Source organism: Cellulomonas sp. S1-8, from assembly GCF_026184235.1.
Classification (GTDB): domain Bacteria; phylum Actinomycetota; class Actinomycetes; order Actinomycetales; family Cellulomonadaceae; genus Cellulomonas.
Genome location: NZ_CP110806.1, coordinates 4,242,429 through 4,466,266 on the forward strand (window position 1 = coordinate 4,242,429; position 223,838 = coordinate 4,466,266).

The 223,838-nt window shown below is 73.8% G+C and carries 226 protein-coding genes, 1 pseudogene and 1 riboswitch (2 of these 228 cut by a window edge); of the genes and pseudogenes, 104 read left to right on the forward strand and 123 right to left on the reverse strand.

Annotated elements, in window-relative coordinates; translation table 11 throughout:
* Together OKX07_RS19080 and OKX07_RS19085 are read left to right on the forward strand one after the other, a co-directional pair.
* Nucleotides 1-1,399: the 3' portion of a hypothetical protein gene (locus OKX07_RS19080; protein ID WP_265629580.1), read on the forward strand. 20 nt of this gene lie to the left of the window's left edge; only the last 1,399 of its 1,419 coding nucleotides appear in the window; its start codon lies off the left edge, out of view; it ends in the stop codon at nt 1,397-1,399.
* A 201-nt stretch (nt 1,400-1,600) separates the two neighbouring features.
* On the forward strand, nt 1,601-2,248 hold the full coding sequence (locus tag OKX07_RS19085; RefSeq protein WP_265629581.1) for a helix-turn-helix transcriptional regulator: 648 nt from the start codon (nt 1,601-1,603) through the stop codon (nt 2,246-2,248).
* Between the two features lie 2 nt (nt 2,249-2,250).
* Here OKX07_RS19085 and OKX07_RS19090 read toward each other — a convergent pair whose 3' ends face one another.
* From OKX07_RS19090 to OKX07_RS19100, 3 genes are all read right to left on the reverse strand, one after another.
* Entirely contained in the window at nt 2,251-5,214 is a 2,964-nt protein-coding gene (locus tag OKX07_RS19090; RefSeq protein WP_265629582.1) for an AfsR/SARP family transcriptional regulator, read from the reverse strand.
* A 158-nt stretch (nt 5,215-5,372) separates the two neighbouring features.
* Nucleotides 5,373-6,452, reverse strand: coding sequence for a histidinol-phosphate transaminase (gene hisC / locus OKX07_RS19095; RefSeq protein WP_265629583.1), 1,080 nt, complete (start codon nt 6,450-6,452; stop codon nt 5,373-5,375).
* A gap of 117 nt (nt 6,453-6,569) precedes the next feature.
* Nucleotides 6,570-7,076, reverse strand: coding sequence for a MarR family winged helix-turn-helix transcriptional regulator (locus OKX07_RS19100; protein ID WP_265629584.1), 507 nt, complete (start codon nt 7,074-7,076; stop codon nt 6,570-6,572).
* Nucleotides 7,077-7,162: 86 nt separating this feature from the next.
* Here OKX07_RS19100 and OKX07_RS19105 point away from each other — a divergent pair, with 86 nt between their 5' ends.
* Entirely contained in the window at nt 7,163-8,419 is a 1,257-nt protein-coding gene (locus OKX07_RS19105) for a multidrug effflux MFS transporter (protein ID WP_265629585.1), read from the forward strand.
* 59 nt (nt 8,420-8,478) lie between these two features.
* On the opposite strand, the gene OKX07_RS19110 is transcribed toward OKX07_RS19105, so the two are convergent.
* Both OKX07_RS19110 and OKX07_RS19115 read right to left on the reverse strand, forming a co-directional pair.
* Nucleotides 8,479-9,543, reverse strand: a complete 1,065-nt coding sequence (locus tag OKX07_RS19110) for a LacI family DNA-binding transcriptional regulator (protein ID WP_322746801.1) — start codon at nt 9,541-9,543, stop codon at nt 8,479-8,481.
* Between the two features lie 84 nt (nt 9,544-9,627).
* Nucleotides 9,628-12,165: a GH32 C-terminal domain-containing protein gene (locus OKX07_RS19115; protein ID WP_265629586.1), complete on the reverse strand. Its 2,538-nt coding sequence runs from the start codon at nt 12,163-12,165 to the stop codon at nt 9,628-9,630.
* Between the two features lie 256 nt (nt 12,166-12,421).
* Here OKX07_RS19115 and mmsA point away from each other — a divergent pair, with 256 nt between their 5' ends.
* From mmsA to OKX07_RS19145, 6 genes are all read left to right on the forward strand, one after another.
* Nucleotides 12,422-13,984: a multiple monosaccharide ABC transporter ATP-binding protein gene (mmsA, locus tag OKX07_RS19120; protein ID WP_322746802.1), complete on the forward strand. Its 1,563-nt coding sequence runs from the start codon at nt 12,422-12,424 to the stop codon at nt 13,982-13,984.
* A 43-nt stretch (nt 13,985-14,027) separates the two neighbouring features.
* Nucleotides 14,028-15,386, forward strand: a complete 1,359-nt coding sequence (locus tag OKX07_RS19125; protein WP_265629587.1) for a sugar ABC transporter permease — start codon at nt 14,028-14,030, stop codon at nt 15,384-15,386.
* A gap of 109 nt (nt 15,387-15,495) precedes the next feature.
* Nucleotides 15,496-16,590, forward strand: coding sequence for a sugar-binding protein (locus OKX07_RS19130; RefSeq protein WP_265629588.1), 1,095 nt, complete (start codon nt 15,496-15,498; stop codon nt 16,588-16,590).
* A gap of 342 nt (nt 16,591-16,932) precedes the next feature.
* Nucleotides 16,933-18,327, forward strand: a complete 1,395-nt coding sequence (locus OKX07_RS19135; RefSeq protein ID WP_265629589.1) for a glycoside hydrolase family 68 protein — start codon at nt 16,933-16,935, stop codon at nt 18,325-18,327.
* A 156-nt stretch (nt 18,328-18,483) separates the two neighbouring features.
* Nucleotides 18,484-18,858, forward strand: a complete 375-nt coding sequence (locus OKX07_RS19140) for a phage holin family protein (protein ID WP_265629590.1) — start codon at nt 18,484-18,486, stop codon at nt 18,856-18,858.
* 64 nt (nt 18,859-18,922) lie between these two features.
* On the forward strand, nt 18,923-20,416 hold the full coding sequence (locus OKX07_RS19145; RefSeq protein WP_265629591.1) for an AAA family ATPase: 1,494 nt from the start codon (nt 18,923-18,925) through the stop codon (nt 20,414-20,416).
* Here OKX07_RS19145 and OKX07_RS19150 read toward each other — a convergent pair.
* The 9 genes from OKX07_RS19150 to OKX07_RS19190 form a co-directional block, all read right to left on the reverse strand.
* The gene (locus OKX07_RS19150; RefSeq protein WP_265629592.1) at nt 20,395-21,954 is read right to left on the reverse strand and encodes a hypothetical protein; all 1,560 of its coding nucleotides are present in this window, start codon (nt 21,952-21,954) and stop codon (nt 20,395-20,397) included. The two genes, OKX07_RS19145 and OKX07_RS19150, sit on opposite strands and share 22 nt — an antisense overlap.
* The gene (locus OKX07_RS19155) at nt 21,945-22,217 is read right to left on the reverse strand and encodes a hypothetical protein (protein ID WP_265629593.1); all 273 of its coding nucleotides are present in this window, start codon (nt 22,215-22,217) and stop codon (nt 21,945-21,947) included. The genes OKX07_RS19150 and OKX07_RS19155 overlap by 10 nt, the downstream gene beginning before the upstream one ends.
* Before the next feature lie 140 nt (nt 22,218-22,357).
* Nucleotides 22,358-22,993, reverse strand: coding sequence for a hypothetical protein (locus OKX07_RS19160; RefSeq protein ID WP_265629594.1), 636 nt, complete (start codon nt 22,991-22,993; stop codon nt 22,358-22,360).
* Nucleotides 22,990-24,369: a DUF58 domain-containing protein gene (locus OKX07_RS19165; RefSeq protein WP_265629595.1), complete on the reverse strand. Its 1,380-nt coding sequence runs from the start codon at nt 24,367-24,369 to the stop codon at nt 22,990-22,992. Before OKX07_RS19165 ends, OKX07_RS19160 begins: the two co-directional genes overlap by 4 nt.
* Complete coding sequence (locus OKX07_RS19170; RefSeq protein WP_265629596.1) at nt 24,366-25,346, reverse strand: AAA family ATPase; 981 nt, start codon at nt 25,344-25,346, stop codon at nt 24,366-24,368. Before OKX07_RS19170 ends, OKX07_RS19165 begins: the two co-directional genes overlap by 4 nt.
* A complete protein-coding gene (locus OKX07_RS19175; RefSeq protein ID WP_265629597.1) occupies nt 25,343-25,885 on the reverse strand; it encodes a hypothetical protein in 543 nt (180 codons plus the stop codon). Before OKX07_RS19175 ends, OKX07_RS19170 begins: the two co-directional genes overlap by 4 nt.
* Complete coding sequence (locus OKX07_RS19180) at nt 25,882-26,664, reverse strand: DUF4129 domain-containing protein (protein ID WP_265629598.1); 783 nt, start codon at nt 26,662-26,664, stop codon at nt 25,882-25,884. Before OKX07_RS19180 ends, OKX07_RS19175 begins: the two co-directional genes overlap by 4 nt.
* Before the next feature lie 117 nt (nt 26,665-26,781).
* The gene (locus tag OKX07_RS19185; RefSeq protein WP_265629599.1) at nt 26,782-28,029 is read right to left on the reverse strand and encodes a type II toxin-antitoxin system HipA family toxin; all 1,248 of its coding nucleotides are present in this window, start codon (nt 28,027-28,029) and stop codon (nt 26,782-26,784) included.
* Complete coding sequence (locus tag OKX07_RS19190) at nt 28,026-28,334, reverse strand: helix-turn-helix domain-containing protein (RefSeq protein ID WP_265629600.1); 309 nt, start codon at nt 28,332-28,334, stop codon at nt 28,026-28,028. The genes OKX07_RS19185 and OKX07_RS19190 overlap by 4 nt, the downstream gene beginning before the upstream one ends.
* Nucleotides 28,335-28,513: 179 nt before the next feature.
* Between OKX07_RS19190 and OKX07_RS19195 the strand changes: the two genes are divergently transcribed.
* Nucleotides 28,514-29,263 (forward strand): M15 family metallopeptidase, encoded by a 750-nt coding sequence (locus OKX07_RS19195; RefSeq protein ID WP_265629601.1) that lies wholly within the window; start codon nt 28,514-28,516, stop codon nt 29,261-29,263.
* 124 nt (nt 29,264-29,387) lie between these two features.
* The gene (locus OKX07_RS19200; RefSeq protein ID WP_265629602.1) at nt 29,388-31,361 is read left to right on the forward strand and encodes a hypothetical protein; all 1,974 of its coding nucleotides are present in this window, start codon (nt 29,388-29,390) and stop codon (nt 31,359-31,361) included.
* A 21-nt stretch (nt 31,362-31,382) separates the two neighbouring features.
* Here the strand turns inward: OKX07_RS19200 and OKX07_RS19205 are convergent, their stop codons facing one another.
* A complete protein-coding gene (locus OKX07_RS19205) occupies nt 31,383-31,940 on the reverse strand; it encodes a hypothetical protein (RefSeq protein ID WP_265629603.1) in 558 nt (185 codons plus the stop codon).
* Between the two features lie 196 nt (nt 31,941-32,136).
* On the opposite strand from OKX07_RS19205, the gene OKX07_RS19210 reads away from it, so the two are divergent.
* From OKX07_RS19210 to OKX07_RS19220, 3 genes are all read left to right on the forward strand, one after another.
* Nucleotides 32,137-32,358: an AbrB/MazE/SpoVT family DNA-binding domain-containing protein gene (locus OKX07_RS19210; protein WP_265629604.1), complete on the forward strand. Its 222-nt coding sequence runs from the start codon at nt 32,137-32,139 to the stop codon at nt 32,356-32,358.
* Entirely contained in the window at nt 32,355-32,723 is a 369-nt protein-coding gene (locus tag OKX07_RS19215; RefSeq protein ID WP_265629605.1) for a PIN domain-containing protein, read from the forward strand. The genes OKX07_RS19210 and OKX07_RS19215 overlap by 4 nt, the downstream gene beginning before the upstream one ends.
* 561 nt (nt 32,724-33,284) lie before the next feature.
* Complete coding sequence (locus tag OKX07_RS19220; RefSeq protein WP_265629606.1) at nt 33,285-33,668, forward strand: cupin domain-containing protein; 384 nt, start codon at nt 33,285-33,287, stop codon at nt 33,666-33,668.
* Nucleotides 33,669-33,702: 34 nt separating this feature from the next.
* Here the strand turns inward: OKX07_RS19220 and OKX07_RS20490 are convergent.
* The 4 genes and pseudogenes from OKX07_RS20490 to OKX07_RS19235 all read right to left on the reverse strand — a co-directional run.
* A pseudogene (locus tag OKX07_RS20490) lies at nt 33,703-33,903 on the reverse strand (hypothetical protein); the annotation flags it as partial.
* Nucleotides 33,904-33,999: 96 nt separating this feature from the next.
* Nucleotides 34,000-34,620 (reverse strand): DUF998 domain-containing protein, encoded by a 621-nt coding sequence (locus OKX07_RS19225; RefSeq protein WP_265629607.1) that lies wholly within the window; start codon nt 34,618-34,620, stop codon nt 34,000-34,002.
* 65 nt (nt 34,621-34,685) lie between these two features.
* Nucleotides 34,686-34,826 carry a hypothetical protein gene (locus OKX07_RS19230; protein ID WP_265629608.1) on the reverse strand — a complete coding sequence of 47 codons (141 nt, stop codon included), beginning with the start codon at nt 34,824-34,826 and terminating at the stop codon, nt 34,686-34,688.
* Nucleotides 34,823-35,872 carry a hypothetical protein gene (locus OKX07_RS19235; protein WP_265629609.1) on the reverse strand — a complete coding sequence of 350 codons (1,050 nt, stop codon included), beginning with the start codon at nt 35,870-35,872 and terminating at the stop codon, nt 34,823-34,825. Before OKX07_RS19235 ends, OKX07_RS19230 begins: the two co-directional genes overlap by 4 nt.
* Before the next feature lie 110 nt (nt 35,873-35,982).
* Between OKX07_RS19235 and OKX07_RS19240 the strand changes: the two genes are divergently transcribed.
* From OKX07_RS19240 to OKX07_RS19270, 7 genes are all read left to right on the forward strand, one after another.
* Nucleotides 35,983-36,174, forward strand: a complete 192-nt coding sequence (locus OKX07_RS19240; RefSeq protein ID WP_265629610.1) for a helix-turn-helix transcriptional regulator — start codon at nt 35,983-35,985, stop codon at nt 36,172-36,174.
* Nucleotides 36,164-36,592: a hypothetical protein gene (locus OKX07_RS19245; protein ID WP_265629611.1), complete on the forward strand. Its 429-nt coding sequence runs from the start codon at nt 36,164-36,166 to the stop codon at nt 36,590-36,592. The genes OKX07_RS19240 and OKX07_RS19245 overlap by 11 nt, the downstream gene beginning before the upstream one ends.
* Nucleotides 36,593-36,667: 75 nt before the next feature.
* A complete protein-coding gene (purB, locus tag OKX07_RS19250; protein ID WP_265629612.1) occupies nt 36,668-38,113 on the forward strand; it encodes an adenylosuccinate lyase in 1,446 nt (481 codons plus the stop codon).
* Nucleotides 38,114-38,320: 207 nt separating this feature from the next.
* The gene (locus OKX07_RS19255) at nt 38,321-39,175 is read left to right on the forward strand and encodes a hypothetical protein (protein ID WP_265631965.1); all 855 of its coding nucleotides are present in this window, start codon (nt 38,321-38,323) and stop codon (nt 39,173-39,175) included.
* A gap of 252 nt (nt 39,176-39,427) precedes the next feature.
* Nucleotides 39,428-40,033 (forward strand): cysteine hydrolase family protein, encoded by a 606-nt coding sequence (locus OKX07_RS19260; protein WP_265629613.1) that lies wholly within the window; start codon nt 39,428-39,430, stop codon nt 40,031-40,033.
* A 19-nt stretch (nt 40,034-40,052) separates the two neighbouring features.
* On the forward strand, nt 40,053-41,180 hold the full coding sequence (locus tag OKX07_RS19265; protein ID WP_265629614.1) for a class I SAM-dependent methyltransferase: 1,128 nt from the start codon (nt 40,053-40,055) through the stop codon (nt 41,178-41,180).
* Nucleotides 41,181-41,239: 59 nt separating this feature from the next.
* A complete protein-coding gene (locus OKX07_RS19270) occupies nt 41,240-43,297 on the forward strand; it encodes a thioredoxin domain-containing protein (protein ID WP_265629615.1) in 2,058 nt (685 codons plus the stop codon).
* 211 nt (nt 43,298-43,508) lie between these two features.
* On the opposite strand, the gene OKX07_RS19275 is transcribed toward OKX07_RS19270, so the two are convergent.
* A complete protein-coding gene (locus OKX07_RS19275) occupies nt 43,509-43,976 on the reverse strand; it encodes an SRPBCC family protein (RefSeq protein ID WP_265629616.1) in 468 nt (155 codons plus the stop codon).
* Nucleotides 43,977-44,072: 96 nt separating this feature from the next.
* A complete protein-coding gene (locus tag OKX07_RS19280) occupies nt 44,073-45,350 on the reverse strand; it encodes a glutamyl-tRNA reductase (RefSeq protein ID WP_265629617.1) in 1,278 nt (425 codons plus the stop codon).
* Between the two features lie 46 nt (nt 45,351-45,396).
* Here OKX07_RS19280 and hemE point away from each other — a divergent pair, with 46 nt between their 5' ends.
* From hemE to hemL, 6 genes are all read left to right on the forward strand, one after another.
* Nucleotides 45,397-46,461 carry a uroporphyrinogen decarboxylase gene (hemE, locus tag OKX07_RS19285; protein WP_265629618.1) on the forward strand — a complete coding sequence of 355 codons (1,065 nt, stop codon included), beginning with the start codon at nt 45,397-45,399 and terminating at the stop codon, nt 46,459-46,461.
* The gene (locus tag OKX07_RS19290) at nt 46,458-47,951 is read left to right on the forward strand and encodes a protoporphyrinogen/coproporphyrinogen oxidase (protein WP_265629619.1); all 1,494 of its coding nucleotides are present in this window, start codon (nt 46,458-46,460) and stop codon (nt 47,949-47,951) included. The genes hemE and OKX07_RS19290 overlap by 4 nt, the downstream gene beginning before the upstream one ends.
* A gap of 238 nt (nt 47,952-48,189) precedes the next feature.
* A complete protein-coding gene (gene hemC, locus OKX07_RS19295) occupies nt 48,190-49,218 on the forward strand; it encodes a hydroxymethylbilane synthase (RefSeq protein WP_265629620.1) in 1,029 nt (342 codons plus the stop codon).
* 176 nt (nt 49,219-49,394) lie between these two features.
* Nucleotides 49,395-50,351 carry a uroporphyrinogen-III synthase gene (locus OKX07_RS19300; protein ID WP_265629621.1) on the forward strand — a complete coding sequence of 319 codons (957 nt, stop codon included), beginning with the start codon at nt 49,395-49,397 and terminating at the stop codon, nt 50,349-50,351.
* Complete coding sequence (hemB, locus tag OKX07_RS19305) at nt 50,348-51,340, forward strand: porphobilinogen synthase (protein ID WP_265629622.1); 993 nt, start codon at nt 50,348-50,350, stop codon at nt 51,338-51,340. The genes OKX07_RS19300 and hemB overlap by 4 nt, the downstream gene beginning before the upstream one ends.
* Entirely contained in the window at nt 51,340-52,713 is a 1,374-nt protein-coding gene (hemL, locus tag OKX07_RS19310) for a glutamate-1-semialdehyde 2,1-aminomutase (RefSeq protein ID WP_265629623.1), read from the forward strand. Before hemB ends, hemL begins: the two co-directional genes overlap by 1 nt.
* Before the next feature lie 211 nt (nt 52,714-52,924).
* Here hemL and OKX07_RS19315 read toward each other — a convergent pair whose 3' ends face one another.
* Nucleotides 52,925-53,905 carry a sulfite exporter TauE/SafE family protein gene (locus OKX07_RS19315; protein WP_265629624.1) on the reverse strand — a complete coding sequence of 327 codons (981 nt, stop codon included), beginning with the start codon at nt 53,903-53,905 and terminating at the stop codon, nt 52,925-52,927.
* Nucleotides 53,906-54,081: 176 nt separating this feature from the next.
* Nucleotides 54,082-54,540: an RrF2 family transcriptional regulator gene (locus OKX07_RS19320; protein ID WP_265629625.1), complete on the reverse strand. Its 459-nt coding sequence runs from the start codon at nt 54,538-54,540 to the stop codon at nt 54,082-54,084.
* 87 nt (nt 54,541-54,627) lie between these two features.
* On the opposite strand from OKX07_RS19320, the gene OKX07_RS19325 reads away from it, so the two are divergent.
* The 3 genes from OKX07_RS19325 (at nt 54,628) to OKX07_RS19335 (ending at nt 58,114) form a co-directional block, all read left to right on the forward strand.
* Nucleotides 54,628-54,987 carry a metal-sensitive transcriptional regulator gene (locus OKX07_RS19325; protein WP_322746803.1) on the forward strand — a complete coding sequence of 120 codons (360 nt, stop codon included), beginning with the start codon at nt 54,628-54,630 and terminating at the stop codon, nt 54,985-54,987.
* A 122-nt stretch (nt 54,988-55,109) separates the two neighbouring features.
* Nucleotides 55,110-55,340, forward strand: a complete 231-nt coding sequence (locus OKX07_RS19330) for a heavy-metal-associated domain-containing protein (RefSeq protein ID WP_265629626.1) — start codon at nt 55,110-55,112, stop codon at nt 55,338-55,340.
* Nucleotides 55,337-58,114 (forward strand): heavy metal translocating P-type ATPase, encoded by a 2,778-nt coding sequence (locus tag OKX07_RS19335; protein WP_416220802.1) that lies wholly within the window; start codon nt 55,337-55,339, stop codon nt 58,112-58,114. Before OKX07_RS19330 ends, OKX07_RS19335 begins: the two co-directional genes overlap by 4 nt.
* A gap of 137 nt (nt 58,115-58,251) precedes the next feature.
* On the opposite strand, the gene OKX07_RS19340 is transcribed toward OKX07_RS19335, so the two are convergent.
* The 4 genes from OKX07_RS19340 to OKX07_RS19355 are packed head-to-tail and all read right to left on the reverse strand — an operon-like array spanning nt 58,252 to nt 60,930.
* Entirely contained in the window at nt 58,252-59,070 is an 819-nt protein-coding gene (locus tag OKX07_RS19340; RefSeq protein ID WP_265629627.1) for an ABC transporter permease, read from the reverse strand.
* Nucleotides 59,067-60,014 carry an ABC transporter ATP-binding protein gene (locus OKX07_RS19345; protein WP_265629628.1) on the reverse strand — a complete coding sequence of 316 codons (948 nt, stop codon included), beginning with the start codon at nt 60,012-60,014 and terminating at the stop codon, nt 59,067-59,069. Before OKX07_RS19345 ends, OKX07_RS19340 begins: the two co-directional genes overlap by 4 nt.
* Complete coding sequence (locus OKX07_RS19350; protein WP_265629629.1) at nt 60,011-60,316, reverse strand: transcriptional regulator; 306 nt, start codon at nt 60,314-60,316, stop codon at nt 60,011-60,013. Before OKX07_RS19350 ends, OKX07_RS19345 begins: the two co-directional genes overlap by 4 nt.
* Entirely contained in the window at nt 60,313-60,930 is a 618-nt protein-coding gene (locus OKX07_RS19355; protein ID WP_265629630.1) for a hypothetical protein, read from the reverse strand. Before OKX07_RS19355 ends, OKX07_RS19350 begins: the two co-directional genes overlap by 4 nt.
* A gap of 229 nt (nt 60,931-61,159) precedes the next feature.
* On the opposite strand from OKX07_RS19355, the gene OKX07_RS19360 reads away from it, so the two are divergent.
* Nucleotides 61,160-61,888 (forward strand): CPBP family intramembrane glutamic endopeptidase, encoded by a 729-nt coding sequence (locus tag OKX07_RS19360; protein WP_265631968.1) that lies wholly within the window; start codon nt 61,160-61,162, stop codon nt 61,886-61,888.
* A gap of 9 nt (nt 61,889-61,897) precedes the next feature.
* Here OKX07_RS19360 and OKX07_RS19365 read toward each other — a convergent pair whose 3' ends face one another.
* On the reverse strand, nt 61,898-62,485 hold the full coding sequence (locus OKX07_RS19365) for an HdeD family acid-resistance protein (RefSeq protein WP_265629631.1): 588 nt from the start codon (nt 62,483-62,485) through the stop codon (nt 61,898-61,900).
* Nucleotides 62,486-62,622: 137 nt separating this feature from the next.
* Nucleotides 62,623-62,856 carry a hypothetical protein gene (locus OKX07_RS19370; RefSeq protein ID WP_265629632.1) on the reverse strand — a complete coding sequence of 78 codons (234 nt, stop codon included), beginning with the start codon at nt 62,854-62,856 and terminating at the stop codon, nt 62,623-62,625.
* 156 nt (nt 62,857-63,012) lie between these two features.
* Between OKX07_RS19370 and OKX07_RS19375 the strand changes: the two genes are divergently transcribed.
* On the forward strand, nt 63,013-65,586 hold the full coding sequence (locus tag OKX07_RS19375; protein WP_265629633.1) for a lysylphosphatidylglycerol synthase transmembrane domain-containing protein: 2,574 nt from the start codon (nt 63,013-63,015) through the stop codon (nt 65,584-65,586).
* Between the two features lie 97 nt (nt 65,587-65,683).
* Here the strand turns inward: OKX07_RS19375 and OKX07_RS19380 are convergent, their stop codons facing one another.
* The 7 genes from OKX07_RS19380 to OKX07_RS19410 form a co-directional block, all read right to left on the reverse strand.
* Nucleotides 65,684-66,070, reverse strand: a complete 387-nt coding sequence (locus tag OKX07_RS19380; protein ID WP_265629634.1) for a PLDc N-terminal domain-containing protein — start codon at nt 66,068-66,070, stop codon at nt 65,684-65,686.
* A gap of 151 nt (nt 66,071-66,221) precedes the next feature.
* Nucleotides 66,222-66,359, reverse strand: coding sequence for a hypothetical protein (locus OKX07_RS19385; RefSeq protein WP_265629635.1), 138 nt, complete (start codon nt 66,357-66,359; stop codon nt 66,222-66,224).
* A gap of 15 nt (nt 66,360-66,374) precedes the next feature.
* Nucleotides 66,375-66,449, reverse strand: a riboswitch (cyclic di-GMP riboswitch).
* 249 nt (nt 66,450-66,698) lie between these two features.
* On the reverse strand, nt 66,699-66,869 hold the full coding sequence (locus OKX07_RS19390; RefSeq protein ID WP_265629636.1) for a CsbD family protein: 171 nt from the start codon (nt 66,867-66,869) through the stop codon (nt 66,699-66,701).
* A gap of 32 nt (nt 66,870-66,901) precedes the next feature.
* Complete coding sequence (locus OKX07_RS19395; protein WP_265629637.1) at nt 66,902-67,528, reverse strand: 1-acyl-sn-glycerol-3-phosphate acyltransferase; 627 nt, start codon at nt 67,526-67,528, stop codon at nt 66,902-66,904.
* Nucleotides 67,525-69,825 carry a SpoIIE family protein phosphatase gene (locus tag OKX07_RS19400; RefSeq protein WP_265629638.1) on the reverse strand — a complete coding sequence of 767 codons (2,301 nt, stop codon included), beginning with the start codon at nt 69,823-69,825 and terminating at the stop codon, nt 67,525-67,527. Before OKX07_RS19400 ends, OKX07_RS19395 begins: the two co-directional genes overlap by 4 nt.
* Nucleotides 69,826-69,917: 92 nt before the next feature.
* Nucleotides 69,918-70,895, reverse strand: a complete 978-nt coding sequence (locus tag OKX07_RS19405) for an aldo/keto reductase (protein WP_265629639.1) — start codon at nt 70,893-70,895, stop codon at nt 69,918-69,920.
* A gap of 46 nt (nt 70,896-70,941) precedes the next feature.
* Nucleotides 70,942-72,948, reverse strand: a complete 2,007-nt coding sequence (locus OKX07_RS19410; protein ID WP_265629640.1) for a penicillin-binding transpeptidase domain-containing protein — start codon at nt 72,946-72,948, stop codon at nt 70,942-70,944.
* Nucleotides 72,949-73,226: 278 nt separating this feature from the next.
* Between OKX07_RS19410 and OKX07_RS19415 the strand changes: the two genes are divergently transcribed.
* Both OKX07_RS19415 and OKX07_RS19420 read left to right on the forward strand, forming a co-directional pair.
* Nucleotides 73,227-73,892: a GNAT family N-acetyltransferase gene (locus tag OKX07_RS19415; protein WP_265629641.1), complete on the forward strand. Its 666-nt coding sequence runs from the start codon at nt 73,227-73,229 to the stop codon at nt 73,890-73,892.
* A gap of 65 nt (nt 73,893-73,957) precedes the next feature.
* Nucleotides 73,958-75,109, forward strand: a complete 1,152-nt coding sequence (locus OKX07_RS19420) for an AI-2E family transporter (RefSeq protein WP_265629642.1) — start codon at nt 73,958-73,960, stop codon at nt 75,107-75,109.
* A 17-nt stretch (nt 75,110-75,126) separates the two neighbouring features.
* Here the strand turns inward: OKX07_RS19420 and OKX07_RS19425 are convergent, their stop codons facing one another.
* A complete protein-coding gene (locus OKX07_RS19425) occupies nt 75,127-75,975 on the reverse strand; it encodes an LLM class flavin-dependent oxidoreductase (RefSeq protein WP_265629643.1) in 849 nt (282 codons plus the stop codon).
* Nucleotides 75,976-76,274: 299 nt separating this feature from the next.
* On the opposite strand from OKX07_RS19425, the gene OKX07_RS19430 reads away from it, so the two are divergent.
* Nucleotides 76,275-76,838 carry an ATP-binding protein gene (locus tag OKX07_RS19430; protein WP_265629644.1) on the forward strand — a complete coding sequence of 188 codons (564 nt, stop codon included), beginning with the start codon at nt 76,275-76,277 and terminating at the stop codon, nt 76,836-76,838.
* 90 nt (nt 76,839-76,928) lie between these two features.
* Entirely contained in the window at nt 76,929-77,714 is a 786-nt protein-coding gene (gene aroD / locus OKX07_RS19435; protein WP_265629645.1) for a type I 3-dehydroquinate dehydratase, read from the forward strand.
* A gap of 33 nt (nt 77,715-77,747) precedes the next feature.
* On the opposite strand, the gene OKX07_RS19440 is transcribed toward aroD, so the two are convergent.
* The 6 genes from OKX07_RS19440 to OKX07_RS19465 all read right to left on the reverse strand — a co-directional run bounded on the left by OKX07_RS19440 (nt 77,748) and on the right by OKX07_RS19465 (nt 87,382).
* Nucleotides 77,748-79,091 (reverse strand): AI-2E family transporter, encoded by a 1,344-nt coding sequence (locus tag OKX07_RS19440; RefSeq protein ID WP_265629646.1) that lies wholly within the window; start codon nt 79,089-79,091, stop codon nt 77,748-77,750.
* Between the two features lie 64 nt (nt 79,092-79,155).
* The gene (gene narI, locus OKX07_RS19445) at nt 79,156-79,914 is read right to left on the reverse strand and encodes a respiratory nitrate reductase subunit gamma (RefSeq protein WP_265629647.1); all 759 of its coding nucleotides are present in this window, start codon (nt 79,912-79,914) and stop codon (nt 79,156-79,158) included.
* Entirely contained in the window at nt 79,911-80,588 is a 678-nt protein-coding gene (gene narJ, locus OKX07_RS19450) for a nitrate reductase molybdenum cofactor assembly chaperone (RefSeq protein ID WP_265629648.1), read from the reverse strand. The genes narI and narJ overlap by 4 nt, the downstream gene beginning before the upstream one ends.
* Nucleotides 80,585-82,306, reverse strand: a complete 1,722-nt coding sequence (gene narH / locus OKX07_RS19455) for a nitrate reductase subunit beta (RefSeq protein WP_265629649.1) — start codon at nt 82,304-82,306, stop codon at nt 80,585-80,587. Before narH ends, narJ begins: the two co-directional genes overlap by 4 nt.
* Before the next feature lies 1 nt (nt 82,307).
* Nucleotides 82,308-86,066, reverse strand: a complete 3,759-nt coding sequence (locus OKX07_RS19460; RefSeq protein WP_265629650.1) for a nitrate reductase subunit alpha — start codon at nt 86,064-86,066, stop codon at nt 82,308-82,310.
* 53 nt (nt 86,067-86,119) lie between these two features.
* Entirely contained in the window at nt 86,120-87,382 is a 1,263-nt protein-coding gene (locus OKX07_RS19465) for an MFS transporter (protein ID WP_265629651.1), read from the reverse strand.
* Nucleotides 87,383-87,684: 302 nt separating this feature from the next.
* Between OKX07_RS19465 and OKX07_RS19470 the strand changes: the two genes are divergently transcribed.
* Nucleotides 87,685-88,374, forward strand: coding sequence for a LysE family transporter (locus OKX07_RS19470; RefSeq protein ID WP_265629652.1), 690 nt, complete (start codon nt 87,685-87,687; stop codon nt 88,372-88,374).
* 97 nt (nt 88,375-88,471) lie between these two features.
* Here OKX07_RS19470 and OKX07_RS19475 read toward each other — a convergent pair whose 3' ends face one another.
* The gene (locus tag OKX07_RS19475; protein WP_265629653.1) at nt 88,472-89,419 is read right to left on the reverse strand and encodes a DMT family transporter; all 948 of its coding nucleotides are present in this window, start codon (nt 89,417-89,419) and stop codon (nt 88,472-88,474) included.
* A gap of 113 nt (nt 89,420-89,532) precedes the next feature.
* Here OKX07_RS19475 and OKX07_RS19480 point away from each other — a divergent pair, with 113 nt between their 5' ends.
* A complete protein-coding gene (locus OKX07_RS19480; protein WP_265629654.1) occupies nt 89,533-89,823 on the forward strand; it encodes a hypothetical protein in 291 nt (96 codons plus the stop codon).
* A 71-nt stretch (nt 89,824-89,894) separates the two neighbouring features.
* On the opposite strand, the gene OKX07_RS19485 is transcribed toward OKX07_RS19480, so the two are convergent.
* Nucleotides 89,895-90,323 (reverse strand): ArsR/SmtB family transcription factor, encoded by a 429-nt coding sequence (locus OKX07_RS19485; RefSeq protein WP_265629655.1) that lies wholly within the window; start codon nt 90,321-90,323, stop codon nt 89,895-89,897.
* The gene (locus OKX07_RS19490) at nt 90,320-90,967 is read right to left on the reverse strand and encodes an SRPBCC family protein (protein WP_265629656.1); all 648 of its coding nucleotides are present in this window, start codon (nt 90,965-90,967) and stop codon (nt 90,320-90,322) included. The genes OKX07_RS19485 and OKX07_RS19490 overlap by 4 nt, the downstream gene beginning before the upstream one ends.
* Nucleotides 90,968-91,076: 109 nt before the next feature.
* Here OKX07_RS19490 and OKX07_RS19495 point away from each other — a divergent pair, with 109 nt between their 5' ends.
* The 3 genes from OKX07_RS19495 to OKX07_RS19505 all read left to right on the forward strand — a co-directional run bounded on the left by OKX07_RS19495 (nt 91,077) and on the right by OKX07_RS19505 (nt 94,514).
* Nucleotides 91,077-91,739 (forward strand): hypothetical protein, encoded by a 663-nt coding sequence (locus OKX07_RS19495; protein ID WP_265629657.1) that lies wholly within the window; start codon nt 91,077-91,079, stop codon nt 91,737-91,739.
* 222 nt (nt 91,740-91,961) lie between these two features.
* The gene (locus OKX07_RS19500) at nt 91,962-93,098 is read left to right on the forward strand and encodes a 6-phosphofructokinase (RefSeq protein WP_265629658.1); all 1,137 of its coding nucleotides are present in this window, start codon (nt 91,962-91,964) and stop codon (nt 93,096-93,098) included.
* A 168-nt stretch (nt 93,099-93,266) separates the two neighbouring features.
* Complete coding sequence (locus OKX07_RS19505; protein ID WP_265629659.1) at nt 93,267-94,514, forward strand: alpha-amylase family protein; 1,248 nt, start codon at nt 93,267-93,269, stop codon at nt 94,512-94,514.
* Here OKX07_RS19505 and OKX07_RS19510 read toward each other — a convergent pair.
* From OKX07_RS19510 to OKX07_RS19545, 8 genes are all read right to left on the reverse strand, one after another.
* Nucleotides 94,504-95,067 carry a class I SAM-dependent methyltransferase gene (locus OKX07_RS19510; protein ID WP_265629660.1) on the reverse strand — a complete coding sequence of 188 codons (564 nt, stop codon included), beginning with the start codon at nt 95,065-95,067 and terminating at the stop codon, nt 94,504-94,506. The genes OKX07_RS19505 and OKX07_RS19510 overlap by 11 nt on opposite strands.
* 41 nt (nt 95,068-95,108) lie before the next feature.
* On the reverse strand, nt 95,109-95,342 hold the full coding sequence (locus tag OKX07_RS19515; RefSeq protein ID WP_265629661.1) for a helix-turn-helix domain-containing protein: 234 nt from the start codon (nt 95,340-95,342) through the stop codon (nt 95,109-95,111).
* On the reverse strand, nt 95,342-95,830 hold the full coding sequence (locus OKX07_RS19520; protein WP_265629662.1) for a DUF2975 domain-containing protein: 489 nt from the start codon (nt 95,828-95,830) through the stop codon (nt 95,342-95,344). The genes OKX07_RS19515 and OKX07_RS19520 overlap by 1 nt, the downstream gene beginning before the upstream one ends.
* A gap of 107 nt (nt 95,831-95,937) precedes the next feature.
* The gene (locus OKX07_RS19525; RefSeq protein ID WP_265629663.1) at nt 95,938-96,861 is read right to left on the reverse strand and encodes an NADP-dependent oxidoreductase; all 924 of its coding nucleotides are present in this window, start codon (nt 96,859-96,861) and stop codon (nt 95,938-95,940) included.
* 125 nt (nt 96,862-96,986) lie between these two features.
* Complete coding sequence (locus OKX07_RS19530) at nt 96,987-97,580, reverse strand: TetR/AcrR family transcriptional regulator (RefSeq protein ID WP_265629664.1); 594 nt, start codon at nt 97,578-97,580, stop codon at nt 96,987-96,989.
* Between the two features lie 13 nt (nt 97,581-97,593).
* Entirely contained in the window at nt 97,594-98,280 is a 687-nt protein-coding gene (locus OKX07_RS19535; protein WP_265629665.1) for an ABC transporter ATP-binding protein, read from the reverse strand.
* Nucleotides 98,277-99,404 (reverse strand): FtsX-like permease family protein, encoded by a 1,128-nt coding sequence (locus OKX07_RS19540; RefSeq protein ID WP_265629666.1) that lies wholly within the window; start codon nt 99,402-99,404, stop codon nt 98,277-98,279. The genes OKX07_RS19535 and OKX07_RS19540 overlap by 4 nt, the downstream gene beginning before the upstream one ends.
* 88 nt (nt 99,405-99,492) lie before the next feature.
* Nucleotides 99,493-100,269, reverse strand: a complete 777-nt coding sequence (locus OKX07_RS19545) for a LysE/ArgO family amino acid transporter (RefSeq protein WP_265629667.1) — start codon at nt 100,267-100,269, stop codon at nt 99,493-99,495.
* A 70-nt stretch (nt 100,270-100,339) separates the two neighbouring features.
* Between OKX07_RS19545 and OKX07_RS19550 the strand changes: the two genes are divergently transcribed.
* A complete protein-coding gene (locus OKX07_RS19550) occupies nt 100,340-101,239 on the forward strand; it encodes an ArgP/LysG family DNA-binding transcriptional regulator (protein WP_265629668.1) in 900 nt (299 codons plus the stop codon).
* A gap of 120 nt (nt 101,240-101,359) precedes the next feature.
* Here the strand turns inward: OKX07_RS19550 and OKX07_RS19555 are convergent, their stop codons facing one another.
* Together OKX07_RS19555 and OKX07_RS19560 are read right to left on the reverse strand one after the other, a co-directional pair.
* Complete coding sequence (locus tag OKX07_RS19555; protein WP_265629669.1) at nt 101,360-102,760, reverse strand: FAD-binding oxidoreductase; 1,401 nt, start codon at nt 102,758-102,760, stop codon at nt 101,360-101,362.
* A 107-nt stretch (nt 102,761-102,867) separates the two neighbouring features.
* Entirely contained in the window at nt 102,868-103,833 is a 966-nt protein-coding gene (locus OKX07_RS19560) for a helix-turn-helix transcriptional regulator (protein ID WP_265629670.1), read from the reverse strand.
* 87 nt (nt 103,834-103,920) lie between these two features.
* Here OKX07_RS19560 and OKX07_RS19565 point away from each other — a divergent pair, with 87 nt between their 5' ends.
* Complete coding sequence (locus OKX07_RS19565) at nt 103,921-104,493, forward strand: DinB family protein (RefSeq protein ID WP_265629671.1); 573 nt, start codon at nt 103,921-103,923, stop codon at nt 104,491-104,493.
* A 75-nt stretch (nt 104,494-104,568) separates the two neighbouring features.
* Here OKX07_RS19565 and OKX07_RS19570 read toward each other — a convergent pair whose 3' ends face one another.
* Nucleotides 104,569-104,757 (reverse strand): hypothetical protein, encoded by a 189-nt coding sequence (locus OKX07_RS19570; protein WP_265629672.1) that lies wholly within the window; start codon nt 104,755-104,757, stop codon nt 104,569-104,571.
* Nucleotides 104,758-104,990: 233 nt separating this feature from the next.
* Here OKX07_RS19570 and OKX07_RS19575 point away from each other — a divergent pair, with 233 nt between their 5' ends.
* Complete coding sequence (locus OKX07_RS19575) at nt 104,991-105,359, forward strand: VOC family protein (RefSeq protein ID WP_265629673.1); 369 nt, start codon at nt 104,991-104,993, stop codon at nt 105,357-105,359.
* Nucleotides 105,360-105,417: 58 nt separating this feature from the next.
* Here the strand turns inward: OKX07_RS19575 and OKX07_RS19580 are convergent, their stop codons facing one another.
* Nucleotides 105,418-105,888, reverse strand: coding sequence for a GyrI-like domain-containing protein (locus OKX07_RS19580; RefSeq protein WP_265629674.1), 471 nt, complete (start codon nt 105,886-105,888; stop codon nt 105,418-105,420).
* Between the two features lie 221 nt (nt 105,889-106,109).
* On the opposite strand from OKX07_RS19580, the gene OKX07_RS19585 reads away from it, so the two are divergent.
* Complete coding sequence (locus OKX07_RS19585; RefSeq protein ID WP_265629675.1) at nt 106,110-106,973, forward strand: oxygenase MpaB family protein; 864 nt, start codon at nt 106,110-106,112, stop codon at nt 106,971-106,973.
* A gap of 182 nt (nt 106,974-107,155) precedes the next feature.
* Nucleotides 107,156-108,856, forward strand: a complete 1,701-nt coding sequence (locus OKX07_RS19590) for a cellulose binding domain-containing protein (RefSeq protein WP_265629676.1) — start codon at nt 107,156-107,158, stop codon at nt 108,854-108,856.
* 222 nt (nt 108,857-109,078) lie between these two features.
* On the opposite strand, the gene OKX07_RS19595 is transcribed toward OKX07_RS19590, so the two are convergent.
* The 4 genes from OKX07_RS19595 to OKX07_RS19610 form a co-directional block, all read right to left on the reverse strand.
* On the reverse strand, nt 109,079-109,813 hold the full coding sequence (locus OKX07_RS19595) for a glycerophosphodiester phosphodiesterase (RefSeq protein WP_265629677.1): 735 nt from the start codon (nt 109,811-109,813) through the stop codon (nt 109,079-109,081).
* Nucleotides 109,810-111,168, reverse strand: coding sequence for an ABC transporter substrate-binding protein (locus tag OKX07_RS19600; RefSeq protein ID WP_265629678.1), 1,359 nt, complete (start codon nt 111,166-111,168; stop codon nt 109,810-109,812). The genes OKX07_RS19595 and OKX07_RS19600 overlap by 4 nt, the downstream gene beginning before the upstream one ends.
* Nucleotides 111,169-111,287: 119 nt before the next feature.
* Nucleotides 111,288-112,178 carry a carbohydrate ABC transporter permease gene (locus OKX07_RS19605; RefSeq protein ID WP_416220803.1) on the reverse strand — a complete coding sequence of 297 codons (891 nt, stop codon included), beginning with the start codon at nt 112,176-112,178 and terminating at the stop codon, nt 111,288-111,290.
* Nucleotides 112,175-113,134: a carbohydrate ABC transporter permease gene (locus tag OKX07_RS19610; RefSeq protein WP_265629679.1), complete on the reverse strand. Its 960-nt coding sequence runs from the start codon at nt 113,132-113,134 to the stop codon at nt 112,175-112,177. Before OKX07_RS19610 ends, OKX07_RS19605 begins: the two co-directional genes overlap by 4 nt.
* A gap of 334 nt (nt 113,135-113,468) precedes the next feature.
* Between OKX07_RS19610 and OKX07_RS19615 the strand changes: the two genes are divergently transcribed.
* The 5 genes from OKX07_RS19615 to OKX07_RS19635 all read left to right on the forward strand — a co-directional run bounded on the left by OKX07_RS19615 (nt 113,469) and on the right by OKX07_RS19635 (nt 117,444).
* Nucleotides 113,469-114,659, forward strand: a complete 1,191-nt coding sequence (locus tag OKX07_RS19615) for an NAD(P)/FAD-dependent oxidoreductase (protein WP_265629680.1) — start codon at nt 113,469-113,471, stop codon at nt 114,657-114,659.
* Nucleotides 114,660-114,779: 120 nt separating this feature from the next.
* A complete protein-coding gene (locus OKX07_RS19620; protein WP_265629681.1) occupies nt 114,780-115,070 on the forward strand; it encodes a hypothetical protein in 291 nt (96 codons plus the stop codon).
* A 113-nt stretch (nt 115,071-115,183) separates the two neighbouring features.
* Nucleotides 115,184-116,563: a cytochrome P450 gene (locus OKX07_RS19625; protein ID WP_265629682.1), complete on the forward strand. Its 1,380-nt coding sequence runs from the start codon at nt 115,184-115,186 to the stop codon at nt 116,561-116,563.
* Between the two features lie 15 nt (nt 116,564-116,578).
* The gene (locus OKX07_RS19630) at nt 116,579-117,157 is read left to right on the forward strand and encodes a hypothetical protein (RefSeq protein ID WP_265629683.1); all 579 of its coding nucleotides are present in this window, start codon (nt 116,579-116,581) and stop codon (nt 117,155-117,157) included.
* Entirely contained in the window at nt 117,157-117,444 is a 288-nt protein-coding gene (locus OKX07_RS19635; protein ID WP_265629684.1) for a transcriptional regulator, read from the forward strand. The genes OKX07_RS19630 and OKX07_RS19635 overlap by 1 nt, the downstream gene beginning before the upstream one ends.
* A 48-nt stretch (nt 117,445-117,492) precedes the next feature.
* On the opposite strand, the gene OKX07_RS19640 is transcribed toward OKX07_RS19635, so the two are convergent.
* Nucleotides 117,493-118,656 (reverse strand): IS30 family transposase, encoded by a 1,164-nt coding sequence (locus OKX07_RS19640; RefSeq protein WP_416220804.1) that lies wholly within the window; start codon nt 118,654-118,656, stop codon nt 117,493-117,495.
* Nucleotides 118,657-118,767: 111 nt separating this feature from the next.
* Nucleotides 118,768-119,520, reverse strand: coding sequence for an HAD-IIB family hydrolase (locus OKX07_RS19645; protein WP_265629685.1), 753 nt, complete (start codon nt 119,518-119,520; stop codon nt 118,768-118,770).
* Between the two features lie 265 nt (nt 119,521-119,785).
* Between OKX07_RS19645 and speD the strand changes: the two genes are divergently transcribed.
* From speD to OKX07_RS19665, 4 genes are read left to right on the forward strand one after another with little or no spacing between them, the layout of a single operon-like run.
* Entirely contained in the window at nt 119,786-120,130 is a 345-nt protein-coding gene (speD, locus tag OKX07_RS19650; protein ID WP_265629686.1) for an S-adenosylmethionine decarboxylase, read from the forward strand.
* Nucleotides 120,127-120,837, forward strand: a complete 711-nt coding sequence (locus OKX07_RS19655; RefSeq protein ID WP_265629687.1) for a hypothetical protein — start codon at nt 120,127-120,129, stop codon at nt 120,835-120,837. The genes speD and OKX07_RS19655 overlap by 4 nt, the downstream gene beginning before the upstream one ends.
* 46 nt (nt 120,838-120,883) lie before the next feature.
* A complete protein-coding gene (locus OKX07_RS19660; protein WP_265629688.1) occupies nt 120,884-121,090 on the forward strand; it encodes a DUF350 domain-containing protein in 207 nt (68 codons plus the stop codon).
* Nucleotides 121,091-121,101: 11 nt separating this feature from the next.
* A complete protein-coding gene (locus OKX07_RS19665; RefSeq protein WP_265629689.1) occupies nt 121,102-122,688 on the forward strand; it encodes a polyamine aminopropyltransferase in 1,587 nt (528 codons plus the stop codon).
* A 91-nt stretch (nt 122,689-122,779) separates the two neighbouring features.
* Here the strand turns inward: OKX07_RS19665 and OKX07_RS19670 are convergent, their stop codons facing one another.
* The 5 genes from OKX07_RS19670 to OKX07_RS19690 all read right to left on the reverse strand — a co-directional run bounded on the left by OKX07_RS19670 (nt 122,780) and on the right by OKX07_RS19690 (nt 126,918).
* A complete protein-coding gene (locus OKX07_RS19670; RefSeq protein WP_265629690.1) occupies nt 122,780-124,291 on the reverse strand; it encodes a hypothetical protein in 1,512 nt (503 codons plus the stop codon).
* 111 nt (nt 124,292-124,402) lie between these two features.
* Complete coding sequence (locus OKX07_RS19675) at nt 124,403-124,852, reverse strand: hypothetical protein (protein WP_265629691.1); 450 nt, start codon at nt 124,850-124,852, stop codon at nt 124,403-124,405.
* A 153-nt stretch (nt 124,853-125,005) separates the two neighbouring features.
* On the reverse strand, nt 125,006-125,722 hold the full coding sequence (locus tag OKX07_RS19680) for an anti-sigma factor family protein (RefSeq protein ID WP_265629692.1): 717 nt from the start codon (nt 125,720-125,722) through the stop codon (nt 125,006-125,008).
* Complete coding sequence (locus tag OKX07_RS19685) at nt 125,719-126,222, reverse strand: sigma-70 family RNA polymerase sigma factor (protein ID WP_265629693.1); 504 nt, start codon at nt 126,220-126,222, stop codon at nt 125,719-125,721. Before OKX07_RS19685 ends, OKX07_RS19680 begins: the two co-directional genes overlap by 4 nt.
* Before the next feature lie 27 nt (nt 126,223-126,249).
* Nucleotides 126,250-126,918 carry a YceI family protein gene (locus OKX07_RS19690; protein WP_265629694.1) on the reverse strand — a complete coding sequence of 223 codons (669 nt, stop codon included), beginning with the start codon at nt 126,916-126,918 and terminating at the stop codon, nt 126,250-126,252.
* 217 nt (nt 126,919-127,135) lie between these two features.
* On the opposite strand from OKX07_RS19690, the gene OKX07_RS19695 reads away from it, so the two are divergent.
* Nucleotides 127,136-128,407: an ATP-binding protein gene (locus OKX07_RS19695; protein WP_265629695.1), complete on the forward strand. Its 1,272-nt coding sequence runs from the start codon at nt 127,136-127,138 to the stop codon at nt 128,405-128,407.
* A gap of 326 nt (nt 128,408-128,733) precedes the next feature.
* Nucleotides 128,734-128,958 (forward strand): hypothetical protein, encoded by a 225-nt coding sequence (locus OKX07_RS19700; protein WP_265629696.1) that lies wholly within the window; start codon nt 128,734-128,736, stop codon nt 128,956-128,958.
* Here the strand turns inward: OKX07_RS19700 and OKX07_RS19705 are convergent.
* Nucleotides 128,952-129,467: a GNAT family N-acetyltransferase gene (locus tag OKX07_RS19705; RefSeq protein ID WP_265629697.1), complete on the reverse strand. Its 516-nt coding sequence runs from the start codon at nt 129,465-129,467 to the stop codon at nt 128,952-128,954. The two genes, OKX07_RS19700 and OKX07_RS19705, sit on opposite strands and share 7 nt — an antisense overlap.
* A gap of 147 nt (nt 129,468-129,614) precedes the next feature.
* Here OKX07_RS19705 and OKX07_RS19710 point away from each other — a divergent pair, with 147 nt between their 5' ends.
* The gene (locus OKX07_RS19710; RefSeq protein ID WP_265629698.1) at nt 129,615-130,895 is read left to right on the forward strand and encodes an FAD-binding oxidoreductase; all 1,281 of its coding nucleotides are present in this window, start codon (nt 129,615-129,617) and stop codon (nt 130,893-130,895) included.
* 87 nt (nt 130,896-130,982) lie between these two features.
* Here the strand turns inward: OKX07_RS19710 and OKX07_RS19715 are convergent, their stop codons facing one another.
* Nucleotides 130,983-131,393: an SRPBCC family protein gene (locus OKX07_RS19715; RefSeq protein WP_265629699.1), complete on the reverse strand. Its 411-nt coding sequence runs from the start codon at nt 131,391-131,393 to the stop codon at nt 130,983-130,985.
* A 166-nt stretch (nt 131,394-131,559) separates the two neighbouring features.
* Here OKX07_RS19715 and OKX07_RS19720 point away from each other — a divergent pair, with 166 nt between their 5' ends.
* Nucleotides 131,560-132,195, forward strand: a complete 636-nt coding sequence (locus tag OKX07_RS19720; RefSeq protein WP_265629700.1) for a VanZ family protein — start codon at nt 131,560-131,562, stop codon at nt 132,193-132,195.
* A 12-nt stretch (nt 132,196-132,207) separates the two neighbouring features.
* On the opposite strand, the gene OKX07_RS19725 is transcribed toward OKX07_RS19720, so the two are convergent.
* Nucleotides 132,208-132,993 (reverse strand): alpha/beta fold hydrolase, encoded by a 786-nt coding sequence (locus OKX07_RS19725; protein ID WP_265629701.1) that lies wholly within the window; start codon nt 132,991-132,993, stop codon nt 132,208-132,210.
* Nucleotides 132,993-134,516 (reverse strand): alpha-N-arabinofuranosidase, encoded by a 1,524-nt coding sequence (locus tag OKX07_RS19730; protein WP_265629702.1) that lies wholly within the window; start codon nt 134,514-134,516, stop codon nt 132,993-132,995. Before OKX07_RS19730 ends, OKX07_RS19725 begins: the two co-directional genes overlap by 1 nt.
* Nucleotides 134,517-134,791: 275 nt before the next feature.
* On the opposite strand from OKX07_RS19730, the gene OKX07_RS19735 reads away from it, so the two are divergent.
* Complete coding sequence (locus OKX07_RS19735; protein ID WP_265629703.1) at nt 134,792-135,793, forward strand: LacI family DNA-binding transcriptional regulator; 1,002 nt, start codon at nt 134,792-134,794, stop codon at nt 135,791-135,793.
* A gap of 91 nt (nt 135,794-135,884) precedes the next feature.
* On the opposite strand, the gene OKX07_RS19740 is transcribed toward OKX07_RS19735, so the two are convergent.
* Nucleotides 135,885-136,313 carry a hypothetical protein gene (locus OKX07_RS19740; protein ID WP_265629704.1) on the reverse strand — a complete coding sequence of 143 codons (429 nt, stop codon included), beginning with the start codon at nt 136,311-136,313 and terminating at the stop codon, nt 135,885-135,887.
* A 145-nt stretch (nt 136,314-136,458) separates the two neighbouring features.
* Here OKX07_RS19740 and OKX07_RS19745 point away from each other — a divergent pair, with 145 nt between their 5' ends.
* The gene (locus tag OKX07_RS19745; RefSeq protein WP_265629705.1) at nt 136,459-137,586 is read left to right on the forward strand and encodes an endo-1,4-beta-xylanase; all 1,128 of its coding nucleotides are present in this window, start codon (nt 136,459-136,461) and stop codon (nt 137,584-137,586) included.
* Nucleotides 137,587-137,854: 268 nt separating this feature from the next.
* On the opposite strand, the gene OKX07_RS19750 is transcribed toward OKX07_RS19745, so the two are convergent.
* Nucleotides 137,855-138,838, reverse strand: a complete 984-nt coding sequence (locus tag OKX07_RS19750; RefSeq protein WP_265629706.1) for a hypothetical protein — start codon at nt 138,836-138,838, stop codon at nt 137,855-137,857.
* A 133-nt stretch (nt 138,839-138,971) separates the two neighbouring features.
* On the opposite strand from OKX07_RS19750, the gene OKX07_RS19755 reads away from it, so the two are divergent.
* Complete coding sequence (locus tag OKX07_RS19755) at nt 138,972-139,643, forward strand: TetR/AcrR family transcriptional regulator (RefSeq protein ID WP_265629707.1); 672 nt, start codon at nt 138,972-138,974, stop codon at nt 139,641-139,643.
* A gap of 112 nt (nt 139,644-139,755) precedes the next feature.
* On the opposite strand, the gene OKX07_RS19760 is transcribed toward OKX07_RS19755, so the two are convergent.
* Together OKX07_RS19760 and OKX07_RS19765 are read right to left on the reverse strand one after the other, a co-directional pair.
* Nucleotides 139,756-140,340, reverse strand: coding sequence for a DinB family protein (locus OKX07_RS19760; RefSeq protein WP_265629708.1), 585 nt, complete (start codon nt 140,338-140,340; stop codon nt 139,756-139,758).
* Between the two features lie 39 nt (nt 140,341-140,379).
* Nucleotides 140,380-140,937 carry an RBBP9/YdeN family alpha/beta hydrolase gene (locus tag OKX07_RS19765; protein WP_265629709.1) on the reverse strand — a complete coding sequence of 186 codons (558 nt, stop codon included), beginning with the start codon at nt 140,935-140,937 and terminating at the stop codon, nt 140,380-140,382.
* A 285-nt stretch (nt 140,938-141,222) separates the two neighbouring features.
* Between OKX07_RS19765 and OKX07_RS19770 the strand changes: the two genes are divergently transcribed.
* On the forward strand, nt 141,223-141,645 hold the full coding sequence (locus OKX07_RS19770) for a DUF6653 family protein (protein ID WP_265629710.1): 423 nt from the start codon (nt 141,223-141,225) through the stop codon (nt 141,643-141,645).
* A gap of 22 nt (nt 141,646-141,667) precedes the next feature.
* Here OKX07_RS19770 and OKX07_RS19775 read toward each other — a convergent pair whose 3' ends face one another.
* Both OKX07_RS19775 and OKX07_RS19780 read right to left on the reverse strand, forming a co-directional pair.
* Nucleotides 141,668-142,921, reverse strand: a complete 1,254-nt coding sequence (locus tag OKX07_RS19775; protein ID WP_265629711.1) for a PP2C family protein-serine/threonine phosphatase — start codon at nt 142,919-142,921, stop codon at nt 141,668-141,670.
* Nucleotides 142,922-142,980: 59 nt separating this feature from the next.
* Nucleotides 142,981-144,138: a GH12 family glycosyl hydrolase domain-containing protein gene (locus tag OKX07_RS19780; protein ID WP_265629712.1), complete on the reverse strand. Its 1,158-nt coding sequence runs from the start codon at nt 144,136-144,138 to the stop codon at nt 142,981-142,983.
* A gap of 192 nt (nt 144,139-144,330) precedes the next feature.
* Between OKX07_RS19780 and OKX07_RS19785 the strand changes: the two genes are divergently transcribed.
* Both OKX07_RS19785 and OKX07_RS19790 read left to right on the forward strand, forming a co-directional pair.
* A complete protein-coding gene (locus OKX07_RS19785; RefSeq protein WP_265629713.1) occupies nt 144,331-144,942 on the forward strand; it encodes a class I SAM-dependent methyltransferase in 612 nt (203 codons plus the stop codon).
* Between the two features lie 49 nt (nt 144,943-144,991).
* Nucleotides 144,992-145,465: an ATP-binding protein gene (locus OKX07_RS19790; RefSeq protein ID WP_265629714.1), complete on the forward strand. Its 474-nt coding sequence runs from the start codon at nt 144,992-144,994 to the stop codon at nt 145,463-145,465.
* 10 nt (nt 145,466-145,475) lie between these two features.
* On the opposite strand, the gene OKX07_RS19795 is transcribed toward OKX07_RS19790, so the two are convergent.
* Nucleotides 145,476-146,534: a magnesium and cobalt transport protein CorA gene (locus OKX07_RS19795; protein ID WP_265629715.1), complete on the reverse strand. Its 1,059-nt coding sequence runs from the start codon at nt 146,532-146,534 to the stop codon at nt 145,476-145,478.
* A 423-nt stretch (nt 146,535-146,957) separates the two neighbouring features.
* On the opposite strand from OKX07_RS19795, the gene OKX07_RS19800 reads away from it, so the two are divergent.
* On the forward strand, nt 146,958-147,101 hold the full coding sequence (locus OKX07_RS19800; protein WP_265629716.1) for a hypothetical protein: 144 nt from the start codon (nt 146,958-146,960) through the stop codon (nt 147,099-147,101).
* 11 nt (nt 147,102-147,112) lie between these two features.
* Nucleotides 147,113-147,961, forward strand: a complete 849-nt coding sequence (locus OKX07_RS19805) for an alpha/beta hydrolase (protein ID WP_265629717.1) — start codon at nt 147,113-147,115, stop codon at nt 147,959-147,961.
* 72 nt (nt 147,962-148,033) lie between these two features.
* On the opposite strand, the gene OKX07_RS19810 is transcribed toward OKX07_RS19805, so the two are convergent.
* Genes OKX07_RS19810 through OKX07_RS19820 form a run of 3 tightly spaced genes read right to left on the reverse strand, consistent with a single transcriptional unit; the run spans nt 148,034 to nt 150,745 of the window.
* Nucleotides 148,034-148,852 (reverse strand): ABC transporter permease, encoded by an 819-nt coding sequence (locus tag OKX07_RS19810; RefSeq protein WP_265629718.1) that lies wholly within the window; start codon nt 148,850-148,852, stop codon nt 148,034-148,036.
* A gap of 7 nt (nt 148,853-148,859) precedes the next feature.
* Nucleotides 148,860-149,678 carry an ABC transporter permease gene (locus tag OKX07_RS19815; RefSeq protein ID WP_265629719.1) on the reverse strand — a complete coding sequence of 273 codons (819 nt, stop codon included), beginning with the start codon at nt 149,676-149,678 and terminating at the stop codon, nt 148,860-148,862.
* Nucleotides 149,675-150,745, reverse strand: a complete 1,071-nt coding sequence (locus OKX07_RS19820) for an ABC transporter ATP-binding protein (protein ID WP_265629720.1) — start codon at nt 150,743-150,745, stop codon at nt 149,675-149,677. Before OKX07_RS19820 ends, OKX07_RS19815 begins: the two co-directional genes overlap by 4 nt.
* 181 nt (nt 150,746-150,926) lie before the next feature.
* Here OKX07_RS19820 and OKX07_RS19825 point away from each other — a divergent pair, with 181 nt between their 5' ends.
* Nucleotides 150,927-152,198 (forward strand): FAD-dependent oxidoreductase, encoded by a 1,272-nt coding sequence (locus OKX07_RS19825; protein ID WP_265629721.1) that lies wholly within the window; start codon nt 150,927-150,929, stop codon nt 152,196-152,198.
* A gap of 170 nt (nt 152,199-152,368) precedes the next feature.
* Here OKX07_RS19825 and OKX07_RS19830 read toward each other — a convergent pair whose 3' ends face one another.
* From OKX07_RS19830 to OKX07_RS19840, 3 genes are all read right to left on the reverse strand, one after another.
* A complete protein-coding gene (locus OKX07_RS19830; protein ID WP_265629722.1) occupies nt 152,369-152,911 on the reverse strand; it encodes a DUF1990 family protein in 543 nt (180 codons plus the stop codon).
* Nucleotides 152,893-153,906 carry a YndJ family protein gene (locus tag OKX07_RS19835; RefSeq protein ID WP_265629723.1) on the reverse strand — a complete coding sequence of 338 codons (1,014 nt, stop codon included), beginning with the start codon at nt 153,904-153,906 and terminating at the stop codon, nt 152,893-152,895. The genes OKX07_RS19830 and OKX07_RS19835 overlap by 19 nt, the downstream gene beginning before the upstream one ends.
* 176 nt (nt 153,907-154,082) lie before the next feature.
* On the reverse strand, nt 154,083-155,375 hold the full coding sequence (locus tag OKX07_RS19840) for a cation:proton antiporter (RefSeq protein WP_265629724.1): 1,293 nt from the start codon (nt 155,373-155,375) through the stop codon (nt 154,083-154,085).
* A gap of 205 nt (nt 155,376-155,580) precedes the next feature.
* On the opposite strand from OKX07_RS19840, the gene OKX07_RS19845 reads away from it, so the two are divergent.
* On the forward strand, nt 155,581-157,029 hold the full coding sequence (locus tag OKX07_RS19845) for an endo-1,4-beta-xylanase (protein ID WP_265629725.1): 1,449 nt from the start codon (nt 155,581-155,583) through the stop codon (nt 157,027-157,029).
* An 81-nt stretch (nt 157,030-157,110) separates the two neighbouring features.
* On the opposite strand, the gene OKX07_RS19850 is transcribed toward OKX07_RS19845, so the two are convergent.
* Nucleotides 157,111-157,569 (reverse strand): GNAT family N-acetyltransferase, encoded by a 459-nt coding sequence (locus OKX07_RS19850; RefSeq protein ID WP_265629726.1) that lies wholly within the window; start codon nt 157,567-157,569, stop codon nt 157,111-157,113.
* 47 nt (nt 157,570-157,616) lie between these two features.
* On the opposite strand from OKX07_RS19850, the gene OKX07_RS19855 reads away from it, so the two are divergent.
* A complete protein-coding gene (locus OKX07_RS19855; RefSeq protein ID WP_265629727.1) occupies nt 157,617-158,570 on the forward strand; it encodes a pseudouridine synthase in 954 nt (317 codons plus the stop codon).
* Nucleotides 158,571-158,775: 205 nt separating this feature from the next.
* Nucleotides 158,776-160,098: an FAD-binding oxidoreductase gene (locus tag OKX07_RS19860; RefSeq protein WP_265629728.1), complete on the forward strand. Its 1,323-nt coding sequence runs from the start codon at nt 158,776-158,778 to the stop codon at nt 160,096-160,098.
* A gap of 48 nt (nt 160,099-160,146) precedes the next feature.
* Here the strand turns inward: OKX07_RS19860 and OKX07_RS19865 are convergent, their stop codons facing one another.
* Nucleotides 160,147-161,169 (reverse strand): ALF repeat-containing protein, encoded by a 1,023-nt coding sequence (locus OKX07_RS19865; protein WP_265629729.1) that lies wholly within the window; start codon nt 161,167-161,169, stop codon nt 160,147-160,149.
* 151 nt (nt 161,170-161,320) lie between these two features.
* Here OKX07_RS19865 and OKX07_RS19870 point away from each other — a divergent pair, with 151 nt between their 5' ends.
* From OKX07_RS19870 to OKX07_RS19880, 3 genes are read left to right on the forward strand one after another with little or no spacing between them, the layout of a single operon-like run.
* A complete protein-coding gene (locus tag OKX07_RS19870) occupies nt 161,321-161,662 on the forward strand; it encodes an ArsR/SmtB family transcription factor (protein WP_265629730.1) in 342 nt (113 codons plus the stop codon).
* 5 nt (nt 161,663-161,667) lie between these two features.
* Entirely contained in the window at nt 161,668-162,177 is a 510-nt protein-coding gene (locus OKX07_RS19875) for an SRPBCC family protein (protein ID WP_265629731.1), read from the forward strand.
* Nucleotides 162,177-162,797, forward strand: coding sequence for a dihydrofolate reductase family protein (locus tag OKX07_RS19880; protein WP_265629732.1), 621 nt, complete (start codon nt 162,177-162,179; stop codon nt 162,795-162,797). Before OKX07_RS19875 ends, OKX07_RS19880 begins: the two co-directional genes overlap by 1 nt.
* Before the next feature lie 21 nt (nt 162,798-162,818).
* Here the strand turns inward: OKX07_RS19880 and OKX07_RS19885 are convergent, their stop codons facing one another.
* Nucleotides 162,819-163,691 carry an oxidoreductase gene (locus tag OKX07_RS19885; protein ID WP_265629733.1) on the reverse strand — a complete coding sequence of 291 codons (873 nt, stop codon included), beginning with the start codon at nt 163,689-163,691 and terminating at the stop codon, nt 162,819-162,821.
* Nucleotides 163,692-163,816: 125 nt separating this feature from the next.
* On the opposite strand from OKX07_RS19885, the gene OKX07_RS19890 reads away from it, so the two are divergent.
* From OKX07_RS19890 to OKX07_RS19900, 3 genes are all read left to right on the forward strand, one after another.
* A complete protein-coding gene (locus OKX07_RS19890) occupies nt 163,817-164,236 on the forward strand; it encodes a winged helix-turn-helix transcriptional regulator (protein WP_265629734.1) in 420 nt (139 codons plus the stop codon).
* A gap of 258 nt (nt 164,237-164,494) precedes the next feature.
* Entirely contained in the window at nt 164,495-166,663 is a 2,169-nt protein-coding gene (locus OKX07_RS19895) for a cellulase family glycosylhydrolase (RefSeq protein ID WP_265629735.1), read from the forward strand.
* A 90-nt stretch (nt 166,664-166,753) separates the two neighbouring features.
* Nucleotides 166,754-167,329 (forward strand): TetR/AcrR family transcriptional regulator, encoded by a 576-nt coding sequence (locus OKX07_RS19900; protein ID WP_265629736.1) that lies wholly within the window; start codon nt 166,754-166,756, stop codon nt 167,327-167,329.
* A gap of 48 nt (nt 167,330-167,377) precedes the next feature.
* Here the strand turns inward: OKX07_RS19900 and OKX07_RS19905 are convergent, their stop codons facing one another.
* From OKX07_RS19905 to OKX07_RS19940, 8 genes are all read right to left on the reverse strand, one after another.
* Nucleotides 167,378-169,948 carry a S8 family serine peptidase gene (locus OKX07_RS19905; RefSeq protein ID WP_265629737.1) on the reverse strand — a complete coding sequence of 857 codons (2,571 nt, stop codon included), beginning with the start codon at nt 169,946-169,948 and terminating at the stop codon, nt 167,378-167,380.
* A 319-nt stretch (nt 169,949-170,267) separates the two neighbouring features.
* Nucleotides 170,268-170,807, reverse strand: coding sequence for a TetR-like C-terminal domain-containing protein (locus OKX07_RS19910; RefSeq protein ID WP_265629738.1), 540 nt, complete (start codon nt 170,805-170,807; stop codon nt 170,268-170,270).
* A 305-nt stretch (nt 170,808-171,112) separates the two neighbouring features.
* Nucleotides 171,113-173,434: an endo-1,4-beta-xylanase gene (locus OKX07_RS19915; RefSeq protein WP_265629739.1), complete on the reverse strand. Its 2,322-nt coding sequence runs from the start codon at nt 173,432-173,434 to the stop codon at nt 171,113-171,115.
* Between the two features lie 187 nt (nt 173,435-173,621).
* Nucleotides 173,622-174,797, reverse strand: coding sequence for a VOC family protein (locus OKX07_RS19920; protein WP_265629740.1), 1,176 nt, complete (start codon nt 174,795-174,797; stop codon nt 173,622-173,624).
* Between the two features lie 87 nt (nt 174,798-174,884).
* Nucleotides 174,885-175,835 carry a carbohydrate ABC transporter permease gene (locus OKX07_RS19925; RefSeq protein ID WP_265629741.1) on the reverse strand — a complete coding sequence of 317 codons (951 nt, stop codon included), beginning with the start codon at nt 175,833-175,835 and terminating at the stop codon, nt 174,885-174,887.
* Nucleotides 175,835-176,770 carry a sugar ABC transporter permease gene (locus OKX07_RS19930; RefSeq protein WP_322746804.1) on the reverse strand — a complete coding sequence of 312 codons (936 nt, stop codon included), beginning with the start codon at nt 176,768-176,770 and terminating at the stop codon, nt 175,835-175,837. Before OKX07_RS19930 ends, OKX07_RS19925 begins: the two co-directional genes overlap by 1 nt.
* Entirely contained in the window at nt 176,770-178,026 is a 1,257-nt protein-coding gene (locus OKX07_RS19935; RefSeq protein WP_265629742.1) for an ABC transporter substrate-binding protein, read from the reverse strand. The genes OKX07_RS19930 and OKX07_RS19935 overlap by 1 nt, the downstream gene beginning before the upstream one ends.
* 32 nt (nt 178,027-178,058) lie before the next feature.
* Complete coding sequence (locus OKX07_RS19940) at nt 178,059-180,233, reverse strand: alpha-galactosidase (protein WP_265629743.1); 2,175 nt, start codon at nt 180,231-180,233, stop codon at nt 178,059-178,061.
* A gap of 182 nt (nt 180,234-180,415) precedes the next feature.
* On the opposite strand from OKX07_RS19940, the gene OKX07_RS19945 reads away from it, so the two are divergent.
* The 3 genes from OKX07_RS19945 to OKX07_RS19955 are packed head-to-tail and all read left to right on the forward strand — an operon-like array spanning nt 180,416 to nt 184,231.
* On the forward strand, nt 180,416-181,555 hold the full coding sequence (locus OKX07_RS19945; RefSeq protein WP_265629744.1) for an ROK family transcriptional regulator: 1,140 nt from the start codon (nt 180,416-180,418) through the stop codon (nt 181,553-181,555).
* Nucleotides 181,556-181,604: 49 nt separating this feature from the next.
* Nucleotides 181,605-182,819, forward strand: coding sequence for a galactokinase (galK, locus tag OKX07_RS19950; RefSeq protein WP_265629745.1), 1,215 nt, complete (start codon nt 181,605-181,607; stop codon nt 182,817-182,819).
* Nucleotides 182,816-184,231, forward strand: a complete 1,416-nt coding sequence (locus OKX07_RS19955) for a UTP--glucose-1-phosphate uridylyltransferase (protein ID WP_265629746.1) — start codon at nt 182,816-182,818, stop codon at nt 184,229-184,231. Before galK ends, OKX07_RS19955 begins: the two co-directional genes overlap by 4 nt.
* Nucleotides 184,232-184,246: 15 nt before the next feature.
* Here the strand turns inward: OKX07_RS19955 and OKX07_RS19960 are convergent, their stop codons facing one another.
* Nucleotides 184,247-184,720 (reverse strand): MarR family winged helix-turn-helix transcriptional regulator, encoded by a 474-nt coding sequence (locus tag OKX07_RS19960; protein WP_265629747.1) that lies wholly within the window; start codon nt 184,718-184,720, stop codon nt 184,247-184,249.
* Nucleotides 184,721-184,805: 85 nt separating this feature from the next.
* Between OKX07_RS19960 and OKX07_RS19965 the strand changes: the two genes are divergently transcribed.
* Nucleotides 184,806-185,690, forward strand: coding sequence for an alpha/beta fold hydrolase (locus OKX07_RS19965; protein ID WP_265629748.1), 885 nt, complete (start codon nt 184,806-184,808; stop codon nt 185,688-185,690).
* 25 nt (nt 185,691-185,715) lie between these two features.
* Here OKX07_RS19965 and OKX07_RS19970 read toward each other — a convergent pair whose 3' ends face one another.
* Entirely contained in the window at nt 185,716-186,048 is a 333-nt protein-coding gene (locus OKX07_RS19970) for a YnfA family protein (protein ID WP_265629749.1), read from the reverse strand.
* Nucleotides 186,049-186,224: 176 nt separating this feature from the next.
* Between OKX07_RS19970 and OKX07_RS19975 the strand changes: the two genes are divergently transcribed.
* Nucleotides 186,225-188,552, forward strand: a complete 2,328-nt coding sequence (locus tag OKX07_RS19975; RefSeq protein WP_265629750.1) for a glycoside hydrolase family 9 protein — start codon at nt 186,225-186,227, stop codon at nt 188,550-188,552.
* Between the two features lie 98 nt (nt 188,553-188,650).
* Here OKX07_RS19975 and OKX07_RS19980 read toward each other — a convergent pair whose 3' ends face one another.
* Together OKX07_RS19980 and OKX07_RS19985 are read right to left on the reverse strand one after the other, a co-directional pair.
* Nucleotides 188,651-188,980 carry a type II toxin-antitoxin system PemK/MazF family toxin gene (locus OKX07_RS19980; protein WP_322746805.1) on the reverse strand — a complete coding sequence of 110 codons (330 nt, stop codon included), beginning with the start codon at nt 188,978-188,980 and terminating at the stop codon, nt 188,651-188,653.
* A 183-nt stretch (nt 188,981-189,163) separates the two neighbouring features.
* Nucleotides 189,164-189,823, reverse strand: coding sequence for a PP2C family protein-serine/threonine phosphatase (locus OKX07_RS19985; RefSeq protein WP_265629751.1), 660 nt, complete (start codon nt 189,821-189,823; stop codon nt 189,164-189,166).
* A gap of 170 nt (nt 189,824-189,993) precedes the next feature.
* Here OKX07_RS19985 and OKX07_RS19990 point away from each other — a divergent pair, with 170 nt between their 5' ends.
* The 3 genes from OKX07_RS19990 (at nt 189,994) to OKX07_RS20000 (ending at nt 191,927) form a co-directional block, all read left to right on the forward strand.
* Nucleotides 189,994-190,506 carry a hypothetical protein gene (locus tag OKX07_RS19990; protein ID WP_265629752.1) on the forward strand — a complete coding sequence of 171 codons (513 nt, stop codon included), beginning with the start codon at nt 189,994-189,996 and terminating at the stop codon, nt 190,504-190,506.
* A gap of 195 nt (nt 190,507-190,701) precedes the next feature.
* On the forward strand, nt 190,702-191,355 hold the full coding sequence (locus OKX07_RS19995; protein WP_265629753.1) for a DUF4145 domain-containing protein: 654 nt from the start codon (nt 190,702-190,704) through the stop codon (nt 191,353-191,355).
* A complete protein-coding gene (locus tag OKX07_RS20000) occupies nt 191,352-191,927 on the forward strand; it encodes a hypothetical protein (protein ID WP_265629754.1) in 576 nt (191 codons plus the stop codon). The genes OKX07_RS19995 and OKX07_RS20000 overlap by 4 nt, the downstream gene beginning before the upstream one ends.
* Nucleotides 191,928-192,454: 527 nt before the next feature.
* On the opposite strand, the gene OKX07_RS20005 is transcribed toward OKX07_RS20000, so the two are convergent.
* The 3 genes from OKX07_RS20005 to OKX07_RS20015 all read right to left on the reverse strand — a co-directional run bounded on the left by OKX07_RS20005 (nt 192,455) and on the right by OKX07_RS20015 (nt 194,875).
* A complete protein-coding gene (locus tag OKX07_RS20005) occupies nt 192,455-192,925 on the reverse strand; it encodes a hypothetical protein (protein WP_265629755.1) in 471 nt (156 codons plus the stop codon).
* A gap of 293 nt (nt 192,926-193,218) precedes the next feature.
* On the reverse strand, nt 193,219-194,118 hold the full coding sequence (locus OKX07_RS20445) for a putative immunity protein (RefSeq protein WP_322746806.1): 900 nt from the start codon (nt 194,116-194,118) through the stop codon (nt 193,219-193,221).
* Between the two features lie 94 nt (nt 194,119-194,212).
* On the reverse strand, nt 194,213-194,875 hold the full coding sequence (locus OKX07_RS20015; RefSeq protein WP_265629756.1) for a Type 1 glutamine amidotransferase-like domain-containing protein: 663 nt from the start codon (nt 194,873-194,875) through the stop codon (nt 194,213-194,215).
* A gap of 214 nt (nt 194,876-195,089) precedes the next feature.
* Here OKX07_RS20015 and OKX07_RS20020 point away from each other — a divergent pair, with 214 nt between their 5' ends.
* The 3 genes from OKX07_RS20020 to OKX07_RS20030 all read left to right on the forward strand — a co-directional run bounded on the left by OKX07_RS20020 (nt 195,090) and on the right by OKX07_RS20030 (nt 196,308).
* Nucleotides 195,090-195,215, forward strand: a complete 126-nt coding sequence (locus tag OKX07_RS20020; RefSeq protein WP_265631981.1) for a hypothetical protein — start codon at nt 195,090-195,092, stop codon at nt 195,213-195,215.
* A gap of 15 nt (nt 195,216-195,230) precedes the next feature.
* Entirely contained in the window at nt 195,231-195,803 is a 573-nt protein-coding gene (locus OKX07_RS20025; protein WP_265629757.1) for a sugar O-acetyltransferase, read from the forward strand.
* A gap of 88 nt (nt 195,804-195,891) precedes the next feature.
* Nucleotides 195,892-196,308, forward strand: a complete 417-nt coding sequence (locus OKX07_RS20030; RefSeq protein WP_265629758.1) for a cupin domain-containing protein — start codon at nt 195,892-195,894, stop codon at nt 196,306-196,308.
* Nucleotides 196,309-196,365: 57 nt separating this feature from the next.
* Here OKX07_RS20030 and OKX07_RS20035 read toward each other — a convergent pair whose 3' ends face one another.
* Nucleotides 196,366-197,223: a Gmad2 immunoglobulin-like domain-containing protein gene (locus OKX07_RS20035; RefSeq protein WP_265629759.1), complete on the reverse strand. Its 858-nt coding sequence runs from the start codon at nt 197,221-197,223 to the stop codon at nt 196,366-196,368.
* Nucleotides 197,224-197,330: 107 nt separating this feature from the next.
* On the opposite strand from OKX07_RS20035, the gene OKX07_RS20040 reads away from it, so the two are divergent.
* The gene (locus OKX07_RS20040) at nt 197,331-197,759 is read left to right on the forward strand and encodes a hypothetical protein (protein WP_265629760.1); all 429 of its coding nucleotides are present in this window, start codon (nt 197,331-197,333) and stop codon (nt 197,757-197,759) included.
* 85 nt (nt 197,760-197,844) lie between these two features.
* Nucleotides 197,845-198,435: a hypothetical protein gene (locus tag OKX07_RS20045; RefSeq protein WP_265629761.1), complete on the forward strand. Its 591-nt coding sequence runs from the start codon at nt 197,845-197,847 to the stop codon at nt 198,433-198,435.
* A 47-nt stretch (nt 198,436-198,482) separates the two neighbouring features.
* Here the strand turns inward: OKX07_RS20045 and OKX07_RS20050 are convergent, their stop codons facing one another.
* Complete coding sequence (locus OKX07_RS20050) at nt 198,483-198,770, reverse strand: hypothetical protein (RefSeq protein ID WP_265629762.1); 288 nt, start codon at nt 198,768-198,770, stop codon at nt 198,483-198,485.
* On the opposite strand from OKX07_RS20050, the gene OKX07_RS20055 reads away from it, so the two are divergent.
* On the forward strand, nt 198,757-198,891 hold the full coding sequence (locus tag OKX07_RS20055) for a hypothetical protein (protein WP_265629763.1): 135 nt from the start codon (nt 198,757-198,759) through the stop codon (nt 198,889-198,891). The two genes, OKX07_RS20050 and OKX07_RS20055, sit on opposite strands and share 14 nt — an antisense overlap.
* A 233-nt stretch (nt 198,892-199,124) precedes the next feature.
* Here OKX07_RS20055 and OKX07_RS20060 read toward each other — a convergent pair whose 3' ends face one another.
* The gene (locus OKX07_RS20060) at nt 199,125-199,778 is read right to left on the reverse strand and encodes a hypothetical protein (protein WP_265629764.1); all 654 of its coding nucleotides are present in this window, start codon (nt 199,776-199,778) and stop codon (nt 199,125-199,127) included.
* A gap of 162 nt (nt 199,779-199,940) precedes the next feature.
* Between OKX07_RS20060 and OKX07_RS20065 the strand changes: the two genes are divergently transcribed.
* The 4 genes from OKX07_RS20065 (at nt 199,941) to OKX07_RS20080 (ending at nt 202,407) form a co-directional block, all read left to right on the forward strand.
* Nucleotides 199,941-200,471: a sigma factor gene (locus OKX07_RS20065; protein WP_322746807.1), complete on the forward strand. Its 531-nt coding sequence runs from the start codon at nt 199,941-199,943 to the stop codon at nt 200,469-200,471.
* On the forward strand, nt 200,447-200,590 hold the full coding sequence (locus tag OKX07_RS20070; protein ID WP_265629765.1) for a hypothetical protein: 144 nt from the start codon (nt 200,447-200,449) through the stop codon (nt 200,588-200,590). Before OKX07_RS20065 ends, OKX07_RS20070 begins: the two co-directional genes overlap by 25 nt.
* 1 nt (nt 200,591) lies before the next feature.
* Nucleotides 200,592-201,410, forward strand: a complete 819-nt coding sequence (locus OKX07_RS20075) for a hypothetical protein (RefSeq protein WP_265629766.1) — start codon at nt 200,592-200,594, stop codon at nt 201,408-201,410.
* 139 nt (nt 201,411-201,549) lie between these two features.
* Nucleotides 201,550-202,407: an NAD-dependent epimerase/dehydratase family protein gene (locus tag OKX07_RS20080; RefSeq protein WP_265629767.1), complete on the forward strand. Its 858-nt coding sequence runs from the start codon at nt 201,550-201,552 to the stop codon at nt 202,405-202,407.
* Nucleotides 202,408-202,424: 17 nt separating this feature from the next.
* Here OKX07_RS20080 and OKX07_RS20085 read toward each other — a convergent pair whose 3' ends face one another.
* Nucleotides 202,425-202,973 carry a TetR/AcrR family transcriptional regulator gene (locus tag OKX07_RS20085; RefSeq protein WP_265629768.1) on the reverse strand — a complete coding sequence of 183 codons (549 nt, stop codon included), beginning with the start codon at nt 202,971-202,973 and terminating at the stop codon, nt 202,425-202,427.
* An 84-nt stretch (nt 202,974-203,057) separates the two neighbouring features.
* Here OKX07_RS20085 and OKX07_RS20090 point away from each other — a divergent pair, with 84 nt between their 5' ends.
* Nucleotides 203,058-203,981 (forward strand): ketopantoate reductase family protein, encoded by a 924-nt coding sequence (locus OKX07_RS20090; RefSeq protein ID WP_265629769.1) that lies wholly within the window; start codon nt 203,058-203,060, stop codon nt 203,979-203,981.
* Nucleotides 203,982-204,075: 94 nt separating this feature from the next.
* Here the strand turns inward: OKX07_RS20090 and OKX07_RS20095 are convergent, their stop codons facing one another.
* The gene (locus OKX07_RS20095) at nt 204,076-205,005 is read right to left on the reverse strand and encodes an SDR family NAD(P)-dependent oxidoreductase (protein ID WP_265629770.1); all 930 of its coding nucleotides are present in this window, start codon (nt 205,003-205,005) and stop codon (nt 204,076-204,078) included.
* On the reverse strand, nt 205,002-205,640 hold the full coding sequence (locus tag OKX07_RS20100; RefSeq protein ID WP_265629771.1) for an NAD(P)-dependent oxidoreductase: 639 nt from the start codon (nt 205,638-205,640) through the stop codon (nt 205,002-205,004). Before OKX07_RS20100 ends, OKX07_RS20095 begins: the two co-directional genes overlap by 4 nt.
* Nucleotides 205,641-205,701: 61 nt before the next feature.
* Between OKX07_RS20100 and OKX07_RS20105 the strand changes: the two genes are divergently transcribed.
* Nucleotides 205,702-206,280 (forward strand): TetR/AcrR family transcriptional regulator, encoded by a 579-nt coding sequence (locus OKX07_RS20105; RefSeq protein WP_265629772.1) that lies wholly within the window; start codon nt 205,702-205,704, stop codon nt 206,278-206,280.
* A gap of 80 nt (nt 206,281-206,360) precedes the next feature.
* Here OKX07_RS20105 and OKX07_RS20110 read toward each other — a convergent pair whose 3' ends face one another.
* Nucleotides 206,361-206,738 carry a hypothetical protein gene (locus tag OKX07_RS20110; protein ID WP_265629773.1) on the reverse strand — a complete coding sequence of 126 codons (378 nt, stop codon included), beginning with the start codon at nt 206,736-206,738 and terminating at the stop codon, nt 206,361-206,363.
* Nucleotides 206,739-206,806: 68 nt separating this feature from the next.
* Entirely contained in the window at nt 206,807-207,502 is a 696-nt protein-coding gene (locus OKX07_RS20115; protein WP_265629774.1) for a hypothetical protein, read from the reverse strand.
* A 286-nt stretch (nt 207,503-207,788) separates the two neighbouring features.
* Here OKX07_RS20115 and OKX07_RS20120 point away from each other — a divergent pair, with 286 nt between their 5' ends.
* A complete protein-coding gene (locus OKX07_RS20120; protein ID WP_265629775.1) occupies nt 207,789-208,247 on the forward strand; it encodes a ricin-type beta-trefoil lectin domain protein in 459 nt (152 codons plus the stop codon).
* A 106-nt stretch (nt 208,248-208,353) separates the two neighbouring features.
* Here OKX07_RS20120 and OKX07_RS20125 read toward each other — a convergent pair whose 3' ends face one another.
* Nucleotides 208,354-208,590, reverse strand: coding sequence for a PIN domain-containing protein (locus OKX07_RS20125; protein ID WP_265629776.1), 237 nt, complete (start codon nt 208,588-208,590; stop codon nt 208,354-208,356).
* Nucleotides 208,591-208,859: 269 nt separating this feature from the next.
* On the opposite strand from OKX07_RS20125, the gene OKX07_RS20130 reads away from it, so the two are divergent.
* On the forward strand, nt 208,860-209,459 hold the full coding sequence (locus tag OKX07_RS20130) for a GrpB family protein (protein WP_265629777.1): 600 nt from the start codon (nt 208,860-208,862) through the stop codon (nt 209,457-209,459).
* Nucleotides 209,460-209,484: 25 nt separating this feature from the next.
* Here OKX07_RS20130 and OKX07_RS20135 read toward each other — a convergent pair whose 3' ends face one another.
* Both OKX07_RS20135 and OKX07_RS20140 read right to left on the reverse strand, forming a co-directional pair.
* Nucleotides 209,485-209,949: a universal stress protein gene (locus OKX07_RS20135; RefSeq protein WP_265629778.1), complete on the reverse strand. Its 465-nt coding sequence runs from the start codon at nt 209,947-209,949 to the stop codon at nt 209,485-209,487.
* A 2-nt stretch (nt 209,950-209,951) separates the two neighbouring features.
* Nucleotides 209,952-211,421 carry an APC family permease gene (locus OKX07_RS20140; protein ID WP_265629779.1) on the reverse strand — a complete coding sequence of 490 codons (1,470 nt, stop codon included), beginning with the start codon at nt 211,419-211,421 and terminating at the stop codon, nt 209,952-209,954.
* A gap of 252 nt (nt 211,422-211,673) precedes the next feature.
* On the opposite strand from OKX07_RS20140, the gene OKX07_RS20145 reads away from it, so the two are divergent.
* The 3 genes from OKX07_RS20145 (at nt 211,674) to OKX07_RS20155 (ending at nt 213,273) form a co-directional block, all read left to right on the forward strand.
* Nucleotides 211,674-211,877, forward strand: a complete 204-nt coding sequence (locus OKX07_RS20145; RefSeq protein WP_265629780.1) for a hypothetical protein — start codon at nt 211,674-211,676, stop codon at nt 211,875-211,877.
* A 212-nt stretch (nt 211,878-212,089) separates the two neighbouring features.
* Entirely contained in the window at nt 212,090-212,632 is a 543-nt protein-coding gene (locus OKX07_RS20150) for an NUDIX domain-containing protein (RefSeq protein WP_265629781.1), read from the forward strand.
* Nucleotides 212,629-213,273 carry an HAD family hydrolase gene (locus tag OKX07_RS20155; protein ID WP_265629782.1) on the forward strand — a complete coding sequence of 215 codons (645 nt, stop codon included), beginning with the start codon at nt 212,629-212,631 and terminating at the stop codon, nt 213,271-213,273. Before OKX07_RS20150 ends, OKX07_RS20155 begins: the two co-directional genes overlap by 4 nt.
* Before the next feature lie 393 nt (nt 213,274-213,666).
* On the opposite strand, the gene OKX07_RS20160 is transcribed toward OKX07_RS20155, so the two are convergent.
* Entirely contained in the window at nt 213,667-213,813 is a 147-nt protein-coding gene (locus OKX07_RS20160) for a hypothetical protein (protein WP_265629783.1), read from the reverse strand.
* Nucleotides 213,814-214,000: 187 nt separating this feature from the next.
* Nucleotides 214,001-215,599, reverse strand: a complete 1,599-nt coding sequence (locus OKX07_RS20165; RefSeq protein ID WP_265629784.1) for a TROVE domain-containing protein — start codon at nt 215,597-215,599, stop codon at nt 214,001-214,003.
* 810 nt (nt 215,600-216,409) lie between these two features.
* On the opposite strand from OKX07_RS20165, the gene OKX07_RS20170 reads away from it, so the two are divergent.
* Nucleotides 216,410-216,862 (forward strand): hypothetical protein, encoded by a 453-nt coding sequence (locus tag OKX07_RS20170; RefSeq protein WP_265629785.1) that lies wholly within the window; start codon nt 216,410-216,412, stop codon nt 216,860-216,862.
* A gap of 81 nt (nt 216,863-216,943) precedes the next feature.
* Here the strand turns inward: OKX07_RS20170 and OKX07_RS20175 are convergent, their stop codons facing one another.
* Together OKX07_RS20175 and dnaB are read right to left on the reverse strand one after the other, a co-directional pair.
* Nucleotides 216,944-217,663: a DinB family protein gene (locus OKX07_RS20175; RefSeq protein ID WP_265629786.1), complete on the reverse strand. Its 720-nt coding sequence runs from the start codon at nt 217,661-217,663 to the stop codon at nt 216,944-216,946.
* Nucleotides 217,664-217,932: 269 nt separating this feature from the next.
* Complete coding sequence (gene dnaB, locus OKX07_RS20180) at nt 217,933-220,272, reverse strand: replicative DNA helicase (RefSeq protein WP_265629787.1); 2,340 nt, start codon at nt 220,270-220,272, stop codon at nt 217,933-217,935.
* 478 nt (nt 220,273-220,750) lie between these two features.
* Here dnaB and OKX07_RS20185 point away from each other — a divergent pair, with 478 nt between their 5' ends.
* Nucleotides 220,751-222,055: an MATE family efflux transporter gene (locus tag OKX07_RS20185; protein ID WP_265629788.1), complete on the forward strand. Its 1,305-nt coding sequence runs from the start codon at nt 220,751-220,753 to the stop codon at nt 222,053-222,055.
* A gap of 120 nt (nt 222,056-222,175) precedes the next feature.
* On the opposite strand, the gene OKX07_RS20190 is transcribed toward OKX07_RS20185, so the two are convergent.
* The 4 genes from OKX07_RS20190 to OKX07_RS20205 form a co-directional block, all read right to left on the reverse strand.
* On the reverse strand, nt 222,176-222,544 hold the full coding sequence (locus OKX07_RS20190; RefSeq protein WP_265629789.1) for a hypothetical protein: 369 nt from the start codon (nt 222,542-222,544) through the stop codon (nt 222,176-222,178).
* A gap of 190 nt (nt 222,545-222,734) precedes the next feature.
* Nucleotides 222,735-223,184: a 50S ribosomal protein L9 gene (gene rplI / locus OKX07_RS20195; RefSeq protein ID WP_265629790.1), complete on the reverse strand. Its 450-nt coding sequence runs from the start codon at nt 223,182-223,184 to the stop codon at nt 222,735-222,737.
* Between the two features lie 14 nt (nt 223,185-223,198).
* Entirely contained in the window at nt 223,199-223,435 is a 237-nt protein-coding gene (gene rpsR / locus OKX07_RS20200) for a 30S ribosomal protein S18 (protein ID WP_062101988.1), read from the reverse strand.
* 77 nt (nt 223,436-223,512) lie between these two features.
* Nucleotides 223,513-223,838, reverse strand: the 3' portion of a protein-coding gene (locus tag OKX07_RS20205; protein ID WP_265629791.1) for a single-stranded DNA-binding protein. 217 nt of this gene lie beyond the right edge of the window; only the last 326 of its 543 coding nucleotides appear in the window; the start codon falls outside the window, past its right edge; the stop codon is at nt 223,513-223,515.

Here is a 223,838-nt window from a genome sequence, read left to right on the forward strand (position 1 = left end):
CGGGCGGGACCGAGGTGCACGCACGGCACGGGCCGCGGCGGTCGTCGCGCTGCTCGTCCTGCCCCTGCTCGGGCCCGGGGTCTCGACCGCTGCGGCCACGGACGTCACCACGGTCGACGAGACGCGCGACGACGTCACGTACTACGTCGTGCAGGAGTCGTGGGAGGGCCAGCCCGAGTTCCTGTTCTCGATCGCGGAGCGGCTGCTCGGCACGGGCGACCGCGCCCTGGAGATCTTCGAGCTCAACGAGGGACGCGCGCAGCCTGGCGGCATGACCGTCAGCGACCCGAACGTCATCCGCCCCGGCTGGGTGCTCCTGCTGCCGCCCGACGCGACCGGGGACGGCGTCGTCGTCGGCCCGCTGCCGACGCCCGCCCCCCGCGCCGTGCGGGCGACGCCCAGCGCCTCGCCCACCTCCCGCGCGGACGAGCGTGCGGACGCGCCCTCGAAGGACGAGGAGGCCGACGAGCAGGCCGACGAGCAGGCGACGGGCTCAGCGCCGCAGGAGGACCCCGTCGCGGGCGGTGACGCCGACGACCCGGCCACCTCGTACGTGGCGACCGGGCTGACCGCCCTCGTCGCGGTCACCGCGGGCATCGCGGCGCTCGTCCTGGTCGGCGGCAGCGTCGTCGCGGTCACCCGCCGCCGGCGCGCCCGCCGCAACGCGCCCCCGGTCGTCGCGGTCCGGCGCGAGAACCCCGGCGCGTGGACCATCGACCGTACGACCCGGGCGCTCGCCCGCGCGTGCGCCGACGCGGGCCGCCCCGCCCCCGCCGTGTACGCGATGGTCGTCTCGCACGACGAGGTGCTGCTGCGCCTGAGCACCCCCGACGCCCGCCCGCCGGCCGGGTGGACCGCCGGCGAGGACGGCCTGTCGTGGACGTCCCCCATGCGCCCGCTGCAGGACGTCGCGCTCGACGACCGGGTCGTCGCCCCGTACCCGCGCCTCGTCACGCTCGGCGACGACGCCCACGGGCGGGTCCTGCTCGACCTGGCGCACGGCGGCCCCGGGACCTGCCTCGACGGGGACCTGGCGCAGGCGCTGCGGCTCGCCGAGCAGTGGGTGCACGAGCTGGCCACCAGCCCGTGGTCCCGCCACGTGCCCGTCGTGACCGTCGGCGTCGGCCCGTCGGCGCACGCCCGCATCGACGACGCGGGTCCGGCCGTCGACGCGGCCGGCGGTGGCGTGCTCGTCGTGGCCGGGGCGCGCGGCCGCGACGCGGACCTGCTGGCCGCGCTCGCCGAGGACCCGGCCTGGTCCGTGGTCGTCGTCGGTGCCGCGGGGCGCGACTGGGCGCGGTGGCGCCTCACGCTCGACGCCGACGGTGTCGTGACGGGCGGCCCGCTCGACACGGCCGTCCACCTCCAGGGCGGCGACCGCCGCCTCGAGCTCGTGTAGCACCGAATACCCCGGTCTCACGAGACCGAGGAGACCGGGACCTGTACGACCGGAACTCTCGGTCTCACGAGACCGAGGAGGAGGTGGGAGACGCGGTGAGGAGGCGTCGGGGCGGGAGCGGGTCGCGGTTCCGGCTGCGGCTGGAGGTGCTCTGGAGCCGCGCTGGAGCGGGCGTGGAGCGCGCCCGGCCACGCTCGACTCATGACGACGACCCCGACGGGTGGCTACCGGGTACGGATCGCGATCTCCAGCCCCGAGATCGAGGCGCGGATCCGCGGCGTGTTCGCGAGCCGCGGGCTGGACGTGGTCCTCGAGGACTCCCTGCCGACGTTCGAGGTGACCGTGCTGCCGGGGGCGGGTGCGCCGCCCGGGCCGTCGGCGCTGGGCGACGCGCTGCACCACCTCGTCGGGACCGTCCGGCCACGCCGGACCACGCCGCCGAGCGCCCGGTACCGGTTGACGCTCGCGACCGCAGCCGCTGCCCCGACCGCAGCGGACGCGACGCGACGCCACGGGAACGGGGAGCCGCGCCGCACGGGCGACGGGGTCGCGGACCTCTCGCCGCGCGAGTCGCAGGTGATGGCGTGCATCGCCCGGGGGCTGCGCAACACCGAGGTCGCTGCGGAGCTGGGCGTGACCGAGAAGACCGTGAAGAACCACGTCAACCGGATCTTCTCGAAGCTGGGGGCCGACGGCCGCGTCGAGGCCGTGCTCATCTGGCAGTCCGCGCGGACGCGGACCGCACCGGGGGCGCAGGTCGCACCGCGCACGCGGGTATCACCGGGGACGCGGGTAGCACCGGGGGCGCGGGTCGTCCGGGCCGCGCGGGACGTCGCGCTCGCCGGGTAGCCCTACCGCCGCTCGGCGTCCGCGCCGACCTGGCCGACGGGCTCCGCGCCGACCGACAGCCGCGCCAGGAAGTCCTGCACGGCGCCCGCCTCCTCCGCGCCCAGCTGCCGGAACCGTCGCAGCGCGCGCTCGGCGTCCCGACGCGCCTGCTCCTCGCCGGCCCGCCCGTCGCGGGCAGTGCGCACGCGCGCCAACCCGAACAGCGCGAGCGCCTCGTGGTACCGGTCCCCGATGGCGGCGCAGAGGTCCAGCGCCTGGGCGAACCGCTGCTGCGCCGCGTCGTGGTCCCGCAGCCCGTCCGCCGCGAGGCCGAGGTTGACCAGCAGGTTCGCCTCGAGCACCCGGTGGCCCTCGGCCCGCGCCAGCGCGAGGGCCGGTTCGCCGTACCGCTCGGCCTGCCGCCACTCGCCCAGCTCGGCGGACAGCTCGCACAGCACGTCCGCGGACGCCACCTCGTAGTACCCGTCACCGAGCTCGACGGACAGGGCGTACGCGTCGTGCGCCGCCGCGAGCGCACCGGCGTACTCGCCGGCCTCCCGCAGCGTGGAGGCCAGGTTGCCGACGATGCTCACGCGGTACCACCACCGGTCGCCCTCGAGGAGGCGCAGCGCCTCCCGCAGCCGACGCACCGCGGCGTCGTTGCGCCCCAGCCGGGAGCACGCGACGCTCTCGTGGTTCAGCAGCACGGCCTGCGCGCGGCTGTCGCCGAGCGCCTGCGCCGATCGGGACCCGACGCGCAGCACGTCCAGCCAGTCGCTCGCGCCGCCGGACGCGTAGTACGTCTCGAACAGCAGCACCGCGAGCTGCCACACCAGGGTGTGGTGGCCGTGCGCGTGGCCCTCGCGCAGCAGCGACGCCATGTTCGCGAGCTCGGCGAGCGCCCAGCGCAGGCGTGCGGCGTTGTCGGGCAGCACGGGCAGCGCGTGCGGCGCGACGGGTGGCTCGAACGGCAGGAGCCGCTGCCGGGAGCTCGCCACGAGCGCGCGGACGTACCAGGTGAGCAGGCGTTCGCGGGCGGCGGCCCGCTCGTCGTCGGACAGGTGCTCCGCGAGCTCCGCCGCGTGGGCACGCGTGAGGTCGTGCATCAGGTGGCGTCCGTCGACGGGCTCCAGCAGGTGGTGCTCGCGCAGCTCGTCCAGGAGCTGCGCCGCGCGGTCGGGTGCGACGTCCATCAGCGCCGCCGTCGCGAGCACCGACGTGCTCGCGCACGGCAGGGCCGCCAGCAGGCACAGGGTGCGCGACTGCGGGTCGTCGAGCGCCGCGGTCGAGGTGGCGAGGACGCCGCGCACGGACGCCGACGGGCCGTCGTCGAGGTCGAGCGCGTCGAGCCGGTGCTGCGAGTCCTCGAGCCGCGCGACCATCGCCTCGATCGACGCGCCCGCCCCCGCGAGGACCTGCTCCGCCGCGATCCGCAGCGCGAACGGCAGCGCGTCGCAGAGCTGGACGAGGCGCTGCGCGGCGTCCGGCTCGCGCGCGACCGCGGCGGTCCCGAGCGCGCCCTCGAGCAGCTCCCGCGCCTCCGCCGGCTCGAACCGCGCGAGCGGCAGGGCGCGGGCACCGTGCCGGACGGCCAGCCCGCCCAGGCGGTCGCGGCTCGTGACGAGGACGAAGCTGGACGCCGTCCCGGGCAGCAGGTCCTCGACCTGCTCCGTCGACGCCGCGTTGTCCAGCACGACCAGCAGGCGACGGTCGGCGACGAGGCTGCGCCACAGCGCGACGAGCTGCTCGTGCTGCTGCGGCGCGGACAGCACGCCGAGCGCCGCGAGGAGCTGCCGCAGCGCCGCGGACGGCGCGACCGGCGGGTGCCGCGGGTCGAAGCCGCGCAGGTTGACGTACACCTGGCCGTCGGGGAAGCGGTCGCGCAGCATGTGACCGGCCCGCACGGCCAGGGACGTCTTGCCGACCCCGCCGACGCCGACCACGGTCACGATGCGCGGCCCCTCGGGGGCGCCCGCGAGGCGCAGCACCTCGAGCAGCTCACGGGAGCGGCCGACGAACGTCGCCAGGTCCGGCGGCAGCTGGGCCGCCGGGACGCGCGGCTGGGCGGCGGGTCGCGGCGCGGGCGACGGGGCACCCGGTCCGGGCGCCGACGGTGCACCGGGTCCGTGCGACGACGGTGCACCGGGCGCGGGCACCGCGACCGTCGACGTCGGGGTGCGGGCGGCGACGACCGGCGTCGCGCCGAGGACGGGCACCGCCCCGACGTCCCCGTCGGCGAGGATCGTCGCGTGCAGCGCCCGCGCCGCGGCACCCGGGTCGATGCCGAGGTCGTCGCTCAGCGAGCGCCGCAGGTCCTCGTACTGCTCGAGCGCCGCGGCCGTGCGACCGCTGTGGTGCAGCGCCACCATGAGGGCGCCTCGCAGGCGTTCGTCGTAGGGGTGCCGAGGGACCTCCGCGGCCAGCCGGTCGGCCGCGTGGGCGAGCGTCGTGGCGTCCGCGCCGGCGGCGGCGAGGATCTCGGTCCTGTCCACGAGCAGCCGCACGCGCAGCTGGGCGAGGCGGGCGCGGTGCTCGGCCGCGAACGGTCCGGGCACCCCCGCGAGCGCGTCGCCCTCGTGCCACAGCGCCAGCGCGGCGTCGAGCGCGGCCTGCGCCGTCGCCAGGTCGGCTGCGTCGTGCGCGTCCCGGGCCCGGCGGGCCTGCCGCTCGGCGTGCAGCACGTCGACGGCGTCGGGGGGGACCGCCAGCATGTAACCGGTCGGGGTGCGGCGCACCGTCTCCTTGCCGAGCGCGTGGCGCAGCCCTGAGACGTAGGTGTGGACGCTCCCCCGTGCGCTCGCGGGGGCGCCGGCGCCCCAGGTGCCGTCGATCAGGGCGTCGTGCCCGACGGCCTGGCCGGCGCGCAGCGCGAGCGCGGCGAGGACCGCGCGCTGCTTGGGCGCGCCGAGGTCGACCTCGAGGTCGTCGACCAGCGCGCACGGCGTGCCCAGGAGGCGGATGTGCGGCGGCTCTGGCAGACGTGGCACGGCGCTCCTCCGCGTCCGCCGCGGAGGATCCGCGGGGACGGGTGAGTTCTACTCGCGCCGCCGCACGCCTGTCAATGCGCCTGCTGACTGGCATCACTCGCTGGAGTGTCACGGTGTGACGCAGACCACCAGGTCACACCGCGCGGCGCGGCGCGTGGTCAGCGCGGCGCGTGGTCCGCGGCGACCTCGAGGACGATGTCGGTCGCCTCCGGCTCCCCGACGCTGACGCGCACCCCGTCGCCGGCGAACGGCCGAACGAACGCGCCGGCCCGCGCGCAACCCTCGGCGAAGTGCGTCGCACGGTCCCCGAGGGGGAGCCACACGAAGTTCGCCTGACTGTCCGGCACGTCCCAGCCCTGCGCCCGCAGGGCAGCGAGCACCCGCGTCCGCTCGGCGACGATCGCGTCGACCCGGACGAGCAGCTCGCGCTCGGCGCGCAGCGACGCGACCGCGGCGAGCTGGGCGACGTGCGAGACGCCGAACGGCGTCGAGGCCGTGCGGATCCCCGCGGCCAGCCGCGGCCGGGCGACCGCGTACCCGACCCGCAGGCCGGCCAGCCCGTACGCCTTGGAGAAGGTGCGCAGCAGCACGACGTTGGGGTGCTCGGCGAACAGCGCGAGCGCGTCGGGCGCGTGCGCGTCGCGGACGAACTCCACGTACGCCTCGTCGAGCACCACGACGACGTCGCGGGGCACGGCGGCGAGGAACGTCCGCAGCTCCTCGTCGCGCACGGCGGGGCCCGTGGGGTTGTTGGGCGTGCAGACCAGCACGACGCGGGTGCGCGGGGTGATCGCGGCGGCCATCGCGGGCAGGTCGAGGCGACCGTCGGCGCCCACGGGGACCCGGACCTGCTGCGCGTGCGCGAGCGTCACGGCGATCGGGTACGCCTCGAACGACCGCCAGGGCATGACCACCTCGTCGCCCGCCTCGCACACCGCGGTCAGCACGTGGCCCAGCACCGCGACCGACCCGGTGCCCGCGACCACGGACTCGGCGGCCACGCCGAGCCGCCGCGCGACGGCCTCGGTGAGCTCGGTCGCGTACATGTCCGGGTACCGGTTGACGTCGACGGCCGCGTCGGCGATCGCCGCGACGACCGACGGCAGCGGCGGGTACGGGTTCTCGTTGGAGGACAGCTTGTACGCGGCGGCCCCCACGGCGGCGCGCGCCCCGGGCACGTACGCGGGCAGGTCGGCAAGGGCACGACGAAGCGGGACGCGGCTCACACCGGTCAGCATGCCACCGCCCACCCGCGACAGGTCGATCCGACCCCCGCGAACTCGCACTTCGGCGGCGCATCGGGCTCCGGAGGCCGCCGAACGACGAGGTCGGCGGCGGGGTGGCCGTCCGGGCGGTCAGCGGGGCGGGGTGCCGGCCGGTGGGGTCGGCTGCTGGGCGCGGAGCAACCGGTCGAGGGCCTGGAGCGCCTCGGTCGCGGCCGTGAGCGCGGCGGCGTGCTCGGGGGGGAGCGCGGCCAGGGCGTCGACGAGGGGGCCGGCCCAGCCCTCGGCGATGGCCTCGTGCGCGACGTGGGCGCGCTCGGTGGGGACGAGCCGGGTGACCCGACGGTCGTCGGGGTCCGGCTCCCGGGCGACCAGACCGCGGTCGCCCAGGGTGCGCAGCGTGGCGCTGGTGTTGCTCTGCCGCAGGCCCAGGTGACGGGACACCTCGCCGACCGACAGGCCCGGGGACTCCAGCACGTGCATGAGCACGGCGAGCTCGGTGGTGGGCAGCGGCTCGATCCCGGCGACCTGAGGGGTGCGGCGGTGGATTGTCCAGGCGAGATCGCGGAGCACCGCGGGCACGTCGGGCCGCGTCGGGTCGACCCCGGGGTCGACCCCGGGTGCCTGGGCTGTCGCCATGCGCCCATCGTAACGCATATCTTGCCATACGTATGTTCGCGTATGTATCGTCGCCCGCCTCCCCCCGCACGTCCGGAAGGCCCACCATGCCCGCGTCCGCCGACGCCCCCGCCCGCCCCGCAACGCCCCCGGCCGCCCCGCTCCCCCTGGCCCCCGCACTGGTCGCCGTCCTCGCCCTGCTCACGGCCGTCGCGCCGCTGTCGATCGACATGTACCTGCCGGGCTTCCCGGCGATGGCAGACGAGCTCGGCACGACCGCGAGCGGCATCCAGCTGACGATGACCGCGTTCCTCGTCGGCCTCGGGCTCGGCCAGCTGTTCATCGGGCCGCTCTCCGACGGCATCGGCCGTCGTCGACCGCTGCTGGTCGGCACCACCCTGTGCCTCGTCGCCTCCGTGGCGTGCGCGCTCGCCCCCACCGTCGAGGTCCTCGCCGGCGCACGGTTCCTCCAGGGCCTGGGCGGCGCGGCGGGCGTCGTCCTGGCGCGCGCCGTCATCTCCGACACCTCGCGCGGCCCCGCCGCCGCGAAGCTGCTGGGCGTCCTGATGATCGTCAGCGTCATCGCACCCGTGGTCGCCCCGCTGGCCGGCGGCCTCATCGTCGCCCGCTCCGGCTGGCGCCTGGTCTTCTGGGTGATCGCCGCGCTTGTGGCGGTCATGCTCGTCGGCGCGGCCGTGCGGGCGCGCGAGACGCTGCCCGTCGCCGAGCGCACCCGCGGCGGCATCGGCACCACCCTCGCGACGGCCCGCGACGTGCTCGCCAACCGGCAGTACACCGGGTACGTCCTGACGTTCGGCTTCGCGTTCGCCGGCCTGTTCGCGTACATCTCCGCGTCGCCGTTCGTCGTGCAGAACATCATCGGCCTGTCCGAGGGGCAGTTCTCGCTGGTGTTCGCGCTCAACGCGCTGGCCATCACCGTGACCAGCGCCGTGTCGGCGGCGCTCGCCGGCCGCGTGCCCTACCGCTCGATGATCGGCGCGGGCCTGGCGGCCGCGACGCTCGCCGGGGCCGGCCTGCTCGCCGCCGCGCTCCACGGCGTCCCGACCGTCCCGACGCTCGTGCTGCTCGCTGTCTTCCAGGGCTCGTTCGGCCTGGTCTTCGGCAACGCCACCGCCCTCGCGCTCGGCGAGGCCGGCCGCCACGCCGGGACCGGGTCCGCGTTCCTCGGGTTCCTGCAGTTCGCCCTCGCCGCCGTCGTCGCCCCGCTCGTCGGGATCGCCGGCGAGGACACCGCCGTGCCCATGGGCATCGCGATGGTCGTGTCCGCCGTGCTCGCAGGCCTGTCCTTCGTCGTCCTGACACGCGGTGCGACCCGCAGTCTTCCCGCCCAGATCGCCGGATGACTGCGCGATGGCCCCTCGACAGGCAGCGCCCCTCCCGGGCGCGACAGGGGGACGGCCGGTCAGGCCGGCCGGATCTCGCCCGACCCCCGCGCGACGAGCCGGGTGGGGACGGTGATCGTCTCGGTCGGCAGGTCCCGCGACGCCAGACGGTCGAAGACGCGCTGCGCCGCGATCGCGCCGATGCGCGCCGGGTCCTGCGCGATCACGGTGACGCGCGGCTCGAGCAGGTCGGCGAGCTGGAAGTCGTCGAAGCCCACGAGGGCGACCCGGTGCTGCAGCCCGAGGGTGCGCAGCGCGCGGATCGCACCGATCGTGATGAGGTTCTGGCTCGTGAAGAGCGCGGTCGGCGCCTCGGGGCCGGTCAGCAGGGCGTGCACCGCGGCCTCGGCCTCCACCTCGCTGTGGATGTCGTTCGCTGCGGGCGCCGACGACGCCGGGATGCCGGCGTCCGCGAGCGCCCGCACGAACCCGCGGTGCCGCTCGCGCGCGGTGTCGATGCTGCCGAGGTCGCCCAGGTAGGCGATCCGGCGGTGGCCGTGCTCGAGCAGGTGCCGGGTGGCGCGGCCGGCGCCGGCGGCGTTGTCGACGACGACCGAGTCGACGTCGATGCCCACCGCGCGCCGGTCGACCATGACGATCGGGGTGCCCGACTCCTGCTCCCAGCGCAGGTAGCCCTGGTCGGGTGTGATGGCCGAGACGATGAGCCCGTCGACGCGACGAGCGGTCAGTGCCGCAACGAGGGCGCGCTCCCGGTCCGGCTCCTCGTCCGTGCTGCCGGCCAGGACAGCCACGCCCTGCGCCCCGGCGACGTCCTCGATGGCACGGTGGATGGCCGCCGAGAAGGGGTTGTCCACACTGGCCAGCACGAGGCCGAGGCTCAGGGACCGCCGCTCGCTGCGACGCAGGTTCCCGGCGTGCAGGTCCGGGCGGTAGTTGAGCGCACGGGCGGCCTCGTTCACGCGCTGCGCCATGGCGCCGGACACGCCGGGCTCGCCGTTCACCACGCGTGAGACGGTCTTGATCCCGACGCCCGCCAGCGCCGCGACGTCGCGCATCGTCGCCCGCCGGCGGGGCGTGGCGCCCCGGCCCGCGGTCGCGGCGTCCGTGCTGGACAACGTCGTCATGGGATGAGGGTAGGGGCCCACCCCGGCCCGCGTGCGGACGTCACACGGACGGGTGCCGCGCCCGGGGTGAGGCCCCTGCGCACGTCAGGACGCCCCGGGCGCGAGCCGCCGGACCTCGAACGACGTCACGGTGACGCGGCCTCCGTCAGCGAAGAGGGCCACGCGGTCGCTGCCGCGGCTCGGGTAGACGAGGTCGGTGATCGTCGCCTCCCCGTCGTTGCCGAAGACCTCGACGGACGACCGGTCGACGACCACCTGGAGTCGCACCCGGCCCTCGCGTGCGGGCAGGCGTGCGGTGTGCACACCGCCGAACGCGGGATGGAAGTCGACCGCTCCGGACCTCGTCCGGTCGACGTACATCCGGCCCGCCGCGACGTCGTACCCGACGACCGTGCGCTCGTCGCCCCCGGCACGCACGTGCAGACCGAAGGACGTCGCGTCGCCGAGCTCGAACTCGACGGTCAGCAGGACGGCACCGTCGTCCGCGGCCCTCGGGACGGGCACGGTGCGGTCGTCGAGGACGCCCTCCTGGCCCCGGAGCCGACGCGGAGCCGGCGCACCCGGCACGTCGACCGGCCGGGAGGTCAGCACCAGCCGTCCGTCGAGCGTGCGCAGCGCGAGGGTGCGCGGCAGGGTCATCGAACCCCGCCACCCGGCGGTCGGCGTCGACGTGGCGTACTCCCAGTTGTTCATCCAGGCGATCGCGATGCGCTCGCCCCCCGGGGCGTTCTCGATCGTCAGCGGCGCGTAGAAGTCCGTGCCGTGGTCGAGCCAGGCATGGCGCTCGAGGTCGGAGGGGGCAGGCGCGTCGCCCGCGACGACGTGGTCCAGCAGGACGTGTCCCCAGCCGCCCGTGCTCGTGTCGACGACCGAGAGCTGCGCGGTGCGCCCGCGCAGATCACCGACGTCCCAGGAGACCGGGGCGAGCCCCTCGCTGTCCTGCCCGGTGGCGGTGCGCACGACCTGACCGTCCACGACGAGGTTCACCGTGGACTCGTCGGACCGCGGACGTGCCGGCTGGTCCGAGAGCACGACGTGGTCGACCAGGACGTGGCCCCAGCCCCCGGTGTCCTCGTCGAGGACCTCCACGTGGGCGCGAGCGCCGGCGAGGACCGCGACGTCCCAGGCCACCCAGTCGAGCGTGCCGCTCTCGCGTCCGGACGCGGTGCGGACGACCTCGCCGTCCACCACGAGCCGCACGGCGGTGTCGGTGCCCGCGCCGCCCCCGACCAGGACGTTGACCCACCGGTCGCGCACGGTGAACGCCGGTGAGACCAGCCGGCCGGTCGCGGAGTCGGGCGGCGGGTCGCACGGGTCGCCGTGGCCGTTCTGGTAGGAGTTCGCCAGGCCGGCGCCGAGGTACCCGCGCACGCCGGTCTGGCAGGCGGCGTCGCCGGGCGTCGGGCCGGGACCGAACGCCGTCCCCTCGACGGTCCAGCCGTCGAAGTCGCCGCCCTCGAAGTCCGCGAGCACCGTGCCCGTCGGCGCCGAGCCGTCACCCGTGCCCGGACGGTGCGGGTGCCGGCCACCGCCCACGAGCATCGTGAGCCAGCGGCGGTCGAGGGTGAACGGGGGCGAAGTCAACGTGCCGGTCGCGGCGTCCCCGCCCCGGAAGGTGTTGACGAGCGCGTCGCCCCGGAAGCCCGTGACGGGGTGCTGACCCGGCAGCGTGCCCGGCACGGGACCCGAGCCGAAGGCGTCGCCGGTGGCGGTCCAGCCCTCGCCGTACGCGGGGCCCTCGAAGTCGGCCAGGAGGTCGCCGGTGGCGTCCGGGTAGTCCGCGGGGCGAGGATCCGCGACGAAGCGCGTGCCGTCGAAGTCACCGACGAAGTACTGGGCTCCCGACCCGCCGGCCACGGCTCCCGGGTTGAGGCTCACCACGAGCACCCACCGGGTGCGCGTCGGGTCGCCGTCGACCGGCAGCTCGAACAGGTCGGGCATCTCCCACACGCCGCCGACGGCGCCGGCGGGCCCGAAGTCGCTCAGGTGCGTCCAGCCGGTCAGGTCGTCGGAGCGGTAGAAGCGGATGACCCGCTCCGTCGCGAGCGCGACCGCCATGACCCAGTAGCCGCCGGCGTCGTAGCGGAACACCTTCGGGTCGCGGAACTCGCGCGAGCCGAGGTCGAGCACCGGGTTGCCCGCGTACCTCGTCCACGTCTCGCCGGCGTCGAGGCTGTAGGCGATCGACTGCGCCTGGATCCCGGTGACCGGGTCCCAGGAGGTGTAGGCGGCGACGAGCGGGGTCCGGCCGTGGTCGCCGAAGCCGCTCGTGTTGTCCTCGTCGACGACGACCGTGCCCGAGAAGATGTGCTCGCGCTCGGACCAGGGGATCGCGAGGGGACGTTCCTCCCACGTGACGAGGTCCGTGCTGACGGCGTGGCCCCAGGACATGTGCCCCCAGTCGTTCCCCAACGGGTTGTGCTGGAAGAACAGGTGGTAGCGGCCCTCGAACCACACCGGCCCGTTCGGGTCGTTGACCCAGTTCTGCTCGGGGGCGAAGTGCGCCACCGGACGGTGCGGGTCCACCTCGGCACGCTCCCGGCCCTGCACGGGTGCCGCCAGCGTGGTCGTCAGGGCCGCCACCGCGGCGGTCGCCCACAGGGCGCGCATGCGTCGTCGCACGTCGTCTCCTCGTTGAGATCGTGTGGCAGCGGACGCCTGTCCGCGTGCGTCCGGCCCGCCGATCGTCGTCATGAATGACAACGATGTCAACCACTGCTTCCAGGACACTCGTCCAACTAGACAACGTTGTCAGATCGTTATTCGTGCACGACCAATCTCGAGTTGACCGATTCGTCCTTGCGCGGGTAGACACCTCGCAGACAACGTTGTCTGGGATCCTGTGCAGGGGTTGCGGGCGGCGCGATGGGAGGCACGCATGAACCACGTGGACCCGGTCATCCTCGAGATGCGGGGCATCACCAAGGAGTTCCCCGGCGTGCGCGCGCTCGACGGCGTGACGATCACGGTCCGGGTCGGAGAGATCCACGCGGTCTGCGGGGAGAACGGTGCCGGCAAGTCGACCCTGATGAAGATCCTGTCCGGCGTCTACCCGCACGGCTCGTACGACGGCGCAGTGGTCTTCCAGGGGGACGAGGTCCGCTTCAAGGACATCAAGGCGTCCGAGCGGGCGGGCATCGTGATCATCCACCAGGAGCTGGCGCTCATCCCGGAGCTGTCGATCGCCGAGAACATCTACCTCGGCAACGAGGTCATGAGCCGGGGGCTGATCGACTGGGACGCCGCCCGGCGCCGGACGGTCGAGCTCCTCGCCCGGGTCGGCTTCGACGTCGACCCCGCCACGCCCGTCAAGAGCCTCGGCGTCGGCCAGCAGCAGCTCGTCGAGATCGCGAAGGCCCTGTCGAAGGACGTGCGCCTGCTCATCCTCGACGAGCCGACGTCCGCACTCAACGAGGCCGACTCCGAGAACCTGCTGGACCTGCTGCGCGGCCTGCAGGCGCGCGGGATCACCTCGATCATGATCTCCCACAAGCTCAACGAGATCGCGGCCGTCGCCGACGCGGTCACCGTGATCCGCGACGGTCGCACGGTGGAGACGTACGCCGTCGAGTCCGGCCGCGTCGACGAGGACCGCATCATCCGCGCCATGGTCGGCCGGTCCCTCGAGAACCGCTACCCGCACCACACGCCGACGATCGGCGAGACGGTCCTCGAGGTGCGCGGGTGGCGGGTCGAGCACCCCACGGTGCCCGGGCGGCTCGTCTGCAAGGACTCCGCCTTCCACGTCCGCAGCGGCGAGATCATCGGCTTCGCCGGTCTCATGGGCGCCGGGCGCACGGAGCTCGCGCGGTCGGTCTTCGGCCGCAGCTACGGGACGTACCTGGCGGGCGAGGTGCTGCTGCGCGGCCGGCCGGTCCAGGTCCCGACCGTCGAGGCGGCCATCCGCCACGGCATCGCGTACGTGCCCGAGGACCGCAAGAACCTCGGGCTCAACCTCCTCGACACGATCCAGCGGACCATCACGTCGGCCAACCTGCGGGAGATCGTGCGCCGCTGGCTGCTCGACGTCGATCGCGAGGGAGCGGTCGCGGAGGGCTACCGACGGTCCCTGCGGATCAAGAGCCCGACCGTCGGCGCCGGCGTCACGACGCTGTCGGGCGGCAACCAGCAGAAGGTCGTCCTCGCCAAGTGGATGTTCCCGAACCCGGACGTGCTGATCCTCGACGAGCCCACGCGGGGCATCGACGTGGGCGCGAAGTACGAGATCTACAAGCTCGTGCACGACCTCGCGGACCAGGGCAAGGCGGTCGTCGTCATCTCCTCGGAGCTGCCCGAGCTGCTCGGGATGTGCGACCGCATCTACACGATCTGCGAGGGCCGGATCACCGGCGTCCTCGACGTCCAGGACGCCGACCAGGAGAGCCTCATGCGGCTGATGACCACCCCCACGACCACCACCGCCGCGGGGACCCCGCGTTGACGCGGTCGACCCGGACCCACCGGCCCAGAACAGGGAGCGGACGATGACGTCCTTCAAGCAGGTCCTCGGCGGGGACATCCGCCAGTTCACGATGGTCTTCGCGCTCATCGCGCTGCTCGTGGGGTTCGACGTGGCATCGGGCGGCCGCATGCTCACGTCGTCGAACTTCCAGAACCTCCTGTCCGGCAACGCCTACGTCCTGATCCTGGCGATCGGCATGGTCATGGTCATCGTGATCGGCCAGATCGACCTGTCCGTCGGGTCCGTCGCGGGGTTCGTCGGCATGGTCGTCGCCCTCAGTGCGCGCGACCTCAGCCTGCCGTGGTGGCTCGCCGTGCTGGTGGGGCTCGCGGTGGGGGTGGCGATCGGCTGCTGGCAGGGCTTCTGGCTCGCGCGCCTCGGGATCCCCGGCTTCATCACGACGCTCGCGGGCATGATGATCTTCCGCGGCGGCGTCATCTGGATGAGCGGCTCCATCAGCGTCCCGGTGCCGCAGGAGCTGCGGTTCCTCGGGTCGGGCTACCTGCCCGAGTGGGGCCCGGCGTTCACGCAGATGAACAACTCGACGGTCGTGCTGGGACTCGTCGCGATCGCCGTGTACGCCTACTCGCAGCTCAACCAGCACCGTCGGCTCGCCGGCTCGGGTGACCACGCACAGCCCCTGTGGCCGGTCGTCGTGCGCATCGTCCTCGTGGGTGCGGTCATCGCCTACGTCACCTGGCTGTTCGCCAGCGGCCGCCCCGGCACGTCGTTCCCGGTGCCCGGGCTCATCCTCGTGGGGCTCGTGATCATCTACCACGTCGTCACCCAGCGCACCCGGTTCGGTCGCCACATCTACGCGGTCGGCGGCAACCGCGCCGCCGCTGCGCTCTCGGGCGTCAACACCCGCCGGACCTACTTCCTCGTGATGGCGAACATGTCGTTCCTCGCTGCGCTGGCCGGGATCATGTTCGTCGGGCGGGCGACCTCCGCAGGTCCGTCCGACGGCACGATGTGGGAGCTCGACGCCATCGCCGCCGTGTTCATCGGAGGCGCGGCGGTGTCCGGTGGCATCGGCACCGTCGCCGCGTCGATGGTCGGCGGGCTCGTGATGGCCGTCCTCAACAGCGGCCTCATGCTCATGGGCGTCGGGGCCGACCGGACGCAGGTCATCAAGGGCATCGTGCTCCTGGCCGCGGTCGCGTTCGACGTCTACAACAAGCAGCAGGGCAGGCCCTCGATCACGGGCCTGATCTCGGCGCGCTTCTCCCGCGGGGGCACGACGCAGGGTGGCCCCGACGCCGCCGCGGCCGCGGGGGCCGCAGCGGCGGCCGCCCTACCCGCGCTCGGACCCGTCCAGCCGGAGCGCGACGACCCGGCCGTGCCCGCCGACGGCCGCACCCCGACGGGCAGCGCCGGGTAGCCGTCCGCGCCCGCCGTACTCACCACCGACGTAGGACCCCGTGGGCACCACAGCCCGCGGGCGGCCAGGTGCACCCCGCAGCGGGTGCGCCCGTGGAGAAGGAGCAGTCATGCGCACCAGGTCCCTCGCCCTCGTGGCACTCACGACCGCCGGAGCCCTCGCCCTCAGCGCGTGCGGCGGTGGTCGCGAAGGAACCGCGGACGACGCCGCGGCCGGCGCGGCCGACGGCTTCGCCGAGGACGCCGTCATCGGCGTCTCGCTGCCGTGGCTCGGCACGCAGAACTGGGCAGAGGCGGAGTCGATGTTCACCGCCGAGCTGACGGACGCCGGCTTCGACCCGCTGGTCCAGGCAGCGGACAACAAGGTCACCCAGCAGCAGCAGCAGATCGAGGCGATGATCGAGCGCGGGGCCGAGGTCATCGTCGTCGGCCCGATCGACGGCACCCAGCTCGGCAGCGTCCTCGAGCGCGCCGCCGCCGAGGGCATCGCCGTGATCGGGTACGACCGGCTCATCGAGAACACGACGGGCGTCGACGGGGTCGTGCAGTTCGGCAGCATCCGCACCGGAGAGCTCCAGGGGCAGTCGCTGCTCGACGGGCTCGCCGCGCGCAAGGGCGAGCCCCCCTACTACGTCGAGCTGTTCGGTGGGGGCCCGGCCGACCCGAACGCCCCGTCGTTCTTCGAGGGCGCCATGTCGGTCCTGCAGCCGAAGATCGACGACGGCACGCTGGTCGTCGCCTCGGGGCAGACCGACTTCACGCAGGCGGCGACGCCCGACTGGGACAACGCCAAGGCGCAGGCGCGCATGGACTCCCTGCTGTCGGGCTTCTACAGCAGCGACGAGATCGACGGTGTGCTGTCGCCGAACGACGGCATCGCGCGGGCCATCATGACGTCGACGGAGCAGGCCGGTCAGGCGATCCCGGTCGTGACCGGCCTCGACGCCGAGAACGAGTCCGTCGTGTCGGTGTGGGAGGGCGAGCAGTGGTCCACGGTCGCCAAGCCGACGCAGGACCTCGTCGCGCGGACGGTCGAGCTGATCCAGGCACTCCAGCAGGGCGAGGAGCTGCCGGAGCCCGACGAGTCCGTCGACAACGGCCAGAAGGACGTCGCGGTGTACCTGCTCGACCCCGTCGTGGTGACGCAGGAGAACGCCGAGGAGGTCTTCGCCGAGGACGCGGACCGGCTCGCGCTGCTGCAGTAGCACGTGCCGATCGGGGGGCCCGGCGAGGCCGGGCCCCCCTGCGGCGTGTCCTCCAGCGGCGCCTGCCGATGCCGATCTGCGCGGTGAAACCTTCAGGCGCCAAACGTCAAGGGTGAAATCTTGCGTCCGTCTGCTTCATCGTGATATGCCTGAAACACGCCGGTAACACCGGCCTCAGGGGGAGTGCACGACGGTGTGACTATCCCCCCACGTCGATGACGATCGACCTGCACACAAGGACGTGTGCTGTCCGCACACGCCGATCCGCCGCGCCTCGGCGACCATGCCGGGCTCCGCGGCCGTGCGACAGGGGACATCGTGATGAAACGCACCATGCGCACCATGCTCGTCGCCACCTTCTCGTTGGCGATGGTCGCCGCACTGCAGATCCCGTCCGGAGCCGCCACTCAACCTGATCGAGCGGTCGAGCTACCCCGCTCGGTCGACCTGCCGGGAGGGGGCACCGCGCTCCAGCCCCGCGACGGCGCCACCACCGACGCCGTCTTCTCTCCCCGCTCGAACTACACGGCGAACTGGACCCGTGCGTCCGCCCTGCAGATCCAGCAGGACGCCACGAACACCAAGCCGCGCATCCCCGAGCAGTTCCCGATCATGACCGAGGAGGTCTGGATCTGGGACACGTGGCCGCTGACGAGCCTCGACATGGAGCCGATCGCCTACGAGGGCTGGAACATCATCTTCGCCCTCACGGCGCCGCGGGACATCTTCTTCGGCGACCGTCACTGGCAGGCCAAGATCGGTTACTTCTACTCGCAGGACGCCGAGAACTGGACCTACGGCGGGGACCTGTTCCCGGCCGGCTCCTCGTTCGGCTCGCGCGAGTGGGCGGGGTCGACCGTGCTCACCGACACCGGTGAGGTCCAGGCGTTCTACACCGCCTCGGGTCGCGACGACGGCGGGATCGACCCGTCCGACGCACTCCAGCGGCTCGCCCAGGCGGAGGGCCGTGTGCATGCGGACGAGGACGGCGTGTACTTCACGGGCTTCGAGAACCACACCATCATCGCGGAGGCCGACGGGCGGATCTACCAGACGCTCGAGCAGTCGCAGGCCGGGCCGATCATCTACGCGTTCCGCGACCCGTTCATCTTCCGCGACCCGACCGACCACAAGATCTACGCGCTCTTCGAGGGCAACAACGGCGGGGTCGCGGGCTCCCACACGTGCGACCGCAAGGAGATCGGCCGCGTGCCGGGCGGGCACGTGGTCCCGGCGGACGCCCGGTACTACACGGGCAACATCGGCATCATGGAGCTGCGCAACGCCGACTTCACGTCGTGGCGCCTGCTGCCGCCGCTGCTGTCGGCCGAGTGCGTGAACCAGCAGACCGAACGGCCGCACCTGATCGTCCACGAGGGGAAGTACTACCTGTGGACCATCAGCCACATGTTCACGTTCGCCCCGGGACTCACGGGTCCGGACGGCCTGTACGGCTTCGTCGGTCACGGGCTGCGCAGCGACTACAAGCCGCTCAACAGGAGCGCCCTGGTGCTGGGCAACCCGCCCGACGCGCCGCTGCAGAACTACTCGGACTACGTGATGCCGAACCTGCTCGTCGAGAGCTTCATCGACACCGTGCCCACGGCTGACGGCGGCGTCGTCTACGGCGGCACGCTGGCTCCGACGCTCGAGATCGAGCTCGAGGGCGACCGGTCCTGGCTCGTCGACGAGCTGCCGTACGCCTACATCCCCGCCATGACGATGTACCCGTGGTGATGCGCCGTACGCGGTGACTCCGGCGGCTCGAGCCGCTGACCGCAGCAGGAGCCCGACTCTCCCATGAGGGTCGGGCTCCTGCCGTGCGGGCACCCGCCACGAGGTCGGGAACGACGGGGACTGCGCAACGGGCCCCGGACACGGCAGGATCGGGGCATGGGATTCGTCGTGCGCGTGCTCATCAACGGGATCGCCATCTGGCTGGCGACCGTCGTCCTTCCCGGCCTGACGGTCGTCGGTGCGCAGGGCACCTGGCAGTCGGTGGGGATCATCCTGCTCATCGCGCTGGTGTTCGGCCTCGTCAACGCGATCGTCAAGCCGATCGTCGCGATCCTGTCGATCCCGCTGTACATCCTCACGCTCGGCCTGTTCACGCTGGTCGTGAACGCGCTGATGCTCATGCTCACCGCGTGGATCACCGAGCAGACGTCGTGGGGCCTGCGGATCGACAACTTCGGCACCGCGGTGCTGGGTGCGCTCATCGTGTCGGTCGTCAGCTTCGTGCTGTCGGCGGTGACGGCGGACGAGTGAGCACTCCGCTCCTGCAAACGTAGGTCGAGTTACGATAACTCCACTTACGTTGGCAGGAGACGCTGTGATCGCCCGTCCCACCGATCTCTTCGACCGCGAGCACGAGTGGTCCGAGCTCGCCGCGTTCGCCACCGCGGACGCGCCGGGGATACGGATCGCCCTGCTGTCCGGCCGTCGCCGGTACGGCAAGTCGTACCTGCTCCGGCGGCTCGCCGACGCCGTCCCCGGTCCGACCCTGGTCCACCAGGCCCGCGAGCTCACGAGCGCGCGGTCCCTCGACGAGTTCACGACCGACGTCGTCGCCGCCCTCGGCCTGCCGGACGGCGCGCGGTTCGGGACGTGGGAGGAGGCGTTGCGCGCCGCACTCGGCGTGCCCCGGCGCGGATCGGCGTCCGTCGGGCTGCGCCTCCTGGTCCTCGACGAGCTGCCGTACCTGGTCGCCGCCGCGCCGGAGATCCCGAGCATCCTGCAGCTCCTGCACGACGAGGCCCGGACGCGCACGGCGGTGCCGCCGGTCGCGGTGATCCTCTCGGGATCGTCGCTGTCCGTCATGTCGCAGCTCCACACCGGGTCGGCGCCGCTGCGGGGCCGCGCGCTGCTCGACATGTCGCTCCCGGCGTTCGACTACCGCACCGCAGCCGACTACTGGGGGGTCGCCGATCGTGACCTCGCGTTCCAGCTCGACGCGATCCTCGGCGGCACGCCCGGGTACCGGACGCTCGTGCCCGGCCCTCCGACGACGCGCGACCTCGCGCCCTGGCTCGCCAGGACGGTCCTCAACCCCGCGTCGGTCCTCTACGGCGAGAAGTCCGTGCTGCTGCGCGAGGACCCCCGGATGGTCGACACGGCGCTGTACAACTCGATCCTCGCGGCAGTGGCCGACGGCCGTCGGACGCCGCGGGAGATCGGCTCGGTCCTGGGTCGGGACTTCAACGGCCTGCGGCACCCGCTGGGCGTCCTGGAGGCCGCCGGGTTCTTGCTGCGGTCGGACGACGTGCTGACCCGGAAGCGCCCGGTGTACGCACTGGCCGACCCGATCGTCGCGTTCACCGAGGCCGTGATCGAGCCGTACCGGGCCCTTCTCGAGGAGCGCGACGTCGCCTCGGCGTGGGCGCTGGCCCAGCCGTCGTACCTCTCGCGCGTCGTCGGCCCCCGGTTCGAGCACATCGCGCGGACCTGGACCGCGCGGTACGCGGGCGACACGTTCGGCGCACCCGTCGGGCACGTCGGCTCCGCGGTCGTCAACGACCCCGCCCACCGCACGCAGCACGAGGTCGACGTCGTCGCCCTGCCCCGAGGCGTGCCGCTGCACACGTCCGGTGCGCCCGTCCTGGTGCTCGGCGAGGCGAAGGCGACCACCCGACCCCGCGGTCTCGCCGACCTGCGCCGGCTCGAGACCCTGCGGGACCTGGTGGCCTCCCGCGGCCACGACGTCTCCGCGACGTCGCTCCTGCTGGTGAGCCGCAACGGCTTCGACGACGACCTGCGGGCCGCCGCGCACGGCGGCCGCGTCCACCTGGTCGACCTGCCCGTGCTCTACGGGGACCACGGGACCTGAGGCGCCGGTGGCCACGCGGGCTGCGCACCGACCGACCGCGCGGCAGGGAACGCCGGCCCCACCTCCGCACGGTCCGGTGCCGCCGTCACGGTGACCTGCGTCGTCGTGACCGTGGCGGGCGCCTCGCCCAGGACGTCGGTCAGCGCCCGACGCACCGCGTCGTCCGCCGGCAGGTCCGCGAGCGCGTCGTCGACCATCGCACCCGTGCGGACGTAGCCGCCCACCGCGTGCGCCTCGCTGAACGAGGGCCGCGCGGGCCCACCCGTCGCCGCGAGGTCCCGCACCACCGACAGCGCGCGCGGGCCGCCGCGCTCGCCGACGCGCCCGTCGAGGATCGACACGGCGTCCTCGCGGTGGCGGATCGTCACGGTCGCGACCCCGGGCGGGGGCGTCGCCGGGACGTCGGGCGCCCCGGCGGTGACGACGAGCCGCACCGCGTACGCCCCCGCGGTGGCTGCCGCGACGTTGGTCGCGACCATGCCCCCCTGGCTGTGCCCGACCAGCGCGACGGGCTCGTCGGACCCGATGCCCGCCTCGGCCATGGCCTCGAGAACGGCCTGCGTCATGACGTCGGGGACGCCGCCCTCGAGCGCGAGGTTGGTGCCGTTGTCGGTCGGCACGTCGCCCGTCAGGCCCGCCGCCCGGGTGCCGGGCACGGCGACGACCCACGTGCGCGTGCCGTCGGCGTGGTCGAGTCGCTGCACGGTGACCGTGGCGAGCGGCGTACCGGGCTCCCCGGTGGCGGTGTCCTCGTCGTACGTGCGGGCCACGAGGTCGACCAGCCCCTCGACACCCCGCGGCGGCGGCAGGTCCGGGGGGTCCGTGCGCGGGACCAGCCGCACGTCGCGCGCCGGGAGCAGCCCGGCGACGTGCGCGGAGAACCGCCGCACCGGGTCGAGCTGCGGTGCGTACGCGCCGGTGACCGAGCCCAGCGCCGCGGCCAGCAGCTGCAGCGCGAGCGCCCCGCGCCCGTCGGTGACCATCCGCTGCGGCGCCTGCGCCCACCGGGCGACGTCGTCCGGCAGCCCCGCCGGCGACAACGCCCCCCACGGGTCGACGACGAGCAGGCGCGCCTCGTCGAGCAGCAGGTCGGCCACCGCGACCCCGAGCGCCGCGCCCGACAGGACGGCCGGCCCGACCGGTCCGGCACCCATCACGAGCCCCAGCACGCCGACGACCGTCGCCAGGCGGGCCTGCGCGTCCGTCTCGGCGAGGTCGTAGGCGGCAGCGGCGTCCTGCGTCCGCGCCGCCAGGTCCCGCACGTCGCGCGCGAGGCCGGCCGGTCCGTGCAGCGCGACCCGCAGCGCGGCCAGCGCCTCGTGCAGCGCGGCGAGCGCATCGTGCAGCGCGGCTGCCTGCGGGGCGTCGGCCGCGAGCGTCGCGGCGCGCCACGTCGCGGCACCCAGGCGACCGTCGCCGACGTCGAGGTCGTCCGCCGCCCCGCGCAGCCGACGCGCCGACTCGACCAGCTCGCCCGCGTCGACGAGCACCCGCCCGCCGCCGCCCAGCGTGAGCGAGCGCCCGTCCTTCACGCCCACGACGGCACCGCCGCCGCCAGGGGTGGGCGACCGGCGACGCACTGCTGCTCGGCCCGCCGCGCCGCCACGGCGAGCCGGTCCACGGCGTCCAGCGCGTCGAGGCAGCGCCGGAGCGCCGTCAGCAGGTCCGCGCGCCGGTCGTGCGCCGCGTCGGCCGCGACGCCGGTCCACGTCACGGCGCCGGCGCGCGCGACCGCGACCTGCGCGGACCACACCGTCGCACGGACGTCCGCGAGCGCGGCATCGATGACCTGGGTCGACATGACGCAGGACGCTAGGCGCCGGCCGCACCCCGCAGGACGCGTCCGGGCCGATCTGTGGACGCGCCCTCGCGCGGTCGGCGCTGTGGTCGGCTCGGCATCGGGGACGACGACCCGGTGACGCAGCAGTCGCGCAGCTCGCCTCACCTCTCGGCGTCTGACCGCCCCCGCCACCACGGCCGCACCGGCCGCGCGAGCACCAACCCCGTCAGCGCGACCACCGCGACCAGTCCCACACCCCGCCACCCGGCAGCACCCGCGGTCCCCGCCACCACCCCGGCGACCACTGCGAGCACCTGCGCACCCGCCTGCACGACGAGCGCGGCCGGCAGGTCGTCGCCCAGCACGGCGAGCTCGACGCGCGTGCGCCAGGTCGTGCGTGCGGCGACCGCCGCGAGCCGCAGCAGCACGTGCAGCAGCAGCACCAGCGCCGCGAGCACCAGCGGCGACGCGGGCTCGGCGAGCAGCACCCGCAGTCCGACGACCAGCACGACCAGCGCCGTCACCGGCCAGCGCGGCAGCGCCGCGGGCACCAGCGCGAGCGCGAGCATGAGACCCGCCGGCTCGACGGGCACGACCCGCCCCGGCATCGTGATCGCGACGACCATCGCCACCACGGACACCAGCGCGAGCCCCGCCCGCAGGGTCACCGCGGACACCGTCGGCCCGGTCCGCACGTCGACCTCGGCCGGCTCCCCGCGCCGGCGCGACGCACGGAGCGCCGGAACCCGGTCCAGCACCCACGCCCCCAGCCCCTCGGAGCCGTAGCGGGCGCTCATCGCGGCACCCCCGCGCCGGCGCGCCGCTGCGTGCGTCGTGCCAGCACGCGCAGGGTGATCGCCGGCTGGTCGCGCCACGTCACCAGCTCGACGTCCTGGTCGACGAGCTCGGCCATGCGGTCCTCGCGGGTCAGCGTCATCAGCCGCAGGGCGAGCCGCTCGCGGTCGTACAGGCCGGACGTGCGCGGCCGCGGCAGCACGTCGACGGCCACGACGCGGTGCCCCGCGGTCCGCCAGCGCGCGGCGACGGCCGCGGACTCGTCGTCGAGGAAGGTCGAGAACACGACGACCAGCGCACCGGACGGCAGCCGCGGGGGCCGCAGCCGCGCCGCGGGCTCACCCTCCGGGGCCGTGAGCGCGAGGGCGTGCCGGATGCGGTCGAGCTGCCGCCGTCCGCCGCCGGGCGGCACGGCGCGGCGCCGCACGCCGAGATCGTCGAGGCCGACGCGGTCCCCGCGGTCGAGGTAGGCGCGCGCCAGCGACGCCGCAGCCTGCCGTGACCGGTCCAGCGACGTGGCGTCCTGCGGGCGCGGCGCGATCGATCCGCGCCACGTGCGGGGGTCGGGTCCCAGGTCGTCGCGGGAGTCGACGACGAGCACGACGACCGCCTCGGCCTGCGCGTGCTCGCGCCGCACGTACAGCTCGCGCAGGTCCGGCGACCGACGGGCCGTGACGCGCCAGTCGATGCGCCGCAGCCGGTCGCCCGGGACCCACGGGTGCACGTCGCGCAGCCCGCCGCCCTCGCCGGGCCGACGGGACTCGTGCGGTCCGGTCAGGCCGCGCAGCCGCGTCGGCAGCGGCAGGTCGAGCAGCGGGGTCGTCGCGGGCAGCACGACGGTCGAGCGGGTCACGGCGGGGGTCGGCTCGGCGACGCTCGCGCCGTCGGGTCCGACGCCCTGCACGTCGGCCGCGGCGACCTCCTGCGGGCCCGTCCGCACGGTGCGGGCCACGACGGGCAACCGCCGCGCACCCGCGACACGCACCAGGACGTCGGCACCCGGACGCCCCTGCCGCGTCAGGGTGACCGACGCCCACCGCGCCGGACCCTCGACGTGCAGGACCGCGTGCAGGTGACCCGCGCGGCCGCGCGCATCGGGGTCGTCGTCGCCGTCGGCCGCCTCGAGCCGCGCCCGGACGTCGCCCGTCGGCCGCCCGCGCAGCGCCCGCACCGCCAGGACCAGCGGGGCGGCACCCAGGACGGCGACGTCCGGACGGCCCGTCACGACGCCCAGCACGGCCAGCACGAGGCACGCGGCCGACGCGCACGTCACCGCGAGCGCGGGCGTCCACGGCCCGCCGGACGCGCCCGGCGCCTCGCTCCGCGCGTCCGCCCCCCACGTCGGCGGACGCACCGGGGGCGGCTCGGGCACGCTCACGCGCGGCGGGCCGTCGTCGGCCCGGCCACCTGCGCGAGCACCTCGGTCACGACCGCCTCGGGTGCCAGGCCCGCCGCCCACGCCTGCGGCGTGAGGGACAGCCGGTGCGCGAGCGCGGGCGCGGCGACGGCCTTCACGTCCTCCGGCGTCACGTAGTCGCGCCCGTCGAGGACGGCGAGGGCCCGCGCGACGAGGACCAGGGCCTGCGACCCGCGCGGCGACGCCCCGACCTCGACGGCCCGGTGCGCGCGCGTCGCGGCGGCGAGGTCCACGCAGTACGCGAGGACGTCCCCGTCGACCGCCACGTCCTCGACGCCCGCCTGCATCGCCAGCAGCGTCGGCACGTCGACGACCTGCCGCACCGACGCCCCCTCCTGCCGCCGCGCGAGCCGCCGGGCCAGCACGTCGACCTCGGCCGACCGCTCGGGGTATCCGACGGCCAGGCGCACCATGAACCGGTCGAGCTGCGCCTCCGGCAGCGGGTACGTGCCCTCGTACTCCACAGGGTTGGACGTGGCGACGACGTGGAACGGCGCGGGCAGCAGGTGCGTCGTCCCGTCGACGCTGACCTGCCGCTCGGCCATCGCCTCGAGCAGCGCGGACTGCGTCTTGGGGGCGGTGCGGTTGATCTCGTCGGCCAGCAGCAGGCCCGTGAAGATCGGCCCGGGGCGGAACTCGAACTCGGACGTCGCCGGGTCGAAGACGCTGGAGCCCGTGACGTCCGACGGCAGCAGGTCCGGCGTGCACTGGATGCGCCGGAAGTCCAGGCCCAGCGCGGTGGCCAGGCTGCGCGCGGCGAGCGTCTTGCCGAGCCCGGGGACGTCCTCGAAGAGCACGTGCCCGCCCGCGAGCAGCGCCGCGAGCGCCACGCGCAGCGGCTGCGCCATGCCGACGACGGCCGTCGCGACCTCGTCGAGCACGGCACGGCCGCTGCGCGCGACCTCGGCGACGGGCAGTGGCGCGGGGGTCAGCGTCATCGGGGGCTCCTCGTGTGGGGGTCGGTGGGGGGCGTCGCGGGGCGTGAGCGCGTCGCGCCCAGGCGTTCCAGGACGTCCAGGGTGTGCGTGAGGTCGCCGACGGTCGGCAGCGGGTGCGTGCGGCGCGTCAGCGTGGTGAGGGCGCGGGCGCCCAGCAGGTCGGTCAGGGCGGGGCCGTGCTCGGGGTCGGTCAGGTCCAGGCCGTGGCGCGCGACGCGACGGGCGCCGGCCTCGCGCAGCCGGCGCAGCGCGCGCTCGCCGGCGCGCCCGTCGCGGCCCACCATCGTCCAGGCCAGGTCCAGCACCTCGCCGCGCGCACCGTCCCGCGCCTCGTGCACGCGGCGGGCCGGGCGGGGCTCGACCGTGGCGTCGACGCGCTGGAGCACCGCGATCAGCGCACCGGCGGCCAGCGCGACGACGACGGCCGACGAGACCGCCATGCCGACGGCCCACAGCACGACGCCGACGGCCGCCGCACCCGCGAGCGGGGGCCACACGACCGACCGGACGGCCCGGGCCGTGGTGCGCGCGGGGGTCACGACGTCGGCCCGTCGGGGGCGTCGTCGGGGGCGTCGTCGGGTGCGCCGGGTGCGGCGTCGGCGTCGAGGGTGGCGTCGGCGTCCGGGGCGTCGGCCCGCGGCACCAGCCCCTGCCCGACGACCCTCAGCAGGTCACGCGCCCGTCGGACGTCGTCGACGTCGACACCCTGCGCGCCGAACCGTGCCGCCAGGTACAGCGCCAGCAGCTCGCGCGTCGCCGCGGGGTCCGCGCGGGTGGCGTCGAGCACCCGCACCGCGAACTCGCTGGCCGTCTGCGCGCGGTCCCGGACGACGCCCGTGCGCGCCGCGGCGGTCTCCACCGCGACCCACGCGCCGATCACGGCGTCACCGGGCGGGACGTCGTCCTCGAGCGCGCGCGTCGCCTCCCGGACGCCGTCGCGCAGCGCGGCGACGGCCGTGTCGCTCAGCTCGTCGCCGGCGTCGTCACCGGGTGCGATGTCGTCCTCGTCGTCCTCCCGGCGGTCCAGGCGCCACCCGCGGGTCGCGTGCCGCAGCAGCAGGGCGAGGGCCGTCAGGACGGCGAGCACGACGAGGAATTGCACCACCCGGACCAGCCACGCGACCGAGAACGGCAGCGACGGGGGCTCGCCGTCCGACCGCGGGGTCGGCGTGACCGTGTCCGCCATGGTCGGCACGGGCGGCGTCGTCACCGTCCACGTCGGCTCGTCACGGTCGCGCGCCTCGAGGGACAGCGGCCCGCCCAGCGCCGCGGCGAGGACCCCCACGACCACCAGCAGGGCGGCCAGGACGGTGGCCACGCTGGTACGACGTGCCGGCACAGGACTCCTCGGGGCGATCGGCGGTGATCGGGCGAGGCGTCAGGCTATCGGCCGTGGGCGGGAGGGCCCCCGCGGCGGCGCCGGTGAGGACCCCGTTCAGAGCAGGGCGTCGACCGTGTCGAGCGCGGTGAACGCCGGCGCCATCCGCTCGACCTTCCCCGGCGGGAGCCATCGTGCGGCGACGTCGCGCCAGGTGCCGACCGCTGCGTGGACCTGGCTCAGGATCTGCCGCGCCTGCGCGTCGGAGAGCCGGAACATCGGTGCCACGGACATGGCGAGGGCGACGGAGGCCACGTCGTCGCCGCTGTCGATCGTGGTCGACAGGTGCTTCGGTCCGGGCTCGGGGTCGGGGTTGAGGTCGAACGCGGGCGCGAGGGACCACGACGTGCCCCCGCTGTGGAGGAACCCGTGGTTGCGCAGGTGGTCGTCGGTGTTGGAGATCAGCACGGTGAACACCACGCGCCGCCACAGCTCGGCGAGGTCCCGGCCGGCGCGCGACGATGTCTCCTCGATCACCTCGGCGATGTCGAGGTAGCTGCGCCGGTCACCGTCCACGGCCTCCAGCATCGTCATCGCGCTGACGTAGCCCACGCGGGCGCCGGCGGGCGTGCGGTCGAACCGGTCGACCACGAGGACGTGGCGGCCGGCGAGGTCGAGGAGCTGGGACGCAGGCACGTCGATGCCGGCCCTGCGAGCCAGGTCCAGCGCCACCTTCTCCCACGCCATGACGTCCCAGGTGTCGTGCGCGGCCGACGGGAACTTGGCGATCGCGACGCGCCCGTCGGCGTCGCGCACGTGCGCCTTGGGCCGCGCGCCGCCCAGGGAGCTGCCGACCCGGACCAGTCGCTGCAGGTCGGGCAGGGACACGTCGTCGCGCTCCGCGGCGTCGGCCAGGGCGACCAGCTCGGGCAGGTCGGTCAGCGACGGCACGCCGACGTCGTCGGTGGCCAGGAACGGCCCGTCGCCGACGCGGAAGCGCAGCGCACCCTGGCGCAGGTCGTCACGGACGCCGAGGAGGTGGTCGACCTCCCCGAGCGAGCGGGCGGGGCGTCCCTCCTCGCGTGCGGTCAGCGCCTCCGCCCGTGCGATCAGGGTGCGTCCCCAGCGGTCCGGTGCACAGTCGCTCAGGGCACCGAAGACGGCGCGTCCGACGGGCGTCTGCGAGGGGGCCGTGCTCAGGGGCAGCGACGGGTCCAGCTGGTAGGCCCCGCGCCGGGCCAGGTACTCGTGGGCGTACACGAAGGTCGCCGACTCGGCCCGCCCACGCCGGTGGCTGTACAGGGTCCCGGCTGCGACGTCGACGCCGTCGATCACGACGTGGACGTCGACGGTGCGCTCGCTCACGCCGGCGCCCTGCGCCGCACGCGGGTCGGGAGGGCCTCGACGGCGCGCAGCCGGCCGACGTCGGTGGACATCGGGTCCAGGGCACCGGTCAGCTGGTCCAGCGCACCGAGGGCCCGGGTCACGCGGAGCAACGACTCGACCGTGCCACCGCGTCCGTGCTCCAGTCGCTGCAGGGTGCTGACGCTGACGCCGGCCCGGTCGGCGGCCTCGGCCATCGTGAGCTCACGCAAGCGTCGCCACGTCGCCAAGGACTCGCCCACCTCGGTCATCGCGCGGGTCACGGCAGACGGGGTCCGGGTTGCCATGGCGGCCTCCTCAGGACGCGATAGTGCGTGCTTGTGAGACTTTACCAGTTGATATCGACTGGTGAGGGATTGCGCTCTCACCATTACACCGGTCGGCCCCGCACGCCCGGCACGTGGCGCGACGGGCGTCCGGCGGCTGGCGCTCGCACACTGGGACGGTGCGACGTGGGGGACGTCTGGTGACCGCGACGGGCCTGGTGCTCGCTGCGACGTCCGCGTGCTCCACGCCGGGGGCCGTCGGGGGCGCGACGCCGGCCCCGACGTCGGCGTCCACGTCCACGACGCCCCAGGTGACGCGCACCCCCGACGGCGCCACGGCCGACCCGTCGCCCGGCACGCCGCCCGCACCCGAGCCCGTGCCCACGTACCAGGCGACCGTCTCGGCCCTCACCCCCGAGCTCGCCGCGCGCATGCACGCGTCCTGGCGCCCCGGCTGCCCGGTGCCCCTGGAGGACCTGCGCCACGTCGCGCTCCCCCACCGCGACATGACGGGTGGCGTCGTCCAGGGAGAGCTCGTCGTGCACGTCGACGTCGCCGACGGTGTCGTCGAGGTGTTCCGCACCCTGTTCGACGCGGGCTACCCGATCGCGTCCATGCGCCTCGTCGACGACTTCGGGGCCGACGACGACGCCTCCATGGCCGCCGACAACACCTCGGCCTTCAACTGCCGCGCGGTGACGGGTGGCACGGGCTGGTCGGAGCACTCCTTCGGCCGCGCCATCGACGTCAACCCCGTCGAGAACCCGTACGTCCACGGCTCGACGGTCCTGCCGTCGGCCGGGGCGGCGTTCGTCGACCGGCCCGACGCGCCGGGCGTCATCCACGACGGGGACGTCGTCGTCGCGGCCTTCGCCGCGCACGGCTGGCAGTGGGGCGGGCACTGGACGCGGCCGATCGACTACCAGCACTTCTCGACGACGGGGCGGTGAGCGCGTCGGGGAGGCCCACCGATTCCCTCCCCGGGGTGACGGCCACCAGGGTGACGACACCCCGGGCGTTTGCCACTAGGGTTTCGCCGCCGGATCTGCCCTCCCCCGAGCCGCTGGAGCCCCGATGTCCTCGTCGCACCGCGACGCCCGCGCGGGCGGCCCGTCCCGCAGGTCCCGCCGCGTCCTGGCACCGTTCGCCGTGCTGGGCCTGGTGGCGACGCTCGTCGCCGGGCCCGCGGCCGCCGCCCAGGAGCAGGCGCCCGACGTGGCGACCGAGCGGTCCGGCGCGGTCCCGCCCACGGCCGACGTGGCCGCGGCAGATGCGACGGTCGGCACGATCTCCGGGCTCGCGACCGCTCCGACGGGCTACACGCCGTCGTCCTGGGACGTCATGGCGATCGACGTCGCCAAGGGGCCCAACATCGTCGCCGCGGCACCGGTCGGCGCCGACGGCAGCTACACGCTGACGGTGCCTGCCGGGAGCTACGTCCTGCTGTTCATGGGAGTCAGCTACCGACCCGTGCTCGAGACGAACGGGACCGGCTACCGCGTCTGGCCCGACGTGTACGAGGACGCGGACGGGACGCGCGTGACCGTCGGGCCCGGGCAGGCCGTGACGGGCGTCGACATGGCGCTCACCCTGAGCACGACCCTGTCCGCCCCGGGGAGCCTCGCGGTCCCGTCGGGCAACACGCAGGACCCGACCAGCGTCGCGTTCTCCGTGACGACCCCGGTCAAGGGCCGCCACGCCACGGGCGAGGTGGTCGCTCGCCTCGAGGGAGGCCAGGTCGTCGCGCGCACGGCCCTGCGCGCAGCGGACGGTGGACGCGGCACCCTCGTCCTGCCCCCCGTCCTGCCGGCCGGCACCCAGAACCTCGTCGTCGAGTACTCCGGGGACGCGCTCTTCGACCACAGCCACCAGGACGTCACCCTGTACGTCACGGCCGTCCCCGACCTCGCCCAGCCGGTCCCCGTCCCCGACCTGGCCGAGCCGGTCCGCGTCCTCGACTCCTCGGCGCCCGGCACGGCGTGCGTGGACCTCGACGACGTGCTGCGCGTCCCGGCGGACGTCACCGGGGTCATGCTCAACGTCACGGCCGCCGGCCCCTCCGCTCTCGGCCACGGCGTGGTGTACGCCGACACCGCGGGGGGTGGCACGACGCCCCGCCCCGCAGGCTCGACCGTGAACTTCGAGGTGGGCGCCGACGTCGCCAACTGGGCACTCGTCGACCTCCCTGCCAACCGGCGGCTCTGCTACGCGACGGCCGGTGCCGACCGGGTGCGCAAGATCATCGACCTGACCGGGTTCGTCTACGCGGACATGGGCCTGGTCTCGCGGCCCTCGACCCGCCTGCTCGACACCCGCCGCCCGGGCGGCGTCGGCAACCTCGCCGGGCCGACCGAGCCGCGGACCACCCGGCTCGTGCAGGTCTCCGGGCAGGCCGGCGTCCCGGCGACCGCGACCTCCGTCCTGCTGAACGTCACGGTCACGGGGGCGACCGCGCCGGGCAACCTGCGGGTCTTCCCGGGCTTCACGCCGGTGCCGGACACGTCCGTCGTCAACTACGCACCCGGCGTCGACAAGGCCAACTCGACACTCGTCCCCCTGGGCGACGGCGGCACGATCTCCTTCTGGTCGGACACGCCGGTGGGCACCGCCACCAGCCCCGTCCAGGTCATCCTCGACGTGGTCGGCTACACGACGCGGGGCAGCGACGTCGTCCCGCTCTCCCCGGCGCGCCTGCTGGACACTCGGCCGGAGTCGGCGACCGGTCCGCTGCAGGGCCGCCTGGACTGGCGCACGACGCACGTGTTCGCCGCCGCCGGGAAGCACGGCGTCCCCGCGGACGCCGCTGCCGTCATCATGAACGTCACCGCCGTGTCCTCCCCCGCGGTCGGCAACCTGCGCGTGTTCCCGGGCGCGATGCGGTACCAGCTCCCCGACACCTCGACGCTGAACTACCTCGCCGGTCGCGACGTCCCGAACCTCGTCGTCGTGCCGCTCGACTCCTCCGGGGAGGTCGCGATGTACTCCGACAGCGACCTGGGGACACCGTTCGTCACGGCCGACGTCGTGGGCTACGTGAAGCGCTCGTAGCCCACGACGGGCCGTCGGGCGTCAGCAGGTGTGCCCCGGCTCGCACCAGCGGTGCGCGACGTCGACGACGAGCCGCGAGCCGCCGCCCGGGCCGGCCAGCACGAACGCCCGGAACGGCAGCCGCGCCCGCACCCCGAGGCCGACGGCCGAGACGCCCTCGAAGCTGCCCGCCCACTGGACGTCGCGGAACGTCGTGTAGGCGGAGGTGTTGACGAGCGAGCCGTCGGGCAGGAACCAGGAGTCCGTCGGCAGGACACCGACGCGCGCGACGACGTGCAGGCGCGCGCCACCGCGCACGGGGACGACGAACCCGGAGCCGTCCTGCAGGACCTGGTCGACGTACCGCACGGACCAGCCCGTCAGCGGGGCGTCGACGTCGAGGACGAGACGGTCGTAGCAGGCGTGCCGGCCTGCGCGGACGTTGGTCAGGGTGCCGTCGGACATGTCACCGGCGGCCTTGTCGAGCGACCCCCACGTGAGGCCGCAGTACGGGTGCGCGGCGGCGGCGGGCGCGAACGCGAGCCCCGTCACCGCCACCAGGAGCAGCGCGAGCACGACGCGCAGCGAACGGTTGCGCATGATGACCCTCCCTCGAACGACGTCGGTCGAGCGGGGACCGGGCGACGCCCCGGCCCTCACCGGGAGGAGGCTCAGGTCAGGCGTCTGATACATCGGTCCGGCTGCCCGTCGGAGGCGCGGCCCCGCAGGGTCGGGAATCCCACTGGACCACACCCGGTGGTACGTTTGTCTCATGAGTGGGACATACACCGTGACGATGGGAGACCGAGGCCGCCTGGTCGTCCCGGCAGAGGTCCGCGCCCGCGCCGGGCTCGACGAGGGCACGCCCCTGCTGCTGGTCGAGACGCCGGGAGGGCTGATCCTCATGACGCGCGCCCAGGCCCGCGATCTGCTGAGCCGACAGCTCGCGGGCTCCGACGTCGTCGGGTCGCTGCTGGAGGACCGACGCCGCGCCGCCGCCGTCGAGGACGCCGCGTGACGGTCGTCCTCGACGCCTCCGCGATCCTGGCGTTCCTCGCCGCTGAGCCGGGGGCGGACGTGGTCGAGGCGGCGCTCGAGGACGCAGCGTTCTGCTCGACCGTGAACTGGTCGGAGGTCGCCCAGAAGGTGCGCGCCGGGGGTGGCGACTGGTCGGTGGCCGCCGCCCTGCTGGCCAGCTACGGCCTCACCACGGCCGACGCGACCGTGCAGGACGCCGATGCCGCCGCCGCGCTGTGGCGCCGCGGGTCGGGGATGTCGCTCGCCGACCGGTTCTGCCTGGCGCTCGCCACGCGTCTCGACGCGGCCGCCCTCACCGCGGACACCGCGTGGGGCAGCTCGGGGAGTGTCCGCCAGATCCGCTGAGCCGACCCGCGACGAATCTGGGCTCGGGAGGTGCCGGCAGACTTGCTGTCGGTCTGAACCTCGTGCTCGACACCCCAGGACGCCACCAGGAAGTCCCACACGTGATCCGACGCGAGCTCGCGCCCAGCCCCCGGCGACCAGCCCGGCACGCGGTGCGAACCGATCGTCCCGGCGAGCAGGATGTGGAGAACCCTCACCTCTGCCCGCAGCTCACCCACGAACACCACCACCCGGGACTCCTCCGCTTGCTGCCCTCACCAGCGTCATCGCCGTCGCTCCCACACCGGCTCGACCGCCGTTGCCCACGCTCACCATGGCGAGATCATCCCGGGCCCTCCACGCTCGGGTCGCGTTGATTCACGGTCCTCCCGAGACGTGCGAGGGACGGGTCGACGACCTGGTCGAGGTGGAGCTCGCGCAGGCGAGCGAGGCGCGACAGCGGATTGCGGGACAGACCGTCCACCCCGCGACCGGCTGCTGTCCGGACCCTCCAAAGCCGAGCCGGCATCGCTGGGGACGTCGCCCTGCCGCAGCGCGCGTCCACCGGTCGACGATGGTGCGATGACCGTTCTCCACGGGATCGACATCGCCGCCGAGCTCCGCCAGGTCCGGACGCACTGGAGTCCGCGGGTCGTCGGGCAGGTGAACGACCAGTACGTGAAGGTCGCCCGGCTGCTCGGCGAGTTCGTCTGGCACACCCACGACGACGAGGACGAGATGTTCCTCGTCGTCTCGGGCACGCTGCGCATCCAGCTCCCCGACGACCAGGAGGTCGTGCTCACGCCGGGACAGCTCTACGTCGTGCCCCGCGGCGTGCAGCACAACCCGATCGCGGAGGAGGAGGTGGAGATCGTGCTCATCGAGACCGTCACCACCACCCATACCGGCGACGTCGTCACCGACCGCACCGTGCCGATCGAGCGTCAGGTCGGCGACTTCCGCTGACCTCTGCCGGCCGAGCACCGCATCCTCTCGGCGATCACCGAGCCGTGGAACCCGACGGATGGGCAACGTACCGGGGTGGGGCGGACCTCCTCGACAAGAGGGCGTCTAAGCCGCCGCCACCGCACCCAGCACCTTGCACCTTGCCGCGCAGGTCCGTGCAGTTCACCGGATCGGCGTTGCAGTAGTCGTAGGCGTTCGCACTACTACCGGCCACCGGGTCGACCTGCAAGAACCGCCCGACCCCCGGGTGGCATCAGCTCGACGGCACGCGCACGCCTCGTCGTGCTCGACGCCTGACCCACGCGACCCGCCCGGACCCGCGGAGCGAGGGTCAGGGCCGGCGCGTGCGGCCCTGCTCGCGGCGCAGCGCGACCACGACGACGAGCGGCCACAGCGCCTGCGCCCCGGCCACGAGCCGCTCGGTCAGGCCGGTCCCCGCTCCACCATCGGGTGTCACGCCCTGGAGCTCCGCGGCGAACAGCACGAGCAGCCCGGAGAGCACGGCGGCCGCGGTGAGTGCGACCCGCCGGCTCCGGACGCCGCGGCCGGCCGGCCGCCACGCCGCGGCCGGCCACAGCGCGAGCGCGACGAACCCGATCCCGGCGGCGACCCCGTGCGGGTGGGGGGACACGTCGACCGGCAGCGCCGCGACGGCGAGCGTCGCGACCCCGCCGAGCGCGTGGACCGCCCGGGCGACCCGCGGCAGCGGCCGGAGCCCGGCGGCCGTGACGAGGTGCGCGACTCCCGTGAGCGCGAGTCCCGCGGTCATGACCCACGGCGCGGTCGCGTCGGACGCCGCGAGCGCGCTGATCGTCTCGCGCACCGGGTCGAACGCGTCCTGGAGCGCGGCGGCGACGGTCCAGCCGCCGATCATGCCGATGGGTGCGGCCACCGCGGACGCGAGCGCCCAGCCGGGGACGTTCGGACGGTCGGCGGCTCGGTCGCGGGGCATGGTCCGGACGGTACGCAGGGCCGTCGGGCGCCGCCGCCCCGCGGCCGGGTGAACCGACGCGCGGATCAGCCGCCGGCGGGGCGAGGACCGGACCGGTGGCCCGCCTGCCACGCGGCCGAGGCCGCACGCACGGTCGCCTCGAACATCTGCGAGGAGGTCGCTCGCAGGCCCCGCGCGAAGATGGCGAGCCCGTCGACGCGTCTCATGAGGTTGGTGACGCTCTCGCCGAACCACCAGCGACCGGGTCGACCTGCAAGAACCGCCCGACCCCCGGGTGGTACAGCCGCACCCCCATCAACACCACACCGGTCGGGGTGTCCGCCGAGCGCTGCGCAGCCCCCAACCACCCGTACCGCGCCGGCGGAGCGTTCGCCGACGCCCCACCACTCAACGGCCGCGGACTACCGAACTCGTCGTACGACGCATACGACAGCTCCTGCCACGACGGCTTCTCCGCACCGTCGTGGATCGGGACGGTCCCCACCACGTCCCCGTGCAGATCCACCAGCTGCAGCACCTGATCCCCGGTCGCGCTGGTCTGCACCGCAACCTGACCATCAGCACCCTCCACCCACCGGGTCACCTCACCTGGCAGGGTCGCGTCCTCCACGATCCAGCCAGGCTCGTCGCCATCACCGTCGTAGTGGATGACCTGCTCCGTCGAACCCGCCCACGCCCCGTCCACCCATGCGAACGACTCCTGCGTCGAGAAGCGCTGCAACGGGTCCAACGACCACGTCGCCTTCTCCACCCCCGGAACCTCCTGGGAGGCCACCAGATCGTTCACGAAGTACCCCGTGGTCGCCACCCCCGACCCGTCAGTCGTCGGCATCGCGGTTGTCCGACCGAACGCGTCGTACGCCCACGCATCCCCGTGGCCACCCGACGTCGAGACCAACCGGTTTGCGGAGTCGTACGTCGACGTGGTCACCGCCGCTCCGGTCGCCCCGGGGCACGCCTCACCCCATTCCCCGGCCGCCGTCGAGAACGACGTGCGGTTGGAGTTCACGTCGTACCCGTACCGCCGCGACGTGCACCCCGCCCCCGCGAACGCCGCCTCGTCCACCGACACCAGCCGCGCGTACCGGTCGTAGCCGTAGGTCCGCTGCCCGGTCCACGACGTGTGCTTGACCCACTGCCCTCGGTGGTTCTCGACCACCGAGTCCTGCCAGACCACCTCACCGGTCGACTGATCGGTGTATGTCCTCGCCACGGGCACCCGCGCCGCGTCGTATCTCACCGACGTCGCCACACCGTCCACGGTGGGCGGAGCGCCCTCTGTGGACAAGGTCACTTGACACCCGCCCGCATGTCAAGCACCCTTGTCACGACAAGGTCGCTTGACACCCCGAGAGGCTGTCCATGAGGAACGACGTGCGCGATCTCCGGCTCGCCGCCGGGTTCTCCCAGCGCGAGCTGGCCGAGGCGCTCGAGGTCTCCCGCCAGACCGTCAACTCGATCGAGACAGGCCGCTACGACCCGTCGCTGCCGCTCGCCATCGCCATCGCCCGCCACTTCCAGCGCTCCGTGGAGGAGATCTTCCATGTCGACTGACCGCTCCCTCACCTCCCGCCGCACGGTCGCCGTCGTCGTCGTCATGGCGGGCCTGGCCCTGGTCGTCGCCGTCGGGCTCCTGCTCCAGGAGCACGGCCCCGGGAACATGGGCCGCGGGTTCCTCCAGGGCGCCGCCGTCGGGTTCGTCGGCGTGCTGGTCATGGCCTGGCGCACGACCCGGCGGCCCGCGAGCGCCACGACCTTCGAGCGCGCCTGGACCCAGAGCGGCGACGAGCGCGACGACTCCGTCCTCACGCGGGCCCTGGCCGTGCTCGGCCTCCTCGCGCTCCCGCTCACCGGGGCGGCAGCGATCGCCATCGCCCTCGGATCAGCCGTCGAGATGGTGCTCGCACTCCTGCTGGTGGCCCAGGTCGTCGTCGGCGCCGCGGCGTTCGTCACCATCAACCGTCGCAGCTGATCCCGGTCTCGCGCGCCGTTCCGCTGCGGCGGACGCTCGACGCGGCGCCCGACGACCCTCTGGGAGACTGACCCCATGCCGCTCGACGCCTCCTCGCCCCGCGTCCGCCTCGCCGACGTCTCCCCGACGATCGCGCTCGGACCGCTCGACGGCCGCTACCGCCCGACGGTCGCGCCGCTGGTCGACCACCTGTCGGAGGCGGCGCTCAACCGGGCGCGCGTCGAGGTCGAGGTCGAGTGGGTCATCCACCTGACGTCGCACGGGGTGGTGCCCGGCGCACCCGCGCTCGCGCCCGACGAGCAGCAGTACCTGCGGGACGTCGTCGCGACGTTCGGTGCGGACGAGGTCGCGGAGCTCGCGGAGATCGAGCGGACGACGGTGCACGACGTGAAGGCCGTCGAGTACTTCCTCAAGCGCCGCATCGCCGCCTCCCCCGACGCGCTGCGCGCCGACACAGTCCTTCCCCGGGTCAACGAGCTCGTGCACTTCGCGCTCACGAGCGAGGACGTCAACAACCTCTCCTACGCCCTGATGGTGCGCGGGGCCGTGCATGACGTGTGGACGCCGGCGGCGGTCGCGCTGACCGACGAGGTCGCCGCGCTGGCCGCCGAGCACGCGGCCGTCCCCATGCTCGCGCTCACGCACGGCCAGCCGGCGACGCCGACGACGCTCGGCAAGGAGCTCGCCGTGCTCGCGCACCGCCTGCGCCGCCAGCTGCGCCGCATCGCCTCCGACGAGTACCTGGGCAAGCTCAACGGCGCGACGGGCACGTACGGCGCGCACCTGGCGGCGGTCCCGGACGCCGACTGGCAGGCGGTGTCGCGGACGTTCGTCGAGCACCTGGGCCTGACGTGGAACCCGCTGACCACGCAGATCGAGTCCCACGACTGGCAGGCGGAGCTCTACGCGGACGTCGCGCGCTTCAACCGGGTGCTGCACAACCTGGCCACCGACGTGTGGACGTACATCAGCCGGGGCGTGTTCACGCAGATCCCCGTCGCGGGTGCGACGGGCTCGTCGACGATGCCGCACAAGGTCAACCCGATCCGCTTCGAGAACGCCGAGGCGAACCTCGAGATCTCGTCCGCGCTGCTCGACGCGCTCGCCTCGACGCTCGTCACCAGCCGCCTGCAGCGCGACCTGACGGACTCCACGACGCAGCGCAACATCGGCCCCGCGTTCGGGCACTCGCTGCTCGCGATCGACAACGTGCGCCGCGGCCTGCGGGCGCTGTCGGTGGACACGGCGATGCTTGCGCGCGAGCTCGACGGCAACTGGGAGGTGCTGGGCGAGGCGGTGCAGTCGGCGATGCGCGCGGCGTCCGTCGCGGGTGTGGCCGGCATGGACAACCCGTACGAGCGCCTGAAGGAGCTGACGCGCGGCCACCGGCTCACCGCGCAGGACATGCGGGAGTTCGTCGACGGGCTGGGGCTGCCCCAGGACGTCACGGAGCGACTCCGAAACATGTCGCCCGCCTCGTACACCGGTCTCGCCGCTGCGCTTGTCGCCCACTTGGCGTAGTATTTGACCGGTTTCGTCCGGTTCCGCGGCGAAACGTCCCCCGGATGCGTCACCCGAACGGCCTAATCTCGGCCTCGTGAGTGGGAGCGGTCCCCGTCGAGACGTTTCGATACCTGGACATGTGCCCTGGATCACGCCAGAATCGACGCTGTCGTCGGAATTCTCCCCTTCGGTCCGATCCGGCAAGGAAGCCACAACGTGACTCTGATGCAGAAGGCGATCACCCCGTCGCAGGCGCACGCGCACCTCACGCAGGGTCACGACCGCATCGCCGGTTACGTGGTCCGCGCGGAGGACGTCGCGTTCGCCACCACCCCCGCGCAGCTCTTCGAGGTGCACGGACTCGGCTACCCGGGCTCGCCGTTCAGCCCGTACGACCGGTCCATCGACATCCTGCGCTTCGAGTCGTCGCCCCAGCTGCAGTACCGCGACGTGCCCGGGTACATCGTCCCGCTGTGGTGGCTGCGGCACTCCCGCATCCCCCCGGGCGCCGAGCTCATCCGCGTGCACGACGACGGCACCTCGACGCTCCTCGCCCGCTACGGCGACGTGGGCACCGGGTGGACCGTCACGCAGCTCGGAGCCCCGCGCCCCGCGCTCGCGTCGCTGTCGCGCTGCGTCGGCCCCGTGGCGAAGTGGCACGGCGCCTACCTGGAGGCGGACGTCGTCGACGGTGGTCACACGGTCGTGCTGGCGCTGGCGAACCCGCCCCTGGCGGAGACCGGTTTCCACCAGTCGCCGTCGGGTCGCTGGTACCGCCGGGTCGCCCGTGAGGACGTCAGCGAGCTGTTCGAGCTGGACCTGACGGCCCGCTGGAACGGCCTGTCGGTGCGGGTCGTCGACCAGTGGCAGGACGCCCAGCGGTACGTCGTCGCGCGCATCTCCCACCTCGGTGACGACATCGAGCGGGCGGAGCGGCTGCACCTCGAGCGCGTCGAGGCCGGCGTCTACGAGGCCATCGTATACGCGGCCGAGCTGACCGACATCGAGACCAACCAGGTGGTCCCCCACACCTGGGCCCCGGGTCCTGCGGCGCAGCAGCGCCACTGGGCACACTCGTAAATCTGATCCGTGAATTTTCACCCACGGGACGCCGCGTTCGCGTAGCATCCCTAGACATACCGGCACGAACCCGAGCGGCACTCCACGGAGAGCCCCGGTCCCGGTCGGCCCCCCGAGGGCCGGCCCACAGACCGCACCGGGCCTGGTCCTCCCCCCCGACCAGGCCCGGTGCGCTTTTTCTTTCGAGGCGCGGGTCGCAAGGCGTCGGGCGGCCGGGGTGCGTGCGCGGCCGGGTGCCGGACACTGTCTGCCATGCAGATTCCCGCACCGGAGCTGCCGGACCTGGACCGGCTCGCACTGATCGTGGTGGACGTGCAGCGCGGGTTCGACGACGCCGACCACTGGGGCCCCCGCAACAACCCCGGGTGCGAGCAGAACATCGCCGCACTCCTGCAGGAGTGGCGCGCGCGCGGGCGGCCCGTCGTGCTCGTCCGTCACGACTCGACCCAGCCCGCCTCGCCGCTGCGGCCGGGGCAACCGGGCAACGCGTTCAAGGACCTCGTCGCCGGCAAGGCCGACCTGCTGGTCACCAAGCACGTCAACTCCTGCTTCCACGGGCAGCCGGACCTGGACCGGTGGCTGCGCGACCGGGACCTGGCCGGCATCGTGGTGGTCGGCATCACCACGAACCACTGCTGCGAGACCACCGCACGGGTCGGCGCGAACCTGGGCCACCAGGTCGTGCTCGTGCTGGACGCCACCCACACCTTCGACCGGCGTGCCCCGGACGGGAGCGTCGTCACCGCCGACGAGCTGACCCGGGTGACCGCCACCAACCTGCACGCGGAGTTCGCGACCGTGGCGAACACCGAGCACCTCCTGCTCGCAGGGGACGCGTTGCTAGCCTCGGACCGGTGACCCGACCCCGGAGCGTGCGATGAGCGACGTCCTCGACGATCTGCGTCGCCACCCCGACCTCGAGGCGCCCAACCTCTACGCCGTCGACGCGACCGACCGGCTCGTCCTCGACGAGGCCGCCCCGGCGCTGGCCGACGCCACGGACGGGACCGTCGTCGTGGTCGGGGACCGGTACGGCGCCCTGACGCTCGGCGCGGTGGCCCGGCACGGGGTGACCGGGATCCGCACGCACCAGGACCGGCTCACGGGCGAGCGGGCGCTGCACGCGAACGCCGAGCGGCTCGGGCTCGGGGGGTTCACCTCGCACGCGCTGACCCCCGAGCTCGTCGCGGGCGCGCGGCTCGTGCTGCTGCAGCTGCCGCGCGCGCTCGACGAGCTCGACGAGGTCGCCGGGTTGATCGCGGAGCACGCCGACCCGGCGGTCGTCGTCGTGGCCGGGGGCCGGGTCAAGCACATGACCACCGCGATGAACGACGTGCTCGGACGGCACCTCGCGGTGGTCGAGGCGCGGCTCGCGCGGCAGAAGTCGCGGGTGCTCGTCGCCCGCACCCCGCGCCCCGCGACCGAACGGCCCGCACGCCGGTGGCCCGAGCGCGCGGAGCACCCGGACCTCGGGCTCGTGGTGTGCGCGCACGGCGGGGCGTTCGCCGGCACGGGCGTCGACATCGGCACCCGCGCCCTGCTCGCGCACCTCGACGACGCCCCGCACCGCACCGGCACGGCCCTGGACCTCGGGTGCGGCACGGGCGTCCTGGCCGTCGCGCTCGCACGCCTGCGGCCCGGCCTGGCCGTCACGGCGACCGACGAGTCCGCGGCGGCGGTCGCGTCCGCGGCGGCCACGGTCGAGGCGAACGACGTCGGCGACCGCGTGCGCGTGACGCGCGCGGACGGCGCCGGCGACCTTCCCGACGCGAGCGTCGACCTCGTCCTGCTCAACCCGCCGTTCCACGTCGGCGCCGCGGTGGCGCCCGCTGCGGCGCGCGCCCTCTTCGCGGACGCCGCGCGCGTGCTGCGCCCGGGCGGGGAGCTGTGGGCGGTGTGGAACTCGCACCTGCACTACCGGCCGACGCTCGAGCAGGTCGTCGGGCCGACGCGTCAGGCCGGGCGGGACCCGAAGTTCACGGTGACGGTCTCCACGCGCCGCTGAGATCCACGCAGGGCGCGCGCCCGCTCGCCGTCGCCCGGCTCCTGATCCAGGCTGGACGCGTGCCGAACCGCCTCGCGAGCGCGACCAGCCCCTACCTGCTGCAGCACGCCGACAACCCCGTCGACTGGTGGGAGTGGGGCGACGAGGCCTTCGCCGAGGCCCGCCGCCGCGACGTACCCGTCCTGATCTCCGTCGGGTACGCCGCGTGCCACTGGTGCCACGTCATGGCGCACGAGTCGTTCGAGGACCCGGCCACGGCCGCGTTCATGAACGAGCACTTCGTGTGCGTGAAGGTCGACCGCGAGGAGCGGCCCGACGTCGACGCCGTGTACATGGCGGCCACGCAGGCGATGACCGGCAGCGGCGGCTGGCCGATGACCGTGTTCGCGACGCCCGACGGCCGCCCGTTCTTCTGCGGCACCTACTTCCCGCCGCGGCGCGTCCACCAGATGCCGTCGTTCCCCGAGGTGCTCGCCGCGCTCGCCGCGGCGTGGACGGGCAGCCGCGACGAGGTGCTCACCAGCGCGGACACGATCGCCGACGCGCTGGGGCAGCGTCCCGCGGCGGGCGCCGACGGGCCGTCGGGGGGCGACCTCGTCGACGAGCGCGTCGTCGCGCGCGCCCTGGGAGGGATCGCCGCGACGTTCGACGAGCGGGACGGCGGGTTCGGGGGTGCACCCAAGTTCCCGCCGTCGATGGTGCTGGAGTGGCTGCTGCGCCACCACGCACGCACGGGGGACGCCGACGCGCTGGCGATGGTGCGCCGCACGCTCGACGCCATGGCCCGCGGCGGCATGTACGACCAGCTCGCCGGGGGCTTCGCGCGGTACTCCGTCGACGCGACGTGGACCGTCCCGCACTTCGAGAAGATGCTCTACGACAACGCGCTGCTGCTGCGGGTGTACCTGCACGCGTGGCGGCTGACCGGCGACCCGCTGGACCGCCGCGTCGTCGAGGAGACCGCCGCCTGGCTGCTCGCGGACCTGCGCACCGGCGAGGGCGGGTTCGCCTCGGCGCTGGACGCCGACAGCGAGGGCCGCGAGGGCGCGTTCTACGCGTGGACGCCCGCGCAGCTGCGCGACGTCCTGGGCGACGACGACGGCGCGTGGGCCGCGCACGCGTTCGGCGTCACCGCCGAGGGCACGTTCGAGCACGGTGCGTCCGTGCTGCAGCTGCAGGACGACCCAGCCGCCGCACGGCGCGCGACCGTCCGGGACCGGCTGCGCGACGCCCGCGAGACCCGCCCCCGCCCGGCCCGGGACGACAAGGTCGTCTCGGCGTGGAACGGGCTGGCCGTCGCCGCCCTGGCCGAGGCGGGCGCCCTGCTCGACCGCCCGGAGTGGGTCGACGCTGCCCGCCGGTGCGCCCGCCTGCTCGCCGACCTGCACACACGCACCGACGCCGACGGGGGCGACCGCCTGGTGCGGACGTCGCGCGACGGGGTCGTCGGGACCGCCGCGGGCGTGCTCGAGGACTACGCCGACGTCGCCGAGGGGTACCTCGCGCTCGCCGCGGTCACGGGTGAGCACGAGTGGTCCGCGCGGGCGCAGCGGCTGCTGACGACCGTGCTCGCGCACTTCGGCGACGGCGACGGCGGCCTGTTCGACACCGCCGACGACGAGACCGACCCGGTGCTGGGTGCCCTGCGCCGCCCGCAGGACCCGGCCGACGGGCCCACGCCCGCCGGGCCGCCCGCCGCCGCGGCGGTGCTGGTCTCCCTCGGTGCGGCGACGGGGTCGCTCGCGCTGCGGGAGGCGGCGGTCGCGGCGCTGCGGGACCCGTTGCGCCTCGCGGCGCGCTACCCCCGGGCGGCGGGCACGGCGCTGGCCACGGCCGAGGCCCTGCTCGACGGGCCGCGTGAGGTCGCCGTCGTCGGGCGGCCCGACGACCCGGCCACGCAGGCGCTGCACCGGTCCGCGCTCGCGTCGGCGGCACCGGGTCTGGTCGTCGCGGTCGGTGACCCCGACCACCTGGGGCCCGACGCACCGGCCCTGCTCCACGACCGGCCGCTCGTCGACGGGCGCCCTGCCGCGTACGTCTGCCGGGGGTTCGTCTGCGACCGCCCCACCACCGACCCCACGGCCCTCACCCACAACCTCCACCACGACCAGCGCTGACCCCCCGCCACCCCCACCCCCAAGGGCGCGAGAGAGCAATCCAGCACGCGGGCCAGAACTGGATTGCTCTCTCGCGGCAGGGGGATGGGCGCGAGAGAGCAATCCAGCACGCGGGCAGCGCGACGGCCCGGTCCCGCGTGGGACCGGGCCGTCGGTGCGTCAGACCGTCACGTCCGTCCCGCCGTCATGACGTCGGGACGACGCAGGGACGTCAGTCCGTGGGGTGGCCGCCGTGGACGCTGCCGCGCCACGCGCCGGTCTCGGTGCGGCGCTCCTCGATGAACTCCTTGAACCGGTGCAGGTCCTTCTTGACCTGCCGGTCGTCGGCACCGACGGCGGCGCCGACCTTCTCGATGATCGACTCGGGGGTCCACTCGATGTGCGTCGTGACGCGGGTCGACCCGGGGCCGAGCGGTTCGAACGTGACACGACCGGAGTGGGTCGTGCCGTCGACGCTGGCCCACGCGACGACGACGTCGGGCTGCTGCTCGAGGATCGTGGCGTCGAACTCGCGCTCGACCCCCGCGATCTCGGTGGTCCAGCGGGTCAGCGTGTCGTTGATCTGCTTGACCGCCGAGACCCCGTCCATGAAGTGCGGGAACTCCTCGAACTGCGTCCACTGGTCGTACGCGGTGCGGACGGGGACGTCGACGTCGATGGTCTGCTCGATCGTGGGCATGGCGCTCCTCCTGCTGCGTGCGGGGCTGGTGCCCGGTCGACGCTACGTCGCGCCCGCGCCGCCCGCCCGTCGAGCCGGTTGCCGAGCCGGACGTCGTCAGGCTGCGCTCGGCCCGACCGCCGGCACCTCGATGGCGGCCAGGTCGCCGAGGGCACGGGCGTAGCCCGCGGCGTCCCCGACACGGGCCGCGGCCCGGGCCGCGACCGTGGGCCCGTGCAGCTGCGCGCGCGTGCGACGGCGCAGCGACCGGGCGCGGGTCTCGTCGCGATCGACGACGGGCAGCGCGTCGAGGGCGGTCTCGAGACCCCCCAGGACGCGGGTCCGCTCGGCGACGACGGCCGGGTCCCACTCCCGCACCCGGCGGTCCGCCTCGAACTCCTCGGCGGCGAGCAGCACGACCTGGCGCGCGTGGCACAGGGCGGCGTGCTCGGCGGGCGCGTGCTCGGCGACCGACTGCAGGGAGACCAGCGCCACGCCGGGCAGCGTGCGCACGTCGGGGTCGACGTCGTGCCGCAGCGCGAGGTCGACGACCGTCAGCGGCCGGTCGCTGCCCCGGCGCACGGCCGCGAGCGCCTCGGCGCCCAGCACCGCACCCGCCGCACCGGAGCACGCGACGACGAGGTCCGTGCGCGCGACCTCGGCGAGCAGGTCCGCCCCTGCGGGAAGCGACGTGACGCCGCGCGCTGCGGCGAACGCGCGGGCGCGTCCGCTGGGCGAGTACACCCGGACGTCGTGCACGCCGCGCGCCTTGAGCGCCGCGAGGCTCGCCCCCGCGTACGAGCCGGTGCCGACGAGCACGCACCGCACGGCCGCCCAGTCGACGTCGCCGTCGGCCTGCGGCAGCGTCCGCGCGGCGAGGTCGAGCGCGACGCCGACGACCGAGCGGCCCGTCGAGCCGAGCCCCGTCGACGACTCGACGGCGCGCGACGCCCGCGACGCCGCCTGGAACAGCGCCTCGAGCGTGGACGTCGTGGTGCCGTCGCGACGGGCCGTCGACAGGGCGCGGCGCACCTGGCCCGCGATCTCACGCTCCCCCACGACCATCGACTCGAGCCCGGACGCGACGGCGAACAGGTGCTCGCTGGCATCGGAGCCGACCAGCGGGCGCAGGTGCGTCGCGACGTCCTCGGGGCTGTACCCGGACCGCGACGCGACCGTCTGCGCGACGGCACGACGGGCGCGCGGGGTGTGGGCGGTGTCGTCGACGTCCAGGTACAGCTCGAACCGGTTGCACGTCGCGAGGACGACGGCACCGGTCACGGCGTTGGTCGCGGCGACGAGCTCACGACCGACGGCGTGCACGTCCGCCTGCAGACGTTCCAGCACCGTGAGGTCGAGGTCGTGGTGGCTCGCGACGAGAGACAGGAGCACCACGGTGCCGATTGAATCATCCCGGGAATTGTCCGGCACAATCCATCGTGTGAGTCTTCCCCCACACCATCCGCTCATCGACGGCCGCACCACCGATTCCGCGCTGGTCGCGGCGTATTCCGGGACGCGTCCGGACCGCCTGCCCGTGTGGTTCATGCGCCAGGCCGGGCGGTCGCTGCCGGAGTACCGTGCGCTGCGCGCGGGCACCGCGATGCTCGACTCGTGCCTGGACCCGGACCTGGCGTCCGAGATCACGCTGCAGCCCGTGCGCCGCCACGACGTCGACGCCGCGGTCTTCTTCTCGGACATCGTGGTGCCGCTCAAGCTCGTCGGTGTCGACGTCGAGATCGTGCCCGGCACGGGTCCCGTCATCGCCTCCCCGGTGCGGACGCTCGACGACGTCAACCGCCTGCGGGACCTGGGTCCGCTGGACGCCGCGCGTCTCGCGCCGGTCGCCGCGGGCGTCGAGCGGACGGTCGCGCAGCTCGGGGGCACGCCGCTCGTCGGGTTCGCCGGGGCGCCGTTCACGCTCGCCGCGTACCTCGTCGAGGGCGGGCCGTCGCGCGACCACCTGGCCGCGCGTCGCCTCATGCACGCCGACCCCGAGGCGTGGGCCGCGCTCATGGACTGGACCGCCGACATCACGGGCGCGTTCCTCGCCGCGCAGGTCACGGCCGGTGCGAGCGCCGGGCAGCTGTTCGACTCGTGGGCGGGCGCGCTGTCGCTGGCCGACTACGCGGCGCACTGCGCGCCCGCGTCGGCGCGGGTCCTGGCCCACGTGCGCGCCATGGGGGTGCGGACCGTGCACTTCGGTGTCGCGACGGGCGAGCTGCTGGTCGCGATGCGCGACGCGGGCGCCGACGTGATGGGAGTCGACTACCGGCTGCCGCTGGACGTCGCGTCGGCGCGGCTCGGCGGGGCGACGCCCCTGCAGGGCAACGTCGACCCGGCGCTGCTGGCCGCCCCGTGGGACGTGCTCGAGGCGCACGTGCGCGACGTCGTGCGACGCGGCGAGGCGGCACCCGGGCACGTCGTGAACCTCGGCCACGGCGTGCCGCCGGAGACGGACCCGGCCGTCCTGACACGGCTCGTGCAGCTCGTCCACACGTTGTGAGCGAGCCCGCGACGGCCGTCGGCCCCGGCAGCCCCGGCGGCCCCGGCGGCTGGGAGGCCGTCGTCGTCGGCGCGGGCGTCGCGGGGCTCGTCGCGGCGCGCGAGCTGGTCCGGGCCGGGCTGCGGACGGTCGTCCTCGAGGAGCGCGAGGCCCCCGGCGGGGCGGTGCGCGGGCACGACGTGAGCGGTCTGCGGCTCGACGCGGGCGCCGAGTCCTACGCCACGCGGACCGGCTCGGTGGCGGCGCTGCTGACCGAGCTGGGCCTGGGCGACGACGTCGTCGCACCCGAGCCGCGAGGCGCGTGGGTGCACCTGACCAGCGGAGACGGTCCGCTGCCCCGCACCGGGCTGCTGGGTGTGCCGGCGTACCCGCTGGCCCCGGACGTGCGGCGCACGCTCGGCACGCGCGCCGCGGCGCGGGCCGCGCTCGACCTCGTCCTGCCGGCGCGCGTCGGCGCGGGGGCGACGACCCTGGGCGCGCTGGTCCGCGCGCGCATGGGTGACGCGGTCGTCGCGCGGCTCGTCGGCCCGGTCGTCGGGGGCGTGCACGCGGCCGACCCGGACGACCTCGCGATCGACGCCGCCGCACCCGGGTTGCGCGACGCGCGGGCCGCGGCGCGCGGGTCGCTCGCCCGCGCCGTGCGGGGGCTGCGGGCTTCGGCGCCGGCCGGCACCGCCGTCGAGGGGGTCGCGGGGGGCGTGCACCGGCTCGTCGACGCGCTCGTCGCCGACGTCACCGCCCACGGCGGCGTCGTGCTGACGGGGACGCGCGCCGAGTCGGTGACGCGGGCCGCCGACGGCCGGTTCGTCGTCGGCACGCGGGACCTGCACAGCCCGCCGCGTCCGTCGCGGGACCTGCGCGCGCAGCGGCTGGTCGTCGCGACACCGGGTGCGCCCGCGCTGCTCGACGGGCTCGACGGGGCGGTGCTCCGGGACGTCCGGCTGGACGCCGGGGCGCCCGTCACGCTCGTCACCCTGGTGCTGGAGGCGCCCGCGCTCGACGTCGCACCGCGCGGCACGGGCGTGCTCGTCGGTACCGGCGCCGACGACGTCCGCGCCAAGGCCCTCACGCACGCGACCGCGAAGTGGGGCTGGCTGGCGCAGGCGGCGGGACCGGGTCGGCACGTCGTGCGGCTGTCGTACGGGCGGGCGGGCGGTGCGGGCGACGCGGGGGACGGAGGGCGGGACGTCCTGCCGACCGGGGACGCGCTGGTGGACCTGGCGCTGCGGGACGCCGCGACGCTGCTGGGCGTGCCGCTGGCCCGCACCGCGCTGCGGGGGTCCGCGGTGGTGGTGTGGACGCAGTCCCTGCCGCGTCCGAGCACGGCGCACCGGGCGGCGGTGGCGACCGTCCGCACCGCGGTCGACGCGATGCCCGGCGTCGCGGTGTGCGGGGCGTGGGCGGCCGGCAACGGCCTGGCGTCCGTCGTCCCGGACGCCCGGGCCGCAGCCCGCACCCTGATCCCGGACGTCTCCCCGGGCGACCGGTAGCCGGGCCGCGAGACCGGGCGGGGGTGGCGCGCGGGCGCTCGTGAACGGTCCGAGGCCCGTGTCGCGGAAGGTCTCGACGCGGAGATGACGAGGTGTCAGAATTCGTCGGGGCGAATGGTGTGCCTCACATTTCCCACCTCCCTCCGCGCACATTCTGACGAATTGTCAGATCGACGCGGGCGACGGGTTTCCCGGTCCCTGTTTCGACATCCGCGCGCCCGACGACGACACTGGACGCATGCCTCAACAGGTGCGCATCGGCACGCGCGCGAGCGCCCTGGCCCTCACCCAGACCGGCCACGTCGCCGACGCGCTCGCGTCCCTCGGTGACCTCACCGTCGAGACCGTGCGCGTCCGCACCCAGGGGGACCTCGTCCGCGCGTCCCTCACGACGCTCGGCGGCACCGGCGTGTTCGTCACCGCGCTGCGCGACGCCCTGCTGACCGGCCGCTGCGACGTCGCCGTCCACTCGCTGAAGGACCTGCCCACCGGCCCCGCCGCCGGGCTCGTCGTCGCCGCCGTGCCGGCCCGCGCCGATGCGCGCGACGCCCTGTGCGCCCGCGACGGGCTCACGCTCGCGCTCCTGCCCGCCGGCGCCCGCATCGGCACCGGCTCGCCGCGCCGTGCCGCACAGCTGCGCGCGCTGCGTCCCGACGTCGAGGTCGTCGACATCCGCGGCAACGTCGGTACCCGCCTGGGCCGCGTCCGCGGGCTCGACCCGACGACCGTCGCCGACGGCCCGCACGTCGGGACCGCCGCCCCGCACCCCGGCGCCGCCGCCGACGCGCCCCGGGGCGATCTCGACGCGGTCGTGCTCGCCGCGGCCGGCCTCGCGCGGCTCGGGCGGCTCGACGCGGTCACCGAGCTCTTCGCACCCGACGTCCTCGCCCCGGCCCCCGGGCAGGGCGCGCTGGCCGTCGAGGTCCGCACCGCCGACGCCCACGCCGACACGCCCCTCGCGGCGGCCCTGCGCGCGCTCGACGACCCGCCCACGCGGCGCGCCGTCGTCGCCGAGCGCGCCGTCCTCGCACGCCTCGAGGCCGGCTGCGCAGCCCCCATCGGCGCCTGGGGTCGCCTGGTGGGGGCCGACGGCGCGCTCGAGCTCGACGCCGTCGTCGCGGCCGTCGACGGGTCGCGCGTCCTGCGCCGCGGGATCCGCGGCCCTGCCGCCGACGACGCCGCGGCGGACGCCCTCGGCCGCCATCTCGCCGAGGACCTCCTCGACGCGGGCGCCGCCGACCTCGCCCCCCTGGGGACGACCCGGTGACCGACCACGCTCCCGCGACGGGCCCGCTGACCGGCTGGCGCGTCCTCGTCCCCCGCCCCCCGCTCGACCCCACCCCCACCGAGGCGGGATCGCCCCCCCACCAGGTGGTGACAGAGCAATCCAGGACCACCACCCCACCCACCGAGGCGGGATCGCCCCCTCGCGGGGGGTGGGGGGTGAGTCCGGCGGCGGTCGCGGTGGCAGCGGCGGGAGGTGAGCCGCTCGTCGTGCCGCTGGTGCGCACGGTGCCGGTCGACGACCTGCGCCCCCTCGACGACGCCCTGCTCGCGCTCGGCGCCGGCTGGTACCCGTGGCTCGCGGTGACCAGCCAGGCCGCCGTCGCCGTCCTGGCGGAGCGAGCGGGGGCGTACGACGACGGGCTCGCGGCTCTGGTCGGACGCAGCGGCGCGCTCGTCGGGGCGGTCGGCCCCGGGACGGCGCGCGCGCTGGAGGCGCTGGGCGTCCGCGTCGACGTCGTGCCGCCGGTCCGGTCGACGGCGGCGGACCTCGTCGTCGCGCTGGTCGCCGCCGCACGACGCAGCCGCCCGCCCGCGACCACGTCGGACGACGCCGCGCGGGACACCCCGGACGCCACCGCGCTCGCCGGTCCCGGACCAGCAGGCACCGCCCCCCGCGTGCTGTTCCCCCGCGGCGACCTGGCCGCGGCGACGCTCGCCGACGGGCTCACGGCCGCGGGCTGGACCGTCGACGACCTCGTCGTCTACCGCACGGTCCCGGCGGGCCCGCCGGAGCCCCACGTCGCGCGCGCATGGGCTGCGGGCGACGTGCACGCGGCGCTGCTGACGTCGGCGAGCAGCGTGCGCGCCCTGCTCGACCACCTCGGCCCGCCGCCGCCGGCCACCCGCGTCGTCGTCATCGGCCCGAGCACCGCGGCGGAGGCTCTCCGGCTGGGCGTCCGCGTCGACGCGGTCGCGTCCCGGCAGACCCTCGCGGGGCTCGTCGACGCGCTCACGGACCTCGTCGCCCGCACGGACGCCGTACCCGGCACGCCGCCCGGCACCCCACCCGCCACGGCACGCGACACGCCACCCGCCACCCCGCCCGGCACGCCGCCCCCGACCGGGCCGCCGCTCACCGGCCTGCCCCCCACCCCCACGGAGGACGCCCCGTGACCACGCCCGACCCCGGCCGCGTGCGGCCCCGCCGCCTGCGCCGCACCCCCGCCCTGCGTCGCCTTGTCGCCCAGACGCGCCTGCACCCTGCCGACCTCGTGCTGCCGGTGTTCGTCCGCGAGGGCCTGGACGCCCCGCGCGCGCTGCGGTCCATGCCCGGCGTCCTGCAGCACACGCGCGACTCGCTGCGGCAGGAGGCTGCCCGCGCGGTCGAGGCGGGCGTCGGCGGGATCATGCTGTTCGGCGTGCCGGAGCACCGCGACGCCACCGGGTCGGGGGCGACGGACCCGGACGGCATCCTCAACGTCGCGGTCGCGGACGTGGTCGCGGAGGTCGGCGACGCGCTCGTCGTCCAGGCCGACCTGTGCCTCGACGAGTTCACGGACCACGGGCACTGCGGCGTCCTGACCGCCCGCGGCGTCGTCGACAACGACGCGACCCTCGAGCGGTACGCGGCGATGGCCCTCGCGCAGGCGACGGCGGGCGCCCACCTGGTGGGGCTCAGCGGCATGATGGACGGCCAGACGGGCGTCGTGCGGGACGCGCTGGACGCCGCGGGCCACCAGGACGTCGCCGTGCTGGCGTACGCCGCGAAGTACGCGTCGGCGTTCTACGGGCCGTTCCGTGAGGCGGTGGAGTCGCAGCTCGACGGGGACCGTCGCACGTACCAGATGGACCCCGCCAACCGTCGGGAGGCGGCGCGGGAGGTCGCGATCGACATCGCGGAGGGCGCCGACGTCGTCATGGTGAAGCCGGCGATGTCCTACCTGGACGTGCTCGCCGACGTCGCCGCGTCGTCTACCGTGCCCGTCTGGGCATACCAGGTGTCCGGGGAGTACGCCATGATCGAGGCGGCGTCCGCGCAGGGGTGGATCGCCCGTCGGAGTGCAGTGACCGAGTCCGTCCTCAGCATTCGGCGGGCGGGTGCCGATGCCATCCTGACGTACTGGGCGACGGAGCTGGCCGGGTGGCTGGCAGAGGAGCGGTGATGACGCAGGTCGAGGACGACACGGTCGTGCTGGGATACGCCCCGGCCTGGACGGCCACCAGCGCGGAGGCCTTCGCGCACGCCACGTCCGTGATCCCCGGCGGCGTCAACTCACCGGTGCGCGCGTTCGGGGCCGTCGGCGGCACGCCGCTGTTCCTGGCGTCGGCCGTCGGTGCGTACGTGCGCGACGTCGAGGGCCGCGACTACGTGGACCTGGTCGGGTCGTGGGGGCCGGCGCTCGTCGGGCACGCGCACCCGCAGGTCGTCGAGGCGGTGCAGCAGGCCGCCGCGCGCGGGCTGGGCTTCGGTGCGCCGACGACGACCGAGGTCGAGCTCGTCGACGAGATCCGCGAGCGCGTCCCGGTGGCGGAGCGCGTGCGTCTGGTGTCGACCGGCACCGAGGCCGTGATGACGGCGCTGCGGCTGGCCCGCGCGTGGACCGGCCGCGACAAGATCGTGAAGTTCGCCGGCTGCTACCACGGGCACGTCGACTCGCTGCTCGCCCAGGCCGGGTCGGGCGTCGCGACGCTCGGGCTGCCCGGGTCGGCGGGCGTCACCGCGGCCGTCGCCGCCGAGACGATCGTCGTCCCCTACAACGACATCGAGGCGCTGCAGGCCGTGTTCGACGAGCACGGGTCCTCCATCGCCGCGGTCATCACCGAGGCCGCACCCGCGAACATGGGCGTCGTGCCGCCGCTGCCGGGCTTCAACCGGGAGCTGCGCCGGATCACGCAGCACCACGACGCCGTCCTCATCCAGGACGAGGTGATGACGGGCTTCCGCGTCAGCCGCGCCGGCTGGTGGGGCCTGGAGGGTGCCTCCGAGCAGTGGGCGCCGGACCTGCTGACGTTCGGCAAGGTCATCGGCGGCGGGCTGCCCGTCGCCGCGGTGGCGGGGCGCGCCGACATCATGGAGCAGCTCGCGCCCCTCGGGCCCGTCTACCAGGCGGGCACGCTGTCGGGGAACCCCGTCGCGACGGCCGCCGGGCTGGCGACGCTGCGGCTCGCCGACGCGGAGGTGTACGCGCGGGTGGACGCCGCTGCGGCACACCTGCGGCGCGCGGTCACCGGTGCGCTCGCGGCGGCGGACGTGCCGCACGCCGTGCAGTGGGCCGGCAGCCTGTTCAGCGTGATGTTCGGCGAGCAGGCCGCGTCGGAGGGGTCGCGCGACTACGCGTCCGTGCAGGCCTCGGAGCACTGGCGGTACGGACCGTTCTTCCACGCGCTGCTCGACGCGGGCGTCCTGGCGCCGCCGTCGCCGTTCGAGGCGTGGTTCGTCTCGGCCGCGCACGACGAGGCTGTGCTGGACCGCGTCATCGAGGCCCTGCCAGCTGCGGCCCGTGCGGCCGCGGAGGCCGAGCGCCCCGAGGGGTGAGCCGGTCCGGCGTGACCGGGACCTGACGACACGACGGCGGGCCACCCCTGGGGGGTGGCCCGCCGTTCGTCGTCCTGTCCCGCAGGGCGGGTGCCCGGCATGCGGGACGGGTGATCGGCGAGACCGGGCTGGGTCGTCGTCCGGGCTTCGAAGGACGACCCAGCCCGGTCTCGTCGGGCGTCGGTCTCAGGGGTCGGACGGGTGGCGACCGCTACCGGCTCGGGCTGGCCGGGTCGGTGTCGGCGACGACGAGCTCGGGGGCGTCGTCGGGTGCGGGCTCCGCCGGACCGTGGCCCACGGCCACGACGTCCCCGCGGCCGGCGGCGAGGTCGAGGCGGTAGGCGCGGACCGACCACGTGACCGCGGCGATCCAGATGACCGCGATGATCCCGAGGACGATGCCCTCGGTGGGCGTGTCACCCACGCCGACCCAGTCGGAGCGCAGCAGGGTGCGCGTGTTGGTCAGGACGATCACGCCGCCGACCGCGGACCCCAGCACGCGGCCGGGGACCTTGCGGACGAGCCACGCGGCGATCGGGGCGGCGATGAGCCCGCCGATGAGCAGCGCCAGGACCCACGTGAAGTCGATGCCCTGCGAGCCGAGCGCGAGCAGGAAGCCCAGGCTCGCGGCGATCGCGACGAGGAACTCCGAGGTGTCGATCGAGCCGATCACCTTGCGGGGCTCCATGCGGCCGCTGGCCAGCAGCGCGGGCGTGCCGACGGGGCCCCAGCCACCGCCGCCGGTCGCGTCGACGAACCCGGCGACCAGGCCCAGGGGCGCCAGGAACCGCTTGCGCAGCGGCAGGTGCTGCCGGTCGGTGCGCAGGCCCTTGAGCGTGAACCGCACCAGCAGGTACACGCCGAGCGCGAGCAGGAGCAGCGACATGACGGGCTTGGCCGCGTCGGTCGACAGGTTCGACAGGAACGTCGCGCCGGCGAACGCGCCGATCGCACCGGGGACGCCGATGCGCAGGACGACCTTCCAGTCGACGTTGCCGAACTTCCAGTGGGCGGCCCCGGACGCGAGCGTCGTGCCGATCTCGGCGAGGTGGACGGTCGCGGACGCGGCGGCGGGGTTGGTGCCGATCGCGAGGAGCAGCGTCGTGGAGGTCACGCCGTAGGCCATGCCGAGGCTGCCGTCGACGAGCTGGGCGGCGAGCCCGACGAGGGCGAGCAGGACGATCGTGGGCACGGGGACCACCTCGGGACGAGCCGGCGCGGGCGCCGGGGACGGGTCGGACGACGCGCGGTGCGGACGTGCGACCGCGCTGCACAGATAATTCCGACCTGACTGCTCGGGTTACAAGCCCTTCCCGCATCGTGAGACAGAGTCTTGTCCTCCGGATGCCTGTCGTGCGGCCGCCCCGGTCAGGGGTTCTGCCACGCGTCCTCGCGTGCCGCGAGGTCGTGGACCGCCGCCGGCAGGTCCCGCCCGACGATGTCGGCCAGCGTCACCACGTCGAGGACGTCGCGCACCGACGCCCGCAGCGCGACCCACACCTCCAGCAGCGCCGTCGCCGACCCCTCGTACGCCAGGGCGGGGGGCCGCACGTCGCGCACGGTCACCAGCGGGCCGTCGACCGCACGGATGACGTCGGCGACCGTGATCGCGTCCGCGGGGCGCGCCAGCAGGTACCCGCCGGAGCGCCCGCGCACGCTCGTCACGACGCCGCCGCGACGCAGGTCGCCCATGATCCGCTCGAGGAAGCTGGTCGGGATGCCCTGGCCCTCGGCGAGCACGTCGCTCGGGACCGACTCACCCCCGGGCCTGCTCGCCAGCTCGGCGCACGCCCGCACCGCATAGTCCGCCTTCGCCGAGACCCGCATGCTGCGATTCTCCCCTGCCGCGCACGGCGGGACGTGCAGGGCACGCGGTCGGGTCGTCGGAATACCCCAGGGGGGTACCCTGTTCTCATGAGTGTGACCCCCGCACCCACGCACCCCGCCGCCGACCTCCACGAGCACACGGACGTCGGCGAGACCGGCGCCCCCGTGCACGGGTACACCCCGGCCAAGGCCGAGTACCTGCGCCGCCTGCGCCGCGTCGAGGGGCAGGTCCGCGGCATCGCGCGCATGGTCGACGAGGACGCCTACTGCATCGACGTCCTCACCCAGATCGCCGCCGTCACCAAGGCCCTGCAGGCCGTCGGCATCGGGCTCGTCGAGGACCACCTCGGCCACTGCGTCGTCGACGCGGCCCGCGAGTCCCCTGAGGCCGGCGCGGCGAAGGTCCGCGAGGCGTCCGCCGCCATCGCACGACTCGTCCGCAGCTGAACCCGGGCCGCCCTCCACCCCATCAGGAGGCGGCCCCACCGTCACCGGCCGCCCGGCCGCCCGCCGCCCACCCGCGCGGGCCCCCGCCGCACCGGACCCCCGTCACACACCGAGGAGCACCCATGAGCACCACCACCTTCCGCGTCGACGGCATGACCTGCGGCCACTGCGTGCGCTCCGTCACCGAGGAGCTCACCGCCCTGCCCGGCGTCACCGGCGTCGACGTCGACCTGGTCACCGGTGGCGCATCGCCCGTCACCGTGACGTCCGACGCGCCGCTCGACGCGACCCTCGTCGAGGCTGCCGTCGTCGAGGCGGGGTACGCCGTGACCCCGACACGGTCGCTGCTGTGAACGCCGACGCCCGCGACCGGGCTCCCGCACCCGGTGGCGCTCCCGGACCCGACGGCGTCACGGCCGCCGGCATCGACCTCGCGATCGAGGGCATGACGTGCGCGTCGTGCGTCGCGCGCGTCGAGAAGCGCCTCAACCGCGTCCCCGGCGCGAGCGCCACGGTCAACCTCGCGCTCGAGACCGCCCACGTCGACGTCGTCGCGACCGACGACGCACCCGCCCCGACGCTCGACGCGCTGGTCGCCGCGGTGCAGGCCGCGGGGTACGACGCCCGGCCCGTCCCGCGTCCCGGCGCGGCGCGCGGCGCCGGCGCGGCACACGGCACGTCGGACGCGCACGCGGCCGGCGCCACGTCCGAGCTCACCGGCCACGACGACCTCGAGCACGCCCTGTCCGGCATGCAGCACGCCGGCATGGAGCACGACGCTGCCGAGGACACGTCGGCACCCACCGACACCCGCGGTGCCGACCTGCGCCGGCGCCTGCGGGTCGCGGCGGTGCTGACCGTGCCGGTGCTCGTCCTGAGCATGGTCCCCGCGACGCAGTTCCGCGGGTGGCAGTGGGTCGTCGCGGCGCTGGCCCTGCCGGTCGCGACGTGGGCGGCGTGGCCGTTCCACCGTGCCGCCTACCGGGCGGCACGGCACGGCGCGTCGACGATGGACACGCTGGTCTCCATCGGCGTCGTCGCCGCGACCGCCTGGTCGCTGTGGGCGCTGCTGCTGGGCGGCGCCGGCACGCTGGGCATGCGCATGACGCCGACCCTGTTCCCCGCCGCGGGCGCCGGCCACGGCGACGCGATGCCCGAGCTGTACTTCGAGGTCGCCGCCGTCGTCACGACGTTCCTGCTGGCCGGCCGGTACGCCGAGCACCGCTCCCGCCGCCGCGCGGGCGACGCGCTGCGCGCCCTGCTCGACCTGGGCGCGAAGGACGTCGCGCTGCTGGTCACCGGCCCCGACGGCCGTCGCGTCGAGCAGCGCGTGCCGGTCGAACGCCTCACGGTGGGCGACGAGTTCGCGGTCCGCCCCGGCGAGAAGGTCGCGACGGACGGCGTCGTGGTGTCCGGGACGAGCGCCGTCGACACGTCGCTGCTGACGGGCGAGCCCGTGCCCGTGGACGTCGGACCGGGCGACGAGCTCACCGGCGCGACGATCAACACGTCGGGCCACCTCGTGGTCCGGGCGACGCACGTGGGCGAGGAGACACGGCTCGCGCAGATCGGCCGGCTGGTCGCGCGCGCGCAGACCGGCAAGGCACCCGTGCAGCGGCTCGCCGACCGCATCTCGGCGGTGTTCGTGCCCGTCGTGCTGGTGATCGCGGTCGGGACGCTCGTCGTCTGGCTCGCCACCGGCGGCGGCGTGCAGGCGGCGTTCACGGCGGCCGTCGCGGTCCTGATCATCGCGTGCCCGTGCGCGCTGGGCCTGGCGACGCCGACCGCACTGCTCGTCGGTACGGGCCGCGGCGCGCAGCTCGGCATCCTCATCAAGGGCCCCGAGATCCTCGAGGAGACGCGCCGCGTCGACACCGTGGTGCTCGACAAGACCGGCACGGTCACCGCCGGACGCATGGCCCTGGTCGACGTCGTGGCGGCGCCGGGTGAGGACGCCGACGAGGTCCGCCGCCTCGCCGCCGCGGTCGAGCAGCTCTCGGAGCACCCCATCGCCCGCGCCATCACGGAGCTGGATCGCCCTCTCACGCCCACCACCCCCACCTCCGCGAGAGAGCAATCCAGTCGCACCTCAGACGACCATGCCGAACTGGATCGCTCTCTCACCACCAGCGGGGTGGACACCCCCACCCCCACCCACGAACTGGATCGCTCTCTCACCACCAGCGGGGTGGACACCACCACCCCCACCCACGAACTGGATCGCTCTCTCACCACCAGGGGGGTGGACACCACCACCCCCACCTCCGCGAGAGAGCAATCCAGTCCGGCGGTCGTGGCGCCGTCGGCGCGGGTCGACGTGCCCGTCGGGGCGGACGGGGTCGCGATCGGGGCCGACGAGGTGCGGGAGTTCCGCGCCGACGCCGGGCGCGGGGTCAGCGGCGTGGTCCGCACCGCGCACAGCGGGCTCGGGCTGGCCCGGCGGGTCCTGGTGGGCCGGGTCGGCTGGCTCGAGGAGCAGGGCGTGCGGACCGACGACGTCACCGACGCGGTCGCCGCGGCGGAGGACGACGGTGCGACGGCCGTCGTCGCGGCGTGGGACGGCCGGGCGCGGGGCGTCCTCGTGCTGCGCGACCCCGTGAAGCCCACGTCGGCCGCCGCGGTGCGCGAGCTGCGCGCCCTGGGGCTGCGGCCCGTGCTGCTCACGGGCGACAACCGGGGTGCGGCGCTCGCCACCGCCCGGGCTGTCGGCATCGCGGACGCCGACGTCGTCGCGCAGGTGATGCCGGACGAGAAGGTCGCCGAGGTCGAGCGGCTGCAGGCCGGCGGCGCGCGCGTCGCGATGGTCGGCGACGGCGTCAACGACGCGGCGGCGCTCGCCACCGCGGACCTGGGGCTGGCCATGGGCACGGGGACGGACGTCGCGATCGAGGCGGCGGACCTCACCCTCGTCCGCGGGGACCTCGCGTCGGCGCCGCAGGCGATCCGGCTGTCGCGGCGCACGCTGCGGATCATCCGGCAGAACCTGTTCTGGGCGTTCGCGTACAACGTCGCGGCGATCCCGCTGGCGGCCCTGGGGCTCCTGAACCCGATGATCGCCGGCGCAGCCATGGCGTTCTCGTCGGTCCTGGTGGTGACGAACTCCCTCCGCCTCCGCCGCTTCACCTGACCCACCGCCTACCCCCACCCGTCGAGCGCGGTACTCGACCGCCGAGCGCGGCACCAACGAGTACCGCGCTCGACGGTTGTGTACCGCGCTCGGCGGGTGGGGGTGGGGGTGGGGGTGCGGGTGCGGGTGAAGAAGGGTCAGCGGAAGCGGCGGCCCTCGTCGCGGCGGACGGCCGCGACCGCGAGCGCGGCGAAGACCGCCGTCCACGCCAGCAGGACCGGCAGGGCGAGCGCGCTGCCCTCGACGCCCGTGGTGACCTGCACGACGAGGTCACGTGCGGCACGCGACGGCAGGGCCTGCGAGATCGCGTCGAGCCAGCCGGGGAACACCTCGGGCGGCATGAACAGGCCGCCGGCGAACGCGAGCGGGAACAGCACGCACTGCACGACCGCGAGCGCGGCCTTGGTCGACATCGAGTAGCCGATCGCCATGCCGAGCAGCGTGAACGGCACGGCGATGAGCGCGACCATCACGACGGCGCCGAGCGCCTGCGTGACGGTCAGCGACGCCGACGTCAGGAAGACGCCGATGAGGACGGGCGGGACGAGCGCCAGGTACGCCCAGAGCAGCCCGTTGAGGACGCGCCCGGCGAGCCGCGGGCCGGGACGCGCGGGCAGCGTGCGGACGAACGTGTCGAACGGCAGCGCGCGGTCCTCGGCGACGCCGACGCCGTGCGTGAACATGCACGCGGACATGACGGCGAAGGTGCCGAGCTGGGCGATGGCCGCGGTCGACGCGAGCGGATTCGACGTGATCGCGTCCTGCGGGACGACGAAGAACAGCAGCGCGAGCCCGGGGAACAGCATGTTGCCGATGACGGCGATCGGGACACGGACGGTCTCGAGGAACTGGTAGCGGGTGTGCAGCCAGGCCAGCGAGGCCCAGGGGCGCAGGGCGGGTCGCGCGCCCGGCACGGCCGGGGCGGTCGGGCTGCTGGTGCCGGTCGTCGTGGTCATCGGGCCGCCTCCGTCGCGGTGCGCACGGCGGTCGCGTCGTGCGAGGTGAGGGACAGGAACGCCTCCTCGAGGGACGCGCCGCGCACCTCGAGGTCGACGAAGGGCACGTCGCGGCCGACGAGCGCGCGCACGACGGCGTCGGCGTCGGACGCGAGGAGCGTGACGCGGGTGCCGCGCGGCACGGTCAGCGGTGCGCCGACGTCCTGCACGCCGGGCAGGCCGGCCAGGTCGTCGGGCCGGCCGGTGGTGAGGGTGAGCGTCACGCGGCGCACGGCGACGAGGTCGAGGACGCGGGCGAGACGGTCGTCGGCGAGGACGCGGCCGTCACCGACGACGACGACGCGCTGGGCGAGCGCCTCGATCTCCTCGAGGTAGTGGCTGGTGACGATGACCGTCGCGCCGTCGGCGTGGTAGTCGCGCAGCGCCTGCCACAGCACGTGCCGCGCCTCGACGTCCAGGCCGGTGGTCGGCTCGTCGAGCAGGACGAGCCGCGGGCGTCCGACGAGCGACAGGCCGACCGCGAGGCGCCGCTTCTGCCCGCCGGACAGCGCGCCCGTCTGCCGGTCGGCGAGGTCGGTGAGCCCGAACCGGGTCATGACCTCGGCCGCGGGCATCGGGGTGGCGAAGTGCCCGGCGACGAAGTCGATGACCTCGCGGACCTTGAGCGTCTCGGGCAGGCCCGTCTCCTGCGGGGTGGTGCCCAGCGAGGTGCGGGACGCGGGGTCGCGGGGGTCACCGCCGAAGAGGCGGACCGTGCCCTCGTCGGGTGTGCGCAGGCCGGCGACGAGCGACAGGAGCGTCGTCTTGCCGGCGCCGTTGGGCCCGAGGAGCCCGACGATCTCGCCCGCGTCGACGCGCAGGCTGACGTCGTCGAGCGCTGTGACGGCGCCGAAGCGTCGCGTGACGTGCTCGACGAGCACGGGGGGTGCGGTGGCGGTGGTCATTCCTGTGCTCCCTTGAGCAGCTCGGTCAGGGTGTGGGTGTAGCGCTCGAACGCGAGCCGTCCGGTGGCGCTGAGCGCGACGTACGTGGCCGGGGTGCGGCCGACGTGCGTCTTGGTCTGGGTGACGTAGCCAGCGTCCTCGAGCCGGCGAAGGTGCGTGGAGAGGTTGCCGGCGGTCATGTCGAGCAGGTCGCGCAGCCGCGGGAAGGAGACGCGGTCACCCCGCTCGAGCGCGGCGAGCGTCGCGACGACCCGCAGGCGGGACGCCGAGTGGATGACCGGGTCGAGGTCGACCTCGCTCATGCGCGCCGCCGACGCAGCGCGGCCAGGCCGGCCGCGACGAGCATGCCGCCGCCACCGGCGAGGGACATCACGAGGTACCCGCCCGGCATGTCGACGAGGCTCGCGGCGGCGGCGGTGACGATCATCCAGGCGCCGATGAGGTACATCGAGAGCTCCTGCCAGAGCGCACCTCCGGCCATGTACAGCAGGCCGACGACGAGGCACGCGACGCCGTTGGCGACGATCGCGATGACGACCGCGTCGGCCCCGGCGCGGACGACGCCCGCGACGATGAGCCCCTGCCCGACGAACCCGACGCTCCACGCCCAGCCGTACATCATCCCGACCTGGCGGCTGGTGCCGGCGACGCCGTGGGTCGCGCGTGCGACGTGCAGGAGCGTGACGACGAGCGCGGCGACCGCGACGGCGGCGAAGACGAGGCCGCCCCGGCCGGTGGCCGTGCGGGTGGGCGACGTGGTCGCCGTCCACCACTGCACCCCGTACCCGACGAGCCACGCGAGCCCCCAGACGCCGAACAGGATCCGGTCGTCCACCGAGGACTCGCGGACGCGCCGCTGCTGGGCCGCGACGATGGCGAGCCCTGCGCGCGGGTCGAGGGGTGCGTCGTCGTCCATGGGTCCTCCGTCGGTGTGTTTGTAACGCAAACTACTTTGCACCGCTCGGAGCCGCGCGTCAACCCCCAGGACCGCGACGTAACCTGCGGGGGTGGGACGCGAGGTCGACGTGCGCGCAGGTGCCGACGGGGACGACGGGGACACCGGTGACGCCGGCACCGGCAGCACGCCCACGGTCGGTGCGCCACCCCCCGGGGACCGCGCCGTCGCACGCCGGCTCACCACCGAGATCTGGATCGTCCTGGGCCTGTCGCTCGGACGGTCCGCCGTCTACGCGGTGGTCTCGCTGGTCGCGGCGCTCACCGCGGGCCCGCCGCTGGCCGACCAGACGACGACCCTCAACCCGAGCCGCTCACCGCGGCCCTACCTCGACCTGACCTACCAGCTGCTGTCGATCGGGTTCGCCCTGCTGCCCGTGGCGCTCGCGCTGTACCTGCTGTCGTCGCACGGGCGCTCGGCCGTGCGACGCATCGGACTGGACGGCACGCGCCCTTGGCGGGACCTCGGGATCGGGATGGGGCTGGCCGCGGCCATCGGCGTCCCCGGGCTCGGCCTGTACGTGGTGGGCCGCGCGGTCGGCATCACGGTCGAGGTGCAGGCGTCCGCGCTGAACGCCGCGTGGTGGACGGTGCCGGTGCTGATCCTCGCGGCGCTGCAGAACGCGCTGCTGGAGGAGGTCGTGGCCGTCGGCTACCTCATGGAACGGCTGCGCGAGCTGCGCTGGGGCACCCCGGCGATCATCGCGGCGAGCGCGCTGCTGCGCGGGTCGTACCACCTCTACCAGGGGTGGGGGCCCTTCGTCGGCAACGTGGTCATGGGCGTCGTGTTCGCGGAGTACTACCGGCGACGACGGCGCGTCATGCCGCTCGTCGTCGCGCACACGGCGCTCGACGTCGTCGCTTTCGTGGGCTACGCGGCGCTGCCGGACGCGTGGCTGGAGTCCCTCGGCGTCACGTGACGGCGGGCGTCAGGCCGCCGCACTCCCCCGGTGCAGGTCGCGGGCGATCTGCCGGACCGCGAACCCGCTGACGACGTTGAGGGCGCCGCCGACGAACGCGAACAGCCCCAGCAGCACCCCGAAGAACGCCAGCGACTGCTGCGGCCGCGCGATGAGCAGCAGCGCGAACAGGGTGCACACCAGGCCGAACGCGAGCGCCCAGTGCCAGCCGGGGTCGCGGGTGCGCGACAGCGCGACGGACCCGAGGATCGACACGATCCCGAGCACGAGCAGCCACGCGGCGAGCAGGAAGAACAGCACGCGGACGGTCGGTCCGGGCCACAGGACCACGGCACCACCGACGGCGATCCCGGCGAGGCCCTCGACGACCCACCAGGTCCAGCCCGGGATGCCGCGGTTGGACAGCCCCTGCACGACCGCGACGATGCCGTCGACGATCGCGAAGATGCCGAACAACCAGACGATCACCTGCACCGACGCCGCGGGCTGGGCCATCAGCAGCAGGCCCAGGACCAGCAGCAGCACGCCGCGCAGGACGGGCAGCCACCACACCGTCCGCAGCGTCCGAGCGATCTGTGCGGTGCCCTCGTCGACCATCGTGACCTCCTCGCGGAGCCTGCCGGCCCGCTGCGGGTGGCGCGGTGCAGACCGCGCGACGACACCTCTGTGCCGAACGTAGCGCGCAGCGTGGCCGACGGCACGGGCAACGCGCGGGTCCGCCGGAACGCTGCCCGTCAGGCCTCGCGGCGTCGTCCGCCGTAGCGTCGGTGGACGGCCTGCTTGCTGACGCCGAGCATCGTCGCGATCGCCGCCCACGGCACGCCGCGGGCCCGGGCGGCGCGCACGGCGACGGCCTCGCGCCGCTCGACCTCGCGGCGCAGGCGGGCCAGGGCGAGCAGCGCGCCGAGCGGGTCGTCGTCCTGCGCGTGGGCGACAAGTGCGGCCATGTCGGTCTCCTCCTGCGTCATCGGCGCTCCTCGGTCGTCGTGCCGTCGTCAACACATGTTGACGGCACCCGCGACCGCTTGTCAACACATGTTGACTCGCAGGGTGGAGACGGCAGGCCGAAATACCCGCCGTCAGGAGGACGAGCGCCGGCAGGCACGCTGCCTACACTCGCCACTATGTCCTTGGCGTCGACACCCGCACCGCAGGGCGCCTCAGCCGACCCCGCCGATGTCGCCCCCGCCCCGACCGCCGCCGCACTGACCCCCACCGGTTCCGTGCGCGCCGTGCGGTCCCGGGTCGACGTCCGCGACGTCCGCCCGCCGCGCGTGCACCGCCCCAGCGACCTGCTCACCGCGACCCTCACGACGCTCCTGGCCGCGCTCGTCGTCGTCCTGGCGACCTACGCGCAGAACACGACGACGGGCGTCGCGGAGGACGTGCAGGGGTTCGCCACGCTCCTGCGACGCATCCTGTTCGTGCCCGTCAACGTGCTCGTCGGGGTCACCACGGTCGTCGTGCCCATCGCCGTGCTCACCGAGCTCGCGCTGCGCAGGCTCGGGCGCCAGCTGCTGCAGGCCGTGGTCGCCGCCGTCGTCGCGATGCTCCTCGTCGCGGCCCTGTACTGGACGTTCGGCACGTTCGGCTCCGACGAGCTCGTGCAGGGCCTGTCGGTGCGGCTCGGCGGCGAGTGGACCCTGACGATCCCCGAGTACACCGCCATGCTCGCGGCGCTGCTCACGGTCGCCGGCCCCCGAGGGCGGCGGCGCACCGTCGCGCTGTCCTGGAACCTGCTGTGGGTGACCACGGGCGTCGTCCTCATCACGGCCGCCGTGTCCCTGCCGGGCCTGGGCCTCGCGCTGCTCGTGGGTCGCGTCGCCGGCCTCGCGGTCCGGTACGTCGGCGGCGTCGACCCCGAGCGTGCTTACGGCGCCGGGCTGCTCGCCGGGATCCGACGCGCGGGCGTCGAGCCCGCGACGGTCGTGCGCGTCCCCGACCCGGGGCTCGAGGCCGACCGCACCCCCGCGACGGTCGCCGCCGTAGCCGAGCTGCCCGACGGCACCCCCGCGCAGCGGGCGCTCGTGCGCGCGTCGGGCGACCGGGTCTACGACGTCGCCACCGACGACGGGCGCCACCTCGACCTCATCGTCTTCGACGGCGACCGCCAGGTGGTCGGCATGATCACCCGGCTGTGGCGCAGCCTGCGCCTGCGTGGCCTCGAGGGCAGGTCCGCGCTGTCGCTGCGCCGGGCCACCGAGCGCGCCGCGCTGCTGTCCTACGCCGCGAGCGCCGCAGGCGTGCGCACCCCGCAGCTCCTGAGCATCGCCGAGGCCGACGACTCGATGCTCCTCCTGCAGCAGACCACCGGCGACGCCGTCCCGCTGTCGGACCTCGGCACCGACGACGTCGCCGACGAGGTGCTGCACGCGATCTGGGCGCAGCTGCGGCTCGCGCACACCGCCGGGATCGCGCACCGCGCGCTGACGTCCGACGTCATCCTCGTCGAGCGCGGCCCGGACGGCCCCCGGGTGTGGCTCACCGCCTGGGAGCTCGGCGACGTCGCGTCCTCGGAGCTGGCGCGCCGCATGGACACCACACAGCTCGTCGCGCTGCTCGCGCTGCGCGTGGGGGCCGCGCGCGCCGTCGGCTCGGCGGCCGAGGTGCTGCCCGCCGCGGACATCCAGGCCATCGGCCCGCTGCTGCAGACCGTGGCGCTGCCCCGGCGCACGCGCGACGAGATGCGCGCCCACAAGGAGGTGCTGGCCGAGCTGCGGTCCGCGCTCGTCGCGCGCCTGCCCGAGGCCGACGTGCAGCCGCAGCAGCTCGTGCGGTTCGGTGCCCGCACGCTGATGACGATCGTGCTGACGATCGTCGCGGTCTTCGTCGTCCTCGCGAGCGTCAACGTGCAGCAGATCGGGCCGGTCCTCGCCGCGAGCGACTGGCGCTACTCGGCGCTCGCGTTCGCGTTCGGCCTGGTCACCCTGCTGGGTGCGGCACTCGCCTTCGTCGCGTTCTCCCCGGTCCGGCTGTCGGTGTGGCGCGCGACACTCGTCCAGACGGCCGCGACGTTCGTCGCGCTGGCGGCCCCCGCCGGGATCGGCCCGGCCGCGCTCAACCTGCGGATGCTCACGCGACGCGGTGTCAGCGGGTCGCTCGCGGGCGCGACCGTCGCGCTGGTGCAGGTCAGCCAGTTCATCACCACCGTGCTCCTGCTCCTGGTGCTGACCGTGACGTCCGGCGTGCGCTCCCCGTCGCCGTTCTCGGTCTCGCCGTCCATGCTCATCGCGCTCGCCGTCGTCGCCGGGCTCGTCGGTGCCGCGCTGCTGGTCCCCGGCGTGCGGACGTGGGTGCAGCGCACGTTCGCGCCCACGATGCGCCAGACGCTGCCGCGGCTCATCGAGGTGCTCGGGCAGCCGTGGCGGCTCGCGCTCGCGGTCGGCGGCAACGTGCTCATGACGATGGGCTACGTGCTGGCGTTCGACGCGGCGCTGCAGGCGCTCGGCCAGGAGGCGTCGCTCGCGCAGGTGGCCCTGGTGTACCTCACGGGCAACACGGCGGGGTCGATCGTCCCGACCCCGGGCGGCCTCGGGACCGTCGAGATCGCCCTCGCGGTCGGCCTGTCGACCGTCGCGGGCATCAACCCCGGTGTCGCCACCACGGTGGCGCTCCTGTTCCGCATCGCCACGTACTGGGCGCGCATCCCGCTGGGCTGGCTCGCCATGCGGTACCTGACGCGCGTCGGCGAGCTCTGAGCGCACGAGGGCTGCGCGCAGGCACGTGCGCACGCCGCGGCCCCCGGACCGGGGAGACCCGGCACCGGGGGCCGCGCGTGTGGCGGGCAGCCCGAGGTCAGGCGAGCGCCTTGGCCTTGAGGACCGCGTACTCGTCGGCGGTGATCGTGCCGGCGTCGAGCAGGGCACGCGCCCCGGAGATCTGTTCCGCAGGTGACGCGGCCGCCACGTGGCGGATGTACGCGTCCGTGTCCGCCTTGGCCTGGTGCACGGCCGAGATCTGCCGCTCGCTCATGCCCCTGCCCCGCGCGACGGTGTAGACGAGCGCCGTCAGGAACGGGAAGAGGATGAGGAACACGAGCCAGACCGCCTTGCCCCAGCCGCTGAGCTCACGGTCGCGGAAGAGGTCCGTGACGATCTGCCACAGGATCAGCAGGTAGGCGAAGAACAGGAACCAGAACACCATCACGAGGAACCAGTCCCAGAGCGAGTCGACGACGTCCATCCGAGCCTCCCGGTCGCGCCCGCACCGGACGCGGGCTGCTCTCGGAACCTAGGACGGGCAGAAGGTCGCCGTCACCCCTCGGCCGACGCGTCGTCGCAGATCGGCCCCATGGTGCACCGAACGGTGCGGGTGGTGCGGGTGGTGGAGGTGCTCAGGCGGCGAGTGCGTCGCGCTGCGCGGGGACGCTGACCGAGGCCTCGAGGCGGGCCGCGATCGTGGCCCAGCGGGCGATCGGGAAGACCTGGGGGCGGGCCTCGTGGGGCTCGGCGGCCGAGTTGCGCTGGTCCATGATGGGAACCCTTCGTTCGGTAGCCCGGCTGACCGCGTGGGTCCCGTGGCTTTGCGTCCCCTCCTTGCGGAGGGTTTGCCGTTTCGCTGACAACCCCGACATTAGACGGCTCTCACGCAGAACGGAAGTGATCTGGATCACCTGTCTTGGACAAGAGCCCAATTCACCCGGACGGCGGGTATCTGCAACCCCTGGACGAGTGTGTCGCGTCCTGCACGACGACCCCGTGCGGCCGTCCGGGTGATCACCCGCTGCCCGCGGACGGCAGAACGCCCCCGCGTCGGCGTCGACGCGGGGGCGTTCAGGCGCGGGGGACACCCGCACACGGTCCGGATCAGCTCAGCGGAAGGCGTCCTTGACGTCGTCGCCGGCCTGCTTGAGGTTCGCGGAGGACTGCTGGGCCTTGCCCTCGGCCTCGCGCTCCTCGTCGTTCGTCGCCTTGCCGTAGGCCTCCTTGGCCTTGCCGGAGGCCTCCTCGGCGCCGTGCTTGATCTTGTCGTCGAGTCCCATGGGATCTTCCCTTCGTCGGTGACCCCACGACGTTAGGTCGGGTCGGCCGAGCCCGCATCCGCTGGGCCATCCGCAGAACCGTCGCCCGCCGGCCCCTCGTCCCGCAGCCGGGGCTCCGTGCGGCGTGCAGGGACGAAGCCCGACTTGTCGGCGTAGAACGCCCGCACCACGTCCATGTCGGCGCGCACGTCGCCCGTGAGCGTCACCGTCGGTCCCAGCCCCGCCGTCATCGTCGTGCGGTCCACGTAGCCCAGCGTCACGGCCAGGTCGGTGGCGCGCGCGATGCGGTAGAACCCCGACTTCCACCCCGAGCCCGAGCGCGTCCCCTCGGGCGTCACCACGAGATAGAAGCGCTCGCCCGCGCGCATGCGGCCGACCACCTCGTCCACCAGCCCGGCGGGGTCGCGCCGGTCCACCGGGATACCGCCCAGGCCGCGCATCAGCACCCCCGCGGGACCCCGGAACAGCGTGTGCTTGCCGAGCCACCGGAACGGCAGCTCCGCCTCCCACGCGATCGCGAGCATCAGCACGAAGTCCCAGTTGGACGTGTGCGGGGCCCCGATGAGGATCCCGGCGCCGTCCCGCGGCACGCGCTCGGTCCGCAGCGTCCAGCGGCTCACGCGCCAGAACGCGCCAGCGGCCGCGCGTCGGACGCTCACGGCCGCGCCCCCACCGGCAGGTCGACGTCCCGGCACAGCAGCAGCAGCGTCATGTCGTCCTTCGAGTCCGGGTCGTGGCAGTCCGCGACGACCTCGTCGACGTCCACGGGAACGGTCGGGTCCGGGCGGTCGAAGTGGGCGATGAGCCGCTCCATGCCGTCCGCGAGCGCGGTGGACCGCGAGTCCACCATGCCGTCGCTGTACAGCACGAGTCCCCCGCCGGGCTCGACGTGCAGGCTACGCACCTGCGGGTCGCCCGACCCGACCCCGACGGGACGGTCCACCGTCAGCGGCAGCAGGACCGCGCGCCCGTCGGCCGAGAGCAGGAAGGGCCGCGGGTGCCCCGCCGCGGCCACCGTCGCCTCCCCGGTCAGAGGGTCGACGACGGCGACGACGACCGTCGCCATGTCGTCCGGCATGGTCCGGCGCGCGAGCAGGTCGAGGTCGACGAGCGCCTCGCGCAGGTCGCCGCTGCGCATCAGGTACGCGCGCAGCGCGTTGCGCAGCTGGCCCATCGCGGCGGCCGCGCCGATGCCGTGCCCGACGACGTCGCCGACCACGACCGCCACCCGACCGTCGGGGAGCTCCAGCGCGTCGTACCAGTCGCCGCCGACACGTCCGCCCGCGGCGGGCACGTAGCGCGCCTGCAACGACCAGCCGGGCACGTCCGGCAGCCGGTCAGGCAGCAGCGAGAGCTGCACGGCCTGCGCGGCAGCCAGCTGCCAGCGGTTGCGCACGAGCATGACCTCGAGCAGCCGGCTGCGCAGGTCCACCACCGCGCGCACGTGCTCCGGCGCCCACGGCTCGCACCGGCCACGGACGACCTCGCGCCAGCGCTCGAACGACCTGCGCGGGCTCAGCCGCACGTCGTCGCCCTCGCGGCGCGCGATGGCCTTGTTGCGCGGGTCCCCGCCCCAGTCGATGTCCCGCACCTGCTCGTGCCGCAGCCAGACGATCACCTGGTCGTCGGGGAGCCGCACCGCGAGCAGGCCCGCGACGTCGGGCAGCGCGGCCGCGAGCGCCGGGTCGCTCCTCCCCAGCTCGGTCCGCACCGTCACGGCGTCCGGCTGCTCCAGCACCCAGGCCCGCAGCGCCTCGACGTCGTCGGGCGCGTCGCCCGCGGTGGCCGTCCGTCCGTCCGCGACCACGACCAGGCCGTGCCCGGGGACGACCGCCAGCAGCCCCGGGTCGTCGCCCGCGAGCGCCTCGGCCAGGCCCCGGTCGGGGTCGCGGGCGACCTGCAGGACGCGCTCGATCTCGGCCTGCGCGGCGAGCTCGCGCTCCAGCTCACGGTCCTGCGCCCGCGCGACGAGCCGCAGCGACAGCGCCGAGCCGAGGAACTCCGCGGCGGCCCGCACCCCGAAGGGCACCACGTGGGGGCCGGTGTAGTGGTGGCACGCGACCAGGCCCCAGAGCCGACCGTCGCGCAGCAGCGAGATCGACATCGAGGCGCGCACACCCATGGTGGTCAGGTACTCGACGTGCGCGGGCGAGACGCTGCGCAGCACCGCGTGCGTGAGGTCCAGCGGCTCGCCGGACGCCGGGTCGGCCGGCGGGACGATGGGCGCCGGGGTGTACCCGACGTCCGCGATGAGGCGGACCCAGCTGGCCTCGTACAGCGCGCGCGCCTGCGCCGGGATGTCCGAGGCGGGGTAGTGCAGGCCGAGGAACGAGTTGAGGTCCGCGCGGCGGTCCTCCGCGACGACCTCGCCGTTGTGCTCCGGGTCGAACCGGTAGACCATCACGCGGTCGAAGCCCGTCAGCGCACGGACCTCCTGCGCGGCCGCGTCGTAGACCTCCTCGAGCGTGCCCGCGCGGTTGAGCCGCTCGAGCGCCCCGCGGACCGCCTGGTAGGTGTTCTGGAACGAGAACGGCCGCGGGCCGCTCGCCGGCTCGAGCTCGACGACCAGCAGCGACCGGCCACCGACGGTCACGCGGTGCAGGACGGCGTCGACGGTGACCGGCCCGTGCGGCCCGTCGACGTCCACGACCACGGGGTTGCGGTCGCGCAGCTCCCCGAACGTCCGCATGTGCGCGCGCAGCGTCTGCACGGCGTCCGCCCCGATGACGTCCGCGATCGGCGCGCCCACGACGTCCCCGAGCGCGCGTCCCGTGAGGTCCGCGACGTTGCTCGACGCGTGCCGCACCACGAGGTCGGGCTCCGACAGCGCGAGCAGCACGCCGTGCGGCTGCACGGACCCGGGGACGTGGATCGGCTCGTCGGCGCAGGTGTCGAGATCCGCCGGAGGTCCAGCGGTACCGGGTGCAGCGGTCGCGGGGCCCGTCCGGTCGGTCATCCTCGCTCCGTCCCGACGCGCGGCGCGCGCCCCCTCGTCGCCAGAACGGTAATCCATGCCCCCGACGACCGGTCGGCCGCGCCGCCGCAGGGTCAGCCGTCGAAGGGGTGGTCCAGCCACGACGAGGACGGCGGCACGAGCGTCTCGAGCTCGTCGAACAGGTCGTCGGTCAGCGGGACGGCGGCCGCGGCCAGCGTCTGCGCGACGCGCTCGGGCCGGGACATGCCGACGACGGTGGCGGCGAACCGCTCGTCGCGCAGCGAGTACTGGAGCGCGGCGGTGCCCAGCTCCGTGCCGTGCTCGGCGCACACGCGGCGCATCGCGTCGACCGCGGCGAGCACCTCCGGCGGCGCCGGCCGGTAGCCGTACGTCGTCGGGCCGCCGTGCTGGTGCGCGAGGATCCCGCCGCCGTACACGGCGGCGTTGAGCACGCCCATGCCCTGCGCGAGCGCCTCGGCGACCAGGTCGCCCGCCGACCGGTCCACGAGCGTCCAGCGGTTGTGCACGAGCAGCACGTCGAACACCCCGAGCGCGAGGTAGCGCGCCATCTCCTGCACGCGGCCGCCCGCGAGGCCGATCGCGCCGACGACGCCGGACTCACGCAGCTCGACGAGCGCCTCGACGGCGCCGTCCGGGCCGGTCAGGTCGTCGAACTCGTGGAACTCCGGGTCGTGCAGGTGGACCAGCGGCAGGTGGTCCATGCCGAGGCGGCGGCGCGACTCGTCGACGGACCGGCGGACGCGCTCACCGGAGTAGTCCGCGCCGTCCGGGTCGACCTTGGTCGCGACGACGTACCCCGGGGGCACGCCGCCCGCGGCCGTCAGCGCCGCGCCGATGCGCCGCTCGCTCTCCCCGCCGGAGTAGCCGTTGGAGGTGTCGACGAACCGGATGTCGCTGTGCAGCGCGGCCCGCACGGTGTCGATGCCGCGCTCGGGCGACACGTCCTTCCCGTACAGCTGGGGCATGCCCCCCAGCGGGCTCCCGCCGAGCGCGAGCGCGCTCACGGTCAGACCCGTCCCGGGCAGCGGTCGCAGCCACCCCGGCTCCCCCGGCACGTGGCGTGCAGTCATCGCCCCTCCTGACGTCGGCGGGGGCCGGACGCAGCCCGCCCGACCCTCAGCCGGCCAGCAGCGCGCGCATCAGCGGACCGGCCGTCGTCGAACCGTAGTCCCCCTCGCCCACGAACACCGCGACCGCCAGGTCGCCCTGGACCGCGATCATCCAGGCGTGGTTCCGCAGGTCGGCGTCCTGCCCGAACTGCGCGGTGCCCGACTTGGCGAGCACGGGCTCGCCCGGCAGGTCGGCCAGCACGCTCGCGCCGCCCTCGGTGACGACCGCCCGCATCATGGCCTGCAGCGCGGCGGCCTCCCCGGCGGTCAGGGGGGTCGCGGCCGGCAGGTCGGGCGTCTCGGGGTCGGCGGAACCGGCGTCCTCGCTCCCGGCGTCGTCGGTCTCGCCGTCGGACCCGGCACCGTCGGTCGCGTCGTCGGCCGTCTCGCCGTCGTCCGTCTGGCCGTCGACCGTCCCGCCACCGGCGGCGTCCGCCACCAGGTACGGGACCACGGTGCGTCCTGCGCCGACCGACGCCGCGACCGTCGCCATGCCCAGCGGTGAGGCGAGCACCTGCCCCTGGCCGATCACCGACGCCGCGAGCGCCGTCGGCGACGCCTCGTCCGGGACGGTCCCGAGGAACGCCGGGAAGCCGAGGTCGGCCGCCGGCTCGAGACCCAGGGAGCGTGCCGCGGCGAGCAGCCCGCCCTCGTCGGCCATCTCGCGCGAGCCGATGAACGCCGTGTTGCAGGAGTGCGCGAACGCGGTGCGCAGCGGCACGTCGCCCAGCGCGGACGCCGGGTAGCCGGGGAAGTTCTGGAACGTGCGGCCGTCCACCGTGATGGTCGGCAGGCAGCTCACGGTCGACTCGGGGGTCAGGCCGCCCCGCAGGTACGCCAGCGCGCTGACCACCTTGAACGTGGAGCCGGGCGCGTACTGCCCGACGGTCGCCGTCGACAGGCCCTCGCTGCCGGGGCCGTTGGCGGCGGCCAGCACCTCGCCCGTCGACGGGCGCACCGCGACGATCGCGGAGGCCGGCAGCAGGGCGCCGATGACGTCCTCGGCGCGCTGCTGCAGCGCCGGGTCGAGCGTCGTGCGCAGGGCCTCGCCCGCGACGGGGTCGACGGCGAGCAGGACGCGCTGCGCCCCGGACCCGTCCGCGACGGCGTGCACGGTGACACCCGGCGTGCCGCGCAGGAGCGCGTCGTGCTGACGCTGCAGCCCGGACATCCCCGCCAGGTCCCCGGCGGCGACGGCACCCTGCGACGCCTCGATGATCTCGGCCGTCGCGTCGCCGACCGTGCCGAGGATCGCGCGGGCGAACGTCCGGGTCGGCGCCAGCGGCAGGTCGTCCGGGACCACGCCGACACCCGGCAGGGCGCCCAGCGCGACCACGTCGTACGCGGGGTCGCCGGAGCGCACCGTGATCGCCTCGACGAAGGCCTTGGGCCCTGCCGCGGCGACCCGGGCCGCGTACGCGTCGCCGTCCATGGCGAGCGCCGCGGCCAGGCCCCGCGCGGCGCCGTCGAGCTCGGCCTCCGGCAGGCGCGTCTTGTCGACGCCGACGCGCGAGACCGGCCGGGCCTCGACGAGGACCGCGCCGCCCTGCCCGAGCACGTCGCCGCGCTCCGCCGCCTGCCGGCTCACCGTGAGCCGCTCCCCGGCGGTCAGGTCGGGGGCGAGCAGCGGCAGCGCCCAGCGCGCGCGCCACGGCTGCTCGTCGTCCTCGTCGTCGCGCACGAGCTGCGCGGTCGCCGGGTACGTCCAGTCCTCGTCGGTCCACGGGACGTCCCACGTGACCTCGAGGGCCGCGGTCGCGGTCGCCTCGTCGTCCGCGACCGTGACGTCGCCGACCTCGACGGTCGCCGTGGACTCGCCCAGGCCCTCGACGACGGCGGCGCGCGTCGCAGCGAGGTCGTCGGGCGTCGGGGCGTCGGGGGCGAGGGGCACGCCCGTGAAGTCACCGGACCCGAGGGCCGCCGCGAGGGCCTCGGCGGCGGGGCGCGGGTCCGGGGTGCCCGGTGCGCACGCCGTCGCCGTCGTCGTCAGGGCGACGAGCAGGGCTGCGCCCACCCACCGCCGGGCGTGCCCGTGTCCTGTGGTCCGTACCGCTCGCAACGTCGCCGTCCTCCTCGTCGGGTCCTGCGTGGCGACCGCCGGGGGCGGTGCGGCGCGCACGACGTCGTGGCGCGGACGCAGGAGACGCCCCGAGCCTGGCACCTCGGAGCGGACCCGCGTGCGGGTTCCGGTGCGATCTTCACCCGTCCTCCCCAACGGGGGATCGGGTGGAACCTGCGCGATCCCGTATGTCACGGTTGCACCTGGACGCACGTCCGGGTGACGATGCCCTCATGGACGCAGGGGGACGCCCGACCGGGAAGCAGCGCGCTGACCCGCCCGACACGGTGGGACCGCTCGATCCACGCGACCGGACGCAGGCCGCGGCCGTCCTCGCGGCCGCCCTCGCCGACGACCCGGGGTACCGCCACCTGTTCCCCGTGCGCGCGCGCCGGGAGCTCGAGCTGCGCGCCGTCTACCGCCTCACGCTCGCCGACGGCCTGCGGTACGGGCGCGTCATGGCCACCAAGCTCGGCGACGAGGTCACCGGCGTCCTCGCGCTCTACGGGCCCGGCGCCTACCCGATGCCGCTCGCGCGCTGGCTGCGGCAGACCGGGCGGATCGCCCGCATCGCCGTCCGCACCCGCGAGCACAGCCTCGGGATCATCCGGTTCGGTGAGCTCACGGCGCGCGGCGTGCCGGCCGACTGCTGGTACGTCGAGGCCTTCGGCGTGCGCCCGGACCTGCAGCGCGCCGGGCGTGGCAGCGTTCTCATGCGCACGCTCCTCGCCGACCTCGACACCGCGGGGGTGCCGTCGTACCTCGAGACGACCAACGAGGCCAACGTCGGCTACTACACGGCCCGCGGGTACACCGACGCGCACCCACCCGTCCCGCTGGCGCCCAGCGGGCCGCTCATCTTCCCGATGACGCGCCCGGCGACCCGCCCGGCCCCCTGACCTCGGCGGACACCCGAGCGCCCGGGGGGGTGGGACGCGGGGCGGCGGACCGCTAGCGTGCTCGTGTGACGTCACCCCGCGGTGCGGACGACGGCGGGTCCGCGGGCCACGGTCCGCGCACCGCCGAGCCTGACCCCTCGCCGCTCGTGCCCCGCTGGTTGGCGGTCACGGGCGCCTGGTCGTGGCGGGTCGTGGCGGCGTGCGCGGTGATCGCGATCGTCGTGTGGGCCGGCGTGCAGATCCAGCTCGTGCTCATCGCCCTGTTCCTCGGGCTCGTCGTCACCGCCGTGCTCGGGCCCGTCGCGGCCTACCTGCGCCGCTGGCTGCCCGCCGGCCCGGCGACAGCGCTCGCGCTGCTCGTCGGCGCGCTGGGCGTCGCGGGGCTGCTGACGTTCGTCGTCGTGGCCGTCGCCGGGCAGTGGCAGCACATGGGCACGGCCATCGAGGCCGGCGTCGAGGATCTGCTGGACCTGCTGCGCAGCGGGCGGCTGCCCGTGACGGTCAGCGACGAGGAGATCGACCACTGGTTCGCCGTGCTCGCCGACTGGTGGGCCGCGCACCGGTGGTCGCTCGCGGGCAGCGCCGCCGCGCAGGTCGGGTCGGTGCTGGTGTGGTTCATGGTGATCGCGCTCGGCGTGTTCTGCGCCGCGTGCTTCCTTGCCGGCGGGCCGAAGATGTGGACGTGGACCGTGCGGCAGCTGCCCGCGGCGGCCCGGCCGCGGCTGCGGACCGCGGGGACCGCCGCGTGGCGGGCGTTCGGCGGGTACACGCGGGGCGCGTTCTACACCGCCCTGTGCATCGGGGCGCTCGCGTTCGCGCTGCTGCTCGTCCTGCGCGTGCCGCTCGCGGGGCCGCTCGCCGTGCTCGTGTTCATCGGCGGGTTCATCCCGCTGATCGGGGCGCCGGCCGCGATGGTCGTCGCGATGCTCGTGGCACTGGCGGCGAACGGGCTGTGGTCGATGGTCGCGGTCGGGATCGGGATCGCGCTCATCGGCCAGCTCGAGGGGCACGTGCTGCAGCCGCTGATCATGGGGCGGCACATCCGGCTGCACGGGATGGTCGTGGGCGTCGTCGTGTCGGCGGGGACGCTCGTCGGCGGCCTGGTCGGGGCGGTCGTCGCCGTGCCCGTCGTCGGGGTCGCGTGGGCCGTGTTCCGCGCCCTGCGCCCGGAGCCCGAGGACGACCCCGACGAACCCCTGCCCCTGCTCACCGCCTGACGGGCTCGCGGGGAGCCTCACAGCACCGGCGGCCCCTGACGGACCCGCGCGAGCAGCGCCTCGGGCGTCGCCGTGGCCGGGTCCCACAGCGCGTCGACGAACCAGGTCGCCCCCGCCTCCGCGAGCGCGGCGACGTGCTCCCGCGCCGCGCCGCGATCGGCCGGCAGCGCCCCGTGCAGCACGACGTCGGCCGGTCCGGCGTCGGCCGGGCGGTGCTCCCGCACCCACGCGACGACCTCCGCGACGTCCTGCGGCGTGAGCGGGTCCATCGCGCGCGCACCGCGGTGCTGCGGCACGACGCCGTCGAACCGCGCCGCGCGCCCCATCGACCGCTCGGAGGGGAACGAGCCGACGACCCACAGCGGGATGCGCGCGGACCCGTCGGGGCGCGGCACGGGTGTCGGTCGCAGCTGCAGGCCCTCGACCGTGAGGTGGTGGCCCTGGACGTCGAAGCGCTCACCCGAGAAGGACCGGTCGAGGACCGTCAGGGCGTCGTCGAACCGCTCCGCGCGCTCGCGCAGCGTCGCCGCCTCGCCGCTGACGCTCGCGACGGCCCGGTCCGTCGGCACGCCGAGCCCGACCGGCAGCACCAGCCGACCGCCCGACAGGTGGTCGACCGTCACGGCCTGCTTGGCGAACACCCAGGGCCGGCGCCTCGGCAGCGCGAACACCAACGCCCCCAGCGTGACGCGCTCGGTGCGGACCGCGGCAGCCGCGAGCACCGCCCACGGGTCCCACGCGTCCATCCCCCCGAGGTCCACGCCGTCCCACGTGAAGAACCCGTCCCAGCCGTGCTCCTCGGTCGCGACGGCCATCTCGACGACCTCGTGCACCGACCCGAAGCTGCCCACGAACCCGAACCGCATCGTCCACCCCTGCCACCGTCACGGGCCCGGTCGAGGCCCTGCCGCACCGGCGCATCGAGCCGCCGGAGCCCGTCGGCCGCACCGCCGCCGGACCCTCCCGACGCTACCCACGACCACCGACACCCGGGCGTCGCGCCGGTACGCTCGCGCGTGCCCCCCTACCGCGCGGCGGGCACCCGCAGGCTGGACGGCGGTCCATCTTCCCTCGGGGCCCGGCGCGCCCACGGTGGTGGGATCGGTCCAGGACGCCTACCGTGGCCGGGACGCCGGGCCACGAAGCACGGGAGAAGGGGTGGGACATGAGCGACGAGGAGCAGCTCACCGCCCCCTGCGCCGCGCCCTCCGACGCCCCCGCCGGCACCGGCCACGCGCCCACCCCACCGCCCACGCTGCCGCCCGACGACGCGCTGTCGCCGCACCGCGGCGGTCACCCGCTGCCGTCGTCCCACCCGCCGGAGGTCTTCGTCCCGCTGCGGCGCTGGGTGCTCGACAGCGCGACGGAGCTGCACGCCATGCGCTCCGACCTGCGCGAGCAGCTCGCCGCGTCCGCGCCGGCACCCGGCAGCGGCGGGGGCGGCCTGCCCGACAGCGTCGTGCTCGTCACCTCCGAGCTCGCGACCAACGCCCTCGCGCACGGCAACCCCCCGGCGCAGGTCCACCTGCTGGTCGACGGGCACGCCGTGCTCGTCGTGGTGTCCGACAACGACACGACGCACGCCCCGTTCCTCGCGCAGGACCGGGAGCCCGGCGCGGGTGGGTTCGGGCTGAAGATCGCGCGGCAGCTCTCGGCCGACGTGGGCTGGTGGACGGACGCGTCGGGCAAGCACGTGTGGGCGACGTTCGAGGACGAGTCCTACGCCTGAGCCCTCCCGCGAGGTCGCGGACGCCCCGCGCGCACGCGGCACCGTGCGGCGTGTGCGGCGAGGAGCCGGTGTGCGGCGAGAATCAGGGTCATGACGACGAGCGACGGTGTCCTGCGCCTGCGCGGTGCGACCCTGGGCGGCGGCTCCCCGCAGGTGTGCGTCCCGCTGGTGGCGGACTCCCCCGACGCCGCAGCGGCGGCCGCCGCGGCGCTGCCGGCCGGGGTCGCGGACGTCGTGGAGCTGCGCCTCGACCACCTGACGGGCTCGGCGGACGACACAGGACTCGTTCGGGCGGCGGTAGTGGCCGTCCGGGACGCGCTCCCGGCGGACGTGCCCCTGCTCGCGACGTTCCGCTCGGCGCGCGAGGGCGGTGCGCAACCGGCCGGCGACGAGGCGTACGTGCGCACCGTGCGCGCGGTGATCGACGGGGCCGCCGGGTCGGCTGGGGTGGGTGCCGACGCCGTCGACGTCGAGCTCGCCACGCCGGGCGTCGAGCGGCTCGTCGCCGACGCGCAGGCGGCGGGGCTCGTCGTCGTCGTGTCGCACCACGACTTCGCCGCGACGCCGCCCGCCGACGACCTCGTCGCGGTGCTGCGTCGCCAGCGGGCCGTCGGCGCCGACGTGTGCAAGGTCGCGGTCATGCCGCACGACGTGGACGACGTCCTCGCGCTGCTCACCGCGACCCGCACGTTCGCGCGCGACGCCGACCGGCCCGTCGTCACCGTCGCCATGGGGCGCCTCGGGCTGGTCACGCGGCTCGCGGGCGGGGTGTTCGGGTCGGCGCTGACGTTCGGCAGCGTCGGTGCCGCGAGCGCCCCCGGTCAGGTGGACGCCGCGCGGCTGCGCGACGTGCTGGGGCTGCTGCACGCACCCTGACGCGCACCCTGACGCGCGCAGCAGCCCGCGGCGTCAGGACTCGTCGGCCCGACCTTCGTCGGCCTGACCCTCGTCGGCCTGACCCTTGTCGACGCGACCCTCGTCGCCGCGACGCCTGTCGGCCGTCCGCGCGGCCGCCCGGGTCTTCTCCAGGTCCCCGCGTCCCGCAGGGTCCCCGCCCGACTCGTCCTCCCCGGGGTCGTGCAGCATGTGCGACTGCACCAGCTCGTGGCGCTGCACGTACGTGTTCGCGACCGCCTGGATCGTCGCCGCGATCGGCAGGGCGAGGAACGCGCCCAGCGCGCCGAACACCGCACCGAACCCCAGCACGACGACGAACGACACCGCCGCGTTCATCTCCAGCGCCCGCGCCGAGACCTTCGGGGCCAGCCACAGGTTCTCGACCTGCTGGTAGCCGAGGATGAACGCCAGCACCCCCAGGCCCTGGGGGACGCCCTGGGACGTCAGCGCCACCGCGATGGGCAGCGCCCCGCCGAGGTAGGTGCCGATCGTCGGGACGAACTGCGAGACGACGCCCGTGAACAGCGCGAGCGGCAGCGAGTACGGGGTCCCGAGGATCGCGAGGAACGCGAACGTCGTCGCCGTCGCGATCGCCGCCAGGACGATGCGCGTGTTGATGAAGTCCGACACCTTGACCTGCGTGACCTCCCACAGCCGCAGCACCTCCTGCTGGCGGTTCGGGGTCAGCCAGCGGCAGAGCGACGCACGGAACCGGGGCCCGGCGGCGAGCAGGTAGTACGCCACCAGCAGGATGGTCAGGGACGCGAAGATGCCGCCCAGGATCGTCGTGCCGACGAGCAGCGCACCGGACGCGACCTCCGACCCCCACTGCTCGGCCGCCTGCTGCAGCAGGTCCTCGACGTCCGGGATCTCGGCGTTGAACCGGTCCTGGATCATCGTCTGCGCGGAGGCGTACAGGTCCGGCAGGCTGCTGACGAGCTGCACGAGCTGCTGCACGAACAGGTTGCCGAACAGCGCGAACACCACGAGCGTCACGACCAGGCCGCCCAGCAGCGCGAACGCGGCCGCACCACCGCGCTTCCACCCGTGCCGCACCAGCCACACGACGATCGGCTCGAGGGCGAGCGCGATGAAGAACGCGATCAGCAGGTTCACCAGCAGGCTCTGCAGGGCGCCGAGGGCCCCCCACAGGAAGATCCCGACGAACACGGCGAGCACCGCCATCGCCAGGGCCTTGCCCCACCAGCGCGGGGGGCGGCGGGCGTCGTGCTGCAGCGGCTGGGTGCCCTCGTCGCCGGGCGCCGCAGGGGCCCCGAACACCGGTGCGGCCCCGTACGGCGAGGGGGCCGACACCGACGCGTCGGGGCGTGAGGCGGGAGTGCTGTCGGTCGTCACGGGCGTGTCCTTCACGGGTCTGGCGTGCGTGGCGCGGGCGTGCGCGGTCACACACTAGGGCCCGTCAGCGGCGCGACGACTCCTTGCGCTGGACGCGGTCCCACCCCGGGCGCGTCTGCCGTGCCCCGAGGCGATCGGTACGCGAGCGGTAGACGACGTACGGCCGCCACAGGTAGCCGATCGGCGCGCTGAACACGTGCACCAGGCGGGTGAACGGCCACAGCGCGAACAGCAGCATCGCGGCCATGCCGTGCAGCTGGAACCCGAGCGGTGCGTCGGCCATGAGCTCGGGGTGCAGGTCGAACCGGAAGATGCCGCGGAACCACACCGAGACGCCGTCGCGGTAGTCGTAGTGGCCCCCGAGGTTGAGCACCGACCCGGCCACCGTGTTCCACATGCCGAGGAAGATCACGACCGCGAGCATGAGGTACATGACCTTGTCCATGCGCGTCGTGGCCCGGAACACGGGCCCGACCGTGCGGCGGCGGTAGATCAGCAGCACGAGCCCGACGACGGTGCTGAACCCCGCGACGGCACCGATGCTCACGGCGAGGAAGTGGTAGATCTCCTCGCTCATGCCGACCGCCTCGGTCCACGCCTTCGGGATCCCCAGGCCCATGACGTGGCCCAGGAACACCGCGAGGATCCCGAAGTGGAACAGCGGGCTCGCCCAGCGCAGCAGCCGGCGCTCGTAGAGCTGGGACGAGCGGGTCGTCCACCCGAACTGGTCGTACCGGTAGCGCCAGATGTGTCCCAGCACGAAGAAAGCGAGGCACACGTACGGGACGACGACCCACAGCAGGGTGTCGAAGGTCGTGGTCATCGGCGGGCTCCTGAGTCGGGGACGGACGCCGGCGGCGCGAACGGTTCGAGACCGACGTCCTCCCCGGGCGGACCCTCGGCGGCGAGCCGGGCGACGGCCTCCCGGTCGTCGCCGTCCAGCGGCGGGAGCGTCGCGCACACGGCGACGAGCGCACCGGCCCACGGCGAGCCCGCGTCGAGCAGCGCCAGCCGCAGCAGCTCGAGGCTCGCGCGATGCGCGAGGAGCAGGCGCAGCCCGGACTCCTGCGCGGCCTCGTCGCCGGTCGACGCGAACTCCAGGACCACGGCGACGTGGTCGGGCAGCTCGTCGGCCTCGAGCTCGAAGCCCGCGGCACGGTAGGCCTGCTTGTACTCGACGAGCGCGACACCCCGCCGGCGGGTGTCGCCGTGGGAGTAGTAGCTCAGGTACGGCGCCCGACGTCGCGCGAGGTCGAACGTCTCGACGTACTGCGCCGCGAGCACGGTCGGCGGCTGCGCGCCGAGGTGGTCGAGGACCTGCTCGAGCGGGACGCGCAGCCGGGGCGGCAGCGTCGCGACCGCGGTGCGCAGGTCCGGCAGCATCGCGAGCAGCTCGTCGTCCGGGTAGTCGAGCACCAGGGCGGCGACGCGGTGCGCGAGCGCCGTCTCGCGCGTCGCGGCGTGGCGCGCGGCGGTCCGCCGCGCGAGCCGCCTCACGAGCGACCCCCGTCGAGACGTGCGGCGTCGTCGTCGCCGTCCGGCTCGCGCAGGTTCGCGCCGTCCGGGCCGTCCTTGGGCGGGAACATCCCCGCGGGCGAGCCCTTGCCGTCCCAGTTGAGCAGGTTCACGCGTGCCTTCCTGGTGTCGGGGTCGGCGACGGTGTCCGTCGTCTGGCGCTGCTGGAGCATGTGGAAGTTCTCGACGGCGAGGGGGTCCTGCCCGCCCGAACCCTCCCCGAACGGCCCGGATCCGCCCATGCCCGGCCCGCCGTCGTAGTCGAGGCTGCACTCGGTGGCCAGCTCCTCGAGCCCGTGCGCCTGCTCGGCGTGCGCCGCGGGGATGACGTACCGCTCGTCGTACTTGGCGAGCGCGAGCAGGCGGTACATCTCGTACATCGTCGCCTCGTCCATGCCGACGGACGCCGGGATCCGCGGGTTGCCCGGGCGGCCCATGTTGAGGTCGCGCATGTACGAGCGCATCGCCGCGAGCCGCTTGAGCACCGCCGTGACCGGTGCGGGGTCCCCGGCGGTGAACAGCTCGGCCAGGTACTCCACCGGGATGCGCAGCGTGTCGATCGCCGCGAAGAGGTTCGACGTGTCCTCGCTGTCGACGCCGGTCTCCTGGACGACGTCGACGACGGGCGACAGCGGCGGGATGTACCAGACCATCGGCAGCGTCCGGTACTCGGGGTGCAGCGGCAGCGCGACCTCGTACGTGTTGATGAGCGCCCAGATCGGCGAGCGCTGCGCGGCCTCCACCCAGTCGTGCGCGATACCCGCGCGCTCGGCCTCGCGCTGGACCTCCGGGTCGTTCGGGTCGAGGAACACCGCCCGCTGCGACGCGAGCAGCTCCTGCTCGTCGGTCACGGACGCGGCGGCCAGCACCTTGTCCGCGTCGTACAGGACGAGGCCGATGTACCGCAGCCGCCCGACGCACGTCTCCGAGCAGACCGTCGGCAGGCCGACCTCGATGCGCGGGTAGCAGAACGTGCACTTCTCGGCCTTGCCGGTCTTGTGGTTGAAGTAGATCTTCTTGTACGGGCAGCCCGTGACGCACTTGCGCCAGCCGCGGCACGCGTCCTGGTCGACCAGCACGATGCCGTCCTCGGCCCGCTTGTAGATCGCGCCCGACGGGCACGACGCGGCGCACGACGGGTTGAGGCAGTGCTCACAGATGCGCGGCAGGTAGAACATGAAGGTCTGCTCGAACTCGAGCTTCACCTTGTCGGACACGCGTCGCAGGATCGGGTCCGCGGTCGTCAGCTCCGGGGAGCCGCCCAGGTCGTCGTCCCAGTTGGCGCTCCACCCGACCTGCATGTCCTTGCCGCTGAGAAGCGACTTCGGGCGTGCGACGGGCACGTGGTCCTGCAGCGGCGCGTTCGTCAGGCTCTCGTAGTCGTACGTCCACGGCTCGTAGTACTCGTCGATCGACGGCTGCTTGGGGCTCGCGAAGATCGTGAGCAGGTTCTTCAGGCGGCCACCGGCCTTGAGCTGGAGCCGGCCCTTCTTGTTCAGCGTCCAGCCGCCCTCCCACTTCTCCTGGTCCTCGTAGGTGCGGGGGTAGCCCTGCCCCGGGCGTGTCTCGACGTTGTTGAACCAGACGTACTCGGTGCCGGTGCGGTTGGTCCACGCCTGCTTGCACGTCACCGAGCAGGTGTGGCACCCGATGCACTTGTCGAGGTTCATGACCATCGCCATCTGAGCCATCACGCGCATGTCAGTACTCCACGTCCTGCGACCGGCGACGGACGACCGTCACCTCGTCGCGCTGGTTGCCCGTCGGGCCCAGGTAGTTGAACGCGTACGCGAGCTGCGCGTACCCGCCGATGAGGTGGCTGGGCTTGATGAGCAGCCGGGTCAGCGAGTTGTGGATGCCCCCGCGCTTGCCCGTCTTCTCCGTCCGCGGCACGTCGATGAGCCGGTCCTGCGCGTGGTACATGTACACGGTCCCCTCGGGCATGCGGTGCGAGACGATCGCCCGCGCGACCACCACGCCGTTGCGGTTGACGGCCTCGACCCAGTCGTTGTCGCGGATGCCGACCTTGGCCGCGTCGAGGTCGCTCATCCAGATGCCGGGGCCGCCGCGCGAGAGCGACAGCATGAACAGGTTGTCCTGGTACTCGGAGTGGATGGACCACTTGCTGTGCGGGGTCAGGTAGCGGACCGTCACGCCGAGGGTCGCGGTGCCGTCCACCTCCCCGACGTCGCCCAGCGCGTTCTCGTCGAACAGCGCCTGCATGTTCAGCGGCGGCCGGAACACCGGCAGCCCCTCCCCCAGCTCCGTCATCCAGTCGTGGTCGAGGTAGAAGTGCTGCCGCCCCGTGAGGGTGTGCCACGGCTTGAGGCGCTCGACGTTGATCGTGAACGGGGAGTACCGCCGGCCGCCGTGCTCGGTGCCGGACCACTCGGGTGACGTGATGACGGTCGTCGGGGCGGCCTGGGTGTCGGCGAACGTGACCTGCTTGCCCTCGTGCTCGGCAGCGAGGTCGGCCATCTTCGTGCCCGTGCGCTTCTCGAGCGTGTGGAACCCCTGCACCGCGAGCCGCCCGTTGGTCGTGCCGGACAGCGCGAGGATCGCCTCGCACGCGTGCACGTCGCGCGAGAGCAGCGGGCGACCGTCCGCGACCGCGCCCGGCGCCCCCGCCGGGATGCGCGCAACCCCGTTCTTGCGCCGCAGGTACTCGATCTCCTCCGTGACGTCGAAGGTGACGCCCTTGGTCGTCAGGCCCGCGGTGTCCGGGATCGGGCCGAGGGTCGCGAGCTTCGCGGCGACGGCCGGGTAGTCGCGCTCGATCACGACGAGCTTCGGCATCGTCTTGCCCGGGACGGCCTCGCACTCCCCGGCCTTCCAGTCCCGCACGCGCCCGTGCGGGTTGGCCATCGCGTCCGGGGTGTCGTGCGTCAGCGGGACCGCGACGACGTCCTGCCGGACCCCGAGGTGCTTCACGGACTGCCGCGAGAACTCCTTGGCGAGGGTGTGGAAGATCTCGAAGTCCGTGCGGGTCTGCCACGGCGGTGCGATGGCAGGGCTGAACGAGTTCACGAACGGGTGCATGTCCGTGGTGTTGAGGTCGTGCTTCTCATACCAGGTGGCCGCGGGCAGGACGACGTCGGAGTAGATCGTCGTGCTCGTCATGCGGAAGTCGAGCGAGAGCAGCATGTCGAGCTTGCCCGTGGGGGCCTCGCCGTGCCAGACGACGTCCCGGGGACGGGCGTCCGGTGGCGCCTCCGTGCCGAGGAGGTTCGAGTCCGCACCGAGCAGGTGGTGCAGGAAGTACTCGTTGCCCTTGCCCGACGAGCCGAGCAGGTTGGCGCGCCACACCGTCAGCACGCGCGGCCAGTTCTCGGGGGCGTCGGGGTCCTCGGCGGAGAACCGCAGACGGCCCTCGGTGAGCTCGCGCGGTACGTACTCGCCCACCGGCAGGCCCGCAGCCTCGGCGTCGGCCGCGATGTCCAGCGGGTTGCGGTCGAACGTCGGGTAGGACGGCATCCAGCCCATGCGCGCGGACTTCGCGATGACGTCGGCCGTCGTCATCCCCGCGAACGCGCCGCCCGTGCCCGGCGTCGCCGCCGTGAGGGTGTCGGCGCTGAACGGGTCGTAGCGGTACTGGTCGGTGTGCAGGTACCAGTACGCCGTCTGGATCATCGTGCGCGGCGGACGCGCCCAGTCGTTGGCGGTCGCGTACATCTGCTGACCCGTCACCGGGCGGACCTTCTCCTGGCCGACGTAGTGCGCCCAGCCGCCGCCGTTGACGCCCTGGCACCCCGTCAGGGTCGTGAGCGTGAGGAAGGCGCGGTAGATCGTGTCCGAGTGGAACCAGTGGTTGGTCCCGGCGCCCATGAGGATCATCGACCGGCCGCGCGACTCCTCCGCGTTGGCGGCGAACTCCCGCCCGATCCGCTCGGCCTTCGCCGCGGGGACGCCCGTGAACTGCTCCTGCCAGGCGGGCGTGCAGCCCTGCGACGCGTCGTCGTAACCCGTCGGCCACTCCCCCGGCAGACCGTCGCGTCCCACGCCGTACTGCGCGAGCAGCAGGTCGAGCACGGTCGTCACGAGGTGCTCGCCGACGCGCCGGACCGGGACCCCGCGCCGCGCCACCGCCGCCGCACCGTCCAGCGCGTCGAACCGCGGCAGCTCGACCAGCACCGCCTCGGAGCGCCCGGCCTCACCGACCACGGGCCCGCCGGCGCTCAGCAGCGGCTCGATGTCCCCGAGCTCGAGGTTCCAGTGCCCGACGCCCTCCTCGCCGTAGCGGTGGCCCAGGGAGCCGCCGGGGACCACCGGCATGTCGGTCCGCGCGTCGAGCAGGACCGTCTTGAACGCCGCGTTCTCACTCGTCGCCTCTGCACCCGGCAGGTCCTCGGCGGTGAGGAACTTGCCCGGGACGAACCGCCCGTCGCGCTCGTCGATCCGGACGAGGAAGGGCAGGTCCGTGAACCGTCGGACGTAGTCCGCGAAGTACGGCACCTCCCGGTCGACGAAGAACTCCTTGAGCGTGACGTGACCCATCGCCATCGCGAGCGCGCCGTCCGTGCCGGGCGCGACCGCGAGCCACTCGTCGGCGAACTTCGTGTTGTCCGCGTAGTCGGGGCTCACCGCGACGACCTTCTGCCCGCGGTAGCGCGCCTCGATCATCCAGTGGGCGTCCGGCGTGCGCGTGACCGGCACGTTCGAGCCCCACATGATCAGGTAGCCCGCGTCCCACCAGTCGCCCGACTCCGGGACGTCCGTCTGGTCGCCGAACACCTGCGGGGACGCCACCGGCAGGTCGGCGTACCAGTCGTAGAACGACAGCATCGGGGCGCCGATCAGGGAGTGGTACCGCGCGCCGGCGCCGTGCGACACCATCGACATCGCGGGGATCGGCGAGAAGCCCGCAACCCGGTCCGGCCCGTACCGCTTGATGGTGTGGACCTGCGCGGCGGCGACCATCTCGGTCGCCTCGTCCCACGTCGCGCGTACCAGGCCGCCCTTGCCGCGGGCCCGCTTGTAGCGCTTGGCCCTGGCCGGGTCGTCGACGACGTCCGCCCACGCGAGCACCGGGTCCCCCAGACGCGCCTTCGCCTCGCGGTACATCTCCAGCAGCACGCCGCGCACGTACGGGTAGCGGACGCGCGTCGGGGAGTACGTGTACCAGCTGAACGCGGCGCCGCGCGGACAGCCCCGCGGCTCGTACTCCGGGGAGTCCGGGCCGACCGACGGGTAGTCCGTCTGCTGCGACTCCCACGTGATGATGCCGTCCTTGACGTACACCTTCCACGAGCACGAGCCCGTGCAGTTGACGCCGTGCGTCGAGCGGACGACCTTGTCGTGGCTCCACCGGTCCCGGTAGAACGTGTCGGCGTCGCGCCCGCCGATCTGGTGCAGCGTCCGCAGGTCCTGCGAGACCTCGCTCTTGCGGAAGAACCGCCGCGTCCGCAGCAGGGCCTCTGTCACGTCGCCGTCGAGTCGGGGCGGGTCGTTCTGGAGGGTCACGGTCGAGGTCCTTCCGGGTGGTCGGGTCCTGCGGGACGAGCGGCGTGCGGTGGCTACACGGGGGCGGCGCGCTTCGCGTGCGCCGAGCGGCGGACGGGGCCGCGCGTGAACAGCACGGTGAGCAGGCAGACGACTGCCAGCAGCGCGAGGCCCAGGCTGTAGTCGCCGACGACGTCGAACACCGCTCCCATGACGAGCGGCGGCACGAACCCGCCGAGGCCGCCCGCCGCACCGACGAGCCCGGTGACCGCACCGACCTTCTCCGGCGGCGCCAAGCTTGCCACCAGCCCGAACGTCGCTCCCGACGACGCGCCGAGCAGCGCCGCGAGCCCGAGGAACGCGATCGTCCCGACCGGGACGAGCGGCAGCTCGAGCGCCGCGACGGCCGCGAGCACGGCGGCACCGAGGAAGCACACGACGAGCACCGCCGTCGCGTCGTACTTGTCCGTCAGTGCGCCGCCGACGGGCCGCATGAGCACCGCGAGGACCACGAACCCGGCCGTCCGCAGCGCGGCGTCCTCCTGCGTCAGGCCGAACGCGTTGATGAGGTACGTGGGCAGGTAGACGCTGAACGCGACGAACCCGCCGAAGCCCACGGCGTACAGCACGGACAGCTGGCCCGTCGCGGGCAGCTTCGCGGTCGCCCACGTCCGCGCGAGGAACGACCCCTGCGGCATCGCGCGCCCCGGGGCGTCGCGCACGAGCATGCCTGACGCGATCGCGTACACGGTCAGGACGCCCGCGACGATGAGGAACGGCGCCTCGGGACCCACCGTGGTCGACAGGCGCACGGTCGTGAACGACGAGACAGCCGTGCCGCCCATGCCGAGACCGAAGATCCCGAGCGCCGTGCCGCGACGCGCAGGCGGGTACCAGGCGTTGACCAGCGGGACACCGATCGCGAACGCCGTGCCGCCCAGACCGAGGAAGAACCCGCCGACGAGCATCGCCGCGAAGCTCTCCGCTACCAGGCCGACGTACAGCACGGGCAGCACGGTCAGGATGCTGACGGCCGGGAACATGACCCGTGCACCGACGCGGTCGGTCAGCGCTCCCACCGGGATCCGCCCCAGCGACCCGACGATCACCGGCACGGCCACCAGCACCGCCTGCTGGAACCCCGTCAGGTCGAGCCGCTCCCGGTACGCCGCGCCGAGCGGGCTGATGAGCGCCCACGCCCAGAAGTTGACGAAGAAGCCGAGCGCCGCGAGGACGAGGTTGCGGGTCGAACCGGTCGGCTGGGGTGCGCCGGTCGCGCGGGGCGGGGGCGCGGCCGGTCGTCGCGCGCCGTCGCGCGCCTCGTCGGGTCGGCCCACCGGTACCCCCTGCTCAGGATGCTTCGTCTGGTCCTGCCGATTCGATCGAACGTAGCAGCGCGGCAACGCCACGACACCCGCTAGTCGCCGGGCAATCGGGCCTCCTGGGCACGTGGACCGCGCGGTTCAGGACCAACGTCCCATATCGAGCGTCGCTTCCGACCGGCGCGTCGGGCCGTGGAGGGGCCGACGCCCCGCGAACGGACGCGCCTCGAAAGCCCTGGCCGACGCACGCGGCAGCGGCCATGATCGGCGCATGCCCGCCACGCCCGACCCGCGGGGCTCCGACGCCGGCGGACGCCGTGGCCGCTGACCTCACGACCGCGGCCGTCGGTGGTCTGCTGGCGGGCTGGGGCATCGCGCTGCCGGTCGGCGCGGTCGGGGTCCTGCTCGTGCTGCTCGGTGCGCGGCACGGGCGGCGCGTCGGCTGTGCGGGTGGGCTGGGCGCGGCGGTCGTCGACGGCGCGTACGCGATGGTCGCCGTGGTGCTGGGCTCCGCGCTGGCGCCGGTCCTCGTGCGCGCGGCCGGGCCCGTGCGCTGGACGTCGGCGGCGGTGCTCGTCGTCGTCGCCCTGCTGCTGCTGCGCCCGGCCCTCGGTCGGGGACCCGGCGACGGTCGGGGACCCGGCGACGGTCGGGGACCCGGCGACGCGACGGCGGACGTGGTGCCCGAGCCCCGGACGACCGGTGTCATGACGCCACGCCGGGCGTTCCTGCTCGTGCTCGCCGCGACGGCGGTCAACCCTGCGACGGTCGTCTACTTCGTCGCCCTGACGTCCGGCGCGTCCGCGACGACCCTCACCGGCCCCGGACCGCGCGTCATGTTCGTGGTCGCGGCCTTCCTCGCGTCCGCGTCGTGGCAGCTGCTGCTGGGCAGCGCGGGCGCGTGGGCCGGTGCGCGGCTGACCGGGCCGCGCGGGCGGCGCTGGACGGCCGTCGTGGGGGCCGCCGTCGTGCTGGCGCTCGCCGTGCGGACCGCGCTCGGGCCCTGAGCCGTCGGCCGGACGGACGTGAGGAGTGTGAAGCGTTGCTGCCGGATTCCGGCAACAACGCTTCACACTCCTTCGTGCGCGTGGTCGGCGTGAGCCTTCAGGCGGCCGCGCGGCGGGTCCGGACGTCCACGGCCAGCACCACCAGCCCGCACGCCAGGACCACCAGGCCCAGCACGGCACGGCCTGGCAGCCGCTCGCCCAGGACGAGCAGACCCAGGAGGGTCGCCGTCAGCGGCTCGGCGAGAGTGAGCGTCGCGACGGTCGCCGAGCCGAGCCGTGCGAGCCCGTACCCGAACAGCACGTACGCGGCCGTCGTCGTGACCAGCCCCAGCCACAGCACCGTCGCCAGCCCTGCGGGCGACGTCAGACCCCCGGTGCCGACGACGGCCAGCACGCCCACGCTGAGGACGCCGGCGACGCCGAACATCGCGCCCATGCTCGTGGTCGACGTCCAGCCCCCGCCGATGAGCGCCGCCCCCGCGAGCGTATAGAGCGCGTACGCGGCACCGGCGCCGAGGGACGCGAGCACCCCGACGACGTCGAGCCCTCCGGCCGTGGCGGCGCCGGGGTCGCCGGGCGCCAGCCCCAGGACGGTGACGCCCGTGGTCGCGAGCGCGGTGGCGACGAACCACGACCGTCCGGGCCGCCCGCGGCCCAGCGCCCACGTCGCGAGGCCCGTCAGAACGGGTGCCGACCCCAGTGCGATCACGGTCCCGACGGCGACACCGTTGCGCGCGGTCCCCAGGAAGAACGCGGGCTGGTAGGCGAGCACGCCGAACGCCCCCACCGCCACCCACCCGCGCCCCCACGCAGCGCGAGAGCGCAATCCAGTCACCCCCCACCCCCCGCGAGAGCGCAATCCGTTCGACAGTGCGCGGGGTCCCGCGTGCGAGACGACGGTCGCGACGAGCGCGAGCGCGATCCCGCCGACGGCGATCCGCGCCGCACCGAGCGCGACGGGGTCGGCCGACGGCCCGAGCGCCTGGGCGGTCCCGGTCGTGCCGAAGCACATGGCCGCGAGCAGGACGGCGAGGATCGCGGGCACGCCCGATGGTGGCACGCACGACGTTTGACCAGTGGTCACGTGGGGACGCTTCCGGCGGCCCGACGCGCTGCCGGGCGACGCCGCGGTGGGGTACGTGCACGTCGACACTCGACATGGAGCGGTTCTGGGGTGCGTTGCTGGGCGGGCGGATCGTGCCGAACACGCTGGTCAGGCGCATGCGTCGGGCGCCGGAGGGTCCGGGTGGGCCGGGCGAGGGGTACGCGTACGGCCTGGGCCTCTGGCTGCGCAACGGCGGTGCGCTGGTGCTGCAGGGCGAGGACTCGGGGGTGTGGTTCTTCGCGACGCACGACCCGGCGACGGGGTTGACGTGGACGGTCGCCGGGACGACGTCGGAGGCGGCGTGGCCGGTGCTCCACGGGCTGCGCGAGGCCCTCACGCCCTGACGGCCGCGGGACCGCACCGGCTCGCCCGGCCCCCGCGGCATGATCGCGCCGCGGCCCGGCGGCCACCTCGGTCAGGTCCCTGTCGCCTCCGTGCCGCCCGTCGAGCGCTGCGCACCCCGTCGACGGTCCCGTCGGCCGCGCACCAGCTCGGTCTCCAGCGCGTCGAGCGGCTGGGCGAACGGGTCGAGGAACCTGGCGAGCCAGCCCTCGACGACGCTCAGCCCCTGCGGCTCGACCCGGTAGAGCCGACGCGGCCCGTCGGTGCGCACGACGACCACGCCTGCCTCGCGCAGCACGCGCAGGTGCTGCGACGTCGCGGGCTGGGAGATGCCGAACTCGTCCGCCGCGGCTGCGACCAGCTCGCCGGCGGCGCGCTCCGCCCCCCCGAGGTGCTCGAGGAGCCTCCGGCGCACGGGCTCAGCGAGCGCCGCGAGGACGACGTCGACGCGGGCGGCGGCGGCAGCGGGTGCGAGCTCGGCGCGGTCAGCGGCGGTGCTCATGCCTCGGGCGCCGCCGTGCCGGTGTAGAAGGCAAACGTCCGCTGGCCCGCGGCCTCGGCGGAGACCGTCTCGCGTCCGTCGGCGGCGTCGGCCTGCGCCCACCCGCCGACCGCGCGCCGGACGAACTCCTGGCCCTCGGGCGTCGTCGGCCACTCCTCGCCCACGTCCTTCGCGATCGCCTCGCCCGTCGCGAGGTGGGCCGCCAGCCCCCACAGCGCGAGGTCCCACCCGACGCCCACCGCCCCGGGGCCGAACTGCTCCCAGAACTCCGGGTCGACGTGCGCCTCGTGCAGCAGCGTCAGCTCGGTGCCGCCGTCGGCGGGCGCCAGCAGGAGCTGGAGCCAGCTCACCTGGCCCCCGAACTCCCAGGTCAGCGCGATGCGCGCGGGCTGCTCGCACGCCTCGACGACGCCGCCGGCGTTGCCCTCGACCTGGTAGCGACCGCCCGGGCGCAGGTCCCCGGTCACGGGTGCGAACCAGCGCGGCAGCCGCTCGGCGTCGGTGAGCGCGTCCCACACGTCGGCCGGGTCGGCCCGGTAGGCACGGTGGGCCACGACGATCTTGGTCGGCGTCCCGTCCCGCTCGCCGCGGCGCAGCTCCCGCGCCACGAGTCCGACCTGCTCCAGTGCGTCGATGCCGGCCATCACGTCTCCGTCCGTCGTCAGCGTATAAGCCCTTGCTTATACGTTACCTCGGAGACGTGCAGCGGTCCACCCCTCGACGCCACCCGGCCCCGCCCGGCACGCTGGGCGGGTGCTCCTGCCGCCCAAGGTCGCCACCGGCATCGCCGACGGCACCGTGACCCTCGCGTTCCGCCGCTGGCAGCGCGTCGACGTGCGACCCGGCGCACGCTTCCGCACGTCTGCGGGCGTCGTCGAGGTCACGTCCGTCGACGTCGTCGACCCCGCGACGCTCACCGACGCCGACGCCCACGCCGCCGGCCTGCCGGACGTCGCCGCGCTGCTGGGCCTGCTCGATCCGGCCGCGGTCGCGAAGCGGCGGCGCACCGCGCGGTACGGCCGCGCGCCCGTCGTCGACGAGAGTCCCGCACCGGACGCGACCGGCTGGCCGGTCTACCGCGTCGCCCTCGTGTGGGCCGGGCCGGACCCCCGCGAGGCCCTGCGCGAGGACGCCGACCTGACCGACGCCGACGTCGCCGCGATCGACCTGCGCCTCGACCGGCTCGACCGCGCCAGCACGCACGGCCCGTGGACGACCGCGACGCTCGACGTGATCCGCCGCCGCCCCCACGTCCGCGCACCCGACCTGGCAGCCGAGCTGGGCCGCGAGCGCGACCCGTTCAAGCTCGACGTCCGCAAGCTCAAGGGCCTGGGCCTGACCCAGAGCTTCGAGGTCGGCTACGCCCTGAGCCCCCGCGGAGAGGCCTACGTAGCCCGCACCCCCCGGGGCCTCTGACCCGCTCGCCCCACCTAGCACGGACCCTCGCAGAGTGGTCACCTCCGAGTCCGTGACCACCCCATAGTGGGCGGAGAACTGACCACATCCCGGCGGGGGCGCGGTCGGCGCCGTCCGCGCGCCGCACCACAGTCGTCCTACGACATTGTGCGGGGGTGCGCTTGCCCACGACACTGTGCGCACACGGCCGGCCCCCGCCGGTCACGGCGGGTGGAGGCGGGCATGACGCGGACCAGGGCGAAGCGGGTCGGGATCCTCACGGCGGGCGGCGACAGCCCCGGCCTGAACGCGGCGATCCGCGGGTTCGGCAAGACCGCGATCGGGCACTACGGCATGGAGCTGTTCGGGTTCCGCGACGGGGTGACGGGCCTGGTCGAGAACCGGTACGTCGAGCTGGACGGCAAGGCCCTGTCCGGGATCCTTACCGTCGGCGGGACCATCCTGGGGACGAGCCGCGACAAGGTCCACCGGTACTCCGTGGACGGTGGCGAGCCGCAGGACATGGTGCCGACGGTCGCGGAGAACTACCGCGCGCTGGGCCTGGACGCCCTCATCATGCTGGGCGGCGGGGGGACGGCGAAGAACGCGATGCGCCTGGTCGAGGCAGGCCTCAACGTCATCCACCTGCCCAAGACGATCGACAACGACATCGCCGAGACGGACACGTCGTTCGGCTTCGCGACGGCCACGGAGATCGCCACCGAGGCCGTGGACCGCGTGCACTCGACCGCGCACAGCCACCACCGGATCATCCTCACCGAGATCATGGGCCACAACGCCGGGTGGCTGACGCTCGCGGCGGGCATCGCGGGCGGCGCCGACATCATCCTCATCCCCGAGATCCCGTACACGATCGACGCGGTCGCGGAGACGATCCGGCGGCGGATGTCCCGCGGCTCGTCGTTCTCGGTCGTCGCCGTCGCGGAGGGCGCCCGGGACGTCGAGGACACAGCCGACTACGAGGCCGCACAGCTCCTCGTGAAGTCCGCCAAGACCCCCGAGTCGCGCCGCGCCGCCAAGAAGCACCTGGCCAACGTCGAGGACGCGCAGCGCGAGCACACGTTCAAGCTGGCGCGCGAGCTCGAGGCCGCCACCCGGCTGGAGACGCGCGTGACGATCCTCGGGTACGTGCAGCGCGGCGGGACGCCGTGCGCGGCGGACCGGCTGCTCGCGACGCGCCTGGGTGCGGCCGCCGCGAACCTCGTCGAGCGCGGCGAGTTCGGCGTCATGGTCGCGGCCCGCGGCGACGACGCGGTCCCCGTGCCGCTCGCCGACGTGGCGGGCAAGGTCAAGCTGGTCCCCTTGGACCATGCCTGGGTCCAGGCGGCCCGCCAGGTCGGCACGGGCCTGGGCGACTGACGGGGCTGGATCGCCCCCTCACCGCGAGAGAGCGATCCAGCACGCACCCGCCCCACCCCCCGGGGCGAGAGAGCAATCCAGCACCTCGCCCCCACCCCCCCCCGCGCGAGAGAGCAATCCAGCACCCGGACTAGGGTCATGGCGTCGGGGTCGAGGGGTGGAGGCGGCATGGGCACGGGCTGGACCGAGCACGCGATCTGGTGGCACGTGTACCCGTTGGGGGCGGTCGGTGCACCCGTCCGCACCCCCGACGACGCCCCCGGCACCCCCCGCCTGCAGCGCCTGCTCCCCTGGCTCGACCACGTCGTGCGCCTGGGCACCAACGGCGTGCTGCTGGGCCCGGTGTTCGCGTCGTCCACGCACGGATACGACACGACCGACCACTACCGCGTCGACCCGCGCCTGGGCTCCGAGGACGACCTGGACGCGCTGATCGCCGCGGCCCACGAGCGCGGGCTGCGGGTGCTGCTCGACGGGGTGTTCAACCACGTCGGCGCGGAGCACCCGCTGGTCACGCAGGTGCTGGCGGAGGGTCCCGACGGGCCCCGGGCGGGCTTCCTGCGCGTCGACTGGGACCATCCCGACGGCCCGCGGACGGCGGACTTCGAGGGTCACCGCGCGCTCGTCGCGCTGAACCACGACGACCCCGCGGTGGCCGCGTTCGTCGTCGACGTCATGACGCACTGGCTGGACCGCGGCGTCGACGGCTGGCGGCTGGACGCCGCGTACGCGGTGCCGCCGGCCTTCTGGGCGCACGTGCTGCCGGCGGTGCGTGAGCGGCACCCGGACGCGTGGGTCGTGGGCGAGGTCATCCACGGGGACTACGCGGGGATCGTCGCGGCGTCGGGCATGGACGCGGTCACGCAGTACGAGCTGTGGAAGGCGGTGTGGAGCAGCCTGCGGGACCGCAACTTCTGGGAGCTCGACCACGCGCTGCGTCGCCACGACGAGTTCCTCGAGACGTTCGTGCCGCAGACGTTCGTCGGCAACCACGACGTCACGCGCATCGCGACGCAGGTGGGCCCGCAGGCGGCGGTGCTCGCGCTCGTCGTGCTCATGACCGTCGGCGGCGTGCCCACGCTGTACTACGGCGACGAGCTGGGCTGGGAGGCGCTCAAGGAGGAGCGCGAGGGCGGCGACGACGCGGTGCGGCCGGTGCTGCCCGCGTCGCCGGACGACCTCGGCGACGACGAGCTGGGCGCGTTGCACGTGCACCAGGCGCTCGTCGCGCTGCGCCGTCGGCACCCCTGGCTGCACACGGCCCGTACCACCGCCGACGAGCTGACGAACACCCGCTACCGGTACACCGCGACGTCCGCGGACGGCGCCCACCGGCTGCACGTCGAGCTCGACACCACGCAGGCACCGCGGGCCGTCGTGCGCGACGACGACGGGCAGGTGCTGTTCACGACGTGACGCGCCGCAGCCGCACCCCGCGGTACAGCACGGACGGCAGCACGACCCCCCGCACGAGCACCCGCTCGGACGTCCACCCGGGCACGCCCGCGACGGCCGCGCGGACACCGTCGAACGGCGCGACGCCCACGTCGTACAGGTAGGCCGTGCCCGTCGGCCGCAGCACGCGCAGCACCTCGCGGACCGCGTCGCCCAGCGGGGACCAGTGGTGGAAGCTCATGGTCGACGTCACGACGTCGAACGAGGCGTCCGGGTAGGGCAGCGCGGCCGCGTCGCCCACGACGACGGCCGTGCGGTCCGCCAGGCCGGCGCGCGCGAGGACGACGCGCGCGTGCTCGACCATCTGCGGTGTGACGTCGAGACCGTCGACGTGCAGGTCCGGGCGTCGACGCGCGAGCGTCCGGACGAGCATGCCCGGCCCGCAGCCGACGTCCAGCACGCGACCGCCCTGCGGTGCGTCCGCCGACGCGTGCGCAGCCGCCCGCCGCTGCAGGACGGCGAAGAACCTGCCCGTGCTGCGCTGGTACGCGAGCGGAGTCGTGTAGTCGGCCATCGGTACCCCGTCCTGTCGTGGGCGAGGGTACCGACGTGGGCCTACGCCGGGTCGGTCGAGTCCGCTTCCCCGTCCGGCTCCCACCGCAGCAGGTCCCCCGGCTGGCACTCGAGCACCTCGCACAGTGCCGCGAGCGTCGCGAACCGCACGGCCTTGGCGCGGCCGTTCTTGAGGACGGCGAGGTTGGCCGGCGTGATGCCGACGCGCTCGGCGAGCGTGCCGACGGACATCTTGCGACGCGCGAGCATGACGTCGACGTCGACGACGATGGGCATCAGATCACCTCGTCGAGCTCGTCGCGCAGGCGCCGGGCCTCGGTGTCGCGCTCGACGGCCTGCGCGAGCAGCAGGCGCAGGAGCAGGACGACGAGCGCGATGCCGCCGAGCACGAGGGCGGCCCCGCAGATCATCAGCACGATCCCGGGCGCGACGGCCTCCCCCGGCGCCAGCACGACGGCCAGCGCGAACACGAGGACCGCCGCGGCGGCGATCGCGCCGATGATCACGTCGACCCACCGGAACGCGGCGGGCGTGAAGACCTCTTCGCGCCGGACCATCGTCAGCAGACGCCACACGCACACGGCGCACACCTGGAGGGTCACGAGTCCCAGCACGAAGATGAGGACGAACGGCAGCTGCACGCCGGGCGGGGCCTCCTCGAGGTCGACCCACAGCGCCGGGCCGATGAAGACCTGGACGAACAGGGACCCCGCGAGCGCGAGCACGATGACGACGCGCAAGGCGAGGACGGTGAGATGGCGCATGGTGACTCCTCGATCGGACGACGAGAGGAATCTATCGACTATCAATAGATTCCTCAAGTCGCTCGATCGATGCGAGCACACTGCACGGGCCCACGGGCCCGTCAGCCTCAGACGCGCACGACGACCTTGCCCCGCACGTGCCCACCCGCGACCAGGTCGTGCGCGGCCGCCGCGTCGGCGAGGTCGAACACCTGCGCGACGTCGACCTCGACCGCGCCGGAGTCGATCAGGCCGGTGAGCGCGTCGAGGTCCGCGGTGCTGGGACGCACCCAGACGTGGTGCCCCCCGAGCTCGTCGCGTGCGGCGACGTCGACGATCGACGCGACCGTGCCACCGTCGGCCAGCACGGCACGGGTCGTCGCGACGAAGTCGTCGCTGCCGTAGTCGAGGACGACGTCGACGCCCTGGGGTGCCAGCGCGCGCACGCGGTCGACCAGCCCGTCGCCGTACTCGACGGGCTCGGCGCCCAGGCCGCGCAGGTGGTCGTGGTTGCGGGCCGACGCGGTCCCGATGACGCGTGCTCCACGGGCCCGCAGGATCTGCACCGCGAACTGCCCGACGCCACCCGCGGCGGCGTGCACGAGCACGGTCTGGCCGGCGCTCACGCCCACGCGCTCGATCGACTGGTACGCCGTCAGCCCTGCCAGCGGTACGGCCGCGGCCTCCTCGAAGGTCAGCGACGCGGGCTTGCGGGCGAGGGTGCGGACGGGCGCCGCGACGAGCTCGGCGAACGTGCCGCCGTGCACCCAGTCACGTCGCGCGTACCCGTAGACCTCGTCCCCCACGGCGTACTCCGTGGCGTCCAGACCGGTGCGCTCGACGACGCCCGCGACGTCCCAGCCGGGAACGGCCGGGAACTCGATGTCGAGGAGCTGGTCGAGGTACCCCTGGCGGAGCTTGTAGTCCACGGGGTTGACCGACGCGGCGCGCACCCGCACGAGCACGCTGTCGGGCCCGAGCTTCGGCTCCGGTGCGTCGGTGAGCTGCAGGACGTCGCTGCCGCCGTAGCGGTCGTAGGTGATGGCACGCATGCCAGGCGCAACGGTCAGGGCGTGCGCGTATGTTCCCCGACCCCCCGCCGACCGGAACACCGTTCACCGCATGGGCGTCCATCCCGGGAGCCGCGTTCCGGTCGGCGGGGGCTGGGGGTGGGCCGTCAGAGGGTCGGCGGGCGGGTACCCGTCGTGACCGGCACCAGCAGCCCGCGCACCGCGCTGCGGACCGTCGCCACGTCCGACCCCGCCTCGATCATCGCGCCCGCCTTGTGCACGACGGCGTTCACGAGCTCCGCGACGACCTCCGGGTCCTCGACCTGCGCGTCGCGCAGGGCGGTGACCAGGGGCTCGACCAGCTCGCCGTGCATCTGTGCGACCCACGGGTCGGCGAACGCGCGCGGGCTGAACGTCGCGAGCGCGCTGATGACGGCGTGCTCGCCCTCGGCGACGAGCGTCAGGTTCGCGTCGGCGTACGCGGCGACGCGGGCCATCGGGTCGTCCTGCGCGTCGGTCGCCGTCGTGATCGCCTCCCGCCAGCGCGGCAGCGCCTCCACCACGACGGCCCGGAACAGGTCGTCCCGCGTCGGGAAGTAGTGGTAGATGCTGGGCCGCGACAGGCCCGCCCGGGCCGCGACGTCCGCGAACGTCGGCTCGACGTCCGGGCGAGCCGTCAGCAGCTCGCGTGTGGCGTCGAGGATCGCGCGCCGCTGCGCCTCGCGGTGCTCGGGTACCGAGCCGGCCGTGATCCGTGGCACGCGTCCTCCTTGCTCAGACGGTGCCGAGGCGCCCGTCCACCATCTCGAGCACGCGGTCGCAGTGCTCCAGCACGTCATGGTCGTGGGTGACCATCACCGTAGCGACCCCGAACTCGTGGGTCTGCCGCGCGAGCAGCTCGACGATCTCGTGGCTGCGCCGTCGGTCGAGCGCCGCGGTCGGCTCGTCGACGAGCAGCACGGACGGTGACGCGACGAGCGCCCGCGCGATGCCGACGCGCTGCCGCTCGCCGCCCGACAGCTTCCCGGGACGTCGGTCCGCGCGATCGGCCATGCCGACCGCGGCGAGGAGCTGCTCGGGCGGGGTCGCGGCGCGGCGGCCGGTGATCTTCTCGACCAGCCGCAGCTGGTCGATCGCCGTGAGCGCGGGCACGAGGTTGCCGGACTGGAAGACGAATCCGAGGTTCTCGCGCCGGAAGCGCGCGAGCGCGCCGCCGGACAGCACGGCGAGGTCGGTCCCGCCGACGACGACGGACCCCGAGGTGGGTCGGGTCAGGCCGCCGGTGACGGCCAGCAGGCTCGACTTGCCCGCGCCGGACGGTCCGACGACGGCGACGATCTCGCCCGGTGCGACCGTGAGGTCGACGTGATCCAGGGCGGTGACCTGCGTGTCGCCGTCGCCGAACGTCAGGGTGACGTTCGACAGCGCGAGACCGGTACGGGTCGTGGTGGTGGTGGTCATCGGTTCTCTCCCAGCGCGGTGAGGGGGTCGACACGGGCGATGCGCGCGGTGGCGACGGCTGCGCCGACCAGGCCGAGGCCGAGCAGGAGCGCGGCGCCGAGCGCGATGGGTCCGGCCTCGAGCTCGAACGGCATGCCGGTCCCGACGAGCAGCGAGCCCAGCCCCAGGCCGAGGCCCAGACCGAGGCCGACGGACGCGACGAGCATGATCGCGGCCTGCGCGAGCCCGTCGACCAGCAGGAACCGGGTCGATGCGCCGATGGCCCGCATGACCGCGAGCTCGCGCGTGCGCTGCACGGTCCACAGCGTGAAGAACGCGCCGACGACGAGCGCCGAGATGGCGTAGAGGAACCCCTGGATGAGCTGCATCGTCGTGATCTCGGCGGTGTAGCCGGGCGAGGAGCCGAACGCCTCGGCGATGGTGCGGCCGTCGGTGCCGGCCGTCGCGTCGCCGGCGGCGAGGTCGGGGGTGCCGTCGACGCCCCGCAGCGCGACGACGCTCGCGGCGTCGTACGCCTCGGGGGGTGCGGCCTGCCCGGGCGGGGTGGCGGAGTGGATCTCCTGCCAGGTCCGCAGGTGCAGGAAGCCGATGTCGACGTGCCCGAACGTGCGCTGGTCCTGCGTGAACCCCACGACCTCGAGCTCCGTGCCGACACGGTCGATCGTCAGGACGTCGCCGATCTCGACGCCCTCGTCGCGGGCGGAGACCGACAGGACGACCTCGCCCTCGTCGGCGAGCGCGCGACCCTCACCGGTGGCGGGCTCGACGAACCCGCCGGGCTCGATGCCGAGCAGGGTCAGGTCGACCGGCGTGCCGTCCTCGTTCTTCGCGTTGACGATGGCCGTGCCGAGCAGCTCGGCGTCCGCGACGTCGTCGCGAGCGGCCCAGGCGTCGCGCGCGTCCGACGTGACGACGCTGCGGGTGAACGCGGAGTCCGTCTTGGTGCCGCCCTCGAAGGCGACGGCGTCCAGGGGGCTGCGCAGCAGACCGGAGACCCCGTCGACGACGAGGCCGGACGACAGGCCGGACAGCAGGACCATGAGGACCGCGATGAGCGCGACGACCGCGCCCATGAGTCCGAACCGGGTACGCGCGAAGGTGAGCTCGCGCAGGGCGAGGAACACAGGTGGAGGCCTCTCGACGGACGGCCCGCATCTTGTTGACGCGGTGTCGACATCTTATCGACGTCGCGTCGACAAGACGCCGTCCGCGTCACGATGTGAGGAGATCCACAACGAGCCCGGTCGCGATCGTCACCATGACCGCCGCGATCACGGCGTCGAGGACGCGCCAGGCCGTCGGCCGCGCGAACACCGGCCGCAGCAGCGCGGCACCGAAGCCCAGACCCGTGAACCACAGCACGCTGCCGAGCGCGGCACCCGCCGCGAACCACCACCGCGCGTCCCCGTGCCCCGTCGCGACGGATCCCAGCAGCACGACGGTGTCGAGGTACACGTGCGGGTTGAGCCACGTCAGCGCGAGCGCCGTCGCGGCCACCGCACCGAGTGACACCGGATGCCCGGACGACGCCCCGGCGCCCCCACCCCCCGCGACCGGAACACCGGTCACGGTCCCGACCCTCGAACCGGGAGCCAGGTTCCGGTCGGCATGGGCTGCGGCCGCGACCGGTACACCGGTCACGTTCTCGAGGGCCGGACGGGGAGGCATGGTCCGGTCGGCGGGCGTCTCGACGACGAGGGTGGCGTCACCCCGGATCGCGCGACGGGCCGCGAGCGCGCCGTACGTGAGCAGCACGACCGCACCGAGGACGGTCATGGCGACGGTGAGCGGGCGGCTCGACGCGATCACCGTCCCCACGCCGGCGACGCCGACCGCGATGAGCACCGCGTCGGACACCGCGCAGATCGCGACGACGAGGCCGACGTGCTCGCGTCGCAGCCCCTGGCGCAGGACGTACGCGTTCTGCGCGCCGATCGCGACGATGAGGGCGAGCCCGAACCCCAGGCCGGCGACCGCTGATGACCACATGCCGCCGACGCTAGGCGGCGGCGGCTCATCAGACCAGCGAAGGTTCTGCACGGACCATTAGCGTTGCTGCATGAGTGACTGGGACCTCGGGCAGCTGCGCGCGCTCGCCGCCGTCGCCGACCTCGGCACGTTCGACGCCGCCGCGCGCGCCCTGCACGTGACGCCGTCGGCCGTCAGCCAGCGCATCAAGGCCCTCGAGCAGACCGCCGGCGCCGTGCTGCTGCGCCGCGACCGGCCCGTCCGCCCCACCGCCGCGGGCGAACCGCTGGTCCGCCTCGCCCGCCAGCTCGACGCCCTCACCACCGACGCCACCCGCCACCTCACGGGTGACGCCGCCGTCCCGCAGGTCACGCTCGCCGTCAACGGCGACTCCCTGACCACGTGGGTGCTGCCCGCGCTCGCGCCGCTCGCCGGGCGCGTCGCGCTGCACCTGGTGCGCGAGGACCAGGACCGCTCGGCCGACCTGCTGCGCGACGGTTCCGTCATGGGCGCGGTCACGTCGCAGGCCGTCGCGGTGCAGGGCTGCACGGTCGAGCCGCTGGGCGTCATGCGGTACCGGCCCATGGCCACGCCCGCGTTCGCGGCCCGGTGGTTCGGGGACGCGTGGCGCGACGACGGCGTGCGTCCCGCGGCGCTCGCCGTCGCGCCCGTCGTCGTGTTCGACGCCGCCGACCGCCTGCAGGACCGCTGGCTGCGACGACGGCGCGTCGACCCGGCACGTCCACCGCGGCACCTGGTGCCCGCGTCCGCGGACTTCGCGGCGGCGGTGCGCCTCGGGTTCGGCTGGGGCATGCTCCCGGGCCAGCAGGCCGACGACGACGAGCGCGCCGGACGGCTGGTGCGTCTGACCGCCGACGTCGTCGACGTGCCGCTGCTCTGGCAGCAGTGGGCGCTGCGCACGGCCGCGCTGGACGCCGTCGCGGCGGCCCTCCGCACGGCGGCCACCTCGGCCCTCCTCCCGCCACCCTGACCCCACCCTCACCCGCACCCGGTCCGGCGAGCTCGACCTTCGGCGGCTACCCGGGGGGCGGAGAGCCGCCGAAGGACGAGGTCGTCGGTGAGAGAGGCAGACCCGCGCGGGGCCCGCCCGTCAGGGGGTGCGGAACGCGTGGCCCGCCAGCAGGACGCCGTCCGGGTCGTACCGACGCGACAGCTCGGCCAGGCGTGACCGCGTCGGCGCCGGGTACACGCGCTCGGCCCAGACCCGCCCGTGGCCGGCCGCGAAGTTGGGGAACCCGCCGGGCCGCGTCCACGGCGCCAGGCCGCGGGCGATCCGGGCGGTGTCGGCGGCGACCGCGACCGCGTCGGCCGTCCCCGGCTCCGCGAGGCCGACGGTGAACAGCGACCACGTCGCCGCACGCGACGGCACCGCGTCCGGGACGGCCGGCTGCCGCGACGCCGCACCGCCCAGGTGCCGGACCTCGACCACCACCTGCGCGCACGACGACCCGGCGCCGACGAGCTCGACGAGGCGCTCGACCGGCTCCGGGCCCAGGTCCTCGAGCAGCAGGTGCGACTCGTGCGTCGGCATCGGCTCGTCGGGGTCGCCGTGCACCGTGCCGATCGCCGCGTACGGCATCACGTCGACGGTGTCGACGAGCACCGGTGCCGCCGCCCGCAGCGGGGCGAGCACTCGCGCCCCCGACGCCGCGTCCCCCGTCCAGGCGAACCGCACGGCGACGGTCGGCCGGCCCGCGAGCGCCTCGGGGACCCCGGGCAGCGCGGGCAGGCGCATGACCGCGAGCGACGTCGTGGCCTGCGCCGGCAGCCGGGTCGCCCACCGCGCCCACACCTGCACGACGCGGTCGACGTCGGCGAACCACACGGCGCCCGCGTACAGCTCGGGCTGGTCGACGAGGTCGATCTCGGCGGCGACGACGACGCCCAGCGCGCCGCGCCCGCCACGCAGCCCCCAGAACAGGTCGGGCTCGTCGGTCGGTGTCGCGCGCCGCAGCACCCCGTCGCCGGTGACCACGTCGAAGGCCGTCACCCGGTCCGAGGACACGCCGAGCGTGCGCGCGAGGGGCCCGTGACCGCCGCCCGTCAGGTAGCCGACGACGCCGACGCCCGGCGCCGACCCGCACACCGGGGCGAGCCCGTACGGCGCGGCCGCCGCCACGACCTGCGCCCACCGCACGCCCGCACCGAGGTGCGCGCTGCCCAGCGCCGGCAGCAGGGTGAGGTGGTCGAGCGCGGCCGTCGAGACCAGGACGGCGCCGTCGAGGCCCGCCGACGCGCCGTGCCCCGTGCCCTGCACGGCGACGGGCACCCCGTGCTCCCCCGCGGCGCGGACGACGTGCGCGACCTCGCGCGGCGTGCGCGGTGCGGCGACGAGCGCGGGCCGACGGGCGAGCGCGAGGTTGACCGTCGCGGCCAGGGCCGCGTGCTCGGCCGTGCCCGGCAGGTGCACCGGCACCAGCCCGTCGAGCGCGTCGGCGAGCGCCCGGGCTCGCGTCGGCAGGGGCGTCACGGTGTCGGTCTGCTGCGGCACGTCCACACACGCTCCCTGTCGTCGTCACGTCAATCGCGTCGGTCGGACAGGAGTGCGCCCGCCCGCCGCTGATACGCCACGATCGGGTGGTGCCGCATCGGTGCAGGTCAGGCGTCCGGATCCGTCGCCGCCGTGAGCCGGGCACCCACGTCGCGGACGCACGCCCGCAGCTCCGGGCCGCCGACGACCCGGAACGGCACGGGCACGGCGGCGAGCTGCTGCGCGTACCAGACGGGGTCGCTCGTGGAGCCGACCAGGCGCGTCGTCGTCGCGTCGAGGGCGTCGAGGCGCCCCAGCGCACCCGGCAGCTCGCGCGCGACGTCCGCGAGCGGGGCCTGCACCAGCACCTCGACGTCGTACTCCCAGCCCTGCGCCAGGTGCTCCTCGAGCAGGGCGACGGGGTCGACGTCCGGGGCGGGCGCGGCCGTGCCCGCCAGGGTGCGGGCCGTGAGCACACGGTCGACCCGGTAGGTCCGCACCGCGTCGCCGTCGTGCCGCCGGCACACGAGGTACCAGCGGCCGTGCCGGACGACGACGGCCCACGCGTCCACGTCCGCGTCCCACTCGCGGCCGGACTCCGAGCGGTACCGGACGCGGACGGGACGGTGGTCCGCGCACGCCTGCACGAGGGTCGCGGTCACGACGGGGTCGGGGCGGGCAGCGGCGCGGTCCGGGGCTGCGGCGGTGGCGCGGCGCACGGCCGTGGCCTGCGCGGCGACCGGCTCCGGCAGCGCGCGCAGCAGCGTGTCGAGCGCGGACGCGACGGGGTCGGTGCGGTCGCGCACGTCGTGGTGGCCGTCGAGCACCGCCATGACCAGGCCCAGCGCCTCGTCGGCACCGAACACCAGGGGCGGCAGCCGCACGCCGCGTCCCACCCGGTACCCGCCGTACGGGCCGCGCACCGACGTCACCGGGATCCCGGCCTCCCGCAGGACCGCCACGTAGCGACGCGCCGCGCGCTCGGACACCCCGAGGGCGTCGGCCAGGCCCGCGGCGGTGATCCCCGGGGTGGCCTGCAGCTCGGCGAGCGCGAGCAGCGCGCGGGACGTGGGGCTGGTGTCGTGCGTCGTCATGGCGCGCTCCCCGCGGACGGCCGGCCCGCGGGGCTCGCGGGTGGAACCGGCAGCGGATCGTCCGGAACCGACCCTACGGTCGCTCGCATGACCGAGACCACCCCACCGGGGCCGCCCGCACTGGACACCTCCATCCACGAGCCCGCGCTGGACGCCGGCGAGGTCGACCTGCTGCTCTTCATGCTCGAGCGGACGCGCGCGACGTTCGCGTGGAAGGTCGGCGGCCTCGACGCCGAGGCGCTGCGCCGCCCGTTCCCGCCGTCGCAGATGACGCTCGGCGGCCTGGTCAAGCACCTGGCCTTCGTCGAGGAGGACATGGTGGTGCGCTGGCTCGGCGTCGGCGGGTACGGCGCACCGTGGAACGCCACGACGCCGGACGACTGGCCCGGCTGGGACTGGCGGTCGGCCACCGACGACTCCCCGGCCGACCTGTACGGGTGGTGGCAGGCGGCCGTCGAGCGGTCCCGCGCCGTGTGGGCGAGCCTGACGGCCGACGGCGGGCTCGACGAGCCGGCGGGCATCGAGTGGCCCGACGGGCAGCCCAACCGGCGCCGCGTCCTCGTCGACCTCAACGCCGAGTACGCCCGCCACCTCGGCCACGCGGACCTGTTCCGCGAGGCGATCGACGGGCTCGTCGGGGAGGACCCGCCGCAGCCGTGAGCGGCGGGGCGACGGGGGCGTGCGGTTCGCGGGGTCGCTGCCGTCCGGAGGACGCCAGGGCCGGCCGCGCGCCCGTCAGGCGGGCGAGCCGGCCGTCGGAGGGAACTCGGGCGCCGGCCCACCGAAGAAGCACTGGCACGGGCCGTCGAGGTGGCGGAACGGTGTGCCGGGCCGAGCCGCGCACGGCACGGGGGCCGCGGGAGCGGACCGCTTCTCGCGCACGACGCGGGGGTCCGGCAGCAGCAGCCGTAGCAGCGTGGTCATCGCGTCCTCCATCCCCCCGGGTCGTCGTGGTGCCGACACAGGCGAGGAGTGCCGGGCGGGTGCGAACGTACACCGTCGTCGGTCTCTCACCCTTGTATCGGCACGCAGAGCACCCCACCTGACCCTCGCACCGGATGGCACCGACCCTGCGCGTTGTCGGTGGTCGCCCCTAGCCTGGGTGCGTCGGATCGGACGACATCGCACCGCCCTCACTCGACCCGAGAGGCACGGCCATGGCCCACGGCGACATCACGCACATCGACATCCCCGTCGCGGACGTCCACGCGGCGTCACGGTTCTACGGCACGCTCTTCGGCTGGGACATCCAGGAGGTGCCCGGCTTCGAGGGCTACCCGATGTGGTCGGCCCCGAACAAGATCAGCGGCGGCGGCCTCGCCCCCCGCAGCGACGGCTTCACCGCCCCGCGGAGCTACGTCGAGGTCGACTCGATCGACGACGTCCTGGCGCAGGCGACGCAGCTCGGCGGTGAGGTCCGCCTGCCGAAGAGCCCGATCGACGAGACGAGCTGGTGGGCGTCCTTCGTCGACCCCGACGGCAACGAGATCGGCCTGTTCGAGGGCCGGGTCAGCGGCGAGGGATGACGGCCGGTCGACGCCGGTCGACGCCGACCGACGGCGACCGACGTCACGAGGGCGCGCCTCAGGCGTCGGGGCGCAGGGGCAGGACGAGCCGCGTGATGTTGGCGTCCGGGTCGCCGCCGGGCGCCGGGTCGGTCACGTACTCCTCCCAGAAGTCGCCCCGGCCGTCGACGCCGAGCACGGCACGGTCCTCCTCGACGCGAGCCCACGCGTCGTGCAGGCCCTCGTACGGGCCGGTGTGGATGAGCACGAGGGCCGCCCCTCCCGGCATCTCGACGACGTCGACGCCCTGCGACGACGTCCCCGGCGCGACACCCTCGACCGCGAACCCCGCCGCGAGCTCGACGGACTCGTCGGCCGTGCCGTGGTACCAGCCGAGGGCGGGACCGGTGATCGTCCACCCCTCGCGCTCCACGGCCCGGACCACCTGCGTGTATGCCGTGTCGTAGAACCCGCCGAGCTTCTTGATCGGCACCGTTGCCCGCACCGCAGCGATGGTGGCGGTGGGCAGTTCTGTCCGGATGGTCTCCATGGCGTCCCCCTCGTCGTTGAGCGCGTCCGCACCTATCCTGGCCGACCGCGCGCCCCCGCGGAACTCATCTGCGACCATTCCTCGGCGCGTGTGCGACCGAGACCGGTCCGGGTAGCGCTTCGACGACCGGACGAGGACCCGAGGACGTCCGGGCCGGGCCCGATCGGGTGGCCTCCGCCACTCGGGACGACGCCCGGGCGTCACGTCCGTACCGTGGGTGCGTGACCCTCGCCGAACCCGTCCGACGCTGGCGCGCCCGCTCCGGCGAGGCGCTGTTCCTGCGCGTCGCGGGCCCGCACGGCAACCGCAGCCGCGAGCGCATCCACCACCGGCCGGGCCCGCGGTGGTTCGAGCCGGGTGCCGCGGTGCGCGTGGTGCACGCGGACGCGTCGATGTTCCTCGGCGGGCTGCGGTCCCTGCTGCTGCAGTCGTTGCACCCGGCGGCGATGGCGGGCGTCGCGAGCCACTCCGACTTCCGCGACGACCCGTGGGGGCGGCTCGCGGGCACGAGCACGTTCCTCGCGACGACCGTGTTCGGCACGGCCGACGACGCGCAGGCCGCCATCGACGCGGTCCGCACGATCCACGGCCGCGTGCGCGGCATCAGCCCCGAGGGCATCGCGTACTCCGCCGACGACCCGGACCTGCTGCGCTGGGTGCACGTCGCCGAGATCGAGAGCTTCCTCGTCGCGCACACCCGGTACGGCGCGCACCCGCTCACCCCGGCGCGGGCTGACGAGTACGTCGCGCAGACGGCCCGCATCGGCCGCGCCCTCGGCGCGGTCGACGTACCCGAGACGGTCGCCGAGCTCGAGGACGCGATCGAGGGGTACCGCCCGGTGCTGCGCGCGACACCCGCCGCGCTCGACGCCGCCCAGTTCCTGCTGCGCGAGCCCCCCGTGCCGTGGACGCTCCGGGCCGGGTACTCCGCGCTCGCCGCGGGAGCCGTCGAGTCCCTGCCGCCGTGGGCCGCCGACGCGCTGGAGCTGCGTCGCTCGCGCGCCGGGGCTGCCGTCGGACGTGCCGCCGGGCACGGCGCCACGCGGGCCGTCCGGTGGCTGCTCGCGGGCCAGCCCGAGGGCTGACCGGCCCCGCACGAGGCGAAGCGGTTGCGTCGGCTGCGAAGGGTTTCGGGTCGTTGACGACCCATGGAAAACGTTTGCACAGTGGCGCCGACCCGGGAGCGGGCCCTACTCGACCCGTCATCGTCGACGGCGAGGACCCCCGGCTCCCCCCATCACCCGGAGGGAGCGCCCCGGTGAGAACCATGGGCCGTCCGCAGTCCCACCCCGCCGTCGCCGTCCTGGCGACGCTCGCCCTCGCCGTCGCGGCCGTCGTCGTCCCCCACGCCGCACCCGCCCAGGCCGCCCCGTTCGTCGAGGCGGTCGAGAACGCCGGCGCCGACTGCGCCGTCCCGACGCTCCCGTCGTCGGGACAGTCGAACTCCCGGCTGCCGGACCCGTTCAAGCGGCTCGACGGCAGCCGCATCGCCACCAAGGCCGACTGGCGCTGCCAGCGTCAGCTCACCCTGCGGCTCGCGGAGAAGTTCGTCTACGGCGAGAAGCCCGGCAAGCCCGCGAGCGTCACGGGCACCGTCACCAGCTCCCGGATCACCGTGAACGTGTCGCACAACGGCCGCTCGACCAGCTTCTCGGCGAACGTGTCGCTGCCCAGCGGCAACGGCCCGCACCCCGCGGTCGTCGTCTACGGCGGGTTCGGCGCCGACACCGCCACCATCCGCAGCGCCGGCGCCGCCGTCATCAGCTTCGACCCGTACGTCGTCGGCAAGGAGGGCACCGGCCGCGCCAACAAGCAGGGCGCGTTCTACGACATCTACGGCTCGAACAGCCAGACGGGCCTGCTCATGGCGTGGGCGTGGGGCGTCAGCCGCATCATCGACGTCCTCCAGGCGTCCGGCGGGTCGATCCTCAAGGGCGACGCGACGGGCGTCACGGGCTGCTCGCGCTTCGGCAAGGGCGCATTCGTGGCCGGCGTCTTCGACCAGCGCATCGCCCTGACGATGCCCATCGAGTCCGGCACCGCGGGCGTGCCGATCTTCCGCGGCGTCCCCGGCGAGGGCGCGCAGTCGCTGAGCAGCGCGTACGGCGAGCAGCCGTGGTTCGGCGACGCGTTCGGCTCGTACACCGGCAACCCGAACAACCTGCCGGTCGACACCCACCAGATGGTCGGGCTCGTCGCACCGCGCGGGCTGTTCATCATGGACAACCCGCACATCGCGAACCTCGGCCCACGGTCCGCGAGCGTCGCCGCGCTCGGCGGTGCGGAGGTCTACAAGGCGCTCGGCGCAGGCAGCAACATCACGTACTGGTCCGACGTCGCCGACGGCTCGCACTGCGCGAACCGCCCCGAGTGGCGCACACCGCTGACGCAGAACATCCAGGCGTTCCTGGTCGGCACGGGCAACCCGTCCGGGCAGATGCGCATCTCGAGCCGCGCCGCCGGCAGCCTCTCGCAGTGGATCGACTGGACGACGCCGACGCTGACGAGCGGCCCGACGCCGACGCCGACGCCGACCCCGACGCCGACTCCCACCCCGACGCCCACTCCCACTCCGACACCCACGCCCACTCCCACCCCGACGCCGACCCCGACGCCCACTCCGACACCCACGCCCACCCCCACTCCGACACCGACACCGACACCGACGCCCACCGCGGGTCCCGGCGGCTGCACCGCGACGGTGTCGCTCAACCAGTGGAACGGCGGCTTCGTCGCGACGGTGAGGATCTCCGCGGGCACGTCGTCCCTCAACGGCTGGACGACCACGGTCGTCCTGCCCGCCGGTGCGGGGGTCAGCAACGCGTGGAGCTCCGTCAACGCCGGCACGAGCGGCAGCGTCCGGTTCACCAACGCACCGTGGAACGGCTCGGTGGGGGCGGGACAGTCCACCGAGTTCGGCTTCCAGGGCACGGGCAACGGCCAGGGCATGACGGCCACCTGCGCCTGACCCCCTGACGAGCGTCCGACAGGGCTGGATTGCTCTCTCGCCGCGAGAGAGCAATCCAGCCCTCCACCCGCACCCCCGAACCCCCGCGAGCGAGCGATCCAGCACTCCACAAACCCGCGAGAGAGCAATCCAGTCATCACGCGTGCCGACTGGATTGCTCTCTCGCGCCCTTTGGGTGGGTGGGCTGGATGGTGTGGCGAGGGACGGGTCAGGCCGGACCCGTCAGACCGCGCCGCCGGCCAACCAGCCGGCGAGGTGGTCCGGGCGGTCGGTGATGATCTCGTCGACACCCAGCGCGACGGCCGCCGCCCAGTCCGTCGGCTCGTCGAGCGTCCACACCGCGACCCGCAGCCCGGCGTCGTGCAGCCGGGCGACCAGGCTCGGGTCCTGCTGCAGCAGCAGGCCGTGCGGGTTGGCCATGACGACGTCGAGCGCCGCGCACAGGCCCAGCACGTCCGGGCCGACGTCGCCGAGCAGCAGCCCGCGCCGCAGGTCCGGGTCGGCGGTGCGCAGCGCACCGACCGTCCCGGGCCAGAAGCTCTGCACGACGACCCGGTCCGCCAGCCCGGCCGCACGCAGCGGCCGGGTCACGCGGACCGCCTCGTCCGGCGTCCACTCGCCCTTGACCTCGCACAGCAGGTCGAGCGACGGGTGCCGCAGCAGCAGCTCGATCACCTCGTCGAGCAGCGGCACGCGCTGCCCGGCGTACGCGGGCGAGAACCACGACCCCGCGTCGAGGTCACGCACCTCGGCCAGCGTCGTGTCCTTGAGCCACCCCGACCCGGTCGTCGTCGCGTCGAGGGTGTCGTCGTGGATCACCACGACGTGCCCGTCGGACGTGAGCTGCACGTCGAGCTCGATGCAGTGCGCGCCGCCACGCGCCGCGGCCTCGAAGGCCGCGAGCGTGTTCTGCGGCGCGACCCACGAGTTCCCCCGGTGCGCGACGACCCTGGTCACAGGTACGGCTCCACGTTCTCACGGTAGGCGGTCTCGATCTTCGGCGTGATGGAGCTCCACGCGGTGGCCGGGTCCTCGCCACGCAGGACGATCTGCTCGATGCCCTCGGTGAGGACCTGGTCGGCGCTGGGGACGAACACGCGGATCCAGTCCTGCGAGCGCGCCTTGGCGGCCAGCTGGTCGACGGCGGTGCGGAACTGGGGCGTCGCCTCGTACACGGCCGTCATCTCCGGGGACTCGATCGCGGACGTCCGGACCGGCATGTAGCCGGTGTTCTGCGAGAAGTACGCGGTCTGCTCGGTGTCCGTGAGGAACTGCAGGAACATCGCCGCGGCGAGCTGCTCCTCGGGCGTCTTCGACGCCGGGATCGCCAGGCCGGTGCCGCCGGTGGGGACGCCGCCGCCCTCGGGGCCGTCGGGCAGGAACGCCGTCCCGACCTCGAACGACGACGCCTCGAGGATGCCCGTGAGCGAGCCGGTCGAGCCGATGGTCGCGGCGACGACACCGGACGCGAAGTCCGCGGCCGAGTCCTCGGAGACCGTCGCGTACGCGGCGTCACCGTAGAACAGGTCGTGCAGGAACTGCCCGCCGGCGATCGCCTCGGGGGTGTCGAGCGTCGTCGTCCACTCGTCGGAGTACTGGCCGCCGTGGCCCCAGATCATGTTCTCGAACCACCAGGCCGCCCACGACGGCCCGGTCTCCAGGCCGAACGGCTTCGAGTCCGCGGGCACCTGCGCGGTGAGCGCGGTCGACCACTCCTGCAGCTCGGCCCACGTCTCGGGGCCGCGGTCCGGCAGGCCGGCAGCCGCCCACTTGTCCCTGTTGTAGTAGAACAGGGGTGTCGAGCGGGCGTACGGCGCCGCCCAGTGCCGGCCCTCGTACTCGTAGTCGGCGTAGAACGCCTCGACGAAGTCGCCGGTGTCGGCGTCGAGGTGCTCGAAGACGTCGTCGAGCGCCAGGATCTGGTCGTTCAGGTGGTACCGGAACCACCAGACGTCGGAGGCGATGACGACGTCCGGCAGCTCGTCCGTCTGGGACGCGGCCTGGAAGCGCTGCGCGACCTCGTCGTAGTTGGCGCCCGCGGTGACGAGCTCGACGTCGATCTCGGGGTTGGCCTCCTCGAAGCGCGCGATGAGCTCCTCCTCGACCTCCTTCGATGCGCCGGGGTGGTTGCTCCACCAGGTGATCTGCGACGCGGGCTCGACGGTCGACCAGTCGATCGCGTCGGCGGCGGTGGTCTCGGCGGCTTCACCGCTCGCGATGGTGGGCGTCGAGCAGGCGGCCAGGCCGAGCGCGCCGACGGCGACGAGCGCGAGCGCCGCCAGGGGGCGGCGGTGCGGGGCACGGTGGGACACGGGGGTCTCCTCGGGTTCGGTGCGGGGGACGCACGCCACCGGTCGGTGGGCGTGCCGGGGGCCGGTGCCGCGGGTGGCGGTCCGGTGGTCGGTGGGGCGGGGGGTCGCGTGGTGGCGCGTCACCCCGTGACGGCGCCCGCGGTGAGGCCGGCGACGAGCCGGCGCTGCAGGACGAGGAACACGACGAGGACGGGCAGCGTGACGACGGTCGTCGCCGCGAGCAGCACGCCCCAGCTCGTCATGCCCTCGACGTTCTGCAGGAGCGTCAGCCCGACGGGCAGCGTCATCTTGCGGGGGTCGTCGACGACGAGGAACGGCCACAGGTAGTCGTTCCACTCGGTCACGACGGACACGAGCGTGACCGCCGCGATCGTCGGCAACGACATGGGCACGACGAACCGCCACAGCCGCGACCAGTGCCCGGCGCCGTCGAGGTCGGCCGCCTCGAGCACCGAGCGCGGCAGCGTGAGGAAGTGCTGGCGGAACAGGAACGTCCCGAACGCGCTGGCCAGGCCCGGCACGAGGATCCCCTGGTAGGTGTTGAGCCAGCCCAGGCTCGCGACGAACGTGTAGTTGGGGATGATCGTGATCTGCGGCGGGATCATCAGGGCCGCGATGACGACGACGAACACGGTCCGCCGGAACGGCACGTCGAGGAACACCAGGGCGTACGCGCAGCACAGGCCGAGCGCGACCTTCAGGCCCGACCCGACGACGGTCAGGCCGACGCTGTTGGCGAAGAGCGTGCCCAGCGGGATGGTCTGCGCGGCCTGCGCGTAGTTGCCCAGGTCCAGGCTCGCGGGCAACCACTGCAGGGGCAGCGCGTAGAGCTCGGCGGGGGTCTTGAGGCTGGCGAGGACCATCCACAGCAGGGGGGCGCCGAGGACGAGGGTCGCGGCGGCCAGCGCCGCCAGGCCGGCCGCGTCGAGCGCGAGGGCACGTCGGGGGCGACGACGGGACGAGGGCGGGGGCGCCGGGACGACGGGCGTCGGGCGCGTCGCGGCGCTCACGCGTAGTGCACCTTGCGCTCGAGGAACCGCAGCTGGACCGCGGTCACCGCCAGCAGGATGAGGAACAGGATCGTCGCGCCCGCCGACGCGTACCCGGCGCGCCCGTTGACGAACCCCTCCTGGTAGATCTGGTACATCAGGGTCGTGGTCGAGCCCAGCGGCCCGCCCTGCGTCATCGACCGGATCACGTCGAACGACTGCAGCGACGCGAGCATCATCGTCACCAGCAGGAAGAACGTGGTCGGCGCGAGCAGCGGCAGCACGATCGACCGCAGCGTCCGCGCGGGCGTCGCCCCGTCGATGGCGGCCGCGTCGCGCAGGTCCTGCGGGACGCCCTGGAGCCCGGCCAGGTAGATGAGCGCGACGTACCCCAGGTGCTTCCACAGGTACACCACGATGATCATCACCAGCGGCCACGGCTCGGCCGTGTACCACTGCGGCGACGCGACCCCGAACCAGCCGAGGACCGCCGACAGCAGCCCGTACCGCGGGTCGAAGATGAACAGCCACAGGATGCCGACGGCGTACCCGGACAGCACGTACGGCGCGAACGCGACCGTCCGCGCGAGCCCGCGGCCCGGCAGCCGGCGGTCCAGCAGCAGCGCCAGGCCCAGCCCGAGGACGAGCGCCCCGCCGACCGTCGTGAGCGTGAACACCGCGGTCGTCGTCAGCACCTGCGCCGTCGAGTCGGCCGTGAACCACTCGACGTAGTTGCCCAGCCCCACGAACCGCGCGACCGGCGAGCCGAGGTTCCACTGCATGGTCGACAGGTAGAAGCTCTCGACGAGCGGCTTGTAGACGAACAGGACCAGCAGCAGGACGTTCGGGCCGGCGAGCAGCGCGAACCAGCCCAGCGCACGGCGGCGGCGGGTGCGTGCCGCGCTGCCGGGGCGCGACGGCGGTCCGGGCGGGCTGGTCGGGCCCGCGCCGGCCGGGGGGGCGAGGACGGCGGTCAAGGGGTCTCCGGGCGGTCGGGCGCATCGGGGGAACGCGCCGCGTCGGACGACGGGCCGGGTCACGGCCGTCGTCGTCGGCCCCGGGGGTGGGGCCGGACCGGACACGAAACTAGGCGCACCGAACCGGACGAATCACCCAGCGGCATCGCCGTTGCCGGACCGTTCCGCGAGTGTTCACGCAGGTCACCGGGCTGTCACCGGGCGTCCGTCGGGCACTGGTCGGCCATTCACGCTCCGTCGGCACGGGCGCTCGCGCTCCTCGACGCGCGCGGCGACGACGGGGCACCTAGCGTGGCCGGATCCCGTCGTCCAGGTCCCAGGGAAGCGTGCTCCCATGAATGCTCCGCGCCATCGCGTCGTCGTCGTCGGCGGCGGCAACGCCGGCATCTCGCTCGCGGCCAAGCTGCTGCGGGGTGGGTGTCCCGACGTGGCCCTCGTCGAGCCGAGCCACGTCCACCACTACCGGCCGATGCTGTCGTACGTCGCCGGCGGCGCCGCGACCCTCGACGACCTGCGCCGCCCGCAGGTCGAGGTCGTGCCCGACGGCGTGCACTGGTACCCCGACCGCGTCACGGCCGTCGACCCGCAGGCGTCGGTCGTGCACCTCGCGGGTGGGGAGCAGATCGCGTACGGGGACCTGGTCCTGTGCCCGGGCTCGCAGGTCGACTGGGACGCCGTGCCGGGCATGCGGGAGGCGTTCGCGACGCCGCACGCCTCGACCAGCTACCTGCCGGAGCACGCACCCGCGACGTGGCAGATGCTCTCGACGCTGACGTCGGGGCGCGCCGTGTTCGCGATCTCCGACCGGCACGTGCCGTGCTCGCCCGTCGGGCTCAAGCCCCTGTTCATGGCCGCGGACCACTGGCGCCAGGCCGGTCTGCTGGACGCGATCACGATCGACCTGCTGGTCGAGGGCTCGCGGCTCGTCGGCACGGCCCGCGCCGACCGGGAGCTGCGCGCGGTCGCGGACGACTACGGCGTGCGGGTGCGCACGGGCACCGCCGTCGAGCGGATCGACGCCGACGCCCGCACGCTGCACCTGCGCACGTCTGACGGCGCCGACACCCTCCCGTACGACGCCCTGTACGTCGCGCCGCCGCACCGCGCCCCGGAGTGGGTGGCCGCGAGCGGGCTCGCCACCGACGACTCGGACGGCTTCGTCGCGGTGGACCCGCAGACGCTGCAGCACCGGACGTACCCGCGCGTGTGGGCGCTCGGCGACGTCGCCACGGTCGACACGTCGCCGTCCGGCGGGGCGCTGCGCAAGCAGGTCCCGGTCGTCGCGCACAACATCCCCGCCGCCCTGCTGGGCATGACGTTGCGGGAGTACGACGGCTACACGATCGCGCCCGTCACGACGTCGCGCAGCGAGCTGCTGCTCGCCGAGCACGACCGCCACGGCCACGAGGAGCCCACGGTCCCGTTCCCGGACCTCGCACGCGCCCGCCGGTCGCTCTACCTGTTCGACCGCCACGGCGAGATCCAGGTCTACTGGCACCGCCTGCTCCGCGGCAAGGTCTCGTGAGCGCGACGGCGCGCAGCGTTCGGGACGCCTGACGTCCCCAACGCTGCACACGGGCTGGATCGCCCTCTCACGAGAGGTCGATCCAGCCCCGGCCGCCGGCACCTGGTGGAGGATGTCGCCATGGCACAGGACGTCGAGGTGTCCGCGCTCGCGATCAACGTGACGATCCCGCCGCACCTGCGGTGGACGGACGAGCGACGCGGGCAGGTCTTCGAGCTGCAGACGCTCAACGTCCGGCTCCTGCCCGACGGCAGCCTCGCCGCGAAGGCGTACGGCCGCCCGGTCGAGGGCGGTCGCGGGGCGTACGTGTCGTTCCGCGTGCCGGACCGTCCGGAGCTCGTCGCCCTCGTCGCGTCCGCTGCCGACCGGGCGTCCGCTCGCTGGGCGGCGCACACGGGCCTGGACGCCTAGGGCGGACCCGCGGGGTCTGACGTGCCGGGCCTGGACGCGCGCCGCACGGTCACGGGAGGCTGGGTGGCGCGTCCGGCGTCGACGCCGGGCGGCCGTCAACGAGGGGGCCCACGATGACCGCGTCCACGACCGTCGACACCATCCCCGTCGTCCCGGGTGCGCCCGTGATCGGCAGCGTCGCGGAGCTCGGACGCGACCCGGCTGCGTTCTTCGTGCGGTGCTACGCCGAGCACGGTCCGGTGTTCCGCGTGCGCGCGCTGCGGCGGACGCTCACGGTGCTCGCCGGGCCCGATCTCGCGCGGTGGATGGGGTCGCGCGAGGGGCGTGCGAGCCTGCGGTCCGCCGAGGTGTGGCAAGGGCTCGTCGACGAGTACGGCGCGACGCGCACCCTCACGGGTGTCGACGGTCCCGAGCACCGGCGACTGCGCGAGGTGATGCGCCGCGGGTACTCGCGCGAGGCGCTCGACGGCCGGCTCGACGAGCTCGTCGCGATCACCGACGAGTGCCTCGACCGCGCGTGGCGGCCCGGGACGTCCGTGCCCGTCCTCGAGGCGCTCCAGTTCCTCGTGACGAGCCAGCTCGGCACGATGCTCACCGGGACCGTGCCGACCGAGTACGTGCGCGACATCCGGACGACGATCCTCTACATCCTCAACGCGCTCGTCACGCGCCAACGCCCGGAGATCGTGCTGCGCAGCCCCGTGTACCGGCGCTCGCGGGCGCGGGTCCAGGAGCTCGGCGAGGAGATGATCCGCGCGCACCGGGCGCGCGAGCCGCGGCCCGACGGCCGGCGCACGCTCGTCGACGACATCATGGACGCCCACGACGCCGACCCCGGGCTCGTCGCGGAGAACGACCTGGTGCTGGCGCTCACCGGGCCGTACGTCGCGGGGCTCGACACGGTCGCGAACACGCTCGGGTGCCTCGTGCACGCCGTCCTCGCGCACCCCGACGTGCTCGCACGGATCCGCGCCGAGGCCGACGAGGTCTTCGGCTCCGGCCCGCTCACCGAGGCGTCGCTCGAGCGCCTGACCGCGACGAACGGCGCGGTCATGGAGACCATGCGCCTGTACCCGATCGCCGTCGCGCAGCCGCGGGTCGCGAACCGCGACTTCGAGTACGCCGGGCACCTGATCCGCGAGGGTGAGCCGGTCTACTGCGCGGTCACCGTGCCGCACTTCCTGCCCGAGCTCTTCCCCGACCCGCTGCGGTTCGACATCGACCGGTACTCACCCGAGCGCCGCGAGCACGTGACCCCGGGCGCGTACGCGCCGTTCGGCAAGGGGCCGCACACGTGCCTCGGCAAGGGCGTCGCTGACGTGCTCATGACGCTCACGGCGGCGCGCGTCTTCCACCGGCTCGACCTCGAGCTCGGGCCACGTGACGCGGTGCTGCGGCGGCGGGCCGCACCGACGCCGGGGCCGGTGGCGGGGTTCCGGGTGCAGGTCGTGGCGGAGCGGCGCGGACGCTACTTGCCGGATTGGAAAGTATGAGCCATACTTTCCAACATGGAAAACATCGGCGACTCCCCCACACCCGCTGAGGCCGCGGCTGCCCTGGCCGACGCCGAGGAGGCGCGCACGTCGCTGGCCCACCGCCTCGTCGTGCCGTCGTTCTTCTCCCTCTCGATCGGCACGGCCATCGCCGTGCAGATCGCCACGACCGCCCTCGGGGTGGCCGACGCCGGTCACAGCGGGGTGTGGCACCCGGCGGGCTGGCTGATGGCAAGCGGCCTGGTGGCGCTCGCCGCGGTGGCGACGGTCCAGCTGGTCCGGTTCCGACGGCTGAACGGCATGTGGCTCGGCGGCTTCGCCAGCCGGGTCGTCGGTGGGACCGCGGCGGCGGCGTCGATCTCCTACGTGCTGACGTTCGGCGCCGCGATCTGGGCGGCGTTCGCCGGAGAGTGGGGGTTGATGGCGCTGTGCTCGCTCGCCGGGGGCATCGCGTACGCGATGAGCGGTCGTCGCTGGGTGCGGATGTATCGCGGAGAGCCCGCGTCGCACGCCCGGGGCGAGTCGGCCGCGTGGCTGGCCGTCATGGTCGCGCTGGCTCTCACCGGCCTCGTGCTCCTGATCGTCGGCCGCTGATGCCCGACCTCGACGTGCACCTGCAAGCCCCGGCCAGGCTGCGACTGATGACGTCGCTCACCGCCGTGTCCGAGGCCGAGTTCTCGACGCTCCGCGACAACCTCGACGTCAGCGACTCGGTCCTGTCCAAGCACCTGTCGGCGCTCGGGGAGGTGCGCTACGTCAAGAGCCGCAAAGGCGTGCACCTGGGCCGGCGGACCACCTGGGTCTCGTTGACCTCGACGGGACGCCGCGCGCTCAGCGCGCACGCCGCCGTGCTCAGAGAGCTGATCGCCGGCGTGGAGTAGCGCGCACGCCGACGGCACACAGAGTGTGAAGGGTTGCTGCCGGTGGTCTCAACCGGTCATCGCAACGAGTTCCTGGTTGAGTCGTTCTGATGGTGTCATCCAGCCGAGGGTCTGGCGGGGTCGGGAGTTCAGGGAGTCGGCCGCGGCGCGCAGCGCCGCGGGGTCGTGCAGCGAGAGGTCGGTGCCCTTGGGGAAGTACTGGCGCAGCAAGCCGTTGGTGTTCTCGTTCGATCCCCGTTGCCAAGGGCTGTGCGGGTCGCAGAAGTAGACATCGATCCCGGTCTGGATGCTGAACGTGGCGTGCTGGCTCATCTCCACGCCCTGGTCCCAGGTGATCGAGCGCCGCAGCGCGACCGGCAGCTCGAGGATCGCGGCGGCCATGGCCTGGCGCACCGCGGCAGCCGTACGACCCTCGGGCAGGTGCAGCAGGATGACGAACCGGGTCGATCGTTCGACCAGGGTGCCGATCGCCGAGGCGCCGTTCTTGCCCAGGATCAGGTCCCCTTCCCAGTGCCCGGGCACCGCGCGGTCCTCGACCTCGGGGGGTCGCTCGCTGATCATCACCATGCCCGGGATCCGCCCACGCCCGTCGGTGCGCCCCCGGGTCCTGCGCACCGCTCGCCCGGTGCGCAGGCACGCTGCCAGCTCTTTGCGCAGGTCACCACGCCCTTGAACGAACAAGGACCGGTAGATCGTCTCGTGCGACACCCGCATCTCCGGATCGTCGGGGAACCCCGCACGCAGCCGAGCGGTGATCTGCTCAGGGGACCACAACCGCTCCAGGTCGGCGACGACCTGTGCGCGTAACCGGTGGTTAACGGCGAGCTTGGTGGGCTTAGGACGCAGGCTCTCGCGCTGCGCCCGGCGATGAGCGGCCACCGGCGCATACCGGCGCCGGCCGCCACCGGCGCGCACCTCACGGCAGATCGTCGAGGGGCTACGCCCCAACGAGGCCGCGATCGCCCGCAACGACGCACCTGTCTCCAGGCCGACCCTGATCTCGACCCGCTCGTCCAACGACAACCGCAACCCCGTCGGGGACCACCCGTCCTTGCGGATCACCCCGCCCAGAGGCCGCAGCACGTTGTAGACCGTGCCCATCGCCACATCCAGGTCCACCCGGATCTCCTCGACCGACAGCCCCTGAGCTGCCATCCGAATGATCTGATGCCGCACCGAGGCCGGCAACACCCGCCACCGCGCCTTGCTCATGACAACCTCCGAGATCGACCGTCCGGGCAACCAGACCACGAACGTTGCGACGACCCCTTGAGAACACCGCCGCTGAGCGGCAGCAACCCTTCACGCTTTCGGTCGCACAGGTCAGGCGAACGCCTCCGGGAGGGCCGCGCGGACCTTGCCGGGGGTGTCCTCCCAGCCCGTCACCGCGATGCAGGGGACGCCCGTCGAGATGACGGGGTAGTCGTTGCCGCCCTCGTCGAGGCGGTCACCGAAGAACACGGCCTGCGTCGGCTCCAGGCCCAGGCGCGCGAGCAGGCGGTTGACGCCGTACGCCTTGTCGATGCCCTTGCGGGTGATGTCCACGGACGTCGACCCGCCGGAGCGGACCTCGAGGTCGGGGAGCTGCTCGGCGACGGCCGCGCGCAGCCGCTCCTTCTTGGCGCCGTCCGGGTCCCACGCGGCCTTCGCGTCGACCGGGGCCTCCTGGCCGAGGGCGGAGAACGTCACCTGGCTGCCGCGCAGCTCGATGCGGTCGCCCCAGGTGCTCTCCTCCCACAGTCCGAGAGCGCGGGCGGACTCCTCGACGGCCGCGGCCGCACGGGCGGACTCGTCGTCCGTCAGGGGCTCGCTGTAGATCTCGGACCACTCGGCGCCGTCGTGCACCAGGTAGCGGGTGCCGCACGTCGGCAGGACGTGCAGGCGCGCCAGCGCCGCGGTGTCGTCGATCGACGACAGCAGCTGGGCGTCGAACTGCTCGAAGCGGCCGCCGGAGATGATGCCGACCTGCGCGACGCGCGTGAGCGCGACGATCAGGTCGACGATCTCGGGGTGCACCTTGCTCTTCGAGGGTGCGAGCGTGTCGTCCAGGTCGAAGAGCGCGAGCTCGTAGGTCATCGGTCCTCCGTGGTGCGGGCGGCGCCCACGCGTGTGGGCCTGCTCGGGACGGCCGCCGCGGGGTGACGCACGGCGCGGCCGGTGGCGGCGGGGCCGGGTGACCCCGCGACCGGTGTCACGGTACCGGGTGGCGCACGCCCGGCAGGGGGTGAACCCGGACCGGTCGTCTCGGGACGACGACAGGTCGCGTCGATGTCTCCGGTACGTTGTCGCACCGATCCCACCCGCGCCCCGGCGCCCGACGACCAGGAGGCGCGACGCCACCGTGCACCGCAACCACGTGTACGTGTTCGACGTCGCCGGGGCTCCCGCCGCCGCTCTCGACGACCTGGACGTCGTCCGCACCGCGCTGAGCGATCTCGTCGCCGACGCCGGGCTGCACCCCGTCGGGTCGGAGGCGGTCCACCGCTTCGCGCCGCAGGGGCTGAGCCTGGCGATCCTGCTCGCGGAGTCGCACGTCGCGGTCCACACGTGGCCCGAGCACGGCACGGCCTACGTGACGCTGACAACGTGCCGGCGCCCGGCCGACGGGTTCGTCGAGCGCACGCGCGCGGCCCTCGCCGACGCGCTGAGCGGCGAGGTCGTCGCCCGCACGGTCGCCGACGCGTGACGCGCCCCAAGGCCCGGATGCGTCTGGGCACGCACCTCATCGGCACGCCGCCGTGGCGGTCCCTGCCCCACGGCGTCGTCGTGTACGGCGAGTGGGACCCCGAGGACCGCACGACGTACTACTGGGAGGAGTGGGAGCTCCTCGGGTACGAGAACACGGACTTCTGGGTCGAGTACGACCACTACACGCGCAAGGTCACGCTCTACCGGCCCGTGGAGGTGAACGAGCACCTCGACCCGACGCAGCTGCGCGAGGGGCAGCAGCTCACCGTCACGCTGCGCGGCACGCCGCACCAGGTCGTCGTCGGCGAGGTCGGCGTCGGCACGATCCGGCACCTCGCGGGGGCGTTCACGTACGACCTGCAGATGGGCCAGGAGGTCGCGTACGCCGAGATCGAGGCCGCGGGGTTCGTCCTGTCGGTCGAGAAGTTCGACGACAGGGTGCTCGACGTCTACCAGGGCACCGTCCTGGACGCCGCGGGCCAGAAGGCGCACTTCGGCAAGCGGGTGGCGCCGCGGAGCTTCACCACGAAGGGCGTGCTGGGCCTCCTCGCGCTCGTCCTGGGCGTCGGGTGGTTCGCGGCGTCGTGCAGCCCGGGTACCGAGACCTGCACGCCGCGCACCGTGGTCGCCGCCGACGGCACCACGACGACCGAGCAGGACTGCGTGCGGCGGTCCGTGTTCGGCAGCGGGGGCCTGGGCAAGTGAGCACGTCCGCACACCCGTCCCGTACGACGACCAAGGAGAACCTCGCGTGATCATCGCCGACCTGCTCTCGACCATCCTCTACTCGGTCCTCGGCATCGTCCTGCTGCTCGTCACGCTCGTGGTGGTGAACAGGGTGTTCAAGCTGAACCTGCACCGCGAGCTCGTCGACGAGCACAACGTCGCCTTCGGCATCCTCATCGCGGGGGTCGCGGTGGCGATCGGCATCATCATCGCGGGCGTCATCGGGTCCTGACGGCCGGGCACGTGGACGTCGAGGAGCAGCCTGCGGGCCCGGGACCGGGACCCGTCGCGGGGGGACCGCTGCGGCTGGGCGGGCGGACGATGGACCGGCCCACGGTCTTCGCGGCGGCGCTGCTGGTCGCCGTCGGCGGCATCGTCTACGAGCTGATCCTCGGCACGGCCGCGTCGTACCTCGTCGGCGACTCCGTCGTCGCGTTCTCGGTGGCGACGGGCGTGACGCTGTTCGGCATGGGCCTGGGCTCGCTGCTCGCACCCCGCCTGCCGGGGCCGTCGGGCATCGCGTTCGTGCGCAACGAGCTCGCGCTGGGGCTCGTCGGCGGGGCGTCGGTGCTGGTGCTGTTCTGGGCGTACGGGTCGACTGACCTGTACTGGCCGGTGTTCGTGCTGCTCGCGCTGGCGATCGGCGTGGGCATCGGTGTGGAGATCCCGCTGCTGGTCGCGCTGCTCAAGGAGCACGGGCGGGACACGTCGGTCGGGCTGCTGTCGAAGGTGCTGGCGCTGGACTACCTGGGGGCGCTGCTCGCCTCCCTGCTGTTCCCGTTCGTGCTGCTGCCGACCCTCGGCCTGGTGCGCACGGCCCTGGCCGTCGCGATCCTCAACGTGGGCGTCGCCCTGTTCATGCTCGCGCGCATGGGCCACCAGCCCCGGTGGACGTGGTCGACGTCGGGCGCGCTGGTGCTGCTGCTGGCGGTGTTCGCCGTCTCGTCGGGGATCGAGGCGGCGCTCAGCACGCGGCTCTACGAGGACCCGGTGGTCGCCGCGACGACGTCGCGGTACCAGAAGCTCGTCGTCACCGACTTCCAGGGGGACGTGCGGCTGTACCTGGACGACCAGCTGCAGTTCTCCTCGGCCGACGAGGCGCGGTACCACGAGACGCTCGCGCACACGACGCTGACGTCGGTCGCGGCACCGGCGTCCGTGGCGATCCTGGGCGGCGGCGACGGCCTGCTCGCGCGCGAGGTGCTGCGGTACCCCTCGGTGCGTGAGGTCGTCGTGGTGGACCTGGACCCGGCCGTCACCGACCTGGCGCGGACCAACCGGCTGGTCCGGGACCTCAACGAGGGCTCGTTGGACGACCCGCGCGTCACGGTGGTCAACGCCGACGCGTTCGGCTGGGTCCGGGACACCGACGCGACGTTCGACGCGGTCCTGGTCGACCTGGTCGACCCGTCGAACGAGCGCGTCGCCAAGCTCTACTCGGTGGAGTTCTACTCGGCCGTCGCCGCGCACCTGCGGCCCGGGGGCGTGATGGCGACCCAGGCCACGTCGACGTACTTCACGCCGCACGCGTTCTGGCAGGTGGTCGCGACGGTCGAGGCCGGGGCACCGGGGCGCACGGTGGTGCCGCTGAGCATGAACGTGCCGTCGTTCGGCGAGTGGGGGTTCGCGCTCAGCCTGCCTGGTGCGGGGTCGTCGCTGCTGACCTCGACGCCCCTGCCCGACGGTCTGCGGTTCCACGACGCGAGGTCGCTGGGCGCCACGACGCGCCTGCCGGGCGACCTGCCCGCGCGCGACGCCGTGCCGTCGACGCTGCTGTCGCCCCGCATCCACACGACCTACCAGCAGGACATGGAGCACTGGCGGTACTAGCCGTCCTGCCCGACGTGCGGCGAGGGACCGTCGGCGCGGCGATCGCGCCCCAGGCCCCTCGCCGCCGACCCCGCCGCGGCGGGGTCCGGTGTCAGGCGCCCATGCTGCAGAGCCGACGCTCCTGCGAGACGTCGATGACGCCGCCCCAGGTGCGGACGCCGCTGACCGCTCCGACCCAGGGCGTCGCGCCGTCCTGCGCACCGCCGACGCGGAACGCACCCACCGCGGGCGCCCCGCCGTCGAGGAACCCGAGCGCGCCCGGCACGGGCACCTGGTCACCGGGCTCGTCGACGGTGCCGAAGCTGCACACGTCGAGCCGCACGAGGCCGGACGCCGCGTCCCGCCAACCGAACAGCGCGACCCACGCGCCCGGGACCACGGGGACGGACGACGTCACGGTGGTCGAGCCGATCCCGTCGGGGTCGTCACCGGCGACGCTGAACGCCCAGCAGGTGACGCCGGCGTCCTCGCACGCGGTCGTGCTCGTCCCCAGGCGGAACGCGCTGCCGCCGTCACCGTCCTGGCTGACGGCCGTGGCGGCGAGGTCGCCCGCGTCGGCGCGCACGAACGCCGCGACGGACCAGCTGCCGGTCGTGTCCACCACCGTGCCGCTCGTGGCGGCGCCGTCGGTCGCCTCGTCCAGCAGCAGGGCGGCGTCGGCGCGGCCCGCGAGCTCCGCGGTGAGCCCGTCCGTCCACGTGGTCGACGGCGTGAGGGTCAGCACGTTGCCGCCGTCGGTGGACAGCACGTCCGCGGACGTCGTCCCCGTTCCCTCGTCAAGGGTCCACCGCGCGTTGCCCGTCGGCGCGGACGCCGCGGACTCCACGACGAAGCGGTACGACCGCGTGGGTCCCACGTTCCCGGCGGCGTCGACGGCCTGCACGTCCAGGACGTGGGAGCCGGCCGTGTCGGGCGTCCACGTGACGGTCGCGCCCGTGTCGCCGTCCGCGACGTCGACCCGGGCCTGCCCGCCGTCGAACCCGTAGAGGAACGCGACGACGTCCGTCGCACCAGGGACCTCGAACCGGAAGCTCCCGGCGACGCCGACCCCGCCGGCGGTCGCGTCCTCCGCGTAGACGGCACCGGCGCCGTCGACGGGCGTCACGTCGGTCGCGCCCGGTGCGGTCACGTCGACGACGATGCGGCACCGCACGGTCGGGCTCGTCCGGCCCTTCGCGTCGCGCGCCTGGACGCGCCACTCGTACCCGCGCCCGTCGCGCAGCAGCCCCTCGGGCACCGCGACCGCGTGCTCCGAGCCGCTGGCCTGCGTCGTCGTCGCGCCCGACGTCCACACCTGCCGACCCGTCCGGACGTCGCGCACGGTGAAGGTGCCGCTCACGGCGTCCCCGTCACGGTCCGACAGGACCGCCCGCAGCGTCGGGGTCGTGGACCGCAGCGGTGCGGGTGGGCGGGTGGTGCACGTGGAGTCGGGCTGCGTCGTGCGGACATCGGCGGGACGGTCCGGCGCGTGGTTCACCACGCGCGGCGGGTGCTGGCCGTGCGCGTGCGCGGCCCCCGGGACGAGAGCGAGCGCGCCGGTGAGCGCGCCGACGACGAGCGCGCGGACGACGCCCGGACGGCGGACGGACGAGAGGACGTGCACCAGTACCCCCTGCATGGTCGGTGTCGCGCGCCCACACGGTGGCTCCGGTGGCGTCGCGACGCGACCGGAACCTATCGGACGGATCCGACACCCGGGGGTCGTCCGGTGGGATCAGGCGGTCGCGGCCATGGGGGCGACCAGGACGGCCGCGGCGCGCGGCTTCATGCCGAGGTTGAGGCGGACGATCTCGACGCCGCTCTCGCGGTGGGTGATCACGGCGCCCTGCACCAGGGTCCGGCGGATGCGGGCGTGCGCCTGGTCGTGGGGCAGGGACAGCAGCACCTGCTCGCCCAGCGGACCGCGCCCCTCGTGCTCGACGAGGAGCAGCCGGCGGTCGGTCGTCACGCACCACACGGGACGTGCGGTGTGGAGCACGCCGACGCCCAGGGCGCCGCCCGAGAGCGCGAGGCTCGCGACGGCGGTGACGGTGCTGGTCGCGATGGTCTTGGCGGCGTTGCCCGCGGGGCTCTTGACGATCTGGGCGACGACGGTCCCCCGCACCTCCTCGCCGGCGTCCAGGACCTGCGGGAGCTGGGCGAGGAGCGAGCGCCGGGACGTCATCGTGGTGCCCTTCGTGAGCGGGTGCCGACGGGTCGCGTGCCGCCGGGTCGAGGCTCGCCCATGATGGCGGGACCGGCCACCCGCCCGTGCGGGGATCGTGTGTGACGCAGGTCACTTGCACGCGCGGGGCCGCTGGTCAGGCGGCCGCGCGCCTCACACCTCCCCGACCGCCAGGGGCCGGTCCAGTCCGACGACGCCCAGCTCGACGCGCTCGATCCCGTCCATCCGCAGCGCCGAGGACGCCCCCAGCCCGGACGCCGTCCGCTCCCCCGTGCTCGTCCACGTCGCGACGACGGTCCGCTCCCCCGCGGCGTCGACGAGGACCAGCTCGTACACGCCCTCGGGCAGCTCGGCCGCCGCGTACGCGCACGTCCAGTCCAGGCGGGTGCCCCACCGGACGGGTGCGAGGGTGACGTCGGCCGTGACGCCCGACCCGCCGACGGCGGTCAGCGCGACCGCCCGCGCGTCGGCCGCGACCACGGGGGCCGGGGTCGTGGCCGCGGTCACCGCGGACCCGGCCACCCCGCCCAGCACGACGAGCGCGGCCGCGGCGCCCGCGAGCGCGAGCCGGCCACGCGCGCGGCGGCGACGGGCCGCGTCGGCGAGACGCGCCAGCGGGACCACGTCGGCCCCCGTCCCGCCCGTCCCGTCCGCCCCCGTCCCGGCCGCGGCGCCCACCCCACCCGCGCCGCCGGTCGCGTCGCCCGCCGGCACCATCGCCAGCAGCGCGGGCATGCCGGCCAGCTCGCCGACGGCCGCGCGGCAGGCGTCGCAGCCCGCCAGGTGCTCCTCGTACTCGCGCCGCTCCCCCGGCGCGAGGGCCCCCAGCACGTACGCCGCGTCCCACTGGCGGTACGGGTCGGCGGTCATGACGTCACTCCCCTCTCCTGCAGCGCGAGGCGCAGGGCACGCAGCGCGTAGTGCAGCCGCGACTTCACGGTGCCCGGCGGGATGCCGTGCTCGGCCGCGAGCTCGGCCACCGACCGGCCCCCGTAGTACGCGCCGACGACGACCGCGCGGTGCTCGGCGGACAGCGCGTCGAGCGCGTCGGCGACGAGCCAGCGGTCCAGGACGGCCTGCGTCCCGTCGCCCGTGACCGCGTCCGGCGGTGCGTCGGACGGCAGCTCGTGGCGGCGGTGGGCGCTGCGCGCGTCGTCGACGACGAGGTTCCGGGCGACCGTGAACAGCCACGCGCGCACCGACGCCTCGGGGCGTGTCAGCACGTCGGGGTGCCGCCACGCGCGCAGCAGCGTCTCCTGCACGACGTCGGGCGCGCGGGCCGGGTCGGTCAGACGCGTCACGTACCGGTGCAGCGCGTCGGCGTGCGCCGCGTGGGTGGCGCGCAGCAGCGCGTCGGCGTCGGCTGCCACGTCACCACCTCCGCGTCGTCGGGCCGGTCAGGACGCCGTGAGGCGCAGGTCGAACTCCACGGACCCGGTGTCCTCGACCGTCACGAACCCCAGGTCCGGCGCGTCGACGCCGTAGTCCGCGAACGTCACCGGCACCGATCCCACCACCTGCACGGTGTCACCCGAGGCGGCGACCTGCGCGTCGACGGTCACCTCGAGCGTGACGTCGCGGATCGTCAGGTCACCCGTGAGCTGGGCGGAGGTCGCGTCGTCGGCCAGCTCGACCGGCTCCGTCAGCGTGAACGTCGCCGTGGGGAACGTGCCGACCTGCATCGCCTGGTCCCGGAAGTACCCGTCGCGCGGCGGCTCGTCGGTCGCGATGCTCGCCATGTCGACCTCGATCTCGGCGGCCGTCAGGCTGCCGTCCTCGACGGTGACCGTGCCGGTCACCTGGTCGGTGCGGCCGGTGACGGTCACGTCCTCGCCACGCAGCACCTCCTGCAGCCGGTAGCCCGCGAACGAGCCCGCGCCCACGGTCCACGTGCCGTCCGTCGCCTCGACGGGTGCGGCCTGCGCGCTCGCCTCGAGCGTCGGCGCGGCCTCCGCGTTGCTGTTGGCCCAGTCCGCGTACAGGCCGGGGCCGACGACGACGGCCACCACCCCGAGCACGACGACACCGGCCCCGATCCCTGCCCACACCTTCGTCCGCTGCTGCATGGTCCTGCCTCTCTCGCCCCCGGCGACCCGATCGGGCCTTCATGGTGGAGACGAGACAGGGGGGCGGATGGTTCAGACGATGGTCGCAGGGTCGCGCGTGGCGACCCCTCTGCAGGGCAGGAAGCCGTCCAGATGCATGACAGGAAGCCGTCCGTTTGTGAGAGAGAAACCCGTCCGTTTGTTAGATAGGAGCCCGTCCAGATGTTAGTTTGACACTATGGAGTACCGGCGGCGGGTCATCGACGGCGTCCTTGACGACCTCTTCGGGGCCCTCGCCGCGATCGCTCTCGAGGGTGCGAAGGGCGTCGGCAAGACGGCGACGGCGACGCAGCGCGCCGCAACGGTGCTTACTCTCACCGACCCCCGTCAACGAGAGGTGGTCGAGGCGGACCCGGACCTCGTCGTCACCGCGCCTCCGCCGGTGCTGGTGGACGAGTGGCAGCTCGTCCCGCCCGTGTGGGACCGCATCCGCCACGCGGTCGACGACGACGCCACCGGTAGCCGGTACCTGCTCACCGGATCAGCAGGTCCGGCCCCCGGCATCCGCATCCACTCGGGAGCCGGCCGGATCGTCAGCCTGCCCATGCGCCCACTCGCGTGGAGCGAGCGCGGGATCACCGACCCGACCGTGTCCCTCCGGGTGCTGCTGGCGGGTGGCAGCGCCACCGTCGAAGGACCTTCCCCCGTCGACCTCGCGACCTACACCGACGAGATCCTCCGATCGGGCTTCCCCGGAATCCGTGACCTGCCACCGCGAGCTCGACAGGTCCAGCTCGACAGCTACGTCGCGCGCATCGTCGACCGGGAGCTGCCCGAGAGCGGGGTCGCCGTACGTCGGCCACGAGCGCTGCGCGCCTGGCTGAGTGCCTACGGGGCCGCCACGGCGACGGACGCGGCCTGGTCGACGATCCTCGATGCCGCGACCGCCGGGGACGACGACAAACCCGCGCGCCAGACGGTCGACACCTACCGCGAGCACCTCGAGCGCATCTTCGTGCTGGACCCGTTGCCGGCGTGGACCCCGACCTTCGCACCTCTGCGGCGGCTCACGCGGACGCCCAAGCACCACCTGGTCGACCCGGCGATCGCCGCCCGCCTCGTCGGCGTCGGCGCCGACGGGCTGCTGCGCGGCGACGGGACTCGGGTCGCGACGCAGACCGGAACATGGCTGGGGGCGCTCTTCGAGTCGCTCGTGACCCAGAGCGTCCGGGTGTACGCGACCGCCGCCGACGCACACGTGGGACACCTGCGCACCAAGGGCACCGACCACGAGGTGGACCTCGTCGTCGAGGGCGCCGACCGGCGGGTGGTGGCGATCGAGGTCAAGCTCGCGGCGACCGTCTCCGACAACGACGTCCGGCACCTGCACTGGTTGGGCGAGCAGCTGGGCGACCGGGTGGCCGATCGCGTCGTCGTGACGACCGGGCCGTACGCCTACCGGCGGCCCGACGGGATCGCGGTGGTGCCGCTCGCCCTGCTCGGCCCCTGATCCGGCAGGTCGCGTGGCGGCATGGGGCCTTAACCAAGGGTTAACGCTCCCACTTCGTTGGCTCAGGTCACCGGCCGCTGCACAGCACCACCTCGAACCCCGGGCGGTCGGTCTGCCCGACCGCCTCGAACCCCACGACCGGTAGACGTCGTCGAGGTGCGGGTTCGACGCGCGGTGGTCGACCACCAGCCCGTGGACGTGCGGCGCGGGCGGGTCGTCGTCGCCCCGTGCTCGGGGTCCGCGGCCACGACGCGTGCGGCGTCCGGTTTGTCCTACCGGGTGGCTAGCATGGCGCCCGTCGCTGTTCCCCCTCTGGAAGGAACCCCGTGAAGAAGCGTGCCCTGAGCACCCTGATCGCCGCCGCCCTGGTCGCCGGGGCTGGCCTGTTCGCCGCACCCGCCGCCCAGGCCGCCGGCTCGTGGCACCTGATCCAGTGCTCGCCCATGAGCTACTGCAAGGAGAAGCGGCAGTGGTGGCAGGCCCGGGGCTACTGGGTGTCGCAGATGCGGGAGCCGTACCCCGGCGTCGGCAACTTCGACGTCTTCTACTGACCGGGCCCGCCTGAGGGCTCACCTGCCGCGGGGCGCTGCATGAGCACCACCGCGAAGCCGGGGCGATCGGTGACGTCGACCGCCTCGAACCCCCACGACCGGTAGACGTCGTCGAGGTGCGGGTTCGACGCGCGGTGGTCGAGCCGCAGCCACGTCGCCCCGGCTGCGCGCGCACGCGCGCCGACCCACTCGACCAGCGCACGCCCCAGGCCCGTGCCCGACGCACGCCGGTCGACCATCAGCCCGTGCACGTACAGCGCGGGCGGGTCGTCGTCGCCCCAGTACTCGGGGTCGGTGGCCACGACGCGCGCGGTGCCGAGCAGGCCGTCGGCATCGCGCACCACCCACCACTGCCCGTCGGCGACCTGCGCGGCGACGCGCTCGACGGGCAACGAGCCGACGGGCCACTGGTCGATGCCGCGCGCCGCCATCCAGTCCTCCAGCGACCGCCGCAGCGCGTGGATGGCGGGCACGTCGGCGGCGGTGGCCTGCTCGGGTCGGACGTCCACGGCACCCGACGGTACCGGGCGTCCGGCGCGCCGCCGCCCCAGGTGCCGGCCACGGCACGGGCCGAAGGTCCTACGACGCCGGATTCGCCCTGCCTAGCCTTGGCGGGCCTGCAGGGGGCAGGTGACGCGCCAGACGAAGGAGCCGCCATGCTCTCGAACCGTTCCCGCCCGGTCGTCGAGGCCACGTTGCCCGTGGTCGGCGAGCACATCGACGAGATCGCCACGCGCTTCTACGACCACATGTTCACCGAGCGCCCGGAGCTGCTCGACGGCCTGTTCAACCGTGGCAACCAGGCGTCCGGCACGCAGCGCCTCGCGCTCGCCGGGTCGATCGCGCACTTCGCTCAGGCGCTCGTGGCGACGCCCGAGCAGCTCCCCGAGCGGCTGCTGTCGCGGGTCGCGCACAAGCACGCGTCGCTCGGCCTGCGCGCCGACCAGTACGGGATCGTCCACGAGCACCTGATGTGGGCGATCGTCGACGTGCTCGGCGACGCGGTGACCCCCGAGGTCGCCGAGGCGTGGGACGAGGTGTACTGGCTGATGGCGTACGCCCTGATCCACCAGGAGCGCGGCCTGTACAGCGCCCGCGGCGTGAGCCCCGAGACGGTGTGGCGGGACTGGGAGGTCGTCGAGCGGCGCGACGAGACGAGCGACGTCGTGACGTTCGTCGTGCGCCGGGCGGACCGCCGCTCGGTGCGCACGTCGCTACCCGGGCAGTACGTGTCCGTGCAGGTCACGATGCCGGACGGGACGCGCCAGCCGCGGCAGTACAGCCTGACGCGTGCCGACGACGGCGAGCACCGCCAGTTCTCCGTGAAGCGCGTGCGCGGCGGTGACGCGCCCGACGGCGAGGTGTCGAACCTGCTGTGCGACTCCGTGCGCGTCGGGGACCACCTCACGCTGTCGGTGCCGTTCGGTGACGTCGTGCTCGACGAGTCCGGCCGGCCCGTCGTGCTCGTCAGCGCCGGCATCGGCATCACGCCGATGGCCGGGATGCTGTCGCACCTGGTCGCGGCCGGGTCGGACCTGTCCGTCACGCTGCTGCACGCGGACGGCGACGAGCAGTCGTTCGCGTTGCGGCACCAGGTGCTCGCGGACGTGCGGGCCCTGCCGGGCGGGCGCGCCTACGCCTGGTACGAGCGCGGCGAGGGCGACGGAGTGGGCCTCGACGGCACGTTCTCCGGCTGGCTCGACGTCGACGACGTCGAGCTGACCCCGGGCGCGGCGTACCACCTGTGCGGCCCGATCCCGTTCCTGCGTGCGGTGCGCGAACAGCTGCTGGCCCGTGGCGTCCCCGCCCGCGACGTCCAGTACGAGGTCTTCGGGCCGGACCTGTGGCAGGCGGACGCCGTCACGGAGCCGTCGCCGGACGCCGGGCCCGCGTCCCCCGAGGGGCGTCACTCGACGGCGAGCACCCTCACGGGCTGACCGGGGGCGAGGAGCCCTCGACGACGTCACCCGCGGGGGATCAGTCGAAGGCGAGGGTCTCGACGGGCTGACCCGTCACCCTGGCGATCACCGCGAAGTCCTTGTCTCCAGCACGTCCCGCAGCCGCGCGAGGTCCGCACGCACCAGGCCCTCGTCGCGTGCGAGCTCGGCGTCCGACATGCCCGGCGCGCGGCGCAGCGTGAACACCACGTCGCACGCGTCGGGCCCGTCCGCGACGGCCCGCAGCGGTACGTGCACGACCGTGCCCGTCGGGGTCACGACCTCGTGGTCGAGGACCCCGAAGTCGTTGCGCGGCGCGAACGTCACACGCGCGCGACCCTCCGCCGTCACGACGAACCACTGCCCGTCGACCTCCTCGACCTGCGTCCCGAGGCCCGGCGCCCAGCGCGGCAGGTTCGCCGGGTCGGACGCGAACGCGTAGACGTCCGCGACGGGACGCGCGATCCGGACGCCGAGGTGCAGGGTGTCGATGCTCACGCGCCGGATGCTGCCACCCGGTGCCGACACCAGCCCGGCGGTCGCGGCGGCGGCCGCCGGTCATCCCGCGGACGGACCCACGGACCACCACGACGACCCCGGGGGCGGATCCGCCGGGCGCCCGCCCCGACCTACCGTCGGTGGGCCGGCGACCGTCGGCCCACCGGTGCACTCACCGGGGCTCGACCAGGGGCAGGTGCGGATGTCGGTGTGGCTCGAGGCGCTGTGGCGGCAGACCCCGTACCTCCCCGCCGGCATGGTCGTCACCTCCCTGGTGGTGGCCCTGATCGCGCTTCCCCTCGCGCGCCGCACGCGGCTCCCCGTGACCGGCGTCGTCGTGTGGCTCGTCGCCCTGGGCGTGGTCGCCTCCCTCACGCTGACGCCGCGGACGGCGCTGCGCCCGGTCACCGAACGCGTCTGCGCGCTCGACTCCTGGGCCCCGCTCGACCTGCACAGCGTCCTGGTGCTCGACCAGCGTGCCGCCAACGTCGCGCTGCTCGTCCCGCTCGCGCTGCTGTGCGCGCTGCCCCGCGACCGGCGGCTGCTGGGCGCCGCGCTCGGGTTCGCGGTCGCGCTGCCGTTCGTCGTCGAGGGCGTGCAGTACGCCCTGCCCGGGCTGGCGCGCGTGTGCGACTCGAACGACCTGGTGGACAACCTGCTCGGCGTCGCGTTGGGGGCGGCGACCGGGCTCGTCGTGCGGGCCGTGTCCCCACCGCGGCCGGGGTCGGGCCGGCGCGACGTGCCGCGCGAGGACCGACCGCGCCACGACGTCCCGCACGACCCGACCCCCGTCGGGCGCTGAGCCGAGCGCCGCTCAGCCGCCCGCGGCGTGCTCCGCGAGGAACGCGTCGACCGCGGCGTGGTACTCCAGCGGCCGGTCGCGCCGGACGCAGTGCCCCGCGCCGGCCACGACGACCGTCCGCACGAGCGGGTTGTCGAACCCGTCGGGTCGGGGTGCCATCGGGGCGTCCGGGGGCACGACGAGGAGCGTCGGGACCGCGAGCGCGTCGAACGCCTCCTCCCAGGCCGCGTCGCCGAGGAACAGGCCCTCGCGCAGGTACTCGGGGTCGACGAACGGCCGGCTGTCCGCCCACGCGTCGATCTCGGTGTGGCTCCACGGGGTCTCGCGGCGCATGCGCGCGACCTCCGCGTCACGGTCGGTGATCGCGGCCTGCGTCCCGCCGAGGAGCATCGCGGAGAACCCCGGCTCGGGTCGGCGCGCGCCCGTCGGCCTGGCGGGGTCCTCGACGACCAGCGCCCGGACCCGGTCCGGCCGCGCGAGTGCCGCCCGCAGGGCGAGCAGCCCGCCGAGGGAGTGCCCGATCAGCGCGACCGGCGCCGGCTGGGCGTCGAGCAGCGCGACGACGTCGGCGAGCATGACCTCCGGTGCGTCGGGCAGCTGGTCGGGGGTGAAGCGCGGGGAGGACCCGTGGCCGCGCAGGTCGGGCGCGAGGACGTCGTAGGTGCCGCCCCAGTGCGCGAGGAGGTCGGGCCACGTGGTGCCCGAGTCCGTGACGCCGTGCAGCAGCACGACCGTCGGGGACGCGGGGTTGCCGGAGCGGTGGACGGTCAGCGGCTCGACGGCCGCGGTCCCGGCCATCAGACGAGCACCAGGCTGATCGTCGTGTACGACCGCGCGGGCAGGTCGACCTCGAGGCCGAGGGGGTGCGGGCGGATCCCGTCGTGCGGGACGGGCGCGACCGCGTCGGGGTGCTCGGCGGTGTTGTGCGTCTGGATCGTCGGGGCGGTGAGGACCCGTCCCTCGAACCCGGACACGGCGCGTCCCCGCAGGTCCAGGACCAGCGAGGTCGGGGTGTCGGCGTCGAGGTTCGACAGGGACACCAGCGCGGTGCCGTCCTTGGTCGAGGCCGACATCGACAGCAGCGGCACGGCCGTCCCGTCCGTCTGGCGCGTCGGGATCTCGCCCTTGACGTGCACGGCGAGCGCGGACGCGTCGTGGTGGCCGGTGTTCATCTCGAACACGTGGTAGGTCGGCGTCAGGACGAGCGCACCGGACTCGGGGTCCGTGAGGATCATCGCCTGCAGCACGTTGACGGTCTGCGCGATGTTCGCCATCGAGACGCGCTGGGCGTACCGGTGGAAGATGTCGAAGTGCACGCTCGCGACGAGCGCGTCGCGCAGGGTGTTCTGCTGGTACAGGAACCCCGGGTTGGTGCCCTCCTCGACGGTCCACCACGTGCCCCACTCGTCGATGACGAGGCCGATGCGCTGCTCGGGGTCGTAGGCGTCCATGACGTTGGCGTGGCCGCGGAGGATCTCGCCCATGCGGTGAGCGCGTCGCATGGTGACGTACCAGTCGTCGACGTCGAAGTCCGTCGCGTGGCCCTTGACGCTCCAGTCGCCGGACATCGTGTAGTAGTGCATCGAGATGGCCTGGAAGAAGCCCCGCGGGTCGCACCCGCAGCCCAGCTTCTGCGACACCTTCATGAGCGCCTCGGTCCACGCGTAGTCGTCCGAGTTGGCGCCCGCGGCGATCTTGTAGAGGGTGTTGCCGCCGTGGTTGCGCACGTACGTCGCGTACTGGCGGGCCAGGTCCGCGTAGTGCTCGCCGGTCATGTTGCCGCCGCAGCCCCACGGCTCGTTGCCGAGGCCGAAGTACGGGAGCTTCCAGGGCTCGTCGCGCCCGTTGGCACGACGCAGCGCAGCCATCGGGGAGTCGTCGCCGCGCGTGACGTACTCGACCCACTCGCTCATCTCACGGACGGTCCCCGAGCCCACGTTGCCGGTGATGTACGGCTCGGTGCCGAGCATCTCGCACAGGTCCATGAACTCGTGGGTGCCGAAGGAGTTGTCCTCGACGACGTCGCCCCAGTGGGAGTTGACCATGCGGGGGCGCTGGTCGCGCGGGCCGATGCCGTCGCGCCAGTGGTAGTCGTCGGCGAAGCACCCGCCGGGCCAGCGCAGGTTCGGGATCTGCAGCGCCCGCAGCGCCTCGACGACGTCGGTGCGGATGCCCCGCACGTTCGGGACGGGTGAGTCCTCGCCCACCCAGAAGCCGCCGTAGATGCAGCGGCCCAGGTGCTCGGCGAAGTGGCCGTAGACGTGGCGGCTGATCGTCGGTCCGGGCAGGTCGAGGTCGATGACGGCGGTCAGGGAAGACACGCAGGTCCCTCCAGTGGTCGGTGCCCGGGCGTCGACGTCGGCGTCGGCGTCCTGGGCGAGCAGGCCGTGAGCGGTGGTCCGTCGTGCGACGACGGCCGTGCTGCCGCGGGCGGCGGGCGGTGGTCGGCAGACCGATCCACCGGACGAAACCTCTTCATCGAGTCCTCGTGTTTATCGTTACAAGCGGCGCAACCCGACCTTTGGCCACAGATACGCAGAAGTCAAGCCCCCCAAAGCAACGATTGCTTAACGCCGAGATCCGTAAGGTATCGGCCATGCCCACACTCAAGGACGTCGCCAGGGCATCGGGCGTCTCGGTCATGACCGTGTCCAACGTCGTCAACGGACGACCCCGCGTGAGCGAGGCGACGCGTCGCCGCGTCCTGGCCGCGGTCGACGAGCTGGGCTACCAGGTCAACCTCACCGCACGCAGCCTGCGGGCCGGCCGCAGCGGCACGATCGCGCTGTCCATCCCCCGCGCCGACCACCCGTACTTCGGTGAGCTCGCCGCCGCCGCTGCCGACGCCATGCGCCCCAGCGGCCGCCACCTCGTCGTCGAGCAGACCGGCGCCAGCCGCGAGGGCGAGCTCAGCGCACTGTCGCAGGCGCGCCTGCAGATGTACGACGGCGTCCTGCTGTCCGTCGTCGGCCTGCAGGACGCCGAGGTCGCGCGCCTGCAGAGCGACCTGCCCCTCGTGCTGCTCGGCGAGAAGCCCATGCCCACGCGCCTCGACCACGTCATCCTCGGCAACGTCGAGGGCGCCCGGCTCGCCACCGCGTACCTGATCGAGCGGGGCGCGCGGCGCATCGCGATCGCCGGCGGCACCGTCGACCCCACCGACCAGGGCATGGTCGGCATGCGCACCGCCGGGTGGCGGGCCGCGCACGTCGCAGCCGGGCTCGCGGTCGACGACCGCCTCGTCCTGCCGCCCGCCCACTTCGAGATGGCCGAGAGCCGCGAACGCGTCCGCGCCGCCGTCGCCGGCGGTCTGCAGCTCGACGGCGTCTTCGCGGTCACCGACCAGGTCGCCATCGGCGTCATGGCCGGCCTGCGCGACTGCGGGCTGCGGATCCCCGAGGACGTGCAGGTCGTCGGCTTCGACGACCTGGCCGTCAGCGCACACCTGTGGCCGGGCCTGACGACCGTCGACCCGCGCAAGGACCTCGTCGTCACCGAGGCGCTGCGCCTGCTGGAGCGCCGCATGTCCGGCGTCGAGGCCGAGGCGGAGCACCAGGTCATGCCGGTCCGCCTGAAGGTCCGCGGCACCACCCTCTAGGCGCGGTGCCCACCGCGAGCGCGGGGGAAACGGCTCGAGTGCGGGGGAAACGACCCCCGCACTCGTGACGGTTGCCCCGCACTCGTGAGGCTCAGGAGCAGTAGTCGCAGTGGCCCGTGCCGGGCAGGGTCATCGAGCACGTCGGGCAGAGCGGGGCGACGCGCTCCGGCTCTGCTGCACGGCGCGGGACGGCGGCGGTGGTGCGGCGGGCGCGGGGCGTCGTGGAGCGGGCAGCACGCGGGGCGGTGCGGGTCGTCGGGACGGGCGCGCCGACCTCGAAACCCCGCTTGCGCAGGATCGACGCGGCCGCCGGCAGGCTCCCGCCGAGGTCGTCGGCCGTCGCCAGCCGGCCCGTCGCGTAGCGGTGCGCGACGCCGACGACGGCCGGCAGGTCGTACTCGCGACCCTCGTGCTGCAGCGTCCACTCCACCGACGGGAGGAACCCGTACACGGCGAGGAAGTCGTGCCCGCCTCGGCGGTCGTACTCCTCGATCGCCTGGAGGACATGCTGACGCGTCACTGAGGAGAAGGTGGCCACAGTCACGAGTTTACGGCGCCCGGCAGGCGGCGGACGCGGGACGGGGTGACGGGTGCTCCCCGAGGGGCCCGAACGCCGGTGATGCGGACCCGCGCCCGGCGGTCGGCGGGCCGTACGATCCGGCGTCATGAGAGCAACGAGGCTCGTCCGCAGCGGGGCCGCGCTGAGCGCCGCCGCCGCGCTCGCCGTCGGCGGCTGCACGGCTGCCGCCGACCCGTCCCCCACGCCGACGCCCACCCCCGCCGCCACGCCCGACGTCGCGCTGCGCGACCTGCCCCGCGAGGGCCTGGCCGTCGGCGTCGCGGTCGCCGGCGGCGGGCACCACGCCGCGAGCGGCTACCCGGACCCGTTCGGCGAGGACGAGGCCTACCGCGACGTCATCGCCGAGCAGTTCTCCTCCGTGACCCACGAGAACCAGCTCAAGTGGGAGTTCCTGCGGCCCACGCGTGAGGAGTTCCGGTTCGAGGGCGCGGACGCGGTGATCGACTTCGCGGAGGCGAACGGTCAGCAGGTGCGCGGCCACACGCTGCTGTGGCACTCGCAGAACCCGCGCTGGCTCACGACCGGCACGTTCACGGACGACGAGCTGCGGGGGCTCCTGCAGGAGCACATCACGACGGTCGTCGGGCGGTACGAGGGCCGGATCGTGCACTGGGACGTCGCCAACGAGATCTTCGACGACAAGGGCGTGCTGCGCACCGAGGAGAACCCGTTCCTCGCGCGGTTCGGCACCGCGATCGTCGCCGACGCGCTGCGCTGGGCGCACGAGGCCGACCCCGACGCCGTCCTGTACCTCAACGACTTCAACGTCGAGTCCGTCGGCCCCAAGTCCGACGCGTACCTCGCGCTCGCGACCGAGCTGCTCGCGGCCGGGGCGCCCCTCCACGGGTTCGGCGTGCAGGGCCACCTGTCGACGCAGTACCCGTTCCCCGACGACCTCGAGACCAACCTGCGGCGCTTCACCGACCTGGGCCTGGAGGTCGCGATCACCGAGCTCGACGTCCGGGTCCCCGTCGACGCCGCGGGCCGCGCCGAGCCCGACGACGTCGAGAAGCAGGTCGACTACTACGGTCGCGCCGTCGACGCGTGCGTCGCCGTCGAGCGCTGCACGTCCCTCACGCTGTGGGGCGTGACGGACCGCTACTCGTGGGTCCCGGCCTGGTCCCCCGGCGAGGGTGCGGCCACCGTCCTGGACGAGGACCTGGCCGTCAAGCCCGCATTCACCGCCGTCGCCGACGCGCTGCGAGGCCCGTGACGGGGTGAGTCAGGCCTGCGACGCCCCGAGCTCGTCGTCCGCTCGCCGCGCCACCGCTGCCAGGCGACGGCCAGCAGCCTCGGTCCTCCGGACATGGGCGCGCGCGTGCCACGACGGTCGGCCCGGGCCGTGACGAGCAGCGTCACGGCCCCCACGACGACCAGGACCACGCCCCCCGGCAGCCCGCTCGCACCGTCCGGGTCGGTGTGCGCCGCACCGTGCGCGAGGACGACGTCGGACGCCGCCGTGAGCAGCCGCGCCGGGGGCGTCACAGCCGCAGCACCTGAGCGACGGCGGGCGCCTCCGCCAGGTGGATCGTGTGCGTCGTCGCGATGTGCATCCAGGCGTTGCCGGTGCGCAGCGTCGTGACGGCTTTGACGACGCCCCAGAAGGTCAGCTGCACGAACCAGGCGAGCGAGAGCGCGACCTGCGCGGGCGTGTCCCACGCGAGGAACGCCTCCGTGACGTTGAGCAGCGCGTAGACCAGACCTGTCAGGACGGCAGCGGCCGGCCAGCTCCGCGTCAGGACGGCGATCCGCGGCGCGACGATCGACTGCGTCGTCACCATGATGGGCAGGAACGACCCGAGCGTGAACAGGACGAGCGTCGCGAGGTGCGCCACGGCCGACGTCGTCCAGTACGCGGGCGTGACGACGGGCAGATAGCTCAGCAGACCGACGACCACGAAGTACGGCACCCACACCCGCGGGCGTCCGAAGCGCAGCAGCAGGCTGTCGGCGTCGTAACGCAGGACGTACCGGAACACGAGGTACGGGACGGCGCCGAGCAGCACGGCGTTGTAGGCGCACCAGGCGAGCGTCGACATCGCGGTCTGCTCGTCCCAGATCGCCTGCGCGCCGGGGCTCAGGCCGACGAACGCGAGGTGCGTGCTGATGCCGATCCGCGCCCCGACGACCAGGACCAGGCCGCACCACACCAGCATGCCGCCGAGCTCGAGGCCGGGCCGCCGGAACGTCGGGCCGTGGCGGTGGTCGACGACCGGCCGGTCGCGGGCGAGGTGGAAGAGGATCGCGAGGGCGACCACCGCCCAGAGCGCGCCGCTGAAGTACCACAGCGGCTCCTGCTCGCTCAGTGGCAGCACGGAGCGGTCGGTCTGCAGGATCCAGGCGGTGGCGGCGAGCCAGACGACGGCGAAGCCGAGCGTCCAGGGCGAGGTGAGGAGCTCGTGGGCGGGACCGGGGCGGTGAGCAGCGGCCGTGGGGTCGTGGCGCGGGTCGAGGGCGGTCGTCATGGGGAACCTCCTGAGGCGACGGGTGCACCGTATTGTTAGCACCGCTCGCACTGCGAGCACAAGACGCTCTTTCCTCCCAGGGCGACTCCCAGCGGTGCACTAGCCTCGGCTCCGGACGCGGAAGGGGACACGGGTGGCCGACGACGAGGGCCGACGCGCCCGCCTGCGGCGCGAGACGGTCACGAGCATCAAGGCCGCCGCGTGGACGCAGGTGCGCGAGCTCGGGGCGGCTGCCCTCTCGCTGCGTGCCGTCGCCCGGTCGGTCGGCCTGAGCTCGCCCGGCCTCTACCGCTACTACGCGAGCCGGGACGACCTGCTCACCGACCTGGTCGCCGACGCCTACGACGACCTCGCGCGTGCACTCGAACAGGCTCGCGACCAGGCCGGGGCCGCCCTGCGTGACCGCCTGCGCGCCGCGATGGTCGCCTACCGCGACTGGGCGGTCGACCACCCCGCCGAGTGGTCGCTCATCTTCGGCACCCCCGTCCCCGCGTACACGGCACCCGTCGAGGGACGCACCACGGCCGCCGCCCGCCGGTTCGGAGCGGTCCTGCTGACCCTGCTGCACGAGGCCACGTCACCGGCCGGGGACGTCCCCGCGCCCGGCACGACGCCCGACCCGCCCGACTTCCCGGACGACCTGTACCGGCAGGCCGCCCGGCTGTGGGCCCGCCTGCACGGCGTCCTCGCCCTTGGGCTGCACGGCCACTTCTTCCCCGCCGTCCGGTCGCCCGAGCAGGTCCGCGCCCTCTACCTCGCCGAGGTGGACGACGCCCTGCGCGACCTCCTCGGGCCGGGACGGTGACGGAGCCTGTGCCCGAGCACGACGCCACCTGGACGAGGCCGACCTGACGGTGGACCGGCTGCGGCTCGACCGACAGGCGGGTCCGCAGCCCATGACCGCCCGGCGGACGCCGTCAGCGCCGGGCCACCTCCCGCGCGGCCTGCTCGATGCGCTCCCGGTACGCCGCCCACTCCTGCGGGCTGCGGCTCGGCACGTTCGGGTCACCGGCGACCATCCCGGCCCGCCCGTCGAGCTGCTCGCGCAGGACGTCGGCGTGCCCGGCGTGGCGAGCGACCTCCGCCAGCAGGTGGACGAGCACCTGGTGCAGCGTCACGCGCCGGCGCTCACCCCACCACGGGACGTCGCCGACGGCGTCCAGGGGCAACGCGTCGACCGTCGCGTCGGCGTGCTCGGCCGAGTGCTGCCACAGGTCGAGGACCGACGCGCGGCTCTCGTCCGCCGGGACCCACAGGTCGGCGTCCGGCTCCGCGTCGTCGGCGTACCAGGGCAGGTCGCGCGGGCTCGGACGTCCGAAGACCTCGCCGAGGTAGCCGACCTGGACGGATCCGACGTGCTTGACGAGGCCCAGCAGGTTGGTGCCCGTCCCGGTGAGCGGACGGCGCGCGTCGTACTCGTCGAGCCCCTCGAGCTTGTCGAGGAGGCCCTCCCGCTGGCGCCGCAGGTACCGGTGCAGCGTGGCCTTCGCGTCCGTGTCCATGACGACCACCGTGCCACCGGGCACAGACCCCAGCAACGCTCAGCCGACGAGCCGGTCGAGCAGCTCGAACGTCTCGAACGGCTGGTCCCAGTCCCCGAAGTGCCCCTCGTCCCGCACGACGAGGGTGCCGCCGAGGCGGTCGAACATCGCCCGTCCCTGCGCGGCGTCGCACCCGTACGGGTCCGTCACGGAGTTGACGAGGACGAGGTCGCCCGCGTGCGCACGGATCCGGTCCCAGTCGTACGTGTCCTGCAGGACGGGCTCGGCGGAGTCGTTGGGCGGTGTGCAGTAGCCGGCGACGAGCACGGACCGGGCGACGGGCCCGTCGAGGTGCTCGAGCAGCGCCAGCAGCAGCGCCGCGCCTGCCGAGTGGCCGACCAGCACCGTGCGGGCGTCGAACGTGTGCGCGGCGAGCACGCGCGGCAGCATCGCGGCGACGGGCTCGTCGTTGATCGTCGGGTACGCGGGCCGCTCGACCGCGTAGCCGCGGGCCGTCAGCCGTCCGTCGAGCCACGGCAGCCACGCGACGTCCGGGGTCCCGCCCGTGCCGTGGAAGAGGATCGCGCGTCGCACGTCGGCCCCGCTGCTCGTCGTCATGGGGGAATCCTGTCGCACCCGTCCGACACGAGGAGCGGCGGGCTACGCCCACGCTGCCGCGACGCGCAGGCACGCGTCCTGGACGGCCGGGTCGACGAGGAGCACGAGCCGGTGGTCGTGGTCGCTGTCCTGGACGCGCAGGTTCCCACCCGCGGCCGCCCGGGGGCGTCTGCCGCGCGCCCCGAGGTGGTGGGCGGACGCGTCATGGGGGCATGCTGCCGAGGAGCGCCCGGCGCGGTCGGACCGGGGCCGTCGGGGGCAGCCGGGGCCGGCAGGAGGCAGACGATGGCGGACTGGCGGAAGGTCGAGCGCGCGGTGTTCGCACGGCACAGCAACCCGTGGAGCGCCTGGACGAGGTGGGCGACCGCACCGCTGCTCCTCGTCCCCGTGTGGCGCCGCAGCGGGCGCGACGCCGTGCTGGTCGGCGCCTGGATGGCGGTCAACCCGGTGGTGTTCGGCCCACCCGCGCACGACCGGGCGTGGGCGACCCGGGCCGTGCTCGGTGAGGAGCTGTGGATCGCCGAGCGACCCATGGACACCGCGATGGCCGTCGACGTCGCCGCGACAGCCGCGGGGCTCGTCGCGCTGCTCTCCGCCCACCGCCACCGCGCGGTGCCGACCGCGACAGCCACGGTGGTGGCGATGGGGCTGCTGATGGCCTACTGGGAGCTGATGGCCCGCTACTACGCCCGGAGCCGCGGACGCTGAGGAGCGCGCGGACGCGCTCGCGCTACCCCCGGGTGTCCGCGCCCGCGCGGGTCTGCCGGCGCGTCGAACCGCCGTGCCAGTCGAGGATCAGCAGCGCCGCGTCGTCCTTGATGGCGTCCCCGACGATGTCGAGGAACTCCCGCGAGAGCTCCTGGGAGACGTTCCGCGGGTGGTCGTCGGCGGTGGTGCGCAGGAACGCCGAGAGGTCGAGGCTCGCGGCGCTGCGCTCGAACATGCCGTCGGTCATGAGCAGCAGCCGGTCCCCGGGTCGCAGCTCGAGGTCCTGGCCCCCGTAGGTGCCCGAGCCGACGCCGAGGGGCGGCCCGTCCGCCGGCGCGACCGCCGTGACGTCACGGCCGCGCAGCAGCAGACCGCCCGGGTGACCGGCGTTGATCACGCGCATCCGGACGCTGCCCTCCGGGCCCGCCGACGGCTCGTCGGCCCGTGCGGCGGCCAGGTCGATCTCGAGCAGGATGCCCGTCACGAACTGGCCCGGGTCGGCGTAGCCGGTGAGCGCGTCGTGCGCGTGCTGCGCCTGCTCGGCCAGGCTCGCACCCCCTCGACGCGCGTTGCGCAGCGCGTTCACCGTGAGCGTCGCGAGCATCGCCGCGGTCAGGTCGTGCCCGACCGCGTCCGTCAGCGACGCGGTCAGCCGGTCGGTCGAGGCCACGTAGTCGAACGTGTCCCCGCCGGCGCTGGCGGACGGCTCGATCCACCCGGACAACGTGAACGACCCGCCCTCGCAGACGAACCCCGGGGGCAGCAGCCGGCGCTGCACCTCCCGCGTCAACGTGAAGTCGGTGGACCGCATGGCCGTCTCGTACACGTCGGTGTGACGCTGGCTCGCGATCAGCACGTACCCCAGCAGGTGCGCGACGGAACCGAGCAGGGCGCCGACCTCGTCGTCGAGGCGCCGGGCGCCGGCGTCGTCCGCGTCGGCGGGCTGCCAGTGCGTGTCCGACGGCAGGTCCACGGCCAGCACGCCGAGCGCGTCCCCACGCACCGTCACCGGCACGTACACGTGGGGGTCGTCCGTGACCATCTGCTGCTCGCGCCACGCCTGGCCCGGTCCGGTGCCCTGCAGCGCGACGCCGCTGTCGTCGTCCTCGATGTCGATCAGCCGGTTGCCCGCCGCGTCGGAGATGAAGAACCGCACCCCGCCGGCGTCGAGCATGCGGACGAGCTCGTCACCGACGGCCTCGACGGCGTGCGCGGGCGCCGCGTCCTCCGCGGCGGTCAGCAGGGCCCCCAGGTCCGTCCCGTGTCGGTGCTTCACGTCTTCAGCATGGCGGGCGCGCCCCGGTACAGCACGTCCAGCGGCGCACCCGGTCCGGGTCAGCCGCCGCAGGGCCGTCCCGCGACCGTCGCGCCGGTGACGTCGAACGGCTGCCCGGCTGCCAGCCGGCCGAGGAACCCGATCTGCACCGTGCCGCCCGGGGCGACGTGCGCGTTCCACGCGGTGCTGCGGAACGTCAGCCCACCGTCGCCGGCGAGCACCGTCGCGTTCCACGCCTGGCTCACGCTCTGCCCGGGACGTTCCGGGAGCACGAGCGTCCAGCCGTCCCAGGCGTCGGGCCCGGTGTTGCGCAGCGTGATGCTGCCCTGGAACCCGTCGGGCCACCGGTTGACGACGGTCGACTCGACGACGCACCCGGGGGTGGGCGTCGGTGTGGGTGTCGGTGTGGGTGTCGGTGTGGGTGTCGGTGTGGGCGTCACCTCCGGGGCGACGGCGTACCGGAAGTCGTCGACCGACAGCCCGACCACGTCGCTCCACACCTCGAAGCCGGCCTGGACGTTGGTGAGGTACCACTCCTCCTCCATGTAGCCGCGGGTGATCGCGTCGGACGTGAAGTCGGAGAAGACGAGGTCGACCGACCGCGTCGGCGTCGTCCGCACGTAGGAGATGACGTTCCAGCCGGAGGTGCCGAACCAGACGTCCCACGTCGCGCCCGCGAGCGCCACGGTGTCGACGCGCACGCCGACGGGCTGCACCCCGCCGACGTGCTCCAGCCAGATCATCAGCTCGGCACCGGTCTGCTGGCCGTCGGTGCGCGGCGTGGGGTCGAACCAGGCGTCGTAGGCGACGTTGTAGATGCCGAGGTCCTCGGGGACGGACACGTCGAGGCCGGTGGTGATGCTCGGGTAGCGGGGGTCGGTCATCGCCATCGGCAGGCCGCTGTCGCGCGTGCACCGCGCCCAGTGGCAGCCGGCGAAGATGTCGGGGTAGGCGGCCGGCGCGCCCGTGGGCGGCTTGTCGTGCGCCTCCGACTCGATCGTGAAGCCGCCGTCGCGGGCCGTCACGCACTGCGGGGTGTCGGCACCCCACACCTGGTTGGAGACGAGGAACCGGTCGTCCGAGACCATCGTGTACTCGTACTTGCCGCACAGCAGGGTCGGCGCTGCGGGGGCCGCCGCGGCGACGAGCGGCGCCCCGGCGACCGCGCCCGCCGCGAGCACGGCGGCCAGGAGCAGGGAGCGGGTGGGCTGGCGCACGAGGCTCTCCCGACGTCGAGGGCGGCAGGACGTCTGCCGATGCCAGGACATCGCGCCGCCGTCGAGCGGGCCAGGCGGTGAATCCCTTCGGTGCCCGTGCGGGCGTGTCCGGTGCTCGTGCGATCGTCGTCGGGCTTGACGCGCGGGCGTCGTGCCCCGACGTTGGTGCACGTGCCGTCCCCACGACGACCCGTGTTCGCCCGGGTCTACGACCGCATGGCGCCCTCGATGGACCGGCAGGGCGCCGCCGCTCACCGCCACCGGCTGCTCGCCGGCCTCGTCGGTGAGGTCGTGGAGGTCGGCGCGGGCGGGGGCGCGAACTTCGCCCACTACCCGGACGGGGTGGTCAGCGTCCTCGCCCTGGAGCCCGAGCCGTACCTGCGTGACCGCGCAGCGCAGCGAGCCGACGGCGCGCGGACGAGGGTCCGGGTCGTCGACGCGACCGCCGAGCAGATCCCGGTCGCCGACGGGTCGGCCGACTGCGTGGTCGCGTGCCTCGTGCTGTGCTCGGTCGCCGACCAGGCCACCGCCCTGCGCGAGATGTTCCGGGTGCTGCGGCCGGGCGGGCAGCTGCGGTTCTACGAGCACGTCGCGGCCACCGGCGGCCCGCTGCGGACGGTGCAACGCATCGTCGACGCCACGGTCTGGCCCCTCGTCGCCGGTGGCTGCCACACCGGACGCGACACCCTCGCGGCGATCCGGGCGGCGGGGTTCGTCGTCGGGGCGACGGACCGGTTCGACCTCCCCTCCAGGTACGCCTCACCGGCCGCGCCGCACGTCCTCGGCCACGCCGTTCGGCCCTGACCCGGACCGCCCGCAGGCGCACCCGCCCTCGCTCACCTACCGTCGAGCCGTGACCACATCGTCTGACCCCCACTCGGACGAGAACGCCACCCCCGACGCCGGGCTGCGGTCCGCGCACCCGCCCGAGCGCTTCGTCCTCGTCCGCCGCTGGGTGCTGGACACCGGCGGCGAGCTCAGCGGCCTGCGGCAGGAGCTGCGGGAGGAGATCAACACCCGCGACTCGGCACGCTCCGACCGGCTCCTGGACGGCGTCGCGCACGACCTGGTGCTCGTGGCCTCCGAGATCGCGACGAACGCCATCCGCCACGGCCGGCCGCCCACCATCGTCGAGCTGCTCCAGGACGACGACCGCTTCCTGCTGACGGTCGCCGACCACGACCTGGGCAGCGAGCCCCGCATCGTCGGCGACCGTCCCCCGGGCGAGGGCGGCTTCGGGCTCCAGATCGCCCGGCGGCTGTCCCGCGACGTCGGGTGGTACCGCACCGACACGGTGAAGGTGATCTGGGCCGAGATCGGCGGTTAGACCGCCGGGGTCAGAGCCAGCGTCGGTGCTTGAAGACGAGGTAGAGCCCGACCCCCATGGCGACCATGGCGCCGATGGCCATCGGGTAGCCCAGACGCCACCCGAGCTCGGGCATGTGGACGAAGTTCATCCCGTAGATCGTGCCGATCAGCGTCGGGGCGAACAGGATCGCCGCCCAGGACGAGATCTTCTTGACCTCCTCGTTCTGCGCCAGGCCGGTCTCGGACAGCCGCCGGGTCTCCTCGTTCTGGACCAGGCTGGCCTCGGACAGCCGCCGCATCTCCTCGTTCTGCGCCTGGGTCACCAGGGTCGAGTGCACGGTGAGGGCGTTCTCGAGCAGCACCTGGAACGAGTCCGCGCGGTCGCTGATGCGCAGCGCGTGGTCGAGGACGTCCCGCAGCGCGCGCTGCAGCTCGACGTCGACGTGGTACTTGTCGGCACCGCGCTGCAGGGCGTCCAGCATGTCGCGCAGCGGTCCGGTGGCCCGCTGGAAGGCGATGACCTCGCGCAGGAGCTCGTAGATGCGCCGGGACACCGCGGGGTCGCCCTCGAACAGCTGGTCCTGGATCTCGTCGATGTCGTTCTCGAGCCCGGCGACGACCGGGGCGTAGCCGTCGACGACCTCGTCGAAGACCGCGTAGAGGATCGCCTCCGGGCCCATGGCCAGCAGCTCGGGGCTGGCCTCGAGACGGCGGCGGACCGCACCGAGGTCGGGGTTCGCGGCGTGCCGGACCGTCACGACGAACTCCGGCCCGATGAACAGGTGGACCTCGCCGAACTCGACGCGCTCCTCCTCGTCGAGGTACCAGGCGGGACGCAGGACGACGAACAGGGTGTCGCCGAAGCGTTCGAGCTTCGCGCGCTGGTGGCCCTTGAGCGCGTCCTCGACCGCCAGCGGGTGCAGGTCGAACTCCGCGGCGACCGAGTGGACCTCGGCCGCGTCGGGCCGGAACAGCCCGATCCACGCCATCCCGCCGCACTCGCGGAGCAGCTCGTAGGTCTCCTCGAGGGTGCGGGGGGACTCCGTCCGGCGACCGCCGACGTAGATGCCGTTGTCCACGAGCGTCATCTGCTGCTCCGTTCCGTGCCGCCTGCCCGACCGTAGGCGCGTCCGCCCCCCGCCGCACACCGCGGCGACCGCGGGGCAACCTACCCCGAAGCCCGCCACCCCACTCACGGTCCCCCGCCCGCGCCCCCCATCCCCCGTCCCCCACCCCGCCGACCGGAACCCCGCTCCCGTTCTGCTCGCTCGGACGGTGACCGGTGTTCCGCTGGCGGACGGGTCCGTGCGCCGAGCGGAACACCGGTCATCTCGTGCTGGCGTGGCGGGGTCGTGAGACGGGAGCATGGGCAGGCGAGCGCTCGACGACCGGTGCCGACCGAGGCATGCCGCACGGCCGAACAGTGGTGATGGCGGCCACAAAACTCCCGCGCCGACCTGGCCGCGATCGACGTCCCCACCCTCGTCATCCACGGCGACGACGACCAGATCGTGCCGTTCGCGGTCGGCGGGAAGCGCTCGGCGGAGCTCGTCGCCGGGGCCACGTCGATCGTCTACCCGGGCTGCGGCCACGCCCTGCCCGACACCGACCGGCAGCGTCTGCACACGGACCTGCTCGCCTTCATCGACGCCTGAGGAGAACCGCCATGACGCAGACCGCCCCCGACACCGTCGTCCTCGTCCACGGCCTGTGGATGACGCCCCGCAGCTGGGAGGGCTGGATCTCCCACTACGAGGCCAAGGGGTTCCGGGTGCTCGCGCCCGCCTACCCGGGGTTCGAGATCGAGGTGGAGGCGCTCCGGGAGGACCCGGACGTCATCGCGCGGCTCACCGTCCCCGGGACGGTCGACCACCTCGCCGCCGTGGTCGAGTCCGTCGACACGCCGCCGATCATCATCGGGCACTCCTTCGGGGGCACGCTGACCCAGCTGCTGCTCGCCCGGGGTCTCGGCTCCGCCGGGGTGGTCGTCAACTCGGCGCCCACCGAGGGGGTGCGGGTCAACCCGGTGTCCCAGGCCCGCGCGCTGTTCCCGGCGCTGAAGAGCCCCGCCAACCGCAAGCGCGCCGTGGGCTTCACCCCGGAGGAGTTCCACTACGCGTTCACCAACACCCTGACCGCGGAGGAGTCGCTGCGCGTGTGGGAGCGGTACGCCATCGCGGCGCCGGGGCACTGGGTCTTCGAGTACGGCCTCATCGCCAACTTCAAGCCGGGCCACCAGGAGACCTGGGTGGACTACGACGCGGACCGGGCTCCCCTGCTGTTCCTCGCCGGCGAGGTGGACCACATCATGCCGCCGTCGGTCAACAGGTCGAACGCGCGCCACTACCACCGCTCGCCTGCCGTGACGGAGTTCCGCGAGCTCGAGGGGCGCGACCACTGGACGTGCGCCGCCCCGGGCTGGGAGCAGGTCGCGGACCTCGCCCTGGACTGGGCGCTGGACCACGCGCGGACGGACCGCCCGTGGACGACGGCGCGGAGCCAGCAGGAGGCGTGAAGCAGGAAGTGTGAAGCGTTGTTGCCGGATCCCGGCAACAACGCTTCACACTTTCGCCACGGGGGCGTGCGGTTACGTGCCCGTGCTGGCGTAGCGGTCGAGCTGGTGGCGCCACACCCGGTACGCGGCCGCGAAGCAGACCAGCCCGACGAGCGGCACGAGCCACGCCGCCGCCGACGTCACCGACAGCCCGCCGTCCCGGTCGAGGACCGCGTCGGCCGGGACGTACGCGATGAAGGCGATCGGCAGCACCCAGGTGAGCACCCACTGCAGCGCCCCGGAGAAGACGGACAGGGGGTAGGAGGCGAAGCTGAGGATGACGTTGTCGGCGAAGAACCGGGCCGGCCACACCTCCACGGTGCGGAAGCTCGCGGCGGTGATCGTCACCTGCACGGCGCCCTCGATGAGCGCGCCGCCGATGATCGCGAGCGTCACGTAGAGGACGGTCAGCGGCGTCCACGTGACCTCCGCGATGCTCGAGGCGTACGCGAAGACGGCCAGCGCGATGAGGGCGTCACCGAAGGAGTTCACCGTGACGCGGCTCGTCAGCAGCTGGAGGAACGGGTGCAGGGGCCGCAGCAGGAAGCGGTCGAACGACCCGTCGCGGATCATGTCCTCCTGGTACCAGAGCACCTGGAGCGGGATGTTGTAGAGGGCGTGCGCCATCAGGCGCAGGCCGTAGAGGAGGGCGACCTCGCGGAAGGTCCAGCCGCCGATCTCCGGGTACTGGCTCAGGACCACGGCGATGAACGCGAACCCGCTGCCCTGGTACGCCACCCCCATGACGACCATGAGCACCAGGTTGCCGCGGTACTGCGCGGCGCTGCGCCCCGCGGCCCCGAGCAGGGCGCGGCACACCCGGGCCGTCTCGACCACGCCCGTCCCCGTCATCGGCTCCTCACCCGCCCTGCACGACGACGCGCCGCCGCGCCCGCCGCCACACGAACGACGCCGTCGCACCGAGGACGACGATCCACAGCAGCTGCAGCCCGAGCGCGGCCAGGGCGTCGGTCCCCTCGACGCGGCCGAGGTACAGGGAGATCGGGACGGCCGCCGTCGCCGGGAACGGCGTCAGCAGGGCGAGCGTCCGCAGCGCGTCGGGGAAGGCCTCCACGGGTACGAAGACGCCCGAGAAGAACGACGCGACCAGCGAGTACAGCATCGCCATCCCGTTGACCTCGGTCGTCCAGAACGCGACGAGCGCGAGCAGGGCCGCGAGCAGCCCGGCCACGGTGAGCCCGAGCAGCAGCGAGACGACGAAGAGCAGACCGGCGTCCCACCCCGCCGGCGGGGTCAGCCGGCCGACGAGGGCGACGAGCGGCAGGGCGAGCACCACCATCGCCGACGCCGACGCGCACGCCCCGACCAGGTGGGCGCCCAGCTGCGGCACGTACCCGACGGGCCGCACCAGGTCGAACACGACCGACCCCTCGCGGACCCGCTCGCGCACCCAGCCGGACACGGTCTGGGTCGGGAAGCACCAGACGATGAGGTTCGCGAGCGTGATGGACACGAGGACCTCGTCGAGCGACAGCGGCAGGACGTCGGCGCGCGACCGGAACAGCGCCTCCCACACCTGACGGAGCACGAACACCTGCGTGACGGTGATCCCGAGCAGCCAGAGCATCGAGGCCCGGTAGGCGTAGGCCGTCGCGAACCGCAGGCGCACGACGTGCGCCAGCGCCGGCAGCTGGTCGGCGACGGCGGGGCGGGTCACGCGTCCCCCGCGGCGAGGGGGGTGGCCGCGACCTGCTCCCCGTGGCCCCGGTACAGCTCGCGGACGACGCCCTCGAGGTCGGGCTCCCGCAGGGACACGTCGGCCAGGCGGCGGCGCTGGGCGAGGCCGGCGATGAGGTCGGACGCCGCGACCCGGCCCGTCGGGAAGCGGACGAGCTGCGCGCCGGGCTCGTCGCGGACCCCGAGCGCGTCGGGCGCGAGCTCGGCACCCAGGCCGGCGAGGTCGGCGTCGACCAGCGGGGGCTCGCCCTCCGCGAGGCGCACGACGAGCCCGCGGTGCGGCGCGTACCGGGACTTCAGCGCCTCGACGTCACCGTCGTACAGGACGCGCCCGTGGTCGATGAGCACCACGCGCGGGCAGAGGCGCTCGACGTCGGCCAGGTCGTGCGTCGTGAGCACCACGGTCGTGCCGTGCTCCCGGTTGACGTCCGCGATGAACTCCCGCATGACCTCCTTGGCCACGACGTCGAGGCCGATCGTCGGCTCGTCGAGGTACAGCACGGCGGGACGGTAGATCATCGCGGCGGCCAGGTCGCCGCGCATGCGCTGCCCCAGGCTGAGCTGCCGGACGGGACGGCCGAGGAAGTCGCCCAGCTGGAGCAGGTCGGTGAAGCGGGCGAGCTCGCGACGGTAGTCCGCGGGTGCCATCCGGTACATCGTCGCGACGAGGTCGAGCGAGTCGCGCAGCGGGAGGTCCCACCACAGCTGGGTGCGCTGACCGAACACCACGCCGATCTGACGGGCGTTGCGCTCGCGCTCGCGCCACGGCACGACGCCGTTGACGCGGACCTCGCCGGAGGTCGGCACGAGGATGCCCGTCATCATCTTGATCGTCGTCGACTTGCCCGCGCCGTTCGGGCCGAGGTAGCCGACGACCTCCCCGCGTGCGACGTCGAGCGAGATGCCGTCGACGGCGACGGTGGTCTCCGTCTTCCGCGTCAGCAGGGTCCGCAGGCCCGCGAACCGGCCGTGCTGCGGCTGCGGGCGCGAGAAGGTCTTGCCGACGTCGCGCAGCTCGATCACGGGGCTCTCCGCGGGGCTCTCCACCGGGCGCACGCTAGTGGGGGGCGTGCGGCGACGGCGACCGCTTTGCGTCGGGCCCGCAGGCCCAGAGGGCGACGTCAGGCGCGCGACGCGGCCACGTCACCCGTGCGACGCTCGACCCTGACCGACGCCGCCGCGGCGCACACGTCGCGACGACGAGGAGCCCGACAGCAGGGGTGCGACCATGACGACGGACGAGCACCCGAGCGGTCCCGGCGGGCGGACCACGTGCGCGATCGTCGGCGGCGGCCCCGCCGGGCTGATGCTGGGCCTCCTCCTGGCGCGCGCGGGGGTCCACGTCACCGTGCTGGAGAGGCACGCCGACTTCCTGCGCGACTTCCGTGGCGACACCGTCCACCCGACGACCCTCGCGGCCCTGGAGGACCTCGGCCTCCTGGACCGGTTCCTCGCGCTGCCGCACTCACGGGTCGAGCAGGTCGCGACGCCGGACGCCGCAGGCCGACCGGTGGTCGTCAGCGACCTCACCCGCCTGCGCGTGCGGCACCCGTACATCGCGATGGTCCCGCAGTGGGACTTCCTCGATTTGCTCGCCGACGCCGCGCAGGCCGAGGGCACGTTCACGCTGCTCCGGGAGCACGAGGTGACGGGCGTGGTCCGCACGGGGGCCCGCGTGACGGGCGTCGCGTACGCCACACCCGACGGCGCGGGTGAGCTGCACGCCGACCTCGTCGTCGCGTGCGACGGGCGCTGGTCGGTGGTCCGGCGCGCGACCGGGCTGCGCAGCAGGCGGTTCCCCGTCCCGTTCGACGTGTGGTGGTTCAAGGTCCCGACGAGCCGGCCCGTCGGGGCGTCGCTCGTGCCGCGGATCGGCCACGGACGGGCCCTGATCACCATCCCGCGCGAGGGCTACCTCCAGATGGCCCTCCTGGGTCGCAAGGGCGAGGACGACGCGTTGCGCGCCCGCGGGATCGAGGCGCTCCGCGCGGAGGTGGCGACGATCATGCCGACGGTGGCCGACGACCTCGACCGGCTGGCGTCGATGGACGACGTCAAGCACCTCGACGTGCGGCTCGAGCGGCTGCGGCGCTGGTCCGCCCCGGGTGTGCTGTGCCTCGGTGACGCGGCCCACGCGATGTCGCCCGTCGGCGGCGTCGGCATCAACCTCGCCATCCAGGACGCGATCGCGGCCGCACGGCTGCTCGCGGTGCCGCTGCGTGACGGTCGGTTCCGTGGCCGCTTCCCGACGCGCCTCGTGGCGCGCGTGCAGGCCCGCCGCCGCCTCCCGACCGCGGTGCTCCAGAACCTGCAGCGCGTCATGCACGCCCGTGCGATCGTCCCGGCGCTGAACGGCGACGACCAGGGGATGCCGGACGGGGCCGCCCGGCTGTTCCGGCGGTTCCCCGCCCTGTCGGTGCTGCCCGCCCTGCTCATCGGGGTGGGGCCGCGCCCGGAGCGCATCCCCTCGTGGGCGGTCAGAGCCGGCGGCGGTGCGTGAGGACCGGGTAGCAGCCTGACGCCCGCGGTGTCCGACAGGTGTCCGACAGGTGGGACGGGTCGTGGTCGAGACCGGCCTGGGTCGGGATTTGAGGCCGGGACGACGACCCAGGCCGGTCTCGATGAGGCGGTGTCTCACGACGTGGGCAGAGGGCCTGCCCTCCGGCGTCGTCAGGGCTGCGTGCCGGGGCGGCGGCCGTGGAGCCGACGCGCGGCGCGTGCGAGCAGGCGGACGTAGACGCCCTGCCCGAGCGGCACGGCGGGCCCGAGGACGCCCACCCAGGCCGACGCCGGCCGGCTGTACGCCTCGACCTCGAGCCAGACGTCGCCGTCACGGCGGACCACGCGGAACGCCTCCTCACCCATGAAGGGGTGGCGCGGGAGCGTGCCGTAGCCGAACCCCTCCTCGTCCACCCACAGCACCCGGCAGGGCGCGTGCAGCGCGACCGGTCCCACCCCGAGCAGCGTCACGACGCGCCGCCCGGGGGACGCGGGGCCGTCGGCCCGCACGCGCACGCCGGCGGCGCGGTGCACCCGCCACGCACGGAGGTCGTCCGCCAGGGCGGCGCGGTCCGCCTCGTCGCCGCCCGCCACCACGCGGTGGCGGGCGCGCAGCACCCGGAAGCCGGGCGGCACCCCCGCTCGGGTCCACGCCGCACCGGCGCGCTCCCGTGTCGCGCCGACGGGCACGTACGTCAGGTCCTCCGGCGCCACGGTCCTCCACCTCCCCCTCGGGTCGGCCCGGCGAGCGCCGGGTCGGGTCCGGTCACGTCGGGTCCGGTCACGTTGGGTCCGGTCACGTCGGCAGCGGTCAGGTCGGCAGCGGTGACGTCGGGTGCGGCACCCGCACGCAGCCGGAGCGCGACGAGCGACCCGAGGACGACCGCGAGCGCGTTGACCGCGCCGTGGGTGGCGACCATCCACGACAGGTCCGGGTGGGCGATCCCGGTGACCTCGCCGACCGCCCACCACAGTGCCAGCGTCATCGCGACCACGCTCCCCAACCCGGCGACGGCGGCCCACGCGGCCGCCGCGGCGGGCCCACCACGCGCGGCGTCCGCGCGGGCGGCCTGCCACGCCGCGGCCGCCGCGCACCAGATCCCTGCCGTGAGCACGACGGTCCCGACCAGCTCCGCCTCGTCGGAGACGAGGTAGCCGACGAGGACGGCGACGACACCCAGGGTCACGCCCCCGGCCCCGGCGCGGGCGAGGACGCTCCCGCCGGCCGCCTCGGCGCGGACGGCCAGGCCGGCGGCGAGGCACGCCCCGAACCCGGCGAACAGCATGTGCGGCACGGTGAGCAGCAGGATGTCCCCGTCGAAGCCGAGCACGGCCGCACCCGCGCGGTCGGCGACGAGGGCGAGCGCCCCCACCGCCGTGACGGCGAGCGCGACCGTGACGGCGACGTCGGACGTCGACGGACGGCGCCTGCGCGGGACCGTCCACGCCTGCGCCGCCGTGGCGAGCAGCACGACGGTGAGCGCCGCGAACGGCACCGCGAGGGTCACGGCCCCGGGACCTCGGGGGAGCAGGAGCGCCAGGGTGGCCCCACCGCCGGCGAGCGGCCAGGCGAGCGAGCGCGGTCGGGGCACCCGGAGCGCACCCGCGGCGTCGAGCAGGCGCAGCCCGAGGGGCAGCACGACGACGGCCCCGAGGGCGACGGCCGCCTGGACGCCGACGAGGGCCGCGGGCGCGAGCTGCTCAGCCACGTCGCTCCGCCCTGCGCTCCGCCCTGCGACGCGGGGGGCGACGCGGGCGGCGGGACGGGTGCCGAGGTCGGGAGGGTCGAGGTGCGCACCGGAGGGTCACCACCCCAGTGAACACGTTCATCTGAACATGTTCAACAGCGTCCGAGACAGAACTGGGACACCCGGCACCGCACGGGTCAGACGGGCGTCTCGGCCGGGTCGCCGCCCGTGGCGCGCGCCAGGCGCTCACGTCGACGGTCCAGCGCACGCATCGCCGGCGTCGCGGCGGCCCCGTGGATCAGCACCGACCCGACGACCCCGAGCGCCACGATCCCCCACAGCCGGTCGGCATCCGCGAACTCGCCCTCCTGGACGGCGTACGCGACGTAGAACAGCGACCCGACCCCTCGCACGCCGAAGAACGCCACCACCGCGCGCTCCCCCGGCCCGGTCCGCGCACCCCGCAGCGCGATCCACCCCGCGACGGGACGCACCACCAGCAGGAACACCAGGACCAGACCCACCTCGGCCCAGCCGAAGCCGCTGAACGCCCCGCGCACCAGCGCCCCGCCCAGGAGCACGATCACGGCCACCGTGAGCAGCCGCTCGATCTGCTCGACGAACGCGTGCAGCACCTTGTGGTACTCGTGGTCACGCTCCGTGCCCCGCAGGGCCACCGCGCACACGAACACCGCGACGAACCCGTACCCCTCGGCCAGCTCGGCCACGCCGTACGCGAGGAACGTCGCCGCGAGCGCGACGAAGCCCTGGGTGTGCTCGGTGATCCGCAGCCGGTCGGCGAAGGAGGAGAAGAACAGGCGACCGAGCAGCCACCCCACGAGGAACCCGATCGCGACACCCACGCCCAGTCGCCACACGACGTCGAGCAGGAACCAGTGACCCAGCCACGCCCCCGGCGCCAGCCCCGAGAGGCTGACGGCGATCGCCGCGTAGGTGAAGGGGAACGCGAGGCCGTCGTTGAGGCCGGCCTCGGAGGTCAGGGCGAAGCGCGCCTCGTCGTCCTGCGTCCCGGGTTCGTCGACCGGCTCGCTCACCTGGACCTCGGTCGCGAGCACCGGGTCGGTCGGGGCGAGCGCCGCCGCCAGCAGGAGGGCGCTCGCGGCGCCGAGCCCGAGCGCCGCCCACCCGAGCACCCCGACCGCGATCATCGACAGCGGCATGGTGATCGCGAGCAGCCGCCAGGTCGTGCCCCACGTCCGCCACGCGAACGGGCGGTTGATCGCCAGGCCCGCGCCCATCAGGGACACGATCACGCAGACCTCGGTCAGGTGGAGCGCGATGTCGGGGTGCTCGGTGGGGCTGGGGTCCGGGAGCTGGGGAAGCAGCCAGAAGCCCAGCGCGCCCATCCCCAGGAACACGGCGGGCATGGACATCGGCGCGCGGCGCAGCAGACGCGGCAGCACGGCCGCGGCCAGGGTGGCTACGCCGACGGCGAGGAAGACCGAGGCTGGGCCGTCGACCGGGAGCACCTGCACACGGTAGAGGCACGAGGCGCGACCGGCCCGACGAGGGTCGGTGGCGGGCGGGCAGGCCTCCGCGACGGCCCCAGGTGTCGGGCGCTCCGTCGAAACATCAAACGTTTCGTGCGTTGACGGACATACCCCCGAGACCGAGAGTGGACCTCCGCCGACCGGCTCACTGCTGAGCCGGCGCTCGGCTGATCAAGGAGGAACGATGACCCCCCCATCCACGCTCCGACCCGGGCGCGCGCGCGCCGCCCGCGGCGCATCCGCCGTCGCCATCCTGGCGCTCGTGGTCTCCGCTGCTGCGGCGATCCCCGCCGCCGCGGCCGGCTCGACGCTCCAGGACGCCGCCGAGGACCGCAACCGCTACTTCGGCACGGCGATCGCCGCGAACCGGCTGAGCGACTCGACCTACTCGACCATCGCGAACCGTGAGTTCAACATGATCACGGCCGAGAACGAGATGAAGATGGACGCGACCGAGCCGAACCAGAACCAGTTCAGCTACGGCAACGGCGACCGCATCCTCACCTGGGCCCAGCAGAACGGCAAGCAGGTCCGTGGGCACGCGCTCGCGTGGTACTCGCAGCAGCCCGGCTGGATGCAGCGCATGGAGGGCTCGAGCCTGCGCCAGGCGATGCTCAACCACGTCACGCAGGTCGCGACGCACTACAAGGGCAAGATCTACGCCTGGGACGTCGTGAACGAGGCGTTCGCGGACGGCAGCTCCGGCGGCCGCCGCGACTCGAACCTCGAGCGCACCGGCAGCGACTGGATCGAGGCGGCCTTCCGCGCGGCTCGTGCGGCCGACCCGGGCGCCATCCTCTGCTACAACGACTACAACACCGACGACTGGACGCACGCCAAGACGCAGGGCGTCTACCGCATGGTCAGCGACTTCAAGTCCCGCGGGGTCCCGATCGACTGTGTCGGCCTGCAGTCGCACTTCAACCCGCAGAGCCCGGTGCCGGCCAACTACCAGACGACCATCGAGCGCTTCGCGGCCCTCGGCGTGGACGTCCAGATCACCGAGCTCGACATCGAGGGCTCCGGCCAGCAGCAGGCGGAGAACTTCCGCAAGGTCACCCAGGCGTGCCTCAACGTCCCCCGCTGCACCGGCATCACGGTGTGGGGCGTGCGTGACACCGACTCGTGGCGTGCCTCGGGCACCCCGCTGCTGTTCGACGGCTCGGGCAACAAGAAGGCCGCGTACACCGCGGTCCTCGACACGCTGAACAACGGGGTGGAGCCGACGCCGACGCCGACGCCCACGCGGACGTCCACCCCCACGCCGACGCCGACGCCGACGCAGTCGTCCACCCCGACGCCGACGCCGACGCAGTCGTCCACCCCGACGCCCACGCCGACGCAGACGTCGAACCCGGGCGGCGCCTGCTCCGCCGCACTGACCATCGCGAACGCGTGGCCGGGCGGCTACCAGGGCACCGTCACGGTGAGGGCCGGCTCCTCCGCGATCAACGGATGGCGCGTCACCCTGCCGGGCGGCGTCTCGACCAACAACGTCTGGAACGGCGTCATCTCCGGCAGCGTCGTGTCGAACGCGCCGTACAACGGCTCCATCGGCAGCGGCCAGTCGACGACCTTCGGGTTCATCGGCAACGGCAGCGCACCGGGCGCGAGCTCGCTGACCTGCAGCTGATCAGGTCCGCCTCACCGGCTCCGCGCCGGGCGTGACAGCGGCGCCGCACCTCCGGGTGCGGCGCCGCTGTCGTGCGCAGGCTCAGGGAGCGTCCGGCGCCCGACGCATCGGCACGTGGGGGATGCCGTCCTCGGCGAACGGGGCGCCGTCCACGACGAAGCCGAACCGGCCGTACCAGTCGGCGAGGTGCGCCTGGGCGTCGAGCACCACGGGCGCCCGCGGGTCGATCTCCGCGCACCGCGCGAGGGCGCGGCGCACGAGCTCCGAGGCGACGCCGTGCGAGCGAGCGCGTGCGGCCGTCGCCACGCGGCCCACCCGCAGCGCGCCGTCGGTGTCGCGCAGGACGCGGAGCGTCGCGAGGACGTCCGACCCGTCGGCGGCCCAGTGCTGCTCGGCACCCTCCTCGACGTCGCGGCCGTCGAGGTCCGGGTAGGCGGCGGCCTGCTCGACGACGAAGACGTCGACGCGCAGGCGGAGGATCCCGTAGAGCGTCCGGGGATCGAGCTGGGCCACGGCGCCCCGGTGGTAGGTCACGAGCACCCGACGACGGTAGCCGGACCGCCGACCCCGCCTCGTACCATCGACGCGTGCCACCCCGCTCCCCCCTCCCGGCACGCCACGGCCTGGCGGCCGCCCGCCTGCGCACCCCGGACCGCGTCCGCGCGGCCACGGACCCGTGGCCGACGATGGGCGCGTGGCTGCGTCACCGCCTCCCCGAGCACGTCGACGTGCCGGGGATGCTCGGGCAGGGGCGCTTCGTCGACGAGGACGGCCGCGCCCTGCGCGACGACGACCCGTACGCGCCCGCCCGGCACGTGTGGTTCCACCGGGACCTGCGCGACGAGCCGGTGGTGCCCGGTGAGATCCACGTGGTGCACCGCGACGAACGCCTCGTCGTCGTCGACAAGCCGCCGTTCCTGTCGACGATCCCGCGGGGCTCGCACGTCATGCAGAGCGTCGTGGTCCGGCTGCGCGCCGCGCTGGACCTGCCCGAGCTCTCGCCGCTGCACCGCCTCGACCGCGTGACGTCCGGCCTGCTCATGCTCGCGACCGAGCAGCGCTGGCGCGGCGCCTACCAGACGGCCTTCGAGCGCCGCGCGGTGGACAAGACGTACCGGGCGCTCGCGCCGCTGCGCGCCGACCTCGCGCTGCCGACGGTCGTGCGCGACCACATCCACAAGGAGCGTGGCACCTGGTGCGCCGAGGTGGTGCCCGGCGCCCCCGTCAACGCCGAGACGCACGTCGCGCTCGAGCGCGAGGTCGACGGCCGGGGCGTCTACCGGCTGACCCCGCGCACGGGCCGCACGCACCAGCTGCGCCTGCACCTGGCCGGGCTGGGCATCGCGATCGTCGGCGACCCCCTGTACCCGGTCGTGCGCGACGTCGCCGTCGACGACTTCCGCCACCCGCTCCAGCTCCTCGCCGCGGAGGTCGCGTTCACCGACCCCGTCGACGGGCAGCACCGGGAGTTCCGCAGCGTGCGGTCGCTGCCGCTGGTGGCGCAGGACGGCGGCGACCGGGCCGCGTCGGCAGGGCCGTAGCCGACCACGACGTCGCGCACGCCTCCGCACCCACCGACCTCATGAACCCGGTCGACCCCGCGGCCGCCGCCCGGGACGTCGCCGACCGCCGCGTCGCCGAGCACCCCGAGCTCCATCCGTCGATGCCAGGCGGGTCCGGCCACACGCCGACAGTCCCCGGCCACGACCCTTGGCAGACCGGCCCGGCAGTCGACAGAGTGGTGGCATGCCGACGGCCGGGCCTCTGCCCACCCTGTTCGAGGGCGACGTCCTGCTCCCCGGCTCGCCCGGGTACGACGTCGCGCGTGCCGTGTGGAACGGCGCCGTGGACCGCCGACCGGCGTACGTGGTCCGGTGCGCCGGCACCGACGACGTGCGCGCCGCGGTCCGGGTGGCGCGCGATCGCGGCCTGCCGCTGGGCGTGAAGGGCGGCGGGCACAGCGCGGCGGGGTGGGCGGTGCCCGACGGCGGTCTGCTGATCGACCTGTCCCGGATGCGGGGCGTCGTCGTCGACCCGGTCGCCCGCACCGCGCAGGTGCAGGGCGGTGCGCTGCTCGGGTCGCTCGACGCGGCCACGCAGCCGTACGGGCTCGCGACGACCGCGGGGATCGTGTCGCACACCGGCATCGGCGGGCTGGCCCTCGGTGGTGGCGTCGGCTGGCTGGCCCGGATGGTGGGCCTGACCTGCGACAACGCGCTCGGGTTCGAGGTCGTCACCGCCGGCGGCACGGTCGTCCACGCGACGCCCGAGGAGCACCCGGACCTGTTCTGGGGGCTGCGGGGCGGGGGCGGCAACTTCGGCGTCGTCACGCGTTTCGACCTCCGGCTGCACGACGTGGGCACGCAGGCGCTCACCGCCGAGGTGGACCTCGACCCCGCGTCCGGGCTCGACGCGCTCCGGACCTGGCTGGCGTCGGCGTACGACGCCCCGCGGCCCGCGACGCTCCTCGCTCAGGTGCGCGCGGGCGGCCCGCTCACGCTCGGGCTGGTCTGGGTCGGTGCGCCCGCCGCCGCCGCACCGCTGGTCGCGCTGCTCGACGGCCTCGGTACCCCCCTGGCCCGCCGGGTCGCGCCGCTGAGCTACCTCGACCTGCAGCGCCGGTCCGACGTCGGCGCGGCGCACGGCCACCGGCGCTACATCAAGAGCCACTACGTCGGGGACCTGCCCGACGCGGCGCTCGAGGCGTTCCTCGCCCATGCCGACGCCGACGTGGGGTCGGCGACCCTCCTGGGGTACGGCGGCGCCATCGCGGACGTCGAGGCGGGGGCGACGGCGTTCCCGCACCGCGAGGCGCGCTTCGAGTACGACGTCAGCGCCCGGTGGGACGACCCGGCCGATGACGAGCGTCACGTCGCCACGTGCCGGCGGCTCTCCGCGACGATCGCGCCGTGGAGCGTCGGCGTGTACGTCAACGCGCTCGGGGCCGAGGGGGGCGCGGCCGTGCACCGCGCGTACGGCGCGGCCACGTACGCGCGCCTCCAGCAGGTGAAGTCGGCGTGGGACCCGGACAACATCTTCCGGCTCAACCAGAACGTCCCGCCCGCCTGAGCGGTCGGCCCCGACGGGCGACGGCGTCGCCTGGTCGGCCGATCGTGCTCAGGCCTGACGCCGCCGACGGGCGAGGACCAGGAGGCCCGCACCGGCGAGGACCGCGGTCGCGGCGAGCGCGGCCAGGGGCGCGTCGGCGGACGAGCCCGTGGCGGCGAGCACGGCCGTGCGCCGGGCGGCCGGCGCGGGCTGCGCCGCGGGTGCGGCGGGTGCGGGTGCAGCGGGTGCGGGTGCGGGTGCGGCCGGGGCGGGCGCAGCAGGAGCAGGTGCGGCCGGGGCAGGTGCAGCCGGGGCGGGCACAGCGGGCACCGGCGCGGCCGGCGCAGGTGCGGCCGCCGCCTCCGCGTCGATCGCGCGTGCCACGAACTGCCCGTGGAGGATGAACTCGCGCAGCTCGGCGGGCGTGCCGTTCAGCGCCACCTGCGCCGCCGCGTCGAGCGCCGGACCGCTGTTGTCCGAGGCGCCGGTCAGCATCCTCGCGGCTGCTCGCCGGTCGTCCAGGAACTGCGCCCGGGGCAGGACGGTGGCCAGGAAGTCGGCCCACACCGCGGGGTCGTCGCTGTCCAGGGCCTGCTGGGCGGCTCCCCTGACGGCGGAACCGGTGGCGGCTGCGAGGACGCGCTCGATCTCCGCGCGGTCGTCGGCGGCCTGCGCCTGGGCCAGGCCGGTCGACAGGAAGTCGGACCATGCCTGGGGGCTGCCCTTCAGCGCCTCCTGCAGGCCGGCCTCGACCGCCGGACCGTGCGGCGCGTCGAGCAGGCGCGCCAACCGGATGCGCTCGTCGGTGTACCACGCGGACCAGAAGCCCCCGTCGACGAAGGCCCGCAGCTCCTCGATCGTGCCGGCCAACGCACGCGCCGCGGCCAGGGGCGTCGACGGGCCGTCGGTGGACGCCGCGAGGACCTCCGCCCAGGCGCGGTACTCCTCGTCCGTCGTCCCCTGGAACCCCGCCTGGACGAAGGCCCGGGTCTCGGCGGCGGGCGCCGCGGCCGTCGCGGAGACCGCGCCGACGCCCAGGCCCAGCATCGACAGCACCGCGACCAGGCCGAACACGCGCATGAGCTTGCGCACCAGGACACACTCCTCGTCGATCACACCATGGGGGGCGGCACGGCGTCCGCCAGGGACCGCCCGTGCCGCGCCAGACGCTACCGGGTTTGCGCCCTTTGCGAGGTCGGTTGCACAACCTTGACGCATTCCGATATCGGCATACGATGGCTCCATGGCACGAGCAGCGACGACGTCGGACGTCTTCAACGCGATCGCCGAACCGCAGCGCCGCCAGATCCTGGTCCTGCTGCGGGCGGGCGAGCGGCCCGTGACCGAGCTGGCCCGGGAGCTGGGCATGACCCAACCCGGGGCGTCCAAGCACCTGCGGGTGCTCCGGGAGGTCGGGCTGGTGCAGGACCGCAGGGCAGGCAAGCAGCGTCTGTACGGGCTCGACGCCCGCGGGCTGCGGCCGGTCCACGCGTGGACCGGCGGGTTCGAGCAGTTCTGGAACGAGAGCTTCGACCGGCTGGACGCGTACGTGCAGGACCTCGAGCAGGAACGGCAGGAGGAGTGAGGCGCATGGCAGCGACACGACGCGACACACCCGCGGCGACGACGGCGACGGTCGACCGCGAGATCGTGGTCTCCCGGCTCATCGGGGCCCCCCGGGACCGGGTGTTCGAGGCGTTCACCGAGGTCCGGCACCTGTCGCACTGGTGGGGGCCGGACGGGTTCACCACCACCACGCGGGCGTTCGAGTTCCGCGTCGGGGGCGAGTGGGACTTCGTCATGCACGGACCGGACGGGACGGACTACCCGGAGTGGATCCGCTGGACCGAGATCGCCCGGCCGGAGCGCATCGCGCTGCTGCACGGCGAGTCCGCCGACGACCCGAACGCCTTCGCGTCCACGCTCACGTTCACCATCGACGGCGCCGCGACCCTGCTCGAGATGCGCACGGTCTTCCCCACCCGGGAGGCGCGCGACGAGGCTGTCGAGAAGTACCACGCGGTCGAGGGTGGCCTGCAGACGCTGGGCAACCTGGCGGCCTACGTCACCGCGACGGGCCCGACGGGGGTGGCGGGCTGATGGCCGGCAAGGTGTTCTTCAGCGTGTCGATGTCGCTGGACGGCTACATCGCGCCGGAGTCCCTCGAGGACCTGATGGGCCCGCAGTGGCGCGAGCTGCAGCAGTGGGTCTTCCCGCAGCGGTTCTTCCGGGAGAACCTCGGGCTCGGCGAGGGCGGCGAGGAGGGGCGCGACAACGACATCCTGCGGGAGACGTTCGAGCGCACGGGCGCCAGCGTGATGGGCCGGCGCATGTTCGACGCGGGCGAGGAGGCGTGGCCGGACGAGGCGCCGTTCCACACCCCGGTCTTCGTCGTGACGCACGCGAGGCGCGACCCGTGGGAGCGCCCGGGCGGGACCACCTTCCACTTCGTCGACGACGGCATCGCGTCCGCGCTCGACCAGGCCCGCGAGGCCGCCGGCGACCGCGACGTGCGCATCGCGGGCGGGGCGGCGACGATCCTGCAGTACGTCAACGCGGGCCTGGTCGACGAGTTCTCGATCGCGCTCTCCCCCGTGCTGTTCGGCTCCGGGATCCACCTGTTCGAGGGCGTGGACGCGAGCCGCGTGTCCCTGGAGCCGGTGCGCGCCGAGCCGACGCAGCGCGTGACCCATCTGACGTACGCCGTCCGGACGCGCTGACGGCCCGCATCTCCCCCGTCGTCAGCGGCCGATGCCGTCCAGCTCGGCCACGTCCTCGTCGGACAGGACGAGGCCCGCGCCCGCGACGTTCTCGCGCAGGTGCGCCGCCGACGACGTGCCGGGGATGAGCAGGACGTTCGGCGAGCGCTGGAGCAGCCACGCCAGCGCGACGGACATCCGCGTGGCGCCGAGCCGGGCGGCGACGCCCGCGAGCGTCTCGGACTGCAGCGGCGTGAAGCCGCCGAGCGGGAAGAACGGCACGTAGGCGATGCCGTCGGCCGCGAGCGCGTCGACCAGGTCGTCGTCGTGGCGGTGGGCGAGGTTGTACAGGTTCTGCACGCACACGACGGTGCCGACGGCCCGCGCCTCGGCGACCTGCTCCGCCGTGACGTTGCTGAGGCCGAAGTGCCGGATCAGCCCCTGCTGCTGCAGCTCGACGAGGGTGGCGAACGCCTCGGCCGGCGAGCCGGGGCGGGGGCCCTCGGCGTCGCCCATGCGCAGGTTGACGAGGTCGAGCCGGTCGACGCCGAGCCCGTCGAGGTTCTCGTGCACCTGCCGGCGCAGGTCGTGGGCGCTCCGGGCCGTCGGCCACCCGCCCTGCCCGTCGCGGTCGGCCCCGACCTTGGTGGCGATCAGCAGGTCCTCGGGGTACGGGTGCAGCGCGGTGCGGATCAGCTCGTTCGTGACGTGGGGCCCGTAGGCGGCGCTGGTGTCGACGTGCGTGATGCCGAGCTCCACGGCCGCGCGGAGCACGGCGAGGGCGGCCTCGGGGTCGGCGGGCGGGCCCATCACCCAGGGACCGGCGAGCTGCATCGCGCCGTACCCGAACCGGGTGACCGTCAGGTCGCCGAGGGCCCACGTGCCGCCGGGGAGGGAGAGGGTGCTGGTGGTCATGTGTCTGCCTGTCGACGTCGTCGGTGGTGCCGATCGGCACCGGTGACTACCCTGAGTGCACCTGCTTCCTCTTGGGAAGTAGTTACCTGAAAGTGCGTAGGTATCCGATCGAGACGGGACGGGCCATGACGAAGACCGCTGCACAGCGCCGGGCGGACGCGAAGGTGGAGTACGACGCCTTCCTCGCGGTGTGCCCGAGCCAGCAGCTGCTCGCCCGCATCTCCGACAAGTGGGTGACCCTCGTCCTGTCCGCGCTCGGCAACGGGCACGACGGCGACGGCGGCCCCCGGCCGATGCGGTACTCGGAGCTCGCCCGGGTGCTCGCCGGGGTGAGCCCGAAGATGCTGGCCCAGACCCTGCGGACGCTCGAGAAGGACGGCCTGATCACCCGGACCGCGACGGCGACGGTCCCCGTGACGGTGACGTACGAGCTCACCGAGCTCGGGCTGTCCCTGCTGGGGACGGTGCGTGAGCTCAAGCGATGGGCCCAGGCCCACATGGACGAGGTCCTCACCCACCGCGCCCGCCACGAGGCCACCCCCTGACCACCGGCCCCAACCGCCATCCCAGAAGTGGTCGCACAACTGACCACTTCCGGGTTCCCGACGTCGGAATGTGACCACTCCCGATGCATTGTGGGCCGCCCGCGGGCCGCTCTATTGCGGAGGGTGGGGCGCAATTTTCGGTCCCTGTGCTCGCGACGTGCTAAATGTTTCGTCACTGGTTCTGCTGGTCCGGCCCCCTTACTTTTCAGCGCGGGAGCATCCGTTGTCATCGGGCAGCGGAATCGGCGAGGAGACCTCATGTTCACAGCGGGACACCCAGGGCGGGTCCGCAAGCGCTTCACCATCCTCGTCGGTGCGCTGGCAGCGCTGCTGGTGGGCAGCGGTCTGACGGCCGCGAGCGCCGACGCCGCTGCCGGGTGCCGCGTCGCCTACACGGCGCCGGCGCAGTGGCCGGGCGGCTTCACCGCCGACGTGAAGGTGACCAACCTCGGCGACGCGCTCAGCGGCTGGCGGGTGGCGTGGACGTTCCCGTCGGGCCAGCGGGTGACGCAGGCGTGGAACGCGACGACCACCGCGACGGGCAGCCAGGTCGTCGCCACCAACATGGGCTACAACGCGGCCGTGCCGACGGGCGCGACGATCTCCTTCGGCTTCAACGGCGCCTGGACCGGCACCAACGCCGCGCCCACGGCATTCACCCTCAACGGGGTGGCGTGCACCGGGCAGGTGGGCGAGACGCCGACGCCGACGGCCACCCCGACCCCGTCGCCGACGGCCACCGCGACACCGACGCCGACGCCCACGACGTCGCCGCGACCGACCCCGTCGCCCACGCCCACGCCGTCACCGACCCCCAGCCCCACCCCCACGTCGCCGCCGCTCGACGCGATGGCGACCGTCGCCGCGATGCAGCCCGGGTGGAACCTGGGCAACACCCTCGACGCGATCCCGGACGAGACCGCGTGGGGCAACCCGCTGACCACCCAGGCGCTGCTGCACCACGTGGCGTCGCAGGGCTACAACAGCATCCGCATCCCGGTGACGTGGAACGGTCACCACGGCCCGGCGCCCGACTACACGATCGACCCGGCGTGGCTGGCCCGCGTCGAGCAGATCGTCGACTGGTCCCTGGACGAGGACCTCTACGTGATGCTCAACCTGCACCACGACTCGTGGGAGTGGATCGACTCGTACCCGGCCGACCGGGCCGCCGTCCTGGCGCGTTACCAGGCGCTGTGGGACCAGCTCGCCACCACGTTCCGCGACCACTCGTCCCGGCTCGTGCTCGAGAGCATCAACGAGCCCCAGTTCGCGGACAGCACGGACGCGCAGGGTGACGTGTACACCCAGGAGCTCAACACCGACTTCGTCGAGCGCGTCCGCGCCACCGGCGGGGGGAACGCCACGCGTCTGCTCGTCCTGCCGACGCTGCACACCAGCAGCGAGCAGCCCCGGCTGGACGCGCTGGCGGCCACGATCGACGAGCTCGACGACCCGAACCTCGCCACGACCGTGCACTTCTACGGATGGTGGCCGTTCAGCGTGAACATCGCAGGCGGCACCCGCTACAGCGCCGACGTCGAGCAGGACCTCGTCGCCTCGTTCGACCGCGTGACCAGCACGTTCGTCGAGCGGGACATCCCCGTCATCATCGGGGAGTGGGCCCTGCTCGCCTGGGACCACACCCGGCCGGGCATCATCCAGCGCGGCGAGTTCCTCAAGTACCTCGAGGCCGTCGGGTACCACGCGCGCATCCGTGGCCTGACGACGATGGTCTGGGACGCCGGGCAGTTCCTGGAGCGCAGCACGCTGCGATGGCGGGACGCAGGCGTGCACGCCATGATGCGGTCGAGCTGGACGGACCGGTCCGGCACCGCGTCGTCGGACCAGGTGTACCTGCCGCCTACCGGCGCCGTCCCCTCCCGGTCGCTCACGCTGAACCTCAACGGCACGCGCTTCCAGGGGCTCCGGCACGGCGGGACGGTGCTGACCAACGGGACCGACTACACGGTCGACGGCGACCGGCTGACCCTGACCGCCGCGACCCTGTCACGGCTGGCCGGCGACCGCGCCTACGGCGTCAACGCGACCGTCCAGGCGTGGTTCTCGCAGGGCGTTCCGTGGGACATCGACATCATCACCGCGCAGACGCCGACGCTGGGCGCCGCGACCGGCACCACCGGCTCGTTCCTCATCCCCACGCAGTTCCACGGGGACACGCTGGCCACGATGGAGGCGAGGTACGACGACGGCTCGAACGCCGGCCCCGCCTCGTGGACGTCGTACAAGGAGTTCTGGAGCAACTTCCGGCCCGACGTCGCCGCCGGGACCATCCTGCTGACGCCGGACTTCTTCAACGAGGTCACCGACGGCCGCGTCACCCTCACGTTCCACTTCTGGAGCGGCGAGCAGGTGACGTACGTGATCACGCGAACGGGCACGACGATCGTCGGCGCCCCGGCCTGACCGGCGCGAGCAGAGTGTGAAGGGTTGTTGCCGCAGTCCGGCAACAACCCTTCACACTCTCGTCGACGACCCCCTCGGTACGATCAGCAGGTGCCAGCCCGGACGGCGGATCCTGCAGCGACGAAGGCCGCGATCCTCGCCGTCGCGCGGCGGCAGTTCGGGCAGCTCGGCATCGACCGCACCACGATCCGTTCCGTCGCGGGCGGTGCGGGTGTCGACCCGGCCCTCGTCATGCACTACTTCGGCAGCAAGGACGGGCTGTTCCGGGCCGCGTCACGCGTCGACCTCGAGATGCCCGACCTGACCGGGCTGGCACCGGAGGAGGTCGCAGGCGTCGTCGTCCCGTTGTTCGTGCAGATGTGGGGCCCCGACGGTCCCCTGCTGCCCCTGCTGCGCGCCGCGGCCTCCGACCCCAGCGCGGCCGCCGCGCTCGCCGAGATCTTCGCCCACCGTGTTGCGCCCCGCCTCGCGGCCCTCGCGGTCGACAGCCCCGAGGAGCGCGCCGCGCTCATCGGTGCGCACCTGGTGGGCGTCGCCGTGGCCCGGCACATCATCGGGGTCCCGTCGCTGGCGCAGATGGACGACGCGACCCTCGCCGCCTGGCTGGGGCCGGTGTTCGCGCACTACCTGACGGCGGTGCGCCCTGCCGCGCCCGGTGGTCCGTGACCGCGCGCCGGTGACCCGCGTCGAGAGCAGGCACCGGCGCGCGTGCACCTACGAGGTCGGCGGCGTGATCGTGAGGGCCAGCCCGTCCGTCACGACCGCCTCGAGGTTGGCGTAGACCCACGCCTCGTAGCTGACGGCGTCCCCGACGCCGATCACCGCGTTGCGTCCCGCCGTCCACGCGCCGGGCTCCACGTCGCGGTACGCGAACGTGTACCGGCCGTCGCGGTGCAGCGTCGCGCTGAACGACAGGCGTCCGCCCGGCGCACCGCCCGGCTGCAGGACGGCCACGTCGCGCCACTCGACGACGAACGTGTCCTCGGTCTGCGCGGTGTACACGCCCGCCTGCGCGTCGACGTCGAGCAGCGTGTGGAACGGGTACAGCGCCGTGTCCGGCTCGAACCGGGGCAGCGTCTCGCGCCACGACAGGTTGTGCATCTGGTCTGACCAGTCGGGGCGCGGCGCGGCGCCGAACCCGATGACGCCGTCGGTGGTGATCCACGCGCTGGCGAAGGTCTGCCCGTAGACCGTCACCGGGAACGGCAGGGGCACCTCCTGGGCTGCGCCCTGCTGCCCCGTGACCGGCACGAGCTGGTCGCCCGCGCGGTACTCCCCCGTGAGCGTGCACGTGTACCCGAACGGGTCGGTCCGCGGGTCGAGGGTGAGGTCGACGGTGGTGCGCGCGGCGACCTCGACGGTCCGGCGGGCCGGCAGCGAGCACCGGTCGGGCGTGGTGACGTCGAGCGCGGCCGTGCCTGTCGGGACCGTCAGGCGGTAGCGCCCGTCGGTACCCGTGCGGACGCTCGCCGGTGAGCCGACGACGGCGACGGTCGCACCCGCGACGGGCGCGCCGTCCGCACCCCGCACCACGCCCGTGACCTTGCCCGACGGCACCCGGTCGACGGTGAGCGTCACCGTGGGGGCGGGGCCCGCGGGCACGGTGACACGACCGGTGGCCGTCTCGTGCCCGAAGGTCGTGACCTCGAAGGCGTACTCGCCCGGCAGCATGCGGTCGAGCTGCGCGACGCCGTCGGCGCCCGTCGTGATCACCTTGTCGCGCGGGCCGGTGAGCACCACGGTGGCGTCGGCGAGCGGACGCCGCGTCCCCGCCTCGCGGACGACCGTCCGGACGCCCCCGAGCCCGGCGCGCGGTGCCGCCTGCACCGCCGCGTACACGTCGAGCAGCCCGTGACCGGCGACGTTGTTGAGCTCGGCCGTGCCACCGCAGTCGAGCAGCGTGAGCGGGTGCGCGGTGCCGTCCAGGACCGCGCGCGTCGCGGCGACGTCACCGTCGAGCTCCGGGGCCGCGGACCACAGCAGCGCGACGGCTCCGGCCACCGCCGGTGCGGCCATGGACGTGCCGGTCATCAGCTCGTACCCGCCGGTCCAGGAGGCCGAGAGGATGTCCGTGCCCGGCGCCGAGATGTCGGGCTTGATGCGGCCGTCCGACGTGGGCCCGCGGCTCGAGCTGGCGTTGATCGCGTCGGAGGAGTCCGTGTTGCCGACCGCGTAGGCGTCGGCCAGCGACGTCGGCCACGCGACGGTCTCGCAGGCGCGCGACGCCCCGTCGTTGCCGGCGCCGAACGTGGGGAAGATTCCGGCTGCGACCCAGGCGGCCAGCATGTCGGCGTAGAACTCGGGCTCGTTGTACCGCCAGGAGTTGTTCACGACGTCGGGGGCGAGGTCGGGACGCGGGTTGCGGCCTTCCTGGTCGGTCGGCGCGAGCATCCACTGCCCGGCCTCGAGCTTGTCCTCCATGGTGTCGGCGCGCGCGGCGATCCAGCGTGCGCCCGGCGCGACGCCCGTCTGGTACGCGCCGTCGGCCGTGGCGCCCACCTGGATGCCCATGACGTGGGTGCCGTGCCCGTTCTCGTCGCACGGCACGCCCGCAGGGCAGTCACCGCTGGCGTCGAACCAGCTGTAGTCATGGGTGACGTGGCCGCTGCTGTGGTGGCCGCGGTAGCTGCCGAGCAGCGCGGGGTGGTCGAACTCCACACCGGTGTCGATGTTCGCGATCACCACACCCTCGCCCCGCACGCCGAGCTCGTCCCACACCCGGTCGGCACCGATGCGCCGGACGTTCCACGTGACGCCGGGGCCGTCGGCCGCGGTCGGTGCGGGTGTCCCGGGCGCCGGGGGTGCCTCGGGGGCGGCGTCGGGCTCGAGGCGCACGACGTCCGGGCGGCGCGCGAGGTCGGCGACCAGGTCGCGGTCGCCCGTGACGTGGATGACGTTCGCGATCCAGAACGGTGTGAAGTCCGCGTCACGGTCGTGCAGGAACTCCCGGACGTCGTCCTGGGCGCGGTCGGTGTCGGCGATCAGGGTGCGCCGCACGTACGCGCCCTTGGCCGCCTTGGTGTCGAGCTCGTCGGCAGCGGACAGGTCGGCGTCACCGGCGACGGTGACCCAGAACGTGGTGGGTCCGCCGTCCGCGAGCTGCGCGTCCAGCGCGTCGGCGACCTTGTCGGACGCCGCGGCGGCGGGCACGGCGGCGGCGGGCACGGCGGTGCGCGGCGTACCGGCGACCGCCGCGCCCGGCGTGAGTGCCGCGAGACCGAGCGCAGCGAGCACGGCCAGGGCGGCCGGTCGGCGTCGGCGCGACGGGTGTCGTGTCGGGGTCATGGGGGTCGTCTCCTCCGTCAGGGCCGGCGCCGCGGGCGGGCCCGCGAGCGCCGCAGGCGGACCTGCGGGCGGCGCGGGGGTGCGCGCGACCGAGCGCCACCCCGGAACTGACGGGGCGAGCGTTGTTGCTCGGAGGCGGCCGGCGATCGATGGTTCCCGGTCGGGACCCGAGCTGTTCAACGCTCGTTGAATACGACATTACGGACGCCTCGGATGAGAGTCAACGGGCGCCGGACGACCAGGAGGTGGCGGACGTGTGGTGATCCGGTGGTCGCCGTCGGCACGTTCGTCGCGGGCGCGACGTCCGCCGCGCTGACCGTCAGCCCTGCGCGGGGGTGGTCTCGTCGGTCCACCGGGTGAGGGCGACGACGAACCCGCGGACGAGGCGGTCGAAGCTCCGGTCGACGTCGGCGCTCCAGGCGAACGCGCCCGCGGTCTCGTAGGAGATGAACCCGTGCAGGGTCGAGCGGAAGGCGCGGATCGCGTCGACCGCGTCGTCGCCCTCGAGCTGGTAGGCGGTCAGGACGTCGGCGATCACGCGGATCGCCGCGAGCGAGACGGCCTCGTCCTCGACGTCGCCCGGGGCGGGCATCAGGTTGGACGCCTCGTACCGGGCCGGGTGCTGCAGCGCCCAGGACCGGTAGGCGTGCGACATCGCGGAGATGGCGTCGGCGCCCGAGCGTCCCACCGAGGCGCGGGCGAGCACCTCTCCCAGGTCGCGCTTCGCGCGGACGGCGATGTCGCGGCGCAGGCCGCCCAGCGAGTCGATGTGCTTGTACAGCGAGGGCTGCCGCACCCCCAGCCGGACCGCGAGGGCGGCCAGCGTGAGCTTGCCGAGACCGACCTCGTCGGCCAGCACGGCCGCTTCGCCCGCGACACGGTCGCGGTTCAGTCCTGCCCTAGGCACGGGCCACGACCGGGGCGCTCCGGACGGGTGAGCTCCCTTGCTCTCGAGTGTCCATGCGGCTAGGTAACACCCCCTTGAAGGCTAGCGTCAATAGCCTCGGGAGCGGCACGGTCCCGAGCAACCCCGCCGCACGGCCGTCCACGCCGCCCCCGCCGGCCGCGCCGACGGAAGGTCGGAGTGTGAGGAGCTGCTGCCGCATCCCGGCAACAGCTCCTCACACTCTCGCCGACCGTGCGTCGACCGGCGTCCGCGCCCGCTCAGCCGCAGGTGGCGCCCGTGTGCCCGGCCTCGTACGTCGAGCGGGCGAGCTGCCAGCCGACGACGGTGACGCCCGTGACGCTCACGTGCCCGGCGGCCAGGCTCGCCGCCGGTGCGGTCCACGTCCGGTCGAACGACGCCCCGGGCAGCAGGACCCGTGCCGCGGTCGACCGCCACGGGGTCGTCGCGACGACGAGGATCGGCACGCGCTCGGCGTTGCGCACGTGCACGGTGAGCTGCGGCCGCCCGGCGACGCACCGCGCCTCCGCCGACACGCCGAGGGCGACCGCGCGCGGCGTCCCGGGCGGCGCCGACGGGGTCACCGGGGCCGAGGGTGCGGAGGGCTCCGAGTCGCCCGCGGCGTTCGTCGCGACGACCGTGAAGGTGTACGCCCGTCCGTTCGTCAGGCCGGGGACGACGCACGACGTCCCGTCGGTCGTGCACGTCGCGCCGCCCGGTGACGCGGTGACGGTCGACCCGGTGACCGGGCTGCCGCCGTCCTCGGCGGGCGCCGTCCACGCCACCGTCGCGGTACCGGAGCCGGCGGTGGCCTGCACGGTCGTCGGTGCCGACGGGGCGGTCGCCGGGGGCGGGACCTCACCGGGCCACGTCACGAGGACCTCGGCGCCCGTGGCGGAGACCTCCGCCACGGTGATCGCGTTGATCGAGAACGCGTTGCCCCCCGCACCGCCGCGGATCCCGATGTTGCCGATGAGCCCGTCGGCGGGCTGCGTCCCGTCGAGCGTGATCTCGGTGACCAGGTCGTAGCTGCCCATGTTGACCATGCCGCTGTTGAAGTACGCGGGGATGTGCGTGGCGACCTGGCCGGCGGAGTACTGGTGGGTGTTGATCGCCGCGCCGTCGGCGCTGGTGTAGCCGCCGTTGGTGTTGTCCCGCAGCCAGCGGACGCGGATCGCCGTCGTCCCCTTGGCGGTGTAGTTCACCGTCACGCGGTACGTCGCGCCGGGCTCGGGTCGCAGCACGACCTCGCCGTCGTCGGTCGTCGACCACGGCCACACGGACGCGTCGTCGCCGAGGACGATGTTGGCGCCGCTCCAGGAGTCGCCTTCCGAGGTGTCGAAGACGTGGACGCCCGGGACCGGCGGGCGCTCCTCGCCGCCCGAGGTGTCGATGTACTCGTGGGTGGCGAGGAACTCGGTCGGGTACAGGATGCCCAGGAGCGCGAGCTTCGCGTTGCCGTCGTAGTCGTACGGCATGGCGAACTCCCCGCCCTTCCAGCCGGTGACGACGTCCCGGACGCCCGCCAGCTTCACGGCGGTGATCACCTGCGGGTTGCCCGTCGTGTTGGCCGGGCCGGCGGCGTAGTCGCGGTAGATCGAGAACAGCTCGGCGTACTTCATGCCCTGGTTGTTCTCGTTCTCCGGCGTCAGCTCGCCGGGCGGCAGGGCGATGTCCATCTCCGTGACGTTGATCTCGACGTTCCCCAACGACGCGAAGAGCGCGATGTTGGCCTCGACGGCCGCGACGTCGGTCGCCAGGTTGTAGTGGCCCTGCATGCCGATCACCTCGATCAGCGGCTTGCCGTCCGGGCGCAGGTCCGCGTGGCGCTCGTTGATGTCCTTGACCATCTCGTAGACCACGCGGGCCTTCGCCGGGGAGTCCAGCCCGAAGTCGTTGTACGTGAGCTTGACGTCCCAGCCGTTGGCGTCGACCACCTCGGCCGCCTTGAGGAACGCGAGCTCGACCCACTCGGCGCCGAGCGCCTGGTACCAGCCCTCACCCTTGGCGAGCGAGGCCCGCCAGTCGGCGGGGTTCGCGGTGCCGACCGCCTCGTTCACCACGTCGACCGCCACCAGACGGCTGCCGAAGTGTCCGAGCACGGCCTCGATGTGGGTCTCGAGGTTGTCGAGCGCGACGGCGCGGTCGAACGTGCCCGGCTGGTCGAACCGGGCCGGGGACGCGTCCCACATCCACGTGGGCGTCTGGGAGTGCCACGCCAGGGTGTGGCCGTAGAGGTCGAGGTCGGGGTTGCGCGTCGTGTACCGCGCGATGGCCGCCTCCGCCGGGTCGAACGTGAACACGCCCTTGTCCCGCTGGGTGCTCTCGGGCTTCATCTCGTTGCCCGGGGTGTACGACGCGTAGTTGTAGATCAGGCCGTCGACCTCCCCGGCGCCGAAGATGCCGAAGGAGAAGTAGTCCTCGTAGGCGTCCTTCATGGGCGGGTAGTGCTCGAACGTCTGCCCGCTGGGCGGGAGCACCGGCACGGTGGCCGCGACCGCCGGGTGGCCGGGCCCCGTCGCGGCGAGCGTCATCAGTGCCGCGAGCAGCGTGGCGAGGGCGGGCCGGGTCGCCCTCCTCACCCGGCCGGCGTCGCGGGGGGAGCGTGCTCCCCCGGTGGTGGTGACGTCCGGTCGTGAACCCGACATGGGATCCCCTCCAGGGCTTCCCCCGGCGCGCCGATGCGCCGGGGATCAGGATGGCAAACGTTCTCTGCCGCGATGCCGTCGAACCTAGTGGGCGTGGCGCGGGAGCTGTCAAGGGGCGCGGTCAACCCGCGCGGACGATCACCAGCTCGTTGCCCTCGGGATCGGCGACCCGCCAGCGGTCCTCCGACGCGTCGAGGAGCCGGCCACCGGCCGCCAGGGCCGTGTCGAGGCGTGTCCGCGCGACGTCCGACGGCACGGCGAGCTCGACGTGGATGCGGTTGCGCTGCCGGCGCCGCTGCGTCTGCGAGGCGTCGAGCTCCTGGAAGACCAGCACCGGGTTCAGGCGCCGCGGATCGAGGATGTCGCTGACGCCGGCCCGCCGGTCGGGTGTGTAGCCCAGCGCGGCGAGCCAGAACGCGCGGACCGCGTCGACGTCGGCGGCGTCGAGGAAGAGCTGGACGAAGCGCGACCGCCCCGGGTCCGCGGTGGCCCCGAGGTCGCGGGCAGCGGTCTGGAGCCGCGCGGCGAGGTCGGTGAAGTCGACCCCGAGGCCGTGGGCCTCGTCCTCCCACTGGTCCTTGCCGCTGTCCAGGACCACGAGACCGGGGCGCAGGTCGACCAGCAGCGGGAAGCCGGCGTCGTCGGCCAGCGCCGCTGCCGCGGCGGCCAGGTCACGCTGCTGCGTGGGCGCGGTGGTGCGGTAGCAGGCCATCGCGCTGAACACCGCCTGCCAGTCGTCGACCCCGACCCCCTCGCCCAGCGCCGCGCCCGGCACCAGGTCGACCTCGTTGCCGTCGGGGTCGGCGTGACAGACCCCGTACGGTCCCGACGCCTCACCAGGACGCGCCTGCTCGACCGCCGCGGCCGGCCGCACAACGTCGAGGTGGATGCGGTTGCGCAGCGGCCGCTGCTCGGTCGACTCCCGGATCCGTAGCGCGGGGTCGCGCCGCGACGGATCGACCAGGCCGCGGCCCTCGCCGGGCACGTAGTCGAGCACCTGCTGCCAGAACGGCAGCACCTGCGACGGGCGCGTGGACTCGACCACGACGCTCAGGTGCTGCAGCACGGCAGGGTCCGCGACCAGGCCGAGATCGCGTACGGCCGCCGACACCGCCTCGGCGTGCTCGTCGGAGTCGAGGCGCACCCGGATCCCGGTCGCGCGCAGGTCGACCGCGATGTCGGCCGCCAGGGCGGTGATGCGCCCGGCCGACGCCGCCCCCTCGACCAGCGACGGCGCGTCGAACCACGCCGTCGCCACCCCGTCGACGACCCGCCAGTCCCCTGCGATCTGTGGCATGCGCGGCACTGTAGAGCCCATTGCGGACGATCCCCTTCCGGGTCGTGACGCCCCCGGCCGGGACGCCGCTGGGTGCGGGGGCACCTGTCACTTGATCGCGCCCCGGGTGACGCCGGAGATGACCCAGCGCTGCGCGATCACGTAGACGATCAGCAGGGGCGCCATCGCCATGAGGTAGGACGCGAAGGCCACGGTGTAGTTCGTCGTGAACTGCGCCTGGAACACGTACTGCACGAGGGGCAGCGTCGCCCCGCGCGGGTCGGACACGATGATCAGCGGGAGCAGGAAGTCGTTCCACACCCACAGGCACGTGAGGATCCCGACGGTCGCGTTCATCGGGGACAGCAGGGGGAAGATGATCCGCCAGAACACCGTCCACGTGGACGCACCGTCGACGATCGCCGCTTCCTCGAGCTCCCGCGGGATGGAGTTGATGTACGCGGTGAAGATGAAGATGTTGAACGACAGGCCGTACACCACGTACAGCAGGATCAGCCCGACCTGGTTGTCGAGGCCCAGCAGCGCCGTCTGCTTGGCGACGGGCAGCATGAGGATCGGGAACGGGATGAAGAGCGCCGAGATGAAGTAGAAGAACAGGCCCTTGAACAGCCGGCGGTGCATGTTCCGGGCGATCGCGTACGCGACCATCGAGTTCGTCAGCAGCGTCAGGGCCACCGCTCCGACCGTGATGAGGGTGCTGTTCAGGGCGGTCCGGGAGAAGTCGGTGAGCCGCCACGCCTCGGCGAAGTTGCCCCACGCGAACTCGGTCGGGAAGGCGAACCCGGTGCCACCGAGCTGGTCCTGGGTCTTGAGCGCGGTGACGACCGTGAAGTACAGCGGGACGAAGATCGTCAGGCTCAGGGCGACGAGCAGCGCGGTGAGCCACCAGTTGATGCGGTGGCCCTCGCTCGGGCTCCGGCGCGGGCGGTCGCGTCCGCCCGGCCGGCCGGGCAGGTCCGGGCCGTCGGGGTCGGAGCCGCGCGCGGGTCGGGGGGGTGCGGCCATCGTGTTCGCACCGCTGACGGGTGTGGTGCTCATCAGGCTGACACCTCTCTGCGCTGCAGGACACGGAGCTGGAAGGCCGCGAAGGCGATGATGACGATCATGAAGACGACCGCGTTGGCGAGCTGGTAGCCGTACTCCCCGCCCTGGAACCCGCCGCGGTAGATCAGGACGCCCACGGACTCCGTGGACGTGCCCGGCCCGCCGTTGGTCAGGGCGATGATGTGGTCGAAGACCTGCAGGAAGGTCTTGAGCGCGAGCACCATGTTGATCGTGAAGAAGCCGGCGATCATCGGGAACGTGATGCTGCGGAACTGCCGCCACGACGACGCGCCGTCGAGCGAGGACGCCTCGTAGAGCTCCACCGGGACGGTCTGGAGACCGGCGAGGTAGATGATGATGTTGAACGCCGTGGCCTGCCACACGGCCAGGATCAGGATCCCCACCCAGGCGAGCTGCGGGTCCGCGAGGATCGACGTCGAGAGCCGGTCGATCCCGAGCGCGGTCGCGATGGTGGGCACGGCACCGGAGAACAGGTACTGGAAGACGTACCCGATCACGAGGACCGAGAGCACGTTGGGGATGAAGTAGATCCCGCGGAGCGTGTTCTTGAACTTGATCCGCGCGTTGAGCCCGATCGCGACCGCGAGCGCGAACGCGTTGACCAGGATCGTCGCGAGGAACGCGAACCGGAACGTGAACCCGTACGCGGCGATGACGCGCGGGTCGGTGAACAGGGCGACGTAGTTGTCGACACCGACGAAGCTCCACTCGCCGTAGCCCGGGGAGTCCGTGAAGCTGAAGAAGACGCCCTGCAGCACCGGGATGGTGTGGAAGACGAGGAACAGCACGACGGCCGGCAGGACCATCCAGTAGAACGCGCGCGGCAGGCGTGTCCTGTCGGGGCGGATGCCGGGCGGTGGCGCCGACGGGGTCCGGGTGCCCGCGGTGCGGGGTGCGGTCGTGGCCATCAGGAGCTCACCGCCCCCAGCCCCCAGGTGCGGCGCTGCGCGACCCGGTCCCACGAGTCGTCGAGCCCGTCGAGGAAGGCGTCGGCGTCCTTGTCGATGAGGAGCCGCTGGAGCAGCGGCCCCAGCGGGATCGCGGGGATGAACTGGTGGTCGTCGAAGCCCACGAGACGCTCCTGCCGGATGTAGGGCTGGATCCCCGCGAGCGCGGGGTCGGGGTTGGTCGCGCCCGCGAGCGCGGGGATCGCGACCTGCTGCTCGGCGTAGTCCTGGACGGCGTCGGGCTCCAGGAGGAAGTCGATGAACCGGCGTGACTCCTCCGGGTGCGCGCCGCCCGCGCCGGCGGTGACGAGCACGTCGACCCCCGAGACGAGGCGGGTGTCCGCCGGGTCGTCGGTCGCGGGCAGCGCGAAGCTGCCGACGGTGAAGTCCGGCTCGAAGCTGCGGATCTGCGGGACCGCGTAGCTGCCCAGCAGGAGCATCGCCGACTCCCCGGCGGCGAACGCGACGGTGCCCTCCTGGTAGCCGAAGCCGGCGGGGTTCGGCTGCGTGTACTCGAAGAGCTCGAGCTCCTTCTCGGCGGCCTCGCGCCACCCCTCGGCGAAGGTCGCCTCACCGGCGAACCGGGCCTCGAAGAAGCCGTCGGGTGCCGTCTGGGCGGTGAGCGGCGCGAGCGGCGCCTGGGCCGTCCAGGCGTCGCCGAGCATCGCGTAGAACGGGGTGACGTCCGCCGCCTGGAAGGTCTGCGCCGCGCCGATCAGCTCGTCCCAGGTCTGCGGGATCTCGACCCCGTGCTGCTCGAAGAGCTCGACGTTGTACAGCACCCCGCTCGCGTTCGCGGCGAACGGGATGCCGTTGACCGCACCCTCGTCGCTCGCGCCGAGGTCCTGCAGGATCTTCACGTAGCCCTCGTTGAGGTCCTCCAGGACCGGGTCCCCGGCGTAGTCCACGAAGATCCCCGCCGAGGCGAGCTCCCCGAACGTCCCGTTGCCGTTGAGCGTCAGCACGTCGGGCACGTCGTCCTTGACCAGGCGTGCGCGCAGGGCGGTCTCCGGGTCGGGGACGTTGTCGACGACGATGTCGATGTCCGGGTTCTCCGCCTCGAACTGCGCGGCGCGCTGCTCGAAGTACTCGACGGCCTCGGGCTTGAACTGGAAGAAGGTGAGCGTCGTGCGGCCGTCGCCGCCTGAGCAGGCGACGAGCGTGGAGGCGGCGAGCCCGGCGACGAGCAGCCTCGCGACGGTGCGGGGTGGTGCCATGACTGATGCCCTTCGAGGAGGAGGTGGCGAGCTCAGTCGGCCGAGGGACCGCTGGGTGCCCGGCGCGCGTGCAGCAGCACGAGGCGCTCGGGGAGGAGCGACGGGGCCTGGACCCCGACCGCCGCGAGGGTGCGGCCGCTCAGCCGCGTGCCGTCCGCCCACCACGGGACGGGGTAGATCGCGTCGCCGCGCGCCGCCGCGTGCCCCGGGGGCAGCGGCCGCAGGTCGTAGGTGGTGTCGGGGTCGAGCCCGGGCAGCCGCAGCCGCCCGGGCGGGCTCGTGACCGACGTACCGAGGGTGACGACCGCGTAGATCGCCTCCGCGCGGTCCGGCGCGACGACGCCGTGCACCCACAGCGACGGGTCGGGGGTGTCCGCGTGCACGACCGTGCCGCCGTGCAGCAGCGCGCGGTGCTCCTGGTGCGCGGCGATCCACGTCGCCAGCGCGGCGAGGTCGGCGTCGGACGCGGACGTCAGGTCCCACTCGATCCCGAGGTGGGAGAAGAACGCGGTGCCCGCACGGAACCCGAGCACGTGCGTGCGCCCGGTCGTGTGCGCCGTCGGCGCCCCGATGTGCGAGCCCACCATCTCCGGTGGCAGGAGCAGCCCGATCCCGGCCTCGATGCCCTGCCGCTCGAGCGCGTCGATGGTGTCCGAGGCCCACACCCGCTCGGCGCGTTCCATGATCCCCAGGTCGGTGCGCCCGCCGCCCCCCGCGCACGACTCGATCTCCAGCCCCGGGTGCCGGGCGCGCAGCTCGTCCATCAGCCGGTAGGTCGCCAGGGTCTGCTCGTGCACCCCCGCCCGGCCGGTCGGCCACAGGCCCGCGTCGATCAGGTCGCGGTTGTGGTCCCACTTCACGTAGTCGATCGGGTGCGCGGACAGGATCGCGTCGATCCGCTCCAGGACGTGCGCGTACGCCTCCGGGTGCGCCAGGTTGAGGACCTGCTGGCGGCGAGCGGGCGGCCCGAGGCGGCCCCCGGTCTGCAGCAGCCACTCGGGGTGCGCGCGCGCGAGGTCGGAGTCCGGGTTCACCATCTCGGGCTCGAACCACAGCCCGAACTGCATCCCGAGGCGCCGCACGTGGTCCACGAGCGGGCCGAGCCCGTCGGGCCAGACGTCCTCGTCGACGTACCAGTCACCCAGGCCGGCGGAGTCGTCCCGGCGACCGCGGAACCAGCCGTCGTCGAGCACGTACCGCTCGACCCCGATCGCGGCGGCCCGGTCCGCCAGCCCCGCGAGCCGGTCGTGGTCGTGGTCGAAGTACACCGCCTCCCACACGTTGAGGATCACCGGCCGCGGGGTGCGCGGGTGCTGCGGCCGGGCGCGCAGGTGCGTGTGGAACCGACCGGCGAGCTCGTCGAGGCCCGCGCCGTAGGACGCGTAGACCCACGGGCTCGTGTACGTCTGGCCGTGCGCGAGGCGCACCTCCCCCATGAGCAGCAGCTCCCCGGCGCCCAGCAGACGCACGCCCGACGCCGTCCGCTCGGCGAGGGTGCGCGTGTTGCCGGACCACCCCACGTGCACGCCCCACACCTCGCCGGTGCGGTACCCGAAGCCGGACCGTCCCGCGAGCAGCAGGACCGTCGCGTCGTGCGCCCGCCCGCGACGGCTCTCGCGCAGCCGGGTGCCGACGTCGAACGGCGCCCGCTGCGGCGAGCGCTCCCTCAGGTGCCGGCCGGTGAAGTCGAGCACCTCCTGCGCCTCGGACGGGACGGGGAGCATCACGTCGAGCGACCCCAGCGTGTACGTCCCGGGCCCGGTGCTCGTCAGCGCGGCGCGGGTGCGCAGCAGGCCACCGGCGAGGAGCTCGAGCTCGAGGTCGAGGTCCAGGTCCGCGACGTCGTCGCGCGCGGTCACGCGCACGCCGTCCTCGACGCCGGGGCGGGGCCGGTGCTCGTGCGCCGTGCCGGTGGAGGTGAACGCGACCGAGAAGTCGGCGCCCTCGCGGTGCCCGGTGACGCCGGGTGTGCCGAGCCACCCCAGCGACTGCTCGGGGAGGAGCGAGACCGGCACGGGCGCGTCGGTGGAGCCCGGCGCCGGCGGCGGCACGCTCGCCGTCCGGAGCCGGCGGAGCTCGCCGTCCGGCACGTCACCGAGGTCGGCACCCCAGTGCAGGACGCGTGGCAGGCGGTCGCCCGCGACATCCAGCACCAGGCTGACACCGGCGGACCGCAGGTGCAGCAGGTCGGCGGACGACGTCGTCACGAGACCCCCTGATTCGACTGAACGGGTGATATTCAGTGTCACGCCGAAAGTTCCAGGACGTCAAGTCGAGACCTGCGCCACATCTTTCGCGCATGAGGGAGGCGCACGCTTCCGTGGCAGATGTATCGTCGCCCTATCCGTGTGCGGCAGGATGGTCGCGCCGGCCGGTGCGAAGGAGGAGGATGACGGACGTCGCCTCGTGGGCACCCTCCGGCGGTTCCACCCGGGACGTCGCGCTCGAGGTGCTGCTGCGCGGCCCGCTCTCGCGCACCGAGCTCGCACGCCGCCTGAACCTGTCGCAGGCCAGCCTCTCGCGCCTGACCAAGCCCCTGATCGAGGGCGGCACGCTCGTCGAGACGGAGCCCGCACGCGATCCGGCGACGGGGCGTCCCGCACGGCCGCTCGACGTCGTGCCCGCCACCCACCAGTTCGCCGGCGTCAAGGTCACGGGCGACGCCGCCCACGCCGTGCTGGTCGACCTGCGCGGCAACGTCCTCGCCGACGCGAGCGCCGCCCTCGTCGACCACGACCCGGGGCACGTCGTCGACGTGGTCGCCGCGCTCACGCACGAGCTGGCCGGGGAGGCGGACGTCACCGGTCTCGGCGTCGCGCTCGGGGGCCACTCCCCCGACCACCGCTCGGTGCACCGGGCACCGTTCCTCGGCTGGGACGACGTGGCCTTCGCCCAGCAGGTGGAGCAGGCGACCGGCCTGCCGACGGTCCTCGAGAACGACGTCGCCGCGCTCACCGCAGCCGAGCACTGGTTCGGTGCCGGTCGCGGGCTCGACAGCCTCGCCGTCATCACCGTCGGCGCCGGCGTCGGCTACGGGCTCGTCCAGCACGGCCGGCAGGTGACGCACCGTGACATGGGCCTCGGCCTCGTCGGCCACTACCCGCTCGACCCCAACGGCGCCGTCTGCTTCGACGGGCACCGCGGCTGCGCCACGGCGATGCTGACCATCCCGTCCCTCACCGCGCAGGCCGGCGTCGCCCTCGGTCGCCCGGTCGACTTCACCGAGCTCCTCGCGCTCGCCCGGGACTCGCAGCCCGTGGCTCGACGGCTCGTGCGGGAGGCCGTGACCGCACTCGGCCGCCTCGTCGCCGCCGTGGCGAACCTGACCATGCCCGAACGCATCGTGGTGACCGGCGAGGGGGTGGCGCTCGTCGACGCCCAGCCCGCCGCGCTGCGGCTCGCCATCGCTCGCGACCGCGACCCCCGCGCGTCACCGCTCGACCTCGTGACACGACCTGGAGACTTCACGCAGTGGGCGCGCGGCGCCGCCGTCGTCGCCATCCAGGACTTCGTCCTGCGCGCACCCTGAGGGTGCCGCGGCGACGGCACCGACCGAGAAGAGCGAGGAGCGAGCACCCGTGAGCGTCACCCTGATCCCGGCATGGTCGGACGAGGAGGGCACGCAGCGCGCTGCCGCGCTGTGGGCCGCGACGTTCGGGGGGCGTCCCGACGGGGTGTGGGCCGCACCCGGGCGGGTCAACATCATCGGTGAGCACGTGGACTACAACGGCGGACCGTGCCTGCCCGTCGCGCTGCCGCACCGGACGTTCGTCGCGATGACCCGCCGCGACGACCAGCAGGTCCGCCTGGTCTCCGACCTCGCGCCGCACGACGTGTGGTCGGGCGCCCTGGCGCAGATCGCACCGGGCGGGGTCCGGGGGTGGGTCGCCTACGCCGGCGGGCCGGCGTGGGCGCTGGCGCAGGCCGGGCACCCGGTGGGCGGCTTCGACGCCGCCATCGTGTCGTGCGTGCCGCTCGGTGCGGGCCTGTCGTCGTCCGCCGCGGTCGAGTGCGCCGTCGCCCTGGCCCTCGACGAGACGTTCGGGCTGGGCCTCGGCGCCGACGACGCGGGACGACGCGCCCTCGCGGACGCGTGCATCCGGACCGAGGCGCAGGTCGCGGGTGCGAACACCGGCGGCATGGACCAGTCCGTGTCGCTGCGCGCGCAGGCCGACCACGCCCTGCTGCTCGACTTCCGCGACGGCAGCGCCCAGCAGGTCCCCCTCGACCTCACGACGAGCGGTCTCGAGCTGCTGGTGATCGACACGCGGGCCCCGCACTCGCTCGACGACGGCCAGTACGCCGAGCGTCGGGCGACCTGCGAGCAGGCGGCGGCGCTCCTGGGGGTCGGCACCCTGCGCGAGGTCACCGACCTCGACGCTGCGCTCGCGCAGCTGCCGGACGCGGTGATGCGCCGTCGGGTCCGGCACGTCGTCACCGAGATCGCCCGGGTCGAGGTGTGCACCGGGCTCGTCCGCGACGGTCGCCTCCGGGACGTCGGCCCGCTGCTGGACGCCTCGCACGCGTCGCTGCGCACCGACTACGAGGTCACGTGCGTCGAGCTCGACGTCGCGGTCGAGGCCGCCCGGTCGGCCGGTGCGCTGGGTGCCCGGATGACCGGTGGCGGCTTCGGCGGATCGGCGATCGCCCTGGTCGAGGCCGGGACCGTCCCCGCGGTGTCGCTCGCGGTGCAGGAGGCGTTCGCCGTCCGGGGCCTCGCCGAGCCGGCCTTCCTCCTCGCCCACGCCGGCCCCGGCGGCGCACGCGTCCCGAGAAGGAGCGACGAGTCATGACGGACACGGCACTGAGCCAGGCACAGGCCAAGATGCGGGCGGCGGGCGTCGCCGACGCCGCGATCGAGGTCTTCACCCACTACGTCGGTCGGCTCCGCGCCGGGGCCACGGGCGTGATCCGCGAGGACACCATCGCCCCGCTCCTCGACCCGCCCCACCTGTCCGACGTGACCGTCGACCGCCGCACAGCGCAGCAGGCGCTCGCGCGGACGGCGATCCTCAAGCTCAACGGCGGGCTCGGGACGTCCATGGGGATGGACCGCGCCAAGTCGCTCCTCCCCGTCCGCGACGGACGCACCTTCCTCGACCTCATCGTGGCGCAGGTGCAGCACGTCAGGTCGTCGTACGACGTGCGGCTGCCGCTGACGTTCATGAACTCCTTCCGCACCGACGCCGACACGCGCGCCGCCCTGGCCCGGCACGAGGGCGTCGAGGTCGACGGGGTCCCCCTGACCTTCCTGCAGCACCAGGAGCCGAAGCTGCTCACCGCGGACCTCAGTCCGGTCAGCTGGCCCGCGGACCCCTCGCTGGAGTGGTGCCCCCCGGGCCACGGCGACCTCTACACCGCCCTGCTGACCTCCGGGACGCTGGACCGGCTCCTCGACGCGGGCTACCGCTACGCCAACGTCTCGAACTCCGACAACCTGGGTGCGGCGCCGAGCCCGACGATCGCCGGGTGGTTCGCCGGCTCGGGGGCGCCGTACGCAGCCGAGCTGTGCCGACGGACCGCCGCCGACCGCAAGGGCGGGCACCTCGCGATCCGCACGAGCGACCACCGGCTGATCCTGCGTGACACCGCGCAGACCGCACCGGAGGACATGGACTTCTTCACCCACGAGCACCGCCACCCGTTCTTCCACACCAACAACCTGTGGTTCGACCTCGAGCAGCTGGCTGCCGCGCTCGCCGCGCGCGGGCCGGTCCTCGGGCTGCCGCTGATCCGGAACGTGAAGACCGTCGACCCGACCGACCCGTCGTCGCCCGAGGTCGTCCAGATCGAGACGGCCATGGGTGCCGCCATCGAGGTCTTCGACGGCGCCACGGCGATCGTCGTCGGGCGGGAGCGGTTCCTGCCCGTGAAGACGACGAACGACCTCCTGCTCGTCCGCTCCGACGCCTACCGCCTCGGTGAGGACGCCACGCTGCGGCCCGTCGTGGAGCCGGCGCCGCTCGTCGACCTCGACCGGGAGCACTACACGACCGTCGCGAGGTTCGACGACCGGTTCCCCGGGGGCCCTCCCTCGCTGCGGGACGCGACGTCGCTCACCGTCCGGGGGGAGTGGACCTTCGAGGGGGGCGTCGCCGTCGTCGGCGCTGCGACGCTCGGCCCGCAGGGTGCGCCGGGGACCGTGCCGGCGGGCACCACGCTCGGCCCGGCAGGACCGAGCGCCCAGGAGCCGTCCGCGCCCTGACCGGGAGCCCGGCGCCTACGCGTCGGGGTCGCGGGCGTTCCAGCCGGGCTGGTCGACGCGGATCGCGTCGTCCCCGACGAACTGCCGGAGGGTGTCCTCGAGCGCCGCGACGGCGGCACGCCCCGCCTGCGTCTCCCACTGCTCGCGCAGCTCGGCGAAGACCGCCTCGCCCTCCTGCAGCAGGGTCAGCCCGCGCTCGGTGACGCGCAGGCCGATCCGGCGCCGGTCGGCGGGGTCGGGCTCACGTGCGACGTAGCCGCGCGCCTCGAGGACCGCGATGGTCTTGGCCGCCGCCTGCTTGGTGACCGACATCGCGCGTCCGAGCGCGGAGGCGCTGTCCGCGCCGCTCAGGATCGAGCGGAGGGCGAAGTCGTGCACGGGCCGGACGTCCTCGTAGCCACGCTCTGCCAGCTCGGCCCCGGCCTGGTCCGCCAGGGTGCGGAATCCGGCGAGCAGGAGCAGCGCCAGGTCGGCGCCCGATCGGGACATGCGGCGAGCCTAGCCCGCGGCTTGACGTCGACAACCTGGCTGTCTACTGTGATTGACAACTAGGTTGTCTATTGAGGAGCCTCCCATGCCCGTCATCACCCCCGCCGGCGCGACCGTCCCCGGCGTGACCCACCACCTCACCGACCTCAACGGCACGCAGCTGCACCACGTCACCGCCGGGACCACCGGCTCGCCGATCCTCCTGGTGCACGGGTGGCCGGAGACGTGGTGGGCGTTCCGCACGCTCATCCCCCTGCTCGCCCAGGACCACCGCGTCCACGCCCTCGACCTGCGCGGCTTCGGCGACTCCGGCAGCGACGGCGCCGACGGCGGTGAGCTCGTGGCCGCGGAGGACCTGCACCACCTGGTCCAGCACCTCGGCACCGGCCCCGTCCACCTCGTGTGCCAGGACATCAGCGGCGGCCTGGGCTTCCGGTTCGCGGCCACCCACCCCGAGGACGTCCTCAGCCTCACCGCCGTCGAGTCGACCCTCGCCGGGTACGGGCTCGAGATGCTCGCCGACGTGAACGGCTCCGGCTCGTGGCACGTCGGGTTCCTCGGCGCCCCCGGCATCGCGTCCATGCTGCTCCCGGGCCACGAGCGCGAGCTCCTGGCCGACTGGGCCTACCCGATGATGAACGGCACGCCGGGGGCCGTCACCGAGACCGACCTCGACGAGCTCGTCCGCACCTACTCGCGCCCGGGCGCCTGGCGCGGCACCGAGGGCCTCTACCGCTCGATCTTCACCGACGACGGTGCGACCCGCGCCCTGGCGGAGTCCCGGCCGATCGCCGTCCCGGTGCTCACCGTCGACGGCGTCAACCACCCGTTCACCGAGAACACGTTCCGCCAGGTGAGCGTCGGCGAGGTCACCGCCGTCCACATCGAGGGCGTCGGCCACCTCGTCGCGCAGGAGGCGCCCGAGGCGCTCGCGTCCGCGATCCTCGCCTTCGTCGCGCAGGTCGGCTGAGCCGCGGCGGCGGCTCGGCCCGCGGTCAGCTGCGCGGCGCGTACATGATGACGGCGACGCCGAGCAGGCAGATGCCGGCGCCGATGACGTCCCAGCGGTCGGGCTGGAACTTGTCGACGGCCATACCCCAGGCCAGCGACCCGGCGACGAAGATCCCGCCGTACGCAGCCAGGATGCGCCCGAAGTTCGCGTCCGGCTGCAGTGTCGCGACGAACCCGTAGGCACCGAGGGCGACGACGCCGGCACCGATCCACAGCACGCCGCGGTGCTCACGCACGCCCTGCCAGATCAGCCACGCGCCGCCGATCTCGGCAACGGCCGCGACGGCGAACAGGAGCAACGAGCGCAGCAGCGTCATGGGAGAAGTCTGTCGTGACGCCCTCCTCCTAATCGATTCCGCGGTGGCTCGGGGGCTCCGACCGGCCGGGTCCCGGACCTACGGTGATCGAACCGATACGACAGCCGCCGGACGCAGCGTCGGCGGCCGTGGGCGGGAGTCGCTCCGCCACGTCGTCCACCAGCCTGAGGACCGCCATGTCACCGATCACCCCACGACGCGCCCGGCGCCACGGCCGGGGCGCCACCCTCGCGGTCGTCACCGCTCGTATCGTCGCGGTCGCCACCGTCCTCACGGTCACGGCCGTCACCGCGCCCACGGCCGTCGCCGCCCCCGACCCCGGCTCCCCGGTCAAGGTCAACCAGGTCGCCTACGTGCCCGGCGTCGCCAAGGTCGCGACGCTCGTCAGCTCGTCCACCACCCCCGTGGCCTGGACGCTGCGCGACGCCGCGGGCCGCACCGTCGCCGAGGGCACGTCCACGGTCAAGGGCGCCGACGCACTGTCCGGCGACCGGACGCACCTCGTCGACTTCTCGTCCTACGACACCCCCGGCACGGGGTACGTCCTGTCCGCGGCGGGCGCGAGCAGCCACCCGTTCGACATCTCCGCCGACCCGCTGAAGAAGCTGCGGTACGACGCGCTCGCGTTCTTCTACCACCAGCGCTCGGGCATCGCGATCGAGGCGCAGCACGTCGGCAGCACCTACGCGCGCGCGGCCGGGCACCTGGGCGTCGCGCCCAACCAGGGCGACACGAGCGTGCCGTGCCGGCAGTCGTGCGGGTACAGCCTCGACGTGCGCGGCGGCTGGTACGACGCGGGCGACCAGGGCAAGTACGTCGTCAACGGCGGCATCGCGACGTGGCAGCTGCAGAACGCGTACGAGCGGACGCTGCACGTCGACGGCGCGGACCGCACGGCGCTCGGCGACGGGAAGCTGGCGATCCCCGAGCGCGCGAACGGCGTGCCGGACGTGCTCGACGAGGCCCGGTGGGAGGTCGACTTCCTGCTGCGGATGCAGGTCCCCGCGGGCCGCACCGACGCCGGCATGGTGCACCACAAGATGCACGACGAGAACTGGACGGCCATCCCGACGATCCCGTCGCAGGACTCCCAGCGCCGCGTCCTGTCACCCGTGAGCACGGCCGCGACGCTCAACATGGCAGCCGTCGCCGCGCAGGCGTCACGCCTGTGGGCGCCGTACGACGCCGCGTTCTCCGCCAAGGCCCTGACGGCCGCGCAGACCGCGTACGCGGCCGCCAAGGCGAACCCCAGCCGCATCGCGTCCAGCACCGACGGCACGGGCGGCGGCGCCTACGGCGACGCGTCCGTGACCGACGAGTTCTACTGGGCGGCGGCCGAGCTGTACGCGACGACGGGGTCCGCGTCCTACCGCGCCGACGTCACGGGGTCGTCGTTCTACAAGGGCACGAGCTTCGCGCAGCGCGGCTACGACTGGGGCTGGACCGGCGGGCTGGGCGACACGACGCTCGCGCTCGTCCCGACGGGCCTGCCCGCGGCCGACGTCACAGCGACACGTGCCGCGATCGTCTCGTTCGCCGATGCCGCGCTCGCGCGCCTCGCGAACCAGGCCTACCCGGCGCCCAACAACGCCGGCAGCGTCTACTACTGGGGATCGAACGGGCAGGTCGCGAACAACGCCAACGCGCTCGCCCTCGCGTACGACTTCACGGGTCAGGCGAAGTACCGGACGGCCGTGTACGGCGCGCTCGACTACGTCCAGGGCCGCAACCCGCTCAACCAGTCGTACATCGCGGGCTACGGCGAGAAGGCGGTGCGCAACGTGCACCACCGGTTCTGGGCGAACCAGAACGACGCGTCGTTGCCGATCGCGCCGCCCGGGTCGTTCTCCGGCGGCCCCAACAGCGAGCTGCAGGACCCGGTCGCGGCCGCCGAGCTCGCCGGCTGCGCGGCGCAGAAGTGCTTCGTCGACGACATCGAGGCGTACTCCGTCAACGAGGTCGCGATCAACTGGAACTCGGCGCTCGTGTGGCTCACGGCGTGGGCTGCGGAGCAGGCGGGTGGCACGACGCCGACGCCGACTCCCACGCCGACGCCGACGCCGACTCCCACGCCGACGGTCACTCCCACACCCACGCCGACTCCCACACCCACGCCCACACCCACGCCGACTCCCACACCCACGGTCACCCCCACGCCCACACCCACACCGACGCCCACCCCCACGGCCTCCGCGGCCTGCAAGGTCACGTACTCGGCGAACTCCTGGAACACCGGGTTCACCGCCGCGGTCACCGTGACCAACACCGGCTCGGCCCCGTGGTCGTCGTGGCAGCTCGCGTTCACGTTCCCGGGTGACCAGAGGGTCACCCAGGGCTGGAGCGCGACCTGGAGCCAGACGGGCACCACGGTCACCGCGACCAACGCCCCCTGGAACGGCTCGCTCGCCGCGGGCGGGTCGACGAGCATCGGGTTCAACGGCTCGTACAGCGGCACCAACGCCGCACCGTCCGGGTTCACGGTCAACGGGGCTGCCTGCTCCTGACGGACCCGCCCGGGGCGCTCCCCCGGGACGACGACGGCCGCCGGTCCTCGTGACCGGCGGCCGTCGGCGTGCGTGGCCTGCTGCCGGTGCGGGTGCCGTCAGTCGGCGGAGGAGGCGAGCCCCAGGTAGCGCGCGACCGCCTGCTCGACCTGAGAGGGGTCGTCACGGCTGAGACAGTCCACCGGCTCGCCGTGGACGTGGTCGAGTTCGATGGTGCGGATCTGGTCCACGAGCAGCCTGGTGTCCTCGTCCGCGATACGCAGCTCGGGCCGGAAGACCGCCGGTCGGGCGCTGGTCGACGTCGGCACGATGGGGGTGACGGACCACGGCATGTTCGTCGGGTACAGCACCAGCCCGAGGCGACGCCCGCCGTGCTCGTGACCTCGCGGCCGGCCGAGGTCGATCCGGTAGGCGGCTCCGCGGATCACCAGGCGTCCGGTGCGGCGTTCAGGTTCTCCTCACGAGCCTCGGCGGCGTCGGCGCGCGCTCGGTTCAGCCACAGCTCCTGGTCGTCGGCACGACATGATCGTCGCCGCGTGTAGAACATCCGTCTCACACCGGAGCGGGTGCCGGGTGTCCGGATGGGCCCGGCCTCGACATGTCGCGGTGGGTCATGCCGGCGTGCCCGCCTGGGTGTGGCGGTCCCGGCCGTGGTGGGCGTGCCAATCGAGGATCAGCAGCGTGGCGTCGTCCGTCAGGGCGTGACCGGTCGCGTCCAGGACGCGGTCGGTGAGGTCCCTCACCGCCTCGCGGGGGTGCAGGTGCGCGGTCGCGACGATCAGGGCGGGCAGGTCCAGGTCCTCGGCGTTGCGTTCGAGCATCCCGTCGGTCAGGAGCACGACACGGTCTCCCGGGCGCAGCTGCACGGTCGTGGCGGCGTAGGTCGTGCCGGGGAACAGGCCGAGTGGCACGCTCGCGATCAGGTCCACGTCCTGGATGACGCCGTCGCGCAGGAGGTAGGGCGGGGTGTGCCCGGCGTTGACGAGCTCGAGCGAGCCGGCCGCGAGGTCGAGGCGGCCCAGGAGCCCTGTCGAGAAGCCCTCGCTCGACTGTGAGGTCTGGTAGTCGCACAGGGCCGTGTTGGCTGCGGCGGCCTGTTCCAGGAACGTCAACCCCTGCCGACGGGCGTTGCGCAGCGCGCCGACGCACAGGGAGGCAGTCAGCGCGCTCGCAACGCCGTGGCCCATGGCGTCGGTCACCGACAGGTGCAGGTCGCCGCGGGCCAGGGTGTAGTCGTACGTGTCCCCGCCGACGCTGGCCGACGGTTCCAACCACGCCGAGAGGGTGAACGACCCGGCCTCGCACGTGTACCCGGCAGGCAGCAGACGGCGCTGGATCTCCGCGGACAGGTCGCCCGAGTAGTGGGTGCCACTCTCCCGTGCCGTTCTCCGTTCCGGTGAACGCGGCCGCCTGAGACGGGCGACCGGGTAGCGTCGGGACCATGACCGGGTTCTTGGCGCCAGGTTCACCGCTCTGGACTCTGCTGTCCGTTGCGCTCGGAGGCGTGATCGGCGCGGGGACTACGTACTGGACCGAGTGGCTGCGGGCCCGCCGAGAGGACCGCAGAGCCGACAAGGAGCTGCTGCGGGACGTTCTCCTACACGCCCTACGCTTCCGGCGGCTCGCGTACGAGGCGGGCCACCCGGGGACGCCAGAACAGCGCGCTGACCGCTTGGCTCTGCTGGCCGAGGCAGGCCACGCCCTGAGCGATCGGATCATCGAGGCGGAGGCGTTCGGCCCCATCGGGATCGGCAATATCGCCGGGCTCGCCTTCGAAGAGACCGAGCGATTGCACGCCGTCGTCCGCACCGGCGACCCGGACCAGATCAGCCCCGTGACGCTGGAGGTGCACCGGCGCACGCTATACCTGGTCGACGCCATCCGGCAGAAGTTGGAACTACCGCCCCGCTACCCCAAAGGAACGGTGAACCCTGACGCCCGGTCGCGCCCCTGATCGTTCATCGGACCGCGGCCCAGAACCAGCAGCCGGTTGGCGGTAGTGGACGCCCTGCACGCCCCATCACCCCCCAGGTGGAAAAGCCTGGAGCCGGAGACGGCCCTCGGCCCGGCGCCGCCGAACCGAGGGGCCGACCGCATCAGAGCCGCGCGTCCCCCAGGGCGCACCGTGTAGAGCACTACCCTGCTTCGCATGGCGTACAAGCCCAACCTGGCGATGAGGTCATGCGGACATTGTGGGCTCCGACGGGCTCAGTTCCAGACCGTCGGGACCGACGTCAAGATCCTGCGCTCCAACGGCAGCATCAGATGGTTCTCGATCCTCGCGTGCCCGGATTGCGCAGGCCTCACGGTGGTCGAGACCTACGACGAGACAATGACCGGCGTGATGCAGAGTTGGCCGGAACGGCCTGAGGCACGCGCCTCCGTAGACCACCTGCCTGCGGATGTGGCGCGCTACTACGCCGATGCTCAGCGCGTTCTCGACGTTGGCGTGCCCGATGCGGCAGCAGTACAACTGCGGCGGACCCTGGAAGCCGCAGCGGCCCACCATGACCAGGACCAGCGCGTGCTGGTGCAGCGCATCCAGGCACTCATCGACGCAGGACTGGTGACGAGGCCATTCGGTGAGGCCCTTGACCTCATCCGGAAGGTCGGCAACCAGGGCGCGCACGCCAGCGATGAGCACGTAGACCAGGCGTCTGCTGAGCGCGCCCTGCGCTTCACGACCCAGTTGCTGCGCAACCTGTTCGAAGTACCCGAGGAACTGCGCCTGGCCCGAGCGGAAGCCAACGCCGGAGACGGCGGTCCGCAGGATGGCGTGAGCACTACGTCTGGCGACGAATGACCTGGTGGCAGACGCTGATCGTGGCAGGCGTGTCGGGCGTCATCGCGCCAATATTCCTGTGGCTCCAGCAGAACGGGCAGAACCGCCGGGAGGCCGAGCGGCACCGCGCCGAACTAGAGGAACGGTCGCGCGCGACAGCCACCGCCGCGCTGGAGCGCGACAGGGAGCAGCGCCGTGAGGCGTATCTGGCTGCCCTGCGGACCGTGAGCCAGTTCCGAGCGACCGTCGCCGGGCGCATGACCAAGATCGCGCAGGCCGACCTCTCCGACCGCATCGACCTGACCACCAGAGACTTCTGGGGATCCGGACAGGCGCCGACTGTCCCCGCAGAGGCGTACGGGGCTGCGCTAGACGCCGTGACGGCCGCTGGCCTGAGCGCAGATTCCGACCAGATGCGTGCCGCCGTCGATTACCTGCGCGAGCAACTGGAACTCATGGCGACATCGATGACTGGGACCTCACAAGAGGTGACCTGGGCTGCTGCGAACTGGCACGACCTCCAGCGCGCCACGAAGCAGTTCGCGGAGGCTGCCCGCGTCGATCTAGATGCGCACCGAGACGCAGCGGTCTGACCCCATCGGCAGCGTCCGGCCGGATCGTCCGGGCGCGCCCGCCCCCCCGGCTAGTCCTGGGCCCGGCGGGACACCACGGGCCCCGCGTCGGACCTCAACCCCCTCAGGTGGAGAAATTCGGCCCTCGCCGCAAGCCTCGACCCCCCCCCCCCACTTCCACCCGACGGGCCCTGAGCCGCGCGGTGGCTCGGTGCATCGCCCTGGGGCTCGATGACGCCACGACGGCCGAGACGGTGGCACGCCTGCGCGCCGAGCACTTGGCTGCAGTCGAGCACCGCCAGACCGTCGCCGCGATCCGCCAGGAGACCACCCAGGCCCGGGAGCGCATGACCGCGGCCCAGCGCCTCGCGGGGGTCGCCAGGGATCGGCTGGCGCACACTGACGCCGCGCTGCGAGCCAAGGTGCTGGGGCTGCTCGATGTGCGCGCCCAGGTCGTCAGCCACGACGGCCAGGACCTGCACCTGCGGGTCACCGGCTCGGTCGCTCACGACCTGCTCATGACCGGGCTGGAGGACATGGCACCTGCCTCACTGGCTACAGGGAGTAGGGGTGCTGCGTTGGGCCCACTCGTACAGGTCGGTGTGACGCCGCGCCGCCACCACGACGAACCCGAGCAGGTGCGCCGTGCGGGCGATCTCGGCGACCTGCGCGTCGGTGGGCCGAACAGGCAGGACGAGCTCGAGCAGACCCAACGCCTCACCGCGCTCCGTCACCGGGGCCAGCACCGTCCAGCCGTCGACGCCCGAGGGGTCCGCCGACGTGGCGGTCCCCGCCGGGGCGATCTGGACCGACTGCGTGCGCAGGGCTCGTTCGCTCGTCTCACCCCGTTGCAGCGGCTCGCTGACCGCGCGCTCCTGGCCGTCGCGCCACGAACCGCGCTCCGCGGCCGGATCGGCGTCGACGTCCTCGCCCCCACCGGCCCTCCGCGGTCCGGGGGCATCGGTCCTCGAGAGCCGCACGAGCGCCCTGCCGGACAGGTCCGCGATCAGGAAGGACACCGACGACGCGCCGAGCGTCGCCCCGAGCGCACTGGTGGCGGCCTCGACCGCCTACCGGTGAGGCGTCCTCCACCGCATCGAGCACACCACGCAGCGCGGCCTGCAGATCGAGGTCGTCGCTCATCGCTGAAGGATAGAGGTGCCGCCTCGGGGCGTCTCCCGCCGACGTGAGGCCGAGGTCATGGCGGGCCGTCGTCTCTCGGGCGATGTCGTACGACGCCGCGTTCGCCGCCACTCGTGCCACGAGACCCGTCAGAGGCAGCCGCCGGAAGGCACCCGAGGAGCGACCGCCGCTACTCCATCCAGTCAGGCTCCGGGTCCACCGTGAACCGGACCGCCGCGATCCGGGTCTCCCCCGCGAGCCACGCACGGGCGACCCGGTGTCCGCCGTCCATGAGCCCACCGTCGGCGGACAGGATGATCGGGTGGTCCAGCCGCGCCTCCTGGATCCGGCGAGCGTGCTCGGCGACGGCGCGGCACGTCGGCGGGAGGTCGGGACCGAACCAGCAGTTCATGTCGAGCTCGGCGATCGAGTCGACGTCGACCTCCACCGGCTCGAGCCCGGTCGCCGCGGCCCACAGCGTCTCGGTCCACCAGAACGCCCGCCCGTCGGGGGTCGGCCGGGAGTGCGTCTCGCGCCGGACGGGTCCTCCGGGTCGCTCGGCTGCCAGGTCCGCCTGGAGCTGCCGGATCACGGTCGCGAGCACACCCGTCGCGAGCAGCCCCGACCCGAGCGGGCCGGCCCGGTCCTCGCCCAGCAGAGGCAGACGACGCAGGGCCGCGCGGATGGCGGGGGTCATCGCCTGGAGCTGCCGGCGGACCTCCTCGTCGACCGCGTCCGCGCGGCTGGGGACCACGAGGCCGACAGCCTTGGCGGCGTAGGCGGCCGCCCCCAGCGCGTGCGCACCCATGTGCGCGACGCCCGACGCCTGCGCCGCCGCCCTGGCTGCGGCGACCGCCGCAGGAGAGCTGACGTCGCCCGCTGCGCGGCCGGCGACGAAGCGGCGACGGATCTCGTCGGCGGCACGCAGCTCGCCGCGGCTGAACGCCCGGGCGCGGGCGATCGCGTCGCGCGGGCGGTCGTCGTCCGGCGCCTCGGCCTCGAACAGGGGCAGGACGCGCTCGGCGCAGTCGGCCGCCCATGCGGCGACCGTGCGCCGATCAGCCTCACTGAGGGCCTGGGGAGAGACCACACCGACCTCCATCTCGCGTCACAGCCTGTTCGCAACGCGACCATCGTCCACCTGTCCCGCAGGATCGACGCCTGCGCCGGCCGGCCCGTCGACGTCACCGACCGAACCGGACCCACCGCCCTTCGGAGACGACCTCGACGGCGCCGTCGACCACCGCGATCGCCGTCTGCTCGTCGATGGCGTAGGCCGGGCAGCCGATGCCGGCGGCCCACCGCTCGGCGTGGGCCAGGGTGTTCGACGGGAAGGCGTCGAGGTGCGGGAAGATCGCGAAGTCGACGATGCCGAGGGTGCGGTCGTCCGGGGCGGCCGGCCACTCGACGAACCACGACCCGATCCGCGGCGTCATCACCATGCTGCCGGCGCTCACGCCGACCCACACCGTGTCGGGCAGGGAGGGCAGCAGGCCGGCCAGTCCCGACTCCCGCATCCAGTGGGACAGGTAGGTCGCGTCGCCGCCGTCCACGAGCAGCACGTCGGCCTCCTGCACCCACGGCACCCAGCGCTCGGCGCCGATCGTCGGCAGGGCCGTGAGCTCGAGGACGCCGAGCGATGCCCACCCCAGGCCGGTGAGGAACCGGAAGTCGGGCTCCGCGGCGATCAGCCCCCGCACGCCTCCGGGACCGCACGACGGGTGCCCCCACTGCGCCGTCGGGATGCACAGGGCCCGGCTCTCGGCGACCGGCTTGCCGAGCATCCGCTCGAGCGCCGCGTGGATGCCGGCGTTGGTCACGCCGCCTGACGTCAGGAGGAGCTTCACGGTTCCTCGCCTTCGTGGGTGGACGACGGGTCGGAGTGATGACTCGGCTCCGAGCGCGATGTCATCGGGTCCGGCGCACGACGGCGGGCCGACGCTGCGGCGACGAAGCCCTGCGATCAGCAGGTCGAACGCTCGGGCGCGCCCGACCTCGGCAGGTGCTCAGGTCGACGCCGGTAACGTCCCCTCCACAGGCACCGAGCCCGGCCGGGTGCTGATGGTCTACACCGCCGAACCCGGCTCGTCCTCGGCCGAGCGCCTCCGCCTGCTCGCCTCCTGGGGCGCCGACGCCGCGCACGCCGACGCGTCGTCGACGGGCACAGGCACCACGCACCTCCTCTGACGACGGGACCAGCAGATGAACCTCCACGACTTCCTCGACCACGTGCGCACCGGAGCGGTCATCGAGGGCGGCTCGGCGCACCACGCCTTCCTCGTCGAGGCGGCCCAGGACGCGATGCGGATCACGGCCGAGCTCAACGGCGGCTACCGCACGCCCGACGAGGTCAGGGACCTGCTGTCGCAGCTGACGGGCCGCACCGTGCCGCAGTCCGTGACGCTCTTCCCGCCGTTCCACTGCGAGTTCGGCAAGAACCTCACGCTCGGCGACGACGTCTTCATCAACATGGGCTGCACGTTCCAGGACGCCGGCGGCATCACCATCGGCGACGGCACGCTCATCGGCCACGGCAGCACCGTGGTCACCCTGAACCACGCGGTCGACCCCGCCCGACGTGCCGACACGATCCCCGCACCCGTCGTCATCGGCCGCAAGGTCTGGCTCGGTGCGGGCGTCACCGTCGTCCCCGGCGTCACCATCGGCGACGGCGCGATCGTCGGCGCCGGTGCGGTCGTCACCAAGGACGTACCGGCCGACGCGATCGTGGCGGGCGTCCCCGCCCGGCTGATCCGGATGACGGGAGCATCATGAGAGTCACGACGCACCACGGCGCTCTCGGCCTCGCCCTGACGCCCTCCCGACCCGCACGCACCCCCATCACCAGAGGAGGACGACCACGATGAGGCTCACGAGGAGTGGCGGCCAGACCGCCGCCGGACGCCAGGACTGGTTCACCGGCACCGTCCACATCGACGGCATCCGCGAGCCCGACGACCGGTCCGCCGTCGGCAGCGCCCACGTGCGTTTCGCCCCCGGCGCCCGCACCGCCTGGCACAGCCATCCACACGGGCAGACGCTCTACGTCACCGACGGCATCGGCTACGTCGCCACCCGCGGTGGCGAGGTCCACGAGATCCGCCCCGGCGACGTCGTTCACATCGAGCCCGGTGAGGAGCACTGGCACGGGGCCACGCCCACCCGCTTCATGGCACACATCGCGATCCACGAGGCCGACGACCAGGGCCAGGTCGCCACGTGGCTCGAGCACGTCCTCGACAGCGAGTACGACCAGGGCGCCGACCCGCGCCCGTCGTGAGCCTGCGGCGCGGCGAGCTCGGACAGTGCTGGCCCGGCCCCGTGCGCGGGAGGCGGTTCAGGACACCGTGACGGCCTTGCTGTCGCTCATCGGGGTGCCCCCCTCGCCGTCCGACGGGTCCGACTCGCTGATGACGACGGTGTACTCACCCGGCTCCAGCTCGAGCACGAACTCGTACGGCGCGAAGGTCTGGCCCTCGGCCGTCGTCGTGAAGCCCGTGAGCACCTCGGCACCTGCGACGTCGAGCACCGACCAGAGCAGGTTCGCCTCGAACACCGCAGCATCCCCGCTGACCGTCACGGGCGAGGTCACGGTCGCACCGTCCTGCGGGTCGTCGATCTGCACCAGCAGACGCACGTCGAGCGGGTCCGCGCGGGTGACCGGCTCGTCCCACATCATCGCTCCCCACAGCTCCCCGGCCGGCTCACCCTCGATCGTCAGCATCACCGCCAGGGACTCGTCACCGGCGGCGTCGGTCGCGGTGTACACCAGCTGCTGGATCATCAGCGCCGCGCCCGGCGAGCCGATGTTCGCGGTGCGGGCGTCCTCGCTGAGGTCGACCGTCAGGGTGCCCTCGTCGATGTCGACGCCGAGCACGGTGGTGGACGGGTCCCACGACGTGGAGTAGTCGGGGTCGCTCGGCCCGGCGATCATCTGCTCCACCGCGAGCCGGACGGCGTCCTCCCCGCCGGCGTCGGCCGCCTCCCGGGCCAGCCGGAGTCCGGCGCGCGTGTCGAGCACGTAGTAGACCCCAGCGTCCGACGGCGCCGCGGGCGGATCCGGGTCCGGCGTCGGCTCGACCGTCGGCGCGGTGGTCGCCGGCCCCGTCGGTCCGGACGTCGGCTCGTCCCCCGGACCGCCCGTGCACGCGGTGAGCAGGACGAGCAGGACGAGAAGAGCTCCGGTGCGGCGCATCTCAGGGCCTCCCCCTCTGGACCACAGCCTCCTGCGATCGTCGCACCACAGGTGCGGCGGCGCTACCGAGCGGGCCACGCCCCGGCGGCGTGGTCGAGACTGTGCGGGTGAACCCGGTCCGAGTCGACGAGATCCTCGACGTGTTCCTGCTGTCCGGGGCGCTGTCGTCGGTCGTCGTCGTCTGCTGGGTCGTCTCGTGGTTCCTGCGCCCGTCCTCGCCGAGGCGGTCGGACCGGCCGGCATGGGTCGCCGTCGGAGGGTTCGCAGCGAGCCTGGTCGCCGGCGTGATCGCCTTCGTGTTCTTCACGGGGGGCTCCGCCGAGATGGGCTCGCTGCGTTCGTCGACGTTCTTCGTGCTGACGTTCAACGCCGTCGTGACGGCCGGTGTCAGCTGCGCGCTCCTCCTCGTCACCTATGTCGTCGATCTGGTGCAGTGGGCGTGGGGGCGCAGGGCCGCAGGGCGGGCTGCGGGCACCGGCCCCACCCCCCGTTCCCGGTCCGACGTTTCCCGCATGTCGGAGCCGCCTGCCGTCTAGGGTGGCGAGCGCTCGGCCGGACGTCGCGTCCGGCCCCGGGACACGGTCGGCGTGCCTCGACACCCCCGAGCTCCCCGGAGGACCGATGACGCCGCGCACGAGCACCACCGGCTCCTCGCGCCGCACGGCTGCCCTCGGGGTCGTCGCGGTGACCTTCACGGTCGGGGTGGCCGGGGTCGGTTGCGCGTCCGCGAGCGCCGACCGACCGGCCGCTGGTGTCACGGCGGGTGACGCCGCGCCTCCGGCACCCGGCGACGACGCGGTCCCGACGACGGACGCCCCGCCGGTGGCCGACGGCCTCGCGGGGGCGGACGAGTACACGCAGGAGCGGTCCGACGCGTTCTGGGGTGCGGGCTACTACATGGAGGACGCGTTCGTGCTGGCCGAGCTGTGGGACGTCCCCCTCCTCGAGGCGAAGGGGCGGGCGGGGCAGCTGCTGCTCGACGAGCAGCCGGTGCCGGTCGCGCCGGGCTCGTCGCTCGACCTGACGGATCCCGAGACCATCGAGATGCTCGGGATGGAGAAGTACTGGGACGGGGGCTACACGCACGAGGACGGCGCCTCACTCGCCGCGCTGTGGGACATGGACGTCTACGAGGCCAAGGCCACCGCCGGCCGGATGCTCTACGACGGGCAGCCGCTCCCGATCCCCCCGAGCGGCACCCCGGAGTCCTGACCTCGCGAGTGTGGTCGTGACGGATGCCGACCACGCGTCTCCGGGGTTCAGGGTCCCGAGGCGGAGTGCCGTCGGCTCCAGGCGGGCTGACGGTCTGGAGTGGGTGACGCCGACTTCTCGACGTCCAACGCAAGCTTCAGCCGCTCGATGCCGTCCGCACCGCCGTCGACTGCCCGCCACGACGTGTCGTGGCTGACGTTGCCGAGCATGTTGGCGATCCGGGCCCGGTCCGACCTCGTCGCGGCGGCGATGTCGTCGCTGGGGCGAATCAGCGTCGCCAGCGTCACGAAGTCCAGCACATGCCGCCGGCGCCCTTCGTCGATGACGATCTCCAAGGCTGCCGCCTTTGGCGACGAGCGCGCCGAGCAGGCTCGGCCGTCGCACCAACCCGTCTCGACCCATCACCGCGACCCCGACGTCCTCAGCGCGGTCGACGGCCTGCTGCAAGCCGGGTGACTCGAGCGTCGTCGCTCCGGTGACCGTGCGTCGTGCCGGACTGCCCGGGGCGAGCCCGCGCGGGATCAGCACGTCGAGGGTGGCGTCGTCCTCGCGCCAACGGTGCTGGTGACCCTGCCAGGTCGTGCCGTCCGGCTCGAACCCCAACACCTGGAGTGCGGCCGTGAAGTCGTTGAGCGAGCGTGGGTGCGCGCGCACGTCCATCCCGTCACGCATCGCAGGAAGGTGAACTGTCACGGACGACCTCTCACGACAGTGCGAATCAAGTCTCGAGCTCTCGTGCGTTCGCGTGGTCCGCCGTGCTCGGCAAGGTCAGCCGCCACTTGCAGCCGCGACGGCGAGGCTGGCACCAACGGCGACGAGTGCAGCCAGACGTTCGCGTGAGCATCGGAGGCCTCGACCAGCAGGTGCCTTCGGACAACCTTGCGCACGTCATCCTCGTGGACGTACGCCTCGACGTCTGACCCGGCGGACATCCCGGCACGCGCGTCGCTCACTCCGGACAGCACGAGCTCGTCGTCACGAAGGAGCGCGTCCGGCTGCGGCGCCCTGTACGAGTGGCGCGCCGCTCTGTTCCGCACGAGCGCCTGCAACAGCGACTCGGGTTCAGGGTCGGATGCGAGCCGCGCCAGGTGCTTCTTCAGGCGGTACAGGTCGCCGGGCGAGACCCACTCTGGTCGCTGGTCGTCGGCCAGCAGCAGCAGCCCCCAGGCCATACGCGGTGCCATGGGACGTCCCGCCCGGCGCGGCATTGCCAGCAGCGCATTCGGATCGAGGATCACGTGCTGGTTGCCGACCTTGCGTGAGGGCACCCGACCCGATCTCACGAGTGCGCCGACACGAGCGTGGCTGAGCTTGGCTGCGCGCGCGGCCTCGGACACGCTCATCTCCACACCTCGCCACCCATCAGCCATGCGCACAACCATAGCAAGATGACAATAGTTGTGCGCATGCTTGGTCGCACCGACGATCTCATCTGCTCGTGGCGGTCATCGAGGCTGCGGTCTCGCGACGACCCGATCACGGCTCACGAGGGACACGCCGCTGGGGTGATGTCGTCGGTGCGGTACAACGTTCGCCCCACGTCGTTCGTCAAGGGGCGAGGACAACGCGACAGCGATGCCCGTCGGACAGGAGAAGACGTGAGAGACACCGCGAGGGACATCGCGTTGACGGGCCTGGTCCGTGACCGGGGTGCCGAGCTGACTCGCTACGCCTACGCGTTCACCGGCGAGCTGACCGCGGCGCAGGACCTGCTCCAGGAGGCGCTGGTGAAGGTCTTCGTCCGCACGCGTGCCGGGCTGGATGCCGAGGTGCTGGAGGCGTACGTGCGACGTGCGATCGCGACGACCTACATCGACGGCTATCGCCGTGCGCGGACCTTCGAGGCGAAGCGTCACCTCAGCGCCCGGCCCGACTCGACGGCCGGGCCCGAGGTCCATGCGCCGGAGCGGCTCGACCTTCACGCTGCGCTCGCGACCCTCGGTCGTCAGGAGCGCGCGGCCGTCGTCCTGCGCTACTTGACGACCTCACCGTCGCCCAGATCGCGGAGGTCATGCACCTGGCCGAAGGCTCGGTGAAGCGCTACCTGTCCAACGCGGTCCGTCGGCTCGAGGACCGCCTCGGGCCGCTCGATCCCCCGTCTTCCCACGACGACCACGTCGCCGTGGTCCGTCGCGCACAGGACAGGAGCGCCTGACATGGGCTACGACCTTCGCACCGCGCTGCACCAGTACACCCACGACCCGGACCCCGCGGCGCTCGCCGTCGACCCGGCACCGGTCGGCGCCCGCGTGCGCCGGGGTCGGATGGTGCGGACCGCCACGACGGGCACGATCAGCGCGGCCGCTGCCGTCGTCCTGGTGGCGGCGGCCTACGGCCTGACGACGCTGCCGACGACGGACCGCACTCCCGTCGCACCGGCGTCCCCGTCGGACTCGGCCGTCCAGCCGAGCGCCACGCCGACGCCGAGCGCCACGACCCCCACCTCCGAGCCCGGGCCGACCACGACGCCCCTCCCCGGCGACCCCGGCGCAGCGCAGGTACCCGTGTTCCGGTCCGGTGCCCGGGTGTCCGACTTCCCGGCGAACGCCCCGGAGGCGGCCGTCGTCGCCTACCTGACCGAGCGCCTCGGCGTCGAGCCGGAGACGGAGGCCGAGGCGGCCTGCCCCACGAGCGGACTGCCCGGGCGCATCCTCGGGTGGCCGGGTACCGGTGTGGGGGTGCGGGTCCGCACCACGGACGACGCCGGCGGCACCGTCGACCCCTACATCGCGACGTGGACCCTGATGGAGCCGTCCGCGACGCTCGGGCTGGCGACCGAGGCCGGGCTCACCGCGGGGGCCCCTCGTGAGCGGGTGCTCGAGGTGTATCCCGATGCGACGTACGGCGAGGACGAGCTCAGCAGCGGTGGGGACTGGTGGTTCGAGGCCACCGACGCGGGCGGGAGCATCCTCGTCATCGGCGCGGGCGAGAACCCGATCTACCGCATCGAGAGCGGGCACGGCTGCGGGGAGTGAGCAACCGCGCTGCTGGGCGGCTCGCGCGCACGACGCCGGCGCTCGACCCGGCATCCCTGACCCCACCGTGATGGGATGTCGGGATGACGCAGCCGTCGACGCACCCGGTCCTGCCGCCGTCGCACGTGGGGCTCGACGCATGAGCCGCGTCGTGGTGACCGGCGGGAGCGGCAAGCTCGGGCGCGCGGTCGTCGAGCACCTGGCGACGCACGGGTACGACGTGGTCAACGTCGACACCGCGCTCCCGCCACAGGGCCAGCAGGCGGTGTTCAGCCGGGTCGACCTCACCGACCTGGGCCAGGTGACCGAGGCGTTCACGGGCATCGACGACCGGTACGACGGTGTCGACGCGGTGGTCCACCTCGCGGCCATCCCCGCGCCGGGCCTGCGCCCGAGCGGTGCGACGTTCGCGAACAACGTCGTCGCCACCCACCACGTGTTCAGCGCCGCCCGCCGCGCCGGCATCAGGAACGTCGTCTGGGCCTCCAGCGAGACCGTCCTCGGCCTGCCCTTCGACACGCCGCCGCCGTACGTCCCGGTCGACGAGGAGTACGCCGTCCGCCCGGAGAGCACTTACTCGCTCGGCAAGGCGGTCGAGGAGGAGATGGCCCGGCACTTCACACGCTGGGACCCGGACCTCAAGCTGATCGGCCTGCGGTTCTCCAACGTGATGGACGTCGGCGACTACGCCGCGTTCCCGGGCTTCGCGGCCGACCCGCGCAGCCGGATCTGGAACCTGTGGGGCTACATCGACGCCCGCGACGGCGCCCTCGCGGTGCGGCTGGCGCTCGAGAGCGACCTGCGCGGGTTCGAGGCGTTCGTCATCGCGTCACCCGACACGGTGCTGGAGCGGCCGTCGGCGGAGCTCATCGCCGAGTACTTCCCGGACGTCCCCGTGACCCGCCCGATCGAGGGCCGCGAGACGCTCCTGTCCATCGACAAGGCCCGTCGCCTGCTGGGGTACGACCCGCAGCACACGTGGCGCGACGAGGTCTGAGGCGCTGCTACGCGACGTCAGGCCGTTCTCAGCCCGGCGAGCAGGAGCTCCACAGCGGCGCGCGACTCCGATGCCCAGTGCGGCCGGTCGGTCGCCGATCCGATGCCGTGCAGCACGATCATGACCGCCCCGACGGCCACGTCGTCGCGGACCGCGCCGTCGCCGGCCGCGCGAGCCAGGAGGTCGGCGACCGTGCGCTCCAGCTCCATCCCGCCGTCGGCCTGCACCACCGGGTCCACGACGGCGGCGAGTGCACGCGCGAGGCCGGCGTGCGCCACCAGGTACTCGACGAACCCGCGCAGGAAGGCGTCGAGGTTCTCGACGGCGGTCCGCGTCGGGTCGCGGGCCTGGTCGCAGAGCGCGGCCACCTCGCCCTCGTACACGGCCGCGGCCAGCGCCTCGCGTGTGGGGAAGTGCCGGTAGAGCGTCCCCACCCCCACGCCGGCACGCGCCGCGAAGTCGTCGAAGCGCACGTGCTCGTCCTGGTCGAACACGTCCCGCGCGGCCGCCACGATCGCGTCCCGGTTGCGTCGCGCATCCGCTCGCAGGGCGCGGACCTCGGCCACGATGAGCCCTCTCGTTGACAACTGGAGACTGCCTCCATATCGTCGTAAGTGGAGACAGGCTCCATCTTACGGAGAGGGTCCGTCATGCGCATCCTGATGTTCGGTCGTGGGGTGATCGCGACGATCTACGGTCGCGTGCTGCACGCCGCCGGGCACGACGTCGAGTTCTACGTGCGTCCGGGTCGCGCTGCGCAGTACGGGGACGAGGTGCAGCTGGACTGGATCGACGGGCGCCGCAAGCCGTTCGGCCGGCGGGTGCGTGAGTCGTTCCGGACCCCGTTGCGGGAGTCCCTCGACCCGGGCCACGGCTTCGATCTGATCGTCCTCAGCGTCGGGCACCATCGTCTCGCCGAGGCAGCCGCGTTCCTCGCTCCCCGACTGGGCACGGCGACGGTGCTCGTGTTCGGCAACCTCTGGGAGGAGCCGCTCACCGCCGCCGCACCGATCCCCGCCGACCAGCTCGTGTTCGGGTTCCCGCAAGGGGGCGGCGGTCTCGGCGACGACGGCGTGCTGTCGGGCGCGATCCTGCCCGCCGTCCTCATCGGCACGACGGACGCTCCGCCGACTCGGCGGGAGCAGGAGGTGATCGCCGCCTTCCGCCAGGCAGGCCTCGCCGTCCGGCAGGAGAAGGACATGCGCGGGTGGCTGTGGCTCCACTTCATCGCCGACGCCGGCATGTTCGACCAGGCGATACGCAGCGGGTCGCTGGCGCACATGATCGGAGACCGTCGGGCGTTCCGCGACGCGTTCGTGACGACTCGCGAGCTGCTGCCCGTCATCGAGGCTCGGGGCGTCGACCTGCGCCGGCACCGCGGCGCGACGACGCCGTTCCGGCTGCCCGGCCTGGTCGCCGCGGCGTCCGGGTGGGCGACCTCCCTGATCCCGCTGGCTCGCAGGAGCCTCGCGGCGCACACGGATCCGCACACCACGGAGGCGCGCGCCGTCCTGGCGGACACGCTGCGCGAAGCGCGCCGGCTCGGCATCCCCACCCCGCGCCTCGAGCGGTGAGCTCAGCTTCCTCGGTGCCGACGGCGACCTCCGCCGCGGGCGGCGCGATCAGCCCCGGCCTCGTGGGTGCGCGAGCGATCGATCGACACGGGCATCACCCCTGGTCCGCGAGGCCGTAGTGGCGCCGGGCGGCAGCCCAGACGCGCGCCCGCACCGTCCGGTCGTGGGAGACCGGCGGGGTGGTGGCGCGCCGGTCGCGGTCGAAGTACGCGCCCGTCGTCCCGGCGAGCGCGGGGTCGGTCGCGAGGCGCAGCGCGGCCCGCGCACCGTCGGCCGGGGTGAGCATGGTGCGCCGGATCAGGCCGCCGAGCGGCGTGAGCCAGCGGGGCACGAGGTCGTCGATGATGTCGGTCGCCACGATGCCGGGGTGGGCCGCGTTGACGGTGACGCCGCGGTCCGCGAGCCGGTCGGCGAGCTCGTACCCGGCGATCACGGCCAGCAGCTTCGCGCGGGCGTAGGCCTCGAACGGGACGAAGCCTGCGGCGGGGTTGAGCGCCCGCACGTCGTCGAGCTGGGACGGGTCCAGGGCGGCGGGCCGCGCGCGTCCCCCGAGCTTGATCTGCCGGGTGTCGTTGAGGGAGTCCGACGCGACGCCGACGACGCGGCCGCCGCCGCGGACCAACGGCTCAGTCAGCAGCGCGCTGAGGCCGAAAGCCGCGAGATGGTGGAGCGCCACGTGCCGCTCGACGCCGTCCACCGACAGGGCGTGCTGCGCGAAGTGCGCCCCCGCGTTGTTGACCAGCAGGTGCAGCACCGGGTGCTCGGCGGCGATGCGCTCGGCCGCGGCGACGACGTCGGCGCGGCGCGTGAGGTCGCCCTCGACGACGCGGAACCGGCCGGGTCCCGCCACCCGCGCGACCTCCTCGGCGACGTCCGCGGCGCGGCGCGCGTCCCGGGCGACGGTGACGACCGTCGCACCCCGGCGGGCGAGCTCGACGGCGATGACGCGGCCCATCCCGCCGGTCGCGCCGGTGACCAGCGCGACCCTGTCGGTGAGGTCCACCGGGGCGACGTCGGCGCTCATCGCGCGATCCGGGGAAGGCCGCGCAGGAACGCCGGGGTCTCGACCTCACGCACCAGGAAGTCGGCGAGGTCGGCGCGGGCGATGCGCGACCACAGCCGGATCGGCAGCCGCTCGCCGGTGCGGTAGCCGCGCGTCGCGGGCCCGTCGGCGAGCGCCGGGGGGCGCACGAGCGTCCAGTCCAGGCCGGACGCGGTGACGAGCTGCTCCATCGCCTCCTTGTCGCGCATCCGGTCGGCGACGCCCGCCCAGACCGCGCGCACGTACAGCGACCGGTCGCGGCTCTCGGCGACGCCGTGCGCGCTGACGACGACGAGACGGCGGACGTCGGCCGCGCGCATGGCGGGGACGACGGTGCGCAGGGCGTCCGTGCACACGGTCGTGGGCCCCTTCGGTGCGCCGCCCAGCGCGCTGACGACGGCGTCGGCACCGCGCAGCGCCGGGACGAGGCTTCGGGTGTCGGCGACGTCGGTCCACACCGCCTTGGTCATGCCCTCCCGCGCGGGCAGTGCGCCGTGGCGACGCACGACGGCGACGACGCGGTGCCCTCGGTCGAGGGCCGCCCCGACCACCCGGCCGCCGGTGGCGCCGCTCGCCCCCAGCACGACGATCCGCATCTGCGATACATTCTGTCCCATAGGGTGAGTGTGGGCTCTGGCGGGTTCTGAGTCAATCCGTCTCACAGATGGGGTGGTGCCGGTGGCGTCAACCGACCCGCGGTCCGTACGCAGCCGCGAGGCCATCCTCGACGCAGCCCGGGGCCTCCTCGTCGAGCACGGGCCGGCCGCCGTGACGCACGTCCAGGTCGCCGACCGCGCCGGTGTCGGCCGCGCCACGGTCTACCGGCACTGGCCCCAGGCGCACGATCTGCTGTCCGAGGCGATGTCCCAGGTCCCGTTCCCGTTCTTCGACGAGCCGACGACACCGGTCCGCGCATGGCTGAAGCGCAACCTCGAGGCGATCGCCGCGCAGCTCCGGCTCGTGGAGGTCCGCGCCGTGGCGACGACCCTCGCCAACGGCGCGATCTGGGACGCGGGCCTCGACGCCCGGCGGCAGGCGTTCGCCGACGCCGTCGAGGGCCGCATCGCGGCGGCCCTCACGCAGGCCGCGGCCGACGGCGAGGTCACGCTCCGCGTCGACCCGGCGTCGGCCGCCGCGATCCTGCTCGGCCCGGCGTTCTACCGCGCCACGTTCGAGGTGGCCGACGTGACGCCCGACCTCATCGAGGCGTCGCTCGACGCCGTCGGCACGTGGACGCCGGGGTGTGCCGCTCACTGAGCGGACGTGATCGCAGTGATCAGCAGGCGCTCAGCTCTACGTCGGCAGCGTCGCCCCGATAGACCCGACCGTCGACGTCGTCATGCGAGCACCCACCGGCCGACCAGGTCGAGCAGGGCCGGGCGACGGGCCGCGAGGTCTGCCGGCGCCACGGTGACCGTCCCGCGGTCCGCGGTGATCCACTCGACGAGGTCGTCGGCGGCGAACGTGAACGTCTCGGCGTCCTGCCGTACCTTCACGCCCCGGTGCAGGATCAGCTGGACCCGGTCCGTCGGGCGCAGGTTGAACGTCACACGGTCCACGCCACCGTAGGTGAAGCTCGGCGCGTTCCACTTGACCTGCTCCGCCACCCCGACGGGCAGCGACAGGATCGCCAGCCGCAGGGAGCGCACGTCGTCAGCGAGCGGGTGGTCGAGCTCATCGAGAAACGCGTCCACTGCGGGGTTGCGGTTGGTCATGTCAGCCTCTCGTCAGGAACGTCGCCTGGCCGAGGCGACCGGGAGTCTCGGGCGTCCGTGGCGGCACGCTAGGAACGCGCCGCGTCGACCGCGGCCGCGAGGGTCCGCTCCGCCTGGTCGCCGAGGTCGTGCTCGTCGAGCAGCGCGCGCGCCGCGTCGAGGTCGGGGGTCGCGTCCGCTCCGCTGCGGACGCTGAGCTCAGCGCGGTAGAGCCGCGCCTCGAACACCTCGACCGGCGGGGCGTCGGCGAACCGGATGAGCCCCGCGTCGAGCACAGCGATCGCCTGGACCTCGTCACCGCGCGCGTCACCCTGCCGTGCGGCGACGTCGATCACCCGGCCGAGGCCGTGCCGGCGCTCCGTCGGGTCGTCCTCGGACGCACCCGCGCGGTAGAAGCGGAGCCAGTTGCCGCCGACGTCCACGACCGAGAAGCCGGTCGCCGTGCCGGCCTTGCGGCGCGGCGGCAGGAGGCGCGGGATGCCCTTGATCGGCACCTTGCCGTACCGCTCCCGCAGCCCGGCCTTGAACGCGTCGTGCCGTTCACCGGGCTCGGCGACGGTGATGACGGTGCTGCCGTACGAGGCGGCCGGGTCGAATCCGTCGATGGTGAACAGGTGGATCGCGATGTCGTCCAGCTCCACGACCGCGCAGGGGTTGGGGCGGCGCTGCTCGAAGGTGACCCTGAACCCGAGCGCACGGTAGAACACGAGCGCCTCGTCCAGGTCCGCGCACGGCAGCATCGGGTAGGTACGTTCGCCGGCCATCAGGTCCCCCTCGGCGAGGCGCGAGCAGCCCGGACGGCGCACCCTCGCCCACAGGAACGGATCGGGTGGTCAGACTATCCACGCCGTTCCGGCGAGCGCACATGGCACGGGGGTCCGCGGCCGGGGCGTCCACCTCGTGTCCGCGCCGGATTCTCAGAGGATTCTGTAACTCGACGAGCACAGTAGGTAGTGCAAAGTTCCACTATCTCTACGGATCGACGTCACCGCCGACGTCATCAGGTGTCGGCGCGACCGTCCGATCTCCCTCGTGAGAAGGAGCCCGACGATGGTGCGGAAGATCATCTCGACCCTGGCGGCATCCGCCCTGCTGGCCCTGAGCCTGTTCGGCGCGGCGCAGCCGGCACAGGCCGCCGCGTCCGGCAGCCAGCTTCGCAACAAGGACACCGGACTGTGCGTCGACCGTCGGGAGCACCCCGAGCGGCCGGTGGCGGCGTTCACCACCAAGTGCAACGGCTCGGCCACGCAGCGCTGGGTCTACTCGGCGGCGGACCAGACCATTCGCACCCCGGACGGCCGGTGCCTGGCCACCGGGAGCTCCTCCGGAATCTTCGTCACGGCCTGTGACAGCGGCCTGCTGGTGCGTTGGGGACAGACCAGCGACGGCCGTATCCACCAGCTCGACTGGGGCATCGGCTGCATCGAGGACTTCCGCACGGCCACGCTCACCTGGGGCGCCTGCACCAACAGCCCCAACGAGGTCTGGTCGCCGCTGGCGACCGTCTGACCCTGTCGGGTGCGGCCGGCCCCGCGCCGATGTCGAGATGCGGGGCAGATCGACTGCCCGAGGGGGGTCCGGGGCCTCAGGCGCACGGCGGTGGCTCGACCCTCTGCTACGGCGCGCGGACCTCGAGGACGTCGTCGAGGCCCGTGAAGTCACCGACGTTCCTCGTGACCAGCACGGCGCCGTGAGCGTGGGCCGTCGCCGCGATCAGCAGGTCGAACGCCCGGGCACGCGGCTGCCGCCCGGCCGCGATCGCCTTCGTCGCCAGCAGGGCGTAGGACGACGCGACCGTGTCGTCGATCGGCAGGGCGGCCAGCGCGCTCTCGGCACTCGACAGGACCCGCATCCGCGCGCCGCCCTGCTCTCGGGTGTGCGCGCGATCAGGACCCCGAAGCGCAGCTCGGCCAGCGTCGCCATGCTGATCGCGGCTTCATCGCCCGTGGTGGTCGGCACCAGCCCGTCGATCAGGATGTTCGTGTCGAGGATCAGCCTCACCGGTGGGTGCCGCGCTCGAACGGATCGGTCGCGGCGCCGTCGACCAGCGCCATGTCCTCGTTCCAGTGAGGCCAGCGCTGGGGTCGACCACCGGGTTTCGCGGGCCGCTAGCCTCGGACGGTGGTCAGCGCCGAGGAGATCGTCCGCCATCACCCTGACGACCCCGACGGCGCCGAGTGGCTCGTGCCGTCCCCGCCGGCCGACGTCGTCATCGTCGAGTACGACACCCGCTGGCCCGCCGCGTACGAGGCGCTCGCCGACCTCGTCCGGGAGGCGCTCGGCGACGCGGTGCTCGCGCTCGAGCACGTCGGGTCCACGTCGGTCCCCGGCCTGGCGGCGAAGTCGATCGTCGACCTCGACCTGACCGTCGCCGACTCGACCGACGAGCCGAGCTACGTGCCGGCGCTGGAAACCGCAGGCTTCACGCTCGTCCTGCGCGAGCGCGGCTGGCACGAGCACCGCCTCCTCGTCTCGGACACCCCGCAGGCCAACCTGCACGTGTGGAGCCCGGACAGCCCCGAGGCCGTCCGCCACGTGCTCCTGCGCGACTGGCTGCGGGAGCACCCGGAGGATCGTGAGGCCTACGCAGCTGCCAAGCGCTCGGCCGCTGACCGCCTGCGCATGGCAGGGGGTGGTCGGACGGCGGACTACAACGAGCTGAAGGCCCCGGCGATCCGCGAGATCCTGGACCGGCTCTTCCACGCGCACGCCCTGCTCTGACCCGGCGGGCGAGGTACACGACAGCTCAGCCGGCGCCGCGCTCGCTGTTCGAGGTCGGGCGGCAGACCAGCACCGGGCAGGGCGCGGAGTGCTGCACGCGCGAGGCGGTGCTGCCGAGCAGGATCGTCCTGGTCAGTCCCCGGCTGCCCGAGGCCAGGGAGATCAGGTCGGCGTCGACGTCCTCCGCTGCCCGGATGATCTCCTGCGCGGGCGAGCCGCTGCGGATCTCCTTGTGGACGGTGGGCCCCCACCCGTCGAACTCCGCGGCGACGATGTCGACGGCGGTGCGGGCCTCCTGCGTGAAGCTGAGCCCGGCGAGCTCGGTCGGCTGCTCGGCGCCCAGCTCGTTGGCGAAGGGGACGGCCGCGTAGGGGCTGACCACGGCGACGACCGTCAGGTCGGTGATCTCGCGGGAGTCGGCGATCCACTTGAACTGCCGGGCCGCGACCAGCGAAGCCCGCGAGCCGTCGGTGGCGACGATGACGTGCATGGTCAGGGCTCCTTGTGCGCAGCGGATGGTCCGGGAGCAGCGACGTCGTCGGGCTCGGCTTCCGGTGGGCGTCGGGGCGTCGTGCCGCGGAACTTCTCGAGCAGGTAGAGCACGAGGCCGACGGCCAGCAGGCCGCCCACCCACAGGAGCGCCGCCGGGTCGTCGATCAGCGTGTACACCAGCACGGCGACGTTGCCGACGATGCCGGCGAACAGCAGCGGCGTGCTCGCCCGGTAGGTGTCCGCCGTCTCGTCGTTGCCCCGCAGCTTCAGGCAGGCGACGATCACGAGCGCGTAGATGAAGAGCAGGAACACCACGGTGATCGTCGCGAGGCGGTCGACGACGTCGAGCCGGTCGTCCACGGGCAGCCCGGCCTGGCTCGCGCGGATCGCCGCCCCGATCACTAGCAGGGCACCGACGACGGCGGCGCCGAAGAGCAGCGCGACGTACGGGCTGCGGCGCGTCGGGTGGATCTTGGCGAAGACCGAGGGCACGACGTCCTCGCGAGCCATCCCGTACAGGATCCGGGACTGCGCGACGACGGTGACCAGGGCGGTGTTGCTGATCGCGATCATGGCGACCAGCCCGAAGACGACCAGCATGATCGCGGCCGGGACGAAGAAGAGGTCGGCGCGGATGACCTCGAGCAGGGTCTCGCCGGCGAGCGTCTCGATCGGGACCGCGAGGGCCGCCGAGACGGAGACGAGCACGTAGACCACGCCCGCGGTCAGCATCCCGCCGATCAGCGCCCGCGGGAAGGCGCGCGAGGGGTCGACGGTCTCCTCGGCGACGTTGGCGGCGTTCTCGAAGCCGGTCATGGCGAAGAAGGCCAGCGAGACGCCCGCGAGCACCGCCAGGACGGGCGAGCCCTCCGCGCTGAACTCCAGCAGCACGCCCGGGTCGTTGACGCCGTTCACCAGCGCGATCACGCCGATCGCCACGACGACGACCAGGCCGCTGAGCTCGATGAACGTCATGACGACGTTCGCCACCACGGACTCGGTGATCCCGATCAGGTTGATGACCGTGATGAGCGCCACGAAGAGCAGCGCGACGCCGGTGCCTATCCAGATCGACTCCTCCGACAGCCCGACGAGGTCGCTGAAGTAGCGCACGAACCCCGAGGCCAGCGACCCGACCGCGGCCATGTTGGCCGAGAGCATGCAGATCGTGATGAAGAACGTCAGCAAGGGCTTGCGGAAGGCCTTGTGCACGTAGAGCGAAGCGCCGGCCGCCTTCGGGTACTTGGTCACCAGCTCGGCGTACGCGAGGCCGGTGACGGCGGCGATCGCGACGCCGGCCAGGAAGGCCATCCAGAAGGCGCCGCCGACGGCCGCGGCGACCAGGCCGACGAGCACGTAGATGCCCGAGCCGAGGACGTCGCCGACCACGTAGAAGTACAGCTGCCGGGCGGTGATCGAGCGCTTGAGCTCGCTGCGCCCCGTGAGGTCCTCGGTCGCGGGAGTGGCCATGCGATCGACCGTACTGTGATGTGTGTTACACGCGCGTTCCAACTTCTCGCACGGCGGTCAGGCTCCGGGTACTCGACGTGGAGGCCGCGCCCGGGGGCTGCCGTCGAGCGACCCGCCTGAGTCCCTCGCGCCCTCGGAGCCCGTCTCCGGTCGCGGGCGTCGTGGCCGTGCGCCATGATCCGGTTGCTCCCGATTCACCCGAAACGTCGGATCCTCCGGCAGGCCGCCGGACCCCTCCCCCTTGGAGTTCTCATGCTCGCGCTCGTCGCTGCCGCGATCTTCGCCCTCGCCCTGCTCCTCGACCTCGTCGAGGCGAACGTCGGGGACGCTCTGACCCCACAGACGCTGATGTTCGTCGGTCTGTTCTTCCTCGCGCTGCACCTGGGAGGACTTGGCGGCGCGTCGCCGGTGAACGGCGGCTGGCGGGGGCGTGGGGGGACGTCCCGCCGGCGGTAGGGGCTCGTACCACCCGCTCCCGTCATCACGCCGGAACGCACCAAGAGGTCACGACGCGCTCGGCGCGTTCGTGGCCTCTTGGTGCATCCGGGAGGAGCAGCACGGGCGGCTCATTCCTGCCTCGGTCAAATCAATCTTGCATTTCGACATCTCGACATCAACTGTCGAGATGCGGCGCACATTGACCGCTGACGTGCGGGCTACCTTGAACCGTGGAGCGCTCAGCGCAGAGCTCGGTCCAAGTACGAACGGCCGCCGCACGGTCGCTCGCTGCTGACGATCGCGATCCGGCAGGTATCCGGGTGACTCCGGCGGCCACTTTCGGCAACGATGAGGACGTGGACGGGCGGAAGCGGGTGGCGGCGATCATCGTCCGCGACGGGTCGGTGCTGATGGTCCGGGAACGTGGGCGAGGGCCGCAGGGGCGACACGACGGCCCGGAGTACTGGACCCTGCCGGGGGGCGGGGTTCACGACGGTGAGGATCTGACCGTGGCGGTGAAACGTGAGGTCCTCGAGGAGACCGACCTGACCTGCACGTCGGTCCGTGCCGTGTTCGAGTTCCCGTACCCCTCAGGGTGGACGACTGTCTTCCGGGTGGAGGTCGACCCCGCGAGCGAGCCGGTGCTCGGCACCGATCACGACCTCGAGTGCGACTGCCCGAGGATGGTCGGCCTCGACTGGATCCCGCTGACCCAGGACCTCGGCGACGACGCAGGACTCGCCGTCCCGGTGATGCTCATGCGTTCGCCGTGAAGAGCTACATCCTCTTCGACCACGACGGCGTCCTCGTCGACACCGAGCACTGGTACTGGACGGCGGGCGAGCGAGCCTTGGCCGACGTCGGGGTGGTCCTGGACAAGGCGCAGTACCTGAGCGACATGACCCGGGGGCTGGGAACGTGGGCCCAGGCCAGGGCGGCGGGTGTCGACGAGCCGACCATCGACCGACTCCGCGTCGCGCGCGACGGCTACTACCAGGAGTACCTGCGCACGCAGCCCATCGAGATCGACGGAGTTGTCGACGTGCTCGCCGAGCTGTCGCGGCATGCGCGTCTGGCCGTCGTGACGACTTCCAAGCGCGCGGACTTCGACCTCATCCACGAGAGACGGCAGATCCGCGCGTTCATGGACTTCGTCCTCGTCCGTGAGGACTACCAGCGCGCCAAGCCCGACCCGGAGCCGTACCTTGCCGGACTGCGGCGCTTCGGCGCCGCACGATCGGACACCCTGGTCGTGGAGGACTCGGCCCGTGGGTTGAGGTCCGCGGTGGCGGCCGGCATCGACTGCGCAGTCGTGGACAACCGCTTCACACGTGACAGTGACTTCTCGGGGGCGCGGTACCGCATCGATACGCTGAGAGAGCTCGGCGACATCGTCCGAGGAGATGCCGGCTGACGACCTTCGAGCCAGGTGCGCGACCGGTCCGGCTCTCCGGGCTCCTCGTCGAGCCAGGGTGGCCCGTCATGGCCGACGGTCCCGACGCCACGTCCGCTGCCCGTCCCCCGTACAGACAGCATGCCGCGGGCTGCCGATTAGTTCGCGCGCCGTACCTAATAAACCTGTCGCGGATTTTCAAAGTAGGCGGGATCTCGCCCGATTCTCAAAGTCTCTTGCTGTCGAGATGCAGGACAGATTGACCGGGGCTGGGCGTCGCACTTTGACCGGTCACCGGTCTCGACCGGTCACCAGTCAATGTGTGCAGTCTGCTCAGTGGGTGCCCGGCTCGGCGGAGGTGCGGGCTGCTGTCCCGCCACGATCGTCGGCGTGGGCCAGCAGCGAGGACGGGCGTCAGCGGGACCGACGCGTGACGAGGGCGACCAGCTCCCGGCTGCAGCCCAGCACCTCCGCGATCTCGGAGTAGCTCCACCGCGCGGCGTCCTCGCCGCGGAGCTGGAGGATGAGGCGGTCGCGCTCCAGGCGGTACCGCGCGGCCACCTCGTCCGCCTCGGCAGCCTTGCGATGGAGCTCGCGCGCCCGGGCGGCCCGAGGATCCGAGGCGCCCCGACGGGACGGCCGCAGGGGTGTGTCCGAAGGCGCGGGCGCCGACCGTGGGGGCGCCGACCGTGGGGCGGCCCCGTGGTCGGTGCCGCCCCCGGCCGGCGCGTCGGGCCCGTGCGAGGCCCTAGAGGCCACGCGCGAACTCCGTGATGAGCGAGGGCACCGCGCCGTCGAAGCCGACGACGTCGAGCATCCCCGCGTCCGACGGGTCGGCGATCGAGAAGCCCGTCGCCGTCATGCCGACGACCACGAGCCGCGCGTCGATCCCCGAGCGCCGCCGGTACTCGGCGAGGGCCTGGTGCGGGTGCACCTTGCCCGCCCAGGTCTCGTTGTCCGTGTAGACCACGAACGTGTCGACCTCGGCGCCCTGCTCGGTCGCCCACACCATCGGCAGCGAGCAGTCGGTCCCGGCCATCGGCATCGCGTCGACGACGCGCAGGGCGTCGTCGAGCCGCTGCCGCGGCGAGATCGCGAGCGACTGCAGTGCGCTGTCGTGCCAGCCGCTGCCGCCCTGCCGCGTGGTGAACCCGACGGCGGAGGCCGACGGCTCCGTCGCGAGCTGCACCAGGGCCAGCGCGGCGGACGCCTCGCGGGCCGTGATCGGCATGCCCGAGATCGGCACGCCCATCGACCCCGAGACGTCGACCGCGAGCAGCGTGCGCTTCCCGGAGGGCTCGACGGCCCCGAACGCCGCGTAGAACGCGGCATCAAGGGCATCGGTCACCTTCCGGCTCGGCGACCACTCGCCGGCGCCGCGGGCCGACCGCCCGGAGGCGTACGTCCGCTGCGCCACGAGCACGCTGACCGGGTGGACGCGCGCCGACCGCAGCCGGCCGGGGTCGACCAGCTGCGCGACGACCTCGTCAGTCCGGCCCCCGAGGTCCGGGAGCATGCCAAGCCGCGTGAGCCGGGGCAGCTGGCGCATCAGGGCCGTCTGCGGCACGCCGACGTCGAGCAGCGCGTCCCAGACGGCCACCTCGCCCAGCGCCGCGTCGGGGAGCATCTCCCACGACAGCCGGTGCCGCCGGACGAGGTCGACCCACACCGCGGTCTCCGTGGCGGCCTGCGCCGCCACGAAACCCTCGACGAGCGTCGGCGTCGCGTCGCCGACCGAGCCCCGGACGATCCAGTCGAACGTCGCCCGCAGCTCCGGCGAGGCCGTCGTCGGGTGGGCCAGACGCAGCAGGTCGCGGTGCGACCAGCCCTCACGCTGGCGGTACTTGACCGCCTGGTACGCGAGGGCGTCGGCGTCCTTGGACGTGTACCAGCCGCCGACGGCGCGCCGCAGGCCCCGACCCCAGCCGCGGAACTGCTCGACGTAGCCCGCGAACAGGAACAGGTGCGTCCCGGTCCGGGCCACGGCCGGCAGCGCCGCGAGCGCGAGCTGTGCCGACTCCGGCACCGACGCGGCGTACGCCAGGGCGAACAGCGCGGGGTTCTGGCGCGGGGCGGCGCCACGGACGGACACGTCGACGATGGTCCTGACCAGCGTCTCGGGGTCCTCGTGGGCCATCCGCCCGACGACCTCGGCGTTCTCCCGGGCCAGCTCGCGCGGCGCGGCGTAGTACGTGCCGCCGTCCACGCCGAGGGTCAGGAAGCGCCGCAGCCGGGCGACGTCGTCGAGCGCGAACGCGTAGCCACCGGCGGCGTTCAGCTCCTGGCGGGTGTCGGCGCGCTCGCTCTGCGGCGTGCGCCGCAGTCCGAGCGTGCGCAGCACGTCCATCGGTCGTTCCTCTCGGTCGGTCGTCGTGGCGGTGGCGGGCGTGGTGCGCGCACCGGGTGGACCCGGCGAACCGGGCTGCCCTCCTCCGAGGGCGTCCTGAGTGAGAGGAGAACCGATCCGCTCCGGCCCGCCACCGCTCCGACAGGGGTGGAGCGGGCGTGTGGTCGCGTCTCCGGTACGGCGGCTGGTGCCGCCGGGCAGTACCCCGAGGGGTCGGGAGTCGAACCCGCACTGCCATCACCAGGTAACCGAAGACGCTCCGGCCCGCTCCGGGGAGGCTCGGGTGGGCGTGTGATGACGCCGGAGTCCTGCTCTGCCATCTGAGCTACGTCACCGAGGTGACGGCGGGACTCGAACCCGCGACCTGGCCATGAGGAGTGGTAACCGACAGTCTCCGGCCCACCCGATTCTCCCCGTGTGCTGTTGTCGTCGAGGACTGTAGGGGTCTACACAGGGCGGCTGGTAGCGCTTTTCTCCGGTGTCACCCGGGCGGGGTCAGCGAGCCGCGTGCACGAGGGCCCGGGCGGGCGTGGTGTGGCCTCCGGAGAGCGACGGCCCCTGACGGGACGGTGCGCAGTCCGCTGCTCTGACCACTGAGCTACGACGTCGAGACGCCGGAGGGACTCGAACCCTCGACCCGCGGAACCAGGTAACCGATGACCTTCGGCCCGCCCGGGCCGGGGCGTCAGTATGCCGTCCACGGGGCGTGCGGCGCGCGCGCATCGACGCCCGGACGGAAGGCGGGGGTCGGGCGCCGACCGCGTGAGACGGCCGTGCCCGGTGACGGTCGACGTCCTACCGTGACGACGCATGAGCGCCCCGGAAGGATCGACCATGACCGGCGGGCCTGCGGCGGTCGGCGGCACTCGCTCGCTCCGGCGCGCGCTGCCGCGCATCACACTCATCACCGTGGTCGCCGCAGGTCTCGTCCTGTGGCTGGGCCTCGCGACGTCGGTGCTCGGCTCGCTCGCCGCGGAGGTCTTCGAAAGCTCGGTGCCGTCCCTCGGGGAGGGCCCGTCTCTACCCGACGACGTGAACGTCGTGTCCACCGAGGAGGTGTGCGCCTCGGGCGGCTGCTGGGTCGAGCTGACGCTGCGCGGAGCCGCCGGGGAGTCACCTACCGAGCTCGCCTCGCGCCTGGACCTCACCGAGCGCGAGGCGTGCCACCGGTCCCCGCGGGTGTGGGTGTGGGACGTGTGCACCCTCGCCGTCCCGCGGTCCGGCACGCTCCTCGTCGTCCTGCAGTACGACCCCTCGGACTGACGGCCCCGGGCCCAACGGCTCGGCACCGCCCAGACGGTCAGCGATGCCCGCATCCGCAAGAAGCTCAGTCCGTAGCCGGCCCTACCGAGCGTCCTGTGCCTCGATCAGGTCGAGGTCGCGGACGCAGAAGCGGTGGTGCTCGAAGGTCTCGTTGAGCACCGTGCCGAGGCACTGCCGCACCGAGCGGCCCCGGGCATACGGCGGCCAGGCATCGTCGTCGGGCACCGGCGCTCGCGCTGCGAGCTGCACAGCGGTGACCTCGTCGAGCCAGGCCTCGAGCTCGGCTGCCTGTGCGTCACGCACGCTCACGATCTCGTCGAGGGCCGGATCGACCGAGAGGTCAAGCCCGTGCGCTCCACGGTAGGGCTCGACGGTCGGCCCGATGCCCATCGGCGTGAACGGCTCCGCCGAGCCCAGGCAGCAGCGGCGGAACCACGAGTCATGGACGAAGACCAGGTGGCGCATCGTCTGCACCGCCGACCACTCGTCGTTCACGCTGCGGCGCTCGATGCCGGGCGTACGGCGGATTCGCTCGATCGTGGCGGCCCAGCCGGCATGGAGCTGACGCGATGCCTCGCGCAGATCGGCAGGGTCCTCGGAGCGGATCAGCACCCGCACCGGATGACGCCGGTCGAGCTCTGCCTCGACGTACTCGGTGACCTCGACTCCGTTCACCACGAGGTTGGTGATGAGCCCGTCGATCACGGCATCCTGCATGACGACGCCGATCAGGCGTGCCCCGGTCAGATCGCACTCGCGGAACTCCGCACCGTGCAGATCCTCGTCGATATACCGCGTCATGCTCCGCATGCTAAATCCGAGCACTGACAAGCCAGCCACAACAGGGGCCGCGGGAGGACGAGCAACACGAGGACGACGGCGACGACGTCGAGATGCGGGTGGTCAGTGGTCCCGGGCAGGGGCCACGACTGCCCCTCGGCACGATCCTGGCGCGGATGAGCGGCGAGCTGCAGCTGTCGGACTGGCTGTACTTAAAGTATCCCGGCCGTGTTTTCAAACTATCTTGCGTCTCGACAACTATCCGACATCTCGACATCAAACTACCGAAGTCACATCTGCATGTCCACGAACCGCGAGTAGTGCCCCTGGAACGCGACGGTGATGGTGTCCGTCGGGCCGTTACGGTGCTTCGCCACGATCAGGTCAGCCTCGCCCGCACGGGGCGATTCCTTCTCATAGGCATCTTCACGATGCAAAAGAATAACCATGTCCGCATCTTGCTCGATGCTGCCCGATTCGCGAAGGTCGCTCATCTGCGGCTTCTTGTCCGTGCGCTGCTCGGGACCACGGTTCAGCTGCGAGATCGCGATCACGGGGACCTCGATCTCCTTCGCGAGCAGCTTGAGGGCTCGCGAGAACTCCGATACCTCCTGCTGGCGGGACTCGACGCGCTTGCCGGACGTCATGAGCTGCAGGTAGTCGATGACGACCAGCTTGAGGTCGTGGCGCTGCTTGAGGCGCCGGCACTTGGCGCGGATCTCCATGAGCGACATGTTGGGCGAGTCGTCGATGAACAGCGGGGCCTCGCTGATGCGGCCCATGGTCGCGGCGATCTTCGCCCAGTCGTCCTCGGCCATGGCACCCGTGCGCAGCTTCTGCAGGTGCACGCGCGCCTCGGCGGACAGCAGACGCATCGTGATCTCGTTGCGGCTCATCTCGAGCGAGAAGACGACGGCCGCCATGTTGTGCTTGATGGCCGACGACCGCACGATGTCGATGCCGAGCGTGGAGTTGTGTGTGGGGATCATCGACGGGCCCGCGAGGTACAGGTGCGAGGCGTGGTCGATCTCGACGCAACGCACCGGGACCGACGCCACCGGCTCGACCGACACGACGAAGCGCTGGTGCAGTCGCTGCGTGGACGGACGGCGCCGCTCCTTGTGCACGAGCTTCTTGCGCTCGAGCGCGAACACGTCGTCGTCCGTCGTGAACGTGATCGTGAAGCACGTCGACGACGCGGCCGAGCGCCCCCGCACCTGCTTGACGGACCACCCCGTCCGGTATCCGAGCGAGTGCACCAGCTCGCGGACGTCGCGTGCCAGTCGCTCGTCCGTGACGGCGAACTGCACCGACCCGGTCGGGTTCACCGTCCCGCTGGTGTCGAGCAGGCCTGCGAGCAGGTCACGACGCTGCGCTTCGCTCCCCCGCAGGTAGTCGACCGGGATGTGCCGGCGAACCAGGACACCGATCGCCTCGAACCCGGCCTTCGCCTGCGACGGCTCGTACCCCCGCCCCTCGATCCGCATCGCGATCTCAGGGTCCGCGCTCGTGAACCGCGCCGACGAGGAGTGCCCGTCGCCCAGCCACACCCCCAGCAGGTACGGGTCGACCAGCAGGTCCCGCTCGGGCAGCGACAGCGGCGCGGCCGTCGCGACAGCGTGGTTGGCCCGCCCGTCCGATGTCGCGCACCGCACCGTCGCAGCCAGCTGCTCGGTCGTCCTGACCCCAAAGTCGGCGCCCACCCGACGCTCCGCCCGCGTCCGCGTCACCCACTGGTGCTGCGCGTCCGCGACGACCGTCGAGCCGTCGTCGAAGGTCACGCGGTAGCAGGGGCGGTCGACCATGACGTCGGTGGTACGGACGACGCGCGTGATGGTGCCGTCCGCGGCGATCAGCCGGTCCCCGGCCCGCACCTCGCCCATCGTCGTCCACCCCGTGGGCGTGGGCAGCGGGGTGTCGAGCGCGAGCGCCTTGCCGATAGCCGGACGCGCCGCCAGCACGATCATCTGCCCCGGGTGGAGCCCGTTCGTCAGCCGGTCGAGATCAGCGAAGCCCGTCGGCACGCCGATCATGCCCTCCCCGCGGTGGCCGGCGCGCTCGATCTCGTCGACGGTCCCGCCGATGACCTCGGACAGCGGCAGGTAGTCCTCAGACGCTCGACGCTCGGTGACCGCGTACACCTCGGCCTGCGCGTTGTTGACCAGCTCGTCGACGTCGCCGCCGTCGGTCGCGTAGCCGAGCTGCACGATGCGCGTGCCCGCCTCGACGAGCTTGCGCAGGATCGAGCGCTCGCGCACGATCCGCGCGTAGAAGCCCGCGTTGGCGGCGGTCGGCACACCCGCGATGAGCGTGTGCAGGTACGACGGGCCGCCGATGCGGGTGATCTCGCCGCGCTTGGTCAGCTCGTCGGAGACGGTGATGGCGTCGGCGGGCTCGCCGCGCCCGTACAGGTCGAGGACCGCGTCGTAGATGACCTCGTGCGCGGGGCGGTAGAAATCGGTGCCCTTGATCTGCTCGATGACGTCGGCGATGGCGTCCTTGCTGATCATCATGCCGCCGAGCACGGACCGCTCGGCCTCGAGGTCCTGCGGCGGGGTGCGGTCGAAACCGCTGCCGCTGCTGCGCCCGCTGTCCGGCGGCGCGCCGTACTCGAGGTCCTCGATGGTCACCTGTCACCCACTCCTGCTTGTCCCCACCCGTTGAACACGTGTTCTACCGGGACCCTCTGACAGCCGCCCTCCAGCGCTCCCCTGCCGGACGACGACACCCCCGGGGACCTGCCCTCGCGAGGCTAGGCCCGGAACCCCCGGGACCCAAACGGGTGTGTGCACGACCCGGTGGACGACCTGTGGACAAGCCCTCTGGCCCTGTGTGCACAGGTTGGGGATAGGCCTGTGGACAACCCGGGTGAGAGCGCCATACACGCGCTCCCACCGGCGCATACGCTGTGCACGTGCTGTGGAACAAGGAAGATTCGCCCGGAGTTCACCAGGTGGACATCTGAGCCGCCCCCCGGACGCCCCCGGCCCGGTTCCCCCCGACCCTCCACCCCCCGCTGGGCCACCCGGGGGACGGACAGACCACCCCGAATCCGGCCCGGTCGACGACGACGCACCCCCCGCTGTCCACAGGCCCCACCCACCGGGTGTGGATCGCCAGATCCTCGCCCTCGCGGTCCCCGCCCTCGGCGCCCTCGTCGCCGAGCCCCTGTTCGTCCTCGTCGACTCCGCGATGGTCGGCCACCTCGGCACCGACTCCCTCGCCGGGCTCGCCCTGGCCTCCACCGTCCTGGTGACCGTGATCGGTCTGTGCGTCTTCCTCGCCTACGCGACCACCGCGGCCGTCGCGCGGCGGCTCGGCGCCGGCGACACCCGCGGCGCGATGCAGACCGGCGTCGACGGCATGTGGCTCGGCCTCGGCCTGGGTGCCCTCCTCGCGCTCGCGACGTGGGCAGCCGCACCCTGGCTCGTCGCGACGCTCGGCGCCGACGGCGCGGTCGCGCAGCAGGCCGTGACCTACCTGCGCTGGTCCGTGCCGGGCCTGCCCGGCATGCTGCTCGTCCTGGCGGCCACCGGCGCGCTGCGCGGCCTGCAGGACACCCGCACGCCCCTCGTCGTCGCCGCGTGCGGTGCGGTCGCCAACGCGGTCCTCAACGCCGTCCTCATCTACGGCCTCGGGATGGGCATCGCGGGCTCCGGCCTCGGGACGGCCCTCGCGCAGCTCGGCATGGCCGCGTGGCTCGTCGTCGTGGTCGTCCGCGGCGCCCGACGTGCGGGCGCACGACTCACCCCGGCCGCCGGCGGCATCTGGGCCAACGCGCGCGCCGGCACGCCGCTGCTCGTCCGCACCGCGACGCTGCGCCTGGCCATCCTCCTGACGGTCGCCATCGCGACCGGCCTCGGCCCGACGGCCCTCGCCGGGCACCAGGTCGTCAACGCCGTCTGGGCGCTGGCCGCGTTCGCACTCGACGCCCTCGCCATCGCCGCGCAGGCCCTCGTCGGCCACGCCCTGGGCTCCCGCGACGTCGCCCGCACCCGCGCCGTCCTGCGCCGCACCCTGCAGTGGGGGGTCGGCGCGGGGGCCGTCCTGGGCGTCGTCCTCGGCGCGGGCGCCCCGCTGTACGTGCGCATCTTCTCCCCCGACGCCGACGTGCAGCGCGCCGCCGTCGTCGGCCTCGTCGTCGCCGCCGTGGCGCTGCCCATGGCCGGCTGGGTGTTCGTCCTCGACGGCGTCCTCATCGGCGCCGGCGACGGGCCGTTCCTCGCCTGGGCGGGCGTCGCGACCCTCGTCGCCTACGTCCCCGCGGCGCTGGCCGTCCGCGCGTGGGCGCCGCCGGGTGCGGCGGGGCTCGCGTGGCTGTGGATCGCGTTCGCCGTCGTCTTCATGGCCGCACGCGCCCTCACGACGGGCCTGCGGGCGCGCGGCACGACGTGGATGGTCGTCGGCGGCTGAGGCGCGCGCCCGTATCCGTCGCGACCGCCACACCCACCCGCCCGTCGTCTGACCCGCGACCTCCGGGCCCACGACCCGGCCACGACCTGGCCGACCCCAGGTCGCGCCACTCGAGCGACATCAGTCGCCGCCACCCCCGCCACCGCCGTCCCCGCCGCCACCCGAGGCGCCTCCCGACGAGTCCGCGCCGTCGCCGTCCGAGCCGTGCCGTCCGTCCCCACCACCGCCACCCGCGGTCCCCGACGAGCCGTCCGCCCCACGCCCCGCGCGCTGCTTGCCCCCGGACGACGTCGCCCAGCTCGCGGACATCGCCATGAACACGATCCCCAGGACGAAGAACGCGGTGCCGCTCCCCGAGCCGTTGTTGCCCATCTGCGCGAGCCCGATGACGAAGAACGCCGCGCCGATGGCGACGAACGCCCCGGCCTGCTCCGGCTTCTTCCGGGTGCCGTCGTCCTCGGTCTCGTCCGGCTGCGGCTGCTCGCTCATCCGTGCTCCTCCTGGTGACGTGTTGCCTGCCGCCACGCTACGACGCCAGGACCCGACTTCCCCACCGACCCGAGACCGATCTTCCGCTCCGCCCGGGGACGGAGGTGACCACCTGGGGCCGGACGTGACGAAGCCCCGCACCGGGCGACCGGTACGGGGCTTCGTCGAGCTCGCGCGTGCGCGAGTCAGGTCAGATCGCGACGACCTTGACGGTCACCGCGGCCGAGACCTCGGGGTGCAGACGGACGTGCACCGTGTAGTCACCGGTCGACTTGATCGCCTGGGCGACCTCGATCTTGCGCTTGTCGACGGCCGGGGCACCGGCGGCCTTGATCGCCGCGGCGATCTCGGCCGTGGTGACGGCGCCGAACAGCCGGCCGGACTCGCCGGCCTTGGCCGAGACCGTGACGGGGTTGGCCTGCAGGGAGTCCCGCACGGCCTTCGCGTCGTCGAGCGTGGCGATCTCGCGCGTCTTGCGTGCGCGACGGATCGCGGAGACGTTCTTCTCGGCACCCTTGGTCCACGGCGTGGCCAGGCTGCGCGGGACGAGGTAGTTACGGGCGTACCCGTCCTTCACCTCGACGATGTCTCCAGGGGCACCGAGACCGGTGACCTCGTGGGTCAGGATGATCTTCGCCATGGGTCAGTCCTTTCTCAGCGAGCCGACGACGAGTACGGCAGGAGTGCCATCTCGCGCGCGTTCTTGACGGCACGGGCGATCTGGCGCTGCTCCTGCACGGAGACACCGGTCACGCGACGCGCACGGATCTTCCCGCGGTCGGAGATGAACTTGCGGAGCAGAGCCGTGTCCTTGTAGTCCACCGTGTCGATCTTGGCGGCCTTGAGGGGGTTCTGCTTCTTCTTGGGCTTGCGGACGACGGGCTTGGCCATCGCGGTGCTCCTTCGGATGTGGAGCCCCGAGCGTTGCCGTGCTCGGGGATGCGTTGTTCAGGGGTGCGAGGCGCCGATCAGAACGGAGGCTCGTCGGAGTAGCCGCCGCCGGACCCACCACCCGTGGGCGTGGCCCACGGGTCGTCGGTCTGGCCGCCACCGCCACCGGACGAGCTGCCGCCGCTGAAACCGCCGCCGCCGCCGTTGTTGCCGCCGCCACCGCCACCGCCGCCACCGAAGCTGCCGCCACCGGACCGCTGGGTCCGGGTGACCTTCGCTGTCGCGTACCGCAGCGACGGGCCGACCTCGTCGACCTGCAGCTCGTACACGGTGCGCTTCTCGCCCTCGCGGGTCTCGTACGAGCGCTGCGCGAGGCGGCCCTGCACGATGACGCGGGTGCCCT

Excerpts from the sequence above, each read along its gene's own strand:
- OKX07_RS19085 (WP_265629581.1), top strand. The coding sequence starts at position 1,601 with ATGACGACGACCCCGACGGGTGGCTACCGGGTACGGATCGCGATCTCC.
- hisC (WP_265629583.1), bottom strand. The coding sequence starts at position 6,452 with ATGCTGACCGGTGTGAGCCGCGTCCCGCTTCGTCGTGCCCTTGCCGAC.
- OKX07_RS19100 (WP_265629584.1), bottom strand. The coding sequence starts at position 7,076 with ATGGCGACAGCCCAGGCACCCGGGGTCGACCCCGGGGTCGACCCGACG.
- OKX07_RS19105 (WP_265629585.1), top strand. The coding sequence starts at position 7,163 with ATGCCCGCGTCCGCCGACGCCCCCGCCCGCCCCGCAACGCCCCCGGCC.
- OKX07_RS19110 (WP_322746801.1), bottom strand. The coding sequence starts at position 9,543 with ATGACGACGTTGTCCAGCACGGACGCCGCGACCGCGGGCCGGGGCGCC.
- mmsA (WP_322746802.1), top strand. The coding sequence starts at position 12,422 with ATGAACCACGTGGACCCGGTCATCCTCGAGATGCGGGGCATCACCAAG.
- OKX07_RS19125 (WP_265629587.1), top strand. The coding sequence starts at position 14,028 with ATGACGTCCTTCAAGCAGGTCCTCGGCGGGGACATCCGCCAGTTCACG.
- OKX07_RS19130 (WP_265629588.1), top strand. The coding sequence starts at position 15,496 with ATGCGCACCAGGTCCCTCGCCCTCGTGGCACTCACGACCGCCGGAGCC.
- OKX07_RS19135 (WP_265629589.1), top strand. The coding sequence starts at position 16,933 with ATGCTCGTCGCCACCTTCTCGTTGGCGATGGTCGCCGCACTGCAGATC.
- OKX07_RS19140 (WP_265629590.1), top strand. The coding sequence starts at position 18,484 with ATGGGATTCGTCGTGCGCGTGCTCATCAACGGGATCGCCATCTGGCTG.
- OKX07_RS19155 (WP_265629593.1), bottom strand. The coding sequence starts at position 22,217 with ATGTCGACCCAGGTCATCGATGCCGCGCTCGCGGACGTCCGTGCGACG.
- OKX07_RS19160 (WP_265629594.1), bottom strand. The coding sequence starts at position 22,993 with ATGAGCGCCCGCTACGGCTCCGAGGGGCTGGGGGCGTGGGTGCTGGAC.
- OKX07_RS19170 (WP_265629596.1), bottom strand. The coding sequence starts at position 25,346 with ATGACGCTGACCCCCGCGCCACTGCCCGTCGCCGAGGTCGCGCGCAGC.
- OKX07_RS19190 (WP_265629600.1), bottom strand. The coding sequence starts at position 28,334 with ATGGCAACCCGGACCCCGTCTGCCGTGACCCGCGCGATGACCGAGGTG.
- OKX07_RS19200 (WP_265629602.1), top strand. The coding sequence starts at position 29,388 with ATGTCCTCGTCGCACCGCGACGCCCGCGCGGGCGGCCCGTCCCGCAGG.
- OKX07_RS19205 (WP_265629603.1), bottom strand. The coding sequence starts at position 31,940 with ATGCGCAACCGTTCGCTGCGCGTCGTGCTCGCGCTGCTCCTGGTGGCG.
- OKX07_RS19210 (WP_265629604.1), top strand. The coding sequence starts at position 32,137 with ATGGGAGACCGAGGCCGCCTGGTCGTCCCGGCAGAGGTCCGCGCCCGC.
- OKX07_RS19220 (WP_265629606.1), top strand. The coding sequence starts at position 33,285 with ATGACCGTTCTCCACGGGATCGACATCGCCGCCGAGCTCCGCCAGGTC.
- OKX07_RS19225 (WP_265629607.1), bottom strand. The coding sequence starts at position 34,620 with ATGCCCCGCGACCGAGCCGCCGACCGTCCGAACGTCCCCGGCTGGGCG.
- OKX07_RS19230 (WP_265629608.1), bottom strand. The coding sequence starts at position 34,826 with ATGAGACGCGTCGACGGGCTCGCCATCTTCGCGCGGGGCCTGCGAGCG.
- OKX07_RS19240 (WP_265629610.1), top strand. The coding sequence starts at position 35,983 with ATGAGGAACGACGTGCGCGATCTCCGGCTCGCCGCCGGGTTCTCCCAG.
- OKX07_RS19245 (WP_265629611.1), top strand. The coding sequence starts at position 36,164 with ATGTCGACTGACCGCTCCCTCACCTCCCGCCGCACGGTCGCCGTCGTC.
- purB (WP_265629612.1), top strand. The coding sequence starts at position 36,668 with ATGCCGCTCGACGCCTCCTCGCCCCGCGTCCGCCTCGCCGACGTCTCC.
- OKX07_RS19255 (WP_265631965.1), top strand. The coding sequence starts at position 38,321 with ATGCAGAAGGCGATCACCCCGTCGCAGGCGCACGCGCACCTCACGCAG.
- OKX07_RS19260 (WP_265629613.1), top strand. The coding sequence starts at position 39,428 with ATGCAGATTCCCGCACCGGAGCTGCCGGACCTGGACCGGCTCGCACTG.
- OKX07_RS19265 (WP_265629614.1), top strand. The coding sequence starts at position 40,053 with ATGAGCGACGTCCTCGACGATCTGCGTCGCCACCCCGACCTCGAGGCG.
- OKX07_RS19275 (WP_265629616.1), bottom strand. The coding sequence starts at position 43,976 with ATGCCCACGATCGAGCAGACCATCGACGTCGACGTCCCCGTCCGCACC.
- hemC (WP_265629620.1), top strand. The coding sequence starts at position 48,190 with ATGCCTCAACAGGTGCGCATCGGCACGCGCGCGAGCGCCCTGGCCCTC.
- hemL (WP_265629623.1), top strand. The coding sequence starts at position 51,340 with ATGACGCAGGTCGAGGACGACACGGTCGTGCTGGGATACGCCCCGGCC.
- OKX07_RS19320 (WP_265629625.1), bottom strand. The coding sequence starts at position 54,540 with ATGCGGGTCTCGGCGAAGGCGGACTATGCGGTGCGGGCGTGCGCCGAG.
- OKX07_RS19325 (WP_322746803.1), top strand. The coding sequence starts at position 54,628 with ATGAGTGTGACCCCCGCACCCACGCACCCCGCCGCCGACCTCCACGAG.
- OKX07_RS19330 (WP_265629626.1), top strand. The coding sequence starts at position 55,110 with ATGAGCACCACCACCTTCCGCGTCGACGGCATGACCTGCGGCCACTGC.
- OKX07_RS19340 (WP_265629627.1), bottom strand. The coding sequence starts at position 59,070 with ATGACCACGACGACCGGCACCAGCAGCCCGACCGCCCCGGCCGTGCCG.
- OKX07_RS19345 (WP_265629628.1), bottom strand. The coding sequence starts at position 60,014 with ATGACCACCGCCACCGCACCCCCCGTGCTCGTCGAGCACGTCACGCGA.
- OKX07_RS19350 (WP_265629629.1), bottom strand. The coding sequence starts at position 60,316 with ATGAGCGAGGTCGACCTCGACCCGGTCATCCACTCGGCGTCCCGCCTG.
- OKX07_RS19355 (WP_265629630.1), bottom strand. The coding sequence starts at position 60,930 with ATGGACGACGACGCACCCCTCGACCCGCGCGCAGGGCTCGCCATCGTC.
- OKX07_RS19365 (WP_265629631.1), bottom strand. The coding sequence starts at position 62,485 with ATGGTCGACGAGGGCACCGCACAGATCGCTCGGACGCTGCGGACGGTG.
- OKX07_RS19370 (WP_265629632.1), bottom strand. The coding sequence starts at position 62,856 with ATGACGCAGGAGGAGACCGACATGGCCGCACTTGTCGCCCACGCGCAG.
- OKX07_RS19375 (WP_265629633.1), top strand. The coding sequence starts at position 63,013 with ATGTCCTTGGCGTCGACACCCGCACCGCAGGGCGCCTCAGCCGACCCC.
- OKX07_RS19380 (WP_265629634.1), bottom strand. The coding sequence starts at position 66,070 with ATGGACGTCGTCGACTCGCTCTGGGACTGGTTCCTCGTGATGGTGTTC.
- OKX07_RS19385 (WP_265629635.1), bottom strand. The coding sequence starts at position 66,359 with ATGGACCAGCGCAACTCGGCCGCCGAGCCCCACGAGGCCCGCCCCCAG.
- OKX07_RS19390 (WP_265629636.1), bottom strand. The coding sequence starts at position 66,869 with ATGGGACTCGACGACAAGATCAAGCACGGCGCCGAGGAGGCCTCCGGC.
- OKX07_RS19400 (WP_265629638.1), bottom strand. The coding sequence starts at position 69,825 with ATGACCGACCGGACGGGCCCCGCGACCGCTGCACCCGGTACCGCTGGA.
- OKX07_RS19405 (WP_265629639.1), bottom strand. The coding sequence starts at position 70,895 with ATGACTGCACGCCACGTGCCGGGGGAGCCGGGGTGGCTGCGACCGCTG.
- OKX07_RS19415 (WP_265629641.1), top strand. The coding sequence starts at position 73,227 with ATGGACGCAGGGGGACGCCCGACCGGGAAGCAGCGCGCTGACCCGCCC.
- OKX07_RS19425 (WP_265629643.1), bottom strand. The coding sequence starts at position 75,975 with ATGCGGTTCGGGTTCGTGGGCAGCTTCGGGTCGGTGCACGAGGTCGTC.
- OKX07_RS19430 (WP_265629644.1), top strand. The coding sequence starts at position 76,275 with ATGAGCGACGAGGAGCAGCTCACCGCCCCCTGCGCCGCGCCCTCCGAC.
- aroD (WP_265629645.1), top strand. The coding sequence starts at position 76,929 with ATGACGACGAGCGACGGTGTCCTGCGCCTGCGCGGTGCGACCCTGGGC.
- narI (WP_265629647.1), bottom strand. The coding sequence starts at position 79,914 with ATGACCACGACCTTCGACACCCTGCTGTGGGTCGTCGTCCCGTACGTG.
- narH (WP_265629649.1), bottom strand. The coding sequence starts at position 82,306 with ATGCGCGTGATGGCTCAGATGGCGATGGTCATGAACCTCGACAAGTGC.
- OKX07_RS19480 (WP_265629654.1), top strand. The coding sequence starts at position 89,533 with ATGGAGCGGTTCTGGGGTGCGTTGCTGGGCGGGCGGATCGTGCCGAAC.
- OKX07_RS19485 (WP_265629655.1), bottom strand. The coding sequence starts at position 90,323 with ATGAGCACCGCCGCTGACCGCGCCGAGCTCGCACCCGCTGCCGCCGCC.
- OKX07_RS19490 (WP_265629656.1), bottom strand. The coding sequence starts at position 90,967 with ATGGCCGGCATCGACGCACTGGAGCAGGTCGGACTCGTGGCGCGGGAG.
- OKX07_RS19500 (WP_265629658.1), top strand. The coding sequence starts at position 91,962 with ATGACGCGGACCAGGGCGAAGCGGGTCGGGATCCTCACGGCGGGCGGC.
- OKX07_RS19505 (WP_265629659.1), top strand. The coding sequence starts at position 93,267 with ATGGGCACGGGCTGGACCGAGCACGCGATCTGGTGGCACGTGTACCCG.
- OKX07_RS19510 (WP_265629660.1), bottom strand. The coding sequence starts at position 95,067 with ATGGCCGACTACACGACTCCGCTCGCGTACCAGCGCAGCACGGGCAGG.
- OKX07_RS19515 (WP_265629661.1), bottom strand. The coding sequence starts at position 95,342 with ATGCCCATCGTCGTCGACGTCGACGTCATGCTCGCGCGTCGCAAGATG.
- OKX07_RS19520 (WP_265629662.1), bottom strand. The coding sequence starts at position 95,830 with ATGCGCCATCTCACCGTCCTCGCCTTGCGCGTCGTCATCGTGCTCGCG.
- OKX07_RS19525 (WP_265629663.1), bottom strand. The coding sequence starts at position 96,861 with ATGCGTGCCATCACCTACGACCGCTACGGCGGCAGCGACGTCCTGCAG.
- OKX07_RS19535 (WP_265629665.1), bottom strand. The coding sequence starts at position 98,280 with ATGACCACCACCACCACGACCCGTACCGGTCTCGCGCTGTCGAACGTC.
- OKX07_RS19545 (WP_265629667.1), bottom strand. The coding sequence starts at position 100,269 with ATGTGGTCATCAGCGGTCGCCGGCCTGGGGTTCGGGCTCGCCCTCATC.
- OKX07_RS19550 (WP_265629668.1), top strand. The coding sequence starts at position 100,340 with ATGAGTGACTGGGACCTCGGGCAGCTGCGCGCGCTCGCCGCCGTCGCC.
- OKX07_RS19560 (WP_265629670.1), bottom strand. The coding sequence starts at position 103,833 with ATGACGACGCACGACACCAGCCCCACGTCCCGCGCGCTGCTCGCGCTC.
- OKX07_RS19565 (WP_265629671.1), top strand. The coding sequence starts at position 103,921 with ATGACCGAGACCACCCCACCGGGGCCGCCCGCACTGGACACCTCCATC.
- OKX07_RS19570 (WP_265629672.1), bottom strand. The coding sequence starts at position 104,757 with ATGACCACGCTGCTACGGCTGCTGCTGCCGGACCCCCGCGTCGTGCGC.
- OKX07_RS19575 (WP_265629673.1), top strand. The coding sequence starts at position 104,991 with ATGGCCCACGGCGACATCACGCACATCGACATCCCCGTCGCGGACGTC.
- OKX07_RS19580 (WP_265629674.1), bottom strand. The coding sequence starts at position 105,888 with ATGGAGACCATCCGGACAGAACTGCCCACCGCCACCATCGCTGCGGTG.
- OKX07_RS19590 (WP_265629676.1), top strand. The coding sequence starts at position 107,156 with ATGGGCCGTCCGCAGTCCCACCCCGCCGTCGCCGTCCTGGCGACGCTC.
- OKX07_RS19615 (WP_265629680.1), top strand. The coding sequence starts at position 113,469 with ATGAATGCTCCGCGCCATCGCGTCGTCGTCGTCGGCGGCGGCAACGCC.
- OKX07_RS19620 (WP_265629681.1), top strand. The coding sequence starts at position 114,780 with ATGGCACAGGACGTCGAGGTGTCCGCGCTCGCGATCAACGTGACGATC.
- OKX07_RS19625 (WP_265629682.1), top strand. The coding sequence starts at position 115,184 with ATGACCGCGTCCACGACCGTCGACACCATCCCCGTCGTCCCGGGTGCG.
- OKX07_RS19630 (WP_265629683.1), top strand. The coding sequence starts at position 116,579 with ATGGAAAACATCGGCGACTCCCCCACACCCGCTGAGGCCGCGGCTGCC.
- OKX07_RS19635 (WP_265629684.1), top strand. The coding sequence starts at position 117,157 with ATGCCCGACCTCGACGTGCACCTGCAAGCCCCGGCCAGGCTGCGACTG.
- OKX07_RS19640 (WP_416220804.1), bottom strand. The coding sequence starts at position 118,656 with ATGAGCAAGGCGCGGTGGCGGGTGTTGCCGGCCTCGGTGCGGCATCAG.
- OKX07_RS19645 (WP_265629685.1), bottom strand. The coding sequence starts at position 119,520 with ATGACCTACGAGCTCGCGCTCTTCGACCTGGACGACACGCTCGCACCC.
- OKX07_RS19675 (WP_265629691.1), bottom strand. The coding sequence starts at position 124,852 with ATGACGTCCCGGCGCTCGCTCCTCGCCCAGCTCCCGCAGGTCCTGGAC.
- OKX07_RS19680 (WP_265629692.1), bottom strand. The coding sequence starts at position 125,722 with ATGACCGCCGACCCGTACCGCCAGTGGGACGCGGCGTACGTGCTGGGG.
- OKX07_RS19690 (WP_265629694.1), bottom strand. The coding sequence starts at position 126,918 with ATGCAGCAGCGGACGAAGGTGTGGGCAGGGATCGGGGCCGGTGTCGTC.
- OKX07_RS19695 (WP_265629695.1), top strand. The coding sequence starts at position 127,136 with ATGGAGTACCGGCGGCGGGTCATCGACGGCGTCCTTGACGACCTCTTC.
- OKX07_RS19710 (WP_265629698.1), top strand. The coding sequence starts at position 129,615 with ATGCTCTCGAACCGTTCCCGCCCGGTCGTCGAGGCCACGTTGCCCGTG.
- OKX07_RS19725 (WP_265629701.1), bottom strand. The coding sequence starts at position 132,993 with ATGGCCGGGACCGCGGCCGTCGAGCCGCTGACCGTCCACCGCTCCGGC.
- OKX07_RS19735 (WP_265629703.1), top strand. The coding sequence starts at position 134,792 with ATGCCCACACTCAAGGACGTCGCCAGGGCATCGGGCGTCTCGGTCATG.
- OKX07_RS19745 (WP_265629705.1), top strand. The coding sequence starts at position 136,459 with ATGAGAGCAACGAGGCTCGTCCGCAGCGGGGCCGCGCTGAGCGCCGCC.
- OKX07_RS19750 (WP_265629706.1), bottom strand. The coding sequence starts at position 138,838 with ATGACGACCGCCCTCGACCCGCGCCACGACCCCACGGCCGCTGCTCAC.
- OKX07_RS19760 (WP_265629708.1), bottom strand. The coding sequence starts at position 140,340 with ATGGACACGGACGCGAAGGCCACGCTGCACCGGTACCTGCGGCGCCAG.
- OKX07_RS19765 (WP_265629709.1), bottom strand. The coding sequence starts at position 140,937 with ATGACGACGAGCAGCGGGGCCGACGTGCGACGCGCGATCCTCTTCCAC.
- OKX07_RS19770 (WP_265629710.1), top strand. The coding sequence starts at position 141,223 with ATGGCGGACTGGCGGAAGGTCGAGCGCGCGGTGTTCGCACGGCACAGC.
- OKX07_RS19795 (WP_265629715.1), bottom strand. The coding sequence starts at position 146,534 with ATGACGCTCGTGGACAACGGCATCTACGTCGGCGGTCGCCGGACGGAG.
- OKX07_RS19805 (WP_265629717.1), top strand. The coding sequence starts at position 147,113 with ATGACGCAGACCGCCCCCGACACCGTCGTCCTCGTCCACGGCCTGTGG.
- OKX07_RS19810 (WP_265629718.1), bottom strand. The coding sequence starts at position 148,852 with ATGACGGGGACGGGCGTGGTCGAGACGGCCCGGGTGTGCCGCGCCCTG.
- OKX07_RS19825 (WP_265629721.1), top strand. The coding sequence starts at position 150,927 with ATGACGACGGACGAGCACCCGAGCGGTCCCGGCGGGCGGACCACGTGC.
- OKX07_RS19845 (WP_265629725.1), top strand. The coding sequence starts at position 155,581 with ATGACCCCCCCATCCACGCTCCGACCCGGGCGCGCGCGCGCCGCCCGC.
- OKX07_RS19860 (WP_265629728.1), top strand. The coding sequence starts at position 158,776 with ATGCCGACGGCCGGGCCTCTGCCCACCCTGTTCGAGGGCGACGTCCTG.
- OKX07_RS19870 (WP_265629730.1), top strand. The coding sequence starts at position 161,321 with ATGGCACGAGCAGCGACGACGTCGGACGTCTTCAACGCGATCGCCGAA.
- OKX07_RS19875 (WP_265629731.1), top strand. The coding sequence starts at position 161,668 with ATGGCAGCGACACGACGCGACACACCCGCGGCGACGACGGCGACGGTC.
- OKX07_RS19880 (WP_265629732.1), top strand. The coding sequence starts at position 162,177 with ATGGCCGGCAAGGTGTTCTTCAGCGTGTCGATGTCGCTGGACGGCTAC.
- OKX07_RS19885 (WP_265629733.1), bottom strand. The coding sequence starts at position 163,691 with ATGACCACCAGCACCCTCTCCCTCCCCGGCGGCACGTGGGCCCTCGGC.
- OKX07_RS19890 (WP_265629734.1), top strand. The coding sequence starts at position 163,817 with ATGACGAAGACCGCTGCACAGCGCCGGGCGGACGCGAAGGTGGAGTAC.
- OKX07_RS19895 (WP_265629735.1), top strand. The coding sequence starts at position 164,495 with ATGTTCACAGCGGGACACCCAGGGCGGGTCCGCAAGCGCTTCACCATC.
- OKX07_RS19905 (WP_265629737.1), bottom strand. The coding sequence starts at position 169,948 with ATGACCCCGACACGACACCCGTCGCGCCGACGCCGACCGGCCGCCCTG.
- OKX07_RS19920 (WP_265629740.1), bottom strand. The coding sequence starts at position 174,797 with ATGCCACAGATCGCAGGGGACTGGCGGGTCGTCGACGGGGTGGCGACG.
- OKX07_RS19925 (WP_265629741.1), bottom strand. The coding sequence starts at position 175,835 with ATGAGCACCACACCCGTCAGCGGTGCGAACACGATGGCCGCACCCCCC.
- OKX07_RS19930 (WP_322746804.1), bottom strand. The coding sequence starts at position 176,770 with ATGGCCACGACCGCACCCCGCACCGCGGGCACCCGGACCCCGTCGGCG.
- OKX07_RS19935 (WP_265629742.1), bottom strand. The coding sequence starts at position 178,026 with ATGGCACCACCCCGCACCGTCGCGAGGCTGCTCGTCGCCGGGCTCGCC.
- OKX07_RS19945 (WP_265629744.1), top strand. The coding sequence starts at position 180,416 with ATGACGGACGTCGCCTCGTGGGCACCCTCCGGCGGTTCCACCCGGGAC.
- OKX07_RS19955 (WP_265629746.1), top strand. The coding sequence starts at position 182,816 with ATGACGGACACGGCACTGAGCCAGGCACAGGCCAAGATGCGGGCGGCG.
- OKX07_RS19960 (WP_265629747.1), bottom strand. The coding sequence starts at position 184,720 with ATGTCCCGATCGGGCGCCGACCTGGCGCTGCTCCTGCTCGCCGGATTC.
- OKX07_RS19965 (WP_265629748.1), top strand. The coding sequence starts at position 184,806 with ATGCCCGTCATCACCCCCGCCGGCGCGACCGTCCCCGGCGTGACCCAC.
- OKX07_RS19970 (WP_265629749.1), bottom strand. The coding sequence starts at position 186,048 with ATGACGCTGCTGCGCTCGTTGCTCCTGTTCGCCGTCGCGGCCGTTGCC.
- OKX07_RS19975 (WP_265629750.1), top strand. The coding sequence starts at position 186,225 with ATGTCACCGATCACCCCACGACGCGCCCGGCGCCACGGCCGGGGCGCC.
- OKX07_RS19990 (WP_265629752.1), top strand. The coding sequence starts at position 189,994 with ATGACCGGGTTCTTGGCGCCAGGTTCACCGCTCTGGACTCTGCTGTCC.
- OKX07_RS19995 (WP_265629753.1), top strand. The coding sequence starts at position 190,702 with ATGGCGTACAAGCCCAACCTGGCGATGAGGTCATGCGGACATTGTGGG.
- OKX07_RS20000 (WP_265629754.1), top strand. The coding sequence starts at position 191,352 with ATGACCTGGTGGCAGACGCTGATCGTGGCAGGCGTGTCGGGCGTCATC.
- OKX07_RS20020 (WP_265631981.1), top strand. The coding sequence starts at position 195,090 with ATGGTCTACACCGCCGAACCCGGCTCGTCCTCGGCCGAGCGCCTCCGC.
- OKX07_RS20025 (WP_265629757.1), top strand. The coding sequence starts at position 195,231 with ATGAACCTCCACGACTTCCTCGACCACGTGCGCACCGGAGCGGTCATC.
- OKX07_RS20030 (WP_265629758.1), top strand. The coding sequence starts at position 195,892 with ATGAGGCTCACGAGGAGTGGCGGCCAGACCGCCGCCGGACGCCAGGAC.
- OKX07_RS20035 (WP_265629759.1), bottom strand. The coding sequence starts at position 197,223 with ATGCGCCGCACCGGAGCTCTTCTCGTCCTGCTCGTCCTGCTCACCGCG.
- OKX07_RS20045 (WP_265629761.1), top strand. The coding sequence starts at position 197,845 with ATGACGCCGCGCACGAGCACCACCGGCTCCTCGCGCCGCACGGCTGCC.
- OKX07_RS20055 (WP_265629763.1), top strand. The coding sequence starts at position 198,757 with ATGACGATCTCCAAGGCTGCCGCCTTTGGCGACGAGCGCGCCGAGCAG.
- OKX07_RS20060 (WP_265629764.1), bottom strand. The coding sequence starts at position 199,778 with ATGAGCGTGTCCGAGGCCGCGCGCGCAGCCAAGCTCAGCCACGCTCGT.
- OKX07_RS20070 (WP_265629765.1), top strand. The coding sequence starts at position 200,447 with ATGCACCTGGCCGAAGGCTCGGTGAAGCGCTACCTGTCCAACGCGGTC.
- OKX07_RS20075 (WP_265629766.1), top strand. The coding sequence starts at position 200,592 with ATGGGCTACGACCTTCGCACCGCGCTGCACCAGTACACCCACGACCCG.
- OKX07_RS20080 (WP_265629767.1), top strand. The coding sequence starts at position 201,550 with ATGAGCCGCGTCGTGGTGACCGGCGGGAGCGGCAAGCTCGGGCGCGCG.
- OKX07_RS20090 (WP_265629769.1), top strand. The coding sequence starts at position 203,058 with ATGCGCATCCTGATGTTCGGTCGTGGGGTGATCGCGACGATCTACGGT.
- OKX07_RS20095 (WP_265629770.1), bottom strand. The coding sequence starts at position 205,005 with ATGAGCGCCGACGTCGCCCCGGTGGACCTCACCGACAGGGTCGCGCTG.
- OKX07_RS20100 (WP_265629771.1), bottom strand. The coding sequence starts at position 205,640 with ATGGGACAGAATGTATCGCAGATGCGGATCGTCGTGCTGGGGGCGAGC.
- OKX07_RS20110 (WP_265629773.1), bottom strand. The coding sequence starts at position 206,738 with ATGACCAACCGCAACCCCGCAGTGGACGCGTTTCTCGATGAGCTCGAC.
- OKX07_RS20115 (WP_265629774.1), bottom strand. The coding sequence starts at position 207,502 with ATGGCCGGCGAACGTACCTACCCGATGCTGCCGTGCGCGGACCTGGAC.
- OKX07_RS20120 (WP_265629775.1), top strand. The coding sequence starts at position 207,789 with ATGGTGCGGAAGATCATCTCGACCCTGGCGGCATCCGCCCTGCTGGCC.
- OKX07_RS20125 (WP_265629776.1), bottom strand. The coding sequence starts at position 208,590 with ATGCGGGTCCTGTCGAGTGCCGAGAGCGCGCTGGCCGCCCTGCCGATC.
- OKX07_RS20135 (WP_265629778.1), bottom strand. The coding sequence starts at position 209,949 with ATGCACGTCATCGTCGCCACCGACGGCTCGCGGGCTTCGCTGGTCGCG.
- OKX07_RS20140 (WP_265629779.1), bottom strand. The coding sequence starts at position 211,421 with ATGGCCACTCCCGCGACCGAGGACCTCACGGGGCGCAGCGAGCTCAAG.
- OKX07_RS20145 (WP_265629780.1), top strand. The coding sequence starts at position 211,674 with ATGCTCGCGCTCGTCGCTGCCGCGATCTTCGCCCTCGCCCTGCTCCTC.
- OKX07_RS20165 (WP_265629784.1), bottom strand. The coding sequence starts at position 215,599 with ATGGACGTGCTGCGCACGCTCGGACTGCGGCGCACGCCGCAGAGCGAG.
- OKX07_RS20170 (WP_265629785.1), top strand. The coding sequence starts at position 216,410 with ATGAGCGCCCCGGAAGGATCGACCATGACCGGCGGGCCTGCGGCGGTC.
- OKX07_RS20175 (WP_265629786.1), bottom strand. The coding sequence starts at position 217,663 with ATGACGCGGTATATCGACGAGGATCTGCACGGTGCGGAGTTCCGCGAG.
- OKX07_RS20190 (WP_265629789.1), bottom strand. The coding sequence starts at position 222,544 with ATGAGCGAGCAGCCGCAGCCGGACGAGACCGAGGACGACGGCACCCGG.
- rplI (WP_265629790.1), bottom strand. The coding sequence starts at position 223,184 with ATGGCGAAGATCATCCTGACCCACGAGGTCACCGGTCTCGGTGCCCCT.
- rpsR (WP_062101988.1), bottom strand. The coding sequence starts at position 223,435 with ATGGCCAAGCCCGTCGTCCGCAAGCCCAAGAAGAAGCAGAACCCCCTC.